The sequence below is a fragment of the Achromobacter sp. RTa genome, assembly GCF_000757485.1.
In the GTDB taxonomy this organism is placed as follows: Bacteria; Pseudomonadota; Gammaproteobacteria; order Burkholderiales; family Burkholderiaceae_B; genus Achromobacter.
The window spans coordinates 421,638-610,408 of record NZ_JPYO01000045.1; the positions used below are offsets into that span (position 1 = coordinate 421,638).

A 188,771-nucleotide genomic window follows, 5' to 3' on the forward strand; every position below is an offset into this window, starting at 1 on the left:
CCAGCCCATGCACTTCGCCGTCTCCGGACGCCAACTGCGCCAGGATGCGGCCCAGGCGCAGGGCCTCGTCGCACAAGGCGGGGCGCGTCCAGTCGGCGCCGGACGTGGCCGAATAGCCTTCGTTGAAGATCAGGTAGATGACCTCCAGCACGGAGGCCAGGCGCGCCGTCCGTTCGTCCGCGCGCGGCACCTCGAAGGGCACGCGCGCGGCGGAGAGGCTGCGCTTGGCGCGCACGATGCGCTGCGCGATGGTGGATTCCGATGCCAGGAAGGCGCGCGCGATCTCGGCCGTGGAGAGCCCGCCCAAGAGGCGCAGCGTCAACGCGACCCGCGCTTCCGTAGACAGCAGCGGATGGCAGGCGGTGAACATGAGGCGCAGCAGATCGTCGCCGATATCGTCCTGCCGCGCGGCGTCCAGCGCATCGACGAAATCGGGCTCCACGTCGGCCTGCAAGGCCTCCAGCTCATGGCCGATCTGCTCGTGCTTGCGCGTATGCAGCGCGTCCAGCCGCAAGCGGTCTCGGGCGCGGTTCTTCGCGGTGGTCATCAGCCACGCTCCCGGGTTGTCCGGCACGCCGGTCTCGGGCCAGCGTTCCAGGGCGGCGACCAGGGCATCCTGCGCCAGCTCCTCGGCCAAGCCGACGTCGCGCACCAGGCGCGCGACGCCGGCGATGACGCTGGCGGCTTCGATCCGCCAGACCGCCTCGATGGCGCGATGCGTGGCCGCCTGCGCCGTCATACGGCAGGGACTTCGCCGGGAACCATGTACACGAGCTCCCAGACGTGGCCGTCCAGGTCCTCGAAGCCGTGCGCGTACATGAAGCCATGGTCCTGCGGCTGGCGCGGCGCGGTGCCGCCGGCCGCGAGCGCGCGGGCCACCAGGTCGTCCACCTCGGCGCGGCTGTCGCAGGACAGCGCGATCAGGACTTCGGTGGTCTTGGTGGCGTCGGCCACCGGCTTGCCGGTGAAGGTCTGGAAGAAATCCTTCACCAGCAGCATGACGTAGATGTCGTCGCTGACGACCATGCACGCGCCCTGGTCATTGGTGAACTGGGGGTTGAACGTGAATCCCAGGCTCTTGAAGAAAGCCTGCGATTTCTGCATGTCGGCGATGGCGAGGTTGACGAAGATCTGCTTGGGCATGATGTGTGGCTTCCGTTGGGTTGTCGTGTGTGGGGGGCGGCGGTGGCTCAGCGGCCGTTGCCGGTAAGCTGCCGGAACCGCTCGACCGCTTCGCTGGGGCCGAGTTCGTCCAGTTCATACATCTGGCGCACTTCGATCGAGCAGGGCTGGCCGATGAAGGGTTCGGGAAAGCGCAGCGCCCATTGCATCGCTTCCTCGCGCGAGCGCACCTGGATCATGGTGTAGCCGGCGATCAGCTCCTTGGTTTCCGCGAATGGCCCGTCCACCACCGAGCGCTGGCCGTTGTCGTACTGCACGCGCCAGCCCTTGGACGAGGGCTGCAGCCCATTGGCGTCCAGCAGCACGCCTGCCTTGGCCAGGGCTTCGTGATACGTCGTCATCGAGGCGAGCATGCTTTCTTCCGGCATCACGCCGGCTTCGCTGTCGGGCGTGGCCCGCACGAGGATCATGAATCGCATTTCTGGATCTCCTTGGTTCGGACTACAGAACCCCGCTGTTCCGGGGCTTGTACAGGCACGACGAATCGCAACTCGCCGAATCGACAGGAAAAAGGAAAACCTAGGGTAAGCACCAAGTTCCGGGGCTTGGCGACGCGCCATGCCCGAGCAGATTGTTACGAAGGCTCAGGCCTGGTTTCACCGGGCGTCCTTACACTCCCAGCGTCCGCAACTCTGAATAGCGATATGAAAATCCTCTGTAGCCTTGCCTTGGTGGCGTCCTTGCTTTCGGGCTGTGCCGTCTATACCCCCAGCGGGTCGGTCATCGTCGATCCGCACGACGGAGGCGGCCGAGGCGGTTTCTGCCCGCCCGGGCAAGCCAAGAAAGGAAACTGCTGAGACCCTGACCGCGGGCCCGCCTCGATGGCGGGCCCGCCGCCTGGGGGCGGCGCCTACATGAAACACGGCCCCAGCTCCCGGACTTCCACCGTGGCCCACTGCGCGGCAGGACATTCCGCCGCCAAGGCCAGCGCCTCCTCCCGCGTCTCGCAGGTCAGCAGAAAGAACCCCCCGATCATTTCCTTGGCCTCGGCATAGGGGCCGTCCATCAGGGTACGCTCGCCGTCGCGGATCCGCAGCCGCACGGCTTCCGACTCCGACTTCAGCGATTCCGCGCGCACCAGCAGCCCGCGGGCCTTCAGGTCCTCCGCGTAGCACACCATTTGCGCGTAGGCTTCGCGGCCCTCTTCGGGCGTGCGCTGGGCGCGCTGCCCCACGGGTTCGACGATGAAAAGCAGGTAGGACATGGAATCTTCCTGTGGGAGCGGCGGAGCGAATGCGCCAGATTACCGCCGTTCCTGGCGTCTGCACATCTCTTGAATACTTGCTAAAAGCAAGTAATAATATGCCTTAGGCAAGCATTTGGAGAGGCCATGTCAGACCAGACGATGTACGAGCGGGCCGAGGCGGTGCGGAGGTTCAACCGCTTTTATACGCGGCACATCGGCGTGCTGCATGAACATTTGCTGGCCAGCGAGTTTTCGCTTACGGAAGTGCGCATCCTTTATGAGCTCGCGCACCGGCCGGCCTTGAGCACGTCCGACCTCTGCCGCGAGCTGAACCTCGACGCGGGCTATGTCAGCCGGGTGATCTCGGGGTTCGAGAAAAAGGGCTTGATCGTCAAAACGCGATCCGCCGCCGACGCCCGGGTCGCCCAGCTGGAGCTGACCGGGCAAGGGCGCGCCGCGTTCGCCCCGCTCAACGATGCCTCGCGCAATGAAATCATCGCGGTCCTCAAGCAACTTCCGGAGCCGGCGCAGGCGCAGCTGGTCGATGCCATGAACGATATCCAGAATCTCCTCGGCGGCCAGCCTTCCGTGGGCTACGTGCTGCGCGATCCGCTGCCCGGCGATATGGGCCTGGTGGTGGCCAACCAGGCGGTGGTGTATGCCCGCGAATACGGGTGGAACGCCGAGTACGAAGCCCTGGTCGCGGAAATCGTGGCCAGGTTCATCCGCGATTTCGACCGGAGCTGCGAGCGCTGCTGGATCGCCGAGAAAGACGGAAAGATGGTCGGTTCGGTTTTCGTCGTGCGCCAGGACGAGACGACGGCCAAGCTGCGCTTGCTGTATGTCGACGCCGGCGCGCGAGGGCTGGGCATCGGCCGCCGGCTGGTGGAGGAATGCCTGCGCTTCGCCAAACAGGCGGGCTATGCCCGCATGGCGCTGTGGACGAACAGCGTCCTGGCGGATGCCCGTCGCATCTACGAGAAGGCGGGGTTCCAGTTGCTTGAAGAAGAGCCGCATCACAGTTTCGGCCAGGACCTGGTCGGCCAGGTCTGGGCGCGCGATCTATGAGCTTTGGCGCGGCCCGTGGCCGCACGCGGGCCGCGGCCTTGCCGGAGCAAGGGCCGGGCTGACGATGAACGACCTCGCCAAGGCGACCTGCGCCGCCGCGCTGACCGGTATGCTGGTGGGTGCGGCCATGGTGTCCACACGGACGGTTTCGGCCGATGCCACGGCCGAAACCCTGGCCTTTCTGCGCTATGCGATCGGGCTGGCGCTGCTGGTGCCGCCGGTGCTGCGGCGCTGGTCCGCGGGTTTTCTTGCCAGGGACCTGCTTGCGGTGGCGGGCCTGGGGATACTTCAGTTCGCGATGCTGATGCTGCTGTTGAACCACGCGCTTGCCAAGCTGCCGGCCGCGACCTGCGCCCTGGTGTTCTCCACGGTGCCGCTGCTGACGATGTGCCTGGCGATCGGCGCCGGGCGCGAGCGCTTCAGCTGGTCGCGGATGGCCGGGGCGGGCGTCGCGGTGCTCGGCATTTCCGTCCTGCTGGCGCCGTCCGCCGCGCCCGCGCAAGGAGGGCAGGACATCCAGGCCTGGGCGTCCCTGCTCGGAGCGACCTTCCTCGGCGCGGCGTGCAGTCTGTTGTACCGCCCCTATCTGAAGAAGTATCCGGCCTTGTGCGTCAGCGCGTTCGCGATGTTCGTTTCGGTCCTGTTTCTCGCCGGCGTCTGCCTCGTGCGGCAGGCGCCGCTGGTGCCCGAACTGTCGGCCGTGCAATGGGCCAACGTTACGTTCATCGGGCTATCCAGCGGCCTGGGTTATTTCTGCCTGCTGTGGGCGCTGGGCCGCCTGGACGCAAGCCGCGTGATGGCGTTCCAGGCGCTTGCCCCCATCACTGCGGTGGCCATCGAACTGCTGGGCGCCTCCTATTCCCTGAGCTGGCGCCTCGTCGGCGCCTTTGTGCTGGTGCTGTCGGGCGTCTGGTTCGGCACGCGCGACCGCGCGGCGCCGGCCTCCCGATGAAGGCGTCCGGGCGGATGCCTAGGCCGCGTTGCGCGGGGCCTGGATCATTTTCCAGCCGTTGCCGGCGGGATCGCGGAACCCCGCGTCGACGCTGCCATAGCGGTCGATCGGCTCCTGCGTGAATTCGACCCCGCTGGCCTTGAGCCGGGCATGGCTGTCCCGGCAGTCCGCCACGTGCAGGACCAGAGGCGGCATCGCCCCCTTTGCAACCATGGCGAGCAGGGTCTGCGCGGTGGCGTCGTCGTGGATGGGCGCGCCGGGCTTGAACAGGCCTAGCTGGAAGGAGGGTTGCTCCGGGTGCTGGACCGTAAGCCACCGGTACGGCCCGTTGCGCACATCCGTGTGGATCTTGAATCCGAGTTTCCCGACATAGAACGCCAGCGCTTCGTCCTGGTCGTGCACATACAAGCCCACCACGCTGATTCCTTGGTTCATGAGACCTCCTTGGTTGATGGCGGCAATGTACCGTCGGCCATGCGGCGGCGCTTCTCCAAAACTGCGGTGTTGAGGTCGGGGCGCTGCGCGGCCTTCAGGACGCAGGCGGGAATGTGGCCGAGCGCTTGCGCCTCGGTCCGCGCCTGGCGGCGCATGGCGCCGGGGCTCAGGCCCGTGATGTCGCGGAAGACGCGGCCGAAGGTGCCCAGGCTTTCCCAGCCGGTGGCGTACGCGATGTCGGTGATGTTGAGCGAGGTGTCCCGCAGCAGGGTATTGGCCTGTTCGATGCGGCGCGTGAGCAGGTAGCGGTGCGGCGGAATGCCGAAGGCCTGCTTGAACGAGCGGGCGAAATGGGCCTGCGTGACGCCGACGATCGCGGCCAGGCGTTCGACGGGCCAGGCCTCGTGCGAGGCGGCGTCCATGCGGTCCCTGGCGCGCAGCAGGCGGCGCAGCAGGGCGGGGTCCTGCAAGGGCGGAACGGGTGCCTGGGTGCTGCGGCGTGCGCGAGGAGCCATGGGGTCTGAGGTCGGGACGGTTGGCCTAGTGTAGGCAGAAAGCGACTGAAACAGCTTATACACCCGGTATCCCAGCCTGCGGGACTGACACACAGCTGAAGTGCTACCTTGCCCCCGTGATAGTGATTTGCGGGCCTGCCCCATGCAACGCGGGAGCGGTCCGCTACAGGAGAATAAATATGCCCATCACGAAACGAGTTATCCAAGCCCTGCTCGCGGGCGTGCTGGCGCTGGGCGTCAGCACGGCGGCAATGGCGGACAAGCAGACCCGCAACACCATCATCGGCGCGGGGCTGGGCGGGGTGGCCGGCGCCTTGCTGTCCGATGGCGACCCCTGGCTCACGCTGGGCGGCGCCGCGGCGGGTGGGGTGCTGGGCAACGTCATCACGGACGATGATGACCGCCGGGGCCGCCGCCACTGGGACCGCGACCGCGGTCGCGGCCATTCCTACCGCCGCACCGATTATCGCGGCCATGACAGCCATCGCGGCCACGGCCGTTCGAACTGGCGCCATCGGCATTGATCCCGGCCGCGCGGCCTGAGACGCCGAGCGTTCGCGCAGGCTCAGGAGCGGGCGGCGGCGTCGGCCTTGGCGGCGGGCGCCGCCGCCTGCGCCGCGTTCTGCGGCGCGGGGATGTCCATGATCAGTTCCACGCGCCGGTTGGCGGCGCGGCCCGCGGCGGTGTCGTTGGATTCGATCGGGCGCGTCTCGGCGTAGCCGACGGCGCGCAGGCGCTGAGCGGACACACCGTCGCGGACCAGCTCGCGCAGCACGCTGGTGGCTCGGCTGCTGGACAGCTCCCAGTTGGACGCGAACTGGCGCGTCTGGATGGGCACCGGGTCGCTGTGGCCTTCCACCGAAACCTGGTACTCGTTCTTGTTCAGGATGCCGGCCAGGCGCTTGATCACGTCCAGCCCGGCGGGGCTGAGCGTGGCCTGGCCCGAGGGGAAGAGCAGCTCGTTGCTGATGCGGAAGCTGACGGATTGTTCGTTGATGATGACGTCCACCGAGTTGCCGAGGTCGGCCAGGCCCAGTGACTCCTTGGAAGGAGCGCGCAGCGGAGGCGGGGCTTCCGCGACCACTTCGCCCTCCTGGCTGGCGGGCGCGCTGGCGACGGCCGCGGGCGCCGCCACGGCGGGCGGCTCCGCCCAGCTGGCCGGGATGGCCACCGCGTCGAATTCCGAGTACTCGCCGTCATAGGCCGGCAGGCCGCTGGCGGCCACGGTGCCGACCAGGTCCACAGGCTGCCCGTTTTTGCCCAGATCCTGTCCATGCAGGCGGGTCAGCGCCAGCAGGACGACGAGCAGGGCCAACAGCAGGGTGATCAGATCCAGATAGCTGAGCAGCCAGTTCTCGGAATCCTGTTCGACGGTTTCCTCGACGTGCCAGCGGGCGTAGCGGTCCTGGCGGCCGCTCTTGCTCTGGCGCCAGCCGTTGCTGGCGGCCTCCTTCTGGGCCCGCAGCTGGGCCTGGCGGGCCTGTTCGATCCGCTCTGCCAGGGTGGGGGAAATCAGGCTCATTGGCGCACGGCGGCCGGACGGGCGATGGACACGGGCTTGGCGGCGGGCTTGGCCGGGCCCTCGGCCTTGGCCGGCGCGGGCTTCGGCTTGGCGGCGACGCCGCCGTCGTAGATTTCGTCTTCGACGTGCATCACGAAGGAGTTCAGGGTTTCGCGCACCACGGCGGGGCCCCGCTTCTCGCACATCATGGCGATGCCTTGCAGCACCATGTTCATGGACTCGACCCGCCTGGCGGTGCGGCGTTCCAGCTTCAGCGCGATGGGCTTGCAGACCAGGTTGGCGAGCAGGATGCCGTAGAAGGTGGTCATCAGGCCGATCGCCAGCTGCTGCCCGATGGTCTGCATGCTGCCGTCGCCCAGGACCGACATCAGGTTGATCAGCCCGACCAGGGTGCCCAGCATGCCGAAGGCGGGGGCGAAGGTGGCCATGACGCGGAACATCTGGGCCTCGGCCTGCTCGCGGGCGCGCAGGCGGGCGACGCGCCATTGCAGCAATTCGATGATCTGGTCTTCCGGCGTGTTGTCGATGATCAGCTGCACGCCCGTGCGCAGGAAGGGGTTGGAGACCTTCTTGAGCTCCTCTTCGACCTTGCGGACGTCGGTGTTCATCCACAGCTGGGCCATGGCGGCCAGCTCGTCGATGTCGCGCTGCTGGTCGTGCTGGTCGTTGCGGAAGACGGTGCGCACCAGCTTGAAGACGCGCACCACCTCGGACAGGGGATAGGCGATGAACAGGGCGGCGCAAGTGCCGCCCAGCACGATGGCCAGGCCCGGGAGGTTGACGTAGAGGCCGGGGTCGGTGGCGGCCAGCGCCACGACGATGACCACGGTAAGGAGGCCGACGGCGGCGCCGATGACGGTAGACGGATTCATGGATCTTGCCCGATAACGAAGGCATCCCATGTGCGGAATGCCGGATTTTCGGGAATTCTAGCCAGGATCGCGGCCGCTCAATCGGCCGGAAAGCGGGGCGAAAAGGGCGGTAAGCGCCGGCTTGCCCCGGGCGCCGGGCGGGGGGTGCCGCGGCAAAAAATGGGGGCGGGTCAGCCCGGAGCGGAAAGCCGCGGATGCAGGGCGATCCATTCTTCGCGCGTGATCTCCCAGATCTCGGTGGGCAGGCGTCCGCTGACGTAGCCGCGTTCCTCCGTGCCGACCAGGCGCATGCCCCCGCGCCGTGAAATATTGCGCGAGGCGGTGTTGGCCACGGCCTTGGGCGCGCGCAGCACGGGCTTGCCCAGCACCTCGAACCAGTAGGCGGTGGCGGCTTCGCTGGCTTCGGTCATGTAGCCCTTGCCATGGTGGACCGGATCCAGCCAGAAGCCGCGGTTGTTGCCGGAGTCGTCGTCCATCAGGCTGACGATGCCGATCAGGACCTCGGGCTCGGCTCGGGTGCGGATGGACCAATGCCACTGCGTGCCCTCGCGCATGGCGGGAACCGCGATCTGTTCTATATAGACGCGCGCGCCGTCCGGGGGGTAGGGCCAGGGCACCTGGTCGGCCAGGAAGCGCACCACTTCCCACTGCGGGAAGATGCGCTGGACGGCATCGGCATCGCCGATTTCCAAGGGGCGCAGCAGCAGGCGGCCGGTGGCGAGCGCGGGCGGAAAATGGTCGTCGGGCATGGGCGCGGGGAGGCCTCGGCGCAGTGAATCGACGGATATGTATATCATGGGCGGCATATGGCGGCGTCTCGCCCGGCGGCCGCCCCTGAACTGGAGCAAAGCATGAACAACCCCAACGAAAGCGTCAGCATGGCGCTTTTCTGCGATTTCGAGAACGTGGCGCTGGGCGTGCGCGACACGAAATTCAATAAATTCGACATCCGGCCCGTGCTGGAGCGCCTGCTGCTCAAGGGCAGCATCGTCGTCAAGAAGGCCTATTGCGACTGGGAGCGCTACAAGGAATTCAAGGCCCCCATGCACGAGGCCAATTTCGAGCTGATCGAGATCCCGCACGTGCGCCAATCGGGCAAGAATTCGGCGGACATCCGCCTGGTCGTGGACGCGTTGGACTTCTGCTACACCAAGTCCCACGTCAACACGTTCGTGATCATCAGCGGCGATTCCGATTTTTCGCCGCTGGTGTCCAAGCTGCGCGAGAACAACAAGAAGGTGATCGGGGTGGGCGTGAAGCAATCCACCTCGGACCTGTTGATCGCCAATTGCGACGAATTCATTTTCTACGACGACCTGGCGCGCGAGGGCCAGCGCAACGCCGAGGCCCGGCGCGATAACCGCGGCGCCGGCGGCGCGGCTGGCGGCCAGCGCCGCACCCCCGAAGAGGAGCGCCGGCGCAAGGAAGAGCAAGAGGCCCGCAAGACCCAGGCGGTCGAGATGGTGGTCGAGACCTTCGAAGCGCTGGTGGCCGAACGCGGCGACAGCGGCAAGATCTGGGCTTCGGCGCTGAAGGACGCGCTCAAGCGCCGCCGGCCGGATTTCAACGAGTCCTACTACGGTTTCCGCGCCTTCGGAAACCTGCTGGACGAAGCGCAATCGCGCGGCCTGCTGGAAGTGGGGCGCGAAGAGAACGCGGGCACCTATGTGTATCGGGACAGCACGGGCAGCGCGCCGCCCGTGAACCGGGCCGCTGGCAATGGCGGCTCCCGTCCTGCGCCGGCCCGTTCGCCGGCACCCGAGGCCGACGAGGCGCAGGAGGCGGGCGCGGCCCAGGAAGAATCCCGTTCCCGCTCCGCCCGCAAGTCGCGCGGCGGCCGCAAGCAGGGCGGCGCGGACAGGGCAGCAGGCCAGTCCGCCGAGCAGGCCGCGGGCAAGGAAACCGCCGCTACGGTGCCGGATGCGCCGTCCGAATCGCCGGCCGCCACGCCGGTTCCCGTGCAAGCGCCCGCTGCCGTGTCCTCCCAGGACGACAGGGACGCCGAAGCTGCCCGGGAGCTTGCCAAGGAAGCCGCCGCGCTTGAAGCGATGCGGGCAGACGCCCTGGCGCGGGCGCAAGCGCCCAAGCCCGCGCAGGTGTCGCGCCTTCCGCCCATGCCCAAGCCCTTGCCGCAGGCTCGCCAGCCCTTGCCCGCGGTGAATCTTGCCGAATGGACCTTTGCCGAGCCCACAGCGGAAACGCGCCGCGAGCCTGCCGGCAAGGCCAAGGCGGCAGACCCGTTCGAAGGCGGAGTGGCAAGGGCCGGCGACAAGCCCGAGGCCAGCCAGCCCGCGGAGGACAAGCCCGCCGCGAAGCGCAGCACGGCCCGCAGCCGCACCGCCGCCAAGACGGCAGCAAGCAAGACGGCTGCCACCAAGGCCGCCGCGGCCAAGACGGCGGCCCCCGCCGAGCCCGCCGCCACGCCTGAGCCGCAAGCCAAGGCCGCCGCGGAGGCTCCCGCCAAGCCCGCCCGCAAGACCGCGGCCCGCCGCCCGAAGAAGGCGGCCGCCGAATCCTGAGCGCGGCCGTAACGCCGGGTAGGGCCGTCGATCGGCTCAGGGGCGTACCGGCCCTTCCTGATCCGCCGGGGCGCCGTAGCGACCCGGCGTGGTGCCCAGCTCGCGCTTGAACATGGCGATGAAGGCGCTGACGTTGTCGTAGCCCAGCTCCAGCGCCACGGCGGTCACGGCGGCGCCGCCCGCCAGCATTTCCTGCGCCCGCATCAGGCGGGCGCGCTGCCGCCAGGCCCCCACCGTCAATCCGGTTTCCGCCAGGTAGCGGCGCGCCAGCGTGCGCGGCGCCATGCCGATGGCGCCAGCCCAATCTTCCAGCGACCGGGTGTCCGAAGGCTGGTCCGACAGCGCGATCGCCAGGCGCTGCAGCCGGGGTTCCCGGGGCAGCAGCAGGGCTGCGCCGGCGCGCGGCAGGGTGCGGATCTCATCCCGGATCAATTCCACGATGCGGCGGCCCGAAGGGCCGGACGATTCGGTTGCGCCCTCGTGCCACCCCGCGGCGCGCTCGACGGCCGCCAGCAGCAGGGCCGAAGCCTGCAGCACGCAAGGCGCTTGCGGCAGGCCGGCGCAGGCGGAGGGGCTGAGGTACGCGCTGTAGCCCGCATAGGGGCCATGGGAGCGCAGCCCATGCGGCTGGCCGGGAGGAATCCATACCGCCTGCTGCGCGGGCACCACCCATTGGCTTTCGCCGGCATAGACGGTCAGCAGGCCCTGATAGGCGCCCAGCAACTGGCCGCGCGCATGCTGGTGCGTGGCGGTGTGCCGCAGCGCGCCGTCGTGGCGGCTGACGGCGATCAGGCGTGGGCCCCCGCGCGACCGGGCGCGCCCAGGATCCAGCAACGGGCGCGAAAGGGCGGAAGTAGGCATTGGCAAAAATACCGTATTGATTGACCGAAATAACGCAGACTAGCCAGGGTGGCGGGTCTATCGTAACGCCTGTATCGGAACAGCGGGAGCAATCATGCGGGCACAGGACGTTCTGCCGGATGGCAGGGATCAAGGCGATTTCAATGGCGTGAAGGTGCGCAAGGGCACGGTCGGGGCATTCCTGGCCAACGCGCGCGTCTGCATCGATCCGGAAGCCCCGGCAAGCGCCGTGGCCGCCGCCAGGCGCGATATCCAAGAGGCCTTGCCCGCGCTGCGCGCGCTGGGCCTGTTTGAAGTGCTGGAGGTGCGCGATCCGGCATTGCGGGCGTGGCTGGGGGCGCAGGACGCCGGCGGCGCGTGATGCCGTGTTCTATCATCCCGGCTTTGGATCCGGGATTCGGGCATGCAATACGTTCTGGTCAGCTCCTGTCTGTTGGGCAAGCCCGTGCGCTACGACGGGCGCGGCTTTTCGCATGACTACACGGTTCTGGCGCGCTGGCTGGAGGAAGGCCGGGTGTTGTCCGTCTGCCCGAAAAGGGCGGGCGGCCTGCCGGTCCCCCGGCCGCCCGCCGAGATCGAGCCGGACGCCGATGCGGCCGCCGTGCTGGCCGGCCGCGCCCGCGTCATGGCGGTGTCCGGAGAGGACGTGACGGCCCCGTTCGTGCGGGGCGCCCAGGAGGCGCTGGCCGCCGCGCGCCGGCATGGAATCCGCATGGCGGTACTGAAAGAAGGCAGCCCGTCCTGCGGCAGCGGCTATGTCTACGATGGCCATTTCGCCGGCCGCAAACAGCCCGGCATGGGCGTGACGGCCGAACTGCTGGGCCGGGAGGGTGTGCGCGTATTCAGCGAAAAGCAGTGGCCCGAGGCCCAGGCCTGGCTGGCCGGCCTGGAGGCGGACGATGGCGGCTAGAGTGGCGGCGTGGCTGGCGCTGCTGGCCGTGGCGGGCGGCGCGGCCCTGGCATGGAAGATGGCGGGTCGCGCCGGGCGCAGCTGGCTGCTGCGGGCGGCCGGCGGGGTCTGCATGGGCTTGTCCGGGCTGAGCTTCTATGCCTGGTACGCGCAATACCTGAAATGGGATTTCAATGAACTGGGCCGCTACTACGATCCGGTCGATCAAGTGGTCTATACCGAGTCGGGATTCGTCTGGATCCTGCCGGCCGGCGCCTTGCTGATCGCAGGCCTGCTGTGCCTCTGGCGGGCCGGGCGGCGCTGATCCGCCAGCCCGCCGCCGCGCCTATTCGCTGCGGATTTTGGCTTCCTTCACGATCTTGCCGTTGTCCGCGTATTCCTTTTGCACCTGGGCCGTGAACTGCTCCATGGTGCCCGGCGACATGATGTTCAGCGCGTCGGTCAGCGGCTTGCTGATGTCCGGCATCGCGGCGATCTTGTTGATCAGGCCGTTCATGCGCGCGCGGAACTCCGGGCTGGTGCCGGCGGGGGCGAAGAACCCGAAGGTGGACGTCATATTGGCCATGGGGTAGCCCAGTTCGGCGAGGGTGGGGGTGTCCGGCCGGGCCGGCAGCCGCACGGGCGAGCCCACCGCCAGCAGCTTCAGCTTGCCTTCGTCGATCAGCGCGTTGATCGGGCCGGAGGCGTTGACCAGCATCAGCGTGAACTGGCCGCCCAGTGCGTCGGGCACCATTTGCGCCATGCCCTTGTACGGCACGTGGGCGATGCGCACGCCGGCCTGGCCGTTGATCTGTTCGAGCATCAGATGGCCCAGCGAACCGACGCCGGCCGTCGCCAGCGACAGGCCGTCGGGGTCGGCCTTGGCCTGGGAAAGCATGTCCTTGAAGGTCTTGCCCGTGAACTTCGGGCCGCCCACCAGGTAGACCGGCGAATACATGACGGCGGCCACGGGCGCCAGGTCCTTCAGCGGGTCGTACAGGGTCTTCATCACATGCGGCGACAAAGTCACGGGGCTGACGGCGGTGAAGCCCAGCGTGTTTTCGTCATGGGCCCGGGCCACGGCGTTCATGCCTATCATGCCGCCCGCGCCGCCGCGGTTCTCCACCACAACCGGCCTGTCCAGTTCCGCCGCCAGCTTCTGGGCGAAGGCGCGGGCCGTGTTGTCGACGATGCCGCCGGCGCCGTAGGGCACCACGATGGTCATGGCCTGGGCCTTGGAGTCGGCCTGGGCGTAGGCGCCGCCGGAGAGCGCGCAGGCCGCGCCGAACACGCAAAGCCCGGCGATCCGCTTGAAATTCAACATGCTTTTTTCCCCTTGATGCCCGGCGGTCTACGCCTGGGCGCAATGACGGCCGTCCAACGCGACGCGCCGGCATGCAGTGTGTGCACGCCGGCGCGCAGAGACAACCGGGTATACCCGCAGAGAAGGGCAAGGGGGATGCAGCGATAGGGGCCTTCGCATTAACGCGCCCCCCCCGAGCCGGTCCGCCAGCGCCGCCCCCTGGGGGCCCGCGTAGCGGCTAGGGGGGCCTACCGCTTCATGCAGGAATCCAGCATGCGGTTGTAGGTGTCCACCGTGACCTGGGTGGTCCATTGCGTCGGGGTGGCCGGGTCATAGCCGCTCTGGTTCATGGCCCAGCGCCGGCAGTCCGTGCTGGCGCCGGCCTGCGCCGCATCGATGGACGGCGCGGATTCGTATTGCTGCGCCGGCGCGTACTGCGGCTGCGCGGACGCGTACGCGGGCGGCGGCTCATACAGAGGCGCGTCATAGACGGGGGAGGCATACACGGGCGGGCTGGTGTAGCCCACGCCGGGCGCGTAGACGCCCGCCTGCGCGTAGGACGGGCCGGAGTCCGCCGCAAGCATCAGGCCGACCGCGGCCAGCGCGAACGCGCCGCCTATCCACCAGCCGCTGGAACTGCTGCCGCCGCTGTGGTGATGGTGATACCCGCCGCCATGGCCGCCGCCCCAATAACCGCCATGTCTGCCGCCCGCGATCGCGGGCGCGCTGGCCACCGCCAGAGCCAGCGCCGCGATGGCCGCCCGGCTCGAAAACCGCTTCATGATTCCGCTCCTTGTGCGCCCGGGCGGGCGCGTTGCGCTGCCCGGGGCGATACCGTTACTTTACCGCCGCCCCCGGCGCGACAACCTGTCTCAAGCGCTACCGGGATTTCAACCCGTTTCAGGACTGCGGCGCGGAGCCTGCGGCAGTTGCTCGTTGTTGCACGGACGGGACTTGCCGGCCTGCAACTGGATCCGCGCCTCGTCGTCGAAACCCGAGGGTTCGCGGTTCAGGGTTTCGTACGTTTCGTAACCCTCTTTCTCCACGCACCAGTTCCAGAAATAGACCTGGGATCCATGCAGCATCATGGATTCCGCGCGCCACTCGCGGATCGCCTGGAAAGTGGCTACGCCATCGGATCCGCTGCGCGCTTCATTGCGGAAACGCTCCCGGCCATAGGGATAGGAACTGCTGATCAGGACGACCCGGGCATCCGCCACGGGCTGCGAGCCTGAGTCCAGCACGGTGATGCGCGCATCGGGCTGCATCGTCTTGTAGACGGGGTAGGGCACGCAACCGGAACCGAGGACGGCAAGGGGGATCGCAAGGGCGGCGGGCCAAACGCGCAACATCAAGGTCATCGACGGAAAGTATCGCTTCTGAAGGAGTGGCTAAAAGTGCTGAACGGTAGTATTTTCTCGCGATGATTACGGCCCCGCCCCCCACTTCATCGCAAGACAAGCGTCTCACTAAAGGTGAACGCACCCGCTTGCAGCTCCTGGAGGTCGCCGCTGCGGAGTTCGCCGAACGCGGATTCCAGCATACCCGGATCAGCGACATCGTCGCCCGCGCCGGCGTGACCCAACCCGTCTTTTATCAGTATTTCACCAGCAAGCAAGCCGCCTACGATGAACTGGTGGGAATGTTCGCCCAGCGCCTGCGCCACGCCGTCGGCCAGGCGCGCCTGCCGGCCGGGCTGGCCGGGGCGGAACTGGCCGGCCGCATCCGCCGGGGCGTGAACGGCCTCTTGAGCATCCTGCAGGAAGATCCCAACCTCACCCGCATCGGTTTCTTCCAGGTCGCCGCCGCGGAGGCCTTGAAGGACGAGCTGGTGGCGATGATCGCCGACAACGTGCGGGCGGAACAGCAGGCGGGCCTATTCAGGTCGGAGGTCCGCGCCGATTGGTTCGCGCAATCGCTGATGGGCGCCATCGAGCGCTTCACCCGGCAAGCCCCCGACGCGGAGCAGCGCGAGGCCCAGGCGGATTTCATCACAGACCTTTTTCTCGACGGCATGCGAATACGGCAGCCGCCCGGATCAGCCTCCTAGCCGGAGGCTTTTTTTTCGTCTGGACGCGGCCGGCCGGCAAAGGTCCACGTGCGTGAGATGCTCAAAATATTTCTGTTTTGATTTAAAAAATTATTGTTTATCAATAAATAATGCTATGCTCTCGCCAACTTAAACTCACCTAGCGGGGCCAGCGCCATGAACGCGAAATGCCAGGAAGCCAATCAACAACGCATCGGCAGGATCAGCCGGCGGTTTGCCGGCGTGTGCAGCGCCCTGATGGCGGGCGCGGTGGCGCTCGTCGTAATCTATTGGGCAACGCTGGACCTTGCCACGCTGAACGCCAAGTGGATGGACGGAGTGGCGACGGTGCCGTCGTTCCCGCCGCTGTTGCGCGGCGCCTGCCTGGCGCTCTCGTTGGGCCTGGCGTGGCCCGTCCTGCTGGGGCTGGTTCATCTGCGCCGCTTGTTCCGGCTTTACGCGGCGGGCGTCATGTTCGGCGAACGGAACGTGGCGGCGCTGCGCGGGTTCGGCCTGTCGCTGGCGTTGTTCGCCGTCGCGCAGCTGCTCTACACGCCGATCATGGCGCTGACGATATCGTCGGGCAATCCTCCGGGGCAGCGGCTGATCAGCGTGGGGATAGACGCTGGCGTGATGGTCGCGGCGGTGGCGGGCGGCGTGCTGATGGTGATCGCCTGGGTGATGGACGAGGCGCGCAAGATCAACGAAGACCAGCAGCTTACGGTCTGACGCGCATGGCTATCGTCGTCAATCTGGATGTCATGCTTGCCAAGCGCAAGATCCGGTCCAATGAACTGGCCCGGGCAGTCGGGATCACCGAGGCCAACGTGTCGTTGTTGAAGTCGGGCAAGGTGCGCGCGGTCCGCTTTTCGACGCTGGAAGCCATCTGCCGGTACCTGGATTGCCAGCCGGGAGATCTGCTGGAATATGTGCCAGGCGGCGAACCTGATGCCGCCGATTCATCGCCGGAGGGCGAATGAGGTCCGCGTAGGCGCCACGAGGCGCCCGCGCGCTTCAGAACCTGCGCTCGGCTTCAGCGCGCCAGCGCGGGCGTGCCGCCTGCGCCCAGGTCCCAGTACAGGCCAGTCATCAGGCTCAGCGCCTGGCGCAGCAGTTCCGGCGGCAGGTGTTCGTTCGGGGCATGTTGGGAGCAGCCGGGATAGGAGTGGGGCACCCAGATCGTGCGCAGGCCCAGCACGTCGGTGAAGATGTCGTTGGGCAGCGATCCGCCCAGGTTCGGCAACACGGCAGCCTTGGCGCCCGAGGTGCGTTCCAGCGAGTCCACCGCCCAGCGCACCCAGGCGTCTTCCGGATCGATGCGCGTGGCGCGGAACATGTTTTCCCGCGTGAGGGTGATCTTCACCATGGGAAAGCCCTGGCGGTCCAGGTGGCGGCGCAGTGCGGGAATGAGTTCGTCCGGGTCCACGCCCACCACGAAACGCAGCTGGCAGCGCGCCCAGGCCTTGGGCGGAATGGCGTTGACGGGGGTGTCGGGGTTGCCGGTCTTGTAGGCCAGCACCTCGAACGAACACCAGCCGAACACGCGCTCGGCAGGCGATAGCCCGGGCTCGCCCCAGTCCGGCTCGATCTCGGGGCCGTCGGCGCCGCCGTCCACCTGGCAATCGGCCAGGGCGCGCCGCACCCCGGCGGGCAGCTCCGGCGGCACCCATTCCGGCACGCGGATCTGGCCGGTGGGCGACACCAGCGTGGAGATCGCGTGGGCCAGCTGGATGCCCGGGTTGGAGATCAGGCCGCCCCAATTGCCGGAGTGATGGCCGCCCGCGCGGGCGTCGATGCTCAGGTCGAAATTCAGGCTGCCGCGCGCGCCCAGGAAGACGGTGGGCCGCTCCGCGCTCAGCCGCGGCCCGTCGGACGCGATGAGCAGGTCGGCCGCGAGCAGGTCGCGGTGCTCGTCGCACAGCTCGCGCAGGCCCATGGATCCGGTCTCTTCGCCCATCTCGATCAGGTACTTGGCGTTGAAGCCGAGCTTGCCGCGCGTTTCCAATACCAGCCGCAGCGCTTCCATATTGATGGTGTGCTGGCCCTTGTTGTCGGCGATGCCGCGGCCGTACCAGCGGCCTTCGGACTCGGTCAGCCCCCAGGGCGACAGGCCTTCCTTCCATTCCCGTTCCAGCCCGCGGATGACGTCGCCGTGCCCGTAGCCCAGCACGGTGGGCAGGGCCGGGTCTTCGATGCGTTCGGCGTAAAGGAAGGGCGCCAGCGCTTTCGGGTGGGTCAGCGTCCGGCACTTGAAGCCCAGGGCTTCGAAGGCCGGGCGGATCTCGGATTCCAGGTAGCCGGCCAGGACCGCGGCGCGGTCGGGGTTCTGGCTTTCGGTGGGCATCGCCAGGCGGCGCGCCAGCAGGGAGCGGAAGGCGCCGGAGTCGAAACACTGTTCCGCCTGGGCGATGGCATGTGCGCGGGTCATGATGGGTTGGCTCCGTTCGGGGAAGAGGGGACGGGGGGATAGAGGTGGCAGGCCACCAGGGTGTGTTCGCGCTGCGTCAGCGCCGGGCGTTCCGTCTTGCACTGGGCCATGGCGTGCTGGCAGCGGGGATGGAACGGGCACCCCGAGGGCGGGCGCAGCGGGTCGGGGAACGACAGGCCCAGCCCCATGTCCGGAATGCCCAGGCCGGGCTCGGGCGTGAGCACCGACGCCAGCAGCGCCTGCGTATAGGGGTGGCGGGGATCGTGGAACAGTTGCGCGGTGGACGCGGACTCCACGACCCTGCCCAGGTACATCACCGCCACGTGGGTGGCGATGTGCTCCACCACCGCCAGGTTGTGGCTGATGAAGACGTAGGTCAGGTTGAACTCGCGCCGCAGGTCCATCAGCAGGTTCATGATCTGCGCCTGCACCGATACGTCCAGCGCGGAAGTGGGCTCGTCGCAGATGACGATCTCGGGATGCATCACCAGCGCCCGCGCGATCGCCACGCGCTGGCGCTGCCCGCCGGACAGTTGGCCCGGCGTGTTGTGGGCCAGCCGCGGCGGCAGCCCCACGCGCTCGAGCATCTCGATCGCCTTGTGCTGCCTGGGGTTGTCGATGCCGTGCACCTCCAGCGGCAGGGATACGATGGAGGCGATGGAGCGCCTTGGGTTCAGCGAGGAGTACGGGTCCTGGAAGATGGGCTGCACGCGCCGGGCGAGCGCGCGCCGGCCCAGGCTGCGGATATCCTGCCCATCCAGTTTGACCGCGCCTTCGGTCGGGGGCGTCAGGCCCAGCAGCATGCGGGCCAGCGTCGATTTTCCGCAGCCCGATTCGCCCACGATGCCGAGCACCGCGCCGCGCTCCACCGCCAGGTCCACGCCGTTGACGGCATGCAAGGTGCTGCGCGGCCGGAACATGCCCGAGCGGATCGAGAACTGGCGGCTGACGGCGTCGGCTTGCAGCAGGGGGCTCGTCGGGCTCATGCCAGGACTCCTTCCGGATGGAGAATGCAGCGCCAGCGCTGCCCGGTGTCGGCGCCGTGCACGGGCACGGTCTCGCGGCAGCGCGCCTGCGCGTGCGGGCAGCGGTCACGGAAGGCGCAGCCTTGCAGATCGCCGATCAGGGCGGGCACGACGCCGGGTATGGTGCCCAGCGCCGCGCCCGGCGGAGTCCGGCCGGGCACCGGGATACAGCCCAGCAGGCCTTGCGTGTAGGGATGGCGGGGCGCGGCGAAGAGCTCGGCCACCGGTCCTTCCTCCACGATCTGGCCCGCGTACATGACCGCGACCTGCCGCGCGATGCGCGCGACCACGCCCAGGTCATGGGTGATCAGCACCATGGCGATGCCCAGCTCGGCCTGGAGATCGGCCAGCAGCCGCAGGATCTGCGCCTGGATCGTGACGTCCAGCGCGGTGCTGGGCTCGTCGGCGATCAGCAATTCGGGCCCGCACATGAGCGCCATGGCGATCATCACGCGCTGGCGCAGCCCGCCCGACAACTGGTGCGGATACTGGGAAAGCCGTTGGCCGGCCGAGGCGATGCCGACCTTCTCCAGCAGCTCCACGGCCCGGTCGCGCGCCTGCTGCGCGCTGGCCTTGCAGTGGTGGATGTAATGCTCGGTGAGCTGTTCGCCGATGGCGTAGGCGGGGTTCAGCGCCGTCATCGGTTCCTGGAAGATCATGGCCATCTTGCTGCCGCGCAGGGCGTTGACGCGCCGCCCGCGGGCGGCGGACAGGTCTTCTCCCAGCACCGACAGCCGGCGGGTACGGCGCTGCGCGGCCTTGGGCAGCAGGCCCATGATGGCCAGCGAGGTCATGGACTTGCCGCAGCCCGATTCGCCGACCAGGCACAGCGTTTCGCCGCGCCTGACCTGGAAGGACACGTCGCGCACCGCGTGCAGGGCGCCGCGCGGCGTGGCGATGTCGACGGTGAGGCCCTGCACGTCCAGGACGATGTCGTTGACGGCCATGGTCAGGCCCTCTCTTCAGGCGTCAGCAGTTGATGGAGCCCGTCGCCCGCCAGGTTGATGGCGAAGATCAGCAGGGCCAGGGCGGACCCGGGAATGGCGATCAGCCAGAACGAGAAGAACATGTATGCCTTGGCCTCGGAGATCATCAGGCCCCAGGACGGCAGCGGCGGCTGCACGCCCAGGCCCAGGAACGACAGCGACGCCTCCAGCAGGATGGCGCTTGCGGCTTCCAGCGTGGCGATCACGATCAGTTGCGGCACCACGTTGGGCAGCACCTCGCCCCACACGATGCGCCAGGTGGACGCGCCCGCCGCCTGCGCCGCCGCCACGTATTCCAGCGAACGCACCTGTTGGGTGGCGCTGCGCATGACCACCGCGTAGCGGTCCCATTTGAGCAGCCCCAGCACCAGGATCACGACCCAGAGCGAGCCGCCCACGATCGCCACCGTGGCCAGCGCGACCAGGATCACCGGCATGGACAGGCGCGTGGTGATCAGGAAGGAAACGGCCATGTCGACCTTGCCGCCGAAGTAGCCGGCGGCCATGCCCATGGCGGTGCCGATCAGGCCGGAGATCAGGGCCACGCTGATGCCGATCAAAAGCGAGATGCGGGCGCCGTAGAACAGGCGCGACAGGTAGTCGCGGCCCAGCTGGTCGGTGCCCAGCGGGTGCAGCCAGGTGCCCTTGGCGTACCAGACGGGCGGCGCGGTGCGGTACGCCAGGTCCTGGTAATACGGGTCATGCGGCGAGATCCAGGGCGCGAACAGCGCGATCAGCACGATGGCGAGCAGGATGCCGCCGCCGGCCAGCAGCGCCTTGTTGCGCCTCAGGCGCCGCCAACGCAGGGCCGAGGCGGAGAGTTCCAGCGGCGCCTGCGGGGGCGCCCCGGGCACGGGCGGGGTGAAGGAGGGTGTGGTCATGTCAGGACACCCGGATGCGAGGGTCTAGCCAGGCGTTGGCGATATCGGAAGCGAGGGTCAGCAGCACGTAGAGCACCGACAGCAGCAGCACGATCAGCTGCATCACGGGATAGTCCTTGTAGGTAATGCTCTGATAAGCCAGGTAGCCCAGGCCGTCCAGCGCGAAGATGGTTTCGATGACGACCGAGCCGCCCAGCAGGTAGCCCAGCTGCACCGCGGCCAGCGCCACCACCGGCACGATGGCGTTGCGCAGCGCATGCTTGAAGACGATCTTGCGGGCCGGCAGGCCCTTGGCGCGGGCCGTGCGGATGTAGTCGGCGGCCAGCACCTCGATCATGCCCGCCCGGATCAACCGCATGAAGGCGGGAGCCACGTAATAGCCCAGAGCGATGGCCGGCATCACGAAATGCTGCCAGGTGCCGCTGCCCGACACCGGCAGCAGGCGCAGCGAGATCGAGAACAGCATGATCAGGATCAGCGCGAAGAAGAAATTGGGCAGGGCCTGCCCCAGCACCGCTACCGCCAGGCAGATCCGGTCGATCAGGCTGTCCTTGTAGAGCGCGGCCAGCACGCCCAGCGGAATGGAGATGAGCAGGGCGAAGCCCAGGGCGCTCAGGCCCAGCAGCAGGGTGGTCGTGAGCTTGGAGAGTATCAGCGGCCCGGCCTCGGTCTTGAAGTACACCGAGGTGCCGAAATCTCCTTGCAGGATATGCCAGAGCCAGTCGGCGTACTGCACCGCCAGCGGCCGGTCCAGCCCGTAGGTCTTGCGGATCATCTCGATATCGGCCTGCCTCGCGCCTTCGCCGGCCAGCGCCAGCGCCGGATCGCCCGACAGATGCAGCAGCAGGAATGCCAGGATCGAGACGGTCAGCGCCACCAGGACCGCGAGGCCCAGGCGCCTGAGCGTGAAGTAAAGCATAGGACTTCCTTTCCGTTTCGCGTCGCCCGGCCGGCGCGCGGCCGGCCGGGCGACGCCTGCGCCTTACTTCCAGCTCATGTCCCAGAAGCGCACCAGCTCGTCCGAGTAGGGCTTGAAGTTCACGTCCTTGGTGGCGACGTAATAGGCCGGCAGCGTCCACAGCGGCACCGCGTAGGCCTTCTGCGCGATAAGGTCCAGCGCCTGCTTGTAGGCGGCGTTGCGCGCCGCGCTGTCGATCGTGTGATCGCCCTTGTTGAGCAGGTCCCGCACCTGCGGGTCGCGGGTGATGTCGTCGTTGCCGAAGGCGAAGTACACCGGCGTCGATGCGGACACGTCATTGACCAGGTTCGAGCCCCAGGTCTGGTGCGTGAGCGAGGCCTTGTTGGCGCGGATCATGTCGCGCATGGCGGCGTACTGCAGGAAGTTCAGCTTGGCGCGGATGCCCACCGCCTGCAGGTAGTTGATGATGGCTTCGGTCTGGTTGCGTTCGCGGTACGCCACGATGTCGATATCGAAGCCGTTCGGATAGCCGGCCTCGGCCAGCAGCTTCTTCGACAGGGCGGGGTCGTACTTGTAGACGGGCGCGCCTTCCTGGGTGCAGCCTACCTGCGACGGCGTGCAGATCGTGTTGATGAGGCCGCCGCCTTCGCCCACGATGTTCTTCAGCATGGATTCGCGGTCGATCGCGTGGATGATGGCGCGGCGCACGCGTTCGTCCTTGAGCTGCGGCGCGGGCGTGCCTTCCAGGATGTTCATCTGCATGAAGACGATGCGCATGGTGTTGCCGGTGACCATCTGCAGCGCGGGCATGGATCCCAGCTGTTCGGCCTGGTCCTTGGGCACGCTCATGATCAGATCCTCGCCGCCCGAGATCACCTCGGCCATCTGGGTCTGGCGGTCGGGGATGAAGCGGATGATCACCTTGCCGATCTTGGGCTGCGCCTTGGGCGAATCCTTGAAGTAGTCGGCGTTGCGCTCCAGCGTGATGGACTTGCCGGGCTGGTAATCCACCACCTTGTACGGGCCCGAGCCCACCGGCTTGGCGTTCATGCCCTTGGGGCCGACCTCTTTGTAGTACTTGGCGGGATGGATGGCCGCAGTGGTGGACAGGTATTCCTTGGCGCCGGGGAAGGGCTCCTTGGTGGTCAGGCGGACCTTGTACTTGTCGATCTTCTCGACCTTGTCGATCCAGGCCACGTTCTGCTGCGTCACGGCCTTGTTCTTGGGATCCGCGACGTAGTTCAGCGTGTACACCACCGAGTCGGCGTCGAATTCCTCGCCGTTGTGGAATTTGACGCCCTGGCGCAGTTCGAACTCCATGGTCTTGTCGTCGATCTGCTTCCAGCTCTTGGCGAGCTGCCCCTTGTACTCGTTGGTGACCGGGTCGCGGTAGAGCAGGGTGTCCCAGACGTTGGCGGCGATGATGACGCCGATCCGCACGTTGTTGTAGTACGGGTCCACGCTTTCGGGCGCCTGGTCGTAGGCCATGCGCAGCGTGTCGTCCTTCTTGCCGGCCAGCGCCGGCTGGGCGGCCACGGCCGCGCAGGCGAGCACGGCGGCTGCCAGGGCTTTCAGCGATGGAATGCAACGGAGGGCGGGCGGGGATGATACGGGGGTGACGCGGCAATCGGCCATGGCGAGGCTCCTGTGGAAGTCACTGCACGTACTGCGTATCTACTGCGTATCCGTCGGGCTGGTAAGAGGTGTCAGTCTGAATCGGAGGGCGGCGCGAGCGCGTGGCTCAGGGTCTTGAGCGCGGCGTCGCACTTGCGCTGCAAATGCTGGCGCATGATGCCGGCCAGCCTGTCGGCGTCGCGCGCCTCCAGGGCCTCGGCCATCTCGATGTGCTCGCGCATCGCCAGGTCCCATTTCTGGCGGTTCTCGTTCGACACGAACCGCAGGTTCTGGATCCGCGCGTTCTGGGCGTCGTACAGCTGCTTGAGCAGGCTGTTGTGCGAGGCCAGGCTGATGCGCTCATGGATCTCGCGGTTGGTCTGGAAGTAGGTGGGCAGGTCGCGGCGCGCGTGGCTGGCCATCATTTCGTAGGTGAGCGCCCGGATCTCGGCGATCTCCTGGTCCGTGGCCCGTTCGCAGGCCAGCCGGCAGGATATGGCTTCCAGGCCGCCGATGACCTCGAAGGCCTCGCGGATGTTGGCCTCGGACAGCGCCACCACCTGCGCGCCCCGGTTCGGCTCGATCTGCACCAGCCCCTCGGCGGCCAGCAGGCGGAACGCTTCGCGCAAGGGCGTGCGCGAGACGCCCAGCAGGTCGCAGAGCGCGCGTTCGTTCAGGCGCGAACCGGGCGGAAATTCCCCCTGGATGATGTGCTCGCGCAATTGCCCGGCCACCGTGGCCGGCAGCGTGCGGCTGCCGCCGGCGCGGGCCTCGGTCACGCCGCCAGTGGGCGCGGCCTCGGGCATCAGGCTAGGAACGCTGCTCATTGGTATACAAATATTCCCCATGTTTTGCGGAACTATAAACCTGGATGGCGCGTGGTCTGATGGGTGTATACCCTAGGTTATTTACGTAAAAACAATGGGATAGAGTGACGTATGCTGCAAGTCCGAATGCCGGGTAAACGCTGTTTGTCTGCCGGCACCTCCCATTGGTATACAAAAAAATTCCACTTTGGGGCTACGCATGCTTACCCTGAACAACCATTCTTCCGGCCGGCACTTCCTGCAGATTCCGGGGCCCACCAACGTGCCCGACCGCGTCCTGCGCGCCATCGACCAGCCCACCATCGATCACCGCGGACCGGTATTCGGCGCGCTGGGGCTGGCGGTGCTGGGCGGCATCAAGCAGGTGTTCCAGACGCAATCGCCCGTGGTGATCTTTCCCTCGTCCGGCACGGGCGCCTGGGAGGCCGCGCTGGTCAATACGCTGTCGCCCGGCGATCGGGTGCTCATGGTGGAGACCGGCCATTTCGCCAGCCTCTGGCGCAAGCTGGCCGGTCGGCTGGGCCTTGAAGTGGACTTCCTGGAAGGCGACTGGCGCCATCCGGTGGACGCGGCGGCGATCGGCGCGCGGCTGGCGCAAGACGCCGGGCGCGCGATCAAGGCCGTGTGCGTGGTGCACAACGAAACCTCCACCGGGGTGACCAGCGATATCGCGGCCGTGCGCAGGGCGATCGACGGCGCGGGACATCCCGCGCTGCTGATGGTGGACACGATCTCGTCCCTGGGGTCCATCGACTACCGCCACGACGAATGGGGCGTGGACGTGACGGTGGCCGGCTCGCAGAAGGGCCTGATGCTGCCGCCCGGCCTGGCCTTCAACGCCGTCAGCGCAAAGGCGCTGGCCGCGGCCGACGGCGCGCGCCTGCCGCGTTCCTACTGGGACTGGCGCGAAATGCTGGCGGCGAACGAGCGCGGCTATTTTCCCTACACCCCTTCGACCAATCTGCTTTACGGCCTGCACGAGGCCCTGGCCATGCTGCAGGAGGAAGGCCTGCCGCAGGTATACGCGCGCCATGGCCGATATGGCCAGGCCACACGGCTGGCGGTGGAGGCCTGGGGGCTGGAACTGCTGAGCCTGGATCCGGCCGCGCACAGCCCGGCCCTGACCGCCGTGGTGATGCCGGCCGGCCACAGCGCCGACGCCTTCCGCAAGGTGGTGCTGGACCGCTTCGACATGTCGCTGGGGCAGGGCCTGGGCAGGCTGGCCGACCGGGTGTTCCGCATCGGCCACCTGGGCCATTTCAATGACCTGACGCTGTGCGGCGCGCTGGCGGGCGTGGAAATGGGGCTGGCCGCGGCGGGCGTGCCCCATCGCCCGGGCGGCGTGCGCGCGGCGATGGAATTCCTGAAGGGGTAGGCTGGCGGACCGGCGGCGACCCCGATCGAAAACACTATGCGATGACGATGAGGAAAACGAATGAACACACTTATGCAGCAGGCGATCCAGTTCGCCAACGACCATGAATCCGCCTGGGACCGCAGCGTCAAGGGCGTGTTCGGCGTGCACCTGAACGATCCTCCGCCCTGGAACCGTCTGCTGGGTCCCATCCATGACCGCGGCCCGGTATCGGGCGTGGTGGTGGTCGACGGCAAGACCGTCGCGTCCTGGGGCGAGCCCGACCGGGCCGACCTGACCTTCAGCGTCGCCAAGCTGTACCTGGCTATCCTGGCCGGCGTGGCGCACGACCGCGGGCTGCTGCCGGACGTGGACGAGCCGGTGGGCAAGCGCGTGCCCGGCATCGGCTTCGATAGCGGGCAGAACGCCGACATCACCTGGCGCCACCTGCTGCAGCAGACCAGCGAATGGGAGGGCGAGCGCTTCGGCGTGTCCGACCAGGCCGACCGCTACCGCGCCGTCACCTTCGGCGTGCCGCCGGACGGCAAGAAGGGCGATGCGCGGCCCCTGCAGCGCCCGGGCACGTACTGGGAATACAACGACGTGCGCATCAACCAGCTGTCGTACGCGCTGCTGCACCTGTTCCGCAAGCCGCTGCCCGAGGTCTTCCGCGAGGCCGTCACGCGCCCGATCGGCGCCAGCGAGAACTGGCAGTGGGTGGGCTACGACAATGCCTGGGTCGAGATCGACGGCCAGCGCATGCCGTCCGTGCCGGGCGGTTCGCACTGGGGCGGCGGCATGTCCATCAGCGCCCGCGACCAGGCGCTGATCGGCCAGATGCTGTTGAACGGCGGCCAGGCCAACGGCCGCCAGGTGCTGTCCGCCGAATGGATCCAGGCCATGCGCACGCCTTGCGATATCGCGCCGTACTACGGCTATCTCATCTGGCTGAACCACGAAGGCCGTGTGTTCCCCAGCGTGCCGGCCTCCAGCTTCTTCGGCGTGGGCGCGGGCAGCTCGTTCACCTGGGTGGAGCCCGAACGCAAAATGGTCGTGATCGTGCGCTGGCTGGATTCCGCTCACGCCGACGCCCTGTTCGGCAAAATCCTGGCGGCGGTGGACGCATCGTAGGATGGGTGGAGCGCGAGAATTCTTAAGTAAGGACATGGCTCTTCAGCGCGCGTAACCCATCTACGGGATCGATGTGGCGCGTTAAGATCAAGGAAAGCACGACGCCGCTGAACGCGCGCCACGCATCACATCACGCAACCCGCCACAAAGGACCACCCATGAACTACCGCCGCCTCGGCCGCAGCAATCTCCGTGTATCCCCGCTATGCCTGGGCACCATGATGTTCGGGGAGCAGACGCCCGACGACGAAGCCGCGCGCATCGTCGCGTCCGCGCGCGACCACGGCCTGAATTTCATCGACACCGCCGACGTCTACAACGGCGGCCGCTCCGAGGAAGTGGTGGGCAAGCTGTTGAAGGGCCAGCGCCACGACTGGGTGCTCGCCAGCAAGATCGGCAACCCGGTAGGCAAGGGCCCGAACCTGTCGCACTACTCGCGCCAATGGCTGATCCGCGGGGTAGAGACCAGCCTGTCGCGGCTGGACACCGACTTCATGGACATCCTCTACCTGCACCGCGACTACCACGAAGAGAACCTGGAAGAGGCGCTGTGGGCGCTGGGCGACCTGATCCGCGCGGGCAAGCTGCGCAGCTTCGGCCTGTCGAACTTCCGCGGCTGGCGCATCGCCGAAGTGATGCGCCTGTGCGAGAAGATGGGCGTACCGCAGCCGGCGGTGTGCCAGCCTTACTACAACATGCTCAACCGCGGCCCGGAAGTGGAAATCCTGCCGGCCTGCAAGCACTACGGCCTGGGCGTAGTGCCCTACAGCCCGATCGCGCGCGGCGTCTTGACCGGCAAGTACCTGCCGGGCCAGGCGCCGGCGGCGGACACGCGCGCCGGGCGCGGCGACGCCCGCATCCTGGCGACCGAGTTCCGCGAGGAATCGCTGCAGGTCGCCCAGAAACTGGTGGCGCACAGCGCGGCGCGCGGCGTGCAGCCCGGGCACTTCGCCACCGCCTGGGTGCTGGCCAATCCCGTCATCACCGCCGTCATCGCCGGGCCGCGCACCTTGGCGCAGATGGACGACTACTATGCCGCCCTGGACGTTTCCATCACGGCCGAGGACGAAGCCGTCGTGAACGGCTGGGTGGTTCCGGGCCATGCGTCCTCGCACGGCTACAACGATCCCAACTATCCCTTCTACGGCCGGCCCGTCGCGGCAGCCTGAGGCGCGCCGTCCCGCTTGCGGGCGGCGCGCGTCCAGGCCGCCCGCGTCATGCCTTGCGCAGGCCCGCCGGCGGAAGGGGCGCGGCGGCCTCCGATTCGGCGGGCTGCTCGCCGCGTCCGATCAGCCAGGCGCACGCCGCCGACACCACGCCCGAGAACAGCACGTACAGGCAGATCAGCCAGGGCTGGCCGCCTCCCGTCTTCAACAGCGCGGTCGCGATGATGGGCGTGATGCCCGAGGCGAAGATCCCCGAGAATTGGTAGACGAAGGAAATGCCGGTGTAGCGCACCTTGGCGTCGAACAGCTCGCAGAACAGCGCGGCTTCCGGCCCGTACACGGCCGCGTACAGGATGCCGAAGGGCACGATGATGGCCAGCCAGATCAGCATGACGCTGCCCTGGCTGTTCAGCATCAGCCAGAAGCCGGGGAAGGACGCCGCGGCGGTAATGAGCGAGCCCCAGAAATAGACCCGCGTGCGCCCGACGCGGTCGGACAGGCGGCCGAAGAAGGGAATGAAGAAGCACATGACCAGGGCCGCGGCCATGACGCCGATGAGCGCCTCGGTGCGCGTGATCTGCACGGTCTGCGTGAGGTACGAGATCGAGAACACGCCGAACACGTTGAAGAACACCCCGTCGATGTAGCGCGCGCCCATGCCCTTGAAGACATTGCCCGGATAGCGCTTGAACATATCGGCAAACGGGATGCGGCTTTCGGCGTTGTTCTTCTTGACCGCCGCGAATTCGGGCGTTTCCTTGATGTTCAGCCGGATGTACATGCCGACCGCCACCATGACCGCGGATACGAGGAAGGCGATCCGCCAGCCCCAGGCCATGAACTGCGCGTCGGTCAGCAGGGTGGACAGTAGCGCCACCGTGCCGGAGGCCAGGCACAGGCCGATCGCCAGCCCGATCTGCGGCAGCGAGGCGTAGAACCCCTTCTTGCCGGGCGGCGCGTACTCGTAGGCCATCAGCACCGCGCCGCCCCATTCGCCGCCCAGTCCGATGCCCTGGAATACGCGCAGGAGCAGCAGCAGGATCGGCGCCCAGATGCCGATGCTGTCGTAGGTGGGCACCAGGCCGATCAGGAAGGTGGCCACGCCCATGATCATCAAGGTCATCACCAGCATGCTCTTTCTGCCGATGCGGTCGCCGAAGTGGCCGAAGATCAGCCCGCCAAGCGGCCGGGTGACGAATCCCACCGCGAAGGTGGTGTAGGCCAGCATGGTGGAGATCACCGGATCCCCGGCGGGGAAATACAGCTTGTTGAACACAATGCCCGCGACGACGCCATACAAGAAAAAGTCGTACCACTCGATGGTGGCGCCGATCAGCGACGCGGCGACGACCCTGCGCACCGCGGCTTCGTTCTGCTTGGCCATGTCTAGTCTCCTTTGGTGTGGTGGCGGGCCAATCTGCGTTGTCCTGCGCCATGGGATCAGGCGGCGATCTGTTGCGCCTGCCTGATGTCCTGCCTGAGGTCCTGCAAAATGAAGTCGGCCGCGCGCTCGGCCAGCATCACCACCGGCACGTTGGTGTTGCCGGACACGAGCGTCGGCATGATCGAACAATCCACCACACGCAGCCCCGCCACGCCATGCACGCGCAGGCGCTCGTCCACGACCGCCATGGGGTCGCTGTCCGGCCCCATCCTGGCGGTGCCCGACGGGTGGAAGATCGTGGCCCCGTGTTCGCGGCAGAAGTGCAGGATCTCGTCGTCCGCGCGCACGTCCGGCCCGGGGCGGAACTCGCGCTTCATCATCCCGGCCAGCGGCGGGGTGGTCGCGACCTTGCGCGCGTACTTCACGGCGGCCACCACCATGCGGCGGTCCAGTTCCGTGGACAGGTAGTTCGGCTGCATGGACGGCGCTTCGAACGGGTCCGCGCTGCGCAGGCGCACGTAGCCGCGCGACGACGGCCGCAGCTGGCACACCGAATACGTGCAACCCGAGAACGGATGCACCTTGCCGCCGGCCAGGTCGGCCGATAGCGTGGCGAAATGGAATTGGGTGTCCGGCGTGCGGCTGGCCGGGTCGACCCGGCAGAACAGCCCGCCCTGGTTGATGCCCACGGCCAGCGGGCCGCTGCGGAACAGCAGCCATTCCAGCCCCATGCGGGCGCGCCCGTGCAGGGTGCGCAACTGGTCGTTGGTGGTGATGGGGCGGGTGGTTTCGTAGATCAGGCGGATCTGCAGGTGGTCCTGCAGGTTCTCGCCCACGCCGGGCAGATCGCGCACGACGCCGATGCCGAAGCGGCGCAGCAGCGCGGCGGGGCCCACGCCCGACAGCTGCAGCAGCTGGGGAGACTGCAGCGCGCCCGCGCACAGCACTACCTCGCGGCGGGCGCGCACCGTGCGTACCTGCCCGTGCTGACGGTAGCGCACGCCGCAGGCCCGGGTGCCCTCGAACAGGATGGCCATGGCATGCGCGTCGGTCTCCACGCGCAGATTCGGGCGCCCCTGCGCGGGCCGCAGATAGGCGACGGCGGTTGAGCAGCGGCGGCCGTTGCGGGTGGTGAGCTGGTAGTAGCCCACGCCTTCCTGGTCGCCGGTGTTGAAATCGTCCACGCGGGGAATGCCCAGGCTTTCGGCGGCCGCGATCAGCCCCTGCACCAGCGGATGCGGCGTCTTGATGGACGTGGCATTGAGCGGGCCTTCGGTGCCGCGCGTGGGCCCGGGGCCCAGGTCATTGTTTTCCAGCTTGCGGAAGTAGGGCAGGCAGTCGTCCCAGCTCCAGCCCGGGTTGCCGGCGGCGGCCCAGGCGTCGTAGTCGCGCCGCTGGCCGCGGATGTAGATCAGGCCGTTGATGGAGCTGGAACCGCCCAGCGTGCGGCCGCGCGGCCAATAGATGCGCCGGTCCAGCATGTTGGGGTCGGGGTCCGTGTAATAGCCCCAGTTCACCACTTTGTGGAACATCGTCTTGCCGTAGCCGATGGGGATGTGTATCCATGGGTAGCTGTCCCTGGGCCCGGCTTCCAGCAGGCACACGGAATGCTTGCCGTTGGCGCTCAGCCGGTTGGCCATCACGCATCCGGCCGAGCCGGCGCCTACCACGATGTAATCCACGGTATCGGACATGTCCGCAAGCTCTCCCTGCAGCAGGGCGCCGCGCGCCTGGCCGGAGTCCGACGGCGCGTTTACCCTGCTTGTCGTTGTGGGGCGCACTTATATACTGGATCGATGACGAAGGTCCGGCATCGCGCGGGCCTTCGTGCATTTGTGGCGATTCTAGGAAGCGGGCGCGCAGCGCAAAGCACAACGCGCGCCAGGGCGGAAAAGTGGAACAGAATATGCAGATTCGGTTTCAAAATCGCAGTGCAGCATCGGCGGCAGGCGCCGCCGAAAGCGCGGCCGGCGAGACACACGACGCATCCCGCTCGCTACGCGCGCTGCTGGTGCTGGAGCACCTGGCGCGCGCGCAGCACCCGCCCACGCTGGCGCAGCTGGCGCAACGGCTGGACATGCCCAAAACCACTCTGATGCGCCTGCTGGCGGCCATGCAGCGGGCGGGCTTCGTCGCCGCCACGCCTACCGAGAACGGCTACGTGCCGGGCCCGCAAGCCTCGGTGCTCGCCCTGGCCACGCTGCGCGCATCGGCCTTCACGCGCGCATGCCGGGCCGTGCTTGCGCAACTGGTCGGCACCCTGGGCGAAACCTGCAACCTCACCGCGCCCGACGGCGATCGCGTGATCTACATGGAGCGGGTAGAAACCACCGAGCCGTTGCGGCTGTTCTTCGCGGTGGGCAGCCACGTGCCCATGCATTGCACCGCCAGCGGCAAGTTGTTCCTGGCATCCATGAACCGCCTCGAACGCGGCCGCGTGCTGGCGCGATTGCCGCTCACGCGCAACACGCCGCGCACCTTGACGGATCCGGCCAGGCTGGATGACGAACTGGAGCGCCTGGCCGCGAAAGGCATAGGTATCGACAACGAAGAGTTTGTGCGCGGCATGAGCGCGGTGGCCGTGCCGGTGCGCGACGCGGAAGGCCGCGTCGTGGCGGCCGTGGCCTGCCATGCGCCCACGGCGCGGGTGATGCTGGACGAACTGCTGCGCGCGGTGCCCGTCCTGGAGCGCGCGGCGCAATCCATGCGCGAGGTGCTGGCGCAGCACCGCGCGGGCGCATGACTGCGGGCCGGGTTCAGGCCGAGGGCGTGAAAAGCTCGGGCGGCAGCTTGGCGACGGCGTCGTACGTCAGGCGGATGTGGCTGGCGAGCAGGGCGCAGGCGCGGTCGGCGTCGCGGGCGAGCGTGGCGTCCAGAATGCCTTGGTGCTCGTCGTGCAGGTCGCGCGCGATGGGCCTGCGCGTGACGGTCAGGCGCCGGTAGCGTTCTGCCTGTTGGTAGAGGATGCCCAGGAAATGATGCATCCAGCGCGAAGGACAGGCGCGGATGAGCTCGCGGTGGAAGTCGCGGTTGCGCTGTTCCCACTCGTCGAAACGCGCGTCGGGATCGGATGCCAGGCGTTGCTCGGCCTTGCCCAGGCGGTGGAATGCGGCAAGCACGGCGCTTTCCCAGTCGTCGTCGCCGACGGCGATGGACTGGCGCAGGGCCTCGGTTTCGAGCAGCACGCGGTTTTCGGTGATGTCGCGGAAGTCGTCGAGCGAGATGGGGGTGACGTGGAAGCCGCGCTGCCCCTGCGCGATGACGAGGGCGTCCGACACCAGCAGCGCCAACGCTTCGCGCAGGGTGCCGGCGCCCACGCCGTAATCGTCTTTCAGATGTTCCACGCGCAGGCGCGAGCCGGGCGGCAGCTTGCCCTGGATGATGTCGCGGCGCAGGTTGACGTAGGCCGCGCCGACCAGGGTATTGGCCGAGGCGGCGTGGGCAAGCGGGGGGAGCAGGGTGCCTTCAGACATGGCGCTACTTTATCATGCCCTCCAAAAATCTCGATAAAAATTGTTGACGCCGAGATTTATGCTGCTTATCGTAAAAAAGACGCCGCCCGGAATGACCGGCACAAAGCCGGCGGCAGGCGCACAGGAGACAAGCAGTGATAAGGCTACAAGACATCCGGCGCGCCGCCGGCTGCCTGGCGGCGCTTGCCGTGCTGGCGGCAAGCCCCTCGGCCCGCGCCGACGACTGGCCCGCGCGGCCGGTGACCATCCTGGTCAACGGCGGGCCCGGCAGCCTGCCCGATCTGTTCGCGCGGCCGCTGGCGGAGCGGCTGCACAAGGCCCTCGGCCAGCCCGTCGTGGTGGAGAACAAGCCGGGCGCCGGCGGCATGCTGGCCATGCAGCAGCTCAAGTCCGCGCCCGCGGACGGGCACACGCTGGCGCTGGTCACCAATGCGCACCTGGTCTGGAACCCCTATATTTTCCCGGCGCTGACCTACGATCCGGCGCGCGACCTGCAGCCGGTCAGCCCCTTGGCGATCATCCCGATGGCGCTGACCGTCAACGACAGGATGCCCGCGCAGTCGCTGGACCAGTTGCTGGCGATAGCGCGCCAGCAGCCGGGCAAGCTGAACTATGCGTCCTCGGGCAACGGCAGCCCGCCGCACGTGCTGTTCGAAATGCTGCGAGAGCAGGCCGGCGTCGACATCATGCACGTGCCGTTCAAGACGGGCACCGGCGCGCTGAATTCGGTGCTGGCCGGAGACACGCAGATGTACTTCGCGGGCACCGCCCTGGTCGAGCCCATGGTCAAGGACGGCCGGCTGCGTGCGCTGGCGATCAGCGAAGCGGTGCCGGACGCGGCTTTCGGCAAGGCGCCCACGCTGGCCGAACGCAACTTCCGCGGCTTCGAAGGCGCCGTATGGCTGGGCATCGCGGCCAGGTCCGGCACGCCCGATGCGATCGTGCAGCGGCTCAATGCCGAGATCGGCCGCGCCCAGCAGGACGGCGCGCTCAAGCAGATGTACGCCAGCCACGGCTCGTTGCCGTATCACCTGGCGGCGTCCGCGTTCGCCCAGCGGGTTTCCGCGGAACGCGACGCCTCGGGCCCCGTCTTGCGCAAGCTGGGCATCAAGCCCGATTGACTACCATTCCTCCTTCAACCCAACTTCTCGGCTCCGCTCGCGGGGCCGGCGCCGCCTTATGAATCTGATCGAAGACATCGTTGAAAACTCGCCCTCCATCCGCGCCGTCCGCCGCGACATCCACGCCCATCCGGAGCTGGCCTTCGAGGAGAACCGCACGTCGGATCTGGTGGCCGGGCTGCTGGAAAGCTGGGGCATCGCCTTGCATCGCGGATTCGGCAAGACCGGGCTGGTGGGCGTGATCCGCAACGGCAGCTCGCCCCGCACGGTGGGGCTGCGCGCCGACATGGACGCGCTACCCATGCACGAGGTGAACCGCTTCAGCCACGCCAGCAAGCATCCGGGCGTCATGCACGCCTGCGGCCATGACGGCCACACCGCCATGCTGCTGGGCGCGGCGCAGCACCTGGCCCGCCACCGCAACTTCGACGGCACCGTGTACCTGATTTTCCAGCCGGCCGAAGAACGCGGCGGCGGCGCCCGCGAAATGATGCGCGACGGCCTCTTCGAGAAGTTCCCGATGGAAGCGGTGTTCGGCATGCACAACATGCCCGGCATTCCGGTGGGCTGCTTCGCCTCGTCGCCCGGGCCCGTGCTGGCGTCCAACAGCGAATTCCACGTCACCATACGCGGCAAGGGCGGCCACGCGGCCATGCCGCACCTGGCCATCGATCCCATTCCCGCCGCGGCCCAGATGATCGAGGCCTTCCAGACCATCATCAGCCGCAACAAGAAGCCGCTGGAGACGGCGGTCATCTCGGTGACCACGGTGCAGGCGGGCGGGGTAGTCAACGTCATCCCCGACACCTGCGAACTGCGCGGCACCGTGCGCGCCTATACGCGCGAAACCCTGGACCTGATCGAGCGCCGCATGGGCGAGGTCGCGCAGCACGTGGCCGGCATGTTCGGCGCAGAATGCGATTTCGTCTTCACGCGCCACTATCCCTCGACCATCAATCACGAGGCCGAGACTACCTTCATGCGCACCGCGCTGGCCGCCGTCGTGGGGCAGGATCGCGTGCTGGCGCAGGCGCCCATCATGGCGGCCGAGGACTTTTCCTTCATGCTGGAAGAAGTGCCCGGCAGCTATTGCTTCATCGGCAACGGCGACGGCGATCACCGCGAGTCCGGCCATGGCGAGGGGCCCTGCCTGGTCCACAACACCAGCTACGACTTCAACGACGAGCTGTTGCCCATCGGGTCCAGCGCTTTCGTGAAGCTGGTGGAAAACTGGATGCCGCGCGGCTAGGCCTGCAGCTTCGGCGCGTTCCGCAAGGCCAGCCACAACACGCCCGCCGAAGCGGCGGCAAGCGCCGCCAGCATCCAGGCCGGCCCCGCCCAGTCCAGCATCATGCCGGCGGCGGCGGGGGCCAGGATCCGGGTCAGCGAGAACACGCTGGACTGGATGCCGTAGTCCAGCGCCTGCAGGCCCGGGCGGGCGTGCGCCATCATCAGGCCGAAGGCGAGCGCGGCGGTCGCGCCCATGGCGGCGGCGATGCCCAGCGCGCAAACGATCAGCACCGCGGGCGGGGCCTGCAGCGCGACGGCCGCGGCCAGCGCGAGCAGCGCGGCAAAGCTTGCCGCCGCATGGGCGGGCGCGGCAAGGCCCGGGCCTGCGCGTTTCAGCCCGCGCGCGCCGACCGCGCTGGCGGCGGCTCCGACGGCGCCGCCCGCCACGCCTACCAGCCACGCCACGCGGTCGGCGGGCAGGCCCTGGTCCAGCAGCAGCGGCTTCAGGTAGAACCAGCCCGAACCGATGAAGGGAAACAGCAGCGCCAGCAAAGGCAGCCAGCGGCGGCTCGCATCCAGACGGAAGTACTCCAGCAACTGGGCGGACGCGGCGGGCATCCGGGCCGCTACGTCCGGCTGGCCGGCCTCGTCTTCGTTGCGGATCAGCAGGATCAGCGCCGCGCCCAGGGCCAGCGCGCCCGCCATGATGAGAAAAGGCGCGTGCCAACCCCAGCGCGACTGCGCCAGCAGCATCAGCCCGCCGCCCGCGATGGCGCCCAGGCACAGCGCCATGGAGCGGATGCCGCCTGCCCACGCCCGGCCGGACGCGGGCAGCACACGTATCGCCAGGGCATTGACGGGCACGTCGGCCCAGGTGCCGGCGAGCGCGGCCGCGGCGGCCAGCGCGAACAGCGTCCAGCGTTCGTCCAGCAGTTCGCGCCAGCCCAGCGCGCACAGCACGGCCGCATAGGCCAGCAGCAGGCCGGCCGCCCAGCCGCGATAGGCGCCTCGGCGCCGGCCGCGGCCGTCCAGCGGCATCGCGAGCAGGAACTTGAACACCGTGGGCAGGCTGGCCAACTGGAACAATCCGATGGCGGTGCCGGACCAGCCATGCTGGCGCAGCACCAGCGGCAGGCCCAGCCACAAGTACACCCCGGGCGCGGTCAGGGCCAGGTTGAGCCAGCCGAACAGCGCCTGCCGCAGCCCGTTGCGCAGGGCCGGCGTCATGGCGCCGCCTTGCGCGCGGACAGCACGCGCAGCGGCGCCAGCGGAAACGAAACGGAGTCGAAGCCGCGCACCTCGGCGTAGCCGCAGTCGGCCAGGGCCTGCCGCAGTTCGCCCGCGCGCGTCACGTTCCGGCCCAGCATCATCATGGGCAGATAGAAAGGCAGCACGCGGGCCGCCGCGCTCGCGTCCTCGGGGATTTCGGCGTGCGCCATGACCAGCGTTCCGCCGGGCGCCAGGGCATCGCGCATCTTGCGCAGCGCGGCGGCGGGATCCGGCAGGAAGTGCAGCACCGACGAACACCAGATCAGGTCGTAGCCCTGGCCGATGTCATCGCGCGCCAAGTCTCCGCCCAATACCGCCAGCCTGCCCGCCAGCCCCGCGCGCGCGATGTTCTCCTGGGCCACCGCGGCGGTTTCCGGCCAGTCGAACACGACGCCGCTGGCGTCGGGACGGTTTTCCACGAGCGCGATGGCGATCAGGCCAGGGCCGCCGCCCAGGTCCAGGATCCGCCGCGCCTGGCGCGCCTCGGGCACGCAGGCCAGCGCTTCCAGCGCCGCGGGCACGGCCACGGCGCGCTGTTCCTGTCCGATCTGCACGCGCGCGGCGTCGGCCCAGCCGGCGGCGTTCGTCTGCACGTAGGGCGCGGGTTGCGGGGCGTCGCGCCGCAGCAGGCCGGCCAACTGGCCGCCGAAACGATTCAGCGCGCCCAGCCGGTAGCGCCATGCGTCCGCGCAGCAGGCGGGCTGATCCCTGCAGAAGTATTGGCGCGCGTGGGGCCGGCACAGGTAGAGGATCGGATCTCCGTCCACGCGCTGCACCAGGTCCATGCTCCAGAGCAGGTCCAGCAGGTGGCCGGTGCGCGCCGGATCCAGAGCCAGCGCGGCGGCGACTTCTTCGGCGCTGGCGGGCTGCGCCAGCCGGTCCAGCACGCCGAGCTCCAGCGCGGCGTCCAGCGCCTGGCCTTGGACCGGCGCGGCGGCCAGGTCCCAATAGCGTTGCAGGGGATGAGGGATGGGCATGGCGTGAAGCTCCTTGCTGTTTGGGTAGCCCTAGATGCGCCAGGTGAGGCGCAGGCCGGCTTCGCGCGGCGGGCTGTAGACCGTGACGATGCCGTTCTGGTAGCCGACGGCGTCGTAGCGGCGGTTGGCGAGGTTGTTGACGTAGGCGGAGATCTCGACCTGGCGCACGGTCACGCCGGCGGCCAGGTTGATCAGCCCATAGCCATTGCGGCTGTAGCGGTTGGCGGCGTCCAGGTAGACGCGGCCGGTGCCGGTCAGGGACGCTTGCGCGTACCAGCCGGCGGGCGCGTCGTAGCGGGCGCTCAGGAAGCCGTTGATCCGCGGCGCGAACGGGTTGTCGTTGCCGGCGTAATCGGCGGCGCCGTCCCGGAAACCGGAGAAACGCGTGCGGTTCAGCCCAAGGCCCGCCTGCAGCGACCAGCCGTCGCCCAGCAGGTATTCCAGTTCGAATTCCGCGCCGATGGAGCGCGCCGATGCGGCGTTGGTCACGTAGACGAGCCCAGGCAGCGGCATCTGCTGCACCTGCATGTTTTTCACGGTCATCACATAGACGGCGCCCGAGTAGCGCAGGCGATTGCCCGCCAGCCAGCCCTTGGCGCCGATCTCATAGGAGCGCAGCGTTTCGGGCTGGTAGGGCGCGTAGTCGGCGGCCGGCGAAAACACGTTGAAGCCGCCCGCGCGGAAACCGTCGGCCACCGAGGCGTAGACCTGCTGGCGCGGTGCGTACGCATATTGCAACGCGATGCGCGGGGTAACGCGGGTCCAGTCGGAGCGCCGCCGCGTATCGCCTTGCGGGCTGAAGCGGATTTCATCGCGTTCGAGGCGCGCGCCCGCTTCCAGCGTCCAGCGCTCGGCCAGTGGCAGCGTCCAGTGGGTGAAGGCCGCCGCCGAGTTTCCACGCAGATTCACCACGCTCTGCGTCAGGCCGAGAGGCATCTTCTGCGTATTGCGCAGATCGTGGTCGTCTCCGTCCGCATACACGCCCGCCAGCCAACGCGCGCCGCGCCAATCGCCTTCCAGCCGGAACTCCTGCGACAGGTTGCGGAAGCGATGGTCGCGGGCGATGTGCAGCAGATCGGCGGGCAGGAAATCGGTGTCCTGCTGCACGCGGTCGCGGAAGTCGTTCCAGGCGGTCACGGACGACAGGCGCAGGCCCGAGTCGAAATCGTGGCGCACGGCAAGCGATGCGCTGCGGCCGATGGAGCGGTTCCAGCTGGGTGTGCCCGAGGCAACGGTGGCGCGCGGCGCGGCGGGCGACCCCCACAGCGCCGCGCCGTCGCGATAGTCCTGCTGCGCATAGCGCAGCGTGGCGTCGGTTTGCGCCGACGGCGTCCAGCGCAGGGCCAGCTTGCCGCTGCGCAATTCGCGGTCGTCTTCGCGCTTGCCGGTGTAGGTGTTGTCGATGAATCCGTCCTGGCTGCGCCACGTGCCGGCGACGCTGGCGTAGAGCCGGTCTTCCACCAGCGGGCCGCTGAAATCGAAGCGCAGGGCGCGCAGGTCGCGGCTGCCGGCTTCGGCGCTGAACTGGCCGCGCACGGTGTTGTCGGGCTGGCGGCTGTGGATGCTGATGACGCCGGCCTCGGCATTGCGGCCGTAGAGCGTGGATTGCGGCCCGCGCAGCACTTCGACGCGGTCGATGGCCAGCAGGGGATCGTCGTAGCCTTGCGCCGTCAGCGTGGGCACCCCGTCCACCACCAGCAGGGTCGACGTCGAAAACGAAAAGAAATTGGCGGACAGCCCGCGCATCACGGGAGAGTTGACGCCGGCCTGCCCGAAAGGCTGGAAGCTCAGGCCCGGCGTGATCGTCTGCAAGGCTTGAAGGCCGTGGATGCCCTGGGATTCCAGCATGTCGCCGTCGAAGACCGCCAGGCTGGCCGGCACCGATTCCAGCGCGCGCTCCTGTTTGTCGGCGGTGACGGTGATGGCGGACAGCTCGGCGGGAGCCTGCGCCTGGGCGGCGGGCGCGCCGGCCAGCCAGAGCAGGGCGCAGGCGGCTGGCGCGTAGGGGAGGGGCTTCGTCATCGGGATTCCTGTGCGGCGTCGCGGCCGCCATCGTTGTGCGGCCATCCCGGAAATGGTATTTCTTTATGCGAACGAATATCATTAGCATCCATATGCGTTCCGGATCCATTCGTATGCAAATCGGAGCGGCGGGCAAGATCCGGGCGCCGCCTCAGGAAAAACCATGTCCCTGCGCATTTCTTCCACGCTGGCCCAGCCGGCCGGCAGCCCTCGTCCCGGCTGGCTGCGCCATGCCTTGCCGCAAGAGCTGGGCGCATGCCATGCGGACCGGCTGGAACTGGACGATGGCCTGGCGCTGGTGCATTCGCGCTACGCGCCGGCGCGCGACCTGATCGAGGAGAACGCGGCCGGCCACGGCGCGCGCACGCTGGTCATCACTCTGGCCATGGAGGGCGTGTCGGCCTATCAGGGGGCGGATGGCTCGGCGCTGGACTTCCGCGGCGGCTACACCACGGTCACGGCGTTTCAGCGCAGCAAGGGAGAACGCCGCTACCTGGGCGGCGCCGCCATATCGCAATTGAGGCTGTTGGTAGGCGAAGGAGTATTGCGCCGATACGCGGGCGAGGAGCGCGCCGAGGCCCTATTGGGCGAAGGTCGGCTGCGCTGCCTGGCGCATATCCGCACCAGCCCCGAAACGGCCGCGGCGGCGGCCGCGCTGGCCTCGGGCGCAGACCCGCTGGAGGCCCATATCCGCGCGTTGACGCTGCTATCGCGCCAACTGCGCGGCCTTGCTCCGGCGCCCGCGCTGGGCGGGCTCAGCCAGGCCGACATCGTGCGCGTGGAAGCGGCGCGCGCCCTCATGAGCGAGCAGATGGACCGCGACCTCACCGTGCAGTATCTCTGCATTGCCGTGGGGCTGAACGAATTCAAGCTGAAGGAAGGTTTCCGCAAGCTGTACGGCAGCAGCCCGCATCGGCTGCTGACCGCGTTGCGCATGCAGCGAGCCTGGGAGCTGCTGGAAACCGGCTGCCAGGTGGCGCAGGCCGCCTACCGCGTCGGCTACCGCCATCCGGCCAATTTCAGCGCGGCCTTCACGCGCTTTCACGGCCGCGCGCCCAAGTCCGTGTTCGGCAAGCGCCGCTGAGTTAGCGGTCGGCGGCGGCGCGCGTCCCCGCGGCTTGCTACGGCGTATCCGCCTGCACCGGCAAATCGCGGTTGCGAGAGCGCAGCAGCATCGCGCTCAATGCCGCAGCCAGCGCCGCGATCAGCGCGCCCGCCAGAAACGTCATCTGGTATCCGCCGTTGAGCGCCGCCGTGGGCGCGGCGCCCGCCTGCGCGAGAGCGGCGCTGCGGGCCGCGGCCAGGCTGGCCAGCACGGCCAGCCCCAGCGAGCCGCCCATCATGAAGGCGGTGTTCACCACCCCGGAGGCCAGGCCCGACTGGCTGGGTTCCACGTCGCTCATCGCCGCCAGCAGCATGGGGTTGAAGGCCACGCCCGCGCCCAGGCCGAGCAGCAGCATGCCCGGCAGCACGTCCACGGCGAAGCTGCCGTCGACGGGCGCGCGCGAGAACAGCGCCAACCCCAGCGCGGCCATGAACAGGCCCGTGGCGAGCGGCGCGCGTATGCCGAAGCGCATTACCAGCTTGGCCGACAGGCCCAGCGAGAACGCCGCCATGATGAGGTTGGCCGGCAGGAAGGCAAGGCCGACTTCCATGGGGCTGTAGCCCAGCACCAGCTGCATGTATAGCGCCGACACGAAGAACCACGCGAACATGGCGGCGGCCCACAGCACGCCGACGATGTTGGCGGTGGCCACGTTGCGCAGGCGGAACAGTCCCAGCGGCATGAGCGGCGATTCCACCCGCGCTTCGATGACGAGGAACAGCGCCATCAGCGCGGCGGCCGCGCCCAGCAGCGTCAGCGATTGCGCGGAGGTCCAGCCGGCCTCGTTGCCGTTGACCACGGCGTACACCGCCAGCATGAGCGAGGCGGTGACCGCGAACGCGCCGGCCACGTCCAGCCGGGCGCCGCCCGCGGCGGGAGCGGCGGCGGGGATCAGGCGCAGGCACAGCGCATAGACCAGCACGCCGATAGGCAGGTTGACCAGGAAGATCCAGTGCCACGACAGCGCGCTGGTCAGCAGGCCGCCCAGCAGCACGCCGATGCTGCCGCCGCCCGCGCAGACGAAGCCGTACACGCCCATGGCGCGCGCCCGCTCGCCGGTCTCGGTGAAGAGATTCATGATGAGCGACAGCGACACAGCCGACACCACCGCGCCGCCCAGCCCCTGGGCCGCGCGCGCGCCGATCAGCAGGGCCTGCCCCTGCGCCAGCCCACAGGCCAGAGAGGCCAGCGTGAAAAGCGTCAGCCCCGCCAGGAACATGCGGCGGTGGCCGAACAGGTCGCCCAGCCGTCCGCCCAGCAGCAGGAAGCCGCCGAAGGTCAGCATATAGGCGTTGACCACCCATACCAGCGAGGTCTCGGTGAAATGCAGGTCCTGGCGGATCGAGGGGAGGGCGACGTTCACGATCGTGGTGTCCAGCACGATCATCAACACGCCCAGGCAGAGCACCAGCAGCGCCCACCATCGTTGCTTGCCGTGGATTCCATGCGTCATCGGGTATGGGTTCCTTGTTTTCGTGGTTTCGGATGGCTGGCGGTCAGTGGGTCAGGCGCCCGCCGCTGACCATCCAGCGCGTGCCGTAGCGGTCGATCAGCGATCCATAGGCTTCGGCCCAGAACGTTTTCTGCAGCGGCATGGTGATGCTGCCGCCTTCCGCCAGCATGTCGAAAACGCGCTGCGCGTCCGACACCGTGGGGTAGGCCAGCGACAGCGCCACGCCCTGCTTGCCGGGATAGGGATGCCCGGCGGTGGCGTCGCTGCCCATCAGCATCTGTTCGTCCAGGCCCAGCCGGGCATGCATGATGCGCTCGGAGTCCTCGGCGGACAGGGACGGCATGGCGGCGTCGGGCGGGGCGTCCGCGTAGCGGACCAGCGCCTCCAGCCGCCCGCCCAGCACGCGTTCGTAGAAGCGCATGGCCTCGGCGCAATTGCCGTCGAAGCTGAGGTAGGCGGATAGTTGGGGCATGATGTCTCCTGAAGATTGGACGAAAGCGGCGCCAAGCGCGCGGCCGCCGTTTTATGATGGAGGCCCGACCCACGATACCCAAGGAGCCAGGCCATGCAAAAAGGAAGTTGCCACTGTGGACGCATCGCATTCGAGGTCGACGGCGACGTGTCACAGGCCCTGGAATGCAATTGCTCGCACTGCAGCCGCAAGGGCTATCTGCTGTGGTTCGTGCCGCGGACGGACCTGCGCATCACCTCGTCCACGGACAGCCTGTCGACCTACAAATTCAACAAGCACGTGATCTCGCACCAATTCTGCGCCGAGTGCGGCTGCGCGCCCTTCGCGTTCGGCACAAGCCCCAAGGGCGAGGAAACGGCGGCGGTGAACGTGCGCTGCCTGGAAACGGTGGACCTGAACGCGCTGACCCGCATTCCGTACGACGGCCGCAGCGCCTAGGGCCTGCCGACGCCACGCGCTATTCTCGCATCCGGGCGGCCGTCCGGGAAACCTCTTATTGTTCGGGGCGCCGAGGCATCCCTATTATTCGTCCACGATCAGCATTGATCCTTGCGCGGCGCGTTCCGCGCCCCTGCCGCACCCTGCAGCAATAATTGCTGCCTGAACACTTCGTCTGGCTATAACAGCCCCCGACTTGCACGCACTGCGTGGTCGGGGGCTTTTTCGTTTGTTTTCCGCGAAGGAGACCGCATGCAACCGTTAGATCCGCAACCCGCGCCCGCGATCGGCGTGGCCAGCATCCAGATGGCCCCGGCAATCGGCGAGGTCGCCGCCAACGTGGCGCGTTCCATCGAGCTGGCGGAGGAGGCCGCGGCGCGCGGCGCGCGCCTGGTGGTGCTGCCCGAACTGGCCAACACCGGCTACATGTTCGAAAGCCGCGAGGAAGCCTACGCCCTGGCCGAGCCCGTGCCGGAGGGCCCGTCCTCGCGGGCCTGGATCGAGCTGGCCGGACGCCTGGGCATCTACCTGGTGGCGGGGATCGCCGAGCGCTGCGGCGACCGCCTCTACAACTCGGCGCTGGTCGCCGGCCCGCAGGGCTATATCGGCACCTACCGCAAGCTGCATCTGTGGGGCGACGAGAATCTGTATTTCGAGGCGGGCGACCTGGGCCTGCCCGTGTTCCATACCGAGCTGGGCCGGCTGGGCGTGGCGATCTGCTACGACGGCTGGTTCCCCGAGGTCTACCGCTTGCTGGCGCTGCGCGGCGCGGACCTGGTCGCGGTGCCGACCAACTGGGTGCCCATGCCCGGCCAGACGCCCGACGGCCCGGCCATGGCGCACGCGCTGGCGATCGCGGGCGCGCACAGCAACGGCCTGACGGTGGTGTGCGCCGACCGGGTGGGCGTCGAGCGCGGCCAGCCCTTCGTGGGCCGCAGCTTGATCGTGGGATCGCAGGGCTGGACCGCGGCCGGTCCGGCCAGCGCCGACCGCGAGGAGATCCTGCTCGCCGCGGTGGACCTGAAAGCCGCGCGCCGCGGGCGGCAGCTGAACGCGTTCAATCACGTGCTGCGCGACCGGCGCCGCGACGTCTACGACGAGCGGCTGGGCGTGGCGGACGCGCCGTCCCAGCGATGAACAACGGCGGATAGCCGACCCCCAAGGAGAAACCCATGAAATTCCCGTCTTGCAGGATCCTTGCCCGATTGTCCTTCGCGGCGCTGTTGTCTGGCGCCGCCGGCGTCCATGCCGCGGAGCCTTTGCGGATCGGCGTGCCGGTCGGCCTGTCGGGCGCCAACAGCGTGGTGGCGCCCGGCGTGGTGCAGGCCTCGCAGCTGGCCGCCGACGAAATCAACGCGGCCGGCGGCATCCTGGGCCGCCGGATCGAACTGGAGATCGCCGACGACGCCTCCGGCGCGGTCGGCGCGCAGAAGGCCTACGACACCCTGGTGTTCCAGAAGAAGGTGGACGCCGTCATCGCCATGGAGACCAGCGCGGCGCGCAACGCGGCGCTGCCCATCATCGCGCGCGGCAAGGTCCCGTACATCTACACCTCTTTCTATGAAGGCCGCTCGTGCAACCGCTGGATGCACGTGAGCGGCTGGGTGCCCGAGCAGCAGGTCGCGCCGGTGGTGGACCACTTCATGAAGACGCGCCAGGCCAAGACCTTCTTCCTGATCGGCAGCGACTACGCGTTCGGCCGGGGCATGCTGAAGTTCACGCGGGAATACATCGAGAAGCAGGGCGGCAAGGTGGTGGGCGAGGAATACTTGCCCATCGACGGATCGGACTGGACCGCCGTCGTTTCCAAGGTGCGCTCGGCGCAGCCCGATGCGCTGATCAGCTCCACGGCGGGCGGCAGCCCCAACGTCAGCCTGGCCAAGCAGATCCAGGCCGCCGGCCTGACCATGCCCTACGGCAACCTGGCCATCGACGAGGGCACGGCCAAGACCATGGGCGATACCGCGGCGGGCATGTACATGTCGTCGTCCTATCTGACCAGCATCGATACGCCGCAGAACCGCAAGTTCCTGGATGGCTTGAAGACGAAGTTCGGCGGCCAGGCCAAGACGGCCAACGAATTCTCGGCCGCCCAGTACGAAGGGTTCTTCCTGTACAAGGCCGCGGTCGAGAAGGCCGGCGGCACCGACCCCGCGAAGGTGGTGCAGGCGCTGAGCGAGGTGCAGGTGGACGGCCCGCGAGGCCCGGTGCGGATGGACCGCCAGCGGCACGCGGCCCTGACCATGCGCCTGGGCCAGGTGCAGCAGGACGGGTCCATCCGCATCCTGCAGTCTTTCGACAAGGTGGACCCGGGCGCGCAGTGCCCCGGCCTGAAGTAGCGTTTGCGCGCCGCCCGCTTGGCGGGCGGCAAAGGAGACCCCGATGGGATTGCTGCTGGACATCCTGAGCACCGCGGCCATGCTGTTCATCGTGACGGCCGGGCTGATGATCATCTTCGGCGTCATGAAGATCGTCAATTTCGCGCACGGCGCCATCATCACGCTGGGCAGCTACGCCAGCCTGGTCGTGACGCAACTGGGCCTGAATCCATGGCTGGCGCTGCCCCTCGCGCTGGCCGTGGGCGCCGCGGTGGGCGTGGGCGTGGAGCGGCTGATCGTGAGGCCGCTGTACAAGCGGCCGCTGGACGCCATCCTGGCCACCTGGGGCCTGGGCATCGTGATCGGGCAGCTGATCACCATGGCCTTCGGCCGCGAGGTGCAGTTCGCCGATGCGCCGGTCAAGGGCGCGGTGGCGTTCCTGGGCACCGACTACTCGGCCTACCGGCTGCTGCTGATTCCCGCGGCGCTGCTGGTGTACGGGGCCACGCTGCTGCTGCTCAACGGCACGCGCTTCGGCGTGAGGACGCGGGCGGTGATCATGAACGAGAACCTGGCGCGCGGCCTGGGCATCAACGCCGAGCGCATCCGCTTCATCACCTTCGGCCTGGGCGCCGGCCTGGGGGCGCTGGCCGGCGCGCTGATCACGCCGCTGTCCAGCGTGGACCCGAACATGGGGCTGACCTGGCTGATCAGCGCCTTCATGCTGGTCATGGTTTCGGGCCATTCCATCACCGCGCTGCTGCTGACCTGCCTGGTCTACGGCGCCTGCCAGGTGCTGGTCAGCGTGCTCGTCAGCCCCATCCTGGGAGGCGTCACCATCGCCGTGCTCGCGGCGCTGACGCTGCGCCTGCGTCCGCAAGGATTCGCTCATGACTGATACTCTGCTTGCCCGGCCCGCCCCCCAGGCCGCCGCGGTGGCGCGCCGGGCCTCGCGCTCGCGCGACCTGCTGTGGCTGTCCGGCCTGTGCCTGGCCCTGACCGTCGCCGGCCCCTGGCTGTTCGACACCTACCTGCTCAACGTGCTGATCAAGGCGCTGTTCTTCGCGGTGGCCGCCGTGACGGTGGACATACTGTGGGGCTATACCGGCTACCTGACCTTCGGGCAGTCGGCATTCTTCGGCGTGGGCGCGTACGCGGCGGGCCTGGCGTTCACGCATTACGGCTTCTCGCCGGCCACGGCGGGGCTGGCCGCGCTGGCGGCGGCGGGGGTGGCCGCCGTGCTGGCGCTGGTCACCGGCTGGCTGTCGTTCTACCGGGGCGCCTCGCCGTTCTTCGCCACGGTGATCTCGCTGGTGCTGCCCATCGTGCTGACCCAATCGGTGTTGTCGGGCGGCACCTGGACGGGCTCGTCCTCGGGGCTGACGGGCTACGAGACCTTCGACCTGTCCCTGGAGGCCTGGTACGTGATCGCGGCGGGCGGGCTGTCGGCCGTGTCGCTGCTGGCCTGGGTGGCCGCGCGCAGCGACGGCGGCCGCATCCTGGTGGCGCTGCGCGACAACGAGGCGCGCTGCAGCTACCTGGGCCTGAACATCGCCCGCTGGCGCATCCTGTTGCTGGCGGTCTGCGGCGTCATCGCCAGCCTGGCGGGCTTCGGCTACGGAGCCTTCAGCGGAGTCGTGGCTCCGGAGCTGACGGGTTTCGTCTTTGGCACGGAACTCATCATCTGGGTGGCGCTGGGCGGGCGCGGCACCATCTGGGGCCCGGTGCTGGGCGCCATCCTCATCAATGTGGCGGGGTCGTACCTGAGCGGCAATATGCCGTTCGTGTGGCAGTTGCTGCTGGGCGTCACCTTCATCGTCGTGATCCTGCTGCTGCCGCGCGGCCTGCTGCCGCTGCTGCTGGCGCCATGGCGGCGGTGCCAGGCCGCGGCGCCCGTGCCCGCGCTGACGGAACGGGCAGGGCAGGGCCCCGCGCCCGGCGCCGGGCAGGCGGCGCTGCAACTGGCGGGCGTGGCCAAGCGCTTCGGCAGCCTGAAGGTGCTGGAAGGCATAGACCTGCAGGCCCGCGGCGGCGAACTGGTGGGCCTGATCGGGCCGAACGGCGCGGGCAAGACCACGTTGATGCGCTGCATCGCCGACGGCGCCGAGCGCTCCGATGGCCGGGTCGAACTGTGCGGTCATGCCGTGCGCCGCGACGATCCGGCGCGCTGCGTGCGCTACGGCCTGGGGCGCAAGTTCCAGAACGCCAACGTCTTCGACACCATGACCGTGGCGGAAAGCCTGCGCATCGCCACCACGCTGCGCGAACGGCCGTCCTGGCGGCGCCGGGCGCCCGCGCTGGCGCTGCCGTCCTACGCGCTGGAGGTGCTGCGCATGACCGGGCTGGACCAGCGGCTGGACAGTGTGGCCCGCGACCTGTCCCACGGCCAGCAGCAGGCCCTGGAGCTGGCCATGGTGCTGGCGCTGGAGCCGCGCGTCATCCTGCTGGACGAGCCCACGGCCGGCCTGAGCAAGTCCGAGCGCACGCAGATCGGCGTCGTGCTGTCGTCGCTGGCCCATCGCCACGGCCTGTGCTGCCTGCTGGTGGAGCACGACCTGGATTTCGTCGCCGAGGTCGCCACCCGCATCGTCGTGCTGCACCAAGGACGCATCGTGATGGACGGCAGTTTCCGCGAGGTGACGGAATCGGAGTTGGTGCGGACCATCTATGCGGGCGGCGCGCCGTCCGCGCAAGGAGCGGAACAATGACCAGTATCGCGCCGGCCCTGCGCCTGGAAGGCGTGTCCAGCGGCTACAAGGCCTCGATGGTGCTGAACGATGTATCGCTGTCCGTGCCCAAGGGCGCCTGCGCGGCGCTGCTCGGCAAGAACGGCATGGGCAAGAGCACGCTGCTCAAGACCGTCATGGGCTATCTGCCCAAACTGCGCGGCCGCGTCCGGCTGGGGGCGGTTGACGCCACCCGCCTGCGCCCGCACGAGGTGGCGCGCTGCGGCGTGGCCTACGCCGCCCAGGAACAACCGCTGTTTCCCGACCTGAGCATCCGCGACAACCTGCGCCTGGGCCTGGCGCGCGACAGCCTGTTCGACGAGCGCTTCGAAGACGTCGCCGAACTGTTTCCGGTGTTCAAGTCGCGCCTGCGCCAGCATGCCGGCACCCTGTCGGGCGGCGAGCAGAAAATGCTGCTGGTCGCGCGGGGCCTCATGCAGCGGCCCGCCTTGCTGCTGCTGGACGAAATCACCGAAGGGCTGCAGCCCTCGGTGATCGAGCGGCTGGCCAACGCCCTCAACTGGGAGCGCGAGCGGCGCGGCACCAGCATGTTCATCGTCGAGCAGAACGTAGCGTTCGCGCTGCGCGTGGCCGACAGGTACCTGGTGCTCAAGCAGGGAGCCATCGTCGACGAAGGCGATGCTGGCGCGCCGGAGGCCGCAGGCCATATCATTGACCATCTGAAGGTATGAGCCAGAACCCGCATGCTTCCGACCCGTCGTCCAGGATTCTTCCCGTGGCCAAGCCCGTGACCCCGCTCAGCGACTCCGGCGCCACCGGCCCTGGCTGGCGCATCGGCGTGCTGTATTCGCGCAGCGGAGTCAGCGGCACCACCGAATCGCAGCACTTCTTCGGCACCGTGCTGGCCGTGGAGGAAATCAACGCCCTGGGTGGCGTGCTCGGCCGCCCGCTGGAACCGGTGGCCTACGACCCCCGCAGCGATTGCGAGGAATACCGCCGCCTGGCCGCCCGGCTGCTGCTGGACGACGAGGTCAACGTGATCTTCGGCGGCTGCACCTCGCATTGCCGCAAGGCCATGCTGCCCGTGGTGGAGCGCAGCAATTCGCTGCTCTGGTACGCCTCGGTCTACGAAGGCTTCGAGTATTCGCCCAACGTCATCTACACAGGCGCCGCGCCCAACCAGGGCAGCATGCAGCTGGCCGCCTACCTGATCCAGCACTGCGGCTCGCGTATCTTCCTGGTGGGCGCGGACTACATCTACCCGCGCGAAACCAACCGCATCATGCGCGAAACCGTCGAGGAGCACGGCGGCGAAATCCTCGACGAAACCTATCTGCCTCTGGACTGCGACGAGAGCGACATCCTGGAAGTGGTGCACGACATCGCCCGCATCCGGCCCGACGTGGTGTTCTCCACGCTGATCGGCTCGGACGCCCAGCGCTTCTATCAGCGCTACCACGAGGCCGGCCTGGCGGCGGCCAGCATCCCCATCGCCAGCCTGACCATGACCGAAGCCGAAGTGGCCGAAGTGGGGCCGGCGCTGTGCGCCGGGCACATCACCGCCGCCACCTATTTCAACACCGTGGCCACGCCAGGCAACGCGCACTTCCTGGCGCGCTGGCGCGAGCGCTTCGGCGACCGCCCCGCCAACGTCTACGCCGAAACCTCCTACAGCCAGATGCACCTGTTCGCGCGCGCCCTGCAACGCGTGGGCGCCCTGGACACCCGCAAGCTGGTGCAGGCGGTGCACCAGGTGGAATTCGACGCGCCGGACGGGCGCCTGGCCATCCTGGCCGAGAACAACCACTGCGTGCTGACGCCGCGCATCGGCGTGTGCATGCCGGATGGAAGCTTCGACATCGTCTGGGAAAGCGGCGTGCCGGTGAAACCCGATCCCTACCTGACGGCGTTCGGGCTGGACGAGTTCTGGTTGAAATGAGCATGGACCATAGCCTACGCCGCCTCTACGAGGACCTGCGCAGCGTGGCGGTCGCCGTGGTGTACCCGCCCGGCGAAGACCGCGACCTGCTGGTCGAACAGCTCAAGCGCATCGGCTGCCGCATCCACCTCCATTGGCCGTTCCCGGAATACCCGCCGTCGGGCGCCGACGTGGTGTTCTTCCAAGTCTCCCAATGCGGCCGCAACAGCGCCGCCTGGACCGCCAGCGAAGTCGAGGCCACCCTCATCGCCTTATCCGAATACGAAACCCCCACCACCCTCAAGCAGCTCCTCAAGACCAACGCCCACGGCGTGCTGACCCGGCCGTTCCGCTCCGCAGGCATTCTCAGCACGCTGGTGCTGGCGCGTTCCGCCCGGATGTTCCAGCTGCGCCAGCAGAACAAGATCGACAAGCTGGAAAGCACTATCAAATCCCGGCGTGTCATCGAAAAGGCCATCCGGGTGCTGATGGACCACCAGCGCCTGGACGAGCGCGAAGCCTACGAGCACATGCGCGGCCGCGCCACCCGCCTGCGCGTCAGCGTGGCGGAAGTGGCCGCCATGATTGTCGACGCCAGCGAAGCCATGGAAAAACTGGGCCTGGGCGGCGCCCGCCCCGGACCCTCCAACACCGCTTGAACCCGCGGCCGGTTTCCAGTCCAATGACGGTCTGTGCGGACGGACCGTGCCGGTGCATCCGCGCCCACTGATACACGGATGGAGCGAGTTGCCATGACAACGGTGCGATTGCTGTCGGACGAGGAAGTCCGCCGGAACCCCCAGGCCTGGGCGGTATTTGAAGACATCCGGGCCACGCGCAAATCGGATTTCGTCAACAACTTCTGGCGCGCGCTCGCCAACGACCCGCCCCAGCTGGAGCGCGTCTGGGCGCAGCTCAAACAGGTCATGATGGCCGAGGGCGAACTCTCGCCCCTAATGCGCGAAATGATCTACATCGCCGTCTCCACCGCCAACGGCTGCACTTACTGCATCCACTCCCACACCGCCGCCGCCCGCGCCAAGGGCATGACCGACGGCCAGCACGCCGAACTGCTGGCCGTGATCGGCATGGCCGCGCAGACCAACGCCATGGTCACGGCCATGCAGGTTCCCGTCGACGAGGCATTCATCGTGAAATAGGAGGCCGCCATGTCTCTGATCCCGCTGTTTCCCCTCTCCAACGCCCTGTTTCCCGCCGGAGTGCTGCACCTGCGCATCTTCGAAGTGCGCTACCTGGACATGATCCGCCGATGCATCGCCGACGGCAGCGAATTCGGCGTGGTAGGCCTGCTGTCCGGCAACGAGGTCCGCACCCCGGAAGGCGTCGAGACCCTGGCCCCCGTAGGCACCATGGCGCGCATCGACGCCTGGGACGCGCCCATGCCGGCCCTGCTGGAGCTGCGCTGCGTCGGCACCACCCGTTTCCGGCTGCTGTCCAGCGAGGTGGCAAAATACGGCCTTTGGATGGGCCAGGCCGAACCCATCCCCGACGATCCGCCCATGCCCGTGCCGGAAGCCATGCAGCCCAGCGCCGATGCCCTGGGCCGCCTGGTCGCCCAATGGCAGCGCGACGGCGTGCCCGCCGAAAAAATGCCCCTGGGCCCGCCGTTCAGGCTGGACGACAGCGGCTGGGTCGCCGACCGCTGGTGCGAACTGCTGCCGCTGCCGCCCGACGACAAAGCCACCTTGCTCGCCATGACCGATCCGGTAGCGCGGCTGGCGGCAGTCCAGGACGTGCTGCGGGGGCAGGGGCTGGCCTAGCGCTTGTGCAAAAGGCCCCGTAGCGGGTACAAGACCCGGGCGTAACCGTATTTGGACACCATGGATATCAGGATAGACGAGGGCCTGCGCGCCTACATAGACCCCTTGACCGACGACGAGCGCGAAGCGCTGGAGCGCAGCCTGCTCGCCGAAGGCTGCCGCGACGCCCTGGTGCTATGGGGCGACCTGCTGGTCGACGGCCACAACCGCTATGCCCTGTGCCAGAAACACGGCATCCCCTTCGAAACCCGCCAGAACACCACGTTCAAATCCATGGAGGACGTGCACCTCTGGATGATCGAAAACCACCTGGGACGGCGCAGCGTATCCGACTTCCAGCGCGGCGTCCTCGCATTGCGTAAAAAAGAAATCCTGCAAGCGCGCACCGCCTCCGCGCCCGCGCCCGACGATCCCCCATGGGACGAAGACTCCGGCGAACCGCCGCCGCTACCGGCCACGCCCGTGTCCCAGGCGCTGAGCCGCCAGGCCCTGGCCCGGGCGGCGCGCATCAGCAGCAATACGTTGGGGCAGATCGAGAAGATACAAAAGGCCGCGGCGCCGGAACTGGTGCGGGCGGTCAAGGATGGCGCCATTTCCATCAATGCGGCGGCGGCGGTGGCGACGTTGCCGCCTGAACGCCAGGCTGCGGCCGTGGCTGGCGGCAGGAAGGAACTACAGCAGGCTGCGCGGGAAGTCCGCCAGGCCAAGGCGCCGCCGCCGCGCGAAGCCGTGCCGGATATTCCTATTGAGAACATTGCTGATTTGCCGGCGGAGGTGGCGCGGTTGCGCGACCTGCTGACCCGGCTGACGGATGAGCGGGATCAGTTGAAGAAGAAGGTGATGCACTTGACGGTGGCGCTGGCGGAGGCGCGGAGCGCGGCGGGGGGAGGGGATGATTGAGCGCCTCGGAGAACTATTTTTCTGCGGGAACGCGCATACTGAGGCTGTCAACCCGACGCTGGTGGCGTCCGCCTTCAAAAGCAGTGTTCAAGAATGCGCGGACGCAATCCAAGGCGACCTCAAATCCCACGATTCTGCTGCCTAACGCCAAGACGTTCGCGTCGTTGTGCTGGCGACTCAGCCGCGCCATAGTGCCGTTCGCGCATAGCGCGGCCCTAACCTGACATTTGGGGCAGTCTTTCCTGACCGTTTCCTCATCTTGCCCGCCGCACAAACGCCATGCGGTCTGCATGGAGGGAGAACTGTCGATACCAGTATTGCCAATGGCCTTGTTGCGATAAGGAGCCGATAGAACAATCTGTTTCGAACCTGGCTTTGAAAGGATTGGTCGCATGAAAATCGCGTTTTTGCACACGATGGAAGGTAACGAAGCGGTCTTTGGACTCGCGGCGCTGAAAGCAGGTTGGTCATCAGATGAGATTCGTCATGCGACTCGCGAGGATCTCCGGCAGGCCATGGGGCAGCAGTCGGCGCCAGGCAGCGCGCACGGGCTGGTCCACGAAGCGTTGCGGGGCTTGATGATCGACGCTGACGCGGTAGTCGTGACGTGCGCGACGCTTGGCCCCGCAGTCGACACCATGGGAGCCGTCTCCGTTCCCATCATCCGGGCGGACAAGGCTTTGGCTAAAGCGGCGTCGAGCGGCGGAGGAAGGCTTGCCGTTCTCTGTGCGGTCGAAGCAAGCATTGCACCGAACCGGGCGCTCTTCGAGCACTATGCGGCCGCCACCGGCGCTAGTGTGACGGTTCAATTGATCCCTGGCGCCTGGGCGCTCTACCAGGAAGGAAAACAAGCGGCATGCATGGCGGCATGCGCGCAGGCCGCGGATGAGGCATATGCCCAAGGCTTTGATGCCGTGGCCTACGCCCATCCATGGATGGCGGGATCTGCGGAGTTGGTGGAAAACAAGCGCCGACCGATCCACGGGGTACAGGCAGCGCTGGACGCGGTTCGCGCCACGAATGCCACCTCTTTCGTGACCCGCTAGCGACTCAGGGCATAGTCGACTGTGCCAGCGTGCGCATTTCACGGATGTTGCGAGCCGGCGGCTGTCCGAACATTCGCGCATATTCACGGGTGAACTGCGTCACGCTTTCATAGCCGACGCCATGTGCAGCGACGCCGATTGCGGAGCCTTCGGCAAGCATGCGCCGCCGTGCTTCGAGCAATCGAAGCTGCTTCTGGAATTGCAGCGGAGTCAGCGTAGTGATGTTGCGAAAATGCGTGTGAAATACTGACAGGCTCATTCCCGCTGCCTCGGCTAGCGTTTCGATGCGTAAGGGCTGGGCATATCGGGCCCTGATCATCTCTACGGCCCGCGCAATCCGCCGGCTATGGCTGTCGGACACGCCCAGTACGCGAATGGCGCCGCCATGCCGCCCGGACAGCAACCAGTAATGCAGCTCGCGCACCAACTGGCGACCCAACACGGCCAGCGATTGCGGCCTGTCGAGCAGCTTGAGCAGGCGTAATGCCGCTTCCGCGACTTCCTCTTCCGTCCGGCCCACTCGCACAGGGGTGTCCGGCAGTATCGGCGACTCTCCCATTTCGCCGACCAATTCGGTGATCACCGCGGCATCCAGTTCCATGACCAGCGAGTAGTAGGGTGCCACCGCGCTGGCTGCGATGACCTGGCTTATCGTCGGCACGTCCATCGTGATCAGCAAGGATTCCCCCGCGCCAAAAGTAAAACTCCGGCTGCCCATGCTTACGCGTTTACTGCCTTGCAACACCAGGGCCACCAGTGGTTTGGTGATGGCGTACTGCAATGAAGAGGGCGAGGTTTCGCGCAGGATGAACATTCCGCTGATGGGGGTGGATGCGACGCCTTCGCTGTTGAGATGCGCGTCGGCATATTGCCGCGCCACCCGCAGCAGGGCCTCGGTCGGTTCGCCGTGCCCGGGAATGCCGGCCTTCGCGTGGGGATCGTCATAGGATCGGGCAATGTTTTTCATCTATTCGCGCAGCTAAATAACGGAATCACCGTGGATAAACATAGCACCATTCGAGCTTGAATCGGTTTGAGCGAAAGAATCGGGCAAGGATTCAAAATAATCGGGCAACCTGCAAGCGCCCGTGCTTCCTAAGATCAAAGCTCACTCACCCAGGAGCTTTTTCATGACAACCATTTCTCTAGTGACCGGCGCCAGCCGGGGGCTTGGCCGCAACACCGCGTTGAGCATTGCCCGCCGTGGCGGCGACGTGATCGTCACTTATCGCGATGGCAAGAACGCCGCGGATGCCGTCGTGGCCGACATCCAGGCGCTCGGCCGCAAGGCTGTCGCGCTGCAACTGGATACCAGCAAAACGTCGTCTTTCCCTGGCTTCGTCACAGCGGTGCGCGCGGCGCTCGAAGACACCTGGGGCCGCGATGCGCTTGACCATCTCATCAACAACGCCGGACACGGCGAGATGGTGGAATTCTCCGCCACCACGCCAGCGCAGTTCGACGCGCTGTTCGACGTCCACGTCAAAGGCGTGTTCTTCCTGACGCAGTCCCTGCTGCCGGTGTTGGCCGATGGCGGACGCATCGTCAATTTCTCGTCGGGCTTGACCCGTGTGTCCTTTCCTGGGTTCTCGGCCTACGCTGCCGCGAAAGGCGCGGTGGAGACGCTCACCGTGTATCTGGCCAAGGAACTGGGCAGCCGCGGCATCACCGCGAATGTCGTTGCCCCGGGCGCGATCGAGACCGATTTCCTGGGAGGCGCGGTGCGTGACATCCCGGGCTACAACGACGCCTTTGCCAACATGACCGCGCTTGGTCGAGTGGGCGTGCCCGATGACATCGGCCCGATGATCGCCAGCCTGCTAGGCCCGGACAACCGTTGGGTCAACGGCCAACGCATCGAAGTCTCCGGCGGTCAATCGATTTAGGTACGCAGACAGGGATTCCGCCCGCGCCGCAGTTCAACCACCTGCGCTGCCCCTACAGCCCGAGCGCGCAACTGCCCACAGCCCCCATCCACATCCTGCCCGGCGCTATTTCTCACCTTGGTCAGCACGCCGCGGCTCTGCAAAGAACGGACGATCTCGCGGATGCGCTCGGAATCGGGGCGCTGGTAGTCATCCCCTTCGAGGCTATTGAAGGGAATCACGTTGAGCACGCCGTATTTGCCCTTCAACAGACGCACGACGGCATCGAGTTCGTCGTCGCCGTCGTTGACGCCCTTGAGCAGCGTCCATTGATACTGGATCGGATAGTCGGTGTCGCGCGCGTACCTCTCGCCGAGTTCGATCAATTGTTCCGGCGCAATTTTCGGCGCGCGCGGCAGCAGGTGGGCGCGCAGTTCGGCCTTGGTCGTATGCAGCGACAGCGCCAGCGCGGGCTTGACGCGTTGTTGGGGCAGGGCGTCGAACACGCGCAGGTCGCCCACGGTGGAGAACACGAGGTTCTTGTGGCCGATATTGCCTTCGGTGCCGAGCAGGTCGATGGCTTCGAGCACGTTGTCGAGGTTGTGCGCCGGTTCGCCCATGCCCATGAAGACGACTTTCTTGACCGCGCGCTGGCGCCGAGCCAGCACGACCTGGGCGAGGATTTCCATGCTGGTGACCTGGCGGATCAGGCCGCTCTTGCCGGTCATGCAGAAGCGGCAGCCGACCGCGCAGCCGACCTGGGTTGAGACGCAGAGCCCGTCGCGCGGCAACAGCACGCTTTCCACCATCTGCCCGTCGGCAAGTTCCACGAGCAAGCGCGAGCCGTCGTTGCCGGCGTGTTCGGAGCGGATGCGGGCGAGGCCGTCCAGTTCCGCCGTCAAGGCGGGCACGGCGTCGCGCAGCGCCAGAGGCAGAAAGTGCTCGGCGCTACGCCGCCGCGTGCCGGTGTCGAGCGCTTGCCCTTTCAGCCAGACGCGCAGGACCCGGCCGCGATGGACGGGCAGGGCGCCGAGAGCGGCGAGGCGTTGGTCGAAGTCGGAGTAGCGCATGGGGGGCGGATTTTACCCTGTGCGTGGAACGGGCTGCCGGAGGCCACTACGCATACCTCTTGGCGCCCGCCACGCAGACCACCGCGGCCAGCGTCACGATCAGCATCGTCCAGCTGACATTCTCATGCAGCAATACCGCCGCCAAGCCCAGCCCCATGAAAGGCTGGAACAGTTGCAATTGCCCCACCGCGGCAATCCCACCCTGCGCAAGCCCGCGATACCAGAATACGAATCCAATAAGCATGCTGAACAGCGACACGTAGGCGAATCCGATCCAGGCGGCCGCGCTGACGTGCTCGAACGTGGCCGGCATGGTCAGCAGCGCGATCGGCAGCATGACGGGCAGCGATAACACCAAGGCCCAACTGATGACCTGCCACCCTCCCAGCCCGCGGGAGAGCTTGGCGCCCTCGGCGTAGCCCAGTCCGCAGACGATGATGGCGGCGAGCATGAGCAGGTCGCCGGTGGGCGAGGCTTCCAGGCCACCCCATGCGGCATAGCCTGCGACGCAGGCGGCGCCGACGATGGAGAACATCCAGAACGGCGGACGAGGGCGTTCGCCGCCGCGCAGCACGGCGAAGATTGCGGTGCTTAGTGGCAGCAAGCCCAGGAAGACGATGGAGTGGGCGGAGGTGACATGCTGCAAGGCCAGGGCCGTCAGCAGGGGGAAGCCGACGACGACGCCCAAGGCGGTCAGCGCCAGGGATGGCGTGTCGGACAGGGAAGGCCGGGGTTGCCGTAGCAGCATCAGGAGCGCGAGGCCCAGCAGGCCCGCGATGGCGGCCCGCGCGCAGGTCAGGAAGATGGGATCCAGGTCCGCGACGGCGACCCGGGTCGCGGGCAGGGAGCCCGCAAAGATGACTACGCCAATAAAACCGTTCACCCAGCCGCTGGTGGCCTTTTCCATCTGAAGCTCCTCGATACGGCCCTCAGTACATCACGGCGGTTGTTCCGAGTCCAAGCACAATCCAGTACAATTTTAAGAAACTGTTATGTATTAAAAGCCAGTACGGCGGAGAACTCCATGGCGCGTGGCGGCACCCTCATCAAGAAGGTCATGGGCGAGATTCAGGGAAGGATTGCTGCGCGCACCGCCTTGCCTGGCGCCCGGCTGCCCTCCGTGAGAGTGCAGGCCAAGGCGCTGGAAGTGTCGGTGTCCACGGTGGTGGAGGCCTACGAGCGGCTGGCGGCCGAGGGTGTGCTGGTGTCGCGCCCCGGCTCGGGGTTTTTCGTGGCGGGCCAGGTGGCGCCGCTGGCGCTTACCGAGATGGGGCCGAAGCTGGACCGCGAAGTCGATCCGCTATGGGTGTCGCGCCAGTCGCTGGCCGCGGATGCCCACACCTTGCGGCCGGGCTGCGGGTGGCTGCCGGTCAGCTGGATGTACCAGGACGGCTTGCGGCGCGCCATGCGCGGCATGGCCCGGGCCGAGGCTGCGGAACTGACCGAGTATGGGACGCCGCTGGGCCACGCGCCCCTGAGGCAGCTGCTTGCGCGGCGGATGAGCGCCATAGGGATAGAGGCCGGGCCCGAACAGATCATGCTGACCGACTCGGGGACTCAATCCATCGATTTGATCCTGCGCTTTCTGCTGGAGCCGGGGGACACGGTGCTGGTGGACGATCCCTGCTACTTCAATTTCCACGCTTTGTTGAAGGCGCATCGCGTCAAGGCGGTGGGGGTGCCGTACACGCCGAACGGCCCGGACGTCCTGGCGTTTGAAATGGCGTTGCGCGAGCATTCTCCGCGGCTCTACATCACGAACTCCGGCATCCACAATCCGACGGGGGCCACGCTCTCGCCCCTGGTCGCGCATCGTTTGCTGAAGCTGGCGGACGACTCCGAGATGGTGATCGTCGAGGACGATATCTTCGCGGACTTCGAGAACACGCCTGCGCCGCGCCTGGCGGCGTTCGATGGATTGTCCCGGGTGATCCACATCGGCAGTTTCTCGAAGACGGTGTCGGCGTCGGTGCGCTGCGGGTACATCGCGGTGCGGTCCGATTGGGTGGAAAGCCTGACCGATCTGAAGGTGGCCACGACCTTTGGCGGCAGCCGGCTGGCGGCCGACCTCATCTTCAGGACGCTGACTGGCAGCGGCTACCGCAGGCATATGGAGTCGACCCGGCTGCGTTTGGCGCAGCAGATGGACAAGACGGCCGCGAAGCTGCAGAAGCTGGGCATCGTGCCGTGGCTGGTGCCCAGGGCCGGGATGTTCCTGTGGTGTCGTCTGCCCGAAGGCAAGGACGCCGCCACTGTCGCGCGGCTGTGCCTCAAGGACGGCGTGGTGGTGGCCCCGGGCAATGCGTTCAGCCAGTCGTTGGCCGCGGGAGATTTTCTGCGGTTCAACGTTGCGCAGTCCACGGATGAGCGGGTGTTCACGGTGCTGGCGAAGGCGTTGAATGCGGCTTGATGCGTGGGGTGGCGCCCGGCCGGTGGAGAATGTCAGGCCCCTCTCCCGGAAGTGTTTCCAGCCATGATTTGCCGCATCACGCGCTTATGCCGCCATCGACAAGGATCCCCGACCCGGTGACATACGCGGCGCCAGGCCCCGCCAGGAAGGCGACGGCTTCGGCCACCTCCCTGGTCTTTCCGTAGCGGGCAATAGACAGGCTTGGCAGGATGGAGCCGGCGAGGGGGCCGCCGGCAGGATTCATGTCCGTGTCGATGGGGCCAGGACGAACCAGATTGACGGTGATGTCACGGTGACCCAGTTCACGCGCAAGCCCACGGGTAAAGCTCTCCATCGCGGATTTGGTCGCCGCATAGACCGCGATGCCGGCGAATGGCACCGACAGGCCGGCATTGCTGCCAATCGTGATGATGCGGCCGCCATCAGGAAGGTGTTTCAGCGCGGCCTGGGTGGTCATGAATACGCCGCGCACATTGACGTCCAGTTGCAGGTTTATCTGCTCCAGCGACTGCTCGGAAAACGGGCCTGAAATCAAAACGCCGGCGTTGTTGACGAGGATGTCCAGCCCCCCTAGTTCCGCGACGGTCCGCTCTACCGCGGCCTTCGCGGCATCGGGGCTGGCGGCATTGGCTTGGATGGCGACGGCGTTGCGGCCGAGCGCGCGAATCTCGGCAGCCAGCGCCTCGGCCTTCTCCACCGATTTCTCGTACGTGATAGCGACGTCCGCGCCGTCTTCGGCCAGCTTGAGTGCAATGGCGGCGCCGATGCCGCGCGCTGCGCCGGTGACAAGCGCCCGTTTATGGGCGAGACCAGGCAAGGAATTCTTCAAGGCAGTGTTCATGACAGAGGGTTCTCTTGGAAGCATGCATCCACGATGCAAAAGGGTTCTCGATTTTTCATATTTCCTGGCGTTTCCAACTTAATGCGGCCGCCAGCGCCAGTGACGCGCCTATCGCCAATGAAGCCACTGCAAATCCAAGCTGCACGTCCTGAGCGCTTGCCCCATCAGGCGCGATCGCGCTGAATAGACCGCCGAACAAGGCGACGCTTACTGCGGCGCTGATCTGCAAGGTGGCGTTTACCAAGCCCGAGGCCAGCCCGGCCCAGCGTGTTTCCACATGGTCCACGTTCAAGCGCACGACCTCAGGAAGGGCGATGCCTTGCCCGGCGCCAATCAGAAACAAGGGCAACGCCAGCCACGACGATGCGCCGGCCAACGCCAGCGCTGCGACCATGACCAGACCGAGCACCTCCAGAACCATGCCAAACCCGGCGGTGCGTGAGCCCATTCGCCGAGCGATGTGCGGGCTGCACAGTGGGCCAAGGAAAAAGCCGATGCCAAGCGGCAGGATGGCCAGGCCGGCTGTCAACGCATCGTGGCCCAGGCCGGCGTGTTCGTACACGGCGAACACAAGGAAGAACGCGGCGAGCGCATAGAAGAGGAACGTTGATGCCAAACTGCGCCGCAACCCACGCACGGCCAGAAGCGATGGCAGAACCAGCGGAGTTCTGCCGGCGCTCTCCTCTGCCTTTTCGTACTGCCAGAAGAGCCATAACAACGGCATGCTCAACACCAGCGGCACGATGCCCCACCACGGCCAGTGATGTTGCTGCCCTTCGATAAGCGGAACCACGAGCGCCAGCAAGCCAATCGCCAGCAGCACCGCCCCCGGCACGTCCAAGCGTGGCGAACGTTCGGCGCGACTTTCACGCAGCAACATCATTGCAGCCGGAATGGCAAGGATGATGATGGGAAGGTTGATCAAAAAGACGCTGCGCCACCCCAGCCCCCATGGACTGGTCGAAATCAGCACGCCGCCGAGCAATTGACCGCCCACCGATGCCAAACCGAAGGTCGCGCCGTATCGACTCAACGCGCGATTCTTCTCGCTTGCCGGAAAGATGGCGTGTATCGATGCCAATGATTGCGGCGCCATGATCGCTGCCGATATCCCTTGCAGCAGCCGGCCGGCGACAAGCATGCCCGGCGACGGCGCCAGGCCGCAGAACGCCGACGCGACGCCAAAGCCGAGCATGCCAGCGATAAATACCCGCTTGCGGCCATAAAGATCACCCAGACGGCCGCCCAAGATCAGCGTGACGGCATAGGCGGCGGCATACACCGAGATCACCAGCTGCGAGACGTCGGAAGAAGCTTGCAGGTCCGTCCGTATGGCAGGCAGCGCCCCGTTGACGATGAAGAAGTCCAAAGGTGGCAGGAGGGTGCCAGTCAACAGGACGGCCAAGGCCAGCCAGCGACGGGGGTCAGGGGCTGCCGTTCCAGCGCCCCTTGCAGCGGCGCGTTCGGATGACGCAAATGCGGCGTCGAGCGCTCCTGCAACGTGCCGGGGTTCAGTATTCATATCTTGATGCTCCAAATCAGACGTGCCTGAGCGTGGACGCACATCTGGTTCGCACGGACATTCGCCATGGAGCGCATGATGATCTAAACAATATTGTTCGACCACTGACATTAATGTATATTTTTCGTACATTTTTGTACGTGCAGGATAGACATGGAATGGAACGATGTCCGCATCTTCCTGGCGGTCGCTCGCAGCGGATCCTTCGGCGAAGCCGCCCGGGCGCTGAACGTGAGCCATCCGACAGTGGGTCGCCGAATCAAAGTGCTTGAGGACGAAGCCAGGCAGGCGCTCTTCCGGAGAACAAAGGACGGCCTAGTGCTCACGGATGCCGGTGACACCGTGCGGACGCTGGCGGAGTCCATGGAGGATTCCGCGCTATCCATGGAAAGGCGTTTGACCGGCAACGACCAACGCCTTGAAGGCATCCTGCGAATTTCGTCAGCGGACTGGTTTGCCGGCTATGTCCTGGCGCCGGTCTTGGTCGAGTTGACACACCGCCATCCCGCTGTCGTGCCGGAAGTGATTGCCAGCCATCGCTTGCTCGATCTCTCTCGGCGGGAGGCCGACGTGGCCTTTCGCATCGTGCCTTTCAGCGAACCGGATATCGTTCAGCGCCGCCTGATGCGAATGTCATATGGGGTGTATGCGTCGGCGGCAACCGCCCAGGCCCTGCAGGACAATCCCGCATCCGTGGGCGTCATTCTGATGAACACCGCACAGTCGCATTTCCCCGACGTAGCTTGGGTGCTCGAGAGGTTTCCGCGCTGCCGACGCGCGTTCACAAGCACGAATCGTTCGGTCCAGGCGCAGATGTGCTTGAGGGGCGTGGGCATCGCGGTGCTGCCAAGGCCGCTTGGCGATGCAGTCTCCGGATTGCAGCGCCTCGATACGCCGGATCAACCTCCCACGCGGGATATATGGGTTGGCTACCACCACGACCTGCGGCACATGGACCGCTTGCGGGCGATGCTGGATATCGCCGACATGATGCTGTCGGATTCCGCGACTGTGGAACATTGACCGGCATGCTGCACAGGCCATGCCTGAGCGCAGGATCGGCGAATGCAAGCAGGGCTTTTAAAACGAAAAATCAAGGGGCGATCATCCGACGATCGGAGCGGAAACCGATCGCCCCTGGCGAGGGCGTTCAGGCGGTCAGGAAGCGCGTGACTTCGGCCCAATCGTTAGTCGACAGGGCGACGTCCTCGAAGTCGCCAGCTTCCTCGTCGTAGCGCGAAACGCAGAAGCGCTGGCTCCTGCCGGATTCGCGGTCGGCGTAGTTGGCGTAGTCGACATACACTTTCAATCCGCGCTCCTCATTCTCGAATGAAGGAGCGGCATCGATGTAGCTCGACGTATCGAAATACCCTTCGGGCAGGGGCGGCAGGGTTGTTACGTCGAAGTCGGGAAATTCGCGACGCAGTCGTTCAAGGTTCATAGGGAAAGCATGTGGAGGCTGGAGACCTGACATTTTACGTTGTTCAGGGTCAGCCGCCACGAAGCCCCCGGAAACAGAGTTTGCGTTGGCACTGCGCAAATTTGCGCGGTGCCATGCAAAGAGGATTGGCACCGCTTTCCCAACTGTACGGTGCGTTGGCGGAGGCGGGTAGCGCCCATGCCGGCGGCGGAAGTCCGCAGCACGAATAAGGGATAACCCTTAAGGGTAAAATGTACGAATAAAATTCCTACATAGCTGGGAATTTATATCGTTTTGAGGAATGCAGTCCGGGGCCTTGTAATGCGTGTTCGCTTAACGCCGTTCACGCATTTACCCAGCAGACTTCCTCATGAATCCCATCGGATACCGCATTCTTCCCCGTTCCGCCCCAGCCGTCTCCCCCGAGGTGTTGGCCGGTTTCGCCAGCATCGGCTCGGCCCAGATCAGCGATTGCATGAACCGCCTGTATGGCGTGGACGGGCTGCGTCCGCTGCATGCCTGCAACCAGCGCACGGTTGGCCTGGCGCTCACCGTCAAGACCCGTCCCGGCGATAACCTGATGATCCACAAGGCGATTTCGCTGGGTGGGGCGGGCGACGTGATCGTGGTGGACGGCGCCGGCGATACCAGCAATGCGCTGGTGGGCGAGCTGATGATGATGGACGCGCAGTCGCGCGGCATCGAAGGCTTTGTGATCGATGGCGCGGTGCGCGATCTGGATGTGTTCGCGCAGGGGCAGTTCGGCTGCTTCGCGCGCGCCGTGTCGCACAAGGGGCCGTATAAGGATGGTCCGGGCGAAATCAATGTGCCGGTGTCCGTGGGCGGCCAGGTGGTCAATCCGGGCGACGTGGTCGTGGGTGACGCCGACGGCGTGGTGGTGATCCCGGCGGAGCACGCCGAGGCGGTGCTGGCGCTGGCGCTGAAGAAGGAGGCCGACGAGGCCGTGGCGAAGGAGAAGCTGCGCGCGGGTACGTATACCAAGCCGTGGTTGGAGAAGACCATCGCCGAGAAGACGGGGGCCACGAAATGAGCATCGTCGCCGACCGCATCAAGCGCATCAAGCTGTCGCCCAGCGTGGCCGCGCGCGCGATCATCGCGGAACTGCGCGAGCAGGGCCGCCGCATTATCGATCTGACGATAGGCGAGCCGGATTTTTCCACGCCGGTGCACATCCGGCAGGCGGCGACCGCCGCCATGAACCGGGGCGAGACCAAGTATCCGCCGGCGCAGGGCACGGTGGCGCTGCGCCGCGCCGCCGCGCAGCACTTGCTGGAGGCCACGGGCGTGGAGTATCCGGTGGGGCGCATCATTGTCAGCACGGGCGCGAAGCAGGTGATTTTCAATGGGCTGGCGGCCACGCTGAACGACGGTGATGAGGTGTTGATCCCCGCGCCGTTCTGGGTGTCGTACCCGGACATGGTGCTGGTCAACGGCGGCGTGCCGGTCGCGGTGGAGACGACGCCGGCGACCGCCTATAAGGTGACGCCGGAGGCGCTGGAGCGGGCGATTACGCCGCGCACGAAATGGCTGATGATGAATGCGCCCAGCAATCCGACGGGTTCGGTCTACACTGCCGGCGAGCTGCGCGGGCTGGCCGAGGTTCTGGAACGCCATCCGCATGTCTGGCTGATGACGGACGATATCTATGCGCGCTTGAATTTCACCGACGAGCCGACGGTGCATCCGCTGCAGGTGGCGCCGTCGCTGGCGTCGCGCACGCTGGTGGTCAACGGCGTGTCCAAGGCCTACGCGATGACGGGCTGGCGCATCGGCTACGGCGCGGGTCCCGACGAACTGATCAAGGCCATGGCCATTCTTCAGTCGCAGAGCACGTCGGGCGCGTCGTCGGTCAGCCAGGCGGCTGCGCTGGAGGCGCTGTCGGGCCCGCAGGATTGCGTGGCGGAATTCGCCAAGGTGTTCCGCCAGCGACGCGATCTGGCGATTGCGGAGCTGTCGGGCACGCCGGGCCTGGATATCGTCGTGCCGCAGGGCGCGTTCTACGTGTTTCCGGATTGCTCGGGCCTGCTGGGCAAGAAGACGCCGGCCGGCGACGTGATCGCGACCGATACCGACCTGACGCATTACCTGCTGCGCGAGGCGGGCGTTGCCGTCATCGACGGCCATGCCTATGGCGCCCCGGGCACCTTCCGGCTGTCGTTCGCGGCTTCGCTGGACGATATCCGGCAGGGCTGCTCGGCCATCCGGGAAGCCTGCGCCAAGCTGGCCTGAGGCCGGCCGCGCATTCCATGAAGACGCCCCCCTCGGGGGGCACCATTACCAGTCTGTTCACCGCACAACAAGGGGAATCAACCATGAAACGCCAAACTCTCTACGCCGCCTGCCTGGGCCTGGCCTCGCTGGTCATGGGCGCCGCCGCCCAGGCCGACCAGTTGGATGACATCAAGGCGCGCGGCGAGCTGGTCTGCGGCACGCTGGGCACCTCGCAGCCGTTCAGTTTCCAGGACGGCGCCACGCGCCAGCTGGTGGGCTACGACGTGGACGTCTGCAAGCTGGTGGCGGACAAGCTGGGGGTCAAGATCAACTACAAGCTCCTGTCGGTGGCGGCGCGCGTGCCGGAACTGAACGAGGGGCGGGTGGACATCCTGGCCGCGAACCTGGGCTATTCGCCCGACCGCGCGCAGCAGATCGCGTTCAGCCACGCTTATTACGTCAGCCCGCAGAAACTGCTGGTCCGCAAGGATTCCGGGCTGGACACGATCGAATCGCTGAATGGCCGCCGTATCGGCGCCACCAAGGGGTCGAGCTCGGAGCGCGAGATCAAGCGCATCCTGGATAAATCGCAGGTGATCGGCTATGGCGACAGCTCGGCCACCTACCTGGCCCTGCAGCAGAAGAAGGTGGACGCGCAGTTCGCCTCCGAGCTGGTGCTGGTGCGCCTGGTGCTGCAAAGCCCGCCCACGGCGCCCGTCAGCGTGATCGCCAAGTCTGTGTTCGACGAGCCCTGGGGCCTGGGCGTGCGCAAGTCGGAGGCGCGTTTCCTGGAAGTGGTGAACCAGGCGCTGGACGAGGCGGAAAGCTCGGGCGCGGCGGCCAAGCTGTTCGATAAGTGGTTCGGCCCCGCAACGCCGTACAAGCTGGAGCGCGGCTTCAAGATCGGCCCCATCGCCGGCTGATTACCAGGGCCACGAGGCGGCCCGCCAGTCCCTCGTCACGGTTGCCGGCGCCGCGCACAGCGGTCCGCCGGCAACCGTGACGTTGGCCGTGGGCCGCGCGCAAGCAGGAGATTTATCGTTCTATGGACTTACTTGACGCTACCCAATACCAGCAGCTGTTGAGCGGCATGGTGGTCACGGTGCAGCTGTTCCTGGTCGCCTGGATCATGGCGTTCGCCATCGCGGTGACGCTGGTGGTGGTGCGCGCCACCAATCTGGCGCCGTGCCGCTGGCTGGTGGACGCCTATGTGGAATACCACCGCAACGTGCCGTTGCTGGTGCAGGTGCTGTTCTGGTACTTCGGCATGCCCGAGCTGCTGCCGGAGGGCTTCCGCCTGTGGCTGTACCAGCACAACGCGGAAATGTCGCTGGCGGCGATCGCGCTGGCGCTGGGGTCGGCCGCCTATATCGCGGAAGACATACGCAGCGGGCTGCGCGCCATTCCGTTTACGCAGTTCGAGGCGGCGCGGGCGCTGGGCGCCAGCTATCTGCAATGCATGCGTTTCGTGATCGTGCCGCAGGCGGTGCGGATTTCGATTCCGCCGCTGGTGGGCCGCGCGCTGCTGCTGTTCAAGAACACCAGCGTGGCGATGGCGATCGGCGTGATGGAGCTGACCTACCAAGCCCGCGAAATCGAAAACGAGACCTACCGCACCTTCGCCACCTTTGGCGCAGCCACGATCATGTATCTGTTGGGATCTTTCCTGATCATGTTCATCGGATCGCGCATCTATGACCGCTACCGCCTGAACCGGGGAGGCCGCAATGCTTGACGTCCTCTCGCAATATTGGCCCACGCTGCTGGTGGGCCAATACCCCAATGGCCCGCTGGGCGGGCTGGCGCTCACGCTGATCCTGGCCGCCTGCGGCCTGGCGCTGTCCTTGCCGCTGGCGCTGCTCATCGCGCTGGCCCGGGTAAGCCCGTATGGCTGGCTCCGCGCGGCCAGCAAGACGCTGGTCAACGTGGTGCGCGGCATGCCGCTGCTGATGCTGATCTTCTGGGCGTACTTCGTGGTGCCCAAGCTGACGGGGCAGGTGGTCAGCGGCTTCTGGACGCTGATCGCGGCGCTGGTGGTCTATGAAAGCGCCTATCTGTCGGAGGTGATCCGCTCGGGGATCGAGGCGGTGCCGCGTGGCCAGATCGAGGCTTCGCGCTCGCTGGGCGTGGGCTACTGGACCACGATGCGCCGGGTTGTGCTGCCGCAGGCGCTGTTCAACGTGCTGCCCAGCATGACCAGCCAGTTCGTCTCCACCATCAAGGAGACTTCGCTGGGCTATGTCATCAGTGTCAACGAGCTGACCTTCGCGGCCAACCAGGTCAACAACCTGGTGCTGACCAAGCCGCTGCAGGTCTTCGGCATCCTGGCCATCATTTATTTCCTGGTGTGCTTCAGCCTGAGCCGCGGCCTGAGCTGGCTGGACCTGCGCATCCGCCGTTCGCGCGCCATGGCCTAGGGTGCACAGGCCCTCAAGGAACAAAACATGATCAATCTTGAAAAAGTAAACAAGTGGTACGGCGAGCACCACGTGCTGAAGGACGTGGATCTTTCGGTGGCGCGCGGCGAGGTGCTGGTGGTGTGCGGCCCTTCGGGCTCGGGCAAGTCCACCATGATCCGGACGATCAACCGCCTGGAGCCCATCGAGAAGGGGCGCATCCGCATCGACGGCGCGGACATTTACGCCAAGGGTTCGAACCTGAACGCGCTGCGCCAGAAGATCGGCTTCGTGTTCCAGCAGTTCAATCTGTTTCCGCACATGAGCGTGCTGGACAACGTCATCTTCGCGCCGGTCAACATCCGCAAGCAGCCGCGCAAGGAGGCCACGGAGCTGGCGCGCAGCCTGCTCGCGCGCGTCGGCCTAGAGCACAAGATCGACGCCTATCCGGGTTCGCTGTCGGGCGGCCAGCAACAGCGCGTGGCGATTGCCCGGGCGCTGGCCCTGCAACCGCCGGTGATGCTGTTCGACGAGCCCACCAGCGCGCTCGATCCGGAAATGGTGGGCGAGGTGCTGCAGGTGATGAAGGGCCTGGCCAAGGACGGCATGACGATGGTGTGCGTGACCCACGAGATGGGTTTCGCGCGCGACGTCTGCGACCGGGTCGTGTTCATGGACGGCGGCGAGATCCTGGAGGCGGACACGCCCGAGCGTTTCTTCAGCGCGCCGTCCCATCCGCGCGCGCAGCGTTTCCTGGCCGACATCCTGCATCCGCGCGGCTGAGCGGCCGCGGATGATGCGGCGGCGATGTTAATGTGAGGGTTTCCATGCGTTTCGCATCGACCGCCGCGATGTACACCCTCAAACAGCTAGAGGCCTTTTACTGGAGCTCCGAACTGGGCAGCTTCAGCGCGTCTTCCCGCAAGCTGCACACCACGCAGTCGGCGGTGGCCAAGCGGGTGGGGGAACTGGAGGCCTTCGCGGGCTCGCCGCTGTTCGAGCGCCGCGCCAGGAAGCTGATCATGACGCCGCAGGGGCGCAAGCTCTTCGAGCTCGCGCGCGAGATGCTCGACCTGAACAGCCGCATCGTCCAGAACATGGCGGACCCGGCCAGCTTCGAAGGGGTGGTGCGCCTGGGCGTGACGGAGCTGGTGGGCATGACCTGGCTGGCGCGGCTGATCAACCAGATCAGCCTGCGCTATCCCCGCGTGCAGCTGATGCCGGAGATCGACGGCGGCATCACACTGTACGAAAGGCTGGAGCAGGACGAACTGGACCTGGCCATCATGCCGGGGCCGTTCTGGGGCTACCAGTACGATTGCGTGCACCTGGGCGCGGTCACCAACGTCTGGATGGCCAGCCCGGCGTTGGACATCGATTTCTCCGCCCGCCTGACCCCGCAGGACCTGGCGCCGTATCCGGTGATTTCGCAGCCTACCAATTCAGCCTTGTCGCATCTGTATGACGCCTGGTTCGCGGAACAGGGCCTGCCGGTCAAGCGCGTGCTGACGTGCAACAGCCTGGGAATGATGGCCCAGCTGACGATGCTGGGCCTGGGCATCAGCTACCTGCCGGGCGCATACTTCGCGCCGCTGGTTGCGCGGGGCGCCCTGTGTCAGCTCGATGTGCAGCCCGACCTGCCCACGATCAACTACTACGCGGTGCACAAGAAGAACATCGTCAACCCGGTCGTGTCCCGGGTGATCGATATCGCGCGCGAGGAATGCGCCTTCGAGGTGGCGGGGGCCTTCGTGCCCCATGTGCCGCCGGCGGCCAGGCCGCCCGGGGCGTAGCCGAAGGGCCGGCAGCGAGCGCCGGCCGTTGCGGGGATCAGCCGCAGCGGATCGCGGTCATCACGTCCTTGTCGTCCACGATCAGGTTGAGGCGGGTGGCGTTGTATTCCATGGTTACCAGCTGGCCCGGGCGCAGCATGCGGGCCGTGCTGCTGCCGCTGCGGGTGCGCAGGTCTTCCATGACGGACGGGGTGGCTTTCTGGCCGATCTGCGATTGCAGCGCCGCGGCGTCGCAAGTCTTGCCGCCGCCATAGCCGGACGCGCTGGACAGGCCGGACGAGGAGCCGGTGCCGGCATCGGAGGACGAGGACGACGCGCTGGAAGAGCTGGAGGCCGGGGCGCTGGACGAACGCGGCGCGCCGGTGTTGGCGCAGGCGGTCAGGCTGGCGACCAGCAGGAATGGGATCAGCTTGCGGATCATGTAAAGCTCCTTACAACAACGCGTCAAAAAAGCCATGATAGACCAGCCTCGCCGCCCTGTGAGCGGGGGGCGGGACCGGCTGGCGGCCGTTCCCGCCATGGGCGGCGCGAGCGCGATATTTGCGTTGACACCATAGTTTCACGAATATATATTGATGAAACTATAGTTTCATAAGCGCTCCATCATGACATCGACGTTGCAGGAACGCATTCTTGCGCAGCAGGACAGCTTCACCGAGAGCGAGCAGCGGCTCGCCTATGTGACCCTGGAATGCCTGGGCAATATCGCGGCCTATTCGGGCGCCGAGCTGGCGCAGAAGGCGGGCGTGTCCAAGGCCACGGCGGGCCGGTTCTTCCGGCGGCTGGGCTACGAGAATTTCAATGAGGTGCGGGCCCAGGCGCGCGACGAGTCCGATCGCGGGTCGCCGCTATACGAAATGGCCGGCGTGCGGCCGCCGGACGCCACCGGCGATGCGCTTGCCGCCCATCTGGCCACCGACCTGCAGAACCTGGCGCAGACCTTCGAAAGGCTGGACAGCCGTGATGTCGAGCGCGCGGTGGAGCTGTTCGCCGGCGCGCGCCGCATCTGCATTGCCGGTTTTCGGAACGGCCGGGTGCTGGCGCAATACGCCTGGGCGCTGCTGACGCAGTTGCGCGACGGGATCGCGCTGGTGCCGGGCGCCGGCTTGAACCTGGCCGAGGACCTGGCCGACCTGGGCGCCGACGATGTGCTGCTGGTGATGGACTTCCGCCGCCGGGTCACCTTGCTCAAGCCCATCGTCGAACATGCGAATCGCGTCGGCGCCAAGGTGGTGGTGCTGACCGACCCCACCGCGACCGAACTGCCGGCCCGTTCCGACCTGGTCCTGCGCTGCGTCAACAGCGGGGCGGCGGTGTTCGATTCCTACGTCGCCGCCACCAGCCTGATCAACCATTTGTGCTCGGCCCTGGCGCGCAAGCTCGGGCCGGCCGCGCGCGAACGCCTGCAGAACATCGAACGTCTGCACGAACACTACGGCGACTTGCATCGCTGAATTTCAAGAGGAGACTGACTTGAACCCCACGATTCCGAACGTCCGGCTGCAATACGCGCCGAATCCCGCCTTCGAGCCCGCGGCGCCTTACGGGCAACGGCAGCTCGACGTGCTGGGCGGCGCGGCCTACGAGCGCGCGCAGGCCCAGATCCGCCGCTGGCCGGGCTACCGGCCCACGCCGCTGCGCGACCTGTCCGGGCTGGCGCGGGCGGCCGGCGTGGCGGGCATCCGCTACAAGGACGAAGGAGGCCGCTTCGGCCTGGGCAGCTTCAAGGCGCTGGGCGGGGCCTACGCGGTCAGCCGCCAGTTGCTGCGCGAGTTGTCGGCGCGGCTGGGCCGCGACGATCTGTCGGTCGACGACCTGCTGTCCGGCAAATACCGCGAGTTGACGCAAACCATGACGGTGACCTGCGCGACCGACGGCAACCATGGCCGCTCGGTGGCGTGGGGCGCGCAACGCTTCGGCTGCCAGTGCGTGATCTATATCCATGCAACCGTCAGCGAGGGCCGCAAGCGCGCGATCGAGCAGTACGGCGCGCAGGTCGTGCGCACGCCGGGCAACTACGATGATTCCGTGCGGCAGGCGGCCGAGGACGCGGCGCGGCTGGGGCGCTACGTGGTGTCGGACACCTCCTATCCCGGCTATATGGAAGTGCCCAAGGACGTGATGCAGGGGTACGCGGTGATGGCCGACGAAGCGCTGCGGCAGTGGCGCGAGGCCGGCGAGGGCGAGCTGCCGACCCACGTGTTCCTGCAGGGCGGCGTGGGCGGGCTGGCCGCCGCGGTATGCGCGCATTTCTGGGAGCAGCTGGGAGCGCGCCGCCCGCGCTTCGTCGTGGTGGAGCCAGACAAGGCGGCCTGCCTGTACGAGAGCGCCCGCGCCGGCAAGCCGGTGGCGGTGCATGGCGATCTGGACACGGTAATGGCTGGGCTGGCCTGCGGCGAGGTGTCCTTGCTGGCCTGGGAGGTGCTGCACCCGGGTGCGCAGGCCTTCCTCACGGTCGATGACGAGGCCGCGCTGGAAACCGTGCGCCTGCTGGCCAGCGGCAAGTATGGCGACGCGCCCATCGTGGCGGGCGAGTCGGCGGTGGCGGGGCTGACTGGCTGCCTGGCGGCGCTGGCCGATCCGGCCGCGCGCGACGCGCTGGGCCTGGACGCAGGCAGCCGGGTGCTGGTGTTCGGCAGCGAAGGCGCGACCGACCCCGAACTCTATCAGCGCATCGTCGGCAAAAGCGCCGCCGAAGTCGAAGCCGCCGCCGAGGCCGCGGCATGACTGGGGCCGCGCTGGAAACAGGTCTTGCGGCGGTGCGCATCGATGGGGCCCGCCTGCTTGGGCGCATCGCCGATCTGGCGCAGGTCGGCGCCATCGAGGGCGGGGGCGTGTGCCGGCTGGCGCTGACCGATGCCGACCGCCTCGGGCGCGACCTGGTCGTGCGCTGGATGCGCGAACTTGGCCTGGCCGTGACGATAGACGGGATCGGCAACGTGGTCGGCGTGCGCGCCGGCCTGGAAGCCGGCCCGCCGGTGATGACGGGCTCGCACATCGATACGGTGCGCACGGGCGGCCGCTACGACGGCAACCTGGGCGTGCTGGCCGGGCTGGAGGTGATCGCGGCGCTGAACGATGCCGGCGTCGTGACGCGGCGGCCGGTGGCGGTGGCTTTCTTCACGAACGAGGAAGGCGCGCGCTTCGCGCCCGACATGATGGGCAGCCTGGTGTTCCAGGGCGGCCTGCCGCTGGCCGATGCGCTGGCCACGGTCGGCATAGACGGCACCTCGGTGGCGGAAAACCTGGCCCGCATCGGCTATGCCGGCACGGCGCCCACGGGCAACAACCGCGTCCATGCCTTCGTGGAACTGCACGTGGAGCAGGGGCCGGTGCTGGAGCACGAGGATTACACCATCGGCGCGGTGACGGGCGTGCAGGGCATCCATTGGATCGAGTTCACAGTGCGGGGGGTGTCCAACCATGCCGGCACCACGCCGATGGGCTTGCGCCACGATGCGGGCATCGTCGCCGCCCGCATCGCGTGCTACGCCCGCGACCTGACGCGTGAAATGGGCGGCGGGCAGTTGGCGACGGTGGGCCAGGTCAACCTGTTTCCCAATCTGATCAACGTGATCCCCAACCGCGCGACGTTCACGCTGGACCTGCGCAACACCGACGGCGCGGCCTTGCAGGAGGCGATCGCGCGCTGCATGGAATTTGCGGCGCGGGCCGCGGCGCAGGAGGGCGTGGAGCTGGCTCACCGGGTGTTGGCCGACTTCGAGCCGGTTGCGTTCGACGAGGCCATCGTCGGCCGCGTCGAGGCGATCGCCCGGCAGCGCGGCCATCGCGTGCGGCGCCTGCCCAGCGGCGCGGGCCACGATGCCCAGATGCTGGCGCGCATGTGCCCGACGGGCATGGTGTTCGTGCCCAGCGTGGGCGGGCTGTCGCACAACGTCGCGGAATTCACGCATGACCACGATATCGAGGCGGGCGCCGGCGTGCTGCTGGAACTGATGCTCGAACTCGCAGAACAATGAAACCGTAGGAGATTCAACATGTCACGCATCATCAATGTCGCGGCCGCGCAGCTCGGGCCGATCCAGCGCAGCGACACGCGCCGCGACGTCGTCGAGCGGCTGCTCGCCCACCTGCGCCAGGCGCACACCATGGGCTGCCAGCTGGTCGTATTCCCGGAACTGGCGCTGACGACCTTCTTTCCTCGCTGGTACATGGAGGATCCGGCCGAGATCGAAGCCTTCTACGAAAGCCAGATGCCGGGACCGGAGACCCGTGTGCTGTTCGACACCGCGCGCAAGCTGGGCATAGGCTTTTACCTGGGCTATGCGGAGCTGGCCGTCGAGGGCGGGGTGAAGCGCCGCTTCAATACGTCCATCCTGGTGGGCCAGGACGGCGAGATCATCGGCAAGTACCGCAAGGTGCATCTGCCTGGCCATGCCGGGCACGAACCGTGGCGCGCCTTCCAGCACCTGGAAAAACACTATTTCGAGCCGGGCGCATCGTTCGATGTGTGGCGCGGCTTTGGTGGCGTGATGGGCATGGCGCTGTGCAATGACCGCCGCTGGTCGGAGACCTACCGCGTCATGGGCCTGCAAGGGGCGGAGATGATCCTGCTGGGCTACAACACGCCGGTCCACAATCCGCCCGCCCCGGAGCATGACGACCTGTCCATGTTCCACAACCACCTGGTCATGCAGGCCGGCGCCTATCAGAACGGCACCTGGGTGGTGGGCGTGGCCAAGGCCGGCAAGGAAGAGGGCTGCGAAATGATCGGCGGCAGCTGCATCATCGCGCCGTCGGGCGAGATCGTGGCCGCCTGCTCGACCAAGGGCGACGAGCTGGCGATCGCGCGCTGCGACCTGGACCTCTGCCTGTCGTACAAGAACACCACTTTCAATTTCGAGCGGCACCGGCGTCCCGAAGCCTACGGCTTGATCACGGAACGCAGAGGTGCGGTGGAACCCGCGCCGGAGGCGGCGATAACCGCCTGACCTGCGGCGCGGCCAGCGCGGCCGGTCGTTAGACCGTCCGCATAACCGGCCCGGACGTTTCCTTCCCATAAAAACAGCATGCGGGCGCCCCGAGCGCCTGCAGGGGAGCGTTCGGCCTGAAAATACAGACCCCAAGGTGAAAATATGGACCAGTCAGTCGAGAGCATCGCGGCGCCTCCGGTTGCCGTAGACAAGGATCCCGTGGCGGCGCGGGACAATGCGCTGTACCGGAAGGTGGCGTGGCGGTTGCTGCCGTTTTTGATGGTGTGCTACATCGCGGCCTTCCTGGACCGCGTGAACGTCGGCTTCGCCAAGCTGCAGATGCTGGACGACCTGAAGTTCAGCGAAACGGTGTACGGGCTGGGCGCGGGCATTTTCTTCATCGGCTACTTCCTGTTCGAGGTGCCGAGCAACGTGCTGATGCACCGCATCGGCGCGAAGAAGACGCTGGCGCGCATCATGATCCTGTGGGGCCTCATCTCGGCCGCCATGGCGCTGACGCAGACGCCGACGCAGTTCTACATCCTGCGTTTCCTGTTGGGGGCGGCCGAGGCGGGCTTCTATCCGGGCATCATCCTGTACCTGACCTATTGGTTCCCGTCGAACCGGCGGGGCCAGATCGTGGCCGTGTTCATGACGGCGGTGCCGTTCGCCGGCATCCTGGGCGGGCCGCTGTCGGGCTGGGTCATGGAGGCTTTCCATGACACGCACGGCATGGCCGGCTGGCAGTGGATGTTCATCATCGAGGCGATTCCTTCGGTGCTGCTGGGCCTGGCGGTGTTCTGGTATCTGGACGACCGCATCGACGACGCGCGCTGGCTGTCGCCCACGGAAAAGGCGCGGCTGAGCCACAACCTGCTGAGCGAAAAGACCGCCAAGACCGAGCACGTGTCGATGCTGCGGCTGCTGAAGGACCGGCGGGTCGTGCACATGGCGCTGATCTGCTATTGCACGGTGTCCAGCCTGTCGGGCCTGGCGTTCTGGGTCCCCTCGGTGATCCGTTCCACCGGCGTGGTGTCGCTGCTGGACATCGGCCTGCTGACAGCGGTGCCCAATGTGTGCGCGGTGATTTCCATGGTCTTGGTGTGCCGCCATTCGGACGCGACCCGCGAACGCCGCTGGCACATGATCGTGCCGTTCCTGGTGGGCGGGGCGGGCCTGACGCTGAGCACGCTGTTCAGCCACAACCCGACGCTGGCGGTGGCCATGCTGTCGGTGGCGGCGGCCGGCTGCATGGTGTGCTCGCCCCTGTTCTGGAGCCTGCCGACGGCCTTCCTGGAAGGCAGGAGCGCAGCGGCGGGCATCGCCGGCATCAATTCGTTCGCCGGCCTGGCGGCCTTCGTCAGCCCTTATGCCATCGGCTGGATCAAGGACCTGACCGGCTCCACAGACTGGGGCATGTACTTCCTGGCCAGTTTCACGCTGATCGGGGCGGTGCTGGTGTATCGCGTGCCCAAGGACCTGGTGAACCGGTAGGCGCGGCCTTTCCCTATCGGCGGGCGCCCAGCGCCCGCCGCCTTTGCGAGGAATGATGATGAGTTTGGACGTAGTGGCGCTGACACAGGCGATGGTGCGCATCCCCAGCCTTTCAGGCCGGGAAGGCGGCATGGCAGCCCTGATGGCCGAGACCATGCGCGCAGCCGGCTTCGACTCGGTCACGACCGACGCCAATGGCTCGGTGCTGGGCCTGATCGGGCCGGGGGACGCGGACGTGGCCTTGCTCTTTGACGGGCACATGGACGTGGTTCCCGTGACGGGGGACTGGCGTTTCGACCCGTTCGGCGGCGAGATCCGCGGCGGCCGGCTGTACGGGCGCGGCAGCACCGACATGAAGGGCGGCATCGCGGCGGCGATCTGCGGCGTCGCGGAGGCCGCGCAGGCAGGCTTGAAGCGCCGCGTGGCCGTGTCGGCCAGCGTGCTGGAGGAAGTCATCGAGGGCCATGCGCTGGCCTCGGTGCTCGACGCCTGCTCGCCGCGGGCGGTGGTGATCTGCGAGCCCTCGAAACTCCAGATCAAGGCCGGGCAGAAGGGGCGGGTGGAGCTGCTGCTGACCTTCCACGGCAAGCCGGCGCACGCCGCCACGCCGCACATCGGCGTCAATCCGCTGCACGCGGCGGCGCGGGCGCTGACCGCGCTGGAAAGCTTGCCGCTGCCAAGCGACGAGGCGCTGGGGCAGGCGCTGCTGGTGCCGACCGACATCGTGTCGCATCCCTATCCGTCGATCTCCATGATTCCGCTCACGGCGACGATACGGTTCGACCGGCGCACCGTGTCGGGCGAAAGCCTGGAGGACGTGCTGGCGCAGATACGGGCGCACCTGGCCAGCCACGGGCTATCCGATTTCACGCTGGCGGTAAGCGAGGGCCGGGTGGAAACCTACACCGGCCAGCACGCCACGCCGCCGCGCTGGCTGCCGGGATGGCGCTGCGATGCGGACGCGGAGCTGCTGCGGGCCGCGCGCGAGGCGGTGGGCGCCAGCGGCAGGGAGCCGCGGGTGGGCAGCTGGGCGTTCTGCACCAATGGCTCGGAGTCCGCGGGGCGCCGCGGCATCCCGACGATAGGATTGGGGCCGGGCAACGAAGAGGACGCCCACACGATCGACGAATCCATCGCGCTGGAGCAACTGGAGGGCGCCCGCGACATCTACCGCAACCTGGTGCGCGCGGTCTGCGGCTGAGGCGCCTGCATGCCGGGCAGACGCGCCAGCCGATCGGCCAGGAAGTCGATCAGCAGGCGCGCCCGCAGCGGCTGGTAGCGGCGCGACGGGTAGACCAGGAAGGCTTCCTGCGGCGTGGCGTTCCATTTGGGCAGCACGCGCAGCAACTGCCCGCCGGCCACCAGGTCCTGCACCAGCCAGGCGGGGCATAGCCCGATGCCCGCGCCCATGGCCAGGCTTTCCCGGATGGCCAGGGCATTGTTCACACGGAAGCGCCCCTGCGTCTGGACCGTGGCGCGGGTGGCGCCCTGGTGCAGTTCCAGGGTGTCGCCGGCGGCCAGCCATGCGAAGCACACGTAGTCGTGGGCGGCCAGGTCTCGCGGCGCGCGCGGCTTGCCGCGCTCGGCCAGATACGAGGGCGCGGCCACCAGGTAGCGGGGCGACTGCGCCGCCCTGCGGGCGATGGCGTTGGGCGGCAGGTTGCCGCCCAGCCGCAAGGCCACGTCCACGCCTTCTTCCACCAGGTCCACGTAGCGGTCGTTCAGGATCAGCTCGACCTGGATATCGGGGTGCTCGTCCAGGAACTGCCGGACCAGGGCGTTCAGCCGGAACTGGCCCAGCGCCACCGGGGCGTTGATGCGCAGGAACCCGGCCGGCTTTTCGGTCTGGCCGCGGACATCGGCCACGGCTTCGGAGTATTCCTCCAGCACCCGGGTGGCGCGTTCGTAGAAGCGCTTGCCTTGCTCCGTGGGCACGACGCGCGTGGTGCTGCGTTCCAGCAGCCGCACGTTCAGGTCCTTTTCCAGCGCGGCGACGATCTTGCTCAGGGCGGGCTGGCTCAGGCCCTGTTCGCGCGCGGCGGCCGACAGGGTCCCCAGTTCCACAGCGCGGACGAAGGAGCGCATAGCGCGCAGGGTGTCCATGGTCATTCCTTTTTGGAAGAAGCTGTATGCAGTTTACGGTGCTACCGGTGGAATCGTGAAGAACCTATCGTGACGTCACTGTCTTACTTTCAGGAGTCGTCATGAACCGCCGCTTCACCTTGCTTGCCCTGGCTTCGTCCGCCGTATTGTCCCTGTCCGCCGCCGCGGCCCGGCCCGCCGTCCAGGCTGGCTCCCCGCTACCCGCCTGGGCCGCTTCCTGGTTCGCCAGCCCGCAGCCTCTGTGGGAAGACTCCTTCGTGCTGCCTACGGGCATGCCCGCCGAACTGCATGGCCAGACCCTGCGCGAAACGCTCATGCTCAGCCTGGGCGGCCGGCGCCTGAGGGTGGTGCTGTCCAACCGCTACGGCACGCGGCCGCTGGTGATCGGCGCGGCCCATGTGGCGCTGTCCGCCGGCGGCGCGGCGATAGACCAGCGCTCCGATCGGGCGCTGGCGTTCGGCGGCCGCCCCGGCGTGACCGTGGCGCCCGGGGCGCAGGCGGTCAGCGACCCGGTGGAGCTGGCCGTGCCCGCCCTGGGCGAGCTGGCCGTCAGCACGTATTTCCCCGGCGCCACGCCCGTCACGACCTTCCACTGGGGCGCACAGCAGAGCGGGGCGCTGGTTTCCGGCGACGCGGTCGCGGCGGCGGACCTGCCCGGCGCAGAGGCGCTGGAAGGCCGGGCCTTCCTGGTGGGCGTGTGGGTGGAGCGCCCCGCGCCCGCGCCGGTGGTGGCGGCCTTCGGCGATTCGCTGACCGACGGCAACGGATCCACGCCCGGGGCGAACCGCCGCTGGCCGGACTTCCTGGCCCGCCGCCTGGCGCCGCAAGGCGTGGGCGTGGTGAACGCCGGGATTTCGGGCGCGCGCGTCTGGGGCGACAAGATGGGCGTGAACGCGATGGCGCGCTTCGACGCGGACGTGTTGTCGCAGCCCGGCGTGCGCACGGTGGTGATGATGATGGGCATCAACGACATCGGCTGGCCGGACAGCGCCTTCGCGCCAGACGACGCTCCCATGACGGCGGCCCGGCTGGCCGAGGGCTACCGCCAACTGACGGAGGCCGCGCGCGCGCGCGGCGTGCGCATCGTGGGAGGCACCATCGCGCCGTTTGAAGGCTCGCTGCACGGCACGCCGCTGTCGGGCCACTACAGCCCGGCGAAGGACGCGGTGCGGCTTGAGGTGAACCGCTGGATCCGCGAGAGCGGCGCGTTCGATGCGGTGGTGGATTTCGACGCGGTGCTGCGCGATCCCGCCCATCCCGCGCGCCTGCTGCCGGCCTACGATTCGGGCGACCATCTGCACCCCAGCGACGCAGGCTACCAGGCCATGGCGCAGGCGCTGGACCTGGCGACGCTGTTCGGCCGTTGAGCGGCGGGCGGCCGCGTCAATGGAAGTTGCGGCTGTGCGTGGCCAGGCCTCCCAGCAGGCCGGACAGGTCCACCAGCCGCTGCGCGATCAGGTGGCGCACGCCGTCCACGCTTTGCCAGGAGCCGTAGACGCCGAGCAACGCGGCTCCCAGCAGTTCGCGCCGCTGACGCTCTATCAGCTCCGGACGCACGACCACGTTGACGGGGCCGGTCTCGTCTTCCAACGTCACGAAGATCACCCCTTTTGAGGTTTGCGGGCGCTGGCGCACGGTGACGATGCCGCAGGCGCGCGCCACGCGCTTGTCGGGGTAGCCGTTGAGGACCGATGCGGGCTGGAAGTTGCGGGCCGCCAGTTGCGGGCGCAGCAGCGCCACGGGATGGCTGCGCAAGGTCAGCCCCACGCTGCGGTAGTCGGCCGCGACGGCCTGGCTTTCCGAGGGAGCGGAGAGCCGGGGCGTGGCGGTTTCGACGATGGCGGCGTCGCGCAGCAGGTCGCGGCTCTGCACGCTGGCGGCGGCCTCCCAGCTGGCTTGGCGGCGGTGGCCCGCCAGGGTGCGCAGGGCGTCGCCGGCGGCCAGGGCGTTCAGGTCGTGGCGCGTGAGCGCGGCGCGCCGGGCCAGGTCGCCGGTGTCGGCAAAGGGTGACGCGGCGCGCGCGGCCTCGATGCGCCGCGCCGTGTCCTCGCGCATGCCCTGGATCAGGCCCAGCCCCAGCCTGACGGCGGGCCGGGGGGCGTCCGCCGCAGGCGCGTGCGGATGCGCGGCGCGCCGAGCGCCAGGGTGCCCGGCTGGCAGCGTTTCCAGCGCCGAATCCCAGCCGCTGACCGTGACGTCGGGAGGCAGCACGCAGACGCCGTGGCGGCGGGCGTCCTGCACGAGTTGGGCGGGAGCGTAGAAGCCCATGGGCTGGGAGTTGAGCAGGGCGGCCAGGAAGGCTTCGGGCTCGTGCCGCTTGAGCCATGAACTGGAATATGCCAGCAGGGCGAAGCTGGCGGCGTGGCTTTCGGGGAAACCGTATTCGCCGAAGCCCTCGATCTGCCGGAACAGCGCTTCGGCGAATTCCAGCGCATAGCCGTTCTTCAGCAGGCCGCCCACCAGCTTCTCGCGGTATTTGTCCACGCCGCCCTTGCGCTTCCAGGCCGCCATGGAGCGGCGCAACTGGTCGGATTCGCCGGGCGTGAAGCCCGCGGCCACCACGGCGATCTGCATGACCTGTTCCTGGAAGATGGGCACGCCCATGGTGCGGCTGAGCACGCCTTTCACTTGCGGGCTGGGATAGGTTTCGTCTTCCTTGCCCTGGCGGCGGCGCAGGTAGGGGTGGACCATGCCGCCCTGGATGGGGCCGGGCCGCACGATGGCCACCTGCACCACCAGGTCGTAGTATTCACGGGGCCGCAGGCGCGGCAGCATGGTCATCTGCGCGCGCGATTCGATCTGGAACACGCCTATGGTGTCGGCGTCGCAGATCATGTCGTAGGTGGGATCGTCTTCCTTGGGGATGTCCTGCAGGCGCAAGGGCTGGCCGCGGCGCTGGCCGGCCAGTTCCAGGGTGCGGCGCAGCGCCGACAGCATGCCCAGCGCCAGCACGTCCACTTTCAGCAGCCCCAGCGAATCCAGGTCGTCCTTGTCCCATTGCACGACGCTGCGGTCTTCCATGGCGGCGTTCTCGATGGGCACCAGGCGCGAGAGCTTGCCGCGCGAAATCACGAAGCCGCCCGGATGCTGCGACAGGTGACGCGGAAAGCCCATCAGGGTCTGGGCCAGGGCAGCCCATTGGCGCGCCACCTGGGATTCGGGATCCAGCCCGCAGGCGCCCAGCGTGCGCAGCATTTCCTTTTTGCCATCCCACCATTGGTGGGCGCGGGCCACGGCGTCGATGACGCCCGGGTCCACGCCCAGGGCGCGGCCGGTATCGCGCAGCACGCTGCGCGGCCGGTAGGAAATGACCACGGCTGTCAGCGCGGCGCGATCCCGGCCGTATTTATCGTAGATGTACTGGATGACCTCTTCGCGGCGCTGGTGCTCGAAGTCCACGTCGATGTCGGGCGGCTCGTTGCGCTCTTTGCTGATGAAGCGCTCGAACAGGCTGTTGCCGCGCGCCGGATCCACTTCGGTGATGCCCAGGCAGTAGCAGACCGCGGAGTTGGCGGCGGACCCGCGGCCCTGGCACAGGATGCCGACGCTGCGGGCGTGCTGGACGATGTCGTAGACGGTCAGGAAATAGGCCTCGTAGCGCAGCTCGGCGATCAGGGCCAGTTCCTTTTCGATCTGGGCGGCCACCTCGGGCGGAACGCCGGCGGGGAAGCGGCGGTCGGCCCCGGCCTGCGTTTTCTGGGGCAGATAGGTGGCGGGCGTGTGGCCGCGCGGAACGATCTCGTCCGGGTATTCGTAGCGCAATTCCTCCAGCGAGAACGCGCAGCGGCGGGCCACCACCAGCGTCTGGGCCAGAGCATCCGGCGGGTAGAGGCTGGCCAGCCGCATGCGCGTGCGCAGGTGCTGTTCGGCGTTGCCGGCCAGCTCGTAGCCGCATTGGGACACGGGCTGGCGGGTGCGGATGCCGGTCAGCGTGTCGTGCAGCGGCTTGCGCGAGCGCAGGTGCATCTGCACCTGGCCCAGCGCCACGACGGGCAGCCTGGCGGCTTGGGCGGCATGGAGGACCGCGGCGCGGTGCAGGTCGTCGCGGGACCGGTGCAGCAGGGTCAGCCCCACCCAGGCGCGGCGGGGAAAGGCGCGCGCCAGCCAGCGCGCCTGCTCCGCCATGCGGTCGGCGTCGGTGCCGTAGGCGGGGCTCAGGATGGCCAGGCATTCGGGCAGGTGGCGCAGGTGGGCGTAGCCCGCGGGCGGATGGGTGAGGTCTTCGGGGGCCAGCCGGTACTCGCCCTTGGGCGCGCGGGTGCGCGCCAGCGTGATCAGTTCCGACAGGTTGCCGTAGCCTTCGCGGGTCTGCGCCAGCAGGGTCAGGCCCAGCGGCGCGGCGTCGGGCGCGGCGCGCAGCTGGAAGGTGGCGCCGATGAGAAGCGGCAGCTTCAGGGCCTTGGCTTCGACGTGGGCGCGGACCACGCCCGCCAGCGAGCATTCATCGGTGATGGCCAGCGCCGCGTAGCCCAGCGCGGCGGCGTGCGCGACCAGTTCCTCGGGGTGCGAAGCCCCTTGCAGGAAAGAGAAGTTGGACTGGCATTGCAGCTCGGCGTAGCCGGGCAGTGCCAGGGCGGAGGCGCCGGAGAGATCGTCGTCCATATGGCGTGAGCGGGTCCTAGGCGTAGAGTCCGTGCAGGAACCAGCGGGCGTGTTCCGCGTCGCGCTCGCGGTAGATCCAGTAGCGCGCGGCGGCAGCGTCTTCGGCGACGAAGTAGTCGCGCACGGTCAGGGCTGGATCCCACCAGCCGCTTTCGATGCGTTCGGGGCCGCGCATCAGCCGCAGCGCCTGGCCGCCGTATTGCGGGCGATGGCCGGACAGCTTCAGGGGCAGCGGCGGATCCAGCAGCCAGAAGGGCCGGTCCAGCATGGCGGGCAAGGGGACGGGACGGGGTGCGGAAGCCTGCGTGTCGCCCCAGGCGTTGGCGGCCTCGGGGCGGTGGTCGGGAACTGGACAGGCATGGCGCACCTGGCCGCGGCCCAGCCGCGCCACCAGCAGGTCCAGCAGCCTGGCGTGGTCGTCGGCGGTGCCGCCGGGTTCAGGGAACAGGGTGGTGCTGGCCGCGGGCTGCTCCACCGTGTCCGGCGCCAGCAGCGCGACGGCGATCACGGGCGCTTCCAGCGTATAGCGGGCCAGTTTTTCCCGCAGCAGGTTCAGGATCTGCTGCGCCTGCCAGACCGGCTGCGCCAGCGCCAGTTCAAGCTCGGCGGGCGGCCGGGCGTGGCGGCCGCGTTCGTGCTCCATGCTGAGCACCACGCGCCGCACCGCCAGTTGCCGGGCGGCGAGCCAGCCGCTGAGCTGTTCGGCCAGCCGGCGCGCCACCGCCAGCACCGCGTCGGTGTGCTCCATGTAGTCCATGAGTTCGATGCGCCGCGCGAACTGGGGCGGCGGTTCGATCCAGCGGTGGAGTTCGGGCGCGAGGCCGTAGGCGGCGTCCAGGGCCTGCAGCAGTTCGGGCGCGCTGCGCCGTTGCAGGCCGGCGCGAGGCAGGGCGCGCAGGTCCGCCAGGGTATGGCAGCCGATGTCGGTCAGCCAGTCCAGGCGCGCCTGTGCCTGGGGCAGCAGCGCCAGAGGCAGGGCGTCCAGCCGCCGGGTCAGCGTGGGCAGCGCCAGGGTGCGCCGGGGGACGCGCCGGCCTGGGCAGTGAGCGAGCAGCCAGGCGCCCATGGCGGTGGGGGCCATGCCCAGCGTGACGCGCAGGTCCAGCGCGCGCAGCGTGGCGGCCACCCGGCGGCCCAGGGCCCGCGGGCCGCGGAAGAACATCAGGCTGGCGCCGACGTTCAGCAGCACGGTGTCGTCGCCGGCCAGGGCGACTTCGGGCGTGTATTGCAGCAGGGCCAGGGCCGCGCCCTGCAGGGTGTCGGCCTCGGCCTGGGCGTCGCGGGCCAGCAATTCGACCTCGGGCGCGATGGCGGCCGCGCCGGCGCGGCGCATGCCGGGCCTGACGCCGGCCCGGCGGGCGGCGGGAGTGAGGGCGGCGACGCGTTCCTGGTCCAGAACGGCGAACGCCTGCTCCTCATGCGGCCAGTGCGGGCGTATGGCGTCCAGCGGCAGGCAGCGCAGGCAGGCGGCGATCCAGAGGCGCATGGCGGGCGGGTGTTTCAAGGGCGCCGGGCTCCAGGCCCACATACAGCGGCGTGTCGCAGACGGGCCCCCGGCGCTTGAGGATATGGATGGACAAGCCCCCCGGAGCGGGCGCCAGCGCCAGCCGCAACGGGGCGGGGGTGGCGTTCTGCGCGGCCCCGGAAGGACGCACGGCGATGAACAGCAGGTCGCTGGCCTGGGCGGCCAGGTGCAGGCGGCGCAGGGATTCGGGGCGCACGCGGGGCAGCCAGCAGATGAGCGCCCCGCAGCTGCCGTTCTTCAGGATCTGTTCGGCGGCCCACAGCGTGTCGGCGGGTTTTTCGGGGGCGACCCAGAGCAGTTGGCGAGGATCCAGCCGCCAGCTCATCCAGCTGGCGATATGGGGCGCGTGCGGCGGCTGCACCAGCGCGATGGCGCGGCGGGTTTCCAGCTGGGCCAGCGCCGGGCGCAGCAAACGGATTTCCCCGATGCCGGGATGCGGCGCCAGCAGCTCGATCAGCGAGCCCAGCGGCCAGCCGCCATCGGGCAGCTCGGCCGACAGGGCGGCATGGCCGGTGGGCAGGCTGCGGGCGGCGCCCTGGGCCAATTGGGTGGCGCGCCATAGCGCGGGATGGATGCGTTCAGGGGACTGCATGGCGGGCGGGCTAGCCGGTTTCCGAAAAGGCGAATAAGAAAGGCCGAAGCCGAATTATAACTGTATGAATATACAGTATTCGCCAAAAAAACCGGTAGCGCCAGGGGGCGCCGTCCCTTCGTGTCCCGCAGGTGCGGAACCTGCGGAATTCCTCTGAATGAGGGACGGATTCCGCGCCCGTCCCCCAGGCCGTTCAGCGGTTCACCAGGCTCTTGGGCAAGCGGTAGGTCAACACCGCGCCGATCACCGCCACGACGGCGATGAAGTAAATGCCGCCGCTGGTGCTTTGCGTGGAATCCTTGATCAGGCCGATCACGTAGGGGCTGACAAAGCCGCCCAGGCCACCTATGGAATTGATCACGCCGATGGCGGCCGCCATGCCGACGCCGTTCAGGAAGAGGCTGGGCAGCATCCACATCATGGTGGTGGCGGAATAGACGCCCGCCGTCGCCACGGTGAGCGCGACCAGGGAGGCGATCGGCGTGCCGTGCAGCCAGACGCTGGCGACCAGGCCCGCGGCGCCCACCAGGAATGCCCCGATCAGGTGCCAGCGGCGTTCCAGGCGGCGGTCGGAGCTGCGGCCCACCAGGTTCAAGGCGATGGCGGCGGCGCCGAACGGCGCGGCGGAAATCAGCCCGACCTGCAGCACATCCTGGTAGCCCAGGCCGCTGACCAGGGACGGCAGCCAGAACGATACGCCGTAGATGCCGATGGCCTGGCAGATGCACAGCGCCACCATGGTCCACACGCGGCGATCGGCCAGCATGGCGAGGATGGATGAATGATCGCCGCCTTCTTGCGTCTTGCGCCGGGCATCGGCGTCCAGATCGGCCTGCACGCTGCGCTTTTCATCGTCCGAAAGCCACTTGGCGTGCTGGGGGCTGTCGGTCAGGAACCACGGCACGGCCAGCCCCAGCAAAACCGAGGGCAGGCCTTCGATGAGGAACAGCCATTGCCATCCTGCAAAGCCGTGGGCCTGGTCCATGCTTTGCAGAATCCAGCCCGACAGGGGGCCGCCGACGACGCCCGACAGGGGAATGGCGGTCACGAACAGGGCGAGCATCTTGCCGCGGTGGCGGGACGGAAACCAGAACGTGAGGTACAGGATGATGCCGGGATAGAAGCCGGCCTCGGCCACTCCCAGCAGGAACCGCAGGATGTAGAACTGCATCGGCGTTTGCACGAAGGCGAAGCCCATGGAGATCACGCCCCACAGCACCATGATGCGCATGATGGTTTTCTTCGCGCCGATCTTCATCATCAGCACATTGCTGGGAGCTTCGAAGAGCAGGTAGCCGATGAAGAACAGGCCGGCGCCCAGGCCGTAGGCCGCCTCCGTGAACGAGAGATCCTGCAGCATGCGCAGCTTGGCGAAGCCGATGTTCACACGGTCCAGATAGGCAAGCAGATAGCAGACGATGAGAAATGGAAGGATGCGCCGGGCAATCTTGCCGTAGACGGCGGCGCCCGATGATGGAGCGGCTGCGTCGACGAGCGGCGCGGTCAGGATGCGATCGCTCATATGCAAGCCTTCACGATGAAGTGAAACATGGTCATTCCCCTTGTTGATGCATGGCCGGCGGGTAGGCTGTGCTCCCGTCCTTGGTGGGCTGCGCAGCCATTATGCCGCGCCATGATTCACCGGGGTGACTGTGTTTTTTTATCGCCAAGATCAGAAATGGCGATTACTCCGGGCCTTGCCCGTAGGCGTTGGCGGCGAGGTGCGCGCGTGTGCAGATAGACTGTTTCAAATGCGCGTTGGCGCCGGTGAGATAAACGGCGTGGAATGCGAAATCGGGCAGCTTGACGCGCGAATCCAGAATCACCAGGCTACCCGCGTCGAGTTCTTTTTTCACGTTCACGGGCGAGAGCGCGCCGACGCCGTGGCCAGCCTTGACCATGTCCACGATCGTGTGGATGGATGCCATGCCCCATAGCCTGATGTCGGCCAGTTCCAGCGTCTTGCACACATTGACTTCAAGCGCGGCCGAGGTGACGGTGGAAGCGGGGTAGGTGATGACCGGCTGCTGCGAGAACAGCGCGACCTCGTCCTCGGGCGTGTCGCAGGCCCGCGCGAAGCGCGGCGCGGCGATGAAGCGGAACGGATACGAACAGAGCTTTTCCGAACAGGCGTTGGCGTGCTCCAGGGGCTCGGCCATCAAGGCCAGGTCGACGTCCAGGGCAAGCAGTCTGCGCGTGATCTCCGGCGTGGTGTCCACGGACAGATCGATAGTGATATTGGGGAAATCGGTGCTGATGCTTTCGATCAGGTCGGACAGCCAGGTGTACACCAGGGTTTCCGAGACGCCGATGGTGAACTTGCCGCGCATGGCGGTGGGATCCGCGACCGCACTGATCATTTCGTCTTTCAGGCGGAGGATGCGTTCGACGTACGTCAGCAGCATGGATCCGCGCGCGGTCAGCGAAGCGCGCCGGTTGTTCGGATCGAACAGGTTGACGCCCAGCTCCTGTTCCAGCTGCGCGATGCGCGCCGAGACCGCGGGCTGCGTCGTGTGCAGCTTGATGGCGGCCGCGCGGAAACCGCCCGAGCGGGCGACCCAGTAGAACGTCTCGAAGTTGCGTAAATCGCGCATGGGGATCTCGTGGCTGATGATGGGCGGCGGGCAATGACCTTACCGTACATCAGCGGCACGGGAAATCCCCGCGATGCTTCGCTCAGGGGAGCGGTTCCCGTCCTAGAGCACCGACAGATCGGCGATGCGCAGGTCCGTGACCAGCATGTGCGCCGGCGTATGCGTGATGCAGAATTCGAGCTTGGCGGCTTCCACCACCGCTTGCGGCGTGATGCCGCAAGCCCAGAAAACGGGCAGTTCGCCGGCGGGCACGGGCACGGGCGAGCCGTAGTCGGGCAGGTCCAGGTCATGGATGCCGATGCTCTCGGGCAAGCCTATGTGCACGGGTGCGCCATGCACCCCGGGCATGCGCGAAGTGATCTGCACGGCCCGTATGGCGTCCGCGGGCTTGAAAGAGCGCATGGACACCACCATGGGACCGTGGAACGGGCCTGCCGGCACAGTTGGGATCGAGCTGCGGTAGACCGGAACGTCCGTGCCCAGCTCGTGATGGTGCAAGGTGAGGCCGGCGTCCAGCAGCGGGGCCTCGAACGAGAAGGAGCAGCCCAGCAGGAACGCCACCAGGTCGTCGCGCCAATACGGCGTGATGTCGCCGGTCTCGGCCGCGATCCGGCCATCGCGCCAGACGCGGTAGCTGGGAAGGTCGGTGCGGATGTCGATGTCGCGGCCCAGCGCGGGCAGGCGCCAGTCCCCGGGTTCGGAATGGCCGAGTAGGGGGCATGGTTTCGGATTGCGGACGCAGAACCGCAGGAAGTCGTTGGCCTGTGCGGCGGGGAGCACCGCCAGGTTCGCCTGCACGAAGCCCGGCGCCATGCCGGATGTCTGTCCCACGTGCCGGCCGGCGCGTATGAGCTGGCGCGCCTCGTAGCCGCTTTGTCCCGCGTATTTCATCTGGAGCACTCCTGCGTGCGTGTCTGCCAGATGCGATTATGGGTGCGCCCGGGCGGGCGCCGCCAACTGTGATTTTGAATAGGCGCTATCAGCTTTTTTTATCGGCGCCTCGCAGGCCGCTACCGTGCAAGCGCGGACGGAGAAGCGGACGAGGCCGCTTGCGCGCCGGCCTCGCGCCCCAGGTCCAGGCCGTAGAAGCGCATGTCTTCGTAGCGGATCCAGTGCGATTTGCGCACCAGCCGGTGGCCGAGCCACAGGGCGAGGAACAGCGGAATTGCCAGGTAGGTGGAGACGACGCCGATCCAGTCGATGCGCTCTTCCAGGAATGCCTGGTAATTCTGGCCCAGAGTGACCAGCAGGCACAGGACGAAGGCGAGCAGCGGGCCGAAAGGGAACAGGCCAGCCTTGTAGGGCAGGTCGGCGGTGTCGTAGCCGTGCTTCACATAGCCCTGCCGGAAGCGGTAGTGGCTGACCGCGATGCTCAACCATACGATGAACTCGGTCATGCCTGCGAAGTTCAGCAGCCAGATGTAGACCGCCTTCGGACTGTACACCAGGCTGAAGAGGCACAGGCAGGCCAGCAGCGCCGTCGCCAGCAGCGCGAAGAGCGGCACGCCGTTGCGGGTCAGGCGCTTGAAGAGGGCGGGAGCCTGGCCCTCGACCGCCATGTTGAACAGCATCCGCGTCGCGGCGTACATGCCCGAGTTGCCGGCGGACAGCACCGAGGTCAGGATGACCGCGTTCATCACCGTGGCCGCCGACAGCAGCCCCGCATGTTGGAACACCAGGGTGAAGGGGCTGACGGCGATGTCCTCGACTTCGTTGCGCAGCAGCTGCGGGTCGGTATAGGGCAGCAGCAGGCCGATGATCAGGATGGCCAGCACATAGAACAGCAGGATGCGCCAGAACACGTGGTTGATCGCGCGCGGCACGTTGCGCCGCGGATTCTCGGATTCGCCGGCCGCCACGGCCACCAGTTCGGTGCCCTGGAAGGAATAGGCCACCACCATGGCCACGCCGACCCAGGTGGCCGCGTTGCCCACGAAGGGCGCGTCGCCCACCTTCCAGTTTTCCAGGCCCACGGGCACCCCGCCATGGATGATGCCCGCCAGCATCGCCAGCCCGACGCCGATGAAGCACAGCACGGCGGCGACCTTGATGATGGCGAACCAGTACTCGGCCTCGCCGAAGCTGCGCGCCGAAAACGCGTTCAGGCCGAAGGTCAGGGCCAGGAAGGCCACGCTCCATATCCAGCCGGGCGTATCGGGGAACCAATAGGCCATGACCAGTTGCGCGGCCACCACGTCCACCGCCACGACCGTGGCCCAGCTGATCCAGAAATTCCAGCCCAGCGCGAAGCCGAAGCCCTGGTCCACATAGCGCGATGCGTAGGTGCAGAAGGATCCCGATACGGGCATGAAGGTCGCCAGTTCGCCCAGGCTGGTCATGATGAAATAGACCATCAGCCCGATCGCCAGGTAGACCAGCAGGGCGCCGCCCGGCCCGGCCTGGGCGATGGCGGCGCCGGAGGCGACGAACAGGCCGGTGCCGATGGCTCCGCCCAACGCTATCATCGTGAGGTGGCGTGCCTTGAGCACGCGATGCAGCTGGTTCTGGCCGGCAGGCGTGGCGCCGGATTCTGTCGTCGGAGTTTGCATTGCTGGGGTAGGAGGTTGCCGCGGTGGCGGACCATCAGGCACGGGCATGCGGGCCTGCCCGCCAGGCAATGCCGCGCAAGCCAGCCGGTCCGTGGCGGTGCGGCAAAGGTTGCTTCAAGGGGCGCATTTTACAATGCGGCTATTCCGGGGCCGTTTGGCGGTCCCAGCCAGCACGGAGCAGTTTCATGGCGTCTTCCACTTCTATCGAATTCCTTCCCGATGCCGGCGTCGACGTGCGCCAGCTGTTCATCCTGCTGCACGGCGTGGGCGGCACCCCCGGCGACATGGAGCCGCTGGCCCTGGCCGTGCGCGCGGCGTTTCCGACGGCGGCGGTGCTGATCCCCGAAGGCTTCGAGCCCTACGACGGCGGCGGCGCGGGCCGGCAATGGTTCTCGGTGCGCGGCGTGACCGAGGAAAACCGCCCCGAGCGCGTGGCGCAGGCCCTGCCTCCCCTGGAGGCCTATGTGCGCCAGGCGCAGGCCCGGTTCGGCCTGCTGCAATCCGACACGGCGCTGGCGGGGTTCTCCCAAGGCGCCATCATGGCGCTGGAACTGGTCCAGGCGCACGACGGCATGGCCGGCCGCGTCATCGCGTTCTCGGGGCGCTATGCGCAGATGCCCAAGGCCGCGCCGCAGTACACCACGCTGCACCTCCTGCACGGCGCTGCCGACCCGATCATGAGCGTGGAGCACATCCAGGCCGCGCAGGCGCGCCTGACCGAACTGCATGGCGATTCCACCATCGACATCGCCAGCCAGGTGGGCCATGCGCTGCATCCCGCGCTGATCGAGCGCGCCATCCTGCGCCTGCAGACCTGCGTGCCGCTGCGCAGCTGGGAAGCCGCGCTGGGCCTCAATCAGACGCCGCCCGACGGCAGCTCGGTCCATTGATTATTTTTCCCAGCCTCCGCCCAGCGCCAGGAACAGCGCGATCTGGTCGCTGCTGAGTTCGGCCTGCGAGGCCGCCAGCGCGCTTTCGTTGGTGGCCAGCGTGCGCTCGGCGTCCAGCACCGTCAGGTAGTCGGTCTTGCCGTACTTGAACAGCTGGCTGGCCTGGGAGGCGGCCTGGGCGCTCTGGTCGCGCGCGGCGCGCAAGGCGGCTTCGCGGTCAAGCTGGCGGGCGTAGACCACCAGCGCGCTTTCAGTTTCGCGCAAGGCGTTCAGCACGGTCGCGTCGAAACGCGCCGCCGCGGCCTTGGTATTGGCCTGCGCCTGCGCGATGCGGGCCTGCGCGGCGCCGGTATTGGGAACCGTCCAGGAGATCAGGGGGCCGACGCTCCAGCTGAAGGTGCCGCGGTCGCCGAACATGGCGGCGGGGCCGCCCGAGGCGGCGGACAGGCCCAGCGTGATCTTCGGATAGAGATCCGCGGTGGCGACGCCGATGCGCGCGGTGGCGGCGGCCAGGGTGCGTTCGGCCTGGCGGATGTCGGGGCGGCGGCGCAGCAGCTCGGCGCCGTCTCCGACCGGAATCGTTTCGGCCAGGCGGGGAGGCGCGGCGCATTGCAGCAGCGCGGGCGTGATTTCGGCGGGCGTCTGGCCGGTCAGCGCCGCCAGGCGATACAGCGCGGTGCGCTGCTGGGCCTGGAAGGGCGGCAGGTTGGCCTGCAATTGTTCCAGCTGGCTGCGGGCGCGCGTCACGTCCAGCGCGGTGCCGCGGCCGGCGCGCTGCAGCCGTTCCACCGCGTCCAGGGATTCCTTCTGCACTTGCACCGAATGCTGGGCGGAGGCCAGCTGCATGCCGGCGGCACAGATGTTGGCGTAGGCGCGGGCCGTCTCGGCGGCCACGGTGACGCGGGTGGCGTCGTAGGCAGCCTGCGCGGCTTGCGCGTCGCCGGTGGAGGCTTCCACGGCGCGGCGGATCTGGCCGAACAGGTCAAGCTGATAGGACACGCTGGCGCCCGCGGAATAGGACCAGCGGTTGGGCGGATCGATGCCGGGCTGCAACTCCTGCAGGCCGGAGACGTGGCCGAAGGTGGGCGAGGCGTTGACGCCGATGCCGGGCTGCTGCTGCGCCTGGGTTTCGCGCAGGGCGGCCTGCGCGCGTTCGAGGTTGGCGCTGGCCACGCGCAGGTCGGTGTTGGCCGACAGGGCCTTTTCCACCAGCCCGTCCAGCACGGGATCGTTGTACAGGCGCCACCAGCGGCCGGGCACCGCTTCCTGCTGGAACACCTTTTCCTGCGCTTGCGCGAACGGCGCCTGCGCGTTCTGCCGCTCGGCCACCGAGTCCGCGGGCACCTGGTAGTCAGGGCCCACGGTGGTGCATCCGGCCAGCGCAAGGGCCAGCATCAGCGGCAGGAGGTTTCTGGTATTCATGGCAGTTACGGCTAATCGTCGATAAAAGGGTTATTGAGGCTGGAAAAGGGGTTCAGGACGGCAGGCGGGCGTCGGCCGGCGCCTGGGCGGGCTTGGGATCCACCGACACGGTGGCGGTCTGGCCGGCCACCAGGCGCACCCCCTGGGGCACATCGTCGATCTGCACGCGCACCGGAATGCGCTGCGCCAGGCGGACCCAGTTGAAGGTCGGGTTCACGTTCGGCAGCAGGTTCGCGCCAGTGCTGCGGTCGCGGTCGGCGATGCCCATGGCGATGCTTTCCACGTGGCCGCTGATGCGGCGCGAGTCGCCCATCAGCGTCACCGTCACGGGGTCGCCTTCGTGGATGCCGGGCAGCTTGGTTTCCTCGAAGTAGCCTTCCACGTAGAAGGAGCCGGAGTCCACCAGCGCCATCACGCCGCGGCCGGCGGTGGCGTACGAGCCCGCGCGCAGGTCCAGGTTGGTGACCCGGCCGTCATTGGCGGCCAGCACGCGGCTGCGCTCCAGGTTCAGGCGCGCCGTGTTCAGCTGTACTTCCGCTTGCGCCAGCGCGGCTTCGGTCTGCTGCAGCTTGGTCTGGCTTTGTTCCAGCGCTTCGGCGGCCACCAATTGGCCCAGCGAGCGGTTGCGCTTGGCGTCGCGCACAGCCTGGTCGCGCGCCACTTGCGCGGACCGCACCGAAGCCTGGGCCTGGTCGAAGGCCAGCTGGAAGCGCGCGCGGTCGATTTCGAACAGCACGTCGCCGGCCTTCACGTCCTGGTTGTCGTGCACGGGCACGCTGGTCACCAGGCCGGAGACGTCGGGCGCGACCTGCACCACGTAGGCCTTGACGCGGCCGTCGCGCGTCCAGGGTTCGACTTCATAGTGCACCCAGAGCTGCCAGCCGGCGTAGACGGCCGCGGCGACGACGGCGGCTGTCACTGCAAATTTGCCGATGGCGGCAGGGCGCAGGGCGTTGGGGAGTTTCATACCTATCTCTGGAGAAAATGCGGAGAAATGAGGGAGACGCCATACAGCAGCACCACGAACAGCGCGAGATCGAACAGCGCGGGGTGCCACACCAGGCGGTACAGCCCGGCGCGGGCCAGCACGCGGCGCACCGCCCAGGCGACGCCCAGGGTGACCACGCCCAGCACCAGCAGCCAGGGGAAGTAAATGCCATACAGATTGAATTCGCCGATCATGATGTCTGGCCCTCCAGCGTGGGATGGGCGGGTTGGTAGCCGGGCGCGTCGGGGAAGAAGGCGCGGCGGATGCCCACCAGGGCGACCACGGCGCGATCGCGCGCGGCGGCGCCTGGCGGCGTGGCGGCCACGCTGGACAGCGCGCGGTCGATCTGCGCGAGAAACTCGGGCGTCTTCTTTCCGGTTTGCCATGCGGAGCGGGCATGGAAGAAGCCCGCCAGGCTGTCGAGCACCGGTTTGATGGTCGATTCGGCCATGGGCAGGTGGCGGCGCGCCCGTTGCAGTTCAGTGATGTCGCGGCCCACGCGCAGGTCCTTCAGCGCGTCCGCGGCCACGACGTCGTCAGGGCGCTTGGCCAGCGCCAGGCGCGGCTGCAGCAGGCCGATGCGGTCCAGCATGCGGGCGGCGTAGGTGTGGCGCGACGGCGCGCGCGGCGAGCTCGCCAGCGTTTCCAGCTCTTTCCAGTTGGCGGCCTGGATGCGGCGGGCGCTCCAGTCGGCGCTGACGGTGCGGAAGATGGCGGCGATGATGGCCGCGGTGGCCACGCCCATGCACTGCGCGACCTGCGTATCGATGAAGGACACGATGTCGGCGGTGTTGGTGTCTTGCAGCGCCATCGTGCCGAGGAAGCCGAACAGCATCGCCATGGCCTTGCCGGCGCTGGCCGGACGCGCAATGAAGATGCCCAGCACGAAGGCGGTGGGCAGCATCGCCAGGGCCAGCATCTCGAACGAGTGGATGGCGGGCATGATGCCCAGCAGGTACAGCGCGGACAGCGGGATCGAATAGACCGTGTAGGTCAGGAACTGCATGATGCCGGGCACGGGGTTGTCCTGCGAGGCGAAGAAGCAGCTGAAGATGGCGGCCATGAGCGCGGCGGTGGCGCCATTGCTCCAGGCCGTGCCGATCCAGAAGGCGCAGCAGGCGGAAATGGCCACGCCGGCGGCCAGCGCCGACAGCAGCGCCATGCCGCGGTCGCGGTGCAGCCGCGTCTTGGGGGTGCGCTTGGAGCGGGGCGCGCGCAGCGGCGCGCCCTGCAGCCCGGCGCGGATTTCGCGGCGCAGGGCCAGGCATTCGTCGTAGGTGTCGATGAGTTCGCGCAGCCGCGTCATCAGGCTGGCCAGCAGGGCGTCGCGCCAGGTGGAGCGGCTGTCGATGGAGGGCGTCAGCCGGGTGACCGCCGCGCGCAGGTGCACGGCGGCCTCGTGCGTGGCGAGGGCGCCCGTGTTGATCCATTCGGAAATGTCGCGCAGCAGCGCCGACACCGCTTCCGGCAGAGGCTGGCCGTCGGCCTGCAGGGCGCGCATGCGGTCCTCCACGGCGGAGACGGCGGGCGTAAGCGCCGCGATCTGGTCCTGCATGGCGCGCACCGCGCCCGAGGTCCAGCGCAGGTTGCTGGTGTCGAAGGGCACGTGCGTGGACAGCAGGCGCAGCTGCGTGATGTCATTAGCCAGCACGCGGCGGTCGCGGTCTTTTTGTTCGGTAGTCTGGCCGCTGAGCGTGTCGTGCATCCAGTTGCGGGCGTCGCGCACGGCCTTGTCCAGTTGCAGGGTCAGGGCCGGGGCCAGGCCGCGGGGCAGCACGATGCTGTGGATCAGCGTGGCGCAGACGATGCCCAGGCTGATTTCCTCGACGCGCGCGAGGGCGGTGTCGAACACCAGGGAAGGGTCCGTCACGCTGGGAAAGCCGATCATCGCGGCGGTGTAGCCCGCCAGCATGAACAGATACGAGCGCGGCGTGCGGTCCAGCACGGACATGTACAGGCAGGCGCCCACCCACAGCACCATGGCGGCGGTCATCACGACTGGCGAATTCGACAGGCGCGGCACCATGTACACGGTGGCGGCCGAGCCGAAGAAGGTGCCCGTCAGGCGGTACAGCGCTTTGGAGCGCACCGCGCCCGACCAGGGCTGGGCCACGACATAGGCGGTGGTCATGGCCCAGAACGGACGCGGCAACCCGATGTTGTAGGCCAGGTAGAGCGCCATGATGGCGCTCAGGTAGCTCTTCAGCGAGAAGATGGTTTCGCGGACGTTCGGCAGTTTCACGGCTGCTCGTCCTGTTGTTGCGCGCCGGCGCCGCTGCGGCCCAGCGAGACCTTCAAGGTTTCGAAGACGCGCAGGCAGGCTTCCAGGTCCGCTTCGCTGACGCCCCGGAAGAGGCGGCGGCGCAATTCGACCAGCACGTCCTCGACCTGGGCGCGCAGCGCGTGGCCGGCGGCGGTCAGGTGCAGGGTCTTGGCGCGGCGGTCGTGAGGATCTTCGCGGCGTTCCATCAGGCCGGCGGCGACCAATTGGTCCAGCACCCTGACGAGCGAGGGGCCTTCGACCCCCAGCGCTTCGGCCAGGGCGCCCTGGCGGACGCCGTCTCCCAGGCGGCCAGCCAGGATGACGGGCCAGGCCGTGGCCTGGGAAAGGCCGTAGTCGGCCAGGGCCTTGTCGGCGGCGCCGCGATAGGCGCGCGACAACACCATCAGGTTGGCGGTGGTGGCCATGAGTTGGGAGTCGGAAGGCGTGTTCATGGAATAGATTGTATCCTATCTATTAGCTTACTAATAATTGAAAATGGCGAATATCTCCATTGATTTTCTCAATCGGGAAAATAGGGACCGGGCTTTCCACGGATGGAAAGCCGGCGCGGCGGGAGGGGAATGGTCCGGTTTTCAGCGCCCCGGGACTGGCGCGGGCGCGGCGGGCGCGCCCTGGCGGTCAGCCGTTGCAGTCCGCCCAGCAATTGGGCGTTTCGTACAGGCGCACGCGGGTCAGGCGCAGTTCCGCGCCATAGTGGCCGTGATAGTGCGGCGCCAGGATGCCGAAGACGATGGCGGCCAGGTTCTCGGCCGTGGGGATGCGGTCCAGCACCACGGTCTTGTGGCCGGGCAGCGTGTCCAGGAAGGCGCGCACGGCGGCGTCGCCCTCATAGACCAGGAAGGCGTGGTCCCAGACGTCCACGACGTGGGTCTTGGCGATCTGCTTGATTTCGGAGAAGTCCATCAACATGCCATTGTCGGACTCGCCCGGCGCCTGCACGATGTCGCCGGTCAGGGTGATCTCCAGCACGTAGCGGTGGCCGTGCAGGTTGCGGCACTGGCTGCGATGGTCGGGAATGCGGTGGCCGGCGTCGAACTCCAGCCTGCGGGTCACGGAAATCATGGCGCGCTCCGCAGGGGGCGAGGGTAAATCATGGAATGCCTATGTATTTGTGGGTCTGCAGGCTGAGCCGCCATTGCGGGTGCTGCATACAGTACTGGACGGCTTGCTCGGTATTGGCCGCGCGCGCGGGGCCGTCCATGGGTTGCAGGAAAAAGTGGTCGAAATCCAGGTGCGAGAAGGCTTCCGGCAGCGCATTGGCCTGCGGGTACACGAGCTTGAGCTCGTCGCCGCGCTCCAGCACGACGGGCGCGGTGCCCTTGGGGCTGACGCAGATCCAGTCGATGCCGTCGGGCGGCTTGATGGTGCCGTTGGTTTCGATGGCCACGGTAAAGCCGCGGGCGTGGATGGCCGTGAGCAGCGGCGCGTCCAGTTGCAGCAGGGGCTCGCCGCCGGTGAAGACCACGTAGCGGTCGTCGGCGCCAGGGCCCCAGCAGGCCGCGATGGCGTCGGCCAGCAGTTCGGGCGTGGCGAATTTGCCGCCGCCCTCGCCATCGGTGCCGACGAAGTCGGTGTCGCAGAAGGTACAGGCGGCGCTGGCGCGGTCGCTTTCGCGGCCCGTCCACAGATTGCAGCCTGCAAACCGGCAGAATACCGCCGCGCGGCCCGCATGGGCGCCTTCGCCTTGCAGCGTCTTGAAAATTTCTTTGGCGGAATAAGTCATGAGTGGTGCCGGCGGCCGGACGCCGGAAAAATCGGGCAAAGCGGGTTATTTTACTTGGCGTGGCGCCTCCGGCGGTAGAGCCCCCTGGTAACCGGCGGCCGCCCTCTATACTCCCGTCCTATGTTTCACGTCCAAGATTCCCTTTACCTGGATGAGCGCGAGCTGGCGTTCACCATGATCCGCGCCCAGGGCGCGGGCGGCCAGAACGTCAACAAGGTGTCCAGCGCGGTCCATCTGCGGTTCGACGTGCGGGCGTCCAGCCTGCCGCCGGAGATCCAGGACGCGTTGTGCGCCCTGAGCGACCACCGCGTCTCCAAGGATGGGGTCATCGTCATCAAGTCCCAGGCGTTCCGCAGCCAGGAAAAGAACCGCGCCGAGGCCATCGAGCGCTTGATCGCCATGGTGCGCGCGGCCGCCCGGCAGGACAAGCCGCGCCACGCCACGCGGCCGACCCGGGCGTCGCAGCGCCGGCGCGTCCAGCGCAAGGTGCGCCACGGCGAAATCAAGCGCCTGCGCGGCCGGGTCGAGGGAGACTGACCGTGGCTGGCGCGCGGCGGCGTTACCTGTACACGCTGGGCGCGCTGTTCGCCGCGATCTGGGTGGCGCTGGCCATCGCGCCGCACGACCGCGCGGATTGGGCGCTGGAGAACGCCCTGGTGCTGGCCTTCGGCGCCGCGCTGCTGTTCACCCGCCGCTGGTTCGTCTTTTCGCGGACCTCCTATACGCTGATCTTCCTGTACCTGTGCTTGCACGCCATCGGCGCGCATTACACCTATTCGCTGGTGCCCTACGACGACTGGTGGCGGGCCTTGACGGGCCGCAGCTTCAACAGCCTGGTCGGCTGGGAGCGCAACAACTTCGACCGCGTCGTGCATTTTTCCTACGGCCTGCTGCTGGCCTATCCCATCCGCGAGATCTTCCTGCGCGTGGTCGAGGTGCGCGGCTTCTGGGCGTATTTCCTGCCCATGGACGTCACGCTGTCCACCTCGGCGCTCTATGAGCTGCTGGAATGGGGCGCCGCAGCGGCAGTGGGCGGCGACCTGGGGGCGGCCTACCTGGGCACGCAGGGCGATGTCTGGGACGCCCAGAAGGACATGGCGCTGGCGGCCAGCGGCGCGGTCATCGCCATGGCCATCACCGCGCTGGTCAATTGGCGGGCCCGGCGCGACCTGGCGCGCGACTGGGCCGACAGCCTCAAGCCCCGGAGCGGGGCGGATCGATAGCCCTGGATCGCGCAGGGGCATAAGCATATATCTAAGATATTCGATATAAGATTCGATAAATTGCGATATTCCAATATGACTGCCTCTTCTTCCAGCCCCGATTCCGCCGCCGCATCCCCGGGCATCGACGCCGACGCCATTCTCAAGGCGTTGGCCAATCCCGTGCGGCGCGACATCCTCGCCTGGCTGAAGACGCCGCACGCGTATTTCGAGGAACGCCCGGGCCATACCTTCGAGCATGGCGTGTGCGCGGGCCACATCGATAGCCGCTGCGGTTTGTCCCAGTCCACCGTGTCCTCGCACCTGGCGGTCCTGCAGCGCGCGGGCCTGATCTCGGCGACGAAGGTGGGGCAGTGGATATTTTTCCGTCGCAACGAAGCCGTCATCGCCGCGTTCCTGCGGCAACTGAACCAGGATATGTAGCCCCGCTACGAAAGAGCGCCCCGGCAGCCGGGGCCGAAGGATTTTGCATGAGCCAATTATTCGAACCCCTGCGCGTCGGCGACCTGACGCTGCCCAACCGCATCATCATGGCGCCCTTGACGCGCATGCACGCCGATCCCGGCCGCGTGCCGAACGATTTGATGGTCGAGTACTACACCCAGCGCGCCGGCGCCGGCCTGATCCTGACCGAAGCCACGGCCGTGACTCCGCAGGGCGTGGGTTACGCTGACACGCCGGGGCTGTGGACGCCCGAACAGGTCAAGGGCTGGCGCAAGGTCACGTCCGCGGTGCATGCCGCGGGCGGCCGGATCGTGGCGCAGCTGTGGCACGTGGGCCGCATTTCCGATCCGATGTTCCTGGACGGCGAGCTTCCCGTGGCGCCCAGCGCCATCGCCGCCGGAGGCCACGTGAGCCATGTGCGTCCGCTGCGCGCCTACGTGACGCCGCGCGCGCTGGAAACCGCCGAGCTGCCGGGCGTGGTCGAGGCCTACCGCCACGGAGCGCAGATGGCGATGGAGGCCGGTTTCGACGGCGTGGAAGTGCATGCCGCCAACGGCTATCTGCTCGACCAGTTCCTGCAGGACAGCACCAATCTGCGCACCGACGCCTACGGCGGCCCGGTGGAGAACCGCGCGCGCCTGCTGCTGGAAGCGGTGGACGCCTGCGTGTCGGTGTGGGGAGCGGGCCGTGTGGGCGTGCATCTGTCGCCGCGCGGCGATATCCACACCATGGGCGATTCGGACCCCGCTGCCACGTTCGGCTACGTGGCCCGCGAACTGGGCAAGCGCGGCATCGCCTTCCTGTGCGTGCGCGAACACGAGGCGCCCGACAGCATCGGCCCCGCGCTCAAGGCGGCGTTCGGCGGTGTCTATATCGCCAACGAAGGCTATACGCGGGAATCCGCCGAAGCCGCCATCCAGGCGGGCCGGGCCGATGCCGTGGCCTTCGGGGTGCAGTACATCGCCAACCCCGACCTGGCGCGCCGCTTCGCGCTCAAGGCGCCGCTGAACCGCCCCAATCCGGCCACGTTCTACGCGCCGGGCCCCGGCGGCTATACGGACTATCCGGCCATGCCGGCTTGAGCCTTCCGGGCAAAGGCCTCAGGACGCGGCAAGCATCGGATAGGTGAACAAGCCGAAGTGCGCCGCGTTCAGGCCCAGGTGCGCCAGCACGGCGGCGGCCAGGCCGCCATGGCGGTAGGCCACGCCGTAGGCGGCGCCGGCCACTCCCGCCAGCAGCATCCATTGCCAGCCGCCGGCGTAGTGCGCCAGCCCGAACAGCGTGGCGGCCACGGCCAGCGCCGCCCAGGCGCCCCAGGGGCGGTCGCGCCATTGCAGGCTTAACCGCTGTTGCAGATAGCCGCGGAACAGCGCTTCCTCGGCCAGCGTGACGAGCAGCGCATTATTTGCCAGCCAGATCCACCCGGCCGCCGGCCATTTGGGCGCCCAGTCCACGGCTCCCAGGGCCAGGGCCAGTCCCAGGCATGCCGCCACCGCGGCGGCGCAGCACAGCAGCGCCGATGCCATCGTCCTGCGCGCGTTCGCTCCGGCCATGGGCGGCGCCAGCGCCAGCACCACCCAGAACGCCACCAGCGGTTTGTCCAGGTTCAGGTACATGCCGAAAGGCGCGGCGCCCGGACTCAGCGGCGCCGGGGCTATCACCCGGAGATTGTGAAAGCCGGGCAGCCAGTGCAGGAAGAGCAGTACGGCCAGCGGCAGGAACAGGGCATGGCCCGCGACGCGCGCTGCTTGCGCCGACGCGGGCCGGACCAGCGCCGCAGCCAGGATCAATAACGCGGGCCAGGCAAGCGCGACGGGATCGATGACGCCGTCGGCCCAGGCCCAGCCATAGGCCGCCGCGAGAGGAACCAGCGCCCAGCGCCGCGTCGCGGGCGGCCAGAGCATGGCGGCGGCAAGAAACAGGGCGGACCAGGGGAGCAGGAGCGGCACGGAGCGGCAGGGGCGGGGTAAAGCGGTGAGTGTACGCGGTGGGGGGTGTCAGACACATCAGTGTCTGACACCCCTATGAACCACTGGTCAAGCTGCAGCCGCCTCACCCGGGTGTCAGACACCCTCCCTCCACCTGCGTTATCGTCCCCCACATATCGCATACCAAGGAGTCGCACAATGAAGACGATCGCGTGGTTGATGCTGGCGGCGGCGCTGCTGCCTTTCGTATCCACGATCATTGCCAAGGCGGGAGGCAAGCAATTCGACAACAACGATCCGCGCGCCTGGCTCGCGCGCCAGGAGGGCTGGCGCGCCCGCGCTAACGCGGCGCAGGTCAATACCTTCGAGGCGCTGCCGTTCTTTTTCGCGGCGGTGCTGTTCGCGCTGTACAACCAGGCGCCCGTAGCGCACGTGGCCACGCTGATGGCCTGCTGGCTGGGCGTGCGCCTGGGCTATCTGGCCATGTACCTGGCGGGCTGGGGCGCGCTGCGTTCGCTGGTCTGGGCGATCGGCGTGGGCTTCGTGATCGCCATCCTGTTCACGGGCGTCTAGGACCGGCTACTTCCATTCGAACACGGCGCGAGCGGTGGCGCCGTTCTGCACCGAGACTTCGCGCTCCTGCGCCGCGCCGTTATAGGTGGCCGATACCTTGTAGCGGCCCGCCGGCAGCTTCACCAGCATGTACGGCCCTTCGGCGGTGGCCTGCAGGACGGACTTGCCCTGCGCGTCCTGGATCGATACGCCGACGTTGGCGACGTAGTCGGCGCTGCCGTCGCGCTGCGCGGCAAACGTCAGCGCCAGCGGATAATCCTTGGCGGCGGCCTTCATGGCCTCGGACTCGTCCAGGCCGATGCCGCCGCTGACGTATTCCACGGCGCCCTGGCGCTGTACCGGGGGCAGGCCGGCCTGGACGGTCGACAGGATCCCGGCGAAGGCCATGCTGCCCAGGGCCATCGCGGCGGCCATGGTGCAGCGTTCGATACGCTTGTTCATGAGGTTCTCCTTGATAGGATGGCCGGCGCCGCTTCATGCCGGCCGCGGTCGTCGCCGCGCCACTCAGGGGCGACAGGGAATTCGACCCCCGCCAGCGCGCGGAGTTCGCGCTGGCGCGCTTGCGATGTCTACCGATTGTTTCCGGCGCGGCCTATCGCGCAATATCGTCTGCGCCCGCGGCGCGCCAGGAAAACGTCAGCCCGCTTTCGCCATTGACCGAACCGTCGGGGGCGAAGCGCCTTTCATCGAGCTGTCCGGCCCCGCCATCGTGCAGCGCCAGCACGCTGGAGCTGCGGGTCCCATAGTTCGGACTGACGATGAACGGGCTGCTCAATAGCCTTTCCCGATCCAGGGGCAGGCCGGTGGCGGGCAGGTCGGCGTCATCCGCGGGGCTGCGGTCGGCCAGGGCGGCCATGAGCGCGGGCAGGTCGGGCTGCGGCCCGCCGGAAAGCACGGCGGTGAAGGCGGCCTTGGTGCGGGCCAGCTTGGGCCAGGGCGTGTCCAACAGGTGGTTGGACAGGGCATAGACGCCCGGCGCGAGCGCGCGGGGGCCGCCGTCGCGGTTGCTCAGGTACCAGGTTTCGCGCGTGTCGCCCACGATCAGGTTGAAACCGTTGTAGGCTTGGTCCGCCTCGTGCACGCGGGCCAGGTAGCCGGCGGGGGTATCGGCGCCGCGCAGGTAGTCTTCCACCAGCGCGCCGCGCGATGGAGCGTTGTCGAGGAAACTGCCGGGTTCGCGGAAATTGGTCACCAGCGCATAGCGCCCGCGGGCGGTCGCGCCCATCCAGGTGCCGCCGGCCCGCCCGTCGCGCCCGGCATAAACCTCGGGCGCATCGGGCCATTGCGCGGCGGGCAGCGTCGGGCGCTCGTGGAATTCATCGCGATTGGCGGCGATCAGGACGGGGATGCCCGGCAGGACGTGCAGGGCCAGTACGGCAAGACACATGGTTCAGACCTGGTTGGCGGGTTTGTCGGGAGCCGCGTGGACGGGCGCGGCCGCGAAATCCGGGCCGGCCAGCGTCGCGCGCAGGGTTTCGATCTGGGCGGCCACGTCCCGCAGGGCGGGCGAGGGCGAGACGATGGCGGCGGTCGGCATGGGCGCGCCCTGGCCGACGGCAAGGCTCATTTCGTGCAGGCTACCCGCCAGCTGCGCCAGTTGCGCGGCGGTGGGCGGGGCAAGGCCGTCGGGCGCGGACCACGCGGTGTCGGAGATGGCGTTGGCCACGCGTTCCAGGGCCACCTCGACCGGCCACCAGGCCAGCGCGCGGCGGCTGACCAGGCGGGGCTCCGACAGGCCGCGCTGCAGCGCCACGCGCAAGTCCGACAGGCGCGCGTAGGCGCTGGCGCGCAGGCTGTGCCGGCTCGCGGAATCGGCCTGGAATACGGTATTGAGGTAGGCCGCCAGCGTGTCCATGGCGTTCGAGACCGCGTTGTCCAGGTTGTTGCGCTCGATGCGTATCCAGGGCAGGTATCCGACCAGCAGCACGATGGCCGCCGCCACGCCGACGTCGATCAGCCGGGCCAGCGCGATGGGCCAGCTACCGGGCTGCAGGGCGCCGATCAGCAGCATGAGGATGGGCAGCAGGATGGCCGAGAACAGGCCATAGTTGCGGCGTATGGACCAGGGCAGCAGGGACGCCAGCGCGGCCACGGTAAGCAGGCTGACGATGCCGTTGCGGTCCAGCGCCAGGACGGTTGCGCTGATGGCCACCCCGATCACGCTGCCCGCGCAGCTTTGCAGCGCCCGCGCGAACACGGAACCGAAGTTGGGCTTGAACACCACGACGACGATGAGCGGCACCCAGTAGGAACGCGGCAGGGAGGCGGCATGCGCCACCACTTCGGCGGCGATCAGGCACAGGCCCAGCCGGACCAGATAGCGCACCGTGGTCGGCCCCGGCCGGTAGGTGCGAGCCAGCACCCGCCAGGGCGTGCGCGGCCGCGCGGGCGGCAGGTCGGCGAAAGCGTCGGCCTCGCTCAGCTTGCCGCCGTCCAGCAGCGGCTGCGCCTGCTCCAGGGCGTCGGCCAACTGCGGCATGCCGGCGCGGCGCAGGGTGGCGATGCCGTCGCGGGGATCGGGCACGGCATCGTTTTCCACGCGGTCCGCCAGCCGGTTCATGACGCGCGCGCAGTCGGCCGGCAGCACGCGGCCGGCGCGGGCCAGCGCCAAGGCGGCATTGGTCAGCGGCGTGCAGGCCTGGAGTTGCGCGGCCAGCCGCGCCAGCCGGGGCGACGGGCCGCCCGCGCGTCCCCGGGCCGCCAGCACGGTGTCGTACGCGGTGGTCATGGCGGCTTCCATGTCGCGCCTGGCGCTCATGGTCCGGGAGGTGCCGATGGCCGCGAACATCGCAGCCAGCCTGCGGTAGGCCATGGCCACCGCGGCGCGTTCCGGCGCGATGGGGTTGACCACCCATCCCGACAGCGTCAGCGCCAGCCCGAACAGGCCGCCGGCGCCCACCAGCACCGAGGGCAGCCAGGGCGGCAGGGATGACGTCAGGCTCGATCCCACGATCACATAGACGGCGAACTGCAGCGTGGCGACAGCCGCGATGTTGTTGAAGGTGCCGACGAGGCTGGCAGCCAGGACCAGCAGCGTCATCGCGCCGGCGGTCCACAGGCCGTGCCCCGAAACCAGATTGCCCAGGAAATAGCCCAGCGCGCCGCCGAATACGGTCGACCCGATGGACAGCGCGCGGTTGCGGTAGGGGCCGCCATTGTCTCCGGTGATGGCCGGTAGCGCGCCCAGCGAAACCAACGCGGCGGCGGCGCTCTGGTCCAGCGCCAGGCCCGCGGCGGCGGGCAGGCCGATGGCCAGGGCGGCGCGCAGCGCCACCCAGCGGCTGACCGGAGACGGCTCCATGTGCGCCAGGCTCATCAGCCAGCGCATGTTCGAGGTGCGCGCGCCGGGGCTCATCGGTGGGCGGGACACGGTGGCCTCATGGCGCGCCTGGGGATCAGGCCTTGATCAGCGGCGCCTCGTCGGGCGCCGCCAGCCGGAAGTAATCCTCCGTATTCAGGAGGATGGAGGCGTCCAGGCGGCCGGCGTTGAATACGATCTCGTCGTGGCGCTCCCGGAGGCTGGGATCCACAAGCAGGTGCAGGTCGGGATTGAAGGTGAAGGGAGGAATGGCGCCGATCTCGCAGCCGGTCAGCTCGCGCGCCAGGTCCTGCGACGCCAGCGAGGCTTTCTTGCCGCCGGCGGCGCGGGCGATGGCGTCCAGGTCGGCCTGCTTGTCGGCCGGGAAGACCGCCAGCACGTTCTTGCGCTGGTTGGAGGATATCTTCACGCGGCAGACCAGCGCCTTCGCGCCCTGGCTGACCTCGGTGCCGCGGATGGCGGCGACTTCGACGGAACGGCCGGCGGCGGGGTGTTCGAGCAGGCGGTAGCGGGCCCGGTTCTGGGCGAGCAAGGCTTGCAGGCGTTCAAAGACTTCCATGGCGGGGCGCGGTCGTAAGGCATCGGGCGGGCGCCGGGAGTCGGCGCCGTACGCCGCATGATACGCCGCCCGGCGGCTTCCTAGATGTCTCCGGTGAAGGCGTAGCCCCATCCCCAGACCGTGCGGATCGGCAGTTCCACGTTGACGTCCTGCGCCTTGCGCCGCAGGCGGCTGACCACGACGTCGGTGCGGCGTACGGATTCGCGGCCGCCCTGCGGGTCCGCGCCGGGCGAATCGCCGCGCGGCAGGCGCTTGTCCGCGGTGGCCGTCAGCTTGAGCAGGAATTCGCGTTCGGCCTGGGTCAGGGGCAGCCGCGCGCCCTGCGGGCTGACCAGCGTCCAGGCGGCGTCGTGAAATTGCCATTTGCCCGCGGGTTCGGCGGGCGCGGACGGGCGCGCTTCCGGCTCGGCGGCCGGACGGCGGCCCACAGGGGGCATGCGCCGCACCAGGGCTTGCAGCGCCGCCGCGATCTCCGGCGTGCCCACATCGGCCTGGAAGCAGGCGTCGGCGCCGCAATGCAGGCCCAGGATACGGTTTTCGGGGGAGTCGAAGCTGGAAATGGCGATGATGCCGGCGGTGGTGTCCATGGCGCGCAGGCCCGCGATTGCCATGCAGAGATCGGAGAGTTCGGCTTCCATCACGAGCAATGGAGTGCGGTGGGCCTGGAACAGGCGGAACAGGGCGTTGGAATCTTCGCACTGGCGGGGCGAGAAGCCCATTCCAGCCAGGGAGCCGCTACGGCGCTTGCGTTGACCGGCATCGGGCGAGAAGACGATCAAGTCTAGTAAGTCATTCATGAATCGTTGTGTCTGTGCAGCATAAGCACTTGCATGATGCTACGGATACAGCGATTTCCTAAACCTCGCTCAACACTACTTTCCGGCCCGAATTCTCGGACATGGGCGCGCGCCGGGCGCCAAGCGCACCGTTGTGGTGCGCGGGAGCGCCTCAGGGGGCAGGCGCCTCGTTCCACCAGCCTCCGCCCAGCGCCTGCAGCAGGGCCGCGGTGTCGGCGTAGCGCGCGGCATCGGCGGCGATGCGCGCGATCCGTGCCTGCAGCAGCTGCCGCTGGCTGTCCAGCAGGTTCAGGTGGCTGATGCCCCCCGCGCCGTAGCGGCCTTGCGCGATGCGCTCGGCCTCATCCGCCCGGCGCCAGGCGTCGTCCTGCGCCTGGAACGCGTCGCCATCGGTCTGCAATGCGCGCAGGGCGTCGGCGACCTGGCGGAAACCATCCAGCACCGTCTGCCGGTAGGCCGCCGCCGCCGCGTCGTACGCGGCTTGCGCGGCGCGCTGGCGTGCCCGCAGCTCGCCGCCATGGAAGAGCGGCTGGGTCAGCCCAAGCCCCAGGTTCCATACGTTCAGCCCGTTGGACAGGTCTCCGGCGCGGGTGCGCTGCGAGCCGAAGCTGGCGGTCAGCGTGAATTGCGGATACAGGTTGGCCGTGGCCACGCCGAGGTCTGCCGAGGCCCGGTGCCACAGCGCTTCGGCGGCCAGGACGTCTGGGCGCTGGCGCGTCAGAGCGGACGGCACGCCGGTGGGCACGTCCGCGGGCAGCGTCAGGTCCGCCAGCCGCAAGGGAGCCTGGCGCAGAGCGGCCGGCGGCTGGCCCAGGTAGGTCGCCAACTGGTGCGTGACCTGCGCCAGCTGGTAATCCAGGGGCGGCAGCGTGGCGCGCGTCTGCGCCACCAGCAACTCCTGGTTGCTCAGGTCGGCCCGCGACACGCCGCCCGCGTGCAGGCGCTGGCGCATGATGTCCCGCTGCCGGACCTGGGCCGCGAGCAGTTCGCGCGTGGCTTCCAGGCGTTCACTCAGGTCGGCCTGCCGGATGGCGGCCGTGACCACGTTGGCGGCCAGCGACATGCGGGCGGCCTGCAGTTCGTGGCGCTGGTAGTCCACCTGGGCGCCCAGGCCTTCCAGCGCGCGGCGGTTGGCGCCGAACACGTCCAGCGTATAGGACACGTCGACCGATGCGTTGTAGAGCGTGAAGGGCGCGGGCTGCTCGACCACAGGCACGCCGAAGGCCGAAGGATCCACTTTCTGCCGCGCCACGGACAGGTTGCCGTCCGCCGAAGGCAGCAGGCGCCCGCCGGTTTCCGCGTTCAGCTCTTCGCCTGCCTGGCGCAGGCGCGCGCGGGCCTGCTCCAGCGTCGGGCTGGCCTGCAGCGCCTGCCGCACCAGGCCGTCCAGCGCCTCGGAGCGAAACAGTCGCCACCATTGGGCGGGGATGTCGGCGCCGGCCACCAGCTGCTGCCCGCCGGAGGACGGTGCCGCCTCCGCAGGGGCCACGTAGGCGTCGACCTCAGGCGCCTCCGGGCGGTGGAAATCGGGTCCGGCGGCGCAGCCCGCAAGCAGAGCGCTCAGCACCAGAAGGGCCAGGCGCCGCGGCGCAAGGGCGGAGGGGAGGGGCGTAGGCATGGGGCGGGACATGGCGGGTCAGTCCAGGGTGCGGCGGTAGAACTTCACGGCGGCGGTCATGACGACCACGGTGAACAGCAGCAGCGGCCAGATGCTGGGCCACAGGTCCCACCAGCCGTTGCCCTTGAGCAGGATGCCGCGGATCAGCCGGTTGAAATGCGTCAGCGGCAGCAGATTGCCCAGGTATTGCGCCCACACCGGCATGCCCAGGAATGGGAACATGAAGCCCGAAAGCAGGATGTTGGGCAGGAAATAGAACATGGTCAGCTGCATGGCCTGCAACTGGTTCTGCGCCAGCGACGACAGGGTGATGCCCACCGTCAGGTTGGCCGCGATGAACAGCAGCGAGGCCAGGTACACGCTCAGCAGCGAACCCTGGAACGGCACATGGAAGACGAAGCGCGCGGCCAGCAGGATGATGCTGGCCTGGATCAGCCCGATCGCGATATAGGGCACTATCTTGCCCGTCATCACTTCGAGCGGCCGCACCGGCATCGCCAGCAGGTTCTCCATCGTGCCGCGTTCGCGTTCGCGCGTCATGGCCAGGCCCGTCATCATGACCAGCGTCATCGTGAGGATCACGCCCATCAGGCCCGGCACGGTGTTGTACTGCGAGATCTGTTCTTCGTTGTAGAGCCTGTGCACGCGCACCTCGAAAGGCGGCTGGCCGCCGGCAAGGCCGGCCAGCGGGCCCGTCAGGTCCTTGGCCGCCACCGCCTGCGTCAGCTGGGTGGCCGCGCCGATGGCCAGCCCGGTGGCCATCGGATCGGTCGCGTCGGCCTCGATCAACAGGGCCGGACGCTCGCCGCGCAGCAGGCTGCGGGTGAAGTCCGGAGGGATGGTCAGCACGAACAGCACCCGGCCTTGCGCCAGGGCGGCGCGCCCGGCCTCTTCGTTGTCGAGCTCTTCGGTGACGCGGAAGTAATCGGACGATTTCATCGCCGCGACGAAGCTGCGCGTGAACGGGCTGTGGTCCGCCGCGATGATGGCGGTGGGCATCTGCTTGGGATCGGTGTTGATGGCATAACCGAATAAGGCCAGCTGCATGATGGGCATGCCGACGATCATGCCGAAGGTGATGCGGTCGCGGCGCAGCTGCAGGAACTCCTTGAGCACCATGCTCCACCAGCGCGACCAGGAAAATCCTTGCAGGCGGCGGATCATGGCGGGCTCGCGAAGTTGTCGGTGGAACGCTTCATCAGGTAGATGAAGACGTCCTCCAGGCTGGTGTCGATGCGTTCCAGGCTCAGGTCCTGGCCGGCGATGGCGTCTTGCAGCGTGCGTTCCAGCAGCGCCGCGTCCTGGCCGCTGATGTGCAGGGCGGAGCCGAAGGCCACCGTCTGGTCCACGCCCGGCGCGCCGCGCAGGCGCTGGGCCAGCGGCACCAGGTTGTGGCCGCGGATCGCCCAGGTGGTCAGACGCTGCTCGGCGATGACGTCTTCGGCCGTGCCCTGGGTCAGCAGCCGTCCGTACGAGATGTACGCCAGCTTGTGGCAACGCTCGGCCTCGTCCATGTAGTGCGTGCTGACCAGCACCGAAATGCCGCGCGCCGCCAGCTCGTGCAGCTGTTCCCAGAAGTCGCGCCGCGCGGTGGGATCCACACCGGCTGTAGGCTCGTCCAGCAGCAGCAGGCGCGGCTGGTGCAGCAGGCAAGCGGCCAGCGCGAGCCGCTGCTTCCAGCCGCCCGACAGCGAACCGGTCAATTGTCCGGATCGGCTCTGCAGCCCGAGGCTTTCCAGGGCCTGGTCTACGGTTTCCCGGCGCTTGGGCATGCCGTACATCCGCGCGACGAAATCCAGGTTCTCGCGGATGGTCAGGTCGTCCCAGTACGAGAACTTCTGCGTCATGTAGCCCACGTGCCGCTTGATCTGCTCGCTGTCGCGCAGGATGTCGTAGCCCATGCAGGTTCCGCTGCCCGAGTCCGGGGTAAGCAATCCGCACATCAGCCGGATGCAGGTGGTCTTGCCGCTGCCGTTGGGGCCCAGGAAGCCGAAGATCTCGCCCTCGCGCACCTGGAGCGATACGTCGTTGACGACGTGCTTGTCGCCAAAGCGCTTGTTCAGGCCCTGCACGTCGATGACATAGGGGCTGGCGGCGTCCTGCCGGGCGGGCGGAGCGTTCATTGCGGCACGGCCTCCAGGGGCTGGCCCGGGTGCAATCTGGGCGCCATCTCGGGCGTGGGCCGGGCCTGGATCATGTAGACCAGCTTGCCGCGGCTTTCCCGGCTGTAGATCACGGGCGGCGTGTACTCGGCCTGGGTGGAGATGTAATCGACGCGCACCGGGATGGGGGCGCCGCAGCCGTCGCAGCTGACCATGAGCTGCTGTCCTACCTTCAAGGCGCCCAGCGCCGCTTGCGGCACGAAGAGGCGCACCTTGATATTGCCCGGCGGCAACAGGCTGACGACGGGGCTGCCCGCGGGCACCCACTCCCCCACGCGGTACAGCGTGTCGAACACCAGCCCCGCCGCGGGCGCGGCCTGGCGCTTCTGCGCCAGCGTCCAGTCCGCCTGGGCCAGCGCCGCCCGGGCGGCCTCCACCTGCGCGGCCTGGGCGAGCCGCTGGTCGTCGCGGCCGGGCAGGGCGGCCACGTCCAGTTGGGCCTTCAGTTCGCGCACCCGCGCCGCATCCGACCGGGCCTGTTCACGGCTGTCGTCCAGCTGCGAGCGCGCGATGCCGCCGATGCGGAACTGTTCCGTATCGCGGCGCAACTGCGTGGCCGAGCGCCGGCTGGCGGCCTCGGCCTGCGCCAGCTGCGCGCGCGTGACATCCACTTCCGCCGGACGCTTGCCGGTGGCGATGTCCTCCAGCTGGGCGGCGGCCGCGGCCAGTTGCGCGCTGGCCTGGTTGCGGGCGGCGGTTTCGCGCTCGGCGTCCAGCGCGAACAGCGGCGCGCCGGCCTCGACTTGCTGGCCGCGACGTACCGGCAGTTCGGTCAGGCGCCCGGCTTCGGACGAGGCCACATAGACGAAATCGCCCTCCGCATAGCCTTGGAAGAAGGCGCCGTTGTCATTGCCGCAGCCGCCAAGCGGCAGGAGCAGCGCGGCGGCGGACAGGGAGAGACTCAGGGCGGAAGGAATGCGCATGATCAGCGTCCTGATGGGGCGGACGGCGAGAACAGGCCGCCCGTGAGCATGGCGATGGCGTGTGCCGCGATCGTCTGGGTATCGATGGACTGGGCCTGGGCGTCGCCCTGCAGCACCCGCCGCCACAGGGAGGAGGTGGCCAGGGGCAGCAGGGTCAGGCCCAGGATGGACAGAAACACCAGGCGCGGCTCCACGCCGGGAGTGATGGCGCCCTGGCGCTGGCTGTCGGCGATCAGGCCGGCGAAGGCGTGCAGGCGGTCGGAGGGCAGATGGCGCAGCACGCGCTCGCGCAGCTGGCCGCCTTCATTGACCACTTCATGCAGCCAGAGGGAGGGCAGCCAGGGCCGCTGGGCCGCGCATTGGACCAGGCGGCCGACGATGTCGGCTATGAAGGCGCGGGCCGCGGCGGCCGGGTCGGGCGCCGGAATCCGGGCGGCGCCTTCTGCCAGCGGCACGGATGACCATACAAAGCCGATGACCGGCACGATCCGCTCCAGGACGACCGCGTCGATCAGCTGGTCGCGGCTTTTGAAGTAGTAATGCACCATCGCCGGCGTGACACCCGCCTGCTGCGCGATATGGGAAATGGTGGTGGCCGCCACCCCGCGGGCAGCGAACAGGTCGGTCGCCAGGTCCAGCAGTTGCCCGCGGACGGCCGCGTTGTCGGGGCGCTGGGGCCGGCCGGGCCGACGGGGGGGAGGAGGGGGCACGGGGTTCATGCGGCATATCTTAATTAAATTATTAATTAATTAAAAGGGGGGCACCCGCCAGGGTTACAACCCGAGGCCGCGGACAACGATGGTGTAATGGGGCGGTTCCCCATGCCGCCAACCGGGCGCCGCCCGCCGGGCCCGGGCGGCTTTTCGCAGGAGGCTGGACCGTCATGCCGCAATCGTCTTCGATCAACCGCCGCATCGTGCTTGCCGCCCGGCCGCACGGCGAGCCCTCGGACAGCGACTTCCGTCTGGAAACCGCAGAGGTGCCGCAGCCCGGCCCGGGCCAGGTGCTGCTGCGCACCGTATATCTGTCGCTGGATCCCTATATGCGCGGGCGCATGAGCGATGCGCCGTCCTACGCCGAGCCCGTCAAGGTCGGCGAGCCCATGGTGGGCGGCACGGTCACGCGCGTCGAGGCTTCCAGCCACCCCGACTACAAGCCGGGCGAGTGGGTGCTTGCGCAATCCGGCTGGCAGGACTACGCGCTGTCGGACGGTGCCGGCCTGCTGCGCCTGGGCCCGGATCCCGAGCATCCTTCCTATTCGCTGGGCGTGCTGGGCATGCCGGGTTTCACCGGCTACATGGGCCTGCTGGACATCGGGCAGCCCAAGGCGGGCGAAACCGTGGTGGTGGCCGCTGCCAGCGGGGCTGTGGGCGCGGTGGTCGGGCAGATCGCCAAGATCCACGGCTGCAAGGTCGTGGGCATCGCGGGCGGCGCGGACAAATGCCGCTATGTGGTCGACGAGCTGGGCTTCGACGACTGCCTGGACCACAAGGCGCCCGATCTGGCGGGCCGCCTGGCCCGGGCGGTGCCGCAAGGGATCGACGTGTATTTCGAGAACGTGGGCGGCGCCGTCTTCGACGCGGTGCTGCCGCTGCTGAATCCACGGGCCCGCATTCCGGTCTGCGGCCTGATCTCGGCCTATAACGCGACTACCCAGCCCGAGGGGCCCGATCGCCTCGGGCTGCTGATGCGCGCCATCCTGACCAAGCGCCTGAAGGTCCAGGGGTTCATCATTTTCAATGAATACGCCCACCGGTACGGCGAGTTCCGCCAGGCGATGGAAGTCCTGGTTCGGGAAGGCCGCGTCAAATACCGCGAAGACGTGGTGGAAGGGCTGGAGAATGCGCCGCGCGGCCTGATCGGGCTGCTCAGGGGCGAGAACGCCGGCAAGCGCATCGTGCGCGTCGGCCCGGATGAAAGGAATGCGCTATGAATATCCTGATCGTGCTGACTTCCCATGACACCCTGGGCGACACCGGCCGCAAGACCGGCTTCTGGCTGGAGGAGTTCGCCGCGCCGTACTACGCCTTCGTCGATGCGGGCGCCAGCATCACGCTGGCCTCGCCCGCGGGCGGCCAGCCACCGCTGGACCCCAAGAGCGATGATCCCGACGCCCAGACCGACGACACGCGACGCTTCCGCCAGGACGCCGAAGCCCAGCGGCTACTGGCCTCGACGCGGAGGCTGGCCGAGGTGCAGGCGGCCGATTACGACGCCGTCTTCTATCCTGGCGGCCACGGCCCGCTTTGGGATCTGGCGGAGGATCCGAAGTCGGTTTCGCTGATAGAAACCATGCTGGCAGCGGGCAAGCCGGTATCCGCGGTATGCCATGCGCCCGGTGTGTTGCGCCACGCCATGACGGCGGATGGCAAGCCGCTGGTGCAGGGCAGGCAGGTCACCGGATTCTCCAATGCGGAAGAAGCCGCGGTGCAGTTGAGCGACGTGGTGCCTTTCCTGGTCGAGGACGAGCTGAAGAAGCTGGGCGGGTTGTATTCCAGCGGCCCGGACTGGCAGCCGCACGTGGTCGGCGACGGCCTGCTGATCACTGGCCAGAATCCGGCTTCGTCGGTGGGCGTGGCGCAAGCCCTGCTGGAGCGGCTGAAGAACTGATGAGGGCGTCCGGTTCACGGCCGCTCGGGTGGAGTGCGATCAGATTGGCAGGAATGGCACGGCAATGTGTCAGAATCGCGGCTTTTTGAAACATGCGCGGCGCCATGCCGCCCCGCGCGCCTAGTCCTGATGCCTCCAGACGTACCCGAATTTTCCCATGGCTGCTGTGTGGAGGCGCTGTTCGCCGCCATGCGCGCGCGCGACCCGGCCACCGGCCGCCATTGCAATCGAGTGGTGGACCTGAGCGTGGCCCTGGCCCAGGCGTGCAGCCTGCCCGAGGCTGAACACGAAGCGGTCGCCATCGCGGCCAGGCTGCACGACATCGGCAAGATCGCCACGCCGGACCGCGTGCTGTTCTCTCCCGGCCGCCTGGAAGGGGAGGACTGGGAGATCATGAAGGGGCATGCCGCCGCCGGCGCCGACATCATCATGCACAGCGCGATTCCGCAGCGCGATCGGGTCGCGCTCGCGGTGCGGCACCACCACGAGCATTTCGACGGCTCCGGCTATCCAGGCGGCCTGGCCGGCGAAAGCATTCCGCTGCACGCGCGCATCATTTCACTGGCGGATTCCTACGACGCCCTGGGCGACGCCCGGCCCTATCATCCCGCGCGCCCGCACGCGGAAATCATGCGCATCCTGGCCGGAGAGTCCGGCTCCAAGTGCGACCCGCAACTCCTGCGCGCTTTCGAGCGAATGATCCACAGCAGCCCTTTGAGGGTGCCGTAGGTTGGGTGTCGCGCGAAATCATCGACAAAAAGGCGCATTTGCCCAACGCGCGCAACCCATGCGGGCTTGAGCGGACCCTGTCCGCATCGGCCGGAGAGCTGCTTATTGCAGCCGCACGGGTTACGCGCGCTGGATGCCTGCGTTCTAGCCCAAGAACTCTCGCGCTACACCCGTCCTACAGTCCGTAACGCGCTACACCCGTCCTACAGTCGGTAACGCGCTGCACCCGTCCTACAGTCGGTAATGCGCTGCCACCGTTTGCAGGTCCTGCAGCGTGCGCTGCTGCCAGGCGGCGTCGTGCCCGAGTTCCTCCGCGAGGATGCGCGCCACTTCGGGGGCGGCCAGCATCGCGGCCTCGCTGTCCAGGAACAGCGCGCGGTTGCGGCGCGCCAGCACGTCTTCGGCGCTGCGCGCGAGTTCGAAGCGCGCGGCGAAACGGACGTGGGCTTCGGACAGCCCGCTGCTCTTGACCAGCATGCGCTCCGCGCCCGGCAGCGCCTTCAGCGCCGGCAGGTCGCTGCCGTAGTAGCTGTCCGGGGTGCCCGCGTGCTCCTGCGACGGGGCCAGGCCCGCGGCGCCGTGCAGCGGCAGCGTTTCGGTGCGGCAGCTGGCCTGCGTCAGCAACTGGTGCTGGATGGCGGTGTCCACCACGTCTTGCGCCATGCGGCGGTAGGTCGTCCATTTGCCGCCGGTTACCGTCACGAGCCCGGCCTTGGACACCAGGATCGTGTGCTCCCGCGACAAGGTCTTGGTGGACGCTTCGCCGGTGGCCTTCACCAGCGGACGCAGGCCCGCCCAGACGCTGGTGACGTCGTCGCGCGTGGGCTTGCGGCTGAGGTAGCGGGCCGCCGTGCCCAGGATGAAGTCCACATCCTGCGCCCCGGCTTCCGGATCCAGCGGCAGATCGTTGCGCGGCGTGTCGGTGGTGCCGACGATGGTATGGCCGTTCCAGGGCACGACGAACAGCACGCGTCCGTCGTCGGTCTTGGGAATCAGGATGGCGCGGTTGCCCGGCAGGAAATCCCGGGGCAGCGTCAGGTGCACGCCCTGGCTGGGAGCGACCATGGTTTGCGCGTTCTTGTCTTCCATGCGCCGCACCGCGTCGACCCAGACGCCGGTGGCATTGACCACGCAGCGCGCGCGCAGCGTGAAGGAGGAACCGCCGATCGCGTCCTGCGCCGTCACGCCGTCCACCTTGCCGCCCGTCATGGTCAGGCCGGTGGCGCGCACGTAGTTCACCGCCGTGCCGCCGAGGTCGAACAGGGTGCGCATCAGGCTGACCGCCAGGCGTGCGTCGTCGAACTGGCCGTCGTAGTACAGCACGCCGCCCCTGAGCTTGCGGCCGTTCACGCTTTCTGCCAGCGTCGGCGCGTTGGCCAGCGTGTCGCGGCGGGACAGCCAGCGGCTGGGCGACAGGTTCAGCTTGCCGGCCAGCATGTCGTACATCTTCAGGCCGACGCCGTAGAAGGGCTGGTCCAGCAGGTTGTACGCGGGCACGACGAAACCTAGCGGCCACACCAGGTGCGGCGCGTTGCGGTTGAGCAGCCCGCGTTCATGCAGGGCTTCGCGCACCAGGCTGACGTTGCCCTGCGCCAGGTAGCGCACGCCGCCGTGCACCAGCTTGGTGGCCTTGCTGGAGGTGCCCTTGGCGAAGTCGGCGCCTTCGATCAGCAGCGTACGGTAGCCGCGCGACGCGGCGTCGACCGCGGTGCCCAGGCCCGTGGCGCCGCCGCCGATGACGATCACATCCCAGGAGTGCGTGTTGTCCAGCGTGGCCAGGAGGCGGTTGCGGTCGGGCGGAGCGACGGAGGCGGGGGAGGAGTTCATGGAGGTCAAGGTGTTTGCTTCAAAGTATTGGGCGCCGCGGCGACGTCGCAGCGCACGCCGGCGTCCAGCAGGACCTGCGCCAGCGGCTCCTGCGGATGCGCATCGGTGAAAAACCGGTCTATCTGGGAGATGTGCGCCAGTTCCACCATGGCCTGGCGCTTGAATTTGCTGCTGTCGGCGGCGAGCCAGACTTCGCGCGATTGCTCGATGATGGTCCGCGCGACGCGCACTTCGCGGAAGTCGTAGTCGCGCAGCGTGCCGTCGGCTTCGATGCCGGAGATGCCGATCAGGCCGATGTCCACCTTGAACTGGCGGATGAAATCCATAGTGGCTTCGCCCACGATGCCGCGGTCGCGCGAACGCACCACCCCCCCGGCGACGATGACCTCGCAGTCGGGATTGTCCGACAGGATGTCCGCCACGTGCAGGTTGTTGGTGATGACGCGCAGGCCGCGATGGCGCAGCAGCGCCCGCGCGATGGCTTCGGTGGTGGTGCCGATGTTCAGGATCAGCGAACAGCCGTCGGGCACGGCGCGCGCCACCGCCTCGGCGATGCGCTGCTTGCCGGCGGCGTGCAGGCCCTGGCGCTTGCGGTAGGCGATGTTCTCGATGGTCGACGCTTCAATGCGCACGCCGCCGTGGAAGCGCGAAAGCAATCCGGCTTCCGAAAGAATATTGACATCGCGCCGCACGGTCTGCAGCGTGACGTCAAAGCGTTTGGCGAGCTCTTCGATCGAGGCGGAGCCCTGGGCTCGCACCATTTCGATCAGGGCGCTCTGTCGGGGATTCAGTGTCATGTTCACATCATAAAACAACAAAAGCGAAAAATAATGACGCGCTGCAAGATTGTTTTTTGTTCGCTTCTTTAGTAAAACGCACAAAAAACGAAAGCTATCTGAAAGAGTATGCTCATCCTGTCGTTCGCTTGACGCAGGTCGAGCCGCTGTACCGAATACCGAAGTCCGGATTAAACAAATAGGGACGCATTAGTAGGTAGAGGAGATCAGATGCAGCTGAACCTGGACGGGGTAGGTTTGCGGGCCGGTTCGCAAACCCACCTGTATCCCATGAGCCTCGCTCCGGTCGAGGGCGCCATGACGGTGCTGCTGGGCGCGACGCTGGCGGGCAAGACGTCGCTGATGCGCATCATGGCCGGGCTGGACCGGCCCACCGAAGGCCGGGTGCTGGCCGATGGCGCGGACGTCACCGGCGTGCCGGTGCGCCAGCGCAATGTCGCCATGGTGTATCAGCAGTTCATCAATTACCCGTCCATGTCGGTCTACGACAACATTGCCTCGCCGCTGAAGCTGCGCGGCGCGGGCGGCATATCCGAAAAGGTGCGGGCCATGGCGGCCCGGCTCCACATCGACCACCTGCTGGAACGCTATCCCTCGGAGCTGTCGGGAGGGCAGCAGCAGCGCGTGGCGCTGGCCCGGGCCCTGGCCAAGGACGCGCCGCTCATCCTGCTGGACGAGCCTCTCGTCAACCTCGACTACAAGTTGCGCGAAGAACTGCGCGATGAACTGGCCGAGCTGTTCGCCGAAGGGCGCTCCACGGTCGTCTACGCCACCACCGAGCCCGGCGAGGCGCTGTTGCTGGGAGGGCACACGGCGGTGCTGGACGCCGGCGAGCTCCTGCAATACGGGCCGACCGCGGAGGTCTTCCACCGGCCGAATTCGCTGCGCGTGGCGCGCGCCTTCAGCGATCCGCCCATGAACCTGTTCGCCGCGCGCCAAACGGCTGACGGCTTCCTGCTGCAAGGAGACGTGGAAGTGCGGCGCGCGCTGCCGCAGGGCGCGGGCGAAGATGGCGGGGCAATCACAGCGGGCCTGCGGGCCGGCGCGCTGGACGTGGAACCCCGGCCCGGCCACTTGGGCTTGCCCGGGGTCGTGAAGCTGGCGGAGATTTCCGGGTCCGACACGTTCGTGCACGCGGAGACGCCGGCGGGCGACGTGGTGGCGCAACTGCCCGGCGTCCACCGCTATACGCTGGACGAGCGCGTGCAGCTGTACTTCGATCCCGCCCAGACCTACGCCTTCGGGGCGGAAGGAGCCTTGCTGGCCGCGCCGCGGCAGCCGGCGGGCGCGGGGGAGACGGCCTGATGGCGCAAATCGAGCTGGACCTTTCCCATTCCTACGTCGCGGATCCCCGGACGGACGAAGACTACGCGCTGCTGCCGTTGAAGTTCACGTTCCGGGACGGCGGCGCCTACGCTTTGCTGGGGCCATCCGGTTGCGGCAAGACCACGCTGCTGAACTGCGTGTCGGGGCTCCTGCGGCCGTCGCATGGCCGCATCCTGTTCGACGGCGAGGACGTCACGGGCAAGACGCCGCAGGCGCGCAACATCGCCCAGGTCTTCCAGTTCCCGGTCGTGTACGACACCATGACGGTGGCCGAGAACCTGGCATTCCCCCTGCGCAACCGCGGCATGGCGCCGGACCGCATCCGCGAGCGGGTGGGCCGCATCGCCGAGATGCTGGAAATGTCCGCCGTGCTGGACCGCCGGGCCAGCGGCCTGACGGCCGACGCCAAGCAGAAGATCTCGCTGGGCCGCGGCCTGGTGCGCAGCGACGTGTCGGCCATCCTGTTCGACGAGCCGCTGACCGTGATCGATCCGCAGCTCAAGTGGGAATTGCGCCGCAAGCTCAAGGAGATCCACCACGAGTTCAAGCTGACGCTGATCTACGTCACGCACGACCAGACCGAGGCGCTGACCTTCGCCGACCAGGTCATGGTGATGGCGCGGGGCCGGGCCGTGCAGGTGGGCACCGCGGACGACCTGTTCCAGCGGCCGGCGCATACCTTCGTGGGCCATTTCATCGGTTCGCCCGGCATGAACTTCCTGCCGGCGCAATGGCGCGACGGCGCGCTGGAGGTGGGCGGGAGGCGCGTGACGGGCGTGCCCGAGGACATGGCGGCAAGGCTGGCCGGCGCGGGGCCGGTGAAACTGGGCGTACGCCCCGAATACCTGCGCCTGGCCGAGCCGGACGCGGCCGGCGCCGTGCCCATGCGCGTCGAGCGGGTGCAGGACGTGGGCACCTACACGCTGCTGGTGGCCGACTACGAGGGCACGCCGGTGCGCGCCCGGCTGGGTAACGGCGCCGTTCCGGCCGCGGCCGGCGGTACCGTCTGGCTTTCCGTGCTCAATCCGCACACCTGCTTCTACCGCGACGAGGAGCTGATCCGATGAAACCCATAGATCACCGGGCCTGGTTCCTGGTCCTGCCCGTAGTGCTGTGCGTAGCGTTCTCGGCCATCCTGCCGTTGATGACCATCGTGAACTATTCGGTGCAGGACATCATTTCGCCCGATCGCCGCGTGTTCGTCGGCACGGAGTGGTACGCCGCCGTGCTCCAGGACGAAGAGCTGCATGGCGCGTTGCTGCGCCAGATCGGCTTTTCGCTGGCGGTGCTGGCGATCGAGATCCCGCTGGGCATCCTGCTGGCGCTGTCCATGCCGGCCGCGGGCTGGCGGGCCTCCGCGGTGCTGGTGATCATCGCGCTGTCGCTGCTGATCCCCTGGAACGTGGTGGGCACCATCTGGCAGGTGTTCGGCCGCACCGACATCGGCCTGCTGGGCGCCACGCTGTCGTGGCTGGGCGTGGACTACAACTACACCGGCAACGACATGGACGCCTGGGTCACCGTGCTGATCATGGACGTCTGGCACTGGACGCCGCTGGTGGCCTTGCTCTGCTACGCCGGCCTGCGCGCCATCCCGGACGCCTACTACCAGGCCGCGCGCATCGACGGGGCTTCGCGCATGGCTGTGTTCCGGTACATCCAGCTGCCCAAGATGCGCGGCGTGCTCATGATCGCGGTGCTGCTGCGCTTCATGGACAGCTTCATGATCTACACCGAGCCCTTCGTGCTGACGGGCGGCGGGCCGGGCAACGCCACCACCTTCCTGTCGCAGTACCTGACGCAGAAGGCCGTGGGCCAGTTCGACCTGGGGCCGGCAGCCGCATTTTCCATCATCTACTTCCTGATCATCCTGCTCTTGTGCTTCATCCTCTACAACTGGATGCAGCGCGCCGGCACCACCGGCGGTTTCGACGAGGAGCGCGCAAATGCGTGAGAACAACACCTGGTGGCGCGGCGCCTTCCTCGCCTTGTACCTCGTCTTCGCCATCCTGCCGCTGTACTGGATGCTGAACATGTCGTTCAAGACGAACACCGAGATCGTCAGCACGCTGACGTTCTGGCCCCGCGACTTCACCTTCGAGCACTACCGCACCATCTTCACGGATCCGGCCTGGTACTCGGGCTACATCAACTCGCTGATCTACGTCGTCATCAATACGGTCATTTCGCTGGCGGTGGCGTTGCCCGCGGCCTATGCGTTCTCGCGCTACCGCTTCATCGGCGACAAGCACGTGTTCTTCTGGCTGCTGACCAACCGCATGACGCCGCCCGCGGTATTCCTGCTGCCGTTCTTCCAGCTCTACAGTTCGTTCGGCCTGATGGACACCCACCTGGCCGTGGCCCTGGCGCACCTGGTGTTCAACGTGCCGCTGGCCGTGTGGATCCTTGAGGGTTTCATGTCCGGCGTGCCACGCGAGATCGATGAAACGGCCTACGTCGACGGCTACTCGTTCCCGCGTTTCTTCCTGACGATCTTCCTGCCGCTGATCAAGTCGGGCGTGGGCGTGGCGGCGTTTTTCTGCTTCATGTTCAGCTGGGTCGAACTGCTGCTGGCGCGCACGCTCACCTCGGTCAACGCCAAGCCCATCGTCGCCACCATGACCCGCACCGTGTCCGCCTCGGGCATGGACTGGGGCGTGCTGGCCGCGGCGGGCGTGCTGACCATCGTGCCCGGCGGCATCGTCATCTGGTTCGTGCGGCACTACATCGCGAAGGGCTTCGCGATGGGCCGGGTATAGCGCCGCAAGGAGGGCTGCCCCATGTTCAGCTGGATGGTCTGGACCACCCCCGTCGCCGTGTTCTTTACCTGCGTCGTCCTGATGCTGATCGGCATGACGGTGTGGGAATTGAAATCGCCCACGGTGGAGCGCAAGGGCTTCCTGCCCCTGCGCACCACCCGGGGCGACCGCCTTTTCATCGGCCTGATGGCCGCGGCCTGGGTCAACCTGGCGTTCGTGGGCCTGGGCGAGAAGGCGGCCGAATGGCTGTCGCTGGACGAGCCGCCCTCGGTGTGGATCGGATTTGCCGCGTCGATGCTGTTGCTGGCGTTCATCATGAAGAAGGGCTGAATGAAGAAGGGCTGAAGAGGGGCGCAGACCCCTCGATGATGCAAGCGGTGTGGAAGGACTATCGGCCAGCGTCTTCCCCGGCCAGCGGTCCGCAGCAAACATTGGGGAAGGCTTATCGAGGAGACAGGTCATGAAATTGCGCATGCACGCCATGGCGGCCGCTATCGCCCTGATCGGAACGTCGGGAGCATGGGCCGGCGAGCCGGAAGCGAAGAAGTGGGTCGATTCGGAGTTCCAACCCTCATCGCTGTCCAAGGACCAGCAGATGGCCGAGATGAAGTGGTTCATCGACGCCGCGGCCAAGCTCAAGGCGAAGGGGGTCAACGAAATCAACGTGGTATCCGAGACCATCACCACGCACGAGTACGAGTCCAAGACGCTGGCCAAGGCCTTCACGGAGATCACCGGCATCAAGGTCAACCACGACCTGATCCAGGAAGGCGACGTCGTCGAGAAGCTGCAGACCTCCATGCAGTCCGGCAAGTCCATCTACGACGGCTGGATCTCGGATTCGGACCTGATCGGCACCCATTACCGCTACGGGGCCATCCTGCCGCTGTCCGACTACATGGCGGGCGCAGGCAAGGAATGGACCAATCCGAACCTGGATCTCAAGGATTTCATCGGCACCAAGTTCACCACGGCGCCCGACGGCAAGCTCTACCAACTGCCCGACCAGCAGTTCGCCAACGTCTACTGGTTCCGCGCGGACTGGTTCGCGCGCCAGGACCTCAAGGACAAGTTCAAGGCCAAGTACGGCTACGAGCTGGGCGTGCCCACCAACTGGTCCGCCTACGAAGACATCGCCGACTTCTTCTCCAACGACGTCAAGGAGATCGACGGCAAGAAGGTCTATGGCCACATGGACTACGGCAAGAAGGATCCGTCGCTGGGCTGGCGCTTCACCGATGCCTGGCTGTCCATGGCCGGCGCCGCCGACAAGGGGTTGCCCAACGGCATGCCGGTGGACGAGTGGGGCATACGCGTGGCCGACGACAAGTGCACGCCGGTGGGCGCTTCCGTCGCCCGCGGCGGCGCCACCAACAGCCCGGCCGCGGTCTACGCCCTGACCAAGTACGTGGACTGGATGAAGAAGTACGCGCCGCAGCAGGCCATGGGCATGACGTTCTCGGAGTCGGGCCCGGTGCCCGCCCAGGGGCAGATCGCCCAGCAGATCTTCTGGTACACGGCGTTCACCGCCGACATGACGAAGAAGGGCCTGCCGGTGGTCAACGAGGATGGCACGCCCAAGTGGCGCATGGCCCCGTCGCCCTACGGCCCGTACTGGAAGGACGGCATGCAGAACGGTTACCAGGACGTGGGCTCGTGGACCTTCTTCAAATCCACCAACCCCGATAAGATGGCGGGCGCCTGGCTCTACGCGCAGTTCGTGACGTCCAAGTCGGTGTCGCTGAAAAAGTCCATCACCGGGCTGACCTTCATCCGCGACAGCGACATCAACAGCGAGTTCTTCACCAAGAACGCGGCGAACTACGGCGGCCTGATCGAGTTCTACCGCAGCCCGGCGCGCGTGGCATGGACTCCCACCGGCAACAACGTGCCCGACTATCCCAAGCTCGCTCAGCTCTGGTGGAAGAACGTGGCCACCGCGGTGACGGGCGAGAAGACGCCGCAGGCCGCCATGGACAACCTGGCCAACGAGATGGACCAGGTCATGGCGCGGCTGGAGCGGGCAGGGATGGCGCAGTGCGCGCCCAAGCTGAATCCCAAGAGCAATCCCTCCAAATGGCTGTCCGATCAGCACGCGCCGTGGAAGAAGCTCGCCAACGAAAAGCCCAAGGGCGAGACCATTCCCTATGAAAAGCTGCTGGCCGCCTGGAAGGAAGGCAAGGTCAGGTAAGCGCCCCGCAGCCAGGAAAGACGCCACGGAGACGTGGCGTTTTTTCATGGCGGGCCGCCGCGCTCCGTGTCACCCGATCGCGAGCGACCGGTGCGCGCATACGCCCGCCATCACGCCGGAAGCGCTGGCCAGGGTCGCATTGCTCATGGGGATGGCTGCGTCGCCTGCGGCGAACACCCCGGCGACGGTCGTCTGCTTGAGCGCGTCCACGCGGATGACCGGACCCAGCGGGCCTTCATCGAACGCGCAGCCCAGCTGCATCGCCAGCGGGCTCGCCATATGCGTCCTGCTCGCCACGAAGAGGGCCTGGATCGCCATGCGGCGGCCGTCGGCCAGCTTGACGGCGTCCAGCGCGGGCGCCGCTCCCATCAATTCGACGACGGGCGTGCGTTCGATGCGCACGCCGCGGCGTCCAAGCAGCGCCGCCTGCTCCGGGTCGGGCTCGAATTCGCCCTGCGTGAAATAGGTGGTCGGCCCCCAATCCGGCAGCAGCGCGGCCTGATGCGCGGACAAGGGATGCGCCGCCAGCACGCCGAGCGGCCGGCCGGCGTTTTCATATCCGTGGCAATAGGGGCAATGCAGGACGGTCCGGCCCCAGCGTTCCTGCAGGCCGGCCAGAGGCGGAAGCTCGTCGCGCAGGCCGGTCGCCAGGATCAGTCGCAGGCCCAGCGCTTCCCGGCCCCCGGCCAGCACGACGCGGAAAGGGCCGCCGTCACGCACGGCGTCGGCCTGCAAGGCTTCCTCGTCCAGGAAGGTGACGGTGGGGTAGCGCGCGAGCTGGGCGCGCGCCTGCTGCACGATTTCGCGGGGCGGCCTGCCGTCCTGGGCCAGGAAGCCGTGCGCGTGGGCCGCGTAGCGGTTGCGGGGCAGGCCAGAGTCGATCAGCAGGACGCGCCGCCGGGCGCGCGCCAATTGCAGGGCGGCGGAAAGGCCGGCGAAGCTGCCGCCGACGATGAGGGCGTCGTAAGTCATGAAGAGTTTCCCGGAAAGGATTATCAAGATACTTTATAAGTTTCATGATAGGGTGTAATCCGCTTCTCATGCAACTTCATAAGTATCTTTTTGGTGACCCCGGCGCGGCATGCCCGCCGCCTATGTAAAACGGTGTTTCGCATCGGGGTTGTGCCATCGGGAGGGCGGGACTAACCTGATTGGCACGTACACCGAGCGGCGGCGCCTGCCGCGCCTGCCGCGCAGGAGGCGGCATGCTGCAAGGTTCAGACCTACGAGGGCGCGTTGCGCTGGTTACCGGCGCGTCGTCCGGCATCGGGCGGGCCACCGCCATCGCGTTGGCGATGGCGGGCGCGCGCGTGGTGGTCAATCACCGGGCAGGCGGCGACTCGCAGGCCCGCGCCGCCGCCGTGGTGGAGGATATCCAGCGCGAGGGCGGCGAGGCCGTGGCCGCGGCGGCCGACATCAGCCGCGAAGCCGAGGTGGACCATCTGTTCGAACAGGCCGTCGGGCATTTCGGGCGGCTGGACATCCTGGTCAACAATGCGGGCATCGAACATCCTTCGCCCATTGCCGACATGACGCTGGCTGACTGGCGGCGGGTGATCGACGTGAATCTCACCGGCCATTTCCTGTGCGCCCGGGCCGCGGCCCGGGCCTTCGACGCGCAGCCGGCGGATCCGGCGCGGCAAGGCCTGGCTCAGGGCAACATCCTCTTCATCAGCTCGGTGCACGAGGTCATCCCCTGGGCGTTCCAGGTGAACTACGCGGCGTCCAAGGGCGGAGTCTCGCTGCTGATGAAATCGCTGGCCCAGGAGTTGGCTCCCGCCAGGATCCGGGTGAATTCGATCGCCCCGGGCGCCATTCGCACCGCCATCAACCGGCCCGCCTGGGATACGCCCGACAGCCTGGCCAATCTGCTCAAGCTCATCCCCTACGGCCGCATCGGCGAGCCCGAGGACGTGGCGCGCGCGGCGGTCTGGCTGGCCAGCGACGCGTCCGACTACGTTACCGGCACGACCCTGTTCGTGGACGGTGGAATGACGCTGTATCCCGAATTCCGCGGCGCGGGCTAGGCGGCGCGCATGTCCAAGCCCCTGGAAGACTACGGACTCATCGGCAACATGCTTTCCGCCGCGCTGGTCGCGCGCGATGGCTCCATCGATTGGCTCTGCCTGCCGCATTTCGATTCGCCCGCGTGTTTCGCGGCGCTGCTGGGCGACCAGCGCCACGGACGCTGGCGCATCGCGCCGCGCGGCAAGGGCGCCACCGTCTCGCGGCGCTACGTGCCCGACACCGCGGTGCTGGAAACACGCTACGAAACCGCCACCGGCGCGGCGACGCTGTTCGACTTCATGCCGCTCAGCGACGACGACGAACGCGCGGACGTGGTGCGCATCGTGCGCGGCGAATCCGGGCACGTGCAGATGGACATGGAGCTGGTGCTGCGCTTCAACTACGGCCAGGCCGTGCCCTGGGTGCGGCGGCGCGACTACGGGCTGAGCGCCATCGCCGGGCCGGACGCGGTCGAACTGCACACGCCCATCGAACTGGAAGGCCACGAGCTCAAGACCACGGCGCGCTTCAACGTGCACCCGGGCACGGTGGTGCCGTTCACCTTGTCGTACCACCGTTCGCACCGCACCCCGCATTTCGTGCCCGACCGGGTCGAAAGCATGGACCGCACGATCTCGTGGTGGCAGGAATGGGCCAAGCGCTGTCACTGGGAAGGGCCGGCGGACGCGCGGCGCGATGCGGTGCTGCGCTCGTTGATCACGCTGAAGCTTCTGACTTTCCAGCCCACGGGCGGCATCATCGCGGCGCCGACGACCTCGCTGCCGGAGGCGCTGGGCGGCAGCCGCAACTGGGATTACCGGCATTGCTGGCTGCGCGATTCGGCGCTGACGCTCTACGCGCTGCTCAACGCCGGCTACCGCGAAGAGGCCGAGGCCTGGCGGCAATGGCTGTTGCGGGCGGTGGCGGGCCATCCCGACCAGCTGCAGATCATGTACGGCATAGCGGGCGGCCGCTGGCTGCCGGAGCTGGAGATCCCCTGGCTGCCGGGCTATGCGTCCAGCCTGCCGGTGCGCAAGGGCAACGGCGCCGCCGGCCAGGACCAGCTCGACGTCTACGGCGAACTCATCGAGACCCTGTATGCCGCGCGCGTCGCGGACCTGGCGCCGCTGGCCGAGGCCTGGCGCCTGCAGAAAGTGCTGCTGGAGCCGCTGGCGCGCCGGTGGTCGGAGCTGGACCACGGCATCTGGGAAGTGCGCGGCGAACGGCGGGCCTTCACCCATTCCCGGCTGATGTGCTGGGTGGCGTTCGACCGGGCGGTCAAGGGATGCGAGCGTTTCGGCCTGAAGGGCCCGGTGGAGGCGTGGCGCCGCCTGCGGGAGCAGATCCGGGCCGATATCTGCGAGCACGGCTACGACCGGGAGCAGGGCTGTTTCGTGCAGAGCTATGGGTCGGGCGCGCTGGACGCGAGCCTGTTGCTGATCCCCCAGGTGGGTTTTCTGCCCGCCGACGATCCGCGCGTGGCGGGGACGGTGCGCGCCATCGAACGCGGGCTGCTGCGCGACGGCCTGCTGCGGCGCTATTCCACCGACCGCACGGACGACGGGCTGGAGGGAGAGGAAGGCGTGTTCCTCGCCTGCAGCTTCTGGCTGGCGGACGCCTACGTGATGCAGGGCAGGCTGGACGACGCGGAGCGCCTCTTCGAGCGGCTGCTGACGCTGCGCAACGACCTGGGCCTGCTCGCGGAGGAGTACGACGTGGTCCGCCGGCGGCTGGTCGGCAATTTTCCTCAGGGTTTTTCCCACATCGGCCTGGTCAACACGGCCTATAACCTGAGCGGGGCGACGGGCCCCGCGCGGCAGCGCGCCGAGCAGGACGCCCCGCGCGCCTGAGGCGGCCTCCGCGGTGTATTCTCGCTGTCATGCGGGGCCCCCATGACGGGCCCCGTCTTGCGCAGGCAGAGCCAGGCCGCGACCCCGCGAGCCGGCCGCCGCACCCAGGAGACAAGAACATGCTTTTGACGGAAGAACAGCAAAGCGTCCAGGAAATGGCGCGCCGGTTTGCGCAGGAGCGGCTGGCCCCCAACGCCGAACGCTGGGACCGCGACCATCACTATCCCGCCGACGCCATCGCCGAGATGGCGCAGTTGGGGTTCTTCGGCATGCTGGTGCCCGAGGACTGGGACGGCAACGACAGCGGCTACGTGTCTTACGCCGTCGCCCTGGAAGAGATCGCAGCGGGCAGCGGCGCCTGCTCCACCATCATGAGCGTGCACAACTCGGTCGCCTGCATGCCCATACTGAAGTTCGGCACGGATGCGCAGAAGGAGCAGTTCCTGCGGCCGCTGGCGCGCGGCGAGCATATCGGCGCTTTCGCGTTGACCGAACCTCAGGCGGGGTCGGACGCCAGCAGCCTGCAAACGCGCGCCCGCCGCGACGGCGACAGCTATGTGCTGAACGGCGCCAAGCAGTTCATCACGTCGGGCCGCAATGGCCAGACCGTGATCGTGTTCGCGGTGACCGATCCGGCGGCCGGCAAGCGCGGCATCTCCGCCTTCATCGTGCCGACCGATACGCCGGGCTACAAGGTGCTGCGGGTGGAGGACAAACTGGGCCAGCATGCTTCGGACACCTGCCACATCGCCTTCGAGGACCTGCGCATTCCCGCCGCCTACCGCCTGGGCGAGGAGGGCGAGGGCTACCGGATCGCCCTGTCCAACCTGGAAGGCGGCCGCATCGGCATCGCCTCGCAATCCGTGGGCATGGCGCGGGCGGCATTTGAGTGCGCGCGCGACTACGCACGCGACCGCCAGGCTTTCGGCAAACCCATCATGGAGCACCAGGCCGTGTCGTTCCGCCTTGCCGACATGGCCACGCAGATCCATGCCGCCCGCCAGATGGTGCTGCACGCAGCGGCCTTGCGCGCCGCCGGCCAACCGGCGCTGACGGAGGCATCCATGGCCAAGCTGTTCGCTTCAGAGATGGCGGAGAAGGTGTGTTCCGCCGCCATCCAGACTTTGGGCGGATACGGCTACCTGAAGGATTTTCCGGTGGAGCGGATCTACCGCGACGTGCGCGTGTGCCAGATCTATGAAGGCACCAGCGACATCCAGCGGCTGGTTATCGCCCGGAACCTGTAGAGCGGCGGCCGCGGCGGAACCACAGCGCATAGACCGCCGCGTTGCCGGCCACCAGCAGGGCGGCCAGCACGATCTGCGTCTCCCGCCCGATGTCGGCGGGGTAGATGAGGCCCAGCAGGTAGTGCTCGATGAAGCCGCCGGCGTAGCCTTCCTGGCCCGCCTGCCGCCGCAGCGACACTTCCAGCGGGGTGAGCGGGCATATCCAGCCCATGCCCACCACCAGGGCGCCCCAGGCCAGCGCGGGCAGGTGCAGGTAGGCGATCCAGCGCCGCCAGAGCGCCAGCAGCCCGCCGAACACCACGAATGCCACGAAGAGGCCATGGACGACGAGCACCAGATCGGCAAGCAGGCGGTAGCTCATCGCCGTGCCCGTGTCAGGCCTTCAGGTCCCGCAGCAGTTTGGCCAGTTCGGGAGCGGTCATCAGGGATACTCCCTGCGACCTGGCGTACTGCTGCGCGTTTTCCGAGACCTCGCCCAGGGCGATGTAGATGGCCTCCCGCGCGCCGCGTTTCTCGCGCGCCGCCTGCAGTTCGCGCAGCGGCTCGACGCCAACGCGCGCGGCCTTCCAGCGCTTGGCGCTGACGATGGCCACGTGGCCGTCCTTGCTGAGCGCGAAGTCCGCGCCCGGCGCCTGCAGGCGCTCCACCTCGCAACCGTCGCGCCGGAAGCCGGCCTCGACGGTCCGGGCAAAGTCCGCCCACGGCATGCCGGCCGCCGCTTCGGCCACGGCCTGCACGCGCGCGCCGGATGGGGCGCGCAATTGCCTGTAGGCCGCCATGATGGAGATGACCGCGAACGGCACGGCGGCGAACACGCCCATCGCGGCGTATTCCAGGGGCAGGGCGGCGAAGCCTCCCGCCGCCAGCAGCAGGGCCACGCCTGCGCTCATCCACCACGGCGAGCGCAGCAGGACGGCGAAGATGGAGTTCCGGGACATCTTGAATTTCATGGCGGCTCGCGGCGTTGCTTGGGCGGAGTAAGGATCAGGCCGGGTCGCCGCCGGTCTCGGCGGCGCGCACCACAATGCGCGTGTCGCCGCAGGTGACGATCTGGCCCGCGCGGATCTTGGCGGTCTTGCGGGTTTCCAAGACGCCGCCCACGCTCACGTGGCCTTCCGCCACGAGCATCTTGCCGGCGCCGCCGCTGTCGCATACGCCGGTGGCCTTGAGCAGCTGGTTGACTTCAATATAGGGGCTGCCGTCGGCAAGCGTGAATTCGATGATGGGCATGTCGCGCCTGGAAGAAATGAAAGAAAAGGGCTCAGGCCTGGCCGCCGCCGCCGGGAGCGCCGGGGGCGTCGCTCGGGGGCTCCTGGGCGGCGGGCGCGGCGGGCCGGTTGTTGTTCTCGGCCCGCGCCATCCAGGCGATCAGCGACGAACGCATGGCTTCCTCGACCGACATCTGGATGGGTTGCACCCACTCCTGCGGCACGAAGACGGTGTAGCCGCCGATCATGTAGCCCATCGGCAGGTAGACGGCCACGCGGCCGTCCTGCGAGAAGCCCTCGGGCAGCCCGTCCATGCTGCGGCGGGTGATCAGCCCCACCAATTCCATCTGCTGGCCGGGAATGCGCAGGATCACGACCTGCTGCGCGGTGTTCTTCGAGCTGGGCGAGAAGTAGTCCGCGAAGCTCTTCAGGGACGAATAGATACTCTTGACCACCGGCAGGTTGGTGAACGGCATCTCCACCAGCGCCAGCACGCGCTGCACGCGCTCCTTGGAGACCAGGTAGCCGATCGCGAGAATGCCCAGTATGCCCAAGGCCAGGCCCATGCCCGGCACGTAGAAGCCGCCGATGAAGGGGCGCAGGAAGGTCAGCGCCACGGCCTCGGTCCAGGCCAGGAAGATGTAGAGCAGGTAGATGGTCAGCGCCAGGGGCAGGACGGTGATCAGTCCACGGAAAAAGTACTTGTAGAGTCGAGTCATAGGCGAAAGGCAAAAAATGGGGTCGGTGCGCGGCGGCGCAGGCCGGAGGGCCGCCAGCATAGCAGCCGGCGCGCTCCAGTCCGGTAACAAAGCGCATGGAATGCGTGCCGAGCCCACGGCGGGGCCTATCGGCCCCAGGGTGTGTCCTAACGGTCCACGGGCAGGTACAGCGTCTCCTTGATCTCCTCCATGACCACGTAGCTCCGCGATTCGGCGGATGCAGGGAGGCGCTTGAGGATTTCGCCCAGGAGGCGGCGGTATTCATTCATTTCAGTCAGCCGCGCCTTGACCAGGTAATCGAAGTCGCCCGACACCAGGTGGCATTCCATGACTTCGGGCACGTACAGCAGTTCCTTCTTGACCTTGTCGAACACGTCGCCGGACTTGGCCGAAAGCTTGATTTCGAGAAAGACCAGCAGGTTCTTCCCCAGCGCGGCGGGGTTGACGCGCGCATGGTAACCCGTGATGACGCCTTCCCGTTCCATCCGCTTGAGGCGGTCGGAACAGGGGGTGGCCGACAGGTTCACCCGGTCGGCGAGTTCGGTCACCGAAATCCGGCCTTCACGCTGCAGAATATCCAATATTTTCAGGTCGATACGGTCTAGGTCGCGCATTTCACTTTTGGCGATCGGAAAACAGGATGGCGCCGGGAAAAACCACTGCCAAAGATAATTTTTCAGTGTCTTTCACTAGGAAGAGGCTCATAGACTACCGAAATTCCTGCACAAAACCAAACACTGGAAAGAATCATGCATGTCATCGTCCTAGGCAGCGGCGTCATCGGCACCACGACCGCCTATTACCTTGCCCGCCAGGGCGCCAAAGTGACGGTGCTCGACCGCCAGCCCGGGCCTGCGCTCGAGACCAGCTACGCCAACGCCGGCCAGGTATCGCCGGGCTATTCCACGCCCTGGGCGGCGCCGGGAATTCCGCTGAAGGCCATCAAGTGGCTGTTCCAGAAGCACGCCCCGCTGGCGATCCGCCTGGACGGCAGCCTCTACCAGCTGAAGTGGATGGCCGCGATGCTGGCCAACTGTTCGGCCGAACGCTATTCGGTCAACAAGGAGCGCATGCTCCGCCTGTCTGAGTACAGCCGCGACTGCCTGCGCGAGCTGCGCGCGTCCACCGGCATTCATTATGAAGAGCGCACCCGCGGCACCTTGCAGCTGTTCCGCACGGAAGCCCAGCTGGAAGCCGCGCGCCGCGATATCGCCGTGCTGGAAGAAGTGGGCGTGCCCTACGAACTGCTGGACCGCAACCGCCTAGCGACCGCCGAGCCCGCGCTGGCCCGCGCCATCGACAAGCTCTCGGGCGGCCTGCGCCTGCCGAACGACGAAACCGGCGATTGCCAGCTGTTCACCACGCGCCTGGCCGAACTGGCCGCCGGGCTGGGCGTGGAGTTCCGCTACGGCCAGGCCGTTGCAGGCCTGAATACCGCAGGCGGCCAGGTCACGGGCGTGCGCGTCGGCAACGAGGTCCTGACGGCGGACCGCTATGTCGCCGCCTTCGGCAGCTACACGCGCGGCTTCCTGGAACCGCTGGGCCTGGACCTGCCGGTCTATCCGGTCAAGGGCTATTCGCTGACCATTCCGATGATCGACGAGTCCGCCGCGCCGGTGTCGACGATCCTGGACGAAACCTACAAGATCGCCGTGACGCGCTTCGACAAGCGCATCCGCGTGGGCGGCATGGCCGAGCTGTCGGGCTTCGACCTGCGCCTGAAGGATGCCCGCCGCAAGACGCTGGAACTGGTCGTGAACGACCTGTTCCCTGGCAGCGGCGACGTGGCACGGGCCGAATTCTGGACGGGCCTGCGTCCCATGACGCCGGACAGCACGCCGGTGGTCGGCCCGACGCGCTACGGCAATCTCTATCTGAACACAGGCCATGGCACGCTGGGTTGGACCATGGCCTGCGGCTCCGGCAAGCTGGTGGCCGACCAGGTCATGGGCCAGCGCCCGGCGATCCGCACGGACGGCCTGGACCTGTCCCGCTACGGCCGCAAGTCGGCGTCCAGCCAGCATTTGGTGCTGGACGGCAAGAGCGCCTGACGAGAGGCGGCGGGGCAAGCCCGCCGCTTGATGGGTGGCGCGCTCGCCGGCGGCGTGCGCGCGCCGCGCTCCGCTCCGCGCGCGTCACTCATGCCATGGACGCCATACAATGGCGCGCATGATCCATTTCCTGCATACCGCCGACTGGCAGATCGGCCGACAGTACGGCCAGTTTGAAACCGATGACGCCGCGATGCTGGCCGAAGCGCGCTTCGACGTGGTGGCGCGGATCGCCGCGCTTGCCGCCGAGCGCCAGGTGGACGCCGTGCTGGTGGCGGGAGACGTGTTCGACACGCAAGGCGTGTCGGACCGAACGATCCGCCGGCTGTTCGCCGCCATGGCCGCGTATGCGGGGCCGTGGGTCATGATCGCCGGCAACCACGATGCGGCGCTTGCCGACAGCGTCTGGAGCCGCGCGATGCAGCTGGACTGCATTCCGTCCAATGTCCACGTGCCGCTCGGCACGAGCGTGGTGGATCTGGCGGGCATCGATCTGGCCGTGCTGGCCGCGCCCTTGACGCAGCGCCATACCTACGAGGATGTGACGCAGGCCTTCGACGCGCTGGACACCGAGCGCGGCCGCATCCGGGTCGGCCTGGCGCATGGCAGTGTGGCGGGGCGGCTGCCGGACAACATCGACGCTACCAACCCCATCGCGCCGGACCGAGCGGCCCGGGCCCGCCTGGACTACCTTGCGCTGGGCGATTGGCACGGCTGCCTGTCGATCGACGAGCGCACCTGGTACGCCGGCACACCGGAGCAGGACCGTTTCCGCGGCAACGAGCCGGGTTACGTGCTGGACGTGCGCATCGCGGCGCCGGGCGCCGCGCCGGTGGTGGAGCGGGTGGCCACGGGCAAGTATCGCTGGTCGGCCTGGTCCGAAACCCTGAGCCTGCCCACCGATGCGCAGGCGCTGGCCGAGCGCATGGCCGGCTTGCGCGCCGAAGACGTGCTGCGGCTGGACGTGCAGGGGCACGTCAATATGGAAACCTGGGAAGCGCTGCAACAGGCCGTGGACCGCGCCGCCGCGCAGGTGCGCGCCTTGCTGCCCGACCTGTCCGGCCTGAAGCTCGAGCCGGACGAGGCGGATCTGGCCGAGCTGCGCGCCAGCGGCTACGTGGGCGAAGTGGCGGCGCGGCTGCAGGCGTTGCAGGCCGACGCCGGGCAGGCCGCGGTTGCGGGCGAGGCGCTGCGGCTGCTGCTGCGGTTCCAACGCGAAAGCGCCGTGCCCGGAGGCGCGAAATGAAGCTCACGCGCATCGCCCTGGAAGAATTCCGCAAGTTCCGCCAGCCGCTCGTGCTGGACGGCCTGCAAGATGGCCTGAACCTGTTCGTGGGGCCGAACGAGGCGGGCAAGAGCACGGTGGCCACGGCCATCCGCTCGGCCTTCCTGGAACGCTACAGCACCAGCAAGGTGGCCGATCTCGCCCCGCATGGCGAATCCGGCGCGCGGCCCAGCGTTGAACTCGCTTTCACGCACGACGGCCACAGCTACGTGCTGAAAAAGCAATTCCTGTCCCGCGCCCGCTGCGAACTGCTGATCGACGACGGCGCGCGGCGGCTGGACGGCGAAGAGGCCGAGAACGCGCTGGCCGCGCTGCTGGGCTTCGAGCTTGCGGGGCGCGGCCAGAGCAAGCCGGACCTTGCGGGGATCCCGGGGCTGTTGTGGATCCAGCAGGGCGACGGCCAGAATCTGCAGGAGGCGGCGGTTCATGCGGGCGCGCACTTGCGCGATGCGCTGACGCAGCTGTCGGGCGAGCTGGCGTCCAGCGACGGCGACCGACTGTACGAGCGGGTTGCGGCCGAGCGCGGCGCCTTGCTGGACGCGCGCAACGGCCGCCCCAAGGGCGTCTACAAGGAGGCCGAGGATGCGCTTGCGCGCGCGGTGGCGGAGCGCGACGAATGCGCGCAGGCCATGGCCCAGCTGAATGCCGATGTCGACCGCCTGGCCGAATTGCGCCGCGCCCACGAGCGCGCGCAGGCGGGCGAGCCCTGGAAGGACTTCGAGGCCAAGGCCGCCGAGGCGCGTTCGCGGCTGGCCGCCGTGGCCAAGGAGCGCGAGGCGCTCGAAGGGCTGCGCCGCGAACAGGCGCAGGCCGCCCAGACGCTGGCGCTGCTGCAGGACCAGGTCCGGCGGGACCAGCAGGATGAGGCCGAACTCCAGGCGCTGGCGGAAGAGGCCCGCTCCGCGCGCGCCCGCGCCGACGCGTCGCGCGATCCGGCGGCGCGCGCGCAGTTGCAGCGGCAGGCCCATGCGGACGCGGTGGATGCCGCGCGCCGGCGCGTGGCGTTGGTGCAGGCCGTGGCGGACCGCCGCGACCTGGAACGGCAACTGGCGCAGCTGGCGCCCGAGATCGAACGCCTGGACCACGCGCTGAAGGAAGCCGCTGCGTTGATCGAGCAGGGATCGGCGTTGAAGGCAGAGAGCGTGCGCATCGAGATCGCCGAAGCCGATATCGACGCCTTGCGCAAGGCCGAGCGCGAACTGGCCAATCTGCAGCTGCGGCAGCAGGCAATCGCCACGCGTCTGTCCTACGAACTGGAACCGGGGCGCGAGGCGCGCCTGGACGGCAGGGCGCTCAGAGGCGCCGACGAGGTCCTGCTCACGGCCGCCGCCGAGCTCGAGCTGCCGGGCGTCGGCCGCTTCCGCATCGCGCCGGGCGGCGAAGACCTGCCCGCCTTGAAGCGCGAAGAGGACGAAGCCAGGACGGCGTGCAGCGCCTTGCTCAAGCGCCTGGGCGTGGATGGGCTTGCCGAGGCCGAACGGCGCCATGCCCGCTACGGCGCGCTGCTGCGCGAGCTGGAGGGCATGCGCAAGGCCCTGGGCATCCATGCGCCCAAGGGCATGGACGCGCTGCGCAGCCAGCGCGACGAGGCGCTGGCGCGCCGCGCCCAGTTGGAAGAGCGCCTGTCGAAGCTGCCTGCCGCGGATGCGACGGGCGATGTCGACCTGCCTGCGGCGATGCAGGCGCTGCGCGAGGCGGAGGCCGTCTTCTCGCAGGCCGAGAAAACGCTGGCGGCCGCGCAACGCGCGATGGATACGGACAGCGCCCGCGCCCAGCTGCTTGAAGGCCAGGCCGCCGCGCGCAGCGCCGACCTGCAATCGCCCGAACGGGCCGCGCAGCGGCAGTCCCGCGCCGGCCGGCTTGCCGAGGCGCGCAGCGGCCATGACGATCTTGAACGCCGCGTTCGCGACGCGCAGGCGGCGCTCGCGGGGCACCAGCCCGAACTGCTGGAGCAAGACGTCCTTCGCTATGAAAAGTCCGCCGCCATCGAGCGCGATGCGCAGCACAAGCGCCACGGCGAGATCCTGCAGTTGCAGGGCAAGTTGGACCAGGCGGGCGCGCAAGGCCTGGGCGAACGCCTGTCCGAGACGGCAGCGGCCTGCGAACGCCTGGAGCGGCGGCGCGACGAGCTGGCCCGCCGAGCGGCGGCCCTGGATCTGCTGCTCGGGCTGCTGACCGACCAGCGCGCGGTGGCTACGCAGCGGTTGCAGGCGCCGCTGGCGCGCCGCTTGAACCATTACCTGGCGCTATTGTTCCCGGAGGCCGACCTGCGCCTGGACGAGGGCTTGCTGCCCATGGCGCTGCGCCGCGCGGGCGGCGAAGACATGCTGGCCGCGCTCAGTTTCGGCACGCGCGAACAACTGGGCATACTGGCCCGCTTCGCCTACGCGGACCTGTTGCGCGAAGCAGGGCGGCCGACCCTGCTGATGCTCGACGATGCCCTGGTCCACACGGACGATGCGCGGCGCGACTTCATGAAGCGCGCACTGTTCGACGCGGCGACCCGCCATCAGATCCTGATGTTCACCTGCCATGGCGAAGCATGGAGGGACATGGGCGTGGAGCAGCGGCGCATCGCTTGACGGCACTCCGCGCGGGCGGTAGTCTTGCCGGATGCCTGATTCCACGCACCTCGCCGGTTCCGCATCCGCTGCCATCGCAGCGGGCAGCCGCGCGCGCGTGATCTCACGGCGCTCCGCAGTTTCCCCCGGTTTTTCCCCTGTCGTCTCCACGGTGGTGTCGCCGCCCGTCTCGCCGCCTTGCGGCGTGGTGGCGGGCGCATGCCCGCCTTCGGCGGTCGTCGTCGGCTGACGCCGTCCGCACCCGACTCTCCCTTCCAAAAGCCTGTCCGCCTGACGCCTTGACGCGCGCTGCGTCCGTCACGCGCCTGCTTGCGCCTTGAGCGCGGCCGACCGCCGCGCCAGGGCAGAGGGGGAGCCTGTTATGACTTCGACAGGTAGAAACCTCATGTCTTTCGATAGATCCGCGTGGACCTCCTACGGTTCCACCACCTTGTTCGTGCTGCTGTGGAGCGGCGGCGCGATCTTCGCCAAATGGGGGCTGTTCCATGCCTCCGCCTTCGCCTTCCTGCTGTTGCGCTTCATTCTGGCCATGGCCGTGCTGCTGCTGATCTGCGCGCGACGTCGGCGCTGGCTGCCCGAGCCGGGCACGCGCGCCACGGTCGCGGCGACGGGGCTGCTGCTGATCGGCGGCTATTCCATCTGCTATCTGCTTGCGCTGGACCACGGCATCACGCCGGGCGTGCTGGCGACCTTGCTGGGGGCGCAGCCCATCCTGACCCTTGCCTTGCTCGAACGGCGTTATTCGCCGGCCCGGATGGCCGGGCTGTTCCTGGCTTTCTGCGGGCTGGCGATGGTGATGTACCAGAGTATCGGCATGGCGCGCTTCTCGGCGTCGGGCATGGCGTTCGCGTTCGGCGCGCTGGCGTGCATGACGGTAGGGGCGATCCTGCAGAAGCGGGTGCGGCAGGCGCCGATGGACGTGATGCCGCTGCAATACGCCGTCAGCCTGGCGTTGTGCCTGCTGTTCGTGCCGTTCCAGCCCATGCGCGTTGAATGGGTGGCCGGCTTCATCGTGCCGCTGGCCTGGATGGGGCTCGTGATTTCAGTGGGCGCGACCCTGCTGTTCTACCGCATGATCCAGGCCGGCAACCTGGTGAACGTCACCAGCCTGTTCTATCTGGTGCCGGCAGGCACGGCGGTGCTGGATTACCTGATCCTGGGCAATCGCCTGTCGGCGCTGAGCGTGGCCGGGATGGGCACGATCCTGCTGGGCCTGATGCTGGTGCTGCGCAGTCCGGCGAGCCAGGCCGTCCGAGCCTAGGGTGAACAGGCCCTAGTTGCGAGATCCCGGTTCCTGACCGGCCGCGGGTTCGCGGCCGGTCAGGAACCCAGGGGCCGCGGCCTCGCCGCGCCAGCCGCCGTCCCACGGCTGATCGGCGGGCGCGGCGTCGTCCTGGCCGTCCCAGTGCCCGCTGACCAGCTGTTCGGGCCGCGATTGCGCCACGACGCGGGCGCAGGCCGACCAGGCGTCCAGGCGGACGCTCAGGCCTGCGTAGATGCCGTGTCCGGCGCCCGCTTCGATGATGCCCGCGGCCTGCACGCCTTCGCCGGCCCGGATCGCGCCTTCGGCGCGGATGTCTTCGCCCGCGATCAGGCCCCAGCCGGATGCGAGGTGGTCGCCGCAGAGTATGGAGCCTCCGGCCTGGATGCCGCAGGCGGCATCGATTTCCTTTTCGGCGCGCACGTCGCCGCCGGCCTTGATGCCTTGGCCGCATTTGATCGCGCCCTGCGCCTGCACGTCCTGCCCCGCGTGCAGGTGGCCGGTCACGGCGAGGTCCTGGCCGGCGCAGATGTCCCACTTGGCGCGGACGTTGCCGCTGCAGTCCAGGCGGGTGGCGGTCTCGATGCCCCAGTCCGCCGCCACGTCGCCACCGGCCCGCAGGTCGCCGCCGCTGGCGATGTTGGCGCCTGCGGTGATGTTTTCGCCCGCCATGATGGTTTCGCCGGCGCGGATGCCACCGCCGGTGACGATGCTGCGGCCGGCGCGCACCACGGTGTCTACGTTGATGCCCATGCGGACCTCCAGGGTGCCCGCGAAGACGATGGCGTTGGCATCGACGGCATCCAGTTTCAACACGGCGTCCGTCGGACCGAACTGGTCCAGCAGCCAGCAGGCGTCGCTGACCCGTCCGTCGGCGACCAAGGCGTCAAGCACGGCCTGGTAGTCCCCTTGCCCGTTGTGGTCGCGGAGGAACCATTTGTAGCCGCCCGCGCAGGGGTTCTTTGCTTTGACGAATTTCTTGGTGAGTTGCATGGCGCTTGGAAAAGTTCGGTGCGTGGCCTGGCCGCAGGCCCTCCAGGGCATGCGGAAATGTGACGAGACGCGGCGCCCGGTCACGCGGCAGGGCGTCCGCCGGCAGGCTGCGGGCTGCGCGGAGCGCGGATGTGCGCGGGCAGCCGGCGGCGGGCCGGGATGAGGCTCAGAGAGGGAGGAAGCGGGCGATTAGCCGGGCTTGGAGCGCGCGTAGGCGGAGCGCGCGGCGACTTCCTGCGAGCTCAACAAGGTCGAGCGCAGGGCGCAGATGGCGCATGCAGCGCAGGGGAGGGGAGAAAAATCGGATCGCACGGACGCACATGCTACCAGCCGGGCGATTGCAGTCAAGCGCCGGCCCCGGGCGGGGCCGGCGGCGGGGATCGCTGGAATCAGTTCGTCGACTGGATATTGCGTTCCTTGGCGATGCGCTGGCGCAGTTCGAGCTCGCGCTTGATCTGGGCGGCGTATTCGGCTGGCGTGTTGCCGTCCACCAGCGAGCCGCCATCGGCCAGGCGCTGCACGGTCTTCGGATCCTGGAGCGCCTTGACGGCGGCGTCATGGATGCGGTCGATCACCGCCTGCGGCGTGCCGGCGGGCGCGACCAGGCCGTACCAGGCCATGTTGTCCATCTCCGGCAGGCCGCCTTCCGAGAAGGTGGGCACGTCGGGCAGGGCGGGCAGGCGCTTGGGTGCCGCCACGGCCAGGGCGCGCAGCTTGCCGGCCTGGATGTGGGGCATGGACGAGGGCAGGTTGTCGAACTGGGCGTTGACCTGGCCGGCGATCACGTCGTTGAGCGCCGGGCCCGAGCCGCGGTAGGGCACGTGCACCATGTCGGTCTTGGTCAGCGACTTGAAGAGTTCGCCGTCGAGGTGGCCGATGCCGCCCGAACCCGAGGAGGCGTAGGTGTACTTGCCGGGGTTGGCCTTCAGCAGGGCGATGAATTCGGCCAGCGTCTTGGCCGGCACGGCGGGGTTTACCGTCAGCACGTTCGGCACGTTCACCATATTGGTGATGGGCGCGAAGTCCTTCAGAGGGTTGTACGGGTTCTTGGGGTTGGTGGCCGGATTGGTGGCCATGGTGCTGACGGTGGCCACGCCCAGGGTGTAGCCGTCGGGAGCGGAACGCACCAGGGCGTCCGCGCCGATGGCGCCGCCGCCGCCGCCGCGGTTTTCCACCACGACGGGCTGGCCGAGCTGGCGGCCCAGGCCTTCGGCGACGATGCGCGCGACGATGTCGGTGGTGCCGCCGGCCGCGAAGGGCACGATCAGGCGGATGGGTTTGTTGGGATAGGGGTCGGCGGCATGCGCGCCGGTACTAAAGCAGACGCCTGCGATTGCGGCGGCCAGGATGGCCTTTGCTTGGGACAGCACGGTCAAGAGTCTTCTCCATATTATTGAATTCCTACCCGGCCGGCTTCTGTGGCCGGCGTCGGTGAAGCGCGCCTTGCTCTGATGCCGGCCTGGCCAGCGCTTCGTGGGCGCCATTCCACACAGGAATCACCCCCCGGTCAACCCGGATCGACCCTCACCGCCCGGGGGCGGTTCCGGCTGCCGTGCTGTTGCGCGGAGATGACCGCAATAAAGGAAAAAACCAATGCTGACAAATAGATGAATAGACATACAACCACGTCGATTGCGCAATCATTGCGCATTGAACGTGTCGTCATCAGCCCCGTTCACACATAAATCTCTGCATAACTTACAAGAATCTGATATTTTTCGGATGAGATTCTTGGCCGGTCTTGCAAGAAAACTATTGCGTTTGTTTCTGTCTGCGCCGTTCAATGGCGTTGGTTGATGTCCCCGCGGGGCAACGTGTAGTGCAGCGACGCACCGGGCCAGGGTTCCGTCCGTTTTTCAATCCCCGGTCTGTTTCGTCTTTCGCTGCCTTGCGCTGGCGGGAGGGGGCCCGGACATTCTCGGAACGCCATGTCGCTGATCCTGATCCTCGCTCTGCCGTTCGCCGGCAGCCTGTGCGCCGCGCTGCTGCCATCCAACGCCCGCAATGCCGAGGCCTGGTTGGCCGGCCTCATCGCGCTGGCCTGTGTGGTTCTGGTCGCCACCCTTTATCCGGACGTCGCCAACGGCGGCGTGGTCCGGTTCGACATGCCGTGGGCGCCTGCCCTGGGCCTGCAGTTCACCCTGCGCATGGATGGCTATGCCTGGCTGTTCGCGCTGATCGTCTCGGGCATGGGCGCGCTGGTGGTGTTGTATGCCCGCTACTACATGTCGCCGGAAGATCCGGTGCCGCGCTTCTTCTCGTTTTTCCAGGCCTTCATGGCCGCGATGCTCGGCGTGGTGCTTTCGGGCAACCTGATCCAGCTGGTCATGTTCTGGGAAATGACCAGCCTGGCGTCCTTCATGCTGATCGCCTACTGGCACCATCGCCTGGACGCCCGGCGCGGCGCCCGCATGGCGCTGACGGTCACGGGCGGCGGCGGGCTGTGCCTGCTGGCGGGCGTGCTGATCCTGGGCCACATCGTTGGCAGCTACGACCTGGACCGCGTGCTGGCCGCCGGCGACCTGGTGCGCGCCGACCCCTGGTATCCGGCCGTGCTGATCCTGGTGGCGCTGGGCGCGCTGACCAAGAGCGCCCAGTTCCCATTCCACTTCTGGCTGCCCAACGCCATGGCGGCGCCCACCCCCGTGTCCGCCTATCTGCACTCGGCGACCATGGTGAAGGCGGGCGTGTTCCTGCTGGCGCGCTTCTGGCCGGTGCTGTCCGGCACCGACGAATGGTTCTGGATCATCGGCGGGGCGGGGCTGGTCACACTGGTGCTTGGCGCCTACGCGGCCATCTTCCAGCAGGACATGAAAGGCGTGCTGGCCTATTCCACCATCAGCCACCTCGGGCTGATCACGCTGCTGCTGGGCTTGAACAGCACGCTGGCGCTGGTGGCCGCCATCTTCCACATGATCAACCACGCCACGTTCAAGGCCTCGCTCTTCATGGCGGCGGGGGTGGTGGACCACGAAACCGGCACGCGCGACCTGGGCCGCCTGTCCGGCCTGTACAAGGCCATGCCCATCACCGCCACGCTGGCCATGGTGGCGGCGGCGTCCATGGCGGGCGTGCCGCTGCTCAACGGCTTCCTGTCCAAGGAAATGTTCTTCGCCGAAACCACCTTCGTCAGCGGCGACCGGATCACCCAGATCGGCCTGCCGCTCCTGGCTACCATCGCGGGGGCGTTCAGCGTGGCGTATTCGCTGCGCTTCATCCTCCAGGTGTTCTTCGGTCCGCCGGCCACCGACCTGCCGCGCGCGCCGCACGAGCCGCCCCGCTGGATGCTGTTCCCCAGCGCGCTGCTGGTCTTCATGTGCCTGCTGGTGGGAGTGGTGCCGGGCCTGACCGTCGGCCCCTTCCTGGCCTCCGCGGCCCAGAGCATCCTGGGGCAGGACATGCCCGAGTACAGCCTGGCCGTCTGGCATGGCGTGAACCTGCCTCTCGTGATGAGCCTAGTCGCCACCACCGCCGGGGTGCTGCTGTACCTGGCGCTGCGCGCGCACCAGCGCGCCAATCCCGGGCGCGTGCCCTTCATCTACCGCCTGGACGGGCGCCGCACCTTCGAGGCGCTGCTGGACGGCTCCAGCGTGGCCGCCGCCTGGCTGCTGCGCTGGCTGGCGTCCTCGCGCCTGCAGGTGCAGATGCTGCTGATCGTGCTGGGCACCTTGTTCGTCGCCTGGCTGCCGCTGCGCGCCGGCGGCTGGCTGGACGGGGCGGGCCGCCTGACCCCGGTGGATCCGGCGTTCGCGCTGCTGTGGGTGGTGGGCGGGGTCTGCGCCCTGGCCGCGGCCTACCAGGCCAAGTATCACCGCCTGGCGTCGCTGGCGCTGGCCGGCGGGGCGGGGCTCATCACCTGCCTGACCTTCGTCTGGTTCTCGGCGCCCGACCTGGCGCTGACGCAGCTGTCCGTCGAAGTCGTGACCCTGGTGCTGCTCCTGCTGGGCCTGCGCTGGCTGCCCCGGCGCATCGCCCAGGACGAGGATGAAAGCCTGAAGGCCACGCTGCGCGCGCGTGGCCGCCGCCTGCGCGACCTGCTCATGGCCGTCGCGGCGGGCGCCGGCATGTCGGCGCTGGCCTACGCGGTGCTGACCCGTCCGCAGGGCGAAACGATTTCTTCCTATTTCGTGGACCGCGCGCTGCCCGACGGCGGCGGCACCAATGTGGTGAACGTGATCCTGGTGGACTTCCGCGGCTTCGATACATTCGGCGAGATCACGGTGCTGGGCATCGTGGCGCTGACCGTCTATGCGCTGCTGCGCCGCTTCCGGCCCGCCGCCGAAAGCGCGGACCTGCCGCGTCAGCAGATCGACCAGGATGGCGGCGTGCCGGCGGCCCCGGACATCAAGTCGGTGGTGCCCGCGGGGTCGATGATGGTGCCTACGGTCCTGGTGCGCCTGCTGCTGCCCACGGCCGCGCTGATCTCCGTGTACTTCCTGCTGCGTGGCCACAACGAGCCGGGCGGCGGGTTCGTCGGCGGCCTCATCTTCGCCACCGCCGTCATCCTGCAATACATGGTCGGCGGCGTGTACTGGGTGGAGTCCCGCAGCCGCCTCAATCCCCAGAACTGGATCGGCATCGGCCTGCTGTTCGCGGGCACCGCCGCGATGGCCGCCTGGCTGGTCTACAAGCCCTTCCTGGCCGCGCTGTCCTGGGACATCGCGCTGCCGCTGGTCGGCCACGTGCACCTGTCCAGCGTCCTGCTGTTCGATCTGGGCGTGTACATGCTGGTCGTGGGATCCACCGTGCTGGTGCTGGTGGCGCTTGCCCACCAATCGCTGCGCGCGCAACGCAAGGCCGCCGCCGAAGTCCAGGCGGCCGCCGCTCAAACAGGGGAAGCCTGATGGAATTGATCTATGCCATCGCGATCGGCGTCTTGGCCGGCTCGGGAGTGTGGCTGCTGCTGCGCCCGCGGACCTTCCAGTTCATCATGGGCCTGTCGCTCGTTTCCTATGCCGTGAACCTGTTCATTTTCGGCATGGGCCGGCTCACTTCGGGCCGCCCGCCGGTGGTGGATCCGGCCGCGGCCCATGATCCCTCCTGGTATGCGGATCCGCTGCCGCAGGCGCTCGTGCTGACCGCCATCGTGATCGGCTTCGCCACCACCGCGCTGTTCCTGGTTGTGCTGTTGGCCTCCCGCGGCCTCACGGGTACCGACCACGTCGATGGACGGGAGTCCGAATTTTGAGTTTCTGGCTGCAACACCTTCCCATACTGCCCATCATCACCCCGCTGCTGGCCGGCGCGGCGATGCTCCTGCTGGCCGACACCAGCCGCTACGCGCGCGGCGCGATCGCGCTGGTGTCCACCCTGGCCCAATTGGCCGCCGCCATCGCCTTGCTGGCGGTGGCCGGCGGCGCCGTGCCCGGCGTCTGGCCGGACGGGGTAGGGGTCTACCTGGTGGGCGACTGGCCCGCGCCCTTCGGCATCGTGCTCGTCGTCGACCGGCTGGCCGCCGTCATGCTGACGCTGACAGCGGTACTGGGCCTGGCCACGCTGGTCTACGCTCTGGCCCGCTGGGACCGCGCGGGCGTGCATTTCCATTCCCTGTTCCAGTTCCTGCTGATGGGCCTGAACGGCGCCTTCCTCACGGCTGACCTGTTCAACCTGTTCGTGTTCTTCGAAGTGCTGCTGGCCGCGTCCTACGGCCTGTTGCTGCATGGCTCCGGCATGACGCGCGTCAGCGCGGGCCTGCAGTACATCGCGGTGAACCTGGTGGCCTCGTTCCTGCTGCTGATCAGCATCGCGCTGATCTACGGCGTCACCGGCACACTGAACCTGGCGGACCTGGCGCTGCGCGCGGGCAACCTGGCCGGCGCCGACCGCATGCTGTTCGAGGCGGGCGCAGCCATCCTGGGCGTGGCCTTCCTGGTGAAGGCGGGCGCCTGGCCCTTGAACTTCTGGCTCGTCAGGGGTTATGGCTCGGCCGGCGCGCCCGTCGCCGCCATGTTCTCCATCATGACCAAGGTGGGCATCTATGCGCTGCTACGCATCGGTTCGCTGCTGCTGCCCTCGGGAGCACCCGCGGCGTTCAGCCTGGATTGGATGTTCGCGGCGGGCCTGGCCACGCTGCTGTTCGGCGGCCTGGGTCTGCTGGCCACGCAGCAGCTGGAGAAGATGGTGGGCTACTGCGTGATCGTGTCGGCCGGTACGCTGCTGACCGCGCTGGGCATGCCCGGCGTGACGCTGACCGGCCCGGCGCTGTTCTACCTGATCAGTTCGGTGCTGACCACGGGTGCGTTCTTCCTGCTGGCCGAACTGATCGAGCGTACCCGCAGCTTCGGCGCCAACGTGCTGGCGGTTACGCTCGACGCCTTCGACCTGGACGATCCGGCCTCGGTCAACCGTTCCGACGACGTGGTGGGCGTGGCCATTCCCGCGGCCATGGCTTTCCTGGGGCTGGCCTTCATCTGTTGCGCGCTGCTGGTGACGGGGCTGCCGCCCCTGTCGGGTTTCGTCGCGAAGCTGTCGCTGCTGTCGGCCGCCGTCTCGGCGGCCAATGAATCCGCCTTGCCGATGGACGCCTGGATCCTGGTGGCGGCGGTGCTCGTTTCCGGCCTGGCGGGCCTGATCGGGTTGGGCCGCACCGGCATCCGCGTGTTCTGGGCCAGCGACGACCGCAGCACGCCGCGCCTGCGCGTGATCGAGGCGGGGCCCGTGGCGGTGCTGCTGCTGCTTTGCGTGGGCCTGGCGGCCGGCGCGGGGCCCGTGTCGGCCTACCTGGATGACGCGGCCCGTTCCCTGGACCGGCCCCAGTCGTACATCGAGGCCGTCATGTCGGCTCAGACCGTGCGCGGCCTGAAGGAGGGAAGCTGATGCGGCGCCTCTATTTCGTATTCCTGCCGGTCTTCCTGTTCGTCCTGTGGCTGGTCCTGAACCAGAGCTTGTCCGTGGGGCAGGTTGCGCTGGGCATCGCGCTGGCGCTGTGGTTCACCTGGGCCGCGTCCCGCCTGCGTCCGCTGCATGCGCGGCCGCATCGCCTGTGGAAGGCGGTGCCGCTGTTCCTGCACGTAACGGCGGACATCATCAGGTCCAACATTGCGGTGGGCAAGCTGATCCTGAACCCCCGGCCCAATGATTTTTCCCCCGGATTCATCATGATTCCGCTGACCATGCGCGACCCGCACGGCCTGGCGATGCTGGCCTGCATCGTCACCTACACGCCCGGCACGGTCTGGGTGGACCTGACCGACGACCACCACCTCAAGCTGCACGTGCTGGACCTGCAGAATGAAAGCGACTGGATCAAGCTGGTGCAGGAGCGCTACGAGCGCCCGCTGATGGAGATTTTCGAATGAATACCGTACTTTATTGGGCGGCGTCCTTTGCCTTGCTTTGCTTCGCGCTGGGCATGGTGTGCGCCACCGTCCGCCTGCTGCGCGGGCCCACCGCCCAGGACCGCGTTCTGGCCCTGGACACCCTGTACATCAATGGCATGCTGACGATGCTGGCCTTCGGCATCCGGTCGGGCACGTCCGTGTATTTCGACATTGCGCTGCTGATCGCGCTGTTCGGCTTCGTCGGATCCACCGCGATGGCCCGTTTCCTGCTGCGCGGCGAGGTGATCGAGCCATGATGGAAGCCCAGATCCCCCTGTGGGCCGGCATCCCGGCCAGCATCCTGCTGGTGTTGGGCGGCCTGCTGGCCCTGACCGGCTCCGCCGGCCTGCTGCGGTTCCGCACTTTCTATGCCCGCATCCATGCGCCCACGCTGGGAAATACCATGGGCTGCGGCTGCGTGCTGGGCGCGTCCATCCTGGTCTTCTCGGCGCTGTCGGCCCGGCCGGTATTCCACGAGGTGGTCATTACCTTGCTGCTGATCGTATCCTCGCCCGTGACCGCGATGCTGCTGATGCGCGCCGCAACCTACCGCAACCGCCTAGCTCCCGCGGATGCGGAGAAGGACGCGCGTTAGCGGACGCGCGTTAGCAGACGCGCGTAGCGGCGCGCGTAGCGGACGCAGGCCGGGACTTAATGATGCGTCGCGTCAATTGAAACGTAATTTTACGATTTCACGTTGCTGGACACCCCGGCGGCGCCCCATCGTGGGATAGTGAGGCAATGGCCTGCTCCCCCCGGGGGCGAGCAGGTCCCGAGCGAGCGGCGCCGGTTCGCAGTCCGCGCCGCTCTGGTGCAAACGCTATTGAAGGAGCTGGCCATGAATACTCGACCCATGCACACGAAACGCCTTGCGGCGACCCTTTGCGCGGCAGGCCTGATGCTGGCCGCGGGGGCGGTCCACGCGGCTGATGCGACAGGCCGCGGCACAGCCCAATCCCAATACCAGCAGGACGTGGCGGCGTGCAAGAGCGGCAGCACCGGACAGGATCCGGCCGCGTGCATGCGCGAAGCCGGCGCGGCCCGCCAGGAAGCCGGGCGCCACAATCTGAAGGAAGGCAGCGCCGACCAGTACCAGCAGAACATGATCGACCGCTGCAACCGCCTGCCGGCGGCGTCGCGCCAGGATTGCGTGACCCAGATGACCGCGCCTACCAATGTGCGCGGCAGCGTGCAGGGCGGGGGCGTGCTGCGCGAAACGGTGATCCAGGTGCCGGCGGACTCGGTGCCGCCCGCCAGCGGCGCGCCCGCCGCGGCTCCCGCGCCCGCTGGCGGCGCGATGACCGCGCCGGTCCGCCAGTAAGGGCTGGGCAGGGGCTGGGAACCGCGCATTCCGGGCCTCCCGGGGCGCAGCCGCCGCTACATTCAGGCAAAATGGCGGCTGTCGCCCTTTTTCACGCATATTCATGTCCGACGTCATCGCCCTGATTTTCGATTTCGACGACACGCTGGCCTCGGACAGCACGTCCGGCTTCCTGGAAAGCATTGGGGTAGACACTGCGTCCTTCTGGAAGGACGAGGTCGATCCTTTGCTGTCGCGGCAGGACTGGGACCCCGTTCCCGCCTACCTGTACCAGATGATCCGGCTGTCGCAGGGCGGCAAGCATGGCCTGATCACCCAGCAACGCCTGCAAGACTGGGGCGCCCGGTTGGAATTGCACGAAGGCGTGCCCACCTTGTTCCAGCGCCTGCGCGCCGCCGTCAGGGCGGAGCAGCCGCAGGTGCAACTGGAGTTCTACCTGATTTCCAGCGGTATCGGCGACGTGGTCCGTTCCACACCCATCGCCCATGAATTCACCGAGATCTGGGCGTCCGAATTCGTCTACGGCGAGGACGGCGGCATCGAGTTCCCGCGCCGCATCGTCAGTTTTACCGACAAGACCCGCTATCTGTTCCACATCCAGAAAGGCATCATCGGCCGCGATTTCCGCAACAAGCCCTTCGAAGTCAACCGCAAGGTTCCCGAAGACCGTTTGCGCGTGCCGTTCGACCAGATGGTTTTCGTCGGGGACGGCTACACGGACATTCCGTGTTTCTCGCTGATCCGCCGCGCAGGCGGCTTCGCCTTCGGTGTCTGGGATCCGAAGCACCGCGACAAGCGCAGCCGGGCCTGGGGCTTCATCGAAGAGGGCCGGGTGTCGAACCTGAACCAGGCCCGCTACGACGAAGAGGCAGAGCTCTACCAATGGCTCGAAGAGGCCGTCACCAGCCTGGCCGGCCGCATTGCATTGAAGTCCCGGGTGTACCGTGGTTGAGGCGGATGCCGTGGCGGCCGTCCCGCCCTGGACGGCGCAGGATGCCGCTTTCATGACCCTGGCGCTGGAAGAGGCCCAGGCGGCCTACGGCATCGGCGAGGTGCCCGTGGGCGCGCTGGTGGTGTCCGCGCAGGGCGACATACTCGGGCGCGGGTACAACCGCACCATCATCGACCACGACCCGACCGCCCACGCCGAGATCGTGGCGTTGCGCAACGCCGCGCGGGCGCTCGAAAACTACCGGCTGCCGGGAATCACCGTGTACGTCACCCTGGAGCCGTGCGTGATGTGCATCGGCGCCATGCTGCACGCGCGGCTGGCCCGCGTCGTGTTCGGCGCCTACGATCCCAAGACCGGCGCCTGCGGCAGCGTGCTGGACGTGGGCTCGGTGCCCAAACTCAACCATCACACTTCAGTCACCGGCGGCGTGCTGGCGGAACCCTGCGGCGAGCTGCTGCGCCGGTTCTTCCGCGAGCGCCGCAGCAAGGAATCCATAGCATGAGCACCCCCAAAGCCGCCAAGCCGCGCGGCGCGAAAGCCGCCGCCAGCCACGATCATGGCCACGCCCACGACCACGAGTGCGGCGACGATTGCGGACATGACCACGGCCACGATCACGCGCTGCCCGACGCTCGCGGCATCTACCTGATCTCGCCTTCGTCCGCGGTGCGCGATCCGGCCACGGTCGAGCTGGCGCGCGAGCGCCTGCAGGCGCAGGGGTTCAAGACGGCCCTGGACCGCACGGCGTACGCTCAGCACCAGCGCTTTGCCGGCACGGACGCGCAGCGCCTGGCCAGCCTGACGCGCGCGGCCAAGCAGAAACTGCCTATCGTGATGGTGACCCGCGGCGGCTACGGCATGGGCCGCCTGCTGCCTTCGATCGACTGGAAGGCCATGGCCGACAGCGGCAAGCGCTTCGTCGGCATGAGCGACTTCACCGCCTTCAACCTGGGCCTGCTGGCGCAGACCGGCGCGGTCAGCTATACCGGCGCCACGGCCGTGGCCGACTTCGGCGGCAAGAAGGTAGACGACCTGACCGAAGCGCTGTTCGGCGAAATCATGCGCGGCGAACTGGAGATCCTCAGCTTCGAGACCCAGGACGCCGACCCGGTCGACTGCCGGGGCGTCCTCTGGGGCGGCAACCTGGCCATGCTGACGTCCCTGGTCGGCACCCCTTACATGCCCAAGGTGCGGGGTGGAATCCTGTTCCTGGAAGACGTGGCCGAACATCCCTACCGCATCGAACGCATGCTGATCCAGCTGCACCAGGCGGGCATCCTGGGCCGCCAGAAAGCCATCGTGCTGGGCCGCTTCTCGGACTACAAGCTGGCTCCCCACGACAAGGGCTATGACCTGCACGAGGTGGTGGCCTGGCTGCGCCGCACGGTCAAGGTTCCGGTGGTGACGGGGCTGCCTTACGGCCACGTGGCCACCAAGGCCACGCTGCCGATCGGGCAGAAGGTCGGCCTGGCCACCGAGCGCGGGCTGGCGCACCTGGTGCTGGACGAGCACCATCACTGAGCGCCCGCTGCGGCGCTAGCGGGCCGGATCGGCGGGCGCACCGGCCCGGACTTTGCGGGCGAGATCGGGCAGGGCCTTGAACAGCAGGCGCGTGGCCGCGGTGGCGGGCCGTTGCCGGCTGATGTCCATCAGCACCGTCTGGCGGATGGGCGGGTCGGTCAGGCGGATCGGGACCAGGCTGCCGTCCTTCACTTCCGCGGATACGGCATGGCTGGGCAATATGCTGTGCAGGCCGCCGCGCTGGATGGCGTCCTTGATGGCGACGCCGGAGTCGGCCTCCAGCACCACGTTCAATTCGATGCCCGCCCGCAGCGTCAGGCTGTCCAGCACCGTGCGTAGCGCGTTCGGACGCACGGGCAGCGCCAGCTGCACCGCCGCCAGGTCGGCCAGGCGTAGCTCGCGGCTTGCGGCCAACGCCGATCCGGCGCTGGTCACCACCTTCATTTCCGTTTCGAACAACACTTCCTGCATGCGCGTGGACGCGGCGCGATACCGGTTGTAGATGCCGATATCGATCTTGCCGTTGGCCAGCCAGGCTTCGATCTCCCCGCTATAGCCTTCGAAGGCCCGCAGCCGGATTCCCGGATAGTGCGCCCGGGTGTATGTCAGCAGCATGCCGATGAGCGGCTGCGACAGGGAAGGGATCAAACCCAGGTTGACGATGCCGGCCGGCTTGCGCTGGCCGGCCTTCGCTTCTTCCAGCAACTGATCGGCCTCCAGCAGCAATGCCTGGGCGCGCGGCAGCAGGCTTTCTCCCAGTTCCGTCAACAGCACGCCGCGTCCCGTGCGGAAAAACAGGCGTCCGCCGAACTCCTGTTCCAGCTCCGACAGTTGGCGGCTCAACGCCGATTGCACGATGCCCAGCGCCGCGGCAGCCCGCGTGAGGCTGCCAGCTTCGGCGATGCGCGCGAATACCCGCAGGTTCTTGAGATCCATGATCGCCATCCATCTCAGTCTGAGATAACTGGTTTATTGAAATTGCCCATTCCTGATGGCTGGATTTCAGCACAGAATGCCTCGTACCTCTCGTGTTCGCGCAACTGGCAGGCCGGATCGCCCCGGCACGGCCCAAGGAGTCAGCAGATGAGTTTCGAGGAAAGTGCGGGGCCGCTGAAAGGCGTGCGTATCCTTGATTTGTCCACCGTGGTGGCCGGCCCCTGGGCCGCGACGCTGCTGGCGGACCTGGGCGCCGATGTGCTGAAGGTGGAGATTCCCGGGGCGGGCGACCCCTTGCGCGCGCTGGCGCCGCATAAGGAAGGGGTGCCCCTGTGGTGGAAGGTCGCGAACCGCAACAAGAAGGGAATTTCCATCGATCTGCGTACCCCGGAGGGCCGCGCCATCGTGGCGCGCCTGCTGCCGGATTTCGATGCCCTGGTGGAGAATTTCCGTCCGGGAACGCTGGACGGCTGGGGCATGACGCGCGAATGGTTGCACCAGCACAACCCGGCGCTGACCATCCTGCGCGTGACGGGGTTCGGCCAGACGGGGCCCTACCGCAACAAGCCCGGATTCGCCCGGGTCTTCGAGGCAATGAGCGGCTTGACCAATATTTGCGGCGAGCCGGACGGGCGGCCCCTGCACATGGGGTTTCCGATCGCCGACGCGGTGGCCGGCCTGTTCGGCGCCCTGGGCATCGTCTCAGCCTTGTACCGCGAAAAAGTCGCGCCGCGCGGCGAGGGCCAGGAGATCGACTGCTCGCTGATGGAATCGATGTTCCGGGTCATGGACTTCCTGCCCATCGAGTACGACCAGCTCGGCATTGTCCGCGGGCGACTGGGCAACAGGAGCCAGTACGCCGCGCCGGGAAACGTCTACCGGACCCGGGACGGCCATTGGGCCTCGATCGCGGCGTCGACTCAGCGCATTTTCGAGCGGCTCTGCGTGGCGCTCGAACTGACCGGCGTGGCCGAGGATCCCCGCTACAGGACCAATCCCGACCGGGTGCGCAACCGCGAGGCGCTGGACGCCCTGGTGGCCGAGGCCATCGGGCGCCATACGCTCGATGGGCTGGCAGCCTTGCTGGACGCGCACTCGGTCGGGTTCAGCCCGATCTACGACATCGCGGACATTTTCCGCGACCCGCACATCGCCGCTCGCGAGGGAATCGTCTCGGTGAACGACGACGAACTGGGGCCCGTCAGGATGCAGAGCGTCGTGCCGAGGTTTTCCGCGACGCCGGGCGCCGTGCACCACGCGGGGCCCAGCCTCGGACAGCACAACGACGAGGTGCTGGGCGCGCTGGGCTATTCCGGTACGCAGCAGGCCGGGCTACGGGAGCGGGGCGTGATCTGAAACCGTTCCATTGCCACGGGGCCGCTTTCAGACAGGCCCCGGGCGCCATCAGGAGGAGACAGCAATGCGAGCATGGACAGCAGGGTGGATATTTGCGATCGGCCTGATCGCGGCAGCGCCGGCGCAGGCCGCGGCCGACTGGCCCGCCAAGCCGGTCAAGCTGCTGGTGGGCTTCCCGCCGGGGCAGGCGACGGATGCGGTTGCCCGGATCCTGGCCGAAAGGCTGTCCGCCCGCTTTAACCAGCCCGTGATCGTGGAGAACCGGCCGGGGCAGGGAGGCAGCATCGCGCTGGCCGCGCTGGCGAAGTCCGCGCCCGACGGCTACACCATGATGCTCTCGGCGACGGCCTCGCTGGTCACCAATCCGCACCTGTACAAGTCCACCGGCTACGACACGCTGCGCGACTTCGAGCCGGTCGGCCTGGTGGCCGATCTGCCCATGGTGCTGGTGGCCAACGCGGCCCAGCCGTTCAGCGACGTGGCTGGCTTGCGGGACTACGCCAGGCGCAACCCGGGCGCGTTGAATTTCTCGTCGTCGGGCAACGGCACCCTGTCGCATCTGGGCATGGTGATGCTGGAGCGCGAGGCGGGGCTGCAACTGACCCATATTCCCTATCAGGGCAGCGCCAAGGCGATGACGGACATGATCGCCGACAACGTCGCCATCGGGCTGGACACGGTCGCCGTCACCTTGCCGCACATCCAGTCCGGCCGCTTGAAGGCGCTGGCCGTGGGCGCCAGCCAGCGCCTGCCCATGCTGCCGGACGTCCCTACCTTCGCCGAAGCGGGCTATCCCGCGTTCCAGGCGAATCCATGGTTGGGAATGCTGTTTCCCAAGGGCACGCCCAAATACATCGTGCAGCGCATGAATCAGGAAATCGGCCTGGCCGTGGCCACGCCGGCGCTGTCCGGGTCGCTAAAGGCCATAGGCGCATTCGCGCGCGTCGATACGCCGGAGGACTTCGCGCAGCTGCTGCGCCAGGAGTACGGCAGCTGGGGCGAGCTGGTGCAGCTGTCGGGCAGCCGCGTCGACTAGCCCGCCGGCCGCTGGGCCAGGGCGCCCGCCGCAACAATCAACCACAGAGGAAAGCCGATGAAGCATGACGATCCATTCAAGGCCCTGGTGCTCACGCAGGAAGACGGCAGGACGCAGTGCGGGTTGCAGGACCTGACCATTGCCCAATTGCCCGCCGGCGACGTGACGGTCAAGGTCGACTATTCCAGCCTGAACTACAAGGATGCGATGGCGGTGACGGGCACGGGCAGGATCGTGCGCGACTTCCCCATGGTGCCGGGCATCGATCTGGCCGGCACCGTGCTGGCGTCCAGCGCGCCGGACTATCCGGTCGGAACGCCGGTGGTGCTGACCGGTTGGAGCGTCGGCGAGCGCTTCTGGGGCGGCTATTCCCAGGTGCAGCGCGTCCGGTCGGAATGGCTGGTGCCTCTTGCGGACGGGCTGGACAGCTACAAGGCCATGGCCATCGGCACGGCCGGGCTTACCGCCATGCTCTGCGTCATGGAACTCGAAGCGGCGGGAGCCCGGCCCGGCGCCGGGACGGTGCTGGTCACCGGGGCGTCCGGCGGCGTCGGCAGCGTGGCGGTAGCGCTGCTGGCGCGGCTGGGATACCGGGTCGCCGCGCTGGTGCAGCCCGGGCGCGAGGCCGTGCATCCGTACCTGATGTCGCTCGGCGCGGCCGAGGTCATTGCGGGCGCCGAATGGGCGGAGGTCCCCAAACCCCTGGAAAACCAGCGTTGGACGGCCGCGATCGATACCGTGGGGTCGAAGGTCCTGGCCCGCGTGCTGGCGTCGCTCGAATACGGCGGTGTGGTCGCGGCCTGCGGGCTGGCGGGCGGCGCGGATCTGCCCGGCACCGTCATGCCCTTCATTCTGCGCGGCGTGCGCCTGGCGGGGGTGGATTCGGTGATGTGCCCGGCTGCCAGGCGGCGTGAGGCCTGGGCGCGCTTGGGGCGGGTCTATGGGGAAACGCCGTTCGCCGATATCGCTGCGACCGCCGGGCTGGGCCAGGTGCCGCAACTCGCCGCGAGGCTGATGGCAGGCAACAACCGCGGTAGATACGTCATCGACGTGAACGGGTGAGCGGGGGCCGGCCGCCCGGGCGCGGGACGGCCGTACGGACGGCGCAGCAGGGGCGAACGGGCCCGGCGGGGCGGGGGACAGACGGGCTTGGTACAATGTCAGGTTTCCCGCACGCGTCCTTGACGCCCTTAGCCTCTAAAAAACACCGTGATATCCACCGCCAATCTCACCATCCAGTTCGGCCCCAAACCCCTTTTCGAGAACGTCAGCGTCAAGTTCGGGGAAGGCAACCGCTACGGGTTGATCGGGGCCAACGGGTCCGGCAAGTCGACCTTCATGAAGATCATCGGCGGTGATCTGGAGCCCTCGGCGGGCAACGTGTCGCTGGAGCCGGGCGTGCGCCTGGGCAAGCTGCGCCAGGACCAGTTCGCTTTCGAAGACCTGCGCGTGCTGGACGTCGTCATGATGGGCCATACCGAGATGTGGGCTGCCATGTCCGAGCGCGACGCCATCTACGCGAACCCGGAAGCGACCGAGGACGACTACATGCGCGCGGCCGAACTCGAGGCCAAATTCGCGGAATACGACGGCTATACCGCCGAAGCGCGCGCCGGCGAACTGCTGCTGGGCCTGGAAATCGCGGTCGACCAGCACAATCTGCCGATGCGCGAAGTGGCGCCGGGCTGGAAGCTGCGCGTGCTGCTGGCGCAGGCCCTGTTCTCGAATCCCGACGTCCTGCTGCTGGACGAGCCCACCAACAACCTGGACATCAACACGATCCGTTGGCTGGAGAACGTGCTCAACAGCTACCAGAGCACGATGATCATCATCAGCCACGACCGCCACTTCCTGAACCAGGTGTGCACGCACATGGCCGACGTGGACTACGGAGAGATCCGCATCTACCCCGGCAACTACGACGACTACATGCTGGCCTCCACCCAGGCCCGCGAGCGCCTGGTGGCCAACAACGCCAAGGCCAAGGAACGCGTCGCCGAACTGCAGGACTTCGTGCGCCGCTTCGCCGCCAACAAGTCCAAGTCGCGCCAGGCCACCTCGCGCCTGAAGCAGATCGACCGCATCAAGTCCGAGCAGGTCGTGGTCAAGCCGTCGTCGCGCCAGAACCCCTACATCCGCTTCGAGCAGAACAAGGTCATGCACCGTCTGGCCGTCACGGTCGAGAACCTGTCGAAGGCCTACGACGCTCCGGTCATCCGCAACTTCTCGGCCATGGTCGATGCCGGCGAGAAGATCGCCATCATCGGCGCCAACGGCGTCGGCAAAACGACGCTGCTGCGCCTGCTGGCCACCGAGCTGCAGCCGGACGCCGGTTCGGTTAAATGGTCCGAGAACGCGGACCTGGGCTACATGGCGCAGGACGTGTCCGACCAGTTCCTGCAGACCGACGTCAACCTGCTTGACTGGATGGGCGAACACCGCCAGCCCGGCGACGACGATCAGTCGATCCGCTCCGTGCTGGGCCGCCTGCTGTTCTCGGCGGACGACCTGCCCAAGGCGCCCAAGGTGCTGTCGGGCGGCGAAAAGAACCGCATGACCTTCGGCCGCCTGATGCTGGGCCGGCACAACGTCATGCTGCTCGACGAACCCACCAACCACCTGGACATGGAATCGATCGAGTCGCTGCAGTTCGCGCTGGAAAAGTACGAAGGCACCCTGGTCTTCGTTTCGCACGACCGCGAGTTCGTGTCGGGCCTGGCCACCCGCGTGATCGAGATCCTGCCCTCGGGCGAGATCGTCGACTACCGCGGCGGCTACGACGACTACCTGACTTCCCGCGGCATCGACGCCTGATGCCCACGCCCGGCCGCCTGCGGCGGCCCGGGCGCGTCCAGCTCACATGCCGATGGTCATGCCGCCGTTGGCATAGATATGCTGCCCCGTGATGTACGAGGCGGCGTCGGACAGCAGGAAGCACACCGGCCAGGCCACTTCCGCGGCCTGCCCGAAACGTCCCAGCGAGATCTGCGACAGGTAGGTGTCGCGGAACTTGTCCCCGCGTATGGTTTCCGTCATGGGCGTTTCCACCACGCCGAAGCCGATGGTGTTCACGCGTATCCCATACTTGCCCCATTCGCGCGCCGCGCTCATGGTCAGCCCCAGCACGCCGGATTTCGCCGCCGCGTAATTGATCTGCCCGATCGTGCCGCGCCGTCCCGCGTCCGACGTGATGTTGACGATGGCCCCGCCGGGCTTGCCCGTCGATCGGGCCGCGGCCAGCATGTGGCGGCCGGCCGCCTGCAGGAACTGGAACGAGCCGGTGAGATGCACGTCGATCACCTTCTGCCAGGCTTCCTGCGTCATTTTCTCGATCATGGCGGTGCGCGTGATGCCTGCATTGTTCACCAGGCCATCGACCGCGCCGAAACGCGCGGCGGTCTGTTCGATCACGGAAGCGGCGAAAGCCGCGTCCGAGACGTCGCCGGCCAGCGTGAGGAGCCGGCCTTCGGGAGCGTCGCGTTCGAAGGCCGCCAGCGCATCCGCGTTCATGTCCACCGCGGTCACGCGGGCGCCGAGCTGCAGCGCCAGTTCGCTGATGGCGCGGCCGATGCCCTGGGCCGCGCCCGTCACGATGATGCTGCGCTGGTCGAGTAGATAGGCTGTGGGGTTCATGTCGTTTCCTTGGTTGATGTCAGAGCGTTTCGGCGCCGCCGAGGATCAGCGTGGCCTGGCTGGACAATTCGCCGCCGTTGCCGTGCGCCAGCGCCAGGCGCGCCCCGGGCACCTGGCGCGCGCCGCCCAGCCCGGCAAGCTGGACGAACGCCTCGACCATGGTGAACAGGCCGTACATGCCCGGATGCACGCAGGACAGGCCGCCGCCGTTCGTGTTCACGGGCAGTTCGCCGCCCGGCGCGATGCGCCCGTTCTCGACGAAGGCCGCGCCTTCGCCCTTGGCGCAGAAGCCCAGGTCTTCGAGGAACAGGATGGGATTGATGGTGAAGGCGTCGTAGAGCTCCAGCACATCGATGTCCTGGGGGCGGACGCCGGCCTGGGCGTAGGCGCGCGCGCCGCTCTGCACGGCCGCCGTGACGGTCAGGTCGGGCATATTGGTGATCTCGCGATGGTCCGTCGCGGCCGCGGCTCCCAGCAGGTAGGCCGGCCGAGCGCAATGGTCGAGGGCGCGGTCGGCGCGCGTCATCACCACGGCCGCGGCGCCGTCCGTGACCAGGCAGCAGTCGCGCACGCCCAGCGGTTCGGCGACCATGCGGGCCGACAGGTATTGCTGCATGTCCAGGGGCTCGCGCAGATAGGCCTCAGGATTCAGCGCGGCCCATTGGCGGGCGGCGATGGCGACCGCGCCCAGCTGTTCCCGCTTGAGGCCGTACTGATGGGCATAGCGCGAGGCCGCCAGCGCATAGGCTCCCACGGGCCGCGCAAGGCGGTAGGGAGCCTCGTTGGGCGAGGGGCGCATGGAGCTGACCAGCTTGCCGGCGGCGCTGCGCTGGTTGCTGCCGTAGGCAATGAGCGCGACGTCGCACTGGCCGGCTTCCAGCGCCAGCGCCGCCCACATCGCGTGCGTGAGGAAGGAGGAGCCGCCCGTGCGGTTGTTTTCCGTGAGACGGGGCGAAATGCCCAGGTACTCGGCGAAGCCCAGGCCGGACATGAAGTCGTCGGGCAGGCCGATGAACAGGCCGTCGACCTGGTCGGGCCGCAAGCCTGCCTGGTCCAGGGCGCGCAGGCTGGCTGCGACGGCCAGGTCCATGGAGCTCATCCCGGGAGACTGGCCGATGCCGTAGGTGGCGCCGGCGACGATGGCGGTCTTGCCGCGCGGGAAATGATCCTGGCTCATGCCTGCTCCGATACGGGTTCGAACACCAGCACGCCGCGGCCGGCCTCCTGGACGACGCGGGCACGCACCCGCAAGCCGATGCGCACTTCGTGCGCGGGCATGCCCTCCACCCGGGACATGAGCCGCGGCCCTTCGTCCAGGTCCACCAGCACCACGCCGTAGGGCGGTTCGGGGGGCCGTGGATGGATGACGGTCGTGGCATGGACCCGGGCCAGCCCGCTGGGCGCGACCCATTCCAGGTCGCGCGAACCGCTGCGCGGCGCCGCCACGCGCGGATAGAAGAAATGCTCGCCGCTGGCGCGGTCGCGCTGCAGCATGAAGCGGCCTTCGTCCAGATAGGCTTCGTAGCGAGCCTGGGGGGCCGGGTCGGCCGAGGTGTTTTGCGTAGGCATGCGGTTCAATCCCATTTGTAGGCCAGCGGCTGTTTTTCGACGAAGCGCCGGGCGGCGTCGCGATGGTAGGCGCTGTCGCGGCAGATCGCCTGGGCCATGGCTTCCTGCGTGTAGATGTCCTCCCGGGTGGATTCGTAGGTCCGGTTCATGATCGATTTGGCCAGGCCCAGCGCCTGCGTGGGAGCGGCGTGGAAGCGTTCGGCCATGGCCAGCGCCTGATCCAGGGGATCGCCGTCGCACACGGCCTGCACCAGGCCGAGGCGCAATGCCTCCTCGGCCTCGCATACCCGGGCGGTGAACACCAGTTCCTTGGCGCGCGCCAAGCCGACGGCGCGCGGCAGCAGGTACATGCCCAGCATGTCCGGCACATAGCCGATGCGGGCGAACACCGCGCAGAAGGTGGCGCCGCGCCCCGCGATGGCGTAGTCGGCGCAAAGCGCCAGCGACAGGCCGGCCCCGAAGGCGACGCCGTCCACCGCGCTGATCACGGGCTTTTCCAGGTCCACCAGCGCGTCGTACCAGCGGTGGATCTTGCGGATGCGCTCGCGTCCTTCAAATGCGTCCAGGCCCTGGGCGTGGGCTTGCGCGATGGACTTGATGTCGCCGCCTGCGCAGAAATGCCCGCCGGCGCCCGTGAGGACCACGGCCTTGATCCCGTCGTCCTCGCGCAATTCCGGCAGGGCGCGCGCGAACGCGTCGCGCATCTCCAGGTTGAGCGCGTTGCGCTGGTCGGGCCGGTCCATCGTCAGCACCGCGGTGGCGCCGTGGCGCGTGATCTTCAATGTCATGACTGCTCCTTGTTGCCGTTGTGGTAGGCGACCTGCGTCAGCCAGCGCGCGACCAGCGCGGGCCGCTGCTCGCCATCGATGTCGATGCGCACGTCCCAGTTGAGGCGCGCCTGGCCGTCCGGCAGCTCGTCCATGGCGGCCAGGGAGAACGCGGCGCGGATGCGCGCCCCGGCCTTGACCGCCTGCGTGAAGCGCACGCGGTCGAACCCGTAGTTCACCGCCAGCCGGCGGTTCGGGAAGCGCATCGCGGAAGCGAACAGGCCGGGCAGGAGCGAGAGCGTCAGCAGGCCATGGGCGATGGCCGCGCCGTAGGGGGATTCGGCCTTGGCGCGCTCCGGATCCATGTGTATCCATTGCGTGTCGCCGGTAGCAAGGCCAAAGCGGTTGATGGTGTCCTGGTCGACGGTTTGCCAGGGAGTGAGGGCGGGCGGCTGTCCGGCGAAGGCCCGCAGCGCCTCGAGCGAGTCCAGGGTAATCATGGCGGAACCTCCTTATTGCGCCTTCAGGCCGAGATCGCGGGCGACCGGCAGCCAGCGGTCGCGCTCGGCCTGCACGAAGGCCGCGAATACTTTGGCGTCTCCAGGCATGGGAACCGCGCCGATGCTGGTGAGCTTGCGCTGCAGTTCGGGCTGCGCCAGCGCCTTGTTGACGCTCTGGTTCATGCGCTGGACCACGGCGGACGGCGTGCCGGCGGGCGCCACCAGGCCGAACCAGGCGCTGGCGTCGATGCCGGGATATCCCAGTTCCGCGGCGGTGGGCACGTCGGGCAGGCCCGCAAAGCGCTTGTCGTCGAGCACGGCGAAGGGGCGGATCTTGCCGGCCTGGGCCTGCGCCATGCTGGAGGGCAGGGCGTCGAACATCATGTCGGTGCTGCTGCCCATCAGGCCGACGATGGCCGGCGCGCTGCCCTGGTAAGGCACGTGCGTGACCTGGAAGCCGAGTTTGCTGACGGCGTACTCGCCGGCCAGATAGGTAATGTTGCCGGTGCCCGCCGAACCCATGGTGAGCTTGCCGGGAGACTGCTTGCCCAGCGCGATCAGCGCCTTCACGTCCTTGGCCGGCAGGTCCTGGCGGACCACCAGCAGCAGCGGCGATTTGGCCATGCCCGAGACCGGCACGAAGTCCTTCGCCGGGTCGTAGGTCATCTTCGCGTACAAGGCCTGGTTGACCACCAGCGGGGCATTGGAGCCGACGAAGAAGGTTTTGCCGTCGGGCTTGGCCCGGGCGACGTGGTCGGCCGCGATCATGCCCGCGGCGCCGGGCTTGTTGTCCACGATGATGGCGGCGCCGCCATCTTTGGCGAGTTCCTGCGCCACCAATCGGGTGATCTGGTCGGCGGCGCCGCCCGGCGGATAGGGAACCACGAAGCGGACGGGAGCGTCCTGGGCGCGGGCGGGGGCGGCCGCGATGGCCGCAAGGGCCAGTGCGGCGCAGGCCGCGGCGGTGGGAATGCGCATGGTGTTGTCTCCTTTGTGCTCTTATGGATGCTGCGACGGCGGTTGGTGGGGGGTTAGACGATGCCTTTGACCTTCAGCTCTGCAATGCGCTCCTCGCTCAGGGCCAGCCTCTCGCGCAGCACCGCGTCGGTGTGCTGGCCCAGGGTGGGCGCCGCTCGCTCGTAGCGCAGCGGCGTGTCGCTCATGCGGATGGGATTCGCCACGGACGGGGTATGCACGCCGGCCGCGTGCGGCAGCGACAGCTGCATGCCGCGGTGGCGCACGTGCGGGTCCTGGAACACCTGTTCCATGTTGTAGATGGGGCCGCAGGGCACGTTCACGGCCTGCAGCGCCTGCACCCAATCGCCCATGGCGCGCGTCAGCATGGCCTCGGCGATCGGCGGGATGAGTGTTTCTCGATTCCGGTTGCGCCGCCCCGCCGTGGCGTAGCGCTCGTCCGCGGCCAGGTCCGGGCGGCCGATGGCGCCGCAGAACGCCCGGAATTGCGCGTCGTTGCCCACCGCGATGATGACCTCGCCTTCCTTGCAGCGGAACACCTGGTAGGGAACCATGTTGGAATGGGCATTGCCCATGCGCTGCGGCACGCGGCCGGACAGGAAGTAGTTGATGGCCTGGTAGGAAGAGATGGTGACCACGCAGTCCAGCAGCGACATGTCGATGTATTGCCCCACGCCGCTGACGCGCCGGTGCTCGACCGCGGCCAATATGGCCGTGCTGGTATAGACCCCCGTCAGCAGGTCTGTGATCGCGATCCCGGATTTCATCGGTTCGCCGGCGGGATCCCCGGTGATGCTCATCAGGCCGCCCATGCCCTGGAACACGAAGTCGTAGCCGGGCAGCGGCGCGTACGGGCCGTCCTGCCCGAAGCCGGTGATCGAGCAGTAGATCAAGCGCGGGTTGATCGCGCGCAGGCTGTCGTAGTCCAGGCCGTAGCGCGCCAGCGTGCCCACCTTGTAGTTCTCGACCAGCACGTCGGAATCGCGGGCCAGTTCGACGATCAGGGCCTGGCCTTCGGGCGTGGCCAGATCGACGGTGATGGAGCGCTTGCCCCGGTTGGCGCTAAGAAAATACGACGAGTCCCGGGTTTCGGCGCCGTTTTCGTCCACCAGGAAGGGCGGCCCCCAGCCCCGGGTGTCGTCGCCTTCCTTCGGCCGCTCGACCTTGATCACGTCGGCCCCCATGTCGGCCAGGGTCTGCGTCGCCCAGGGGCCGGCCAGCACGCGCGTCAGGTCCAGGATCTTCAGATGGGATAGCGCGCCGGGCGGCTGCGCGGCGCTGGTGTTGTCTCGTTCCATACGGCTCCGATCGGGGTGGGCCCCGTTATGTCCTGAACCCACCTTAATGACCGGGGCATAGGGCGTCCAATATCGTTTTGCGTGATATCGATTCGATCTGCGTATTGCCGGCCGGAAAGCACGGCATTCAGCCGTTTGCCAATTTGCTTGCGCTATCATCCGGGTAAACCCTGGCGCCGCTTCGGCCAGGCATCTTTTCCGTCCCCTCATGTCCCCCATACCGCACACCGCGCCCGACGGCGCGCAGATCGGCGCGTTTGCGCTGACGTTCCGCATCGTTTCGATCGCCTTCTTCACGTTCATCTGCTATCTGGCCATCGGCCTGCCGCTGGCGGTGCTGCCGGGCTATGTCCACGGCCAGCTCGGCTACGGCTCGGTGCTGGCGGGCCTGGCGATCAGCGTGCAGTACGCCGCCACCTTGCTCAGCCGCTCCCATGCCGGCCGCATGGCGGACACGGTGGGCCCGAAGCAGACGGTGGTGATCGGCATGGCCGCCTGCGCGGCCAGCGGGGTGTTCCTGTTGCTGGCCTATGCCTTCGAGCGCAGCGCCTGGCTAAGCCTGGCGACGATCATCGCCAGCCGGCTGGCGCTGGGCTTCGGCGAAAGCTGGGTGGGCACGGGCTCGGCCACCTGGGCCATCGCCCGAGTGGGCCCGCTGCACACCGCGCGCGTCATTTCCTGGAACGGGATCTGCACCTACGGCGGCCTGGCGCTGGGCGCGCCGCTGGGCGTGTACCTGGAAAAGGAATGGAGCATGGGCGCGCTGGGCGGCGCGGTGCTGCTGCTGGGGCTGGCCGGCCTGGGGATGGCGGTGTCGCGCGCGGCGGTCGCCATCGTGGGCGGCCACCGGATGGCGTTCAAGAGCGTGGTGTTGCGCGTGTTCCCGCATGGCATGGCGCTGGGCCTGGGCTCCGTGGGCTTCGGCACGCTGGCCGCGTTCGTGGCCCTGTACTACGCCAGTGCGTCGTGGAACGGGGCGGCGCATGCGCTGAGCGCCTTCGGCTGCGCGTTCATAGGCGTGCGGCTGCTGTTCGCCGGGACCATCACGCGCTTCGGCGGCTTCCGCGTGGCGCAGGTTTCCTTTCTGGTCGAGTCCACCGGCCTGCTGCTGTTGTGGCTGGCGCCCAATCCGGGCGCGGCCCTGCTGGGCGCTGCGTTGACTGGCTGCGGCTTCGCCCTGGTGTTTCCCGCCATCGGCGTGGAAGCGGTGGCGCGCGTGCCCGCCGGCAGCCGCGGCGCGGCGCTGGGCGCGTATTCCGCCTTCCTGGACCTGGCGCTGGGCATCACCGGCCCCATCGCCGGCTACATATCCAGCGGCTTCGGCTATCCGGCCATCTTCCTGGCGGCCGCGATGTCGGTGCTGATCGGCTTTCTGATCGCCTTCGGCCTGCAGCGCCATGCCGTCCGCGAGGCCGCCAAGCCTTCTGTGGCGTGACGCTTATTACCAAAAGCACTTAAGACATGCGATATTGATTGTTTGGATTCATATAACGAATTGTTAGATTTGAGGCTCGTTTCCACGCGCGCCACGATTCGTTCCATGAACCTTACCTTCGACCACGTCCACAAGCACTTCGGCGAACTGCCCGTGGTGGACGGCTTTGCCAGCGAAATCAAGACCGGTGAACTGGTCGCCCTGGTCGGCCCGTCGGGCTGCGGCAAGTCCACCTTGCTGCATCTGGCCGCCGGCCTGGAAAAGCCCACGCAGGGCAGCGTGCTGGCCGACGGCAAGGCCGTGTCCGGCCCGCATCCCAGCCGCACCCTGGTGTTCCAGGAACATGCGCTGTATCCCTGGCTAACCCTGCTGGACAACGTGGCGCTGGCGCTGGAATTCCAGAAAACGCCCAAGAGCCGCGCCCGGGAGGCCGCCCGCCAATGGCTGGCGCGCGTCAGCCTGGCGGGTTTCGAGCACTACTACCCCCACCAGGTTTCCGGCGGCATGCGCCAACGCGCCGCGCTGGCCCGCGCCTTCATCGCGCAGCCGCAGACGCTGCTCATGGACGAGCCCTTCGGCGCGCTGGACGCGCTGACCCGGCTGAGCCTGCAGGATGTGCTGCGCCAGTTGATCGCCCAGGAAAAGCCCACCGTGCTGCTCGTGACGCACGACGTGGACGAGGCCCTGTTCCTGGCCGACCGCATCATCGTCTTCAGCCCGCGCCCCGCGCGCGTGCTGCGCGAGTTCAACCTGGCGCACCACGAAAAGACCCACGATCTGTCCGGCCTGGCCGACGAGAAGCGCGAGATCCTGCGCCTGCTCGGCATTGCGGTGGACGGGGCGGGCGCCCACGCCGATCTGGCGCTGGCCGCCTGACGACCCCGACCTGATTCTTCCAGGCGGCGCTGTCGCGCCGCCGATTCCTGATTCCCCTGGAGCTCCTCTCATGAAATTGAAGCAATGGCTGTCCCTGCCGCTGGCTGCGGCGCTGCTGGCAGCGGCCCCCGCGATGGCCGCCGAGAAATTCCGCGTGGGCTACCTGCGCGTGATGGACGATGCGCAGGCCATCGTCGCCCAGGAAGGCGGCTATTACAAAAAAGCCGGGCTGGATTCCGAGCTGATTGAGTTCAAGTCGGGCACCGACCTGATCAAGGCCATCGTCGGCGGGCAGCTGGACATCGGCGTGCTGGGCTTCACCAATGCCGTGGCCTGGGCTTCCAAGGGCGCCGACCTGAAGGTGGTGGGCGGCGCGCAGCAGGGCTACCATTCGCTGATCGTGCGCGACGACTCCGGCATCAAGGACATCGCCGGCCTGAAGGGCAAGACCCTGGCCTCGCAGGCGGAGGGCAGCACGGCCGACGTGGTGCTCAAGGGCGTGGTGCTCAAGCAGGGCGACCTGGGCGCCGACGATGTCAACATCATGGGCGTCAGCCCGGCCGTGGCGGTGCAGTCGCTGGTGGGCAAGCGCGTGGACGCGGCCTTCCTGTTCGAACCCTACGACCGCATCGCGCAACTGGTCGCCCCGGTCAAGCAGATCTACGAAGTGGGCCAGGCCTGGCCGTTCCCCTGCATGGTCGTGATCACCTCGGGCGAGACGCTGGCCAAGCGCAAGGACGACGTCTGGAAGGCGCTGGATGCGCAGAACCAGGCCATCGGGCTGCTGCAGAAGGAACCCGCGCAGGCTTCCAAGCTGATCGCTTCCTACTTCATCGCCGAGCCCACGCTCAAGACGCTGACCCGCGGCGAGCTTCCGCGTGAAACGGTCATTGCCGAAGCAATCGGCACGCAGGTCTTCACGCCCAAGCTCACCGACAAGGACACGCGCCGCATGCAGGAGATCGCTGACATCCTGCAGGCCCAGGGTTCGCTGAAGACGCGCGACGGCAAGCCGTACGACGTGTCCAGCATCGTCGACCTGTCCTGGCAAGAGGCTCGCAAGCTTTGAGCGCATCCACTCGAGTCACCGGCGCCCGCAAGCACCTCGCGGGCGTCCTGGGCGTATTGTTCATCCTGGCGTTGTGGCAGATGGCGTCGCTCGCGCTGCCGGATTTCCTCATGCCGAGCGTGCCGACCGTGATCGAGCGCCTCTTCGAGGACCTCGGCAAGCAATCCTTCCACCAGAGCCTGCTGGGCACCTTGGGCAGGCTGGGCGCGGGCTATGGCCTGGCGCTGGCCGCGGGCATCGGCTTCGGGCTGGTGGCGGCGGTGCTGTTTTTCTTCCGCGAAGTGCTGCGCAGCGCCATCGTCATCCTGCAATCGATTCCGTCGATCGCCTGGGTGCCGCTGTTCCTGATCGTGATGGGCTTCGGCAATACGCCCATCATCGTGGTGGTGGCGCTGTCCGCCTTCTTCCCGGCTGCACTCAGCGTGATGAACGCCACCGAATCCGTGCAGCGCGTGCACGTTTCGGCGGCGCGCGTCATGGGCGCCACGCCCTGGGGCCTGGTCAAGCGCGTCTACCTGCCGGCGGTCATGCCGGAACTCATCACGGGCGCCCAGCTCGCGTTCGGCAACGCCTGGCGCGCGCTGATCTCGGCCGAGATGCTGATCGGCTTCGGCAAGGGGCTGGGGCGCTCGCTGGCCTATTCGGGCGAGATCGCCGACATGACCGGCGTCATGACCAACATCCTCGTCATCGCGGTGCTGGCGGCCCTGATCGACCAGTTCGTGCTCGAGAATCTCAAGCACCGCCTGCTTCGCTACCAGTACGTCTGAGCGCGACGGAGGCCCGCATGATCCGCCATCTATGCTGCTTCGCCCTCGGCGCCTGCCTGGCGGCCGGCGCCGCGCAGGCCGAGCCGTTCGCGGCGGCGCGCGCGCGGGGCGAACTGGTGGTGGGCGTGCCTTATCTGGCGCCGCCGCCCGTGGCGGGCGCCAAGATACGCACGCCTGATGGCCTGGATGCCGGCATGGCCGACAGGCTGGGGCAGAGCCTGGGCCTGCCGGTCCGCCTTGCGCGGGTGCCGCCGGAGCAGGCCGCGGCCGCGCTGGCGGCGGGCGAGGTGGACCTGGCGTTGGCGGATGGCGCAGCGGGCCAGCCGGCATCGGTGGCGGTCCAGCCCACCGGTTATGCCTCCCGGCCCAAGGCCGTGATCCGCAGCGATACGCGGCTGCGCAATCCGGCAGACGCGCGCGGCCGCAGCGTCTGCATGGCCGAGGCTGCAACCGCGTCCAAGGCCCTGGCCGAGAGCTGGGGCGCCGTCGTGCGCACCTACCGCGTGCCGTCCGACGCGCTGGTCGCGGTGCGCGAAGGCAGCTGCGATATCGGGCTGGTCGACGATGCGGTCTGGGATCCGTTGATGCGCTTTCCAGAGTGGAAGAAATTCTCGTCCACGCTGGCGGCCGACGGCGCCAGGCAGGAGCGCGTATGGCTGCTGCCGGCTGGCGACCCCGATAGCCGCGGCTGGCTGGGCCAGGAAATGCGCGCCTGGGAGCGCGCCAGTGCCTGGAAGGCCATGGCGGCCAAGTGGGCGCGCGACGTGGCCTTCGACGTCTACCTGGACCAGGAAGTCCCCGACTGCCACGGTTAGCGGGCCGCCGCCCGCGCCCGCCACTTACAATGCCGGGCATGACGCACACGTTGACCGCTCCCTGTTCCTACCAGGAAGACATCAAGAAAAGCCGCTTTGCCGCGTATGCGACGCCGGTGTCCTCTGTGGACGAGGCCATGCGCTTTTTCGCCGAGCGCGGCGATCCCGAGGCGACCCACAACTGCTGGGCCTATCGCATCGGGCAGGAATACCGTTTCAACGACGATGGCGAGCCCGGCGGCACGGCCGGCCGCCCCATCCTGCAAGCCATCGAAGGGCAGGACATGGACCGGGTGGCCGTGCTCGTGGTGCGCTGGTTCGGAGGGGTGAAGCTCGGGGCGGGGGGATTGGTGCGCGCCTACGGCGGCTGCGCGGCGAATTGCCTGCGCCTGGGAGAGCGGACCGAGATCGTGGATCTGGCGACCGTCTCGTGCACTTGCGGCTTCGCGGAGTTGCCGCTGCTCAAGTCGCGCCTGGCGCAGGCGGGAGCCGCTATCCTGCAGGAAGATTTCAATGCGGAAGGCGCGGCGCTGCGTTTCACGGTGCCGCGCGCGGCGGTCGCCGAGTTGGCCGTCACCGTCGCCAACATCACGCGCGGCCGCGCCGCCTGGGACCCGACGTAGGATGGGGGGAGCGCGAGAGTTCTTAACGAAGAACTCAAGTATCCAGCGCGCGAAACCCATGCGGCCGTGGGCAGACTGTTTTTCGGCCTACACAGGGGCACTGTCCGCCCACGGCCGCATGGGTTTCGCGCGTTGAGCACCTGGGCTCTTGCCTAGGAACTGCCGCGCTCCACCCATCCTACGCGTCCTGGCCGTTCTGGGCGGCGGCGATTTCCTTGTGGACCTGTTCCATGTCCACTTCCTTGATCTTGGTGAGCAGTTCGCTCAGCTGGCCGGCCGACAGGGCGCCGGGCTGGGAGAACAGCAGGACCTTCTCGCGGAAGACCATCAGCGTCGGGATCGAGCGGATGCCCAGCGCGCCGGCCAGTTCCTGTTCGACGTCGGTATTCACCTTGGCGAACGTGACGTCGGGGTGCTCGGCGGCTGCCTGCTCGAAGACCGGGGCGAAGCCGCGGCACGGGCCGCACCAGGGCGCCCAGAAATCGACGATCAGGGTGCCGTCCGGGGTGATTGCGTCTTGGAAGCTGTCTTTGGTGAGTTCAACGGTACTCATTTTGAATCCTTGCCGCGCAAGCGGCGAAATAGCGGTGTCTGATCGGCGACGCTACGGCGTTCTGTGCTCTTTCGGCCATAGTAGAGCGGGGGGCCGTTGCGCCGCAATGGTTGGCGCCGGGACGGGCGCGGTCGGCGGCCCTCAGGCCGCGGCGGGTGCCGGCGTGCCGGTCTTCAACGATGCGACGATCTCGAAGGAACGCAGGCGGTCGGCGATGTTGTAGAAATCCGAGACGATCATGACTTCGTCGGCCTCCGTTTCGGCAACCAGGGCTTCGAGCTCGCGGCGGACGGTCTCCGGACCGCCCACGATCGCTGCTCCCAGTCTTTGGTTGACCGCCTCGCGCTCCCATTCGTTCCACAGCCCGTCCATGCTGTCCACGGGCGGCTGCAACTGCAGGCGGTTGCCCCGCACCAGCGACAGGAATTTCAGTTGCTGCGTGGTGGCCTGGCGGCGAGCTTCTTCGTCGGATTCGGCCGCCACGACGGGCACGCCGATCATGGCGTAGGGGCGCGACAGTGTCGCCGACGGCTTGAACAGATGGCGGTACAGGCGCATCGCCGCCATGCCTTCGGGCGAGAAATGGCCGGCGAACGAGAACGGCAGGCCCAGTTCGGCCGCCAGGCGGGCGCTGAAATCGCTGGATCCGAGCAACCAGATCGGAATGTCGAGGCCTTCGCCGGGGATGGCCCGCACGGGCTGCCCGGGGCGGGAGGGCGCCAGGAAGCCGCGCAATTCCTCGACCAGGGCCGGGAATTCCAGCCCGCTGCGCGGCCCGCGGCGCAAGGCGTGCTGCGTGGCGCCGTCGCTGCCGGGCGCGCGCCCCAGGCCCAGGTCGATGCGGCCGGGGTACAGGGTTTCGAGCGTGCCGAACTGCTCCGCGATGATGAGCGGGGCATGGTTGGGCAGCATGACGCCGCCTGACCCTACCCGCAGGGTGCTGGTGTGGGCGGCGACGTGCCCGATCAGCACGGCGGTGGCGCTGCTGGCCACGCCGTTGATATTGTGGTGCTCGGCCAGCCAGAAACGCTTGTACCCAAGGCGTTCGACGTGCTGCGCCACCGCGACCGTGTTGCGGAATGCGTCGGCCGCGTCGCGGCCCTGCACGATCGGGGCCAGGTCCAGGACGGAAAAGGGGATGCGGGCCAGGACGCTCATGCGGAAACCTCCGTGCGCGCGGCGGCGGGACAGGACGGGGCGGGGAAAGGGCGGGTAAGGGGCAAGGCGGACTCCATATACCGTGATACTTGGGGAGTGTATCGGCGAAATCAACCGGAGCGGCCAGCAACCTTATGTTTCGGCGGGTTGATTGAATCTGCCTATGCCCGCGATAGCGGGCCGGCGCGAGTCCGGGAACCTCCGGCGCAAGGCCGGAAATCCCCGGTGCGCAGGGCCCTAACCGGGAAAGAAGGCGTAGCGGATCACGAACAGCGCGGCGACCAGCCAGGTGGCGGGATGCACGTCCCGGGCCTTGCCGGTGGCCGTCTTCAGCACGACATAGCTGATGAAGCCGAAGGCAATGCCGTTGGCGATGGAATACGTGAAAGGCATGACGAGCGCGGTGAGCGCGGCCGGCGTGGCTTCGCACACGTCGTTCCAGTCGATGTCGATCAGTTCGCGCATCATCAGGCCGGCCACGTAGAGCAGGGCGGGCGCGGTGGCGTAGGCGGGCACGGCGCCGGCCAGCGGCGAAATGAACAGCGCGGCCAGGAACAGCAGCGCCACGATCAGCGCCGTCAAGCCGGTGCGGCCGCCGGCCTGCACGCCGGAGGCGCTTTCGACGTAGGCGGTGGTGCTGCTGGTGCCCAGCATCGAGCCGGCCACGATGGCGGTGCTGTCGGCGAACAGGGCGCGGCCCAGGCGGTTGGGGCGGTTCTCGGGCATCAGCCCGGCGCGCCGGGCCACGCCCACCAGGGTGCCGGTGGCGTCGAACACTTCGACCAGCACGAACACCAGGATCACGTGCACGAAACCGCTGTGCAGGGCGCCCAGGATATCCAGCTTGAACAGCGTGGGCGACAGGCTCGGCGGGGCGGCGAAAATGCCCTTGAATTCGTTGTAGCCCAGCGCCATGGATAGCAGGGTGACGGCGACGATGCCGATCAGGATCGCGCCGCGCACGCGCAAGGCGTCCAGCGCCGCGATAATGAAAAAGCCCAGGATGGCGAACAGCGGGCCGGGCTTGGTCAGGTCGCCCAGCGTGACCTTGGTGGCCGGATGCGCCACCACGATGTCCGCGTTGGATAGCGCGATAATGGCAAGGAACAGCCCGATGCCCGCCGCGATCGCGCTGCGCAGGGAGTGCGGGATGCCCTTGACCAGCCACACCCGGATGCCGGAGATCGTCAGGAACAGGAAGATCACGCCCGAGATGAACACGGCCCCCAGCGCCTGTTCCCAGGTGTAGCCCATGGTCTTGACCACGGTGAATGCAAAGAAGGCGTTCAGCCCCATGCCGGGCGCCATGCCGATCGGCCAGTTGGCGATCAACGCCATCACCAGCGAACCCAGCGCGGCGGCCAGGCAGGTGGCGACGAACACGGCGTTGCGGTCCATGCCCGTGGACGACAGGATGTCCGGATTGACGAAAATAATGTACGACATCGTCAGGAATGTCGTCAGGCCGGCCACGAGCTCAGTACGCGCGGTCGTGCCGTGTTCACGCAGCTTGAATAGCTTCTCCAGCATTCGGGTCCCCAGTATGTTTGCAGGCTTTGCAGGTTGTTATTTTCGCATCAGTTGTAAACTCTGCCGCCATGATTATTCTCGGCTTTGAAAGCTCCTGCGACGAAACCGGTGTCGCAGCCGTCTGTACGGAACGGGGACTGCTCGCGCACGCGCTGCACACCCAGATCGCCATGCACCAGGAGTACGGGGGCGTGGTGCCGGAACTCGCCTCGCGCGACCACATCCGCCGCGTCGTGCCGCTCACCCGCCAGGTCCTGGACGAAGCGGGCTTGCAGATGTCCGATATCGGCGCGGTTGCCTACACCGCCGGCCCCGGCCTGGCCGGCGCCTTGCTGGTCGGCGCCAGCGTCGCGCAGTCCTTCGCCTGGGCGCGCCATCTGCCGGCCATCGGCATCCATCATCTGGAAGGGCACCTGCTGTCGCCCATGCTGGCGGACCCGCGGCCGGACTTCCCCTTCGTGGCGCTGCTGGTGTCCGGCGGCCATACTCAGCTGATGCGGGTGGACGGCGTTGGGAAATACGAACTGCTGGGCGAAACGCTGGACGACGCGGCGGGCGAGGCCTTCGACAAGTCCGCCAAGCTGATGGGCCTGGGCTACCCTGGCGGCCCGGCCCTGGCCAGGCTGGCGGGCAGCGGGGACGCATCGCGCTTCGAACTGCCTCGCCCCATGCTGCATAGCGGCGACCTGGATTTCAGCTTTAGCGGTCTGAAAACGGCCGTCCTGACCCGGGTCAAGGCGGCCGAGGCGGCCGGCGGCCTGGACGAACAGACCCGCGCCGACCTGGCTGCGGCCACCCAGGCGGCGATTGTCGAGGTGCTGGCGGCCAAGTCGATCCGCGCGCTGAAACAGACCGGCCTGAAGCGGTTGGTGGTGGCTGGGGGCGTGGGCGCCAATCAACTGCTGCGAGCCAAGCTGGACACGGCGCTCAAGCCGCTGAAGGCGCGCGCCTATTTCCCGCCGCTGGCGTTGTGCACGGACAACGGCGCCATGATCGCCTTCGCGGCGGCCGAGCGCGTGAAGGCGGGGCTGGCGACGCTGGACGCCGATGCGCACGGCTTCACGGTAAAGCCGCGCTGGGACCTGGCGGAGATCGCCTGATCCCGCACAGGAGGCCGCGCGCGCCGGGCAGGGAAAAGGGCGGCCGAGGCCGCCCTTCAAGTCTGCGGAGCCGCGCGGCCCGGTTTATTTCTTCTTGCCGCCGCCGATCCGGCTTTCCGTGCCCTGGACCAGGCGCGCGATGTTGGCGCGATGGCGGTAGAACAGCAGGATCCCGATGATGGCCAGCGCCACGCCCAGCGCGGGCTGGGCATGCCAGGCCAGGCCGGAGCCGAACACGTAGTACACCGGCGCGAAAAAGGCGGCCACGAGCGAGGCCAGCGACGAATAGCGGAAAAAGATGGCGATAATCAGCCATGTGGCCGCCGTGGCCACGGCCAGCCAGGGCTGGATCGCCACCAGCACGCCCAGCGCGGTGGCCACGCCCTTGCCGCCCTTGAATCCCAGGAAAACGGGGTACAGATGGCCCAGGAAGGCGGCCAGGGCCACCGCCGCCAGCGCCCCGACGGGGATGCCCGGCGCGATCTTTTCCGCCAGCCAGACCGCGAACCATCCCTTGGCCGCGTCTCCCAGCAGGGTCAGCGCGGCGGCGGTCTTGTTGCCGGTGCGCAGCACATTGGTGGCGCCCGGGTTCTTGGAGCCGTAGCTGCGGGGGTCCTGCAGGCCCATGAGCTTGCTGACCACCACGGCGAAGGGCACGGAGCCGATCAGGTAGGCCAGCAGGATGAGCGCAACGTTGAACGCCAGGGAGGGTGCGGTTATCGCCATGGAAAGGGAGTCCGTTATTGTCGTAATGGCTGCGGATTCTACCGCGCTCCGCGCCGGGGCCGGCTACGGGTTATCGAGCGGGGAGCCGGGACCGGGCCGGCACGCCGTCATCCGGACGGCGGCCGCGGACGGTACAATCCGACACGTCCAATGGTGTCTTATTTTCTTTCGGATGCACAATGCGAATTCTGGTTTCGAACGATGATGGTTATTCCGCCCCTGGGCTCGAAGCGCTGGTCGAGGCGCTGCAAGGGCTGGGCGATCTCACCGTCGTCGCGCCCGAGACCAACCACAGCGGCGCGTCCAACTCGCTGACGTTGAACCGCCCCTTGTCGGTGCGCACCGCCTCCAACGGCTTCATCGCCGTTAACGGCACGCCCTCCGACTGCGTCCACGTGGCCCTTACCGGGCTCATGGACACGCGCCCGGACCTGGTCGTGTCCGGCATCAACAACGGCGCCAACATGGGAGACGACACGCTGTATTCGGGCACGGTGGCCGCGGCCAGCGAAGGCTATCTGTTCGGCATCCCGGCCATCGCGTTCTCGCTGGCGGAAAAGGGTTGGGCGCACATCGACTCCGCTGCGCGCGCGGCGCGCCAGGTCGTGGAGCGCCATCTGGCCCAGCCGCTTGCCGCCCCGGTGCTGCTGAACGTCAATATTCCCAGCCGCCGCTTCGAAGACATGCATGGCTTCGCGGTCACCAGGCTGGGCAAGCGCCATCCGTCGCAGCCGGTGGTGCGCACCACCACCCCGTATGGCGACACGGTGTACTGGATCGGCCCCGTGGGCATGGCGGCAGACGCCGCCCCGGGCACGGATTTCCACGCAGTCGAACAAGGCACGGTGTCCGTCACGCCGCTGCGGCTGGACCTCACCCAGCACAGCCAGCTCGACGAGATCCGTACCTGGGCGGAGCCGCTATGCGTAGACGCATAAGTCAACCGGACGTGTCGCAGCCGGCGCCGGCGCGCAGCGGGCAGGCACGCTACGAGGCGGGCCGGCTCAGCCCCGGGGTCACGCCGGCCAACAGCAACACCCGGATCTCCGCCGCCACGCTGCAGCGCCAGACCCAGGCGCCCACGCCCGCGTCCGGCGGCAATCTGGGCCTGAATTCCGACCGCCTGCGCCAGGCGATGGTGGAACGGCTGCGCGCCCAGGGCATCAGCGACGAGCGCGTGCTCGGCGCCATGGGCGCGGTGCCCCGGCATCTGTTCGTGGACGAGGCGCTGGCCAGCCGCGCCTACGAAGACGCGGCGCTGCCCATCGGGCATTCGCAAACCATCTCGCAGCCCTGGGTGGTGGCGCGCATGATCGCCGCCGTGTGCGAGGACCGCGCGCCCACCCGGGTGCTGGAAGTCGGCGCCGGCTGCGGCTATCAGGCCGCCGTGCTGGCGCAGTTCGTGCGCGAGGTCCACACCATCGAGCGCATCCGCGGGCTGTACGAGCTGGCGCGCGAGCACCTGCGCGCCTTGAAGCTCACCACGAGGATCCGACTCATCTATGGCGACGGCATGCTGGGCCTGCCCGGCGTGGCGCCGTTCGATGCTATCGTTGTGGCTGCCGCTGGCCTCGCCATCCCGCAGGCTCTGCTCTCGCAGCTTGCGCCGGGTGGCCGCCTAATCGCTCCGGAAGGGGGCGCCAACCAGCGCCTGGTTCTGATAGAACGCACAGGCGCGGCCAGCTGGAAACGCAATGAATTAGAGGCCGTGCGCTTTGTGCCGCTACGGGCCGGAATACAATCTTGAGCAAACAGGAGAAACGTATGCTCAACGGGCAGTTGCAACTGACCGATATCACTATGGGCGCGTCGTCGACGCGCCTGCGCCGCCCGCTCTTCATCGCGGGGGCTCTCAGCCTGGCCATCCTGGCCGGCTGCGCATCCAAAGGTACTCGCGCCCCGGTGGTCGACATGACCGGCGGGCAGCCCGCGTCGCCGGTGGCTCCCGGCGGCACCTATGTGGTCAAGCCGGGAGACACCCTCTACAAGATCGCTCGCGCCAACAACGTGGACATCGAAAACGTCAAGCGCTGGAACAACCTCAGCGATCCCAACCAGATCTCCGTCGGGCAGGTGCTGAAGATGTCCGGCAGCGCGGGCGGGGCGCAGACCGCGCCGGTCGGCGGAGCCAAGCCTCAGCCGCGTCCGCTGGAGCAGCCCGAAACTACCACGCCGCCGCCTGAAACCACGGCGACCCCGGCGCCCGCTCCGGTCGAGACCAAGCCTGCCACGCGAGCCGCCGACGCCGGCGTCATCAACTGGGCATGGCCGGCGAATGGCCAGATCGTGCAGGGCTTCAACTCCAGCAGCAAGGGCATCGACATCTCCGGCGCGCTGGGCGATCCGATCACCGCCGCGGCGGACGGGCTCGTCAAGTACAGCGGCAATGGCGTGCGCGGCCTGGGCAACCTGATCATCGTCGAACACCAGAACGGTTTCATCACCGCCTACGCGCACAACCGCGCGCTGCTGGTGAAGACGGGCCAGACCGTCAAGCGCGGCGCCAAGATCGCCGAACTCGGCCAGAGCGATACCACCTCGCCGCGCCTGCACTTCGAAATCCGCCGCCAAGGCACGCCGGTGGACCCGATGCAATACCTGCCCGCCAAATGACGCCGACCCTGGTATTCGACCTGGAAACCATCCCCGACGCCGATGGGCTGCGCAAGCTCAACGGCTGGGGCGCCGATGTTGCCGACCAGGAAGTGGTCGAGCGCGCGCTGACGGCGCGCCGCGAGGCCGTGGGCCATGATTTCCTGCCGCTGCACCTGCACAAGGTGGCGGTGGTTGGCTGCGTGTTCCGCGACGACCAGGGTTTTCGCGTCAAGACGCTGGGCCAGCCCGACGATCCCGAGGCCGCCTTGCTGGCGGGCTTCTTCAAGACGATCGAGCGCTACACGCCCAAGCTCGTGAGCTGGAACGGCTCCGGATTCGACCTGCCGGTGCTGCATTACCGCAGCCTGATCCAGGGCGTGCCCGCGCCGCGCTACTGGGACATGGGCGAGGAAGACCGCGATTTCAAGTTCAACAACTATATTTCGCGCTATCACTCCCGCCACCTGGACCTGATGGACCTGCTGGCCAAGTACAACGGCCGCGCCAATGCGCCTCTGGACGAACTGGCCAAGCTTTGCGGTTTTCCCGGCAAGCTGGGCATGGACGGCAGCAAAGTATGGGAAGCCTGGAGCCAGGGACGCGCCGACGAGGTGCGGGCTTATTGCGAAACCGACGTGGTCAACACCTGGCTGGTGTATTGCCGCTTCCGTTTCCTGCGCGGCGAACTCGACCGCACTGCCTACGAGGCGGAGATCGCGCTGGTGCGCGATACCCTGACCGCCAGCGATGCGCCGCACTGGAAGGAATACATGGCGGCCTGGGACGCCGAGTGAAGCCCGGCCATTCCTTGCGCGCGAGGATGCAATAAGGACGGGGCCCGCGCGGCCCCGTCTTCGCGTTCCAGCCTCAAGCAATCGACTGAAACATGGCTTGCGCGGACGAAACCCGGATGAAACCAGGCCGATCGCACAATGGTCTCGCTTTCTTCACTTACAGGAGACCTTCATGTCCCGATTCGCTATCCGCTCCAACTTGGCCGCTCTTGCTTTTGTCGCCGCGACGGGCGGCCTGGTGGCCGGCACCGTTATGGCTGCTCCTACCCCGGCCGACGGCGGTCCCACCGCCATGCACGAACGCCACCATCACGGCGGCTTCCACAAAGGCATGCGCGACGGTCTGTTCATCCCGGGCCTGGGCCCCGTGTCCAAGGCGCAGGTCGCCGAACTGAAGCTGGACGACAAGCAGCAAGCCCTGTTCAAGACCGCGCAGGACGGCCAGCGCAGCCTGCATGAAGCCATGCGCGCTTCCGGCGGCAAGCGCCACGATTTGCTCAAGACGCAGCTGGACAGCGGCAAGCTGGACCCGCGCGCGCTGATCGAGCAGTCCGAGAAATCCCGCGACGCCTTCGGCACGCAGGCCAAGCAGGTGCGCGACCAATGGCTGGCGGTCTGGGACAGCCTGAACGACACCCAGCGCGGCCAGGTGACCAAGATGCTCAAGGACCGGGAAGCCAAGAAGCAGGAACGCATGGCCAAAATGGAAGCGCGCCATGGCAAGGGCAGGGGCCCGGCCAATGCCGCGCCGCCCGCCGCGCCCGCGGCCAACTAAGCGCCGCCACCCCATGGCCGGCCGCAAGGCCGGCCATTCCCTCCAAGACCCCGGACACGCCGCGAGCGTGCCGGGGTCTTGCGCATGGCGCGGCCGCTACCGTGCTCCAGCATGGAGCGGGCTCCCCGTTTTGACGCGCGGGCTCGCGGTGGCGGCAGCCAGCCGCACAGTCGTGGTGCGGCGCGCGCCTCGTTGCGCCCTTTTGCGACCGTCCCGAGGCTGGCACGGACATTGCTTGATGGATGGAAACCGGTAGCGAAAGCCGCAAGACCGGTTCGACGGATGAGCCCCGCGCCGTCCGCCTCCCGTTAAATCCGATCAGGACTTCGCACCATGAAGAAGACGCTGCCCGCCTTGCCCTTTGTGCTTGCCGCTTGTTTCGCCGCGTCGGCCCAGGCCGAACCCACCGACCTGGGGGGCGGTTTCTCGCTCAGCGGCAACGCCACCATCGCCAGCGACTATCGCTTCCGCGGCTATTCGCAGACCGACTTCCGGCCGGCCGCGCAGCTGGGCTTCGATCTGACCCACAGCTCCGGCTTCTATCTGGGCAACTGGAACTCCAATGTTTCCAGCTTCGTGTTCACCGACGGCAACCTGGAAATGGATTTCTACGGCGGCTGGAAGGGCGAGGTCGGTGGCGGATTCTCGCTGGACGCGGGCGTGTTGCATTACTACTACCCCGGTTCGAGTTCTCCGAAGGGCGGCAACTACAACAACACCGACCTCTACCTGGGCGCGACCTACGGCAACTACAGCCTCAAGTATTCCTACACGCCCAGCGATTTTTTCAGCACGCCCGACAGCAAGGGCACCTGGTACCTGGACGGCACGGCGAACTTCGACCTGGGCGACGGCTGGGGGCTGGTCGGCCACCTGGGCTACCAGAAACTGAAGAACCAGAACGATATGGACGGGGACGCCATCGGCCATTACGTCGACTACAAGGTCGGCGTGACCAAGGACCTCAAGGGCTGGGTTCTCGGCCTGGCGGCCGTGGGGGCCACCAAGGACAATTGGCTGCCCACGAAATACGGCCATCCGTCAGGCCGCCTGGGCGCGGTCTTTTCCGTGTCGCGCTCCTTCTGATCCGCGGCGCAAGGCGCGGGCGGGGACGGATTCCCGGGCGCCGCCCGCCCAAAGCCATTTCCGGGATCGGCCGCAGTCCTTTTACAATAGCGGGTTGCGTGTAATTCTGGACTGCGTGAGATGTCTGACGTTTTGAGTATCGAATCCCTGGACCTGGAAGCCAGGGGTATCGCCCGCCGCGACGGGAAAGTCGTATTCGTGGAAGGCGCCTTGCCGGGCGAGCGGGTCTCGACCGTCACCGTGCGCCGCAAGCCTTCGTACGAGATCGCGCGCGTGGAGGAAGTGCTGCGGCCTTCTTCGCAGCGCGTTGCGCCGCGCTGCCCGCATTTCGGCGTCTGCGGCGGCTGTGCCATGCAGCACCTGGAACCCAGCACGCAGGTAGCCATCAAGCAGCGTTCGCTGGAAGACACCTTCTGGCATGTGGGCAAGCTGCGTCCCGGGCGCATCCTGGCGCCCTTGCAGGGCCCGACGTGGGGCTACCGCTACCGCGCGCGGCTCTCCGTGCGTGTCGTGCCGAAGAAGGGCGGGGTGCTGGTCGGCTTCCACGAACGCAAAAGCAGCTACGTGGCCGACATGCGCGAATGCCACGTCCTGCCGCGCCATGTCAGCGACCTGCTGCTGCCGTTGCGCGCAATGATCGCTTCCATGTCGGCGCCGGACCGCATGCCCCAGATCGAAGTATCCCTGGGCGAGGGCGTGACCGCGCTGGTCCTGCGCCACCTGCTGCCGCTGACCGACGGCGACATCGCCATCCTGCGCGCCTTCGCCGCGAAGCACAACGTGCAATGGTGGCTGCAGGCCAAGGGGCCGGATACGGTGCATCCGCTCGAACGCGAGCACGACGACACGCTGGCCTACACCATGCCGGAATTCGGCCTGCGCATGCCGTACCGCCCCACGGACTTCACCCAGGTCAATCACGCCATCAACCGCGCGATGGTGTCGCGCGCGCTGAAGCTGCTGGAAGTGCAGCCGACCGACCGTGTGGCCGATCTGTTCTGCGGGCTGGGCAACTTTACGCTGCCGCTGGCCACGCAGGCCAGGGAAGCCGTAGGCGTGGAAGGCAGCAAGGCGCTGACCGACCGTGCGCACGACGCGGCCTCGCGCCATGGCCTGGGCGGCAGCACCAGCTTCGCCACCCTGAACCTGTTCGAGGTCGACGTGGACTGGCTGCGCGGGCTGGGCTATTTCGACCGCATGCTGATCGACCCGCCGCGCGAGGGCGCGCAAGCGGTTTCGCAGGCCCTGTCGCAGCTGGAGCCGCAAGAGCGTCCGCGTCGCATTGTCTACGTGTCCTGTAATCCGGCCACGCTGGCGCGCGATGCCGCCATCCTGGTGCATGAAGGCGGCTACGTGCTCAAGAGCGCGGGCGTCATCAATATGTTCCCGCATACGGGCCACGTGGAATCCATCGCGGTGTTCGAGTCGCTGGACGCCGCGGGCGTCCATGCCGTGAAGGAGCGCGCGCGCGAACGCGCCGCAAAGGCCGCCGCCGACGCCGCGGCCGCGGAAGCCGCCAAGTTGGTCGCCGCCGCTGAGGCAGAGGCCGCGATTGCGGCCGGCGCGCCGGTCCAGGGTTGATAGGCGGGGCCTGGGCGCTGCGTCAGTGCGAGCGTTCCAGGCCTTCCAGGATGGGGCAGTCCGGCCTGTCGTCGCCGTGGCAGTTGCGCGCAAGATGCTTGAGCGTGGCTGCCATGTCGCACAGCGCCTCGGCCTTGCGCTCTAGTTCCCTCACGTGTTCCAGCGCGATGCGCTTGACGTCGGCGCTGGCGCGGCTGCGGTCGTTCCAGAGCGCCAGCAGTTCGTTCATCTGTTCCACCGAGAAGCCCAGGTCCCGCGCCCGCCGCACGAAGCGCAGCGTGTGCAGGTCGTGGTCGCTATACACCCGGTAGCCCGAATCCGTGCGCACGGCCGGTCCGATAAGGCCAATGCTTTCGTAGTAGCGGATCATCTTGGCCGAAATGCCCGAGCTTTTTGCTGCCTCGCCGATATTCATGGCTGACCTCCTGTCATTGGCTTCATTCTACGCTTGACCTTGACATAATTGGAAGGTTTAAGCTGTGTCCACGGTGGATGAAAACCGTGTCCGCCACCCCCTAATTCTTCTGGAGATAGACATGAGCATCGAGTTCCAAGTGCCTGACATGACCTGCGGCCATTGCGTCAAGACGATTACCGGCGCGGTGAACCAGGCGGCGCCGGGCGCGGCCGTGACCGTGGATCTGCCGTCGCATCGCGTGACCGTGACGGGGGCGGACCAGGCGGACAAGATCGAAGCCGCCATCCGGGACGCAGGCTACGAGCCGACGCGCGTGTAATCCTCTGGCATCAGGCGCGTTATGATAGTTCGCGCCTGATGTTTTGATTTTTTTGATTGGTTAAAACTATCAATCAATTTAGATTATTAAATTTGATTAATTGATAGTCAGGATTTATCATTCTTTCCATGGTGGTTGAACAAGACCCCGCAACCCAAGGAGAGATTGAATGCTGCAAAACCGCGAAGGCCAACGTGTTCCGAACGTAACGTTCCCGGTCCGCCAGGACAACACCTGGAAAAAGGTCACCTCGGACGACCTGTTCAAGAACAAGACCGTCGTGGTCTTTTCGCTTCCCGGCGCCTTCACGCCGACCTGCTCGTCCACCCATCTGCCGCGCTACAACGAACTGGCTCCCGCTTTCTTCGCCGCCGGCGTGGACAGCATAGTGTGCGTGTCCGTGAACGACACCTTCGTCATGAACGAATGGGCCAAGGACCAGGAATCGGCCAATATCACGCTGCTGCCGGACGGCAACGGCGAGTTCACCGAAGGCATGGGCATGCTGGTCGACAAGAGCGACCTGGGCTTCGGCAAACGCAGCTGGCGCTATTCGATGCTGGTCAAGGACGGCGTGGTCCAGAAGATGTTCATCGAGCCGGAAAAGGAAGGCGATCCGTTCGAAGTGTCGGACGCCGACACCATGCTGGCCTACTTCGCTCCGTCGGCGAAGAAGCCTGACCAGGTGGTCGTGTTCTCCAAGCCGGGCTGCCCGTTCTGCGTCGAAGCCAAGGCATTGCTGGACGCCAAGGGCTACTCGCCGATCGAGATCCCGCTGGAAAACAAGGTCCGCGGCCGAGTGATCGGCGCCGTGTCCGGCAAGGGCACCGCTCCGCAGGTGTTCATCAACGGCTCGCTGATCGGCGGCCTGGAAGACCTGAAGGCGCACTTCGCCTAAGCGCCTGGCGGGGCCGGGGGCGCCGCCCCTGTCCGCCGGCCGGGCCGCACTGCGGCCCGGCTCCGGCACCCCGCGAATTTCCCTTGTTGCGCATCTTCGCGCGGCCCTGGACGGCGCCGCGGGGCGGCGTTCGTCCGGAAGGTGCGCAACAAGGCGGAATACGCCTTGCATATCCAGCTCCACGCCTTACCGGGAGAGACCAAGACATGAAGACCCTGCATACCGACATCGCCATCATCGGCGCCGGCACGGCCGGCCTCGCCGCCTACCGCGCCGCCAAAGCCGCGGGCAAGCGCGCGCTGCTGATCGAAGGCGGCCCTTACGGCACGACCTGCGCCCGCGTGGGCTGCATGCCGTCCAAGCTGTTGATCGCCGCCGCCGAAGCCGCCCATGGCGCCGCGCATACGGAAGCGTTCGGCGTGCACGTCGGCGGGGAAATTACCGTGGACGGCACGGAGGTCATGGACCGCGTCAAGCGCGAGCGCGACCGCTTCGTGGGCTTTGTGCTGGAAGGAGTCGAGAACATTCCCGCCGAGGATAAGCTGCGCGGGTATGCCCGCTTCGTGTCCGACACGGTGCTGCGCGTCGACGAGCATACCGAGGTGCAGGCCTCGCGCGTAGTCATCGCGACGGGCTCGCGCCCCTCGGTGCCGCCTCCGTTCCGCGCGCTGGGCGATCGGCTGGTGGTGAACGATGATGTATTCGCATGGGACGACCTGCCGCGCCGCGTGGCGGTGTTCGGGCCCGGCGTCATCGGCCTGGAGCTTGGCCAGGCGCTGTCCCGGCTGGGCGTGGAGGTGCGCGTATTCGGCGTCAGCGGCAGCCTGGGCGGCATCAGCGATCCGCAGGTCCGGCAGGCCGCGCGCAAGATCTTCCAGCGCGAGTTCTACCTGGATCCAGACGCCCGCGTGCTGGAAACCAGCCGCGTGGGCGACGAGGTGGAAGTGCGCTATGTCGCGTTGGACAACAGCGAGCGAACCGAGCGCTTCGACTATGCCCTGGTGGCGACCGGCCGCCGCGCCAACGTCGACGGCCTGGGCCTGGAGCACACCTCGCTCGAACTGAACGCGCAAGGCGTGCCCGTGTTCGACCGCGACACCATGCAGGCGGGCGATTCGCCCATCTTCATTGCGGGCGACGCCAACGCCGATGCGCCGTTGCTGCACGAGGCGGCCGACGAAGGCCGCATCGCGGGTGAGAACGCGGCCCGCTATCCGGAAGTGCGCCAGGGTTTGCGCCGCGCGCCCTTGGCCGTGGTGTTCTCGGACCCGCAGATCGCGCTTGCCGGAAAGGGCCATGGACGCTTGATCCCGGGCACCTTCGTGACCGGGGAAGTGGACTTCAGCGACCAGGGGCGCTCGCGCGTCATGCTGAAGAACCGCGGCATGCTGCACGTATACGCCGACATCGAGACCGGCCGCTTCCTGGGCGCCGAAATGGTCGGCCCCAGCGCCGAGCACATCGGCCATTTGCTGGCTTGGGCCGTGCAGCAAGAGCTGACCGTGGCGCGGATGCTGGAAATGCCCTTCTATCACCCCGTGATCGAAGAGGGCCTGCGCACCGCGCTGCGCGACGCCGCGGCCAAGCTGGCCAGGGCGCGGGAGGCGCTGCGCCGGGAAGAGCCTGAAAGCGAAATGGCGTGATCAGGCGGGGGCCTGCCTCAGTGTCTGACACCCGGCAAGTCCGTCTCCACCTGTAGCGGATGCCGTAAGGGTGTCAGACACTTGTATCGGGCGGGGGCCTGCCTCAGTGTCTGACACCCCTAACGAGAAGCACGTCATGTTTCCCTGGCGCCGCACGGGTGTCAGACACCCGCGAGCCAGTGTCTGACACCCGGCAAGCCCGTCTCCACCTGTAGCGGATGCCGTAAGGGTGTCAGACACTTGCCGCCGGCGGGGGCCTGCCTCAGTGTCTGACACCCCTACGAGAAGCACGTCATGTGGCCCCGGCGCCGCACGGGTGTCAGACACCCACGAGCCAGTGTCTGACACCCGGCAAGTCCGTCTCCGCCTGTAGCGGATGCCGTAAGGGTGTCAGACACTTGCCGCAGGCAAGACTTACTCGTCTGATTGCTTCTTGGGAACGGGGAAGGGGTTTTCGCGGTACTGCAGCGTGAACCCAGCCCGTTCATCCTGGCCGAGCATGCGCGCCAGATAGGGCATGGCGGGCTTCAGGGCGTCGTGCAGCGTCCAGGGCGGGTTGATCAGGAACATGCCGCTGCCGTGCAGGCCGTAGCCGTCGATGGCCGCCTTCTTGACCGTCAGCGTGGCGTGCAGCCAGCTCTTGACCTTGAGGTTCTCGAAATGGCGGGCCATTTCACTGGCCTCGCGGCGCTGCACCAGCGGATACCAGATGGCGATGGTGCCGGTCGCGAAGCGCTTGATGCACTCTTTGACGGTGACAAGGGTGCGGCGGTAGTCGTTCTTGTCTTCGTACGATGGGTCGATCAGCACCATGCCGCGGCGCGTGGGCGGCGGCAGCAGCGCCTTCACCCCTTCGAAGCCGTCGTCGCCGTAGATCGTGGTCTGACGCAGCGCGGTGCGGCCCTGGTGCTCCAGGTTGGAAACCAGCGTGTCGATCTCGGTGGGGTGCATTTCGAACAGGCGCAGCCGGTCCGAGGGGCGCATGGCGTCCAGCGCCAGCCAGGGCGAGCCCGGGTATCGCTTCAGGCGGCCGTTCGTGTTGTAGGCGCGGATGCGCGCCACGTAGTCGGCCAGGAGCGGGGGCAGGTCCTCCGCTTCCCAGAGGCGTCCGATGCCGTCAACGAATTCGGAGGTCTTGGATGCCCAATCGCTGTCCAGGCTGTAGAGCCCGGCGCCCGCGTGGGTGTCGACGACCCAGTAGGGGGCGTCTTTTCTGTTGAAGTAATCCAGCGTGTGGATCAGGATGGCGTGCTTGAGCACGTCGGCGTGGTTGCCGGCGTGGAAGGCGTGACGGTAGCTGAACACGGGGCGCTCTGCCTCAGGCGGCCGGCCGGATGGCGGCCAGCTCGTCGGTGAAAATGCCGTCGATGCCCCAGTCGAGCAGCAGGCGCGCGCGCTCTGGGTCGTTGACGGTCCAGGCCGCGATGCGGTAGCCGGCGGCATGCACGGCGTCGATCAGCTCGCGGGTCGCGTCCTTCTGGTTGATATTCAGCGCCACGCACTCGTGCTTGGCCAGCCGCTCGCGCCAGTCGGCGGGGACTTTCTCGACCAGCAGGGCGCGGGGCAGCTCGGGAGCGGCTTCGCGCGCGGCGGCAAGCGCTTCCTCGGCGAACGAAGACAGGAGCGGCGGCGGGTTGGCGCCTTGCCACAACTGGCGCGCCGCCAACGCCGTGGCGCGGCCGGTTTCGGCTTCGCGGCCCGGGCAGGGCTTGATCTCTACGTTGCTGGCAATGCCGTTGGCGAGCGTATAGCGCGCGACTGCGGCGAAGGTGGGCAGCGGCTCGCCCGCGTAGGCGGCCGAATGCCAGCTGCCGAAGTCCAGCTGGGCCAGTTCCGAGTAGGTCTTGGCGGCGGCAGGGCCGGCGCCGTTGGAGGTGCGGTCCACGTTGTCGTCATGCATCAGCACGAGCACATTGTCGCTGCTCAGCTTGACGTCGTATTCGAACATCGTGAAACCGTGCTCGGCGCCGACGCGCATGGCGGCCAGCGTGTTCTCCGGGGCCAGCCGGCCACCGCCGCGATGGGCGATGTAACGGGAATAGGGCCAGGAGGGAAGTGTTGCGCTCATGGGGGTGTTGCGATCAGTTCTTTTGGACAGGGTTGCAAGGATACTCCTACTTCATGGGGGCCTTGCCCTGTGATACGTCCATGATCATCCGCGCCGCCAGGTACAGGCGCGGCACGATGCTGTCGATCTGGATGAATTCGGCGTCGTTCGAATGGGCGCCGAAGCCGCTCAGCCCCATGCCTTCGATCACGGGGCCGCGGGCCTTCAGGGCGGCGAAGGCGGCGTCGGTGCCACCGCCGCTGGCGCGGTCCACTACTTTCAGGGGCAGGTCGAGCTCCTTGTAGATCTGCACGCCGTGCTGCGCCAGCGCCCGGGAAGCGGGCGTGGCCTCAAGCGGCGGGCGGCGGACCTCGAACTTCATGCTCACCTTGGATTCAGGCAGCAGCTTCTTCCTGATGCCTTCCTCCAGGCTGTGCGATAGCGCGTCGAAATCGGACACACGCAGCGCGCGGGCGTCGGCCTGGGCGGTGGCCAGGCCCGGAATGACGTTGCGGTTGGTGCCGGCCTGAGCCACGGTCCAGTTCAGCTTCAGCCCGGCTTCCGGCTTGGACAGCTTGTCCAGCTGCAGCAGTTGGTGCGCCAGCTCGTAGAGCGCGTTCACGCCGCCCTCGGGTCGGGCGCCCGCATGGGAGGTCTTGCCCTGCACCGTAAGGTAGGCCGCGCCGATGCCGCTGGTGGCGAGCGTCAGGCGGGCCTCGGCGCCGCCGCCTTCGAACGAGAAAACGGCATCCTGGTCGGCGCCCAGGCGCGTGATGGTGCTGCGCGCGCCGGGCGAACTGATTTCCTCGTCGCCGTTGATCAGGACCGTGAGGGTTCCGTGGTCCTTGAAGCCCAGCTTCTGCAGCAGGGCGATCGTATGGAGGATCATCGCCACGCCGTGCTTGTCGTCGGCTATGCCCAGCCCGTAGGCCTTGTCTCCGTCGATGCGGAACGGCTGGTCCTTCAGCATGCCGTTGCGATAGACGGTGTCCATATGGGCGATCAGCATGATTTTCTTGTCGCCCGCGCCCTTGAATTCGGCATGGACCATAGGGCCGACCTTCTCGGGCGTATCGTCCAGCCTGAAAATATCGGTGGCCGGAACGATCTCGACCGTGCCGCCCAGCGCCTTGAAGCGGTCTCGGATCAGTTCGGCGATGCGCTCCACGCCTTCGACGTCTTTGCTGCCGGATTCGATGCCGACCAGGTCGCGCATGGTGTCCAGCATGCCTTGCCGCTGTGCCTGGGCCGCTTCGTGGACGGCGGCGACCGGCGCCGCCAGCGCGGCGTGGGCGCCGCCCAGGAAGGCAAGGGCGATACAGGCGCGCAGGACGGGCAGGCAGGAAAATGGGATCGGCATCGGTGGTGGCCTCTGTGTGTGTGGAGGGAGCCCATTGGGGGCTCGGCCTGGGGCAAACCCTGATAGCCACGATACGGGGCGGGCAAGGCCTCGGAAATGGTAATTCCCCGAGTTGACGGCGCCTCGATTCCGTGCCGGGCCGGGCCGCCGGAGCGCCGTGCCGGGGACGGATGGGCCCTGGGCGTCGCCCGGGCTCCCGGACGAATGAGAAATGCTAAAATCCGCCCGCTGACCCGGTAATGACCGGTATGGGAATAGGGGCGAATCGGGTTCGCCTTTTTTTATGCGTTTTCGTGCGGCCCCGGGTGGATACCCCTGGGGCGCGGCAACAGGGATTCCATGTTCGAATTTATTCGCAGCCATCGGCGCTGGATGCAGCTCATCCTGCTGCTTCTGATCGTGCCTTCCTTCTTTCTGGTCGGGATTCAAGGCTATGAGAGCTTCATGCGGGCGGAGCCAGAGTTGGCCACGGTCGCCGGGCAGCCGGTTTCGCGCGCCGAATTTGACCAGGCGCACCGCAACCAGCTCGAACAGCTCCGCCAGCGGCTGGGCACGCAGTTCGATCCGGCAGTCATCGACACGCCGGCGCTGCGCGAAGGCCTGCTGAACCAGCTGATCAACCAGCGCCTTCTGGCCAACGTCGCTATCGACAACCGCTTCTCGGTGTCCGACGAAACGCTGCGCAATACCATCGCCGCCATTCCGGAAGTCCAGGACAACGGCCGCTTCTCGCCCGAGCGCTATCGCCAGGTGCTGGCCGCGCAGGGCATGTCGCCCACCTCGTTCGAGGCCGGCCTGCGCCGCGACCTGGCGGTCGCCCGCGTGCTCGAGCCCATCGGCCAGTCCGCCCGCGCGCCCGGCGAAGTCGTGTCCGCGCTGGAAACGGCGCTGACTCAGCAGCGCACGGTGCAGTTGCGCCGCTTCGCCGCAGCCGATTACCGTTCGCAGGTCAGCGTCACGCCGGCCGACATCCAGTCCTGGTACGACGCGAACAAGCAGCAGCTGCAGATCCCCGAGCAGGTCCAGGTCCAATACCTGGTGCTGGACGAAGCCGCCGCCACGCAGGGCGTGCAGGTCAAGGACGAAGACCTGGCCTCGTACTACGAGCAGAACAAGAACCGCTTCGGCCAGCCCGAGCGCCGCCGCGCCAGCCACATCATGATCGAGCTGGCTCCCGGCGCCTCCGAAGACGCCCGCAAGGCCGCCCGCATCAAGGCCGAGGACCTCGCCAGGCAGGCAGCCGCCGATCCGGCGCAGTTCGCCGAACTGGCGCGCAAGAATTCGCAAGACGCGGGCTCGGCCGCCAACGGCGGCGACCTGGGCTGGCTTGCCCCCGGCATGCTGTCCGGTCCGCTCGAAAAGGCCATCTTCGGTCAGGCCAAGGACCAGGTGTCCGGCGTGATCGAAAGCCCCTCCGGCCTGCACATCGTCAAGGTCACCGAGATCCAGCCCGCGGCCATCAAGCCCCTGGCCGAGGTCAAGGACCAGATCACCGCCGAAGTCCGCAAGCAACTGGCGGCCGTGCGTTTCTCGGAAATGGCCAGCCAGTTGAACAAGCAGGTCTACGACAAGCGCGACAGCCTGCAGCCCGCCGCCGACGCCGTCGGCCTGAAGCTGCGCACCGCCTCCGGCGTGACCCGCGAAGGCCTGCTGCCCGCCGACAAGGCCGGCCCGGGCTCGGCCGCCGACAGCCCCGACGCGGCGCTGCTGGACAACCCGCGCGTGCGCCAGGTGCTGTTTTCGTCCGACGTCCTGCGCGAGAAGCTGAACTCCGGCGTGATCGAACTGTCGCCCGATACGATGCTGGCCGTGCGCGTCGCCGCCGTCGAGCCCGCCCATGTGCCTGCGCTGGACAAGGTCACCGACTCGATCCGCGCCAGGCTGCTGGACGAGCGTTCCGCCGAAGCCGCCAAGAAGGCCGGCGAAGCGGCCCTGGCCGCCGACAAGGCCAACCCGGCCGCCGCGCCGGAAGGCTTCTCGGAACCCGTGACCGTGGCGCGCCAGGATCCCAAGGACCTGCCGCGTCCGGTGCTGGACGCCGTCATGCGCCTGCCCGCAAGCGCGCTGCCCGCCTATACCGGCGTGCAGTCGGGCTCCGATTACACGCTGGTGCGCCTGGAGAAGGTCGAGGCTGGCAAGGTCGATCCGGCCGACAAGGAGCGCCTGGCGCAGCAGTTGTCGGGCGCGTGGGGCCAGGCCGAGAACGAAGCCATGATCCGCATGCTGCGCGAGGAGTACAAGGTGCAGGTGCTGCCGGCCGCCGCCGAGGTCATCCGCGGCGATCAGCCGGCTGCCGGCTGATCAGGCGGAATCAGTTCAACAGTGGCCGCAGCGTAGGCCACACGTTATCCAGCAATTTGGGCTGCGCATCCTCGTTCGGATGGATGCCATCGGCCTGGAACATCGCCCGGTTCGTTGCGATACCTTCCATCAGGAAGGGCACGAACCGGGCGTTTTCGTCTTTGGCGACCGTGGGGAACACCTGGGCGAAACGCTGCGTGTAGTCCCGTCCGTAGTTGGGCGGAATCTGCATGCCGACGATCAGGACCTGCGCGTCGGCCTTGCGGGCGGCTTGCGCCATGGTACGCAGGTTCTGCTCGGTCATGGACAGCGGCAGGCCGCGCAAGGCATCGTTCGAGCCCAGTTCCAGCACCACCACGGCCGGCGCGTGCTGGCGCAGCAGCGCCGGCAGGCGGGCTACGCCGCCGCTGGTCGTGTCGCCGCTGATGCTGGCGTTGACCACCTGGTACTTGGGGTATTGTTCCGATACCCGGGCGGACAGCAGCGGCACCCAGCCGGTGCCGCGCTTGATGCCGTATTCGGCCGATAGGCTGTCGCCCAGGACCAGCACGGTCCGCGGCGCGGAACCCTGGGCCGCCGCGGTGGTCTGAGCGTGGGCGGGAGCCACGATGGCGATCGCCAGCGCGGGAACAAGAAGCAGACGGGAAAATAGGCGCATGGATAGCAAGAATTCGATCGAGGTGAAAGGGCTGGGCAAGCGGGTGGCCGATGCCGGCGGGACGCTGTCTATCCTGGAAGGGATAGATTTTACGGTCGAGGCCGGCAGCGCGGTGGCCATCACCGGCAGCTCCGGTTCGGGCAAGTCCACCCTGCTGGGACTGCTGGCGGGGCTGGATGTTCCCAGCACGGGCAGCGTGCGCCTGGCTGGCCAGGACCTGTTCGCCCTGGACGAGGATGGCCGCGCGCGGCTGCGCGCCAACCATGTGGGGTTCGTGTTCCAGTCCTTCCAGCTGCTGCCCAACCTGACCGCGCTGGAGAACGTGATGCTGCCGCTGGAGCTGGCCGGGCAGCCTGCCCGCGACGCTGCGCAGGCCATGCTGGAGCGGGTGGGGCTGGGCAAGCGCCTGCATCATTACCCGCGCACCCTGTCCGGCGGGGAACAGCAGCGCGTGTCGCTGGCCCGCGCCTTCGTGGTGCAGCCGGACCTGCTGTTCGCCGACGAGCCCACCGGCAGCCTGGATGCCGCCACGGGCGTGACGGTCATCGACCTGATGTTCGACCTGCATCGGGAGCACGGCACCACGCTGGTGCTCGTCACCCATGATCCCCAGCTGGCCGCCCGTTGCGGGCGTCAACTGGTGCTGGCCGCCGGGCGCATGGTCGACGGCGCCTGAAGCCATTCCAACAGATCGCCTGTTTGAACGACCTACACAAGAATGGCCGGCCCGCCGCCGGGCCGCCCCAAGGTGGGTCAGCCCCCTCAGGGGGCAGCAAGCACGCAAAGCGTGCGCAGCGTGGGGGCACACACCTTCCGCCGGGCCGCCCCAAGGTGGGCCAGCCCTCTCGGGGGCAGCAAGCATGCAAAGCATGGACAGCGCTGGAGCCCGCGCCACTCTCCGCAAAAATAGCCGGCCCGCCGCCGGGCCGCCCCAAGGCGGGCCAGTGTATGGACCGGGGACAT

The 188,771-nt window shown here is 67.8% G+C and carries 190 protein-coding genes (1 of these 190 only partly in view); 101 read left to right on the forward strand and 89 right to left on the reverse strand.

Annotated features, from left to right (window positions below):
- From JL37_RS26205 to JL37_RS26220, 4 genes are all read right to left on the reverse strand, one after another.
- On the reverse strand, positions 1–739 hold the 5' portion of the coding sequence (locus JL37_RS26205) for an RNA polymerase sigma factor (RefSeq protein ID WP_043547921.1). The gene continues 545 nt to the left of window position 1, outside the view; the window shows 739 of its 1,284 coding nt (coding positions 1–739); the start codon lies at positions 737–739; its stop codon lies off the left edge, out of view.
- Complete coding sequence (locus JL37_RS26210; RefSeq protein ID WP_043547922.1) at positions 736–1,143, reverse strand: VOC family protein; 408 nt, start codon at positions 1,141–1,143, stop codon at positions 736–738. The genes JL37_RS26205 and JL37_RS26210 overlap by 4 nt, the downstream gene beginning before the upstream one ends.
- 47 nt (positions 1,144–1,190) lie before the next feature.
- Positions 1,191–1,601 (reverse strand): YciI family protein, encoded by a 411-nt coding sequence (locus JL37_RS26215; RefSeq protein ID WP_043547923.1) that lies wholly within the window; start codon positions 1,599–1,601, stop codon positions 1,191–1,193.
- Positions 1,602–2,032: 431 nt separating this feature from the next.
- Entirely contained in the window at positions 2,033–2,386 is a 354-nt protein-coding gene (locus tag JL37_RS26220; protein WP_043547924.1) for a YciI family protein, read from the reverse strand.
- Positions 2,387–2,512: 126 nt separating this feature from the next.
- Here JL37_RS26220 and JL37_RS26225 point away from each other — a divergent pair, with 126 nt between their 5' ends.
- Positions 2,513–3,436, forward strand: coding sequence for a helix-turn-helix domain-containing GNAT family N-acetyltransferase (locus JL37_RS26225; RefSeq protein ID WP_043547925.1), 924 nt, complete (start codon positions 2,513–2,515; stop codon positions 3,434–3,436).
- 64 nt (positions 3,437–3,500) lie between these two features.
- The gene (locus JL37_RS26230) at positions 3,501–4,388 is read left to right on the forward strand and encodes a DMT family transporter (protein WP_043547926.1); all 888 of its coding nucleotides are present in this window, start codon (positions 3,501–3,503) and stop codon (positions 4,386–4,388) included.
- Positions 4,389–4,406: 18 nt separating this feature from the next.
- On the opposite strand, the gene JL37_RS26235 is transcribed toward JL37_RS26230, so the two are convergent.
- Together JL37_RS26235 and JL37_RS26240 are read right to left on the reverse strand one after the other, a co-directional pair.
- On the reverse strand, positions 4,407–4,823 hold the full coding sequence (locus tag JL37_RS26235) for a VOC family protein (protein WP_043547927.1): 417 nt from the start codon (positions 4,821–4,823) through the stop codon (positions 4,407–4,409).
- A complete protein-coding gene (locus tag JL37_RS26240) occupies positions 4,820–5,338 on the reverse strand; it encodes a helix-turn-helix domain-containing protein (RefSeq protein ID WP_052097608.1) in 519 nt (172 codons plus the stop codon). Before JL37_RS26240 ends, JL37_RS26235 begins: the two co-directional genes overlap by 4 nt.
- A 179-nt stretch (positions 5,339–5,517) precedes the next feature.
- Between JL37_RS26240 and JL37_RS26245 the strand changes: the two genes are divergently transcribed.
- The gene (locus tag JL37_RS26245; RefSeq protein ID WP_043547929.1) at positions 5,518–5,862 is read left to right on the forward strand and encodes a glycine zipper 2TM domain-containing protein; all 345 of its coding nucleotides are present in this window, start codon (positions 5,518–5,520) and stop codon (positions 5,860–5,862) included.
- A 41-nt stretch (positions 5,863–5,903) separates the two neighbouring features.
- On the opposite strand, the gene JL37_RS26250 is transcribed toward JL37_RS26245, so the two are convergent.
- From JL37_RS26250 to JL37_RS26260, 3 genes are all read right to left on the reverse strand, one after another.
- Positions 5,904–6,860, reverse strand: a complete 957-nt coding sequence (locus JL37_RS26250; RefSeq protein WP_043547931.1) for an OmpA family protein — start codon at positions 6,858–6,860, stop codon at positions 5,904–5,906.
- Positions 6,857–7,732, reverse strand: a complete 876-nt coding sequence (locus JL37_RS26255; RefSeq protein ID WP_043547932.1) for a motility protein A — start codon at positions 7,730–7,732, stop codon at positions 6,857–6,859. The genes JL37_RS26250 and JL37_RS26255 overlap by 4 nt, the downstream gene beginning before the upstream one ends.
- A 170-nt stretch (positions 7,733–7,902) precedes the next feature.
- Positions 7,903–8,481, reverse strand: coding sequence for a GNAT family N-acetyltransferase (locus tag JL37_RS26260; RefSeq protein ID WP_043548240.1), 579 nt, complete (start codon positions 8,479–8,481; stop codon positions 7,903–7,905).
- Between the two features lie 102 nt (positions 8,482–8,583).
- Between JL37_RS26260 and JL37_RS26265 the strand changes: the two genes are divergently transcribed.
- Positions 8,584–10,251: an NYN domain-containing protein gene (locus JL37_RS26265; protein WP_043547933.1), complete on the forward strand. Its 1,668-nt coding sequence runs from the start codon at positions 8,584–8,586 to the stop codon at positions 10,249–10,251.
- 36 nt (positions 10,252–10,287) lie between these two features.
- Here the strand turns inward: JL37_RS26265 and JL37_RS26270 are convergent, their stop codons facing one another.
- Positions 10,288–11,112 carry a helix-turn-helix domain-containing protein gene (locus JL37_RS26270; RefSeq protein ID WP_052097609.1) on the reverse strand — a complete coding sequence of 275 codons (825 nt, stop codon included), beginning with the start codon at positions 11,110–11,112 and terminating at the stop codon, positions 10,288–10,290.
- A gap of 94 nt (positions 11,113–11,206) precedes the next feature.
- On the opposite strand from JL37_RS26270, the gene JL37_RS26275 reads away from it, so the two are divergent.
- Genes JL37_RS26275 through JL37_RS26285 form a run of 3 tightly spaced genes read left to right on the forward strand, consistent with a single transcriptional unit; the run spans position 11,207 to position 12,326 of the window.
- Positions 11,207–11,473, forward strand: coding sequence for a hypothetical protein (locus JL37_RS26275; RefSeq protein WP_043547935.1), 267 nt, complete (start codon positions 11,207–11,209; stop codon positions 11,471–11,473).
- Positions 11,474–11,515: 42 nt separating this feature from the next.
- Positions 11,516–12,022 (forward strand): DUF523 domain-containing protein, encoded by a 507-nt coding sequence (locus tag JL37_RS26280; RefSeq protein WP_043547936.1) that lies wholly within the window; start codon positions 11,516–11,518, stop codon positions 12,020–12,022.
- A complete protein-coding gene (locus JL37_RS26285) occupies positions 12,012–12,326 on the forward strand; it encodes a hypothetical protein (RefSeq protein ID WP_043547937.1) in 315 nt (104 codons plus the stop codon). Before JL37_RS26280 ends, JL37_RS26285 begins: the two co-directional genes overlap by 11 nt.
- 21 nt (positions 12,327–12,347) lie before the next feature.
- Here JL37_RS26285 and JL37_RS26290 read toward each other — a convergent pair whose 3' ends face one another.
- From JL37_RS26290 to JL37_RS26300, 3 genes are all read right to left on the reverse strand, one after another.
- A complete protein-coding gene (locus JL37_RS26290; RefSeq protein ID WP_043547938.1) occupies positions 12,348–13,325 on the reverse strand; it encodes a tripartite tricarboxylate transporter substrate binding protein in 978 nt (325 codons plus the stop codon).
- A gap of 227 nt (positions 13,326–13,552) precedes the next feature.
- On the reverse strand, positions 13,553–14,086 hold the full coding sequence (locus JL37_RS26295; RefSeq protein WP_043547939.1) for a hypothetical protein: 534 nt from the start codon (positions 14,084–14,086) through the stop codon (positions 13,553–13,555).
- A gap of 108 nt (positions 14,087–14,194) precedes the next feature.
- Positions 14,195–14,596, reverse strand: coding sequence for a carboxypeptidase regulatory-like domain-containing protein (locus JL37_RS26300; RefSeq protein ID WP_231570435.1), 402 nt, complete (start codon positions 14,594–14,596; stop codon positions 14,195–14,197).
- A gap of 197 nt (positions 14,597–14,793) precedes the next feature.
- Between JL37_RS26300 and JL37_RS26305 the strand changes: the two genes are divergently transcribed.
- The 3 genes from JL37_RS26305 to JL37_RS26315 all read left to right on the forward strand — a co-directional run bounded on the left by JL37_RS26305 (position 14,794) and on the right by JL37_RS26315 (position 16,313).
- Positions 14,794–15,354 carry a helix-turn-helix domain-containing protein gene (locus tag JL37_RS26305; RefSeq protein ID WP_341867915.1) on the forward strand — a complete coding sequence of 187 codons (561 nt, stop codon included), beginning with the start codon at positions 14,794–14,796 and terminating at the stop codon, positions 15,352–15,354.
- A 156-nt stretch (positions 15,355–15,510) separates the two neighbouring features.
- Positions 15,511–16,062: a DUF2975 domain-containing protein gene (locus JL37_RS26310; RefSeq protein ID WP_043547940.1), complete on the forward strand. Its 552-nt coding sequence runs from the start codon at positions 15,511–15,513 to the stop codon at positions 16,060–16,062.
- Positions 16,063–16,067: 5 nt separating this feature from the next.
- Positions 16,068–16,313 carry a helix-turn-helix transcriptional regulator gene (locus JL37_RS26315; protein WP_043547941.1) on the forward strand — a complete coding sequence of 82 codons (246 nt, stop codon included), beginning with the start codon at positions 16,068–16,070 and terminating at the stop codon, positions 16,311–16,313.
- 53 nt (positions 16,314–16,366) lie between these two features.
- Here the strand turns inward: JL37_RS26315 and JL37_RS26320 are convergent, their stop codons facing one another.
- From JL37_RS26320 to JL37_RS26350, 7 genes are all read right to left on the reverse strand, one after another.
- On the reverse strand, positions 16,367–17,761 hold the full coding sequence (locus tag JL37_RS26320; protein ID WP_043547943.1) for a M20 family metallopeptidase: 1,395 nt from the start codon (positions 17,759–17,761) through the stop codon (positions 16,367–16,369).
- Complete coding sequence (locus JL37_RS26325; protein WP_043547944.1) at positions 17,758–18,747, reverse strand: ABC transporter ATP-binding protein; 990 nt, start codon at positions 18,745–18,747, stop codon at positions 17,758–17,760. Before JL37_RS26325 ends, JL37_RS26320 begins: the two co-directional genes overlap by 4 nt.
- Entirely contained in the window at positions 18,744–19,733 is a 990-nt protein-coding gene (locus JL37_RS26330; RefSeq protein ID WP_043547945.1) for an ABC transporter ATP-binding protein, read from the reverse strand. The genes JL37_RS26325 and JL37_RS26330 overlap by 4 nt, the downstream gene beginning before the upstream one ends.
- A gap of 2 nt (positions 19,734–19,735) precedes the next feature.
- On the reverse strand, positions 19,736–20,653 hold the full coding sequence (locus tag JL37_RS26335; protein WP_081955215.1) for an ABC transporter permease: 918 nt from the start codon (positions 20,651–20,653) through the stop codon (positions 19,736–19,738).
- A 1-nt stretch (position 20,654) separates the two neighbouring features.
- The gene (locus JL37_RS26340; protein WP_043547946.1) at positions 20,655–21,572 is read right to left on the reverse strand and encodes an ABC transporter permease; all 918 of its coding nucleotides are present in this window, start codon (positions 21,570–21,572) and stop codon (positions 20,655–20,657) included.
- A 63-nt stretch (positions 21,573–21,635) separates the two neighbouring features.
- Entirely contained in the window at positions 21,636–23,207 is a 1,572-nt protein-coding gene (locus JL37_RS26345; RefSeq protein ID WP_043547947.1) for an ABC transporter substrate-binding protein, read from the reverse strand.
- A 71-nt stretch (positions 23,208–23,278) separates the two neighbouring features.
- Positions 23,279–24,013 carry a GntR family transcriptional regulator gene (locus JL37_RS26350; protein ID WP_043547948.1) on the reverse strand — a complete coding sequence of 245 codons (735 nt, stop codon included), beginning with the start codon at positions 24,011–24,013 and terminating at the stop codon, positions 23,279–23,281.
- A 199-nt stretch (positions 24,014–24,212) separates the two neighbouring features.
- On the opposite strand from JL37_RS26350, the gene JL37_RS26355 reads away from it, so the two are divergent.
- From JL37_RS26355 to JL37_RS26365, 3 genes are all read left to right on the forward strand, one after another.
- Entirely contained in the window at positions 24,213–25,388 is a 1,176-nt protein-coding gene (locus JL37_RS26355; protein WP_043547949.1) for an alanine--glyoxylate aminotransferase family protein, read from the forward strand.
- A 60-nt stretch (positions 25,389–25,448) separates the two neighbouring features.
- Entirely contained in the window at positions 25,449–26,498 is a 1,050-nt protein-coding gene (locus tag JL37_RS26360; RefSeq protein WP_043547950.1) for a serine hydrolase, read from the forward strand.
- 158 nt (positions 26,499–26,656) lie between these two features.
- Positions 26,657–27,667 (forward strand): aldo/keto reductase, encoded by a 1,011-nt coding sequence (locus tag JL37_RS26365; protein WP_043547951.1) that lies wholly within the window; start codon positions 26,657–26,659, stop codon positions 27,665–27,667.
- 46 nt (positions 27,668–27,713) lie between these two features.
- Here the strand turns inward: JL37_RS26365 and JL37_RS26370 are convergent, their stop codons facing one another.
- Together JL37_RS26370 and JL37_RS26375 are read right to left on the reverse strand one after the other, a co-directional pair.
- Positions 27,714–29,048 (reverse strand): MFS transporter, encoded by a 1,335-nt coding sequence (locus tag JL37_RS26370; protein WP_043547952.1) that lies wholly within the window; start codon positions 29,046–29,048, stop codon positions 27,714–27,716.
- A gap of 56 nt (positions 29,049–29,104) precedes the next feature.
- On the reverse strand, positions 29,105–30,742 hold the full coding sequence (locus JL37_RS26375) for a GMC family oxidoreductase (RefSeq protein ID WP_043547954.1): 1,638 nt from the start codon (positions 30,740–30,742) through the stop codon (positions 29,105–29,107).
- A gap of 200 nt (positions 30,743–30,942) precedes the next feature.
- On the opposite strand from JL37_RS26375, the gene JL37_RS26380 reads away from it, so the two are divergent.
- Positions 30,943–31,791: an IclR family transcriptional regulator gene (locus JL37_RS26380; RefSeq protein ID WP_043547955.1), complete on the forward strand. Its 849-nt coding sequence runs from the start codon at positions 30,943–30,945 to the stop codon at positions 31,789–31,791.
- A gap of 13 nt (positions 31,792–31,804) precedes the next feature.
- Here JL37_RS26380 and JL37_RS26385 read toward each other — a convergent pair whose 3' ends face one another.
- Entirely contained in the window at positions 31,805–32,521 is a 717-nt protein-coding gene (locus JL37_RS26385; RefSeq protein WP_043547956.1) for a GntR family transcriptional regulator, read from the reverse strand.
- Positions 32,522–32,655: 134 nt separating this feature from the next.
- Here JL37_RS26385 and JL37_RS26390 point away from each other — a divergent pair, with 134 nt between their 5' ends.
- Together JL37_RS26390 and JL37_RS26395 are read left to right on the forward strand one after the other, a co-directional pair.
- Positions 32,656–33,642 carry a tripartite tricarboxylate transporter substrate binding protein gene (locus JL37_RS26390; RefSeq protein WP_043547957.1) on the forward strand — a complete coding sequence of 329 codons (987 nt, stop codon included), beginning with the start codon at positions 32,656–32,658 and terminating at the stop codon, positions 33,640–33,642.
- A gap of 58 nt (positions 33,643–33,700) precedes the next feature.
- Positions 33,701–34,891, forward strand: a complete 1,191-nt coding sequence (locus JL37_RS26395) for a M20 aminoacylase family protein (RefSeq protein WP_043547958.1) — start codon at positions 33,701–33,703, stop codon at positions 34,889–34,891.
- On the opposite strand, the gene JL37_RS26400 is transcribed toward JL37_RS26395, so the two are convergent.
- The 3 genes from JL37_RS26400 to JL37_RS26410 are packed head-to-tail and all read right to left on the reverse strand — an operon-like array spanning position 34,888 to position 39,140.
- Positions 34,888–36,099, reverse strand: coding sequence for an MFS transporter (locus tag JL37_RS26400; RefSeq protein WP_043547959.1), 1,212 nt, complete (start codon positions 36,097–36,099; stop codon positions 34,888–34,890). The genes JL37_RS26395 and JL37_RS26400 overlap by 4 nt on opposite strands.
- On the reverse strand, positions 36,096–37,118 hold the full coding sequence (locus JL37_RS26405) for a trans-aconitate 2-methyltransferase (RefSeq protein ID WP_043547960.1): 1,023 nt from the start codon (positions 37,116–37,118) through the stop codon (positions 36,096–36,098). Before JL37_RS26405 ends, JL37_RS26400 begins: the two co-directional genes overlap by 4 nt.
- A 30-nt stretch (positions 37,119–37,148) precedes the next feature.
- Entirely contained in the window at positions 37,149–39,140 is a 1,992-nt protein-coding gene (locus JL37_RS26410; protein ID WP_043547962.1) for a TonB-dependent receptor, read from the reverse strand.
- A gap of 163 nt (positions 39,141–39,303) precedes the next feature.
- Here JL37_RS26410 and JL37_RS26415 point away from each other — a divergent pair, with 163 nt between their 5' ends.
- Entirely contained in the window at positions 39,304–40,224 is a 921-nt protein-coding gene (locus tag JL37_RS26415) for an AraC family transcriptional regulator (RefSeq protein ID WP_043547963.1), read from the forward strand.
- Positions 40,225–40,261: 37 nt separating this feature from the next.
- Here JL37_RS26415 and JL37_RS26420 read toward each other — a convergent pair whose 3' ends face one another.
- Entirely contained in the window at positions 40,262–41,698 is a 1,437-nt protein-coding gene (locus JL37_RS26420; protein ID WP_043547965.1) for an MFS transporter, read from the reverse strand.
- A 43-nt stretch (positions 41,699–41,741) separates the two neighbouring features.
- Positions 41,742–42,170 (reverse strand): VOC family protein, encoded by a 429-nt coding sequence (locus JL37_RS26425; protein WP_043547967.1) that lies wholly within the window; start codon positions 42,168–42,170, stop codon positions 41,742–41,744.
- A 93-nt stretch (positions 42,171–42,263) separates the two neighbouring features.
- Between JL37_RS26425 and JL37_RS26430 the strand changes: the two genes are divergently transcribed.
- From JL37_RS26430 to JL37_RS26480, 11 genes are all read left to right on the forward strand, one after another.
- Entirely contained in the window at positions 42,264–42,608 is a 345-nt protein-coding gene (locus JL37_RS26430; RefSeq protein WP_043547969.1) for a GFA family protein, read from the forward strand.
- Between the two features lie 252 nt (positions 42,609–42,860).
- Positions 42,861–43,745, forward strand: a complete 885-nt coding sequence (locus tag JL37_RS26435; protein ID WP_081955216.1) for a nitrilase family protein — start codon at positions 42,861–42,863, stop codon at positions 43,743–43,745.
- Positions 43,746–43,780: 35 nt separating this feature from the next.
- On the forward strand, positions 43,781–44,947 hold the full coding sequence (locus tag JL37_RS26440; RefSeq protein ID WP_043547970.1) for a substrate-binding protein: 1,167 nt from the start codon (positions 43,781–43,783) through the stop codon (positions 44,945–44,947).
- A gap of 43 nt (positions 44,948–44,990) precedes the next feature.
- On the forward strand, positions 44,991–45,824 hold the full coding sequence (locus JL37_RS26445; RefSeq protein ID WP_043547971.1) for a branched-chain amino acid ABC transporter permease: 834 nt from the start codon (positions 44,991–44,993) through the stop codon (positions 45,822–45,824).
- Positions 45,817–47,634, forward strand: coding sequence for an ATP-binding cassette domain-containing protein (locus JL37_RS26450; RefSeq protein WP_043547973.1), 1,818 nt, complete (start codon positions 45,817–45,819; stop codon positions 47,632–47,634). The genes JL37_RS26445 and JL37_RS26450 overlap by 8 nt, the downstream gene beginning before the upstream one ends.
- Positions 47,631–48,344, forward strand: coding sequence for an ABC transporter ATP-binding protein (locus JL37_RS26455; protein ID WP_043547975.1), 714 nt, complete (start codon positions 47,631–47,633; stop codon positions 48,342–48,344). Before JL37_RS26450 ends, JL37_RS26455 begins: the two co-directional genes overlap by 4 nt.
- 56 nt (positions 48,345–48,400) lie before the next feature.
- The gene (locus JL37_RS26460) at positions 48,401–49,552 is read left to right on the forward strand and encodes a transporter substrate-binding domain-containing protein (protein WP_043548248.1); all 1,152 of its coding nucleotides are present in this window, start codon (positions 48,401–48,403) and stop codon (positions 49,550–49,552) included.
- Positions 49,553–49,554: 2 nt separating this feature from the next.
- Positions 49,555–50,190: an ANTAR domain-containing response regulator gene (locus JL37_RS26465; RefSeq protein ID WP_043547977.1), complete on the forward strand. Its 636-nt coding sequence runs from the start codon at positions 49,555–49,557 to the stop codon at positions 50,188–50,190.
- 93 nt (positions 50,191–50,283) lie between these two features.
- The gene (locus JL37_RS26470; protein WP_043547979.1) at positions 50,284–50,691 is read left to right on the forward strand and encodes a carboxymuconolactone decarboxylase family protein; all 408 of its coding nucleotides are present in this window, start codon (positions 50,284–50,286) and stop codon (positions 50,689–50,691) included.
- A 9-nt stretch (positions 50,692–50,700) separates the two neighbouring features.
- Entirely contained in the window at positions 50,701–51,312 is a 612-nt protein-coding gene (locus JL37_RS26475) for an LON peptidase substrate-binding domain-containing protein (RefSeq protein WP_043547980.1), read from the forward strand.
- Between the two features lie 60 nt (positions 51,313–51,372).
- Positions 51,373–52,212 carry a hypothetical protein gene (locus JL37_RS26480; protein ID WP_043547981.1) on the forward strand — a complete coding sequence of 280 codons (840 nt, stop codon included), beginning with the start codon at positions 51,373–51,375 and terminating at the stop codon, positions 52,210–52,212.
- Positions 52,213–52,225: 13 nt separating this feature from the next.
- Here JL37_RS26480 and JL37_RS31000 read toward each other — a convergent pair whose 3' ends face one another.
- A complete protein-coding gene (locus tag JL37_RS31000; protein ID WP_081955218.1) occupies positions 52,226–52,606 on the reverse strand; it encodes an RpiB/LacA/LacB family sugar-phosphate isomerase in 381 nt (126 codons plus the stop codon).
- On the opposite strand from JL37_RS31000, the gene JL37_RS26485 reads away from it, so the two are divergent.
- A complete protein-coding gene (locus JL37_RS26485) occupies positions 52,605–53,258 on the forward strand; it encodes an aspartate/glutamate racemase family protein (RefSeq protein ID WP_043547984.1) in 654 nt (217 codons plus the stop codon). The genes JL37_RS31000 and JL37_RS26485 overlap by 2 nt on opposite strands.
- 4 nt (positions 53,259–53,262) lie before the next feature.
- Here the strand turns inward: JL37_RS26485 and JL37_RS26490 are convergent, their stop codons facing one another.
- Positions 53,263–54,225 carry an AraC family transcriptional regulator gene (locus tag JL37_RS26490; protein ID WP_081955219.1) on the reverse strand — a complete coding sequence of 321 codons (963 nt, stop codon included), beginning with the start codon at positions 54,223–54,225 and terminating at the stop codon, positions 53,263–53,265.
- A 163-nt stretch (positions 54,226–54,388) separates the two neighbouring features.
- Here JL37_RS26490 and JL37_RS26495 point away from each other — a divergent pair, with 163 nt between their 5' ends.
- Entirely contained in the window at positions 54,389–55,144 is a 756-nt protein-coding gene (locus tag JL37_RS26495; protein WP_043547985.1) for an SDR family NAD(P)-dependent oxidoreductase, read from the forward strand.
- Here JL37_RS26495 and JL37_RS26500 read toward each other — a convergent pair.
- Both JL37_RS26500 and JL37_RS26505 read right to left on the reverse strand, forming a co-directional pair.
- Positions 55,141–56,193 carry an RNA methyltransferase gene (locus tag JL37_RS26500; RefSeq protein ID WP_043547986.1) on the reverse strand — a complete coding sequence of 351 codons (1,053 nt, stop codon included), beginning with the start codon at positions 56,191–56,193 and terminating at the stop codon, positions 55,141–55,143. The genes JL37_RS26495 and JL37_RS26500 overlap by 4 nt on opposite strands.
- Before the next feature lie 46 nt (positions 56,194–56,239).
- On the reverse strand, positions 56,240–57,100 hold the full coding sequence (locus JL37_RS26505; RefSeq protein ID WP_043547987.1) for a DMT family transporter: 861 nt from the start codon (positions 57,098–57,100) through the stop codon (positions 56,240–56,242).
- 117 nt (positions 57,101–57,217) lie between these two features.
- On the opposite strand from JL37_RS26505, the gene JL37_RS26510 reads away from it, so the two are divergent.
- Positions 57,218–58,603, forward strand: a complete 1,386-nt coding sequence (locus tag JL37_RS26510; protein WP_043547988.1) for a PLP-dependent aminotransferase family protein — start codon at positions 57,218–57,220, stop codon at positions 58,601–58,603.
- A 76-nt stretch (positions 58,604–58,679) separates the two neighbouring features.
- On the opposite strand, the gene JL37_RS26515 is transcribed toward JL37_RS26510, so the two are convergent.
- Positions 58,680–59,420 (reverse strand): SDR family NAD(P)-dependent oxidoreductase, encoded by a 741-nt coding sequence (locus JL37_RS26515; RefSeq protein ID WP_369798635.1) that lies wholly within the window; start codon positions 59,418–59,420, stop codon positions 58,680–58,682.
- A 79-nt stretch (positions 59,421–59,499) separates the two neighbouring features.
- Positions 59,500–60,966 carry an MFS transporter gene (locus tag JL37_RS26520; protein WP_081955221.1) on the reverse strand — a complete coding sequence of 489 codons (1,467 nt, stop codon included), beginning with the start codon at positions 60,964–60,966 and terminating at the stop codon, positions 59,500–59,502.
- Positions 60,967–61,119: 153 nt separating this feature from the next.
- Here JL37_RS26520 and JL37_RS26525 point away from each other — a divergent pair, with 153 nt between their 5' ends.
- Positions 61,120–61,989, forward strand: coding sequence for a LysR family transcriptional regulator (locus JL37_RS26525; RefSeq protein ID WP_043547991.1), 870 nt, complete (start codon positions 61,120–61,122; stop codon positions 61,987–61,989).
- Positions 61,990–62,116: 127 nt separating this feature from the next.
- On the opposite strand, the gene JL37_RS26530 is transcribed toward JL37_RS26525, so the two are convergent.
- The gene (locus JL37_RS26530; RefSeq protein ID WP_043547992.1) at positions 62,117–62,407 is read right to left on the reverse strand and encodes a hypothetical protein; all 291 of its coding nucleotides are present in this window, start codon (positions 62,405–62,407) and stop codon (positions 62,117–62,119) included.
- A gap of 349 nt (positions 62,408–62,756) precedes the next feature.
- Here JL37_RS26530 and JL37_RS26535 point away from each other — a divergent pair, with 349 nt between their 5' ends.
- The 7 genes from JL37_RS26535 (at position 62,757) to JL37_RS26565 (ending at position 68,807) form a co-directional block, all read left to right on the forward strand.
- Positions 62,757–63,437: an RraA family protein gene (locus JL37_RS26535; protein WP_043547993.1), complete on the forward strand. Its 681-nt coding sequence runs from the start codon at positions 62,757–62,759 to the stop codon at positions 63,435–63,437.
- Positions 63,434–64,636, forward strand: coding sequence for an aminotransferase class I/II-fold pyridoxal phosphate-dependent enzyme (locus JL37_RS26540; protein ID WP_043547994.1), 1,203 nt, complete (start codon positions 63,434–63,436; stop codon positions 64,634–64,636). The genes JL37_RS26535 and JL37_RS26540 overlap by 4 nt, the downstream gene beginning before the upstream one ends.
- Before the next feature lie 83 nt (positions 64,637–64,719).
- Positions 64,720–65,541, forward strand: a complete 822-nt coding sequence (locus JL37_RS26545) for an ABC transporter substrate-binding protein (protein WP_043547995.1) — start codon at positions 64,720–64,722, stop codon at positions 65,539–65,541.
- A gap of 122 nt (positions 65,542–65,663) precedes the next feature.
- Positions 65,664–66,353: an amino acid ABC transporter permease gene (locus JL37_RS26550; protein WP_043547996.1), complete on the forward strand. Its 690-nt coding sequence runs from the start codon at positions 65,664–65,666 to the stop codon at positions 66,351–66,353.
- Complete coding sequence (locus JL37_RS26555) at positions 66,346–67,035, forward strand: amino acid ABC transporter permease (protein ID WP_043547997.1); 690 nt, start codon at positions 66,346–66,348, stop codon at positions 67,033–67,035. The genes JL37_RS26550 and JL37_RS26555 overlap by 8 nt, the downstream gene beginning before the upstream one ends.
- Positions 67,036–67,062: 27 nt before the next feature.
- A complete protein-coding gene (locus tag JL37_RS26560; protein ID WP_043547998.1) occupies positions 67,063–67,797 on the forward strand; it encodes an amino acid ABC transporter ATP-binding protein in 735 nt (244 codons plus the stop codon).
- 44 nt (positions 67,798–67,841) lie between these two features.
- On the forward strand, positions 67,842–68,807 hold the full coding sequence (locus JL37_RS26565; RefSeq protein WP_043548000.1) for a LysR family transcriptional regulator: 966 nt from the start codon (positions 67,842–67,844) through the stop codon (positions 68,805–68,807).
- Positions 68,808–68,844: 37 nt separating this feature from the next.
- Here JL37_RS26565 and JL37_RS26570 read toward each other — a convergent pair whose 3' ends face one another.
- A complete protein-coding gene (locus JL37_RS26570; protein WP_043548001.1) occupies positions 68,845–69,228 on the reverse strand; it encodes an I78 family peptidase inhibitor in 384 nt (127 codons plus the stop codon).
- Between the two features lie 184 nt (positions 69,229–69,412).
- Between JL37_RS26570 and JL37_RS26575 the strand changes: the two genes are divergently transcribed.
- The 6 genes from JL37_RS26575 to JL37_RS26600 all read left to right on the forward strand — a co-directional run bounded on the left by JL37_RS26575 (position 69,413) and on the right by JL37_RS26600 (position 76,436).
- Positions 69,413–70,261 (forward strand): MurR/RpiR family transcriptional regulator, encoded by an 849-nt coding sequence (locus tag JL37_RS26575; protein WP_043548002.1) that lies wholly within the window; start codon positions 69,413–69,415, stop codon positions 70,259–70,261.
- A gap of 19 nt (positions 70,262–70,280) precedes the next feature.
- Positions 70,281–71,534, forward strand: a complete 1,254-nt coding sequence (locus JL37_RS26580; RefSeq protein WP_043548003.1) for a diaminopropionate ammonia-lyase — start codon at positions 70,281–70,283, stop codon at positions 71,532–71,534.
- The gene (locus JL37_RS26585; protein WP_043548004.1) at positions 71,531–72,787 is read left to right on the forward strand and encodes a M20 family metallo-hydrolase; all 1,257 of its coding nucleotides are present in this window, start codon (positions 71,531–71,533) and stop codon (positions 72,785–72,787) included. Before JL37_RS26580 ends, JL37_RS26585 begins: the two co-directional genes overlap by 4 nt.
- Before the next feature lie 18 nt (positions 72,788–72,805).
- Entirely contained in the window at positions 72,806–73,759 is a 954-nt protein-coding gene (locus JL37_RS26590; protein WP_043548005.1) for an N-carbamoyl-D-amino-acid hydrolase, read from the forward strand.
- 144 nt (positions 73,760–73,903) lie between these two features.
- Positions 73,904–75,235: an MFS transporter gene (locus JL37_RS26595; protein WP_043548006.1), complete on the forward strand. Its 1,332-nt coding sequence runs from the start codon at positions 73,904–73,906 to the stop codon at positions 75,233–75,235.
- 58 nt (positions 75,236–75,293) lie between these two features.
- A complete protein-coding gene (locus JL37_RS26600) occupies positions 75,294–76,436 on the forward strand; it encodes a YgeY family selenium metabolism-linked hydrolase (protein ID WP_043548007.1) in 1,143 nt (380 codons plus the stop codon).
- Here JL37_RS26600 and JL37_RS26605 read toward each other — a convergent pair.
- Positions 76,403–77,338 carry a LysR family transcriptional regulator gene (locus tag JL37_RS26605; protein ID WP_043548008.1) on the reverse strand — a complete coding sequence of 312 codons (936 nt, stop codon included), beginning with the start codon at positions 77,336–77,338 and terminating at the stop codon, positions 76,403–76,405. The genes JL37_RS26600 and JL37_RS26605 overlap by 34 nt on opposite strands.
- A 101-nt stretch (positions 77,339–77,439) precedes the next feature.
- On the opposite strand from JL37_RS26605, the gene JL37_RS26610 reads away from it, so the two are divergent.
- Positions 77,440–78,705 (forward strand): SGNH/GDSL hydrolase family protein, encoded by a 1,266-nt coding sequence (locus JL37_RS26610; RefSeq protein ID WP_043548009.1) that lies wholly within the window; start codon positions 77,440–77,442, stop codon positions 78,703–78,705.
- Positions 78,706–78,721: 16 nt separating this feature from the next.
- Here the strand turns inward: JL37_RS26610 and JL37_RS26615 are convergent, their stop codons facing one another.
- The 7 genes from JL37_RS26615 to JL37_RS26645 all read right to left on the reverse strand — a co-directional run bounded on the left by JL37_RS26615 (position 78,722) and on the right by JL37_RS26645 (position 89,200).
- Positions 78,722–81,940, reverse strand: a complete 3,219-nt coding sequence (locus JL37_RS26615; protein WP_043548010.1) for an error-prone DNA polymerase — start codon at positions 81,938–81,940, stop codon at positions 78,722–78,724.
- A gap of 16 nt (positions 81,941–81,956) precedes the next feature.
- The gene (locus JL37_RS26620) at positions 81,957–83,426 is read right to left on the reverse strand and encodes a DNA polymerase Y family protein (RefSeq protein WP_043548011.1); all 1,470 of its coding nucleotides are present in this window, start codon (positions 83,424–83,426) and stop codon (positions 81,957–81,959) included.
- Positions 83,356–84,057 carry a translesion DNA synthesis-associated protein ImuA gene (gene imuA, locus JL37_RS26625; protein ID WP_043548013.1) on the reverse strand — a complete coding sequence of 234 codons (702 nt, stop codon included), beginning with the start codon at positions 84,055–84,057 and terminating at the stop codon, positions 83,356–83,358. Before imuA ends, JL37_RS26620 begins: the two co-directional genes overlap by 71 nt.
- 193 nt (positions 84,058–84,250) lie before the next feature.
- Positions 84,251–85,579 carry an MFS transporter gene (locus tag JL37_RS26630; RefSeq protein ID WP_081955222.1) on the reverse strand — a complete coding sequence of 443 codons (1,329 nt, stop codon included), beginning with the start codon at positions 85,577–85,579 and terminating at the stop codon, positions 84,251–84,253.
- Between the two features lie 163 nt (positions 85,580–85,742).
- Positions 85,743–86,651, reverse strand: a complete 909-nt coding sequence (locus JL37_RS26635) for a LysR family transcriptional regulator (protein WP_052097611.1) — start codon at positions 86,649–86,651, stop codon at positions 85,743–85,745.
- 102 nt (positions 86,652–86,753) lie between these two features.
- Positions 86,754–87,542, reverse strand: coding sequence for a putative hydro-lyase (locus JL37_RS26640; protein ID WP_043548014.1), 789 nt, complete (start codon positions 87,540–87,542; stop codon positions 86,754–86,756).
- Between the two features lie 119 nt (positions 87,543–87,661).
- Complete coding sequence (locus JL37_RS26645; RefSeq protein WP_043548016.1) at positions 87,662–89,200, reverse strand: amino acid permease; 1,539 nt, start codon at positions 89,198–89,200, stop codon at positions 87,662–87,664.
- 185 nt (positions 89,201–89,385) lie between these two features.
- Here JL37_RS26645 and ypfH point away from each other — a divergent pair, with 185 nt between their 5' ends.
- On the forward strand, positions 89,386–90,090 hold the full coding sequence (gene ypfH / locus JL37_RS26650) for an esterase (RefSeq protein ID WP_043548017.1): 705 nt from the start codon (positions 89,386–89,388) through the stop codon (positions 90,088–90,090).
- On the opposite strand, the gene JL37_RS26655 is transcribed toward ypfH, so the two are convergent.
- From JL37_RS26655 to queE, 7 genes are all read right to left on the reverse strand, one after another.
- On the reverse strand, positions 90,091–91,512 hold the full coding sequence (locus JL37_RS26655; protein ID WP_043548018.1) for an efflux transporter outer membrane subunit: 1,422 nt from the start codon (positions 91,510–91,512) through the stop codon (positions 90,091–90,093).
- A 52-nt stretch (positions 91,513–91,564) separates the two neighbouring features.
- Positions 91,565–92,479 (reverse strand): HlyD family secretion protein, encoded by a 915-nt coding sequence (locus JL37_RS26660; RefSeq protein WP_043548019.1) that lies wholly within the window; start codon positions 92,477–92,479, stop codon positions 91,565–91,567.
- Positions 92,480–92,481: 2 nt separating this feature from the next.
- Entirely contained in the window at positions 92,482–92,694 is a 213-nt protein-coding gene (locus JL37_RS26665; RefSeq protein WP_043548020.1) for a DUF1656 domain-containing protein, read from the reverse strand.
- Positions 92,691–94,742: an FUSC family protein gene (locus tag JL37_RS26670; RefSeq protein ID WP_043548021.1), complete on the reverse strand. Its 2,052-nt coding sequence runs from the start codon at positions 94,740–94,742 to the stop codon at positions 92,691–92,693. Before JL37_RS26670 ends, JL37_RS26665 begins: the two co-directional genes overlap by 4 nt.
- Entirely contained in the window at positions 94,739–95,215 is a 477-nt protein-coding gene (locus tag JL37_RS26675; protein WP_043548022.1) for a MarR family winged helix-turn-helix transcriptional regulator, read from the reverse strand. Before JL37_RS26675 ends, JL37_RS26670 begins: the two co-directional genes overlap by 4 nt.
- Before the next feature lie 187 nt (positions 95,216–95,402).
- A complete protein-coding gene (queD, locus tag JL37_RS26680; protein WP_043548024.1) occupies positions 95,403–95,846 on the reverse strand; it encodes a 6-carboxytetrahydropterin synthase QueD in 444 nt (147 codons plus the stop codon).
- Between the two features lie 28 nt (positions 95,847–95,874).
- Positions 95,875–96,507 (reverse strand): 7-carboxy-7-deazaguanine synthase, encoded by a 633-nt coding sequence (queE, locus tag JL37_RS26685; protein WP_043548026.1) that lies wholly within the window; start codon positions 96,505–96,507, stop codon positions 95,875–95,877.
- Positions 96,508–96,627: 120 nt separating this feature from the next.
- Here queE and arfB point away from each other — a divergent pair, with 120 nt between their 5' ends.
- The 4 genes from arfB (at position 96,628) to JL37_RS26705 (ending at position 99,256) form a co-directional block, all read left to right on the forward strand.
- Positions 96,628–97,044, forward strand: a complete 417-nt coding sequence (gene arfB / locus JL37_RS26690; RefSeq protein WP_043548027.1) for an alternative ribosome rescue aminoacyl-tRNA hydrolase ArfB — start codon at positions 96,628–96,630, stop codon at positions 97,042–97,044.
- A gap of 2 nt (positions 97,045–97,046) precedes the next feature.
- Positions 97,047–97,730: a DUF2238 domain-containing protein gene (locus JL37_RS26695; RefSeq protein WP_043548029.1), complete on the forward strand. Its 684-nt coding sequence runs from the start codon at positions 97,047–97,049 to the stop codon at positions 97,728–97,730.
- Between the two features lie 75 nt (positions 97,731–97,805).
- Positions 97,806–98,153, forward strand: coding sequence for a helix-turn-helix transcriptional regulator (locus JL37_RS26700; RefSeq protein WP_052097612.1), 348 nt, complete (start codon positions 97,806–97,808; stop codon positions 98,151–98,153).
- A 47-nt stretch (positions 98,154–98,200) separates the two neighbouring features.
- On the forward strand, positions 98,201–99,256 hold the full coding sequence (locus tag JL37_RS26705; RefSeq protein WP_043548031.1) for an alkene reductase: 1,056 nt from the start codon (positions 98,201–98,203) through the stop codon (positions 99,254–99,256).
- 18 nt (positions 99,257–99,274) lie between these two features.
- On the opposite strand, the gene JL37_RS26710 is transcribed toward JL37_RS26705, so the two are convergent.
- A complete protein-coding gene (locus tag JL37_RS26710) occupies positions 99,275–100,078 on the reverse strand; it encodes a CPBP family intramembrane glutamic endopeptidase (RefSeq protein WP_052097613.1) in 804 nt (267 codons plus the stop codon).
- A 222-nt stretch (positions 100,079–100,300) separates the two neighbouring features.
- Between JL37_RS26710 and JL37_RS26715 the strand changes: the two genes are divergently transcribed.
- Positions 100,301–100,675: an MAPEG family protein gene (locus tag JL37_RS26715; RefSeq protein WP_043548034.1), complete on the forward strand. Its 375-nt coding sequence runs from the start codon at positions 100,301–100,303 to the stop codon at positions 100,673–100,675.
- Positions 100,676–100,681: 6 nt separating this feature from the next.
- Here the strand turns inward: JL37_RS26715 and JL37_RS26720 are convergent, their stop codons facing one another.
- The 10 genes from JL37_RS26720 to JL37_RS26765 form a co-directional block, all read right to left on the reverse strand.
- Positions 100,682–101,116, reverse strand: a complete 435-nt coding sequence (locus JL37_RS26720) for a carboxypeptidase-like regulatory domain-containing protein (protein WP_043548035.1) — start codon at positions 101,114–101,116, stop codon at positions 100,682–100,684.
- A gap of 151 nt (positions 101,117–101,267) precedes the next feature.
- Positions 101,268–102,062 carry an NRDE family protein gene (locus JL37_RS26725; protein WP_043548036.1) on the reverse strand — a complete coding sequence of 265 codons (795 nt, stop codon included), beginning with the start codon at positions 102,060–102,062 and terminating at the stop codon, positions 101,268–101,270.
- Between the two features lie 3 nt (positions 102,063–102,065).
- The gene (locus JL37_RS26730; RefSeq protein ID WP_231570437.1) at positions 102,066–104,045 is read right to left on the reverse strand and encodes an FUSC family protein; all 1,980 of its coding nucleotides are present in this window, start codon (positions 104,043–104,045) and stop codon (positions 102,066–102,068) included.
- Between the two features lie 25 nt (positions 104,046–104,070).
- Positions 104,071–104,553: a YbaK/prolyl-tRNA synthetase associated domain-containing protein gene (locus tag JL37_RS26735; RefSeq protein WP_043548038.1), complete on the reverse strand. Its 483-nt coding sequence runs from the start codon at positions 104,551–104,553 to the stop codon at positions 104,071–104,073.
- A gap of 80 nt (positions 104,554–104,633) precedes the next feature.
- Positions 104,634–105,350 carry a response regulator transcription factor gene (locus JL37_RS26740; RefSeq protein ID WP_043548039.1) on the reverse strand — a complete coding sequence of 239 codons (717 nt, stop codon included), beginning with the start codon at positions 105,348–105,350 and terminating at the stop codon, positions 104,634–104,636.
- 151 nt (positions 105,351–105,501) lie between these two features.
- Entirely contained in the window at positions 105,502–106,968 is a 1,467-nt protein-coding gene (locus JL37_RS26745; protein ID WP_369798632.1) for an efflux transporter outer membrane subunit, read from the reverse strand.
- An 18-nt stretch (positions 106,969–106,986) separates the two neighbouring features.
- The gene (locus JL37_RS26750; protein ID WP_043548040.1) at positions 106,987–108,132 is read right to left on the reverse strand and encodes an ABC transporter permease; all 1,146 of its coding nucleotides are present in this window, start codon (positions 108,130–108,132) and stop codon (positions 106,987–106,989) included.
- Complete coding sequence (locus JL37_RS26755) at positions 108,129–109,091, reverse strand: ABC transporter ATP-binding protein (RefSeq protein ID WP_043548041.1); 963 nt, start codon at positions 109,089–109,091, stop codon at positions 108,129–108,131. The genes JL37_RS26750 and JL37_RS26755 overlap by 4 nt, the downstream gene beginning before the upstream one ends.
- Positions 109,088–110,053 carry an HlyD family secretion protein gene (locus tag JL37_RS26760; protein WP_043548042.1) on the reverse strand — a complete coding sequence of 322 codons (966 nt, stop codon included), beginning with the start codon at positions 110,051–110,053 and terminating at the stop codon, positions 109,088–109,090. Before JL37_RS26760 ends, JL37_RS26755 begins: the two co-directional genes overlap by 4 nt.
- 2 nt (positions 110,054–110,055) lie before the next feature.
- Complete coding sequence (locus JL37_RS26765) at positions 110,056–110,772, reverse strand: TetR/AcrR family transcriptional regulator (protein ID WP_043548043.1); 717 nt, start codon at positions 110,770–110,772, stop codon at positions 110,056–110,058.
- 164 nt (positions 110,773–110,936) lie between these two features.
- On the opposite strand from JL37_RS26765, the gene JL37_RS26770 reads away from it, so the two are divergent.
- The 3 genes from JL37_RS26770 (at position 110,937) to JL37_RS26780 (ending at position 113,392) form a co-directional block, all read left to right on the forward strand.
- Positions 110,937–111,986, forward strand: coding sequence for an NADP-dependent oxidoreductase (locus JL37_RS26770; protein WP_043548044.1), 1,050 nt, complete (start codon positions 110,937–110,939; stop codon positions 111,984–111,986).
- Positions 111,983–112,663, forward strand: a complete 681-nt coding sequence (locus tag JL37_RS26775) for a type 1 glutamine amidotransferase domain-containing protein (RefSeq protein WP_043548045.1) — start codon at positions 111,983–111,985, stop codon at positions 112,661–112,663. The genes JL37_RS26770 and JL37_RS26775 overlap by 4 nt, the downstream gene beginning before the upstream one ends.
- A gap of 129 nt (positions 112,664–112,792) precedes the next feature.
- A complete protein-coding gene (locus tag JL37_RS26780) occupies positions 112,793–113,392 on the forward strand; it encodes an HD-GYP domain-containing protein (protein WP_043548046.1) in 600 nt (199 codons plus the stop codon).
- Between the two features lie 231 nt (positions 113,393–113,623).
- Here JL37_RS26780 and JL37_RS26785 read toward each other — a convergent pair whose 3' ends face one another.
- Both JL37_RS26785 and JL37_RS26790 read right to left on the reverse strand, forming a co-directional pair.
- Positions 113,624–115,219: a glycerol-3-phosphate dehydrogenase/oxidase gene (locus tag JL37_RS26785; protein ID WP_043548259.1), complete on the reverse strand. Its 1,596-nt coding sequence runs from the start codon at positions 115,217–115,219 to the stop codon at positions 113,624–113,626.
- A 5-nt stretch (positions 115,220–115,224) separates the two neighbouring features.
- Positions 115,225–116,016, reverse strand: coding sequence for a DeoR/GlpR family DNA-binding transcription regulator (locus JL37_RS26790; protein WP_013394120.1), 792 nt, complete (start codon positions 116,014–116,016; stop codon positions 115,225–115,227).
- 210 nt (positions 116,017–116,226) lie between these two features.
- On the opposite strand from JL37_RS26790, the gene JL37_RS26795 reads away from it, so the two are divergent.
- The 6 genes from JL37_RS26795 (at position 116,227) to JL37_RS26820 (ending at position 122,292) form a co-directional block, all read left to right on the forward strand.
- Positions 116,227–117,321 carry an ABC transporter ATP-binding protein gene (locus JL37_RS26795; protein ID WP_043548048.1) on the forward strand — a complete coding sequence of 365 codons (1,095 nt, stop codon included), beginning with the start codon at positions 116,227–116,229 and terminating at the stop codon, positions 117,319–117,321.
- Positions 117,321–118,409 carry an ABC transporter ATP-binding protein gene (locus JL37_RS26800; protein ID WP_043548049.1) on the forward strand — a complete coding sequence of 363 codons (1,089 nt, stop codon included), beginning with the start codon at positions 117,321–117,323 and terminating at the stop codon, positions 118,407–118,409. Before JL37_RS26795 ends, JL37_RS26800 begins: the two co-directional genes overlap by 1 nt.
- Positions 118,406–119,296 (forward strand): carbohydrate ABC transporter permease, encoded by an 891-nt coding sequence (locus JL37_RS26805; protein WP_043548050.1) that lies wholly within the window; start codon positions 118,406–118,408, stop codon positions 119,294–119,296. The genes JL37_RS26800 and JL37_RS26805 overlap by 4 nt, the downstream gene beginning before the upstream one ends.
- Positions 119,289–120,101 (forward strand): carbohydrate ABC transporter permease, encoded by an 813-nt coding sequence (locus JL37_RS26810; RefSeq protein ID WP_043548051.1) that lies wholly within the window; start codon positions 119,289–119,291, stop codon positions 120,099–120,101. The genes JL37_RS26805 and JL37_RS26810 overlap by 8 nt, the downstream gene beginning before the upstream one ends.
- Positions 120,102–120,122: 21 nt before the next feature.
- Positions 120,123–120,431, forward strand: a complete 309-nt coding sequence (locus JL37_RS26815; RefSeq protein WP_043548053.1) for a DUF2160 domain-containing protein — start codon at positions 120,123–120,125, stop codon at positions 120,429–120,431.
- A gap of 130 nt (positions 120,432–120,561) precedes the next feature.
- Complete coding sequence (locus JL37_RS26820) at positions 120,562–122,292, forward strand: ABC transporter substrate-binding protein (protein WP_043548054.1); 1,731 nt, start codon at positions 120,562–120,564, stop codon at positions 122,290–122,292.
- Between the two features lie 69 nt (positions 122,293–122,361).
- On the opposite strand, the gene JL37_RS26825 is transcribed toward JL37_RS26820, so the two are convergent.
- A complete protein-coding gene (locus JL37_RS26825) occupies positions 122,362–123,264 on the reverse strand; it encodes an NAD(P)/FAD-dependent oxidoreductase (protein ID WP_043548055.1) in 903 nt (300 codons plus the stop codon).
- Positions 123,265–123,497: 233 nt separating this feature from the next.
- Here JL37_RS26825 and JL37_RS26830 point away from each other — a divergent pair, with 233 nt between their 5' ends.
- The 3 genes from JL37_RS26830 to JL37_RS26840 all read left to right on the forward strand — a co-directional run bounded on the left by JL37_RS26830 (position 123,498) and on the right by JL37_RS26840 (position 127,396).
- Complete coding sequence (locus JL37_RS26830; protein ID WP_043548057.1) at positions 123,498–124,319, forward strand: glucose 1-dehydrogenase; 822 nt, start codon at positions 123,498–123,500, stop codon at positions 124,317–124,319.
- A 9-nt stretch (positions 124,320–124,328) separates the two neighbouring features.
- Positions 124,329–126,149, forward strand: coding sequence for a glycoside hydrolase family 15 protein (locus JL37_RS26835; protein WP_043548058.1), 1,821 nt, complete (start codon positions 124,329–124,331; stop codon positions 126,147–126,149).
- Between the two features lie 119 nt (positions 126,150–126,268).
- Positions 126,269–127,396, forward strand: coding sequence for an acyl-CoA dehydrogenase family protein (locus JL37_RS26840; protein ID WP_043548059.1), 1,128 nt, complete (start codon positions 126,269–126,271; stop codon positions 127,394–127,396).
- On the opposite strand, the gene JL37_RS26845 is transcribed toward JL37_RS26840, so the two are convergent.
- The 5 genes from JL37_RS26845 to JL37_RS26865 all read right to left on the reverse strand — a co-directional run bounded on the left by JL37_RS26845 (position 127,377) and on the right by JL37_RS26865 (position 129,937).
- Complete coding sequence (locus tag JL37_RS26845) at positions 127,377–127,757, reverse strand: DUF2784 domain-containing protein (protein ID WP_043548060.1); 381 nt, start codon at positions 127,755–127,757, stop codon at positions 127,377–127,379. The two genes, JL37_RS26840 and JL37_RS26845, sit on opposite strands and share 20 nt — an antisense overlap.
- Before the next feature lie 13 nt (positions 127,758–127,770).
- Positions 127,771–128,346, reverse strand: a complete 576-nt coding sequence (locus tag JL37_RS26850; protein ID WP_043548061.1) for a restriction endonuclease — start codon at positions 128,344–128,346, stop codon at positions 127,771–127,773.
- A 34-nt stretch (positions 128,347–128,380) separates the two neighbouring features.
- Positions 128,381–128,626 carry an RNA-binding S4 domain-containing protein gene (locus JL37_RS26855; RefSeq protein WP_043548062.1) on the reverse strand — a complete coding sequence of 82 codons (246 nt, stop codon included), beginning with the start codon at positions 128,624–128,626 and terminating at the stop codon, positions 128,381–128,383.
- A 31-nt stretch (positions 128,627–128,657) separates the two neighbouring features.
- Complete coding sequence (locus tag JL37_RS26860) at positions 128,658–129,323, reverse strand: DUF502 domain-containing protein (RefSeq protein ID WP_043548261.1); 666 nt, start codon at positions 129,321–129,323, stop codon at positions 128,658–128,660.
- 146 nt (positions 129,324–129,469) lie between these two features.
- Positions 129,470–129,937 (reverse strand): winged helix-turn-helix transcriptional regulator, encoded by a 468-nt coding sequence (locus JL37_RS26865; protein ID WP_043548063.1) that lies wholly within the window; start codon positions 129,935–129,937, stop codon positions 129,470–129,472.
- Positions 129,938–130,072: 135 nt separating this feature from the next.
- On the opposite strand from JL37_RS26865, the gene JL37_RS26870 reads away from it, so the two are divergent.
- The 4 genes from JL37_RS26870 (at position 130,073) to JL37_RS26885 (ending at position 136,502) form a co-directional block, all read left to right on the forward strand.
- Positions 130,073–131,374 carry a D-amino acid dehydrogenase gene (locus JL37_RS26870; protein ID WP_043548064.1) on the forward strand — a complete coding sequence of 434 codons (1,302 nt, stop codon included), beginning with the start codon at positions 130,073–130,075 and terminating at the stop codon, positions 131,372–131,374.
- A 118-nt stretch (positions 131,375–131,492) separates the two neighbouring features.
- Entirely contained in the window at positions 131,493–132,620 is a 1,128-nt protein-coding gene (locus JL37_RS26875; protein ID WP_043548263.1) for a DNA repair exonuclease, read from the forward strand.
- Positions 132,617–135,241 carry an AAA family ATPase gene (locus JL37_RS26880; RefSeq protein ID WP_043548065.1) on the forward strand — a complete coding sequence of 875 codons (2,625 nt, stop codon included), beginning with the start codon at positions 132,617–132,619 and terminating at the stop codon, positions 135,239–135,241. The genes JL37_RS26875 and JL37_RS26880 overlap by 4 nt, the downstream gene beginning before the upstream one ends.
- A gap of 385 nt (positions 135,242–135,626) precedes the next feature.
- Positions 135,627–136,502, forward strand: coding sequence for a DMT family transporter (locus JL37_RS26885; protein WP_043548066.1), 876 nt, complete (start codon positions 135,627–135,629; stop codon positions 136,500–136,502).
- A gap of 12 nt (positions 136,503–136,514) precedes the next feature.
- Here the strand turns inward: JL37_RS26885 and JL37_RS26890 are convergent, their stop codons facing one another.
- Together JL37_RS26890 and JL37_RS26895 are read right to left on the reverse strand one after the other, a co-directional pair.
- The gene (locus JL37_RS26890; RefSeq protein ID WP_231570438.1) at positions 136,515–137,495 is read right to left on the reverse strand and encodes a hypothetical protein; all 981 of its coding nucleotides are present in this window, start codon (positions 137,493–137,495) and stop codon (positions 136,515–136,517) included.
- 389 nt (positions 137,496–137,884) lie between these two features.
- Positions 137,885–138,871, reverse strand: a complete 987-nt coding sequence (locus JL37_RS26895) for a tripartite tricarboxylate transporter substrate binding protein (RefSeq protein ID WP_043548068.1) — start codon at positions 138,869–138,871, stop codon at positions 137,885–137,887.
- Between the two features lie 552 nt (positions 138,872–139,423).
- Here JL37_RS26895 and JL37_RS26900 point away from each other — a divergent pair.
- The 10 genes from JL37_RS26900 (at position 139,424) to JL37_RS26945 (ending at position 148,608) form a co-directional block, all read left to right on the forward strand.
- Positions 139,424–142,339 carry a monovalent cation/H+ antiporter subunit A gene (locus JL37_RS26900; protein ID WP_043548069.1) on the forward strand — a complete coding sequence of 972 codons (2,916 nt, stop codon included), beginning with the start codon at positions 139,424–139,426 and terminating at the stop codon, positions 142,337–142,339.
- Positions 142,339–142,683: a Na+/H+ antiporter subunit C gene (locus tag JL37_RS26905; protein ID WP_043548070.1), complete on the forward strand. Its 345-nt coding sequence runs from the start codon at positions 142,339–142,341 to the stop codon at positions 142,681–142,683. Before JL37_RS26900 ends, JL37_RS26905 begins: the two co-directional genes overlap by 1 nt.
- Entirely contained in the window at positions 142,680–144,311 is a 1,632-nt protein-coding gene (locus JL37_RS26910) for a monovalent cation/H+ antiporter subunit D (RefSeq protein ID WP_043548072.1), read from the forward strand. The genes JL37_RS26905 and JL37_RS26910 overlap by 4 nt, the downstream gene beginning before the upstream one ends.
- Positions 144,311–144,793: a Na+/H+ antiporter subunit E gene (locus JL37_RS26915; protein ID WP_043548074.1), complete on the forward strand. Its 483-nt coding sequence runs from the start codon at positions 144,311–144,313 to the stop codon at positions 144,791–144,793. The genes JL37_RS26910 and JL37_RS26915 overlap by 1 nt, the downstream gene beginning before the upstream one ends.
- The gene (locus JL37_RS26920; RefSeq protein ID WP_043548076.1) at positions 144,790–145,071 is read left to right on the forward strand and encodes a K+/H+ antiporter subunit F; all 282 of its coding nucleotides are present in this window, start codon (positions 144,790–144,792) and stop codon (positions 145,069–145,071) included. The genes JL37_RS26915 and JL37_RS26920 overlap by 4 nt, the downstream gene beginning before the upstream one ends.
- A complete protein-coding gene (mnhG, locus tag JL37_RS26925; protein WP_043548077.1) occupies positions 145,068–145,409 on the forward strand; it encodes a monovalent cation/H(+) antiporter subunit G in 342 nt (113 codons plus the stop codon). The genes JL37_RS26920 and mnhG overlap by 4 nt, the downstream gene beginning before the upstream one ends.
- A 243-nt stretch (positions 145,410–145,652) precedes the next feature.
- Positions 145,653–146,135 (forward strand): hypothetical protein, encoded by a 483-nt coding sequence (locus JL37_RS26930; RefSeq protein WP_081955230.1) that lies wholly within the window; start codon positions 145,653–145,655, stop codon positions 146,133–146,135.
- Positions 146,136–146,238: 103 nt separating this feature from the next.
- Entirely contained in the window at positions 146,239–147,087 is an 849-nt protein-coding gene (locus JL37_RS26935) for an HAD family hydrolase (RefSeq protein ID WP_043548081.1), read from the forward strand.
- 10 nt (positions 147,088–147,097) lie between these two features.
- The gene (tadA, locus tag JL37_RS26940) at positions 147,098–147,589 is read left to right on the forward strand and encodes a tRNA adenosine(34) deaminase TadA (RefSeq protein ID WP_043548268.1); all 492 of its coding nucleotides are present in this window, start codon (positions 147,098–147,100) and stop codon (positions 147,587–147,589) included.
- A complete protein-coding gene (locus JL37_RS26945) occupies positions 147,586–148,608 on the forward strand; it encodes an LD-carboxypeptidase (protein ID WP_043548083.1) in 1,023 nt (340 codons plus the stop codon). The genes tadA and JL37_RS26945 overlap by 4 nt, the downstream gene beginning before the upstream one ends.
- A gap of 15 nt (positions 148,609–148,623) precedes the next feature.
- Here the strand turns inward: JL37_RS26945 and JL37_RS26950 are convergent, their stop codons facing one another.
- The gene (locus JL37_RS26950; protein ID WP_197064652.1) at positions 148,624–149,544 is read right to left on the reverse strand and encodes a LysR family transcriptional regulator; all 921 of its coding nucleotides are present in this window, start codon (positions 149,542–149,544) and stop codon (positions 148,624–148,626) included.
- Between the two features lie 147 nt (positions 149,545–149,691).
- Here JL37_RS26950 and JL37_RS26955 point away from each other — a divergent pair, with 147 nt between their 5' ends.
- From JL37_RS26955 to JL37_RS26970, 4 genes are all read left to right on the forward strand, one after another.
- A complete protein-coding gene (locus JL37_RS26955) occupies positions 149,692–150,900 on the forward strand; it encodes a CaiB/BaiF CoA-transferase family protein (RefSeq protein ID WP_043548085.1) in 1,209 nt (402 codons plus the stop codon).
- Between the two features lie 64 nt (positions 150,901–150,964).
- On the forward strand, positions 150,965–151,936 hold the full coding sequence (locus tag JL37_RS26960) for a tripartite tricarboxylate transporter substrate binding protein (RefSeq protein ID WP_043548087.1): 972 nt from the start codon (positions 150,965–150,967) through the stop codon (positions 151,934–151,936).
- Positions 151,937–151,993: 57 nt separating this feature from the next.
- Positions 151,994–152,998 carry an MDR family oxidoreductase gene (locus JL37_RS26965; protein ID WP_043548088.1) on the forward strand — a complete coding sequence of 335 codons (1,005 nt, stop codon included), beginning with the start codon at positions 151,994–151,996 and terminating at the stop codon, positions 152,996–152,998.
- Positions 152,999–153,145: 147 nt separating this feature from the next.
- A complete protein-coding gene (locus JL37_RS26970) occupies positions 153,146–154,750 on the forward strand; it encodes an ABC-F family ATPase (RefSeq protein WP_043548090.1) in 1,605 nt (534 codons plus the stop codon).
- A 42-nt stretch (positions 154,751–154,792) separates the two neighbouring features.
- Here JL37_RS26970 and JL37_RS26975 read toward each other — a convergent pair whose 3' ends face one another.
- Genes JL37_RS26975 through JL37_RS27005 form a run of 7 tightly spaced genes read right to left on the reverse strand, consistent with a single transcriptional unit; the run spans position 154,793 to position 160,678 of the window.
- Entirely contained in the window at positions 154,793–155,569 is a 777-nt protein-coding gene (locus JL37_RS26975) for an SDR family NAD(P)-dependent oxidoreductase (protein ID WP_043548091.1), read from the reverse strand.
- Positions 155,570–155,588: 19 nt separating this feature from the next.
- Positions 155,589–156,746 (reverse strand): thiolase, encoded by a 1,158-nt coding sequence (locus tag JL37_RS26980; protein ID WP_043548093.1) that lies wholly within the window; start codon positions 156,744–156,746, stop codon positions 155,589–155,591.
- On the reverse strand, positions 156,743–157,138 hold the full coding sequence (locus tag JL37_RS26985) for a Zn-ribbon domain-containing OB-fold protein (RefSeq protein WP_043548095.1): 396 nt from the start codon (positions 157,136–157,138) through the stop codon (positions 156,743–156,745). The genes JL37_RS26980 and JL37_RS26985 overlap by 4 nt, the downstream gene beginning before the upstream one ends.
- Positions 157,139–157,143: 5 nt before the next feature.
- A complete protein-coding gene (locus JL37_RS26990) occupies positions 157,144–157,926 on the reverse strand; it encodes an enoyl-CoA hydratase/isomerase family protein (RefSeq protein ID WP_052097616.1) in 783 nt (260 codons plus the stop codon).
- A complete protein-coding gene (locus JL37_RS26995; RefSeq protein WP_043548097.1) occupies positions 157,923–158,405 on the reverse strand; it encodes a MaoC family dehydratase in 483 nt (160 codons plus the stop codon). The genes JL37_RS26990 and JL37_RS26995 overlap by 4 nt, the downstream gene beginning before the upstream one ends.
- A 12-nt stretch (positions 158,406–158,417) precedes the next feature.
- Complete coding sequence (locus JL37_RS27000) at positions 158,418–159,383, reverse strand: tripartite tricarboxylate transporter substrate binding protein (protein WP_043548099.1); 966 nt, start codon at positions 159,381–159,383, stop codon at positions 158,418–158,420.
- Positions 159,384–159,436: 53 nt separating this feature from the next.
- Positions 159,437–160,678, reverse strand: a complete 1,242-nt coding sequence (locus tag JL37_RS27005) for a CaiB/BaiF CoA-transferase family protein (RefSeq protein WP_052097617.1) — start codon at positions 160,676–160,678, stop codon at positions 159,437–159,439.
- 208 nt (positions 160,679–160,886) lie between these two features.
- Between JL37_RS27005 and JL37_RS27010 the strand changes: the two genes are divergently transcribed.
- The 6 genes from JL37_RS27010 (at position 160,887) to JL37_RS27035 (ending at position 166,266) form a co-directional block, all read left to right on the forward strand.
- Complete coding sequence (locus JL37_RS27010; protein WP_052097618.1) at positions 160,887–162,113, forward strand: MFS transporter; 1,227 nt, start codon at positions 160,887–160,889, stop codon at positions 162,111–162,113.
- Positions 162,114–162,218: 105 nt separating this feature from the next.
- Positions 162,219–162,989, forward strand: coding sequence for an ABC transporter ATP-binding protein (locus JL37_RS27015; protein WP_043548101.1), 771 nt, complete (start codon positions 162,219–162,221; stop codon positions 162,987–162,989).
- Between the two features lie 70 nt (positions 162,990–163,059).
- Entirely contained in the window at positions 163,060–164,058 is a 999-nt protein-coding gene (locus tag JL37_RS27020) for an ABC transporter substrate-binding protein (protein WP_043548102.1), read from the forward strand.
- Positions 164,055–164,828 (forward strand): ABC transporter permease, encoded by a 774-nt coding sequence (locus tag JL37_RS27025; RefSeq protein WP_043548104.1) that lies wholly within the window; start codon positions 164,055–164,057, stop codon positions 164,826–164,828. The genes JL37_RS27020 and JL37_RS27025 overlap by 4 nt, the downstream gene beginning before the upstream one ends.
- A 17-nt stretch (positions 164,829–164,845) precedes the next feature.
- A complete protein-coding gene (locus JL37_RS27030) occupies positions 164,846–165,643 on the forward strand; it encodes a transporter substrate-binding domain-containing protein (protein WP_052097619.1) in 798 nt (265 codons plus the stop codon).
- Between the two features lie 38 nt (positions 165,644–165,681).
- Entirely contained in the window at positions 165,682–166,266 is a 585-nt protein-coding gene (locus JL37_RS27035) for a YigZ family protein (RefSeq protein ID WP_043548281.1), read from the forward strand.
- A gap of 178 nt (positions 166,267–166,444) precedes the next feature.
- On the opposite strand, the gene JL37_RS27040 is transcribed toward JL37_RS27035, so the two are convergent.
- From JL37_RS27040 to JL37_RS27050, 3 genes are all read right to left on the reverse strand, one after another.
- A complete protein-coding gene (locus JL37_RS27040; protein ID WP_043548106.1) occupies positions 166,445–166,819 on the reverse strand; it encodes a co-chaperone YbbN in 375 nt (124 codons plus the stop codon).
- A gap of 141 nt (positions 166,820–166,960) precedes the next feature.
- Positions 166,961–167,977: an LLM class flavin-dependent oxidoreductase gene (locus JL37_RS27045; RefSeq protein WP_043548107.1), complete on the reverse strand. Its 1,017-nt coding sequence runs from the start codon at positions 167,975–167,977 to the stop codon at positions 166,961–166,963.
- A 237-nt stretch (positions 167,978–168,214) separates the two neighbouring features.
- The gene (locus tag JL37_RS27050) at positions 168,215–169,507 is read right to left on the reverse strand and encodes an NCS2 family permease (protein ID WP_043548109.1); all 1,293 of its coding nucleotides are present in this window, start codon (positions 169,505–169,507) and stop codon (positions 168,215–168,217) included.
- 68 nt (positions 169,508–169,575) lie between these two features.
- Here JL37_RS27050 and tsaD point away from each other — a divergent pair, with 68 nt between their 5' ends.
- Positions 169,576–170,607, forward strand: coding sequence for a tRNA (adenosine(37)-N6)-threonylcarbamoyltransferase complex transferase subunit TsaD (gene tsaD, locus JL37_RS27055; protein WP_043548110.1), 1,032 nt, complete (start codon positions 169,576–169,578; stop codon positions 170,605–170,607).
- An 84-nt stretch (positions 170,608–170,691) separates the two neighbouring features.
- Here tsaD and plsY read toward each other — a convergent pair whose 3' ends face one another.
- Positions 170,692–171,333, reverse strand: coding sequence for a glycerol-3-phosphate 1-O-acyltransferase PlsY (gene plsY, locus JL37_RS27060; RefSeq protein ID WP_043548113.1), 642 nt, complete (start codon positions 171,331–171,333; stop codon positions 170,692–170,694).
- 179 nt (positions 171,334–171,512) lie between these two features.
- Between plsY and surE the strand changes: the two genes are divergently transcribed.
- The 7 genes from surE (at position 171,513) to rlmD (ending at position 178,164) form a co-directional block, all read left to right on the forward strand.
- Positions 171,513–172,271, forward strand: coding sequence for a 5'/3'-nucleotidase SurE (gene surE, locus JL37_RS27065; RefSeq protein ID WP_043548117.1), 759 nt, complete (start codon positions 171,513–171,515; stop codon positions 172,269–172,271).
- Complete coding sequence (locus tag JL37_RS27070; protein ID WP_043548282.1) at positions 172,256–173,080, forward strand: protein-L-isoaspartate(D-aspartate) O-methyltransferase; 825 nt, start codon at positions 172,256–172,258, stop codon at positions 173,078–173,080. Before surE ends, JL37_RS27070 begins: the two co-directional genes overlap by 16 nt.
- Before the next feature lie 17 nt (positions 173,081–173,097).
- The gene (locus JL37_RS27075; protein ID WP_043548119.1) at positions 173,098–173,946 is read left to right on the forward strand and encodes a peptidoglycan DD-metalloendopeptidase family protein; all 849 of its coding nucleotides are present in this window, start codon (positions 173,098–173,100) and stop codon (positions 173,944–173,946) included.
- Positions 173,943–174,722, forward strand: a complete 780-nt coding sequence (locus JL37_RS27080; protein ID WP_043548121.1) for a 3'-5' exonuclease — start codon at positions 173,943–173,945, stop codon at positions 174,720–174,722. The genes JL37_RS27075 and JL37_RS27080 overlap by 4 nt, the downstream gene beginning before the upstream one ends.
- Before the next feature lie 172 nt (positions 174,723–174,894).
- Entirely contained in the window at positions 174,895–175,497 is a 603-nt protein-coding gene (locus JL37_RS27085) for a hypothetical protein (protein WP_043548124.1), read from the forward strand.
- A 333-nt stretch (positions 175,498–175,830) separates the two neighbouring features.
- A complete protein-coding gene (locus JL37_RS27090; protein ID WP_043548126.1) occupies positions 175,831–176,583 on the forward strand; it encodes a TorF family putative porin in 753 nt (250 codons plus the stop codon).
- Between the two features lie 120 nt (positions 176,584–176,703).
- Complete coding sequence (rlmD, locus tag JL37_RS27095; protein ID WP_043548129.1) at positions 176,704–178,164, forward strand: 23S rRNA (uracil(1939)-C(5))-methyltransferase RlmD; 1,461 nt, start codon at positions 176,704–176,706, stop codon at positions 178,162–178,164.
- Between the two features lie 22 nt (positions 178,165–178,186).
- On the opposite strand, the gene cueR is transcribed toward rlmD, so the two are convergent.
- Positions 178,187–178,579 carry a Cu(I)-responsive transcriptional regulator gene (gene cueR / locus JL37_RS27100; RefSeq protein WP_043548130.1) on the reverse strand — a complete coding sequence of 131 codons (393 nt, stop codon included), beginning with the start codon at positions 178,577–178,579 and terminating at the stop codon, positions 178,187–178,189.
- A gap of 121 nt (positions 178,580–178,700) precedes the next feature.
- Here cueR and JL37_RS27105 point away from each other — a divergent pair, with 121 nt between their 5' ends.
- The 3 genes from JL37_RS27105 to JL37_RS27115 all read left to right on the forward strand — a co-directional run bounded on the left by JL37_RS27105 (position 178,701) and on the right by JL37_RS27115 (position 181,442).
- The gene (locus tag JL37_RS27105; RefSeq protein ID WP_043548132.1) at positions 178,701–178,901 is read left to right on the forward strand and encodes a heavy-metal-associated domain-containing protein; all 201 of its coding nucleotides are present in this window, start codon (positions 178,701–178,703) and stop codon (positions 178,899–178,901) included.
- Positions 178,902–179,070: 169 nt separating this feature from the next.
- Positions 179,071–179,799 (forward strand): glutathione peroxidase, encoded by a 729-nt coding sequence (locus tag JL37_RS27110; RefSeq protein WP_043548134.1) that lies wholly within the window; start codon positions 179,071–179,073, stop codon positions 179,797–179,799.
- Positions 179,800–180,005: 206 nt separating this feature from the next.
- Complete coding sequence (locus tag JL37_RS27115; protein ID WP_043548137.1) at positions 180,006–181,442, forward strand: dihydrolipoyl dehydrogenase; 1,437 nt, start codon at positions 180,006–180,008, stop codon at positions 181,440–181,442.
- A gap of 414 nt (positions 181,443–181,856) precedes the next feature.
- On the opposite strand, the gene JL37_RS27120 is transcribed toward JL37_RS27115, so the two are convergent.
- From JL37_RS27120 to JL37_RS27130, 3 genes are read right to left on the reverse strand one after another with little or no spacing between them, the layout of a single operon-like run.
- Positions 181,857–182,747 (reverse strand): 23S rRNA (adenine(2030)-N(6))-methyltransferase RlmJ, encoded by an 891-nt coding sequence (locus tag JL37_RS27120; protein ID WP_043548138.1) that lies wholly within the window; start codon positions 182,745–182,747, stop codon positions 181,857–181,859.
- 13 nt (positions 182,748–182,760) lie between these two features.
- Positions 182,761–183,510, reverse strand: a complete 750-nt coding sequence (gene ugpQ / locus JL37_RS27125) for a glycerophosphodiester phosphodiesterase (RefSeq protein WP_043548141.1) — start codon at positions 183,508–183,510, stop codon at positions 182,761–182,763.
- 46 nt (positions 183,511–183,556) lie between these two features.
- The gene (locus JL37_RS27130; RefSeq protein ID WP_043548144.1) at positions 183,557–184,849 is read right to left on the reverse strand and encodes a M20/M25/M40 family metallo-hydrolase; all 1,293 of its coding nucleotides are present in this window, start codon (positions 184,847–184,849) and stop codon (positions 183,557–183,559) included.
- A 339-nt stretch (positions 184,850–185,188) separates the two neighbouring features.
- On the opposite strand from JL37_RS27130, the gene JL37_RS27135 reads away from it, so the two are divergent.
- Complete coding sequence (locus tag JL37_RS27135; RefSeq protein WP_043548146.1) at positions 185,189–187,150, forward strand: SurA N-terminal domain-containing protein; 1,962 nt, start codon at positions 185,189–185,191, stop codon at positions 187,148–187,150.
- A gap of 10 nt (positions 187,151–187,160) precedes the next feature.
- Here the strand turns inward: JL37_RS27135 and JL37_RS27140 are convergent, their stop codons facing one another.
- Positions 187,161–187,808: an arylesterase gene (locus JL37_RS27140; protein WP_043548149.1), complete on the reverse strand. Its 648-nt coding sequence runs from the start codon at positions 187,806–187,808 to the stop codon at positions 187,161–187,163.
- Here JL37_RS27140 and JL37_RS27145 point away from each other — a divergent pair.
- Complete coding sequence (locus JL37_RS27145; protein ID WP_043548152.1) at positions 187,807–188,484, forward strand: ABC transporter ATP-binding protein; 678 nt, start codon at positions 187,807–187,809, stop codon at positions 188,482–188,484. The genes JL37_RS27140 and JL37_RS27145 overlap by 2 nt on opposite strands.
- The last annotated feature ends 287 nt before the right edge of the window (positions 188,485–188,771 follow it).

Coding starts and splice junctions, on each gene's coding strand:
- JL37_RS26620 (WP_043548011.1), bottom strand. CDS start 83,426: ATGCGCCTCTGGATCGCCGCCTGCCTGCGCTGCCTGCCGCTGGACGCC.
- JL37_RS26655 (WP_043548018.1), bottom strand. CDS start 91,512: ATGAATACCAGAAACCTCCTGCCGCTGATGCTGGCCCTTGCGCTGGCC.
- JL37_RS26480 (WP_043547981.1), top strand. CDS start 51,373: ATGGATATCAGGATAGACGAGGGCCTGCGCGCCTACATAGACCCCTTG.
- JL37_RS26675 (WP_043548022.1), bottom strand. CDS start 95,215: ATGAACACGCCTTCCGACTCCCAACTCATGGCCACCACCGCCAACCTG.
- JL37_RS26415 (WP_043547963.1), top strand. CDS start 39,304: ATGTCCCTGCGCATTTCTTCCACGCTGGCCCAGCCGGCCGGCAGCCCT.
- JL37_RS26510 (WP_043547988.1), top strand. CDS start 57,218: ATGGCGCGTGGCGGCACCCTCATCAAGAAGGTCATGGGCGAGATTCAG.
- queD (WP_043548024.1), bottom strand. CDS start 95,846: ATGATTTCCGTGACCCGCAGGCTGGAGTTCGACGCCGGCCACCGCATT.
- JL37_RS26485 (WP_043547984.1), top strand. CDS start 52,605: ATGAAAATCGCGTTTTTGCACACGATGGAAGGTAACGAAGCGGTCTTT.
- JL37_RS26550 (WP_043547996.1), top strand. CDS start 65,664: ATGGACTTACTTGACGCTACCCAATACCAGCAGCTGTTGAGCGGCATG.
- JL37_RS26345 (WP_043547947.1), bottom strand. CDS start 23,207: ATGGCCGATTGCCGCGTCACCCCCGTATCATCCCCGCCCGCCCTCCGT.
- JL37_RS26700 (WP_052097612.1), top strand. CDS start 97,806: ATGACTGCCTCTTCTTCCAGCCCCGATTCCGCCGCCGCATCCCCGGGC.
- JL37_RS26270 (WP_052097609.1), bottom strand. CDS start 11,112: ATGCCTACTTCCGCCCTTTCGCGCCCGTTGCTGGATCCTGGGCGCGCC.
- JL37_RS26240 (WP_052097608.1), bottom strand. CDS start 5,338: ATGGCTCCTCGCGCACGCCGCAGCACCCAGGCACCCGTTCCGCCCTTG.
- JL37_RS26795 (WP_043548048.1), top strand. CDS start 116,227: ATGCAGCTGAACCTGGACGGGGTAGGTTTGCGGGCCGGTTCGCAAACC.
- plsY (WP_043548113.1), bottom strand. CDS start 171,333: ATGGCGATAACCGCACCCTCCCTGGCGTTCAACGTTGCGCTCATCCTG.
- JL37_RS27010 (WP_052097618.1), top strand. CDS start 160,887: ATGTCCCCCATACCGCACACCGCGCCCGACGGCGCGCAGATCGGCGCG.
- JL37_RS26370 (WP_043547952.1), bottom strand. CDS start 29,048: ATGGCCAAGCAGAACGAAGCCGCGGTGCGCAGGGTCGTCGCCGCGTCG.
- JL37_RS26785 (WP_043548259.1), bottom strand. CDS start 115,219: ATGAACTCCTCCCCCGCCTCCGTCGCTCCGCCCGACCGCAACCGCCTC.
- surE (WP_043548117.1), top strand. CDS start 171,513: ATGCGAATTCTGGTTTCGAACGATGATGGTTATTCCGCCCCTGGGCTC.
- JL37_RS26335 (WP_081955215.1), bottom strand. CDS start 20,653: ATGACCACACCCTCCTTCACCCCGCCCGTGCCCGGGGCGCCCCCGCAG.
- JL37_RS26340 (WP_043547946.1), bottom strand. CDS start 21,572: ATGCTTTACTTCACGCTCAGGCGCCTGGGCCTCGCGGTCCTGGTGGCG.
- JL37_RS26375 (WP_043547954.1), bottom strand. CDS start 30,742: ATGTCCGATACCGTGGATTACATCGTGGTAGGCGCCGGCTCGGCCGGA.
- JL37_RS26555 (WP_043547997.1), top strand. CDS start 66,346: ATGCTTGACGTCCTCTCGCAATATTGGCCCACGCTGCTGGTGGGCCAA.
- JL37_RS26595 (WP_043548006.1), top strand. CDS start 73,904: ATGGACCAGTCAGTCGAGAGCATCGCGGCGCCTCCGGTTGCCGTAGAC.
- JL37_RS26710 (WP_052097613.1), bottom strand. CDS start 100,078: ATGCTCTGGCCGCCCGCGACGCGGCGCTGGGCGCTGGTTCCTCTCGCG.
- JL37_RS26215 (WP_043547923.1), bottom strand. CDS start 1,601: ATGCGATTCATGATCCTCGTGCGGGCCACGCCCGACAGCGAAGCCGGC.
- JL37_RS27085 (WP_043548124.1), top strand. CDS start 174,895: ATGTCCCGATTCGCTATCCGCTCCAACTTGGCCGCTCTTGCTTTTGTC.
- JL37_RS26600 (WP_043548007.1), top strand. CDS start 75,294: ATGAGTTTGGACGTAGTGGCGCTGACACAGGCGATGGTGCGCATCCCC.
- JL37_RS26790 (WP_013394120.1), bottom strand. CDS start 116,016: ATGACACTGAATCCCCGACAGAGCGCCCTGATCGAAATGGTGCGAGCC.
- JL37_RS26975 (WP_043548091.1), bottom strand. CDS start 155,569: ATGAACCCCACAGCCTATCTACTCGACCAGCGCAGCATCATCGTGACG.
- JL37_RS27145 (WP_043548152.1), top strand. CDS start 187,807: ATGGATAGCAAGAATTCGATCGAGGTGAAAGGGCTGGGCAAGCGGGTG.
- JL37_RS26410 (WP_043547962.1), bottom strand. CDS start 39,140: ATGACGAAGCCCCTCCCCTACGCGCCAGCCGCCTGCGCCCTGCTCTGG.
- JL37_RS26920 (WP_043548076.1), top strand. CDS start 144,790: ATGAATACCGTACTTTATTGGGCGGCGTCCTTTGCCTTGCTTTGCTTC.
- JL37_RS26235 (WP_043547927.1), bottom strand. CDS start 4,823: ATGAACCAAGGAATCAGCGTGGTGGGCTTGTATGTGCACGACCAGGAC.
- JL37_RS26800 (WP_043548049.1), top strand. CDS start 117,321: ATGGCGCAAATCGAGCTGGACCTTTCCCATTCCTACGTCGCGGATCCC.
- JL37_RS26535 (WP_043547993.1), top strand. CDS start 62,757: ATGAATCCCATCGGATACCGCATTCTTCCCCGTTCCGCCCCAGCCGTC.
- JL37_RS26915 (WP_043548074.1), top strand. CDS start 144,311: ATGCGGCGCCTCTATTTCGTATTCCTGCCGGTCTTCCTGTTCGTCCTG.
- JL37_RS26755 (WP_043548041.1), bottom strand. CDS start 109,091: ATGAACGCTCCGCCCGCCCGGCAGGACGCCGCCAGCCCCTATGTCATC.
- JL37_RS26935 (WP_043548081.1), top strand. CDS start 146,239: ATGTCCGACGTCATCGCCCTGATTTTCGATTTCGACGACACGCTGGCC.
- JL37_RS26520 (WP_081955221.1), bottom strand. CDS start 60,966: ATGAATACTGAACCCCGGCACGTTGCAGGAGCGCTCGACGCCGCATTT.
- JL37_RS26430 (WP_043547969.1), top strand. CDS start 42,264: ATGCAAAAAGGAAGTTGCCACTGTGGACGCATCGCATTCGAGGTCGAC.
- JL37_RS26525 (WP_043547991.1), top strand. CDS start 61,120: ATGGAATGGAACGATGTCCGCATCTTCCTGGCGGTCGCTCGCAGCGGA.
- JL37_RS26985 (WP_043548095.1), bottom strand. CDS start 157,138: ATGCCTACGCAAAACACCTCGGCCGACCCGGCCCCCCAGGCTCGCTAC.
- JL37_RS26615 (WP_043548010.1), bottom strand. CDS start 81,940: ATGGACGACGATCTCTCCGGCGCCTCCGCCCTGGCACTGCCCGGCTAC.
- JL37_RS26455 (WP_043547975.1), top strand. CDS start 47,631: ATGACCAGTATCGCGCCGGCCCTGCGCCTGGAAGGCGTGTCCAGCGGC.
- JL37_RS26665 (WP_043548020.1), bottom strand. CDS start 92,694: ATGATCGGCGAATTCAATCTGTATGGCATTTACTTCCCCTGGCTGCTG.
- JL37_RS26545 (WP_043547995.1), top strand. CDS start 64,720: ATGAAACGCCAAACTCTCTACGCCGCCTGCCTGGGCCTGGCCTCGCTG.
- JL37_RS27090 (WP_043548126.1), top strand. CDS start 175,831: ATGAAGAAGACGCTGCCCGCCTTGCCCTTTGTGCTTGCCGCTTGTTTC.
- JL37_RS26760 (WP_043548042.1), bottom strand. CDS start 110,053: ATGCGCATTCCTTCCGCCCTGAGTCTCTCCCTGTCCGCCGCCGCGCTG.
- JL37_RS27005 (WP_052097617.1), bottom strand. CDS start 160,678: ATGGAACGAGACAACACCAGCGCCGCGCAGCCGCCCGGCGCGCTATCC.
- imuA (WP_043548013.1), bottom strand. CDS start 84,057: ATGCAGTCCCCTGAACGCATCCATCCCGCGCTATGGCGCGCCACCCAA.
- JL37_RS26865 (WP_043548063.1), bottom strand. CDS start 129,937: ATGCGCGACCTAGACCGTATCGACCTGAAAATATTGGATATTCTGCAG.
- JL37_RS26405 (WP_043547960.1), bottom strand. CDS start 37,118: ATGCCCATCCCTCATCCCCTGCAACGCTATTGGGACCTGGCCGCCGCG.
- JL37_RS26805 (WP_043548050.1), top strand. CDS start 118,406: ATGAAACCCATAGATCACCGGGCCTGGTTCCTGGTCCTGCCCGTAGTG.
- JL37_RS26810 (WP_043548051.1), top strand. CDS start 119,289: ATGCGTGAGAACAACACCTGGTGGCGCGGCGCCTTCCTCGCCTTGTAC.
- JL37_RS27110 (WP_043548134.1), top strand. CDS start 179,071: ATGCTGCAAAACCGCGAAGGCCAACGTGTTCCGAACGTAACGTTCCCG.
- JL37_RS26255 (WP_043547932.1), bottom strand. CDS start 7,732: ATGAATCCGTCTACCGTCATCGGCGCCGCCGTCGGCCTCCTTACCGTG.
- JL37_RS26885 (WP_043548066.1), top strand. CDS start 135,627: ATGTCTTTCGATAGATCCGCGTGGACCTCCTACGGTTCCACCACCTTG.
- JL37_RS27000 (WP_043548099.1), bottom strand. CDS start 159,383: ATGCGCATTCCCACCGCCGCGGCCTGCGCCGCACTGGCCCTTGCGGCC.
- JL37_RS26870 (WP_043548064.1), top strand. CDS start 130,073: ATGCATGTCATCGTCCTAGGCAGCGGCGTCATCGGCACCACGACCGCC.
- JL37_RS26540 (WP_043547994.1), top strand. CDS start 63,434: ATGAGCATCGTCGCCGACCGCATCAAGCGCATCAAGCTGTCGCCCAGC.
- JL37_RS26565 (WP_043548000.1), top strand. CDS start 67,842: ATGCGTTTCGCATCGACCGCCGCGATGTACACCCTCAAACAGCTAGAG.
- JL37_RS26765 (WP_043548043.1), bottom strand. CDS start 110,772: ATGAACCCCGTGCCCCCTCCTCCCCCCCGTCGGCCCGGCCGGCCCCAG.
- queE (WP_043548026.1), bottom strand. CDS start 96,507: ATGACTTATTCCGCCAAAGAAATTTTCAAGACGCTGCAAGGCGAAGGC.
- JL37_RS27035 (WP_043548281.1), top strand. CDS start 165,682: ATGACGCACACGTTGACCGCTCCCTGTTCCTACCAGGAAGACATCAAG.
- JL37_RS26400 (WP_043547959.1), bottom strand. CDS start 36,099: ATGACGCCGGCCCTGCGCAACGGGCTGCGGCAGGCGCTGTTCGGCTGG.
- JL37_RS26830 (WP_043548057.1), top strand. CDS start 123,498: ATGCTGCAAGGTTCAGACCTACGAGGGCGCGTTGCGCTGGTTACCGGC.
- JL37_RS31000 (WP_081955218.1), bottom strand. CDS start 52,606: ATGCGACCAATCCTTTCAAAGCCAGGTTCGAAACAGATTGTTCTATCG.
- JL37_RS26965 (WP_043548088.1), top strand. CDS start 151,994: ATGAAGCATGACGATCCATTCAAGGCCCTGGTGCTCACGCAGGAAGAC.
- ugpQ (WP_043548141.1), bottom strand. CDS start 183,510: ATGAGCGCAACACTTCCCTCCTGGCCCTATTCCCGTTACATCGCCCAT.
- JL37_RS27130 (WP_043548144.1), bottom strand. CDS start 184,849: ATGCCGATCCCATTTTCCTGCCTGCCCGTCCTGCGCGCCTGTATCGCC.
- JL37_RS26950 (WP_197064652.1), bottom strand. CDS start 149,544: ATGGATCTCAAGAACCTGCGGGTATTCGCGCGCATCGCCGAAGCTGGC.
- JL37_RS26905 (WP_043548070.1), top strand. CDS start 142,339: ATGGAATTGATCTATGCCATCGCGATCGGCGTCTTGGCCGGCTCGGGA.
- JL37_RS26265 (WP_043547933.1), top strand. CDS start 8,584: ATGAACAACCCCAACGAAAGCGTCAGCATGGCGCTTTTCTGCGATTTC.
- JL37_RS26445 (WP_043547971.1), top strand. CDS start 44,991: ATGGGATTGCTGCTGGACATCCTGAGCACCGCGGCCATGCTGTTCATC.
- JL37_RS27070 (WP_043548282.1), top strand. CDS start 172,256: ATGCGTAGACGCATAAGTCAACCGGACGTGTCGCAGCCGGCGCCGGCG.
- JL37_RS26220 (WP_043547924.1), bottom strand. CDS start 2,386: ATGTCCTACCTGCTTTTCATCGTCGAACCCGTGGGGCAGCGCGCCCAG.
- JL37_RS26585 (WP_043548004.1), top strand. CDS start 71,531: ATGACTGGGGCCGCGCTGGAAACAGGTCTTGCGGCGGTGCGCATCGAT.
- JL37_RS26715 (WP_043548034.1), top strand. CDS start 100,301: ATGAAGACGATCGCGTGGTTGATGCTGGCGGCGGCGCTGCTGCCTTTC.
- JL37_RS26575 (WP_043548002.1), top strand. CDS start 69,413: ATGACATCGACGTTGCAGGAACGCATTCTTGCGCAGCAGGACAGCTTC.
- JL37_RS26990 (WP_052097616.1), bottom strand. CDS start 157,926: ATGACATTGAAGATCACGCGCCACGGCGCCACCGCGGTGCTGACGATG.
- JL37_RS26295 (WP_043547939.1), bottom strand. CDS start 14,086: ATGAAGCGGTTTTCGAGCCGGGCGGCCATCGCGGCGCTGGCTCTGGCG.
- JL37_RS26630 (WP_081955222.1), bottom strand. CDS start 85,579: ATGAGCGATCGCATCCTGACCGCGCCGCTCGTCGACGCAGCCGCTCCA.
- JL37_RS26425 (WP_043547967.1), bottom strand. CDS start 42,170: ATGCCCCAACTATCCGCCTACCTCAGCTTCGACGGCAATTGCGCCGAG.
- JL37_RS26490 (WP_081955219.1), bottom strand. CDS start 54,225: ATGAAAAACATTGCCCGATCCTATGACGATCCCCACGCGAAGGCCGGC.
- JL37_RS26225 (WP_043547925.1), top strand. CDS start 2,513: ATGTCAGACCAGACGATGTACGAGCGGGCCGAGGCGGTGCGGAGGTTC.
- JL37_RS26435 (WP_081955216.1), top strand. CDS start 42,861: ATGCAACCGTTAGATCCGCAACCCGCGCCCGCGATCGGCGTGGCCAGC.
- JL37_RS26450 (WP_043547973.1), top strand. CDS start 45,817: ATGACTGATACTCTGCTTGCCCGGCCCGCCCCCCAGGCCGCCGCGGTG.
- JL37_RS26735 (WP_043548038.1), bottom strand. CDS start 104,553: ATGGAAGTCTTTGAACGCCTGCAAGCCTTGCTCGCCCAGAACCGGGCC.
- JL37_RS26210 (WP_043547922.1), bottom strand. CDS start 1,143: ATGCCCAAGCAGATCTTCGTCAACCTCGCCATCGCCGACATGCAGAAA.
- JL37_RS26385 (WP_043547956.1), bottom strand. CDS start 32,521: ATGTCTGAAGGCACCCTGCTCCCCCCGCTTGCCCACGCCGCCTCGGCC.
- JL37_RS26855 (WP_043548062.1), bottom strand. CDS start 128,626: ATGCCCATCATCGAATTCACGCTTGCCGACGGCAGCCCCTATATTGAA.
- JL37_RS26750 (WP_043548040.1), bottom strand. CDS start 108,132: ATGATCCGCCGCCTGCAAGGATTTTCCTGGTCGCGCTGGTGGAGCATG.
- arfB (WP_043548027.1), top strand. CDS start 96,628: ATGTTTCACGTCCAAGATTCCCTTTACCTGGATGAGCGCGAGCTGGCG.
- JL37_RS26395 (WP_043547958.1), top strand. CDS start 33,701: ATGAATCTGATCGAAGACATCGTTGAAAACTCGCCCTCCATCCGCGCC.
- JL37_RS26740 (WP_043548039.1), bottom strand. CDS start 105,350: ATGAATGACTTACTAGACTTGATCGTCTTCTCGCCCGATGCCGGTCAA.
- mnhG (WP_043548077.1), top strand. CDS start 145,068: ATGATGGAAGCCCAGATCCCCCTGTGGGCCGGCATCCCGGCCAGCATC.
- JL37_RS26570 (WP_043548001.1), bottom strand. CDS start 69,228: ATGATCCGCAAGCTGATCCCATTCCTGCTGGTCGCCAGCCTGACCGCC.
- JL37_RS26495 (WP_043547985.1), top strand. CDS start 54,389: ATGACAACCATTTCTCTAGTGACCGGCGCCAGCCGGGGGCTTGGCCGC.
- JL37_RS26635 (WP_052097611.1), bottom strand. CDS start 86,651: ATGCGCGATTTACGCAACTTCGAGACGTTCTACTGGGTCGCCCGCTCG.
- JL37_RS26900 (WP_043548069.1), top strand. CDS start 139,424: ATGTCGCTGATCCTGATCCTCGCTCTGCCGTTCGCCGGCAGCCTGTGC.
- JL37_RS27050 (WP_043548109.1), bottom strand. CDS start 169,507: ATGCTGGAGAAGCTATTCAAGCTGCGTGAACACGGCACGACCGCGCGT.
- JL37_RS26310 (WP_043547940.1), top strand. CDS start 15,511: ATGAACGCGAAATGCCAGGAAGCCAATCAACAACGCATCGGCAGGATC.
- JL37_RS26440 (WP_043547970.1), top strand. CDS start 43,781: ATGAAATTCCCGTCTTGCAGGATCCTTGCCCGATTGTCCTTCGCGGCG.
- ypfH (WP_043548017.1), top strand. CDS start 89,386: ATGGCGTCTTCCACTTCTATCGAATTCCTTCCCGATGCCGGCGTCGAC.
- JL37_RS26470 (WP_043547979.1), top strand. CDS start 50,284: ATGACAACGGTGCGATTGCTGTCGGACGAGGAAGTCCGCCGGAACCCC.
- JL37_RS26840 (WP_043548059.1), top strand. CDS start 126,269: ATGCTTTTGACGGAAGAACAGCAAAGCGTCCAGGAAATGGCGCGCCGG.
- JL37_RS26500 (WP_043547986.1), bottom strand. CDS start 56,193: ATGCGCTACTCCGACTTCGACCAACGCCTCGCCGCTCTCGGCGCCCTG.
- JL37_RS26660 (WP_043548019.1), bottom strand. CDS start 92,479: ATGAAACTCCCCAACGCCCTGCGCCCTGCCGCCATCGGCAAATTTGCA.
- JL37_RS26330 (WP_043547945.1), bottom strand. CDS start 19,733: ATGGCCGTCAACGACATCGTCCTGGACGTGCAGGGCCTCACCGTCGAC.
- JL37_RS26945 (WP_043548083.1), top strand. CDS start 147,586: ATGAGCACCCCCAAAGCCGCCAAGCCGCGCGGCGCGAAAGCCGCCGCC.
- JL37_RS26745 (WP_369798632.1), bottom strand. CDS start 106,968: ATGCCTACGCCCCTCCCCTCCGCCCTTGCGCCGCGGCGCCTGGCCCTT.
- JL37_RS26505 (WP_043547987.1), bottom strand. CDS start 57,100: ATGGAAAAGGCCACCAGCGGCTGGGTGAACGGTTTTATTGGCGTAGTC.
- JL37_RS26825 (WP_043548055.1), bottom strand. CDS start 123,264: ATGACTTACGACGCCCTCATCGTCGGCGGCAGCTTCGCCGGCCTTTCC.
- JL37_RS27020 (WP_043548102.1), top strand. CDS start 163,060: ATGAAATTGAAGCAATGGCTGTCCCTGCCGCTGGCTGCGGCGCTGCTG.
- JL37_RS27080 (WP_043548121.1), top strand. CDS start 173,943: ATGACGCCGACCCTGGTATTCGACCTGGAAACCATCCCCGACGCCGAT.
- JL37_RS26860 (WP_043548261.1), bottom strand. CDS start 129,323: ATGACTCGACTCTACAAGTACTTTTTCCGTGGACTGATCACCGTCCTG.
- JL37_RS26260 (WP_043548240.1), bottom strand. CDS start 8,481: ATGCCCGACGACCATTTTCCGCCCGCGCTCGCCACCGGCCGCCTGCTG.
- JL37_RS27040 (WP_043548106.1), bottom strand. CDS start 166,819: ATGAGTACCGTTGAACTCACCAAAGACAGCTTCCAAGACGCAATCACC.
- JL37_RS26890 (WP_231570438.1), bottom strand. CDS start 137,495: ATGCAACTCACCAAGAAATTCGTCAAAGCAAAGAACCCCTGCGCGGGC.
- JL37_RS26365 (WP_043547951.1), top strand. CDS start 26,657: ATGAACTACCGCCGCCTCGGCCGCAGCAATCTCCGTGTATCCCCGCTA.
- JL37_RS26590 (WP_043548005.1), top strand. CDS start 72,806: ATGTCACGCATCATCAATGTCGCGGCCGCGCAGCTCGGGCCGATCCAG.
- JL37_RS27115 (WP_043548137.1), top strand. CDS start 180,006: ATGAAGACCCTGCATACCGACATCGCCATCATCGGCGCCGGCACGGCC.
- JL37_RS26420 (WP_043547965.1), bottom strand. CDS start 41,698: ATGACGCATGGAATCCACGGCAAGCAACGATGGTGGGCGCTGCTGGTG.
- JL37_RS26325 (WP_043547944.1), bottom strand. CDS start 18,747: ATGAGCCCGACGAGCCCCCTGCTGCAAGCCGACGCCGTCAGCCGCCAG.
- JL37_RS27015 (WP_043548101.1), top strand. CDS start 162,219: ATGAACCTTACCTTCGACCACGTCCACAAGCACTTCGGCGAACTGCCC.
- JL37_RS26465 (WP_043547977.1), top strand. CDS start 49,555: ATGGACCATAGCCTACGCCGCCTCTACGAGGACCTGCGCAGCGTGGCG.
- JL37_RS26605 (WP_043548008.1), bottom strand. CDS start 77,338: ATGGACACCCTGCGCGCTATGCGCTCCTTCGTCCGCGCTGTGGAACTG.
- JL37_RS26275 (WP_043547935.1), top strand. CDS start 11,207: ATGCGGGCACAGGACGTTCTGCCGGATGGCAGGGATCAAGGCGATTTC.
- JL37_RS27030 (WP_052097619.1), top strand. CDS start 164,846: ATGATCCGCCATCTATGCTGCTTCGCCCTCGGCGCCTGCCTGGCGGCC.
- JL37_RS26955 (WP_043548085.1), top strand. CDS start 149,692: ATGAGTTTCGAGGAAAGTGCGGGGCCGCTGAAAGGCGTGCGTATCCTT.
- JL37_RS26250 (WP_043547931.1), bottom strand. CDS start 6,860: ATGAGCCTGATTTCCCCCACCCTGGCAGAGCGGATCGAACAGGCCCGC.
- JL37_RS26845 (WP_043548060.1), bottom strand. CDS start 127,757: ATGAGCTACCGCCTGCTTGCCGATCTGGTGCTCGTCGTCCATGGCCTC.
- JL37_RS26960 (WP_043548087.1), top strand. CDS start 150,965: ATGCGAGCATGGACAGCAGGGTGGATATTTGCGATCGGCCTGATCGCG.
- rlmD (WP_043548129.1), top strand. CDS start 176,704: ATGTCTGACGTTTTGAGTATCGAATCCCTGGACCTGGAAGCCAGGGGT.
- JL37_RS26875 (WP_043548263.1), top strand. CDS start 131,493: ATGATCCATTTCCTGCATACCGCCGACTGGCAGATCGGCCGACAGTAC.
- JL37_RS26880 (WP_043548065.1), top strand. CDS start 132,617: ATGAAGCTCACGCGCATCGCCCTGGAAGAATTCCGCAAGTTCCGCCAG.
- JL37_RS26720 (WP_043548035.1), bottom strand. CDS start 101,116: ATGAACAAGCGTATCGAACGCTGCACCATGGCCGCCGCGATGGCCCTG.
- JL37_RS26610 (WP_043548009.1), top strand. CDS start 77,440: ATGAACCGCCGCTTCACCTTGCTTGCCCTGGCTTCGTCCGCCGTATTG.
- JL37_RS26835 (WP_043548058.1), top strand. CDS start 124,329: ATGTCCAAGCCCCTGGAAGACTACGGACTCATCGGCAACATGCTTTCC.
- JL37_RS26230 (WP_043547926.1), top strand. CDS start 3,501: ATGAACGACCTCGCCAAGGCGACCTGCGCCGCCGCGCTGACCGGTATG.
- JL37_RS26360 (WP_043547950.1), top strand. CDS start 25,449: ATGAACACACTTATGCAGCAGGCGATCCAGTTCGCCAACGACCATGAA.
- JL37_RS26280 (WP_043547936.1), top strand. CDS start 11,516: ATGCAATACGTTCTGGTCAGCTCCTGTCTGTTGGGCAAGCCCGTGCGC.
- JL37_RS27045 (WP_043548107.1), bottom strand. CDS start 167,977: ATGAGCGTCCTGGCCCGCATCCCCTTTTCCGTCCTGGACCTGGCCCCG.
- JL37_RS27135 (WP_043548146.1), top strand. CDS start 185,189: ATGTTCGAATTTATTCGCAGCCATCGGCGCTGGATGCAGCTCATCCTG.
- JL37_RS26780 (WP_043548046.1), top strand. CDS start 112,793: ATGCCTCCAGACGTACCCGAATTTTCCCATGGCTGCTGTGTGGAGGCG.
- JL37_RS26245 (WP_043547929.1), top strand. CDS start 5,518: ATGCCCATCACGAAACGAGTTATCCAAGCCCTGCTCGCGGGCGTGCTG.
- JL37_RS26775 (WP_043548045.1), top strand. CDS start 111,983: ATGAATATCCTGATCGTGCTGACTTCCCATGACACCCTGGGCGACACC.
- JL37_RS26315 (WP_043547941.1), top strand. CDS start 16,068: ATGGCTATCGTCGTCAATCTGGATGTCATGCTTGCCAAGCGCAAGATC.
- JL37_RS27075 (WP_043548119.1), top strand. CDS start 173,098: ATGCTCAACGGGCAGTTGCAACTGACCGATATCACTATGGGCGCGTCG.
- JL37_RS26770 (WP_043548044.1), top strand. CDS start 110,937: ATGCCGCAATCGTCTTCGATCAACCGCCGCATCGTGCTTGCCGCCCGG.
- JL37_RS26930 (WP_081955230.1), top strand. CDS start 145,653: ATGAATACTCGACCCATGCACACGAAACGCCTTGCGGCGACCCTTTGC.
- JL37_RS26290 (WP_043547938.1), bottom strand. CDS start 13,325: ATGTTGAATTTCAAGCGGATCGCCGGGCTTTGCGTGTTCGGCGCGGCC.
- JL37_RS26560 (WP_043547998.1), top strand. CDS start 67,063: ATGATCAATCTTGAAAAAGTAAACAAGTGGTACGGCGAGCACCACGTG.
- JL37_RS26815 (WP_043548053.1), top strand. CDS start 120,123: ATGTTCAGCTGGATGGTCTGGACCACCCCCGTCGCCGTGTTCTTTACC.
- JL37_RS26995 (WP_043548097.1), bottom strand. CDS start 158,405: ATGATTACCCTGGACTCGCTCGAGGCGCTGCGGGCCTTCGCCGGACAG.
- JL37_RS26640 (WP_043548014.1), bottom strand. CDS start 87,542: ATGAAATACGCGGGACAAAGCGGCTACGAGGCGCGCCAGCTCATACGC.
- JL37_RS26350 (WP_043547948.1), bottom strand. CDS start 24,013: ATGAGCAGCGTTCCTAGCCTGATGCCCGAGGCCGCGCCCACTGGCGGC.
- JL37_RS26850 (WP_043548061.1), bottom strand. CDS start 128,346: ATGAAATTCAAGATGTCCCGGAACTCCATCTTCGCCGTCCTGCTGCGC.
- JL37_RS26530 (WP_043547992.1), bottom strand. CDS start 62,407: ATGAACCTTGAACGACTGCGTCGCGAATTTCCCGACTTCGACGTAACA.
- JL37_RS26320 (WP_043547943.1), bottom strand. CDS start 17,761: ATGACCCGCGCACATGCCATCGCCCAGGCGGAACAGTGTTTCGACTCC.
- JL37_RS26980 (WP_043548093.1), bottom strand. CDS start 156,746: ATGAGCCAGGATCATTTCCCGCGCGGCAAGACCGCCATCGTCGCCGGC.
- cueR (WP_043548130.1), bottom strand. CDS start 178,579: ATGAATATCGGCGAGGCAGCAAAAAGCTCGGGCATTTCGGCCAAGATG.
- JL37_RS26705 (WP_043548031.1), top strand. CDS start 98,201: ATGAGCCAATTATTCGAACCCCTGCGCGTCGGCGACCTGACGCTGCCC.
- tsaD (WP_043548110.1), top strand. CDS start 169,576: ATGATTATTCTCGGCTTTGAAAGCTCCTGCGACGAAACCGGTGTCGCA.
- JL37_RS26820 (WP_043548054.1), top strand. CDS start 120,562: ATGAAATTGCGCATGCACGCCATGGCGGCCGCTATCGCCCTGATCGGA.
- JL37_RS26645 (WP_043548016.1), bottom strand. CDS start 89,200: ATGCAAACTCCGACGACAGAATCCGGCGCCACGCCTGCCGGCCAGAAC.
- JL37_RS26475 (WP_043547980.1), top strand. CDS start 50,701: ATGTCTCTGATCCCGCTGTTTCCCCTCTCCAACGCCCTGTTTCCCGCC.
- JL37_RS26285 (WP_043547937.1), top strand. CDS start 12,012: ATGGCGGCTAGAGTGGCGGCGTGGCTGGCGCTGCTGGCCGTGGCGGGC.
- JL37_RS27140 (WP_043548149.1), bottom strand. CDS start 187,808: ATGCGCCTATTTTCCCGTCTGCTTCTTGTTCCCGCGCTGGCGATCGCC.
- JL37_RS27105 (WP_043548132.1), top strand. CDS start 178,701: ATGAGCATCGAGTTCCAAGTGCCTGACATGACCTGCGGCCATTGCGTC.
- JL37_RS26725 (WP_043548036.1), bottom strand. CDS start 102,062: ATGTGTCTTGCCGTACTGGCCCTGCACGTCCTGCCGGGCATCCCCGTC.
- JL37_RS26355 (WP_043547949.1), top strand. CDS start 24,213: ATGCTTACCCTGAACAACCATTCTTCCGGCCGGCACTTCCTGCAGATT.